The sequence below is a fragment of the Polaromonas sp. P4_H1 genome, from assembly GCF_056400945.1.
The window spans coordinates 110,514-323,060 of the sequence record NZ_JBFUKG010000003.1 but is presented as its reverse complement, the minus strand read 5'-3'; the positions used below and the strand labels follow the sequence as shown (position 1 = coordinate 323,060).

Genomic DNA, 212,547 nt, shown 5'->3' with positions numbered 1-212,547 from the left:
ATGCGGCCTTCGCGCCAATGCCAAAGCGCCGACACAGCTCGCGCCGGTTGGCGCCTTCTTGCAAGGCCAGTGCCACGAATTCGCGTTTGATGTCCATCAGGTCTCTCGGTTGCCAAGGCATGCCCTTCTCCTTGCGCCAATGGCGCTGAAGAAGTGTTTCCTATGTCTCCGAACACCTGTTGCGTATGTGCCCAGTCCATACAGCGAAGCAAAGAAAAGTAAGTCGCCCGCCGGGGCGAGTCCCGGCCTGCAGCCTCAGGAAGTCCACCCGTCAACATAAAGCCAGCGCCTCCAGACACAACCGCTTGTGTGCCTCACCGCTCGCAGGCCTGATCTCCAGCGCAGGCAAACGCAAGCCGTAGTCCAGCCCCAGTTTGTCGGCCAGCAAAACCCACGCGCAAAGCCGCGAAAGCTTTTGCTCGACACCCGCAGAACCCGCCTGCATGAAATCCAGCCAGAGCTCATGGCGTTGGGCCTGCTGGGTGTCGCGCACCACCAGGCCGTTGCCCTGCTCGTCGGCCTTCGCCGCTTTTTTCCAGACCACCAGTTTCATCGGGTCGCCGCGCCGGTAGCTGCGGATGCCGTCGAACTCGCCCGTGCTCTGCGCCCGCGCGGCGGCTGCGGCACCGCCGGAGCGCGGCTCGCCCGGGGGCAGTGGCGGCGGGTGCAGTTCAGGCGCGGGGTAGACCAGGAGCTGGGCCGCCGGCCGCCAGACCGTCCAGACCCGGAAGGTGCCGAGCGGGAAGCGTGTTTCCGCTGTTAGTGTGGGCAAGCGGTGCACACCGCGCCGCGGCGGCGTGAAGGCCACCTGCACCACGCTGCTGCCTTGCGCCGGCACATCGGTCCAGGCCCAGTGCTGCTTGCGGCCTTTATGTGCATCCACATCGTGCGGATTGAGCACGCTCAGGCCGATGCCATGGCGCGCGGCCCGCCTGGTGTTTGTGAGTTTGATGTCAAAGGAGGCGGTCGCTCCGGCGTATTGAGCGGGTGGCGCCATCAAATTCATGGCAAGCCCGCGCAGGGTGCCATGGCACACATGCATGCCCACCAGCGCACTGCCGGCCAGCAAAAACGTCAGCAGGTAGCCCAGGTTGAGCTGGTAATTGATCGAGGCGACCAGCAGCACCAGCAGGGTCACGCCCAGCATCAACCCCGCACGCGTGGGCAGGATGTAGACATTGCGCTGTGTCAGCATGACGCTGTCGGTGAAGGGCAGCTTGCCCTGCCACCATGTCTGGAAACGGCCCCTGATAAAAGACAGGGGGTTGGGGATGAGCGCCAGAGCGGCCATGAAGAACGGGTTTTCCTGATTCGGGGGTCAGGGCAAGGGCACGGCTTCCAGCATCGCACGTACCTGCTCCACAGAGCCGCGACCGGCGTCGCTCACGGGAAGGAGGCGGTGCGCGGTGGTCTGCGGCAGCACGGCGGCGATGTCGTCGGGGGCGACATAATCGCGGCCGTCCAGGAATGCCTGCGCCTTGGCGGCGCGCATGACGGCGATGCCCGCCCGCGGGCTCAGGCCCTGCAGAAACCAGCGACCCGAGCGCGTGGCCGCCACCAGATCCTGCAGGTAGTTCAGCAAGGGGTCCGCGGCATGCACCTGCGCGACCAGCTGTTGCAGCTCCAGCAGGTCGTGCGGGGCCAGCAGCGTCGGCAGCTTGTCGACCATCTCGCGCCGGTCGTTGCCCCGGAGCAGTTCCCGTTCGGCGGCGCGGTCGGGGTAGCCCAGCGAGATACGCATGTGAAAACGGTCCAGCTGCGACTCGGGCAGGGCATAGGTGCCCAGCTGGTCGTGCGGGTTTTGCGTGGCAATCACAAAAAACGGCACAGGCAGCGGACGCGTTTCGCCCTCCACCGTGACCTGCTTTTCCTCCATGGCCTCCAGCAGCGCACTCTGCGTTTTCGGGCTGGCCCGGTTGATTTCGTCGGCCAGCAGCACCTGGGCAAACAGGGGACCGCGATGAAAGACAAAACTTTCTTTCTGGCGCTCGTAAATCGAGACACCCGACAAATCGCTGGGCATCAAATCGGCTGTGAACTGCACGCGGGAAAACTGCAGGCCGAACGAGCGCGACAGCGCATGGGCGAGGGTGGTTTTGCCCACCCCGGGAACGTCTTCAATCAGCAGATGGCCTCCCGCGAGCAGGCAGGCGACGCAGTCCTGCACCTGCGCGTGCTTGCCGACAATGACCGTGTTAAGCTGATTCAGGAGCGCTTGAAGTTTTTCTTTGACATTCATGTCGTCAACCTTACCGCAAAATTTTCATGCTATGAACGCGACTGGTTATTTCACTCACAAAGACTGCCGGATGCACGAGATGGGTCCGGGGCATCCTGAATGCCCCGAGCGGCTCGACGCCATTGAAGACCAGCTGCTGGCCTCGGGCGTTGGTGATGCGCTGGACCGGCGCGAGGCGCCGCTGGCTGCACTGGGCGACATCGAGCTGGCGCACGACCGCATGATGGTGGCGGCGATCCGCGGCCTGAGCGATCACTTGACCGATGACATTGACGCGGGCGGTCCGGCCTACGCGCAGATTGATCCGGACACCGCCCTCAACGTGCATACCTGGAACGCCGCCTTGCGGGCTGCGGGCGCCGCGCTCGCGGCCACCGACAGCGTGATGGCCGGCGAAATCGAAAACGCCTTTTGCGCCGTGCGCCCGCCGGGGCACCATGCCTGCCACAACAAGGCCATGGGGTTTTGCATTTTCAACAGCGTCGCCATTGCGGCCAAATATGCCCTGGAGCGCCACGGGCTCAAACGCGTGGCGGTGGTCGATTTCGACGTGCACCATGGCAACGGCACCGAAGACATCCTCAGCGGCGATGAGCGTGTACTGATGGTGGGTTTTTTCCAGCATCCCTTTTACCCCTACAGCGGCGCTGACACGCATGCCAGCAACATGGTCAACCTGCCAGTGCCGGCCTACACCAAGGGAATGGAGGTGCGCGAACTGATCGAGGCGCACTGGATCCCGCGCCTGGAAGCCTTCAGGCCCGAGATGATTTTCATCAGTGCCGGCTTCGATGCACACCGCGATGACGAGCTGGGCCAGCTGGGACTGGTGGAGCAGGACTATGCCTGGATCACCCAGCGCATCAAGGATGTGGCCAGGCGCCATGCGCAGGGCCGCATCGTGTCGTCGCTCGAAGGCGGCTACAACCTGCGGGCGCTGGCGCGCAGCGTCGAAGCGCATATCCGTGTGCTGGCCGATTTGTAGGCAGCCTCGTGCGCGCCGCCCATCGCCGCGCGCTGAGCCGTGTGAACGGATTCCCGGCCTCGGCGAGGGAACTCCCGGCTTCATTGAAAAAGTTGAACAACGTTGAATCAAGTTGAACAAAGGAAACCGCAATGGCCAGCGCCGGCGCCCTGAATCCTGCCAATGCCTCACTCGTCCGTCCAGCGGCCCGCATCGACAACCTGGATGCCTGGTTCTCAGCCCTGACCCAGTCCTCCGCGCTGACTGAGCTGGCTTCGCTGATCGCCTGTGCCCTGCTGGCCTGGTTGGTGGTGCGGGTGGCCAGCCGTGCGCGGCACAGTGCTGATGAGTCGTCCATCCTGTTTGGCCGGCGCATTGTTGACGGCGTGCTTTTCCCTCTGCTGCTTTTGTTTTTTGCCTATGCGGTACAGGCGCTGCTGGCGCGGATGTTTCCGCTGGCGGTTTTCAGGGTGGCCATTCCGGTGCTGCTGGCGCTGGCGCTGATTCGCCTGGGCGTCAAGGTGCTGCAGGTGGCATTCAAAAATGCGCCGCTGGTGCGGGCGATGGAGCGCACGTTTTCATGGTTGGCCTGGATCGCCATGGTGCTCTGGGTCAGCGGCCTGCTGCCGGTGATTCTCGAGGAGCTGGACGGTATCAAGTGGAAGGTCGGCAACTCGACCCTGTCGGTGCGCACCATGCTCGAGGGCACGCTGACGGCAGGGGTGGTGCTTTTGATCGCGTTGTGGATTTCCTCGGCGCTGGAGGCGCGCCTGCTGCGCTCGGCCACTGGCGGCGAGTTGTCCCTGCGCAAGGCGGTGAGCAATGCCGTGCGGGCGGTGCTGATGTTTGTGGGCCTGTTGCTCGCGCTCTCGTCGGTGGGCATTGACCTGACGGCGCTGTCGGTGCTGGGCGGTGCGATTGGCGTCGGTGTGGGCTTTGGCCTGCAAAAGCTGGCTGCCAGTTATGTGAGCGGTTTTGTGATGCTGGCCGAGCGCAGCGTGCGCATCGGGGACAACGTGCGTGTCGATACCTTCGAAGGCCGCATCACCGACATCAACGCCCGCTACACCGTCGTGCGGGCACCGTCCGGTCGCGAATCCATCGTGCCCAACGAGATGTTCATCAGCAACCGCATCGAAAATCTTTCGCTGAGTGATTTGCGGGTACTGCAGTCCACCGTGGTGTCGGTGGGCTATGACAGCGATGTGGCGCTGGTGATGCGTTTGCTGGCCGAAGCGGCGCTCAAGCAGGAGCGCGTGCTGCGCGATCCCGTGCCTTCCGTGAACCTGACCAATTTCGGGGCCGATGGGCTGGAGTTCACGCTGAACTACTGGATGACCGACCCCGAAAATGGCCAGCAAAACCTGCGTTCCAGCATCAACCTCGCGGTGCTGAAGGCCCTGCGTGAGAACGGCGTCGAGATTCCATATCCGCAGCGGGTGATTCACACGCGTGCCAGCGCCGCGGAGGGCGTCAGGCCTTCCTGAGGCGCCGGAGCGCGGGAAGGCCGGTGCCTTCGGGGTGCTTCCAATTGACGCCTGCACGACAGTTGTTTGGTGGAGATGCTCTAATTCCACAGGGGGAGCCATTTATAATGAAATAGAACGACCGTTCTTTTTTTTGCTTGCTGCCGTGGCGGATAACCCTCCGGGCAACAAGTTGGCCGCCCGCACCACGAAGGCCGCAGCATAGAATGCAAGGCTTACGTTTACGTCAACGTCAATTAACAAACTCTGGAGCCCTGAAATGAAGGTCTTGGTACCCGTCAAGCGTGTAGTCGATTACAACGTGAAAGTCCGCGTCAAATCGGACGGCACCGGCGTCGACATCGCCAACGTCAAGATGAGCATGAACCCGTTTGACGAGATTGCCGTCGAAGAGGCGACCCGCCTGAAGGAAAAGGGCGTCGTGACCGAAGTCATCGCCGTGAGCTGCGGCGTGCTGCAGTGCCAGGAAACCCTGCGCACCGCCATGGCGATCGGCGCCGACCGCGCCATCCTGGTCGAGACCGCCGAAGAGCTGCAGCCGCTGGCCGTGGCCAAGCTGCTGAAAGCCCTGGTCGACAAGGAGCAGCCCCAACTGGTGATTCTGGGCAAGCAGGCCATTGATGATGACTGCAACCAGACCGGCCAGATGCTCGCCGCCCTGCTGGGCTGGCCCCAGGCGACCTTTGCCTCCAAGGTCGAAGTCGAAGGCGGCCAGGCCAAAGTGACCCGCGAAGTCGACGGCGGCCTGGAAACGCTGGCCCTCACGCTGCCCGCCATCATCACCACCGACCTGCGTTTGAACGAGCCGCGCTATGTGACGCTGCCCAACATCATGAAGGCCAAGAAAAAGCAGCTCGACAACTTCAAACCCGAAGACCTGGGTGTGGACGTCAAGCCGCGCATCAAGACCCTCAAGGTCAGCGAGCCGCCCAAGCGCAGCGCCGGTGTCAAGGTGGCCGACGTGGCCGCCCTGGTGGACAAACTCAAAAACGAAGCGAAGGTGATCTAAATGACCGCACTTGTAATTGCCGAACACGACAACGCCAGCATCAAGCCCGCCACCCTCAACACCGTGACCGCCGCTGCCCAGTGTGGTGGCGAGGTGCATGTGCTGGTCGCCGGCAAGGGTGCCGAAGCTGCAGCCCAGGCCGCCTCCAAAATAGCCGGTGTCGCCAAAGTCATCCACGTCGATGGCGTGCACTTTGAGCACGGCCTGGCGGAAAACATGGCCGCGCAGGTGGTCGCCATCGCCGGCAGCTATTCGCACATCCTGTTTCCGGCCACCGCCTCGGGCAAGAACATCGCCCCCCGCGTGGCCGCCACGCTGGACGTTGGCCAGATTTCCGACATCACCAAGGTCGATGCGGTGGATACCTTTGAGCGCCCCATCTATGCCGGCAATGCGATTGCCATTGTGCAAAGCCTGGACGCCACCAAGGTCATCACCGTGCGCACTACGGGCTTCGATGCGGCAGCGGCCACGGGCGGCTCGGCCGCCGTGGAAACGCTGGCCGGCGTGGCCGACAGCGGCAAGTCGTCGTTTGTCGGCTCCGAGATCGCCAAGAGCGACCGCCCCGAGCTGACCGCCGCCAAGATCATCGTGTCGGGCGGCCGTGCGCTGGGTTCTGCCGAGAAGTTCAACGAAGTCATGATGCCGCTGGCTGACAAGCTGGGCGCCGCATTGGGTGCCAGCCGCGCCGCGGTCGATGCGGGCTATGCCCCCAACGACTGGCAAGTGGGCCAGACCGGCAAGATCGTGGCGCCGCAGTTGTACATCGCGGCCGGCATCTCGGGCGCCATCCAGCACCTGGCCGGCATGAAGGACAGCAAGGTCATCGTGGCCATCAACAAGGACCCGGAAGCGCCTATCTTCAGCGTTGCTGATTACGGGCTGGAGGCTGACCTGTTCACCGCTGTACCGGAACTGGTTGCAGCTTTGTGACCCCTTAACTCCCTCCCCCGCTGGGGGAGGGCAGGGGTGGGGGCAGTGCGGCGCCAGGCCCCCATCCCAACCTTCCCCCAGCGGGGGAAGGGGAAAAAACGGAGACAAAAAATGAGCTACATCGCCCCTCTTAAGGACATGCTGTTTGATATCAAGCACCTGGCCCGCATCGACCAGGTCGCGCAAATTCCCGGCTTTGAAGACGCCGGATTTGAGACGGCGCAGGCGGTGCTTGAAGAGTGCGCCAAGTTCAACCAGGACGTGCTGTCGCCGCTGAACTGGGAGGGCGACAAAAATCCTTCGAGCTGGAAAGATGGCGTGGTCACCACCACCCCTGGCTTCAAGCAGGCCTTCAAACAATACGCGGAAGGTGGTTGGCAGGGCCTGCAGCATCCGGCCGAGTTTGGCGGCCAGGGCCTGCCCAAGACCATAGGCGCGGCCTGTGGCGAGATGCTCAATTCGGCCAACATGAGTTTTGCCCTGTGCCCGCTGCTCAGTGACGGCGCCATCGAAGCCCTGCTGACGGCCGGCTCCGATGATTTGAAGGCGGTCTATCTTGAAAAGCTGGTCAGCGGACAGTGGACCGGCACCATGAACCTGACCGAGCCGCAGGCGGGCTCTGATCTCGCCATGGTGCGCAGCCGCGCAGAACCGCAGCCCGATGGTACCTACAAGGTGTTCGGCACCAAGATATTCATCACCTATGGTGAGCACGACATGGCCGAGAACATCGTGCACCTGGTGCTGGCGCGCGTGACCGGCGCACCCGAAGGCGTGAAGGGCATCAGCCTTTTTGTCGTGCCCAAGTTTTTGGTCAACAAGGACGGCTCCCTGGGTGCGCGCAACGATGTGCACTGCGTCAGCATCGAGCACAAGCTGGGCATCAAGGCATCGCCCACGGCCGTGCTGCAGTATGGCGACCACGGCGGCGCCGTCGGCTACCTCGTCGGTGAAGAAAACCGCGGGCTTGAGTACATGTTCATCATGATGAATGCGGCGCGCTATGCCGTTGGCATGCAGGGCATTGCCGTGGCCGAGCGTTCCTACCAGAAGGCGGTGAGCTTTGCCCGGGAGCGCGTGCAGAGCCGCCCCGTTGACGGATCGATCAAAGCCAGTGCGCCCATCATCCATCATCCCGACGTCAAACGCATGCTGATGACCATGCGCGGCTACATCGAAGGGTGCCGCGCCATGGCCTCGGTCGCGGCAGCGGCCTACGATGCATCACACCACCATCCCGATGCCGAGGTGCGCAAACAAAACCTGGCCTTCTACGAATTTATGGTGCCGCTGGTCAAGGGCTACAGCACCGAGATGAGCCTGGAAGTCACGTCGCTGGGCGTACAGGTTCACGGCGGCATGGGTTTTATTGAAGAAACCGGCGCTGCGCAATACATGCGCGATGCAAAAATCCTGACGATTTACGAAGGCACGACGGCCATCCAGGCCAACGACCTGGTGGGCCGCAAGACATCCCGCGATGGCGGCCAGACAGCCAAGGCGATTGCCAAGCAGATTGAAGCGACCGAAAACGAACTGATCCGGCAGGGCAATGCCGATGCGGTGGCGGTGGCCAGACGGCTGAAGGCCGCCCGGGAAGCATTTGTGGATGTGGTCGAATTTGTCGCGGGCAACACCAAGGCCAGCCCGAACGCCGTTTTTGCCGGTAGCGTTCCCTACCTCATGCTGGCAGGCAATGTGGTGGCCGGCTGGCAGATGGCGCGTTCGATGCTGGTGGCCCAGGAGCAGCTTGCCCAGGGCGTGGACGCCGATTTCATGAAGGCCAAAATCACCACCGCCCGTTTTTATGCCGACCACCTGCTGACCAAGGCTCCCGGTGTGCGCGACAGCATTGTTGAAGGTGCGGACTGCGTGACTGCACTGGCGCTGGAAGCGTTTTAAAACCTCAATCGCTATTACGCTATCACGCTATTAATGTGATAGCTATCTGCGCCTGTTTCTTGCCTGTTTCTCGACTGTTTTCAATGGGCCAGAGACCTGTTTTTTTAATATTTCTGCTTCACTGACCTGTTGAAAGACGCCATGTCCAGACTCCCCGCGCCGCTGAACAATCTGCCGCTGCCCATCATCGGTTCGCCGCTGTTCATCATCAGCAACCCCAAGCTGGTGATCGAGCAATGCAAGGCCGGCGTGGTCGGCGCCATGCCCGCGCTCAATGCACGTCCTGCCGCGCAGCTCGAGGACTGGCTGGCCGAGATCACCGAGACCCTGGCGGCGTACAACAAGGCGAATCCCGACAAGCCCGCCGCGCCGTTTGCCATCAACCAGATCGTGCACAAGTCCAACGACCGGCTGGAGCACGACATGGCGCTGTGCGTGAAGTACAAGGTGCCCATCTACATCACCAGCCTGGGCGCGCGCGAAGACATCAACGCCGCAGCCCACAGCTACGGCGGCGTGGTGCTGCACGACATCATCAACAACAAGCATGCGCGCAAGGCGATTGAAAAAGGTGCGGATGGCCTGATCGCCGTGGCGGCCGGCGCCGGTGGCCATGCGGGCGTCAAGAGCCCGTTCGCCCTGATCCAGGAAATTCGGCAGTGGTTTGACGGCCCGTTGGCGCTGTCGGGCTCCATCTCCACCGGTGGCGCAGTGCTGGCCGCGCGCGCCATGGGCGCCGATTTTGCGTACATCGGTTCGGCGTTTATCGCCACGGAAGAAGCCCGGGCCTCCGACGCCTACAAGCAGGCGATCGTCGAAGGCAATTCTGACGACATCATTTACAGCAACCTTTTTACCGGCGTGCACGGCAACTACCTGGCCCCGTCGATTCGCGCCGCGGGCATGGACCCCGAGAACCTGCCCGAGAGCGATGCGAGCAAGATGAACTTTGGCGGCGACAAGTCCAAGGCCTGGAAGGACATCTGGGGTTGCGGCCAGGGCATCGGACCGGTCAGCAAAGTGCAGAGCGCCGCCGGTTTCGTCGCCCAGCTCAAGCGCGAGTACGAAGAAGCGCGCATTCGGCTGGCGCTCTAGTCCCCGTCACGCTCGCTGGCGTTCATCCCGGCCTTCATGCGTTCAACCGACCAGCGTCTGCACGGTATTGATACCCTCAAGGGCATTGCCTGCGCACTGATCGTCTGGCACCACCTGGCTTTTTATGGGCCGATGTCGGACGTGGTTCACACGGCGGTGCCGGGCCTGATAGGCTGGCTTTACGACTATGGCCGCATGGCGGTGCAGGTGTTCCTGGTGGTGGGCGGCTTTCTGGCTGCCAGTTCGCTGGCACCCGAGGGCAGCGCGGTTTTCTCGCAACCGGGCCGGCTGATGCTTCGCCGATACCGCCGGCTGGTGCCGCCCTATCTGGTGGCGCTGGCTGTGTGCGTGCTGGTGGCCGCGTTGGTGCGGCCGTGGTTTGCGCACCCGTCTGTGCCTGCTGCGCCGAGTTTGCTGCAGGTGGTCGCCCACGTGCTGCTGCTGCAGGATGTGCTGGGCCAGGAGGCCCTGTCGGCGGGTGTCTGGTACGTGGCGATCGATTTTCAGCTGTTCGTCAGCAGCGTGCTGGTGTTCGCTTTTGCACGCAGGCTGCAGCAGCGCTGGTCGCAGACGCCTGCGCACCTCGGCGTGGGCCTGATGCTGTTGCTGGGAGCGGCGTCGCTGTTCTTCTTCAACCGCCACGCCGGGCTGGACGTCACAGCGCTGTATTTTCTCGGCTCTTACGCCCTGGGCATGCTGGCTTTCTGGGCGTCGCGGGTGGCAGGCAAGGCCCAACAGGCGCAGTGGCTGTTGGCCATTGTCCTGCTCGGCGTGGCGGCTTTGCTGCTTGATTTCAGGGGCCGTATTGCCCTGGCGCTGGTGGTGGCGCTGGGCCTGGTGTGGCTGCAAACAAGCGCTGTTTCCCGGCAATGGCGGGAGCCCCGCTGGCTGTTGCAGCTTGGCCAGATCTCGTACTCGGTGTTTCTGATTCACTTCCCGGTGTGCCTGCTGGTCAATGCCGTGGTGAATTATTTCTGGCCGACCCAGTTGATCGCCAACACGCTGGGCTTGTTTATCGCTTTCCTGCTGTCTCTGCTGGCGGGCGCGGTGCTGTACAGAAGCGTTGAATCCCGCCAGCTACCTGCACGCGGCGCGGTCAAGGCGCGACCCCTTTCACCATAACTCCCGCATCTGAGGCTTTTTCTCGCTCCCTCGCCCTTTGGGAGAGGGTTGGGGTGAGGGCCAGCAGCGTATAAAAAACCGCAGTCTTTCGCATCGGCCGCAGCGCTGTCAAATCAATAGCAATTGCATTTCCGGCTCTCCGCTCAACGCCTGAACATGTCCAGCTTCAATTCAGAGGGCTCGCCCAGCCATGAGGCATGGGTCGTGTGATCGGCCAGGTTATCGCCCGTGACGCCATGCACGAACACATCAAGCCCGTTGCGGTGTTGCTCCAGCCACGGGATCAGGCGCTCAAACTGGACACGGTCAAATGCCAGCTGGCAGCTCCAGTGCGGGTGCGGTCCAATCTCACGTTCATGCACACGGCCGACGGCCACCCCGAACAGCTCACCTGCCTGCTCGCACAGCGCTCGGGCCTGCGCCACGGTGGCGGGGCCAAAATAAACATGGGCGTGGTAGCGGTCGTGGACGTTTTCGGGGCGCTTGGTCATGGTTGGTGGCCAAAAAGTGAATGCATGGGCAATTGTCCTGTCATCCGCTTTCCCCGCCGCGACCGCGGGGTTTACAGGCCCGCCAGAAAGGTCATCTCGGGCAGGTGCGCAGCCGGATCTTGCTGCCGGGCCTGCGCGTGGGTTGTTTTCACGAGTTGCCGGCAGTGGTCGAGGTCCGTCACCTGAAAAAGAAACAAAACCTCGGCGGGATCTTCGGCGTTTTGCCACAGGTGCTCCAGGTACATGCCCTGCTCGGCATGGCTGGCTGCATCCTTGTCGAGCTGCGCCTTCACATCCGCCAGCCGGGCGCCGCGCAGTTTTGCCAGTACATGAGCCATGTGAACCTCCGGTACAAATCAGCATTATGAAACCGCTCCAGGCGGGCTGCAGGCCGCTTGCCGGCTGGCAGAGAATTCAATATACTGTACATAAATACAGTATTTATCCAGCTGCCCAAGTGCTTGTTTATTGACGCCAAAAACACGGCCAGCCAGGCCGTTTGAGTCCCATGACCGAGGTCAAAATCCCCCTCCATGCCATCAAGGGCCGGGGCAGCGCCACGCGCATTGCACACCGGTTCGAGAAAAATGCGCGCGATGCCTACGACGATGGCTGGGGCACCTTGCAAGATGCAACAGGCGATGCAACCGGCGATGTGATCGGCGAGGTTCCGCGTATTGAGACGGAAGTGATGATGGAAGACGCCCGCAGCGCCATTTCGCACAACGATTCTCCCGACATCTTCTTCGACTACGGCCTGAACCCCTACCGGGGCTGCGAGCATGGCTGCGTCTATTGCTATGCGCGGCCCACGCACAGCTACCTCAACCTTTCGCCCGGCCTGGACTTTGAGACGAAGATCATCGCCAAGCGCAACATTGCCGCGGTGCTGCGAGCCGACCTCGGCAAACGCAGCTACGTGCCCAAACTGCTCAACATCGGTTCGGCGACAGACTGCTACCAGCCCGTGGAGCGCGAACTGCGGCTCACACGAGGCGTGATCGAAGTCCTGCAGGAGGCGCGCCATCCGTTTTCACTGGTCACCAAATCCAGCGGTGTCGAACGAGACCTCGATTTGATCGTGCCCATGGCGGCCGATCGGCTGGCTGCCGTCTATGTGACCATCACCACGCTGGACGGCGAACTGGCACGCAAGCTGGAGCCGCGCGCCGCAGCGCCACACCGCCGGCTGCGCACCATCGAGAGGCTCGCCGCCGAAGGCGTGCCGGTGGGCGTGAGCGTGGCGCCGCAGATTCCCTTTGTCAATGACGACATGGAGCAGGTGCTCACGGCCGCCTGGCAAGCGGGCGCGCGCACCGCGTTCTACACCGTCATTCGCCTCCCATGGGAGGTCGCGCCTATCTTCAAGGAGTGGCTGGAGCTGCACTACCCACAGCGTGCCTCACGCATCATGGCGCGCATTCACGAGATGCGCGGCGGCAAGGACTATGACAGCGATTTCGCTTCGCGCATGAAGGGTGCGGGCCTGTGGGCCGACCTGATACGCCAGCGTTTTGAGAAAACCTGCAGCCGGCTGGGCTTTAACCGCCAGCGCATTGAACTGGATTTGAGCCAGTTCAGGCCGCCGGGGGCGGCGGGGCAGGGCAGCCTGTTTTGAGGCGGCGCGCCGGCAATTCGGTGCGCGGGCTATAGTCCAAAAAGTGTCTGAAAAAGCAGCGTGCGTTTGGCCGACCTGGCCTGCAGGGCACGCCACCGTTTGAAAGTAAAAGGAGTTCACCTTGGCGCTCGAGTGGAAGTATTCATCGGAAGGCATGCATGGGGAGGACTGGGAAGCGCTCTCCAACCTTTACCGGGTGGCGCCTCTGGGCGAGAAGAAACCGGCCGACCTTCAGGTCGTGTTTTCCAACAGCATGTTCAAGTGCTTTGTGTATGACGCCGGCACGCTGATTGCCGCCGGCCGCGCCGTGGCGGACGGCAAGGACTGCTCTTACATCTGCGACATCGCGGTAGCGCCGGAGCGGCAGGGTTCCGGCTTGGGCAAAGAGATGGTTGCGGCGCTGGTGCGGCTTTCCAAAGGCCACAAGAAGGTCATCCTGTACGCGGTGCCCGGCAAGGAGCCGTTTTACCGCAAGCTCGGGTTCAAGCGCATGGCGACGGCCATGGCCATTTTTGCGAACCAGGAACAGGCGCTCAAGGACGGTTTGCTCAATGAAACCTGAAAGCGCATTGCCGGGCAGCACCCCGACAAGCTTGCGCAGGTTGTGATGTGACACGACACGTGGAAAGCCTTCGAATCCTTGTCAGCCTTCACGACCAGGCGCTGCGCCTCTACTGTGGCGGTGTGCTTGTGCGCGCGTATCCGGTATCGACCGCCAGGAACGGCCCCGGCGAACTGGAAGGCAGCGCCTGCACGCCGCGGGGCGCTCACGTCATTCGGGCAAAGATAGGCGCGGGCTGCGAGGCAGGGACAGTTTTTGTCGCACGCAGACCCACGGGGGAGATGTTTTCAGCAGGGCTGGCCGAGGCGAATCCGGACAGGGACTGGATCCTGACCCGCATTCTCTGGCTCTGCGGCCGCGAGCCGGGCAAGAACCGCTTTGGCGCGGTCGACACCATGCGCCGGTACATCTACATCCACGGATGCCCGGACGGCCTGCCCATGGGCGAGCCCTTGTCTCACGGTTGCGTGCGCATGAGAAACGCGGACATCATGGAACTGTTCGACCTCGTGGAGCCCGGCACCGAGGTATGGATTCAGGCCGGGCCGGCTGCTGATGCCGATCCGCCCGGCACCCCGGCGCCACGCTAGCGCAGGTAGCTGCGGTTCAGCCGCACTTCCAGCTTTTTCTGCAGCGTTTCAAACGATGCGCTCATGGCCCAGTAAATCGCAGCCGCCGCCAGGTACAGCGGGAAGGGCTGGAAGGTGGTGGCAATGACTTCCTTGGTGGCCAGCATCAGTTCGCCCACGGCAATCACCGAGACCAGCGAGGTGTCCTTGATCAGGCTGATCAGGCTGTTGGACAGGCTGGGAACGGCCAGCCGCAGGGCTTGCGGGCCGATGACGTAGCGCAGCGTTTGCGCCTGTGTGAGGCCCAGGCTGCGGGCGGCATTCCACTGCCCGTGCTCCACACCATTGATCGCCCCACGAATCGTTTCCGACAGGTAAGCGCCGACGTTGAGGCTCAACCCCAGGATGCCCGCCGTGATCGGGTCGAACTGGATACCAATGCTGGGCAGGCCGAAGTAAATCACAAACAGCTGCACCAGCAGCGGCGTGCCGCGCATGCAGCTGACATACAGCGCGGCAAACTGCGCCAGGCCGGGCATCTTCGCCAGCCGTGTGATGGCCACAAAGGTGCCGATGACGGCACCAAAAAAAACCGACGCCACGGCCAGCAGCAGCGTCCATGCCGCGCCCTTGAGCATCAGTGGTAAAGCGTCCCCCAGCAGCTGGGTCACAGCAGTCAAGTCCATGGCAGTCTCCGCAAATAAAAACCCCGGCATCATGCCGGGGTGCTTCAGACATTGGGTGCGCTCGGAGCGCACGCTGAATGAATGTTACTGGGTTCTGATGGGATCTTGCAGGGGCTTACTTGGCCACGGGTGGTTTGCTCACGTCACGGTCAAACCATTTGTTCGAAATTTTGGCGAAGCTGCCGTCTGCCTGCAGATCAGCCAGCGCCTTGTCGATGGCGGTCTTGAACTTGGGGTTGTTCTTGACGAAAGGAATGCCAGATTTCTCCAGCTCGCCCACGGGCGCACCGGGCTTGAGGGGCAGCTTGGTCTGCTTGACGATATAGGGAATCAGCAGGCTGTCGTTCAGCGCCGCGTCGATGCGGCCCAAGGCCAGGTCCTGCAGGTATTCCTGCGCGCCGGGATAGGTTTTGATGTCGATGTCGCCAACCTTCTTGGCCATGTCGGCAAAGTTGGTGCCCTGGCCCAAGCCGAGCTTTTTGCCCTTGAGGTCAGCCAGCGTCTTGAAGACGCGCTTTTCGTCCTTGCGGATGATCAGCTGCGGGCTGGAAATGGTGTAGGGCTCGGAGAAATCAAAGGTTTCCTTGCGCTTGTCGGTGATCCCGACCTGGTTGATGACCACATCGTATTTGCCGGCCTGCAAGCCTGCGAGGATGGCGCTCCACTCGCTGGTGGTGAATTCGGCTTTGACGCCGAGCTTTTGCGCCAGCGCATTGGCAAGCTCCACTTCAAAACCGGCGAGCTTGTCGTTTTCCTTGTAGTTGAAAGGCGGGTAAGTGCCTTCCAGCGCCACTTTCAGCGTGCCGCGCTGCTTCACGGTGTCCAGCAAATCGGCGGCGCTGGCAATGCTGGCGCCCAGGGCCAAGGTGACAAGAAGTGTGGAGGCGAGCGCTTTGCGGATATTCATATTCTTCATTTGAATAATGTATTTTTAGTTGAGATGAAAATGAATATTAAATAAATGCGCAACAAGCGGCTGCTGCTGGCCTAAAAACCCTATGCCGCGCCAGGATGATTCGTCAGGACGAATCAGGACGAGTTAGTGCGCAACGTCTGCGCGTGCACACTGCCGGGACCACGGTTGGCGCAGCCGGCATAGATATCGAGCGCGGGCTGGTAGACGCTGGTCTGCACCTTCATCAGGCCCAGCACCGAGTGAAAGTAATTGTCATGGCTCACCGGCGCATCGAGCTGCTGCTTGAGGCAGGCTGTGGTGATACTGCTGCGCTGTTCGAATTCCGGTGACAGCCAGGTGATCCAGGGCACGCGCTTTTGCACGTCGGGCGCCATCCCGTAGGGCATGCCGTGCAGGTAGAGGTTGTTTTCGCCCAGGGACTCGCCGTGGTCGGCCACATACAGCATGGCGGGCGAGTTGTGCGCCTCCTGCGTTTTGAGCCACCGAATGGCGGACCCAAGCAGATGGTCGGCGTAGACAACGCTGTTGTCATAGGCATTCATCAGTTCATCGCGTCCGCAGCTTTGCAGGGCGTTGTTAATGCATTCGGGCAAGAATTTTTTGAAGGCCGGTGGTGAACGCTGGTAGTAAGCCGGGCCGTGGCCGCCGATCTGGTGCATCACCACAACCACACCCCTGGCCCTGCGTTCTGCGGGCAGGGTAGCGATGCGTTCATCAATGTTTTGCAGCATCACCTCATCAAAGCATTCCCCGCCGTCGCACAGGCTGGGCACTTTCAGGTTGGCGGTGTCCACGCTGGCGACCCTGTCGCATACCCCCTTGCAGCCCGACTGGTTGTCAATCCAGAGCACGGCCAAGCCGGCATGCTGCAGGACGTCGAGCAGGCCTTCGTAATTGGCCGGCCGTGAGTCGTAAGCTTCGCGCCCGAAGTTGGAAAACATGCAGGGCACCGAAGCCGCTGTGCTGGTGCCGCAGGACCAGGCGTTGCGCTGGCTGGCAATGTTTTCCCGGGCCAGCTCCGGTGTGGTGGCGCGCCGATAGCCATTGATCGCGAAATTGCCGCTGCGTGCGGTTTCACCCAGCACCAGCAGCAACAGCGGCGGTTTGGTGGTGGCCGTGTCGCTGGCAGCGAGCCTTGCGTCCTCGCCCAGGGGCAAGACGATGGATTCATTGCGCTGGAAGGGCTGGGCTGCAACCCTTCCCAGTGCGTAAAAGGAATTGAGTGGATTGATCAGGTAGCGCACATGCGTGTAGTTGCGCATGACCGAAGCGATGCTCTGGAAGAAGAGCATCACAACGAGCACCAGCACGGCGCATGCGGTGACCAGGGTCATGGCGTTGGACAGCAGCTGACGCGCGGGGCTTTGCGTCCGGATTTTTTGCCGCCACAGGAAATAGCCGGGCAAACCCGCCAGTGCCAGCACAGTCGCCGGCAGGTGCCAGTTCAGCAGGTCGCGTGTTTCGCGCACATCGGTTTGCAGCAGGTTGACCATCATGGTCTTGTCGATGACCACGCCATAGGCCAGCATGAAGTAGGCGCCCAGGGCGGCAGACACCAGAAAGAGCGTGATGGCCGGCTTCAGGGTCCAGCGCCAGGCCAGCAGGCTGAGCAATGCGGCTGTCGACAGCGCGATCACCAGCGCCAGCGCCAGGCTGATGGTGAGAACCTCGCCCCTGCTCAGGTCGGGCAAGCGCGCGAGCTCACGCCACAGTGCGATGTTGCAAACGGTGGCGATCCAGAGGCTGGACAGGATGACCATCCACAGCGGCCGGATACCCGCGCGCGAGGGGGCGGCGTTTGCAGGCATTGACCTGGACACCGGACTGAACGCAGACGCAGAGCCCGAGGGGAGGGAGAGCAGCGGCATAGCGCCGCAGTGTATTTTGGGCGACTTAAGAGACGCTTAAGAGAGGCTCAGAGACGTCGGAAGGAGCCGAAGATGCCCGGAAGGTGCCTGGAAAGTACCCAAGAAATGCTTGGGGCCGGTCAGGGTCAAGGCAGTAGCTGGCCGGCATGGTGTTTCAGGTGGTCGGCCATGAAGGAGGCAATGAAGTAATAACCGTGGTCGTAGCCCGGGTGCCGGCGCAGGGTCAGCGGCTGTCCCGCAGATGTACAGGCGGCTTCAAACAGCTGCGGGTGCAACTGCTCGGCCAGGAATTTGTCGGCCAGGCCCTGGTCAATCAGGATGCCGCCGGGGTAAGGGGCGGTAGGGGCGGTACGCAGGCTGCCCATGAGCGCCGTCGCATCGTGCCGGGCCCAGCCGGACTCATCGGCACCGAGGTAAGCCGTGAAGGCCTTGCGTCCCCACGGGCACTGGCTGGGAGCGCAGATGGGGGCGAAAGCCGACACCGACCTGAAAAGATCGCGGTGCCTGAGTGCCAGCGTCAGGGCGCCGTGGCCGCCCATGGAATGGCCGAAGATACCGATGCGGTCCGCGTCCAGCGGCAGGGCGCTGGTCAGCAGCGGCAGCAATTCTGCCGTGAGATAGCTCTCCATGCGGTAATGGGTGGCCCACGGCGCCTGCGTGGCATCCAGGTAAAAGCCGGCCCCGACACCCAGGTCCCAATTAGCAGTTTCGCCCGGTACGTTGGCGCCGCGCGGGCTGGTGTCGGGCGCGATCAACGCCAGGCCCAGCTCGGCCGCCATGCGCTGCGCGCCGGCCTTGACCATGAAGGTCTCCTCGTTGCAGGTCAGGCCCGCGAGGTATATCAGGGCCGGCACCGGGCCCTGTTGCGCCTCGCGCGGCAGGAACACCGAGAAGCGCATCGGCAGGCCGATCTCGCGCGAGGCGCGCTCGTAAAAGCTTTGCGTGCCGCCGAAGCAGCGGTGTTCGGAGAGGGTCTTCAGGCTGTCGGTCATTGGCCGATGTTGCCATGCACGAGGTCGCGCACGGCATCGACAAAGGCCTGCGGTTTTTCCTGCGGCAGGTTGTGGCCGGCGCCCTGCGCGACGCGATGCTCGTGCCGGCCGATGAAATGGTGGCCGAGGTCGGCGGTGCCGCCGACCGGCATCACGCCGTCATCGGTGCCGTCGAAGGTGATGCTCGGCACGCTGATGTCCGGCAGCTCAGCGAGGCGGGCTTGCAAAGCCGCGTACGCCGGATCGCCGGCCACCAGCCCATGGCGATGGCGGTAGGAGTGGATCACGATGTCGACGAAATCGGGGTTGTCGAAGGCGGCTGCGCTGCGCTCGTAGGTCGCGTCGTCGAAGGGCCAGATCGGCGACCACATGCGCCACAGCAGCTTGCACAGCGCGCGCCGGTTCTGCGCCAGCCCGGCGCGGCCGCGTTCGGCATGGAAGTAGTACTGGTACCAGTACCGCGCCTCGTTTTCCGGCGCAATGGGCTGTTTCGCAGCGGCGATGTTCTGGATCTTGTAGCTGTTGACCGAGATCAGGCCGGCGCAGCGCTCGGGCCACAGTGCCGCGGCCACGCAAGCTGCGGTTCCGCCTCAGTCGTAGCCTGCGAGCACCGCGCGCGGGATGACCAGCGCATCGAGCAAGTCCCGCACGTCGGCACCGATCGCGGCCTGCTCGCCCGAGCGCGGCGTGTTTGCATCGGCGAACTGGGTCGGGCCGAAGCCGCGCAGGTAGGGCACGACGACGCGGCAGCCCTCGGCCGCGAGCTGCGGCGCCACCTCGACGTAGGACTGCACGTCGTAGGGAAAGCCGTGCAGCAGCAGCACCGGTGGCCCGTCGGACGGCCCGCTTTCATGGAAGGCGACATTGAGTACGCCGGCCTGCACGCGGCGCAGGCTGCCCAGAGCGTTTTCATTCATAGAGCACCACTCCCCGGATCGACTCGCCGCGCTTCATCAGGTCGAAACCCTTGTTGATGTCTTCCAGCGGCATGGTGTGGGTGATCAGGTCGTCGATGTTGATCTTGCCCTCCATGTACCAGTCGACGATCTTCGGCACGTCGGTGCGGCCACGCGCGCCGCCGAAGGCCGAGCCCTCCCACTTGCGGCCGGTGACCAGCTGGAAGGGGCGCGTGCTGATTTCCGCACCGGCCTCGGCCACGCCGATGATGATGCTGCGGCCCCAGCCCTTGTGGGTGCACTCCAGCGCCTGCCGCATGACTTTCGTGTTGCCAATGCATTCAAAGCTGTAGTCGGCACCGCCGTCGGTCAGTTGCACGATGGCATCGACAATATTTTCATGGTCTTTCGGGTTCAGGAAGTGGGTCATGCCGAACTTGCGGGCCATGGCTTCCCGCGCCGGGTTCAGGTCCACACCAATGATCTTGTCGGCGCCCACCATCTTCGCGCCCTGGATCACATTCAGGCCGATGCCGCCTAGGCCGAACACCACCACGTTGGCGCCGGCTTCCACCTTGGCCGTGAAGATCACCGCGCCTATGCCGGTGGTCACGCCGCAGCCGATGTAGCAGACCTTGTCAAACGGTGCATCCTCGCGGATTTTGGCCAGCGAGATCTCGGGGGCGACGGTGTAGTTGCTGAAGGTGGAAGTACCCATGTAGTGGAAGATGGGCTGGCCGTCCAGGCTGAAGCGGCTGGTGGCGTCGGGCATCAGGCCCTTGCCCTGGGTGCCGCGGATCAGCTGGCACAGATTGGTTTTGCGCGAGAGGCAGAACTTGCACTGGCGGCATTCCGGCGTGTACAGCGGAATGACGTGGTCGCCCTTCTTGAGCGTGGTCACGCCCGGGCCGACATCCACCACGATGCCCGCGCCTTCGTGGCCCAGGATGGCCGGGAAGATGCCCTCCGGGTCGGCACCCGACAGCGTGTAGTAATCGGTGTGGCAAATGCCGGTGGCCTTGATCTCGACCAGCACCTCGCCGAACTTCGGGCCTTGGAGGTCGACGGTTTCAATGGTGAGGGGCTGGCCTGATTTCCAGGCAACGGCGGCTTTGGTTTTCATGGTGATGGGGCTTGCGTTGGGGGTGGGCGGAGGGGCGTTGCAGTGCGTAAGGCACTATAAGCCAGTCCCCCGGCCCGGGGCCTGAAAGGTGTTTCATTTTGAGAAAACCCGGGGCGGCGCCGGCCCTCAAAAAAGAAATGCCGCCTGGCTCCCGGAAAGGGAGCGCAGGCGGCCATCGATGAGAGGGCCGGCAAGCAAAAAGGCTTGCCGGTCGGGGCGGGCCTGAGAACCTGTTTACGATCTAAACGAGGCCGCGTTGGGATGCAATCGGGATGAGTGGGCCGCCCGGGACCGCCGCATGGGGCTAATGCCCATGCAAGGGTCTGGGTGGCTCAATCGCCCGACCGCACAGCCGGCCGGCTGTGCGTCGTGCGGCTGCCCCCATGGGGATGCAAACGCGACCGCGTTTGCGTCACCCCAACCCGAAGGGCAAGCGCCTTCTCGGGCGGTCTGCGGCGTTGCGGCGCTTACCCATAGCCCAAGCTATGGGCGGCGCACCGCGCCTTGCATCCCATCCCGAGAAGGTGCTTGCGCGGCCCCGTTTAGATCGTAAGCAGGTTCTTACCGGCCGGCTTCTTTCAGGTATTGCGTACGCGCGGCGATGGCGGTGTCGGTGAAGTCGGTGAACACGCCGTCCACGCCGAGCTGGTAATAGGCCAGGTACTCGTTGGCGCCATCACCCTTGTAGTCGGCAGCCAGGCGGCGCGACTCGTTGCGGAAGGTGAAGGGATGGACAAACAGGCCGGCCTTGTGGGCGTCTGCAATGAGGCTGGTGGCCTGGGTTGAGCTGGCATCGGCATCGTTGACCTTGCCGTCGCCATTGATGTCCATTGCCTTGCCGTTCGCGCCCATCGTGCCCTTGATGCCGATGATGAAACGCTTCCAGGGGCCGATGCCGTCGGCATAGGTCTTGATCTCGGCCAGGCCCGCAGGCGTGACCATGGCGTCAAAAAAGCGCTTGTCGCCCGCCTTGGTCCAGTCATAAGGGCGGTCGCTCGGTACGGCAAAGGTGACGGTGCCGGTCTTCATGTCAACGCCATCGCCGTCGATGAGCTGGATCAGGCGCGTGTTCAGGCCCTTGCTCTTCATGTACTTCAGGCTGCCCGGTTCAAACGACTGCACGAAGATGGGGGCCGTCTTGCTGTTCCAGCCTGCGGTGTTGATGATGGCGATCAGCTTGTCTTCCAGCGGCAGGCCCAGTTCGCGGAAATAGGTCGGATTTTTGGTTTCCGGATAGACCGCAATCGTGCGGCCGGTCTTGATGGATTGGGCTTTGGCCAGATCCACCACGTCCTGGAAGGTCGGCACCTTGTACTGGCCGTTGAACTGCTGGGGGCGCTCGGCATCGGTCGAGATGGCGCCCAGCGTCCGGATTTCGGCCAGCGTGAAGTCGTTGCTGAACCAGCCGGTCTGCGTCTCGCCGTCCACCTGGATAGTCTTTTTGCGTGAGGCAAATTCGGGGTGCTTGGCCACGTCGGTGCTGATGGCCAGGTTGGGGTCATGGCGGGTGATCAGTACGCCGTCTTTGGTCGAGACCAGGTCCATCTCGATCACATCGGCGCCGAGTTCAATGGCGCGCACGTAGGCTTCCAGCGTTTCTTCCGGTACATAGCCCGACGCGCCGCGGTGGGCAATCACCAGAGGCGCCCTGCCATCGAGTGTGGGCGGGCCGGCGCTGGGGTGTGTGCCCGGCATGCTGCAGGCGCCCAGCATGACGCTGGCGCCTGCCAGTGTGAGCCAGCCGATGTATTGCCGTGTGTGAATTTTGGTCGATATCGCCATGACGTCCTTCCCTGGTTAAAAAGGCGATCGTAGGCGCGGTATGACGACAGCGGTGTGACAGTCACAAGGCGTTGCAGATACACATGCAGATACGCGGATACGCATTCGCAGGAGACCCCATGAAAAATGCCGGAACAAGTCCGGCATGTGGATGGGGTAGGGCGGGGGCGGCTGAAGTCAGCGCTGCAGCCGACGCCCGGGTCGCGCCGGCGATGGGCGATGGATCAGGCGCTGAAGAAATTCTTCAGCTTGTCGGCCCAGCCCTCTTCGCTGGGCGAATGCCTGGCGCCGCCTTTTTTCAGCGATTCGTCGAGTTCCTTCAGCAGCTTGCGCTGGTGCTCTGTGAGCTTCACCGGCGTCTCTACCGTGATGTGGCAGTACAGGTCCCCGGGATAGCTGGAGCGCACCCCTTTGATGCCCTTGCCGCGCAGCCGGAACTGCTTGGCGGCCTGGGTGCCTTCCGGAATGTCAATCGCGGCCTTGCCAGCCAATGTGGGCACTTCGATCTCTCCGCCCAATGCCGCGGTGGTGAAGCTGATCGGCACCGCGCAGTGCAGGTCGTCACCGTCGCGCTCAAAAATCTCGTGCTTCTTGATCCGGATTTCAATATACAGGTCACCGGGCGGGCCGCCATTGGTGCCCGGTTCGCCGTTGCCGGTGGAACGGATGCGCATGCCGTCATCGATGCCCGCCGGGATTTTGACTTCCAGCGTTTTGTTGTTCTTGGTCTTGCCAACGCCGTGGCAGGCCACGCAGGGTTCGGGAATCAATTTACCCGTGCCCTTGCATTGCGGGCAGGTCTGCTGCACGCTGAAAAATCCCTGGCGCATCTGCACCACGCCATGGCCATGACAGGTCGTGCAGGTCACCACTTTGGTGCCGGGCTTGGCGCCCGAACCGTGGCAGGTGTTGCAGTCGTCCCAGCTGGGAATGCGGATCTGGGCTTCCTTGCCATGCGCTGCTTCTTCCAGTGTGATTTCCATCGCGTAGCTCAGGTCGCCGCCACGGTACACCTGGCGGCCGCCGCGTTGATGCCCGCCGCGCTGGCCACCGAACACATCGCCGAAGATGTCGCCGAACGCCTCGGCAAAGCCACCAAAACCTTCAGCACCAGGGCCGCCGCCCCGCATATTGGGGTCCACACCCGCATGGCCGTACTGGTCGTAGGCCATGCGTTTGTTTTCGTCGGAAAGTACCTCGTAGGCCTCTTTGGCTTCCTTGAATTTTTCTTCGGAAATCTTGGTGTCACCCTGGTTGCGGTCAGGATGGTGCTTCATCGCGAGCTTGCGATACGCTTTCTTGATGTCGTCGTCACTGGCGTTCTTGGGGACGCCCAGCGTGTCGTAATAATCTTTTTTGGCCATGGCAGGTGGGTCAGGAAATCTTCGTTAACAGGGTTCTTGGGCTGTCAATCACAACAGTGCACAAAACAACAGGGCACAAAACAACGGTGCACAAACGCAGCGGACGAGGCAAACGAGACAGAAGCCGGAATCGGTTGACGCTGCATGAATGGGCCGAAAACGCAAAAGCGGAAATCCGGGATTGCTCCTGGTTTCCGCCTTGCAGCATGCAGTTATCGCGCCAATTCAGGGCCGCCTGTCGTCAGGTCTTGTTTCTTCTCAGCCCTTTTTGACTTCCTTGACTTCGGCGTCCACCACGTTGTCGTCGGCCGGTTTGGCATGGGCCTGCTCGGCACCTGCCCCGCCTGCCGCTGCCTCAGCGCCAGCTGCCTGGGATGACTGCATGTCGGCGTACATTTTTTCGCCCAGCTTCTGGCTGGCTTCCATCAGGGCCGTGTTCTTCGCTTCAATGGCGGCCTTGTCGTCGCCCTTGAGTGCTTCTTCCATGTCCTTGATGGCGGCCTCGATTTTTTCCTTCTCGCCGGCTTCCAGCTTGTCGCCATACTCGCCCAGCGATTTGCGCACGCTGTGCACCATGGCTTCGGCGTTGTTCTTGGCCTGCACGAACTCGACTTTTTTCTTGTCTTCTTCGGCGTTCAGTTCGGCATCCTTCACCATCTGCTGGATCTCGGCTTCAGACAAACCGGAGTTGGCCTTGATGGTGATCTTGTTTTCCTTGCCGGTGCCCTTGTCCTTGGCGCCGACGTGCAGGATGCCGTTGGCGTCGATGTCGAAGGACACTTCAATTTGCGGCGTGCCGCGCGCTGCCGGCGGAATGCCTTCGAGGTTGAATTCGCCCAAGGCCTTGTTGCCCGAGGCGATTTCACGTTCGCCCTGGAACACCTTGATGGTCACGGCAGGCTGGTTGTCTTCAGCCGTCGAGAAAGTCTGTGCAAACTTCGTCGGGATGGTCGTGTTTTTCTTGATCATCTTGGTCATCACGCCGCCCATGGTTTCGATACCGAGGGAGAGCGGGGTAACGTCGAGCAGCAACACGTCGGTGCGGTCGCCCGACAGCACCTGGCCTTGAATCGCGGCACCCACGGCCACGGCTTCGTCGGGGTTCACGTCCTTGCGCGGCTCCTTGCCAAACAACGCCTTGACCATTTCCTGCACCTTGGGCATTCGCGTCTGGCCGCCGACCAGAATCACGTCGTGGATGTCGGAAATCGACACGCCCGCATCCTTGATGGCGGTACGGCAGGGCGCAAGGGTGCGCTCGAGCAGCTCTTCCACCAGGGCTTCCAGCTTGGCGCGGGACAGCTTGATGTTCAGGTGTTTGGGGCCTGAGGCATCGGCGGTGATGTAGGGCAGGTTGATGTCGGTCTGCGCGCTGTTGGACAGCTCGATTTTGGCTTTCTCGGCAGCCTCCTTCAGGCGCTGCAGGGCCAGCACGTCCTTGCTCAGGTCCACGCCTTGCTCTTTTTTGAACTCGGCAATGATGTGGTCGATGATGCGCTGGTCGAAGTCTTCACCGCCCAGGAAGGTGTCGCCATTGGTGGACAGCACTTCAAACTGTTTTTCACCGTCAACGTCGGCAATTTCGATGATGGAGATGTCGAAGGTACCGCCGCCCAGGTCATACACGGCAATCTTGCGGTCGCCCTTTTCCTGCTTGTCCAGTCCGAAGGCCAGGGCTGCAGCGGTGGGCTCGTTGATGATGCGCTTGACTTCCAGGCCGGCAATGCGACCGGCGTCTTTGGTGGCCTGGCGCTGCGCGTCGTTGAAATAGGCCGGCACCGTGATCACGGCTTCGGTGACGGGCTCGCCGAGGTAATCTTCGGCGGTCTTTTTCATTTTGCGCAGAATGTCGGCGCTGACCTGCTGGGCCGAGATCTGCTTGCCGCGCACTTCGACCCAGGCATCGCCGTTGTCGGCAGCCGCGATCTTGTAGGGCATGAGGTTGATGTCCTTCTGGACTTCCTTCTCGGTAAACTTGCGGCCGATCAGGCGCTTGATCGCGTACAAGGTGTTCTTGGCATTGGTGACCGCCTGGCGCTTGGCCGACGCACCCACCAGCACCTCGCCATCTTCCTGGTAGGCGACGATGGACGGGGTCGTGCGCGCGCCCTCCGAGTTTTCAATCACGCGGGGCGTGTTGCCTTCCATGATGGACACGCAGCTGTTGGTGGTGCCCAGGTCGATGCCGATGATTCTTCCCATGATTTACTCCTGCTTTTTTGATTCGTTGACGATTGGATAGTGGTGTGGCTGATGGCTCAGCCGTGTGAACGACTATGTTGATGACTTGTGGATAACTTGTGCGAGTTCAAGTGCTTCAGCCTGATTTATGCGTTTATTTCGGCGCGGTTACGGTGACCAGGGCGGGTCGCAGCACGCGGTCCGAAATCAGGTAGCCTTTTTGCAGCACGCTGACCACGGTGTTGGCTTCCTGCTCGGCCGGCACCATGCTGATCGCCTGGTGCTGGTGAGGGTCGAACCGGCTGCCGCTGGTGGGGTTGATTTCCACGACCTTGTTGCGCTCGAGGGCGGTTTTGAGCTGCTTGAGCGTGGCGTTTGCACCCTCGTGGATCTGTTCGGGCGTGGCGTCCTTGTGCGCCAGGCCGGCCTCCAGGCTGTCGATGACGGGAAGCAGGCTTTCCGCAAAGCTTTCGAGGGCGAATTTGCGCGCCTTGGCAATTTCGTCTTCAGCGCGGCGGCGGGCATTTTCCGTCTCGGCCTTGGCGCGCAGGTAGCTGTCGGCCAGGTCGGTGTTTTTGGCCTGCAGGGTGGCCAGTTCAGCCTGGGCTTGGGTCAGTGCATCAAACTCGTTGGCGGCTTGGGCGGCTTCCAGCTCTTCGGGACTCGGAGCTCCGGTAAGTGGTTGATTTTGCTCGGGTTGGGTATTTTCAGACATGCTCGAAGACAAGGTTTAAGCTAACAAGCGGGTTAGCTGGGGGTTACAAAGCCCTTTTCAAGACAAGGGATTCGGTTTTAGGGCCGAAATTTTGGCGATGTGGCGGGCGCGGCCCCGTTCCGGGTGGCCCATCCTTGATCCGCTGCTTCAGCGGGGCTGCCGGGAATTGTAATTGCCAGGCGGGCGGCAGCGGAAAAGTTCCGGTTTGTGCCCGGTTTGGACGTGTGCGCGCCATGCGAACAAAGCCCCTTCACGCCTGAAAAATGGGTCGCTGCCCACAGGGCTCAGCCGGGTGAAGGGTTTTGCATTCGCATGATCAGTTCGCGCTTGTTGTCGCGGCTGCGGTGGGCATGCTCGCGCATCAGGGCTTCGGCACGTCCGCCTTCACCCGCGAGCAGCGCAGCCAGTACGTCTTCATGGTCGCTTTGCGCCCGCGCGATGAACCCGAATTCAAGCAGCGGCAGCATGCCGTTGAGGCTCAGGGCGCCGGCGCCGGCCATGGGTGTCTTGCTCACATGGGCCAGCGCAGAGGTGAGGGTGCTGTTGCCGGCGGCCTGTACCAATGCATTGTGAAACCGCGCATTCATGGGCACCCAGCGGGCCGCATCAATGACATGGCCGGCGGCTTGGGCGTGTTGCAGCAGCAGCCGGCCTTCGTCCACGCAGGCCTGCAATTCGTCACGGACGCTGGCCTTCAGGCCGCGCTCGGCCACCGTTCTGGCGGCCATTCCTTCGAGCACGCCACGCACATCGACGGCGTTGGCGATTTCGTCTACCGTGAACTGGCGAACCCGAAAGCCGCGGGTGGGCAGGCGCTCGAGCAAGCCTTCCTTTTCCAGTTCGCCGAGCGCGATGCGGATCGGGGTGCGCGACACCGCCAGTTGCGCCGACAGCTCCAGCTCAACCATGCGATTCCCGGGGGCTACCTCGCCACTGAGGATTTTTCGCCTCAGTTCACGGGTGGTGTAGTCGATCTGGGATGACATCGGCGGGCCTTCATAAAGTGTGGTGTGGTGTGGTGTGTGGGTCGGAAGTCGCCATACCGATAAGAAAAAGAAAGAAGGCATTATTGCATGCAATAAATCGGAAAATAAGGGTTTAACCGGATAAAAACACAGATATTGCATGCAAAAATATAAGGTAACTAAGAATAGTTTGTGCCCACCTGGGCCCAGCCCAGTGATTACCAGTCCTTTCGGAAGACGCCATGACCCCGCCCCACTTCAAGCAGCTGCAACTCCCAATCAAATCCATCACCCAATCCATCACCCGCCTGGCCTGGGTCTGTGGTGTGGCGCTGGCCACGCTCGTGCCTGCCGTGCAGGGCCAGCCGGTCGCCGCTTATCCCAACAAGCCCATCAGGCTGATTGTTCCGTTTCCTGCCGGTGGTGGTGGCGACACGCTGGCGCGCCTGGTCATGCTGCGCGCCGCCAAAGAACTTGGCCAGCCCATCGTGGTGGAAAACCTGGGGGGTGCGGGCGGTAATGTAGGCAGCGTCACCGCCGCGAAAGCCCCTGCTGATGGCTATACCCTGCTGTATGGCACCAACGGTACGCATGCCATCAACCATGCCATCTACAAGTCGCCAGGGTTTGATCCGGTGCGCGATTTTGAACCGGTGAGCCAGCTCACGCGCATTGCCGCCATGGTGGTGGTCAGGCCCACGCTGCAGGTCAACTCGATGGCCGAACTCACCCGGCTGCTCAAAGCCCACCCCGGAAAATACACGTTTGGTTCCGCGGGCAATGGCACCACCTCACACCTCGCGGGTGAAATCTACAAATCCCGTGCGGGACTGGCTGTCGTCCATATTCCCTACCGCGGCGGTGCGCAGGCCATGACCGACCTGATCGGTGGACAGGTGGACCTGATGATTGAGGTGATGCCCAATGCGGCGCCACAGGCCAAAAGCGGGCGCGTCAAGCCCCTGGCCGTGACCACTGGCACGCGCGTTGCCGGCTGGCCCGATCTACCCACCCTGGCCGAGTCGGGTCTCCCGGGCCTGGACGTCAGCGCCTGGGACGCGATCTTTGTACCGGCCGGTACGCCGCGGCCTGTGGTTGATCGCCTGAATCTGGCTATTCATAAAGCGCTGGCCGACCCTGAACTGCGCAACCAGCTGCAGTCGCGCGGGGCCGAAGTGGCGCCCGGCACACCCGAAGAGCTGGCCCGGCACATGGCCAGCAGCCGGATGCTCTGGGGCGATGCCGTCAGACGTTCGGGCGCTGCGCTTGACTGAGCCTTTATTCCTTGATTGATTGATTCCTTGATTGATTCCCTGTATTCCGTTCAGACCTGATTGCCATGAAACCTGCCTACTCCGAAATCGCATCTTCCGGCCGCGCTGCGGGCGACCTGTTGGCTGGATTGCCGCAGCCCCTGAATCCCGTCATCACGCAGACAAAAAATTATTTTGCCGCGCTGGAGAATTTTCAACGCACCTTTGCCTTCAGGCAGGGCGACAAAGTGCTGTTGCTGACCGACCCACTGCTCGACACGCGGGTGGCCGATGCTGTCATGGGCCTGGCGCGCGCGCGTGGCGCGACGGTACGGCAGTACATGGAAACCACCAGTCAGGTGACCGAGGTGCCCGAGTCGGTCAAGGTGCTGGTGGCCGAGGCCGACTTTGTGGTGTCGACCTGGTTCTGTTCGATTTTCGATCCGTTTTTTATTGCCCGGCGCGCGGCGGGCCAGCGCTGGGTCAAGATCACGTATTTCCGCGATCTCGATCTGCTGCATACACCGCAGGCGCGTTTTCCGGCGGAGTTGATCGGCGAAATCATTCGCGCCACAGCCAGGCGTTATCCGGCCGGCCAGGATTTCACGGTAAAGTTTTCAGATGTGCGGGGCAGCGATTTTTCCATTCAATACACGCCCGAGATGCGCGAGTTGCTGCTCGCCCACAACCGCTGGCGCGGCAAAATGTTTGCCGACGAGCCGGGTTGCTATGTGCATTACCTGCCCACCCATGGCCCCAACCTGTGGGACCGCACGGCGCATCGTAACGACGCACAGGCGCCTGTCGCAATGTCGGGCACGTTTTACCCCCAGTGGGCGGTTGGATTTGAAAAACCGTTCGAGGGACGCATAGGCTGCCGGTTTGAAAGTGACACCATCGTGGAAGTCACGGGCGAATGCCGCGAAGCCGGCATCCTGCGCGAAATGCTGGTGGGCGGCCGGTTGATCGAGCTGGGTTGCGGTTTCAATCCGAAGGCGCCGCGCCACACGATTTACCCCGCCGGCTCCAACGCGCCGGGAGCGCTTCACTTTGGCATTGATCTGGCCCGCCCAAGCGACTACATATTGCGCACCATGCCTCAGTGGGAAGAGCCGCCCGTTCACATGGATCTGGTCGCGCTGGACAGCACGGTGACAGTGGGGGACGAGCCGCTGATCGACGGCGGTTTTTTATGTGGACTGCGCGACCCGGCCGTCAGGGCGGCGGCTGAAAAATTTGGCAATCCGGTCGAGCTGCTGGAAACCGCTGTCTGAGAAACCGCGGTCTGAATTACGAGGTCAAGACAGGGGAAGGCGCACGGCCTGCCTCGTCAAGGCTCGTGGAGCCGCCCTGGACGCGCCGCGCGCAAGGGCTGTTATGGTCTGCTATTTTTTCTTGACGATGCTGACTTTGGTCTGGTTGACGACCCACTTGCCGGCGAACGCCTGCAGGTCGTTCAGGCGCTTGAGCAGGTCGGCGCCCAGCGTGGTCACCGTGTAGCCATCGCTGCCGTGGCCGAGCAGGCCGGCGGCGCGCAATTCCTTGATCCGGGTGTTGAGGGTGTTGGGGGTGATGCTGCCAATGCTGTCTTGCAGAAGGCGGAACGTCTGGGGGTGGCCGTCTTTCAGGGCCCACAACACGCGCAGTGCATAGCGTGCTTCCAGCAGTTCAAGCAACTGGCTGACAGCTGCATTTTCTTTGGCGCTCATTGTTATCTCCTCTGGTCACAATCGGGTCACGGTCAGGCTGCGGCAGCCTGGCAAGCAAAAAGCTTGCGCCAAATATAACGCAATTTCTGCGCTGCTACTAGTTTTATAGCTACCTATGCCCGTACAGTTTAGCCTTGCAGCCGAAAAGACTTGAAAAGTTGCGGCGAATGCGCTTGCGTTTGTGTTTTCTGGCACGGCATGCCAGGCGCCCGGCTTCCAGGCATCACAGATAGATTTTCTGCAGCAGGCGGAGCAGGGTTTTGCGCTCTGCCGCCGTCAGGCGGGCGGCGGCGTCGGACTCCAGCGCCTGCGCCGTGCGTTCCGCGTCATGCATCAGCGCCTGTCCGCTGGCGGTCAGGTGCAGGCCCACTGCCCGGCCGTCATTGGGATGGGGCTGGCGGGTCAGCAGTGAGCGGTTTTCCAGCGACTTGATCATGCCCACCAGATTGGGCGGCTGGATGTTGAGCGTCGCGCAAAGCTGGCGTGACGTGATGCCGGGGTTGTGATGAATGAGGGAAAGGACCGAAAAGTCCACGGGTCGCAACCCATAGACGGCCATTTGTTTCAGGAATGCGTCGATGATGACCAGCGCCGCGCGCCGTGCGTTGTAACCGATCAGGCCTTCCAGGTAGGTGGTCTTGACCTTTTCGACGGCGGGGGCGGGAGATTTTTCGGGCATGAGCTTGAAGGTGAAGAAGGTTCCGGCCGGTCCAGTTTCAGATTTGCGTGGTGTCCAGCCTGTCCCTGATGATACGCATGCGCATGTCGAATTCCGGGAGCACCCAGCGGCGCAGGGCAGTTGCGGGCGCCGTCCAGCGCCCGGCATCGTCGCCGGAGGCCGGAGGCGTCACGGTTGATTCGATCTGGTCCCAGGCCCAGCCCAGCAGTGCCAGTGTGAGCGCGCGCAGGTAGTCATCCGCAACCCAGTAGGGCAGTTCGGGGCTGCCGGGAGCGGCCTGCGCCAGTTCAGCAGCGAGCAGGCGCAGCCCAGCGAAGCGGCCCAACAGCTCGGCGTGCGCGGCGTTACCGGCATCCAGTTCGTCACCCAGCTCCTGTAGCAGCGCCGACAGGGCCGCGCCGCCATCCGGCAACACTTTGCGTACCAGCAGGTCAATGGCCTGGACCTCGTTCGTGCCTTCGTAGATCATGGTCACGCGCGAGTCGCGCACGATCTGCTCGATGCCCCATTCCTTCACGTAGCCATGGCCGCCGAATACCTGCAGGCATTCGCTGGCGCCGTGGAATGCCTGGCTGGTGAGTGCGGCTTTGAGCACCGGCGTGACCAGGCTGCACCAGCGCTGGGCACTGCCCTGGCGCGCGGCATCGGGATGGTGCCTGGCGATGTCGAGTTCGATGCCGGTCTTGTAGGCCAGCACGCGGCCGCCGTCGATCCACGCGCGCTGGGTGTCCAGGATGCGGCGGATGGCGGGATGCCCGGCAATCAAATCAGCAGTCATTGGCGCCCCCACGCTTGCCGCTTCGCGTGCTGCGCTGCCCCCCGAGGGGGCCTGAGCGCCTTGGGGCGGCCCGGCGACGCTCAACGCCGAATTGCCGCGCCCGGGTACGCGCATCTGGCGGCGCTCACGGGCGTAGGCGCCGGCCTTCTGCCACGCGGCGTCGAGCAGGCCGATGCCCTGCAGCGCCACATGCAGCCGTGCCGCGTTCATCATCACGAACATGGCGTTCAGGCCGCGGCCGGGCTCGCCGACGATCCAGCCCTTTGCGTCGTCAAAGCGCATGACGCAGGTGGGGCTGCCGTGCAAGCCCATCTTTTCCTCGATGCGTTCGCAATGCACCGGGCTGCGCGTGCCATCGGGCATGAACTTCGGCACCAGGAACAGCGACAGGCCTTTCGGGCCGGGTGGCGCTTCAATGCCAGGTCCATGCAGGCGCGCCAGCACCAGGTGCACGATGTTGTCGGTCAGATCATGCTCACCGCCGGAGATGAAGATTTTGGTGCCACTGAGCAGGAAACTGCCATCGGGCTGCGGCAGGGCCTTGGTGCGCAGCAGGCCGAGGTCGCTGCCCGCGTGGGGTTCCGTCAGGCACATGGTCGCCAGCCATTCGCCGGTGGCGATTTTGGTCAGGTAACGCGCCTTCAGGTCGTCGCTGCCGTGGTGCTTCAGGCACTCGTAGGCGCCATGCAGCAGGCCCGGCGCCATGGTCCAGCCGTGGTTGGCGGCGCTGAGCATTTCATAGAGCACGGCTTCGAGCAGGGCGGGCAGGCCCTGGCCGCCATCTTCGGGCGCGCACGCCAGCGCGGGCCAACCCGCTTGCCAGAAAGCCTGGTAAGCGTCCTTGAACCCGGGCGGTGCGATGACTGTGCCATCCACAAACTTGCAGCCGATGGCATCACCGACACCTTGCAGCGGCGCGACCTCTTGCGTGACGAATTTCCCCGCCTCGTCCAGCACCTGCCGCATCAGCTCGATATCGCAGTCCGCATGGGGCTCAAGCGCCTGCAGCTGTGCAGGGGCTTTGAGCACATCGTGAAGAATGAAGCAGATATCGTGCAGATGGGGCTGGTAGTTCATGCGCAAAGGTCTCTACGCTTAGAACCTGTGGTTGATGCCCACCATCGTCCCGGTCTGCGATCCACCCAAAGCGGGGTTGCTGCCCGGTGCACCGCCACTTACAGAAACGTTGGTCAGGCTATCGTTGCGAATCGTGCCGATTTGAGCGTACAAGGTCGTACGTTTCGATAACTTGTACAGCGATCGCACCGCCAGCAGGGTGGAGTCAAAGTTGTCGACATTCTTGTAGTTCAGCTTGGCGAGAGTTCCGTCAATCGTCCAGGCCGGAGAGACCGGGTAAGAGGCTGCGACGTACCAAAGGTCGCTTTTGGGTCGCGTCGCGCTGCCGTCGTTGTTGCGGCGAATGACACCACCGCCGACTTTGACGCTGGCCAGGTTCACGTATCCGTTCACCATCAGCCGGGAGTCGGATTTGGAACTGCTGGTCAGGCCGGCAGGCAGCACCACATCCGTAGCGCTGGCAGGCGTGCGGCCGTTCAGTTCGTCATAAGCCAATGCTGCACCCCAGGTCGTGGTGTCGTATTTCACCATGGCCGACCACTCGCGGCATGCCTTGGAATCAGCCCCGCTTTCGCCTGCGCAATTGGTTCCAGCAGGCGATGGACCTGCATTGACGGTGTCACGGCCCAGGCTGTAGGTAGCGCCTACGGTGAAGTCGCTGAATTTGCCTTTGTACGCAATCGAATTGTCGATGCGTGAATTGGGGATGTAGCTGTCCAGAGAGCCGAGTCCATAGATGCTGGGCCCCACAATATCCGAATCCAGCAGGGACCAGAACAGCATGGTCCATTGACGGCCCAGCGTGACCGCGCCCCAATCACCACTGAGTCCCACCGTCGACTGGCGTCCGAACAGGCGGCCACCTTGGCCCGAAGCGCCTGTGTCCGGGGCAAAACCCATTTCAAGCGTGTAGATGGCGCTCAAGCCGCCGCCAAGATCTTCCGTGCCACGCATGCCCACCCGGGAAGGAAGGATGCCGGTATTGGAGGGCATGCGCGTGATGCGGCCGCCGGCCGGCGCGACGTTGCTGACAGACTCGACGCCAGCATCGATGATGCCGTAAAGGCTGACGCTTTGCGCTTGAACGGCACCTGCGGTGGCCAGTCCGGCCAGTCCGGTCAGGGTGATGAGGGAGGAAATTTTCATGCTTGTCTCGTGGTGGTTGTGGTGGTTGATTTTTCGACCAGGCCATTCCCGGAATGTCGTTGCTCAGTGGCGACTGAATCTTTCAGCGGATTCACAAGTTCCCGGAATGTCATTGGCCTCTAACAGCTGAAATTTGAACCCCCTGCAGCATCGCAACAGTGGGCTGGTAGTGCATGGATCGCCGTCGCGACTCGTCAGTCAGGCATCAGGATTCGGCAGTGAAGCCGATTTTCTTGATCAGCGGACCCCAGCGGTCAAACTCAATTTTTTGGCTGCGCGCCATGTCTTCAGGGCTGCCACCAAACGGGATCAATCCCACCACCGTCAACGAATCAATGACGGATTTGTCCTTGATCGCGAGGTTGATCGCGGCATTGGCTGCGGCAACAACAGCCGTAGGGGTTTTCGCAGGCGCGTAAAAACCGAACCACTCTTCGACTGTCAGGTCGGCAAAGCCCTGCTCGGCGAAGGTCGCGACTTCGGGTACGAACGGCGAACGCTGTTTTCCGGATGTTGCCAGGAGGCGCAGCTTGCCGGCCTTGTGGTTGGGAATGAAATCGCCGTGCGGTGTGACCATCGCGGCGAGCTGTCCGCCAACAACATCGGTCACACCAGGCACTGACCCACGGTAGGGCACGTGCTTGAGCTCAACGTTGTTGTTCATGCCCAGCAAGGCACCAATGAAGTGAGGGGTTGAGCCGGCCGCGGGTGAGCCATAGCTGGCGTCTTTCGGGTTGGCCCTGGCCCATGCGAGAAAGTCCTGGACGTTCTTGACCGAGGCAGGCACAAGGGGCCCGACGGCCAGGCCATGATGCATCACGGAGGCGGTCCCCACGGGTACAAAGTCCTTGAACGGGTCATAAGCCAGTTTTTTGTAGATGTGCGGATACAGCGACATGCATGAGAACGGTGTCATCGCCAGCACAGACCCGTCCGCCGCGGCCATCTTGAGCCCTTCCAGCGCAATGCGGCCACCGGCTCCGGCCTTGGTGTCCACGATCGCGTTGGTTTTGGCGTAAGCGGTACCGCCGAGCCTGTCGCCTACGCGGCGCGCGCAAATGTCGCCTGAGCTGCCGGCCGGAAAGCCGTAAAGAATCTTGACCTGCTCCAGCGCCTGCGCGAAGGCGGAAAAAGGCGCGAGGCCGGCGGTCGCTGCTGCGAGCGCCGCCGAGGTCTGAATGAAATTGCGACGTGTTTGCATGAAATGTCTCCTTGTAGTTAGGTAGGCGAGGGAAGCGAATGGATCAGTGGAAGGCAAGCGCATCAAGACTCGGCGAAGAGCCCGAGGGTCTTGATCAGGCGGCGCCATTCCTCTGCGTCCGTCCCGAGCAGGTCGGCCGATTGCGCCATGCTGCGCGCCACGTCTGGTTGCGGGCAGGCGGCGGCGCGGTGTGTCGTCATGGGCTTGTCTCGTTGATTTAAAAATGCAGGTTCTTGAAGATCAATGGGCTCAGCTACTCAACGCACCTGGCCTTGATGTCGTCCGGAATCGGGATGGCCTTGATGCGGTCGGGTTCGCCCGCTGGGCGTACCACGAAGGCGCGGGTTTCGCGGCCTTCGCATAACACCTCTTCGCCGCGCTTGACGATGTGTTTCTGGATGAACACCTTGTCGCGCCACTCCTCGACGCTGGTGTGGATGTGCAGCGTCTGGCCGTAGGTGGCGGGGCGCATGAATTTGGTGTGGATCTCCAGCAGGGGCGTGCCGACGATGCCGGTGGTCTTGACGAGTTCACGCCAGGGCGGCACGCCGCATTCCATGAAAAAGTGCAGCGAGGCGGCGTCCATCCACTTCGAAAAGTTGGGGAAGAACACGATGCCGGCAGGGTCGCAGTCGCCGAACTGCACCTTGATGTCGTAGACGGTGGTTTTGCTCATGAGGGGCTCCCGGGTCAGCGTGGCGCCATGCGCAGAGCGCCGTCGAGACGAATCACTTCGCCGTTCAGGTGCATGTTGGTGACGATGTGGCTGGCCAGTTGGGCGAACTCTTCCGGTTTGCCCAGGCGTGGAGGAAACGGGATGCTCTCGGCCAGCGACTGCTGCACCGGCTCGGGCAGGGTTCGCATCAGCGGTGTCGCAAACAGGCCGGGGGCGATGGTGCAAACCCGAATGCCGTGCTGCGCCAGATCGCGGGCCATGGGTAAGGTCATGCCGACAACGCCGCTCTTGGATGCGCTGTAGGCTTGCTGGCCGACCTGGCCATCAAAGGCGGCCACCGAGGCGGTGAATACCATCACGCCGCGCTCGCCGTCTTCCAGCGGTGCCAGCTTGGCGCACTCTGCCGCAAACAGGCGGGCTGCGTTGTAGGTGCCGACCAGATTGACGCTCACCACGCGCACAAAGTCCTCCAGCGGGGCGGGTGAGCCGTCGCGGCCGACCACGCGCCTGGCAGTGCCAATACCGGCAATGCTCATCAGGATGCGGGCCGGGCCATGCGCGGCAGTGGCTTTGGCCATGGCTGCCTGCAGGCTTTCGGTGTCGGTGATGTCGCATTGGCAGGCGACGGCGCTGCCATCCCCGTGCGCCGCGTTGATCCCGGCGGCCACCTTGTCGGCGTTGGCGAGGTTGACGTCAAGCACTGCGACTTTTGCGCCCAGGCCGGCGAGTTCGCGCGCAGTGGCTTCGCCGAGCCCGGAGCCGCCGCCCGTGACAAGGGCGGCTTGTCCTTGAATATTCATGTCAGGCTTTCAAAAATTCTGGTTTGCTACTGGTTTGCTATTTAGTGACGCAAGGGCATTTACAGGAGGAGATGTCCAATGCGTCCAATGCTCGTCAGGCCGCGCCCGGGTTTTCCAGAAGCAGCGCAATGCCTTGTCCACCACCGACGCAGGCCGACGAGATGCCGTAACGCACGCCGGCACGCTGCATCTCGCGCGCCAGCGTGATGGTCAGGCGCACACCGGTAGCGGCCAGCGGGTGGCCCAGTGCGATGGCGCCGCCGTTGACGTTGAGCCTGGTCATGTCCAGCCCCAGTTCGCGGCCCACGGCCAGCGTCTGCGCACCCTGGGCTTCGTTGATCTCGAAACGGCCAATCTGGTCCAATGTGAGTCCGCAGCGCGCCAGCAGCAGGCGGATCGCGGGTGCCGGGCCTATGCCCATGATCTCGGGCGGCACGCCCACGGCGGCTGCGGCGACCACGCGTGCGAGTGGCTTTTTGTCATGGGCCCTGGCATAGTTGCCAGACGCCACGATGGCCGCGGCAGCGGCATCGACCAGCGCCGCGCTGTTGCCGCCGGTCTGCACGCCGCCTTCATACACGGGGCGGAGTTTGGCCAGCACTTCGGGCGGGGAGATGCGGGCGTGGGTGTCCTGCGCCACCTCGGTGATCTTGCCCTGCAGCGTGATGCCGCGCGGCTTGTAGCCTTCGAGTTCAAATTTTTCGGTGACCACGGGTGCAATTTCGCCGGCATGAAAGCCCGCCTGCTGCGCGGCGACAGCCTTGGCAAATGACTGCGAGGCGAATTCGTCCACCTGCTCGCGCGTGATGCCGTATTTCTTCGCCAGGTTCTCGGCGGTCTGGATCATGTTGATGCCGGCCGCCGGGTCTTTGAGCGCCTCCCACATGAAGTCCTTGAAGCCCACTGGCGCGCCGAGCTTGAAGCCGTTGCGGTGGTCAAACGCTGCAATCGGGTTGCGTGTCATGCTCTCGGTGCCGACCAGCAGCGCGGCCTCGGCAGTGCCGCTCTGGATTTGTTCCCCCGCCTGGCGAAACAGCTCAAAACCCGTTCCGCAAATGCGCTGCACCATGATGGCCGGCACTTCCATGGGCACGCCGGCATACAGGCCGATGTGACGCGGGAGAACAAACTGGTCAAAGTCACCGGGTGCCATGTTGCCGGCAATCACCGAATCGATGTGCTCAGCGCTGACGCCCGCGCGGTGCAGCACGGCGCGTGCTGCCTTGATACCCAGATCGGTCGGCGATACGTGGCCCAGGGCACCGCAGTAATCGACCAGGGGGGTGCGAACGCCATCGAGCATCCAGACATCGTCGAACGCGTTGAAAAATCCTTTGGAGGTCATGAGCGGCTTTCGATGTTTTCAGAGGGAGGGCTTGACGATGTAGCGCAGTTCATCGGCATGCAGGGCCACCACGGTTTCGGCCCGATGCGTCAGCACGGCGCGCTGGTTGATGGAACCCTTGTCGGTGATCTCGCCGCGGTCAATGGTGGGAGGGTCTGGCAGCAGACACAGGCGTGCGATGCGGTTGGCGCTACCGGTAGCCGATCGTGCGAGCTCATCCACCACCTTCTGGAATTGCGCCAGCACGCCGGGGCTGTTCAGTACATCGGCCATGGGCGCGTTGGCGTCCAGGCCACTCAAGGCCCTCACGGCCTGGGTAGGAAACACCATGGCGCCCACCTCCTTCATATTGAGCCCAGTCAGTACCGCGTCCTGAATGTAGGGCGCACCGGCCGCAATGATTTTTCCGCGCAGCGGCCCCACGCTGACGAAGGTGCCGGTGGCGAGCTTGAAGTCCTCGGCGATGCGGCCATCGAACCTGAGGCCCAGGTGGATGTCGGTCTCGTCAATCCATTTGACCGCGTCGCCAGTGCAGAGAAATCCTTCTTCATCAAAGGCCTTGGCGGTCTCCGTGGCGTCGCGCCAGAAGCCCGGCGTGATGTTGGGGCCCTTGTAGCGCACCTCGATCTTGCCTTGCACGTCTACCAGCTTGAGTTCCATGCCGGGTGCCGGCACCCCGATGTCGCCGGCTTTCACGCTGGAGTTGGTCACGAAGATCGCGAACGGCCCGGACTCGGTCATGCCAAGGCCCGTGGCCATCACGATGCGCTCGCCGATTTCCTTTTCCTGGGATTCATACAGGCTGTCCCACACCGCCTGGGCCAGCGCGGCGCCTGCGTAGAAGAACATGCGGACGCGCGACAGCAGCTTGCCACGCAAGGCGTCGTCCGTCTTCATCGCGTCGGCAATGGCCTCGAAGCCGGTCGGCACGTTGAAATAGATCGTGGGCGCAATTTCGCGCAGATTGCGCAGCGTCTCATGCATCAGCGCTGGCGTGGGCTTGCCGTCGTCGATGTACAGGGTGCCGCCATGGAACACGACCATGCCGAAATTGTGGTTGCCACCAAAGGTGTGGTTCCAGGGCAGCCAGTCCACCAGCACGGGCGGCGCCTCGGTCAGCACCGGCATGGACTGGGCCATCTGCTGCTGGTTGGCGCACCACATACGCTGCGTGTTGATCACGGCCTTGGGTAGTTTGGTCGAACCGCTGGTGAAGAGAAACTTCACAATCGTGTCCGGACCGGTAGCCTGCATGGCCTCATCCACGGCCGGCGTGGCCATTGTTTCAACCAGGTCAGAAAACGGCGTTGTCTCACGCCCGGCGACCTTGCCGGCCGTCAGCACGACCTCCACGTCGGCGCCGACTGTGGCCGTGATGGCCTTGCCATAGCGTGAGGCATCCGCAGCAAAGACCAGTCCCGGCGTGACCGTCTTCAGCACATGGCGCAGTTTGGCGTAGTCCTGGCTGACGAGGGAGTAGGGGGGCGAGGTCGGCACGAAAGGCACGCCGGCCACCATGCAGCCCAGCGCCAGTAGCGCGTGTTCGAGGTCGTTCTCGGACAGGATGACCACCGGGCGTTCCGCGCTCAGGCCGCGGTTGACCAGCGCCTGGGCGATACTGCGTGCGCTGGCCCAGGCTTGTGCGTAGCTCACATGCCGCCAGTTACCCGTGCTGCCATCGGCAAGCTTTTCGCGACGCGCCATGAAGATGCGGCCGGGCGCCACCTGCGCCCAGTACTGCATGCGGTCCGTCATGCGGATGGGGTAGTCCAGCAGGGGTTGCTCGGCGCGCAGGTAGTGCACGCCAGGCGCACCGTCGCGCAGATTGACGCGGGTGACGCCAAAAGTCAGGGGGCGAAATTTCGGGCTCGTCATGCTTGTCTCTTCCGGGGGCGTTGCGTTTTATTTTTTTGCTGTTGGGTTGGGTTGGGTTGTGTGGTCGCGTTGTGCCGCGCTGTGTCAGGTTTTTTGCACCTTGTCGGCCCGGCCCTCGAGGAAGGCGCGAACACGGTCCTTGGCCTCCGGCGCGCTTTGGGCAATCGCCGCCATCAAGGCTTCCGTCAGGTAGCCCTGCTCGGCCGGCTGCTCGGCAATCCGGGGCAGGGCATGCATCAGTGCGTAATTCGTCAGAGGGGCGTTTTGCGCCACACGCGCGGCCAGTTCCATGGCCTTGTCAAAGGCCTGGCCTTCGGGCACCAGGTACTGCGCGAAGCCGGCGCGTTCGCCGTCTTGCGCGGTGTAGACCCGGCCGGTCAGCATCATGTCGGTCATGCGTGCGACGCCGATCAGTTTGGGGATACGGACCGATCCGCCGCCGCCGACAAAAATGCCACGGGAACCTTCCGGCAGCGCATAGAAGGTGGACTCGTCGGCGACGCGGATGTGGCAGGCGCTGGCCAACTCCAGCCCGCCGCCGACCACGGCGCCTTGCAGCGCGGCAATCACCGGAACCGGGCCGAACTGCACCCGTTCGAGCGCGGCGTGCCACATGCGCGAATGGTGCATGCCCTGGCCCGCGTCGCGCTCCTGCAGTTCGCCCAGGTCCAGGCCGGCGCAGAAGTGCGCGCCTTCGCCGTGGATCACGGCAGCACGGATGGTCGTGGGCAGTTTTTCGAAGATGTCACGCAAGGCCAGGATCAGGCTGTCGTTGACGGCGTTGCGTTTGGCAGCGCGGCTCAGGCGGATCACCGCGATCTCCTGGTGGTCGCCGCGAATGTCAAGCTGGATGTCGGTGGAAGAGGTGTTGGACGTCATGGTCAGATTTTTTTCGAAGTGAATGAATTGTGGTTATAAAACATAACTAATTCAATTGTCTTTCTTGCTTGTTTTCTCGGTGTTTACCCGCAGATCGAGTAAAGATCCGGACCCGGTCATCGGAGGGAAGCGCGGCGACCAGGGGCGGGGCGGCTCGTATGAGCCGGGCGCAAATGCCCTTGGGATGAATCGGGGGGAGGGGGGGCGTGCTTACGCAGGAGACGGGAGCGAAACGCCGGTGTTCATCTCCATCACACCCCCGGTACGGAAATGCAGAAATGGGGCAGTTGATTTTTGCCTGCCACTTGTTCGCTGGCGCCGCTACCTGACCGATGAAGCAGCCCTGAAATCAAACGCCGCGGACACAGCGGGGCCAGCGGGTGATTCGCCGTATTTGATGAAATCGGGACGTTGGGGCCCGCGGAACTGCGGCAGTGTTTGGAGGCGGGGCAGGGCCGATGGTGGTCGGCGGATGAAGTCACTTAGTTGTATGTTGTCGTACAACGTATAGACTTCGCACACCCACCAACCGTTATGCCCTCATAAGTGCCGCCGTGACGGTACCGCCGCGACGAGTCAGCCCTGGGTCGTGCGCCCCTCCGGGGTCTGCATCGCGAGCACGTTGTTGCCTCGGCGCAGGCGTTCGCGGCTGTTGGACAGGTGTGTCCGCATGGCGGCGCGTGCGGCCTCGGCATCCTGATTGCTGATCGCGCTGTAAATGCTTTCATGCTCGCTATGGACGCGCTCCAGGTAATTCAGGCGGCCCTCTGGCGCCTGGTGCACGATGCTCACGCGCGTGCGCGGAATGATCATGGTGCCCAGGTAGGTCATCAGATCGGCAAAGTGCCGGTTGCCTGTGGAGCGGGCGACTTCCATATGAAACTGGAAGTCGGGCGGCACCGCGTCGGAGTCATCGTTGATGGAGTCCTGAAAGGCGCGCAGTGCATTTTTCATGGCCAGCAGGTTTTCAGGCGTTCTCCTCTGTGCAGCCAGGCCTGCAGCCTCGGTTTCAAGGCTGATGCGCAACTCCAGCACCGAAATCACATCGGCCACCGTGGCGAAGTCTTCCGCCATGATCTTGAAGTTGCCGGTCTCTTGCGGCGGTAGCACAAAGGTGCCTATGCCATGCCGGGTTTCGACCAGGCCAGACGCCTGGAGCCTGGACAGCGACTCCCGAACCACGGTGCGGCTGACATCGAACCGGGCCATGATTTCCGCCTCGGTGGGGAGCTTGGCGCCGGGCTTCAACTGCCCGTCCCGGATGCTGGCGGCCAGGCTTTCAACGATTTCGCCGACCAGCCCGCGCGGGCGGCGCATGCGAAGCGGCGCCTCGTGAGGGGGCGGCATATCGGGCTCGGGTTGGCTAAGGGTTTTCCTTGAATTCATTAAAAAACCGTTGACAAGCTAAAGAAGGGATTGGAGAATTCCAGTCGTCAGACAACCTATGACTGATGAGATGTTGGGTTGACTTTAACAAACTTCAAAAAAAAGTCCAGTTGCAATTGGCAATTGGATCCGGAATGCCAAAAATGACCATCAAAGTTCATGAAAAACTGCTGTTGACCGGCGCCGCGGGCGGTTTGGGCAAAGCCCTGCGCGAGCGTCTCAAGGCCAATTGTTCGGTGCTCCGGCTGTCCGATGTCCAGCCTTTCGGCGATGCCGCTGCGGGCGAAGAAGTGGTGCTGGCCGATCTGGCCGATGCGGCGGCCGTCAATGAGATGGTGAAGGGGGTGGATGCCATCGTTCACCTGGGCGGCGTGTCCGTCGAAGGGCCGTTCGGGCCCATTCTGCAGGCCAATATCCTGGGCGCCTACAACCTCTACGAGGCTGCGCGCAAACACGGCGTCAAACGCGTGGTGTTTGCCAGCTCCAACCACGTCACCGGCTTTTACCGCCAGGACCAGACGATCACTGCGGATCATCCGCCGCGGCCCGACGGCTTTTATGGGCTGAGCAAGGCTTTTGGGGAAGACCTGGCACGCCTCTACTTTGACCGCTACGGCATTGAAACCGCCTGCGTGCGCATCGGCTCTTCATTTCCCGAGCCGAGGGACCGCCGCATGCTGGCCACCTGGCTGAGCTATGACGACCTGCACCGCCTCATCACGGCCTGCCTGACAACGCCGGTGCTGGGCCACAGCATCATCTTCGGCATGTCGGATAACGCGGTCACCTGGTGGGACAACAGCCGCGCACGCCATATCGGCTATGTGCCGAAAGACAGCTCGGATGTTTTCCGCGATGCGGTTTACGCGCGCACTCCCCAGCCGGATCTGAACGATCCGGTTGCCCAGTACCAGGGCGGTGGTTTTGTCGTGGCCGGTCCTTTTGGCGATTGAAGGCATGAGCATCATCACGAGTGCGACGCAGGCCGAGCTACTGCTCGATGCGCGCAATGCCACGGGCGAAAGCCCGGTATGGCGTGCCGACGAGCAGGCGCTGTATTGGGTCGATATTCCTGCGCGCACGCTGTGCCGCTGGCAGGCCGACACAGGGCGTACCAGCCACTGGCTGGCGCCCGAAATGCTGGCCTGCATCGCCTCGCGGGGTCCGCAGGCCGGCTGGGTGGCAGGCATGGAAACCGGTGTGTTTGAACTGCAGCCGCATGAAGACGGCCGTCTGGATGTCCGGCTGCTGGCCGGGGTGCGGCATGCGCAGGCCGGCATGCGCTTCAACGATGGCCGCTGCGACCGCCAGGGGCGCTTTCTGGCTGGCACCATGGTGCTCGACATGGCATTGGGGGCTGCGGCAGGGTGCCTCTACAGCCTCGAAAAGAACAGCGAGAACAGCGGACCAAAAAAACTCCTGGGTGGCTTCATCACGCCCAATGGCTTGGCTTTCAGCCCGGACGGGCGCACCATGTACCTGTCGGATTCCCATCCATCAGTGCAGACCATCTGGGCATTTGATTACGACACTGATAGCGGCACACCGTCTAATCAGCGGGTGTTTGTTGACATGAACCCGCTGCCGGGGCGGCCCGACGGCGCCGCTGTCGACGAGGATGGCTGTTACTGGATTTGCGGCAATGACGCCGGTCTGGTTCACCGCTTCACGCCCGCCGGCAAGCTGGACCGCTCCATTGCAGTTCCGGCCGCCAAGCCTGCGATGTGTTGCTTTGGCGGCCCTCGCATAGACCAGCTTTTCATCACCACGATCACCCCTGCGCAACCCGTGGCGGGCTATGACCCGGCACTGGCGGGCGCGGTGTTCGTGGCTCATCCCGGCGTTCGCGGCATTGCCGAAACGCCGTTTTCGCAGTAGCTTTCCCATTTCAACGCGCAACCATAACTCAGGAGACATCGCATCATGACAAACAGAACTCCCCGCATTTCGGCTATTCGCTCGGCCGCCCTTGCCGCTTTGCTGGCGGGCCTCGGCATGGGTGCTGCCCAGGCCGTCGAGTTCCGCTCGGCCGATACGCACAACGCCGATGACTACCCCACCGTGGCCGCTGTCAAGTACATGGGTGAACTGCTCGAGAAAAAGAGCGGCGGCAAGCACAAGATCAAGGTCTTTAACAAGCAGGCCCTCGGCAGCGAGAAGGAAACCATCGACCAGGTCAAGATTGGCGCGCTCGACTTCACGCGCGTCAATGTCGGCCCGATGAACGCCATCTGCCCGTTGACCCAGGTGCCGACGATGCCGTTTTTGTTCAGCTCCATTGCGCACATGCGCAAGTCGCTCGACGGCCCGGTCGGTGACGAGATCCTGAAGAGCTGTGAGTCCGCCGGTTTCATCGGCCTGGCGTTTTATGACAGCGGTGCGCGCTCGATCTACGCCAAAAAGCCGATCAAGACCGTCGCTGATGCCAAGGGCCTGAAGATCCGCGTCCAGCAGTCGGACCTGTGGGTCGCGCTGGTCAGCGCGATGGGCGCCAACGCCACGCCCATGCCTTATGGCGAGGTCTATACCGGCCTGAAGACCGGCCTGATTGACGCCGCCGAGAACAACATTCCGTCGTTCGATACGGCCAAGCACGTGGAAGCCGTGAAGGTCTATTCCAAGACCGAGCATTCGATGGCGCCCGAGATCCTGGTGATGTCGAAGGTGATCTATGACAAGCTGCCCAAGGCCGAGCAGGACATGATCCGCGCGGCGGCCAAGGAGTCGGTGGCATTTGAGCGCCAGAAGTGGGATGAGCAGGAAGCGAAGTCATTGGCCAATGTCAAGGCTGCTGGCGCCGAGATCGTGGAAGTGGACAAGAAGTCGTTCCAGGCCGTGATGGGCCCGGTCTACGACAAGTTCATGACCACGCCAGACATGAAGCGCCTCGTCAAGGCGGTTCAGGACACCAAGTAAACCTGCGGGGCAGGCCACGCCTCCTGCCGCAAGGCGGGGGGCTCCTGTCTTCCCTTCCTTTGCGGGGAGGTGGGACGGTCAGGTCAGAAAAAGATTAATCCATGTACACAAAATTTTGCGCGACGCTGTCCAAAGTCAGCCTGGCTCTGGCTGTGATCGGACTGCTCGCGGTTGTCCTGTGCGTCCAATGGCAGGTGATCGGACGCTACATTCTCAATGACACGCCGACCTGGGCCGAGGCACTGGCCCTGTTGCTGGTGCTGTTCGTCACCGCATTCGGCCTGGCGGTCGGCGTGCGCGACGCCGGCCACATTGGCCTGGAGTCCCTCGTCGTGCTGCTGCCCGAGAAATGGCAGCACCGCATCGAAATACTGATTCATTTTCTTGTTGGCAGCTTTGGTGCGCTGATGGTCTACGGCGGCTGGTTATGGATGGCCGCGAAATGGGACGAAAAGAAACCCATGTTGCCCGTCCCGGACGGAATCGACTATTTGCCGATGGTGATTGCCGGCGTGCTGATCGTCCTGTTTTCAATTGAACATGTGATCGCGCTGCTGCGCGGCCAAGTAGTGGAGCCCGCATGGAACTGACCGTACTCGCCCTGAGCTTCACGCTCTTCCTCGTGATTGGTGTGCCGGTCGCGTTTGCGATCGGTCTGTCATCCGTGGCCACCATCATTGCCGCGGGTCTTCCGGTTGCGGTGGTGTTCCAGAAAATGGTTGGCGGCATGCAGGTGTTCTCGTTCCTGGCCATTCCGTTTTTTGTCTTCGCCGGCGAGCTGATGCTCTACGGCGGCATTGCCGAGCGCATCGTGCGCTTCGCCAACAGCCTGGTCGGCCACGTGCGCGGGGGCCTGGGCATGAGCAACGTGATCGGTTGCACGCTGTTCGGTGGTGTCGCTGGCTCGCCACTGGCTGACGTGTCGGCGATGGGCTCGGTGATGATCCCGCTGATGAAGAAGGAAGGCTATGACGCCGACTATGCGGTCAACGTCACCACGCACGCCGCGCTGGTCGGCGCCATCATGCCGACCTCGCACAACATGATCATCTTCACGCTGGCCACCTCCGGGATCGCCTCGGTCAGCGTGCTGAGCCTGATCCTCGCGGGCCTGGTTCCTGCGGTGATCCTGACCCTGTGCAACCTCGGCGCGGCTTACTACGTGGCCGTCAAGCGCGGCTACCCCACACGCGGCGCTTTCCCCGGCTGGGGTGAGGTGTTGCGTGCCTTCGGTGCTTCGCTGCCGGGCCTGCTGGTGGTGGTGATCATCCTCGCCGGTATTTTGTCGGGCGCATTCACGGCCACCGAGTCGGCATCGATCGCCGTGGCCTGGGCGCTGGCGATCACGGTGTTTGTCTACAAGACGCTGACGTGGGAGAACTTCCTCAAGGCCTGCACCAAGGCTTGCAAGACGACCGGTGTGGTCCTGCTGCTGATTGGCATCTCGGCCGCCTTTGGCTACTTCATGGCGCTGTACGAGGTGCCGCAGCTGACCGGCGAGCTGATGAAGTCGGTGAGCAGCGAGCCCTGGGTCATCTTCCTGATGATCAATGTGCTGCTGTTCGTGCTCGGCACCTTTCTCGACATGGCGGCGACCATCCTGATCTGCACGCCGATCTTCATGCCGATTGCGATGCAGTTCGGCATGGACCCGGTGCAGTTCGGCATCGTGATGCTGATCAACTGCGCGCTCGGGCTGAACACGCCGCCGGTCGGGACGGTGCAATTCGTCGGCTGCGCCATCGGCGGCATCTCGGTCGGCCAGGTGATGCGTTCGATCGCCCCCTTCTACGGCGCGCTCGGTCTCTGCCTGCTGCTCGTGACTTATGTGCCGGCTTTCTCGTTGTGGTTGCCGGCGCTGTACAAGTAAGCGTTTTCGTTTGAAGATAGTCTCACCATGACCAATCCTCCTGCACAGGCCGCATCGCAGGCCACATCTCAGGCTGCGTCGCGGGCCGAGCCGCAGGCTGTCCCGGGCACCGCGACAAAGAAGGTCCCGCTGTACATCACCATGCACGATCACGACAACGTCGCGATCGTGGCCAACGACGGCGGGTTGCCGGCCGGCAGCGTCTTCGCCAGCGGCTTGCGGCTGTGCGAGCAGGTGCCGCAGGGGCACAAGGTCGCGCTGGTCGACCTGCCCAAGGGCACCGCGGTGCTGCGTTACAACGTGCCGATCGGCTATGCGCTCAAGGACATCCCGGCCGGGAGCTGGGTGCATGAGCGGCTGCTTGAGATGCCCTCGGCACGCGAGCTCGACAATTTGCCCATCGCCACCGTGCGGCCGCCGGTGCTGCCACCGCTGGAGGGCTATACCTTTGAGGGCTACCGCAACCCGGACGGATCGGTCGGCAGCCGCAACATCCTTGCCATCACCACGACCGTGCAGTGTGTGGCGGGCGTGGTGGAATTTGCCGTCAAGCGCATCAAGGATGAATTGCTGCCGCGCTTCCCGAACGTGGACGACGTGGTGGGCCTGGAGCACACCTACGGATGCGGCGTGGCCATCGACGCGCCGGACGCGATCATCCCGATCCGCACCTTGCGCAACATCACGCTCAACCCGAATTTCGGTGGCGAGGTGATGGTGGTGAGCCTGGGCTGCGAAAAGCTCCAGCCCGAGCGCCTGCTGCCGCCCGGCACCATCCAGATCGTCGACGAACGCAATGTGGCCGATGTCGGCGTCAGCGCCGAGGCCGAGCTGGATGTGGTCTGCCTGCAAGCCGAGCATCACGTGGGCTTCATGTCGATGATCGACTCCATCATGGACACGGCCTTGCTGCACCTGGAGCGGCTCGATGCCCGCCGGCGCGAAACCGTCCCCGCCAGTGAACTGGTGGTGGGTGTGCAGTGCGGCGGCAGCGATGCCTTTTCTGGCGTGACGGCCAATCCGGCAGTTGGTTTTGCCACCGATTTGCTGGTGCGCGCCGGTGCCACGGTGATGTTTTCCGAGACCACCGAGGTCCGGGACGGCATCGACCAGCTCACCTCGCGTGCCGCCACGCCCGAAGTCGCCGAAGCGATGATCCGGGAGATGGCCTGGTACGACGCTTACCTGCAAAAGGGACGGGTTGACCGCAGCGCCAACACCACGCCCGGCAACAAAAAGGGCGGCCTGTCCAACATCGTCGAAAAAGCCATGGGCTCCATCGTGAAGTCGGGCACGGCGCCGATTAGCGGCGTGCTGTCGCCGGGTGAAAAAGTCAGGCAGAAAGGCCTGATTTATGCGGCCACGCCGGCCAGTGACTTCATTTGCGGCACGCTGCAGCTGGCGGCTGGCATCAACCTGCACATTTTCACAACGGGACGCGGCACGCCGTACGGGCTGGCGGAGGTACCGGTGATCAAGGTGGCCACGCGCAGCGACCTGGCCCGGCGCTGGCATGACCTGATGGACGTGAACGCCGGCCGTATTGCCGACGGCGAGGCCACCATCGAAGAGCTTGGCTGGGAGCTGTTTCACCTCATGCTGGAAGTTGCCAGTGGCCGCAAGAAAACCTGGGCGGAGCACTGGAAACTGCACAACGCGCTGGTTCTTTTCAATCCGGCGCCCATTACCTGAACCTGAACCTGAACCTGAATCTGAATCTGACGCTTCACAGGAAGAATTCACATGACCCAAACCACACCTTACCAATCCTTTCCCAACAGTTTCAAACGCGACCTGCTGGCCGGCAAGCGGCTGATTGGCTGCTGGTCGTCGCTGTCCAACGCCATCACCACCGAGGTCCTCGGCGTGGCCGGCTTCGACTGGGTGCTGCTGGACGGCGAGCATTCGCCAAACGACGTGGCCACCTTCATTCCGCAGCTGATGGCGCTCAAGGACAGCGTGACCGCGCCAGTGGTGCGGCCTTCGTCCAACAACGTGGTCGAAATCAAGCGGCTGCTGGACGCTGGTTTCTACAACTTTCTCATCCCCTTCGTGGAGAGCGCCGATGAAGCGCGCCGCGCTGTTTCTGCCACGCGTTACCCGCCGCAGGGCATCCGGGGCGTGTCGGTGTCCCAGCGCAGCAATCGTTATGGCACGGTGGTCGATTACTTCAAGCTGGTCAACGAGCAGATCTGCGTGATGGTGCAGATCGAGAGCCGTGCCGGCATCGCCGCCACGCGCGAAATTGCCGCGCTGGACGGGGTGGACTGCATCTTCGTCGGCCCCTCGGATCTGGCGGCCGGCCTGGGCCACCTGGGCAACGCGGGCCACCCCGACGTGCAAGCCGCCATTGCCGCCGTGTTTGCCGATGCCAAAGCCAGCGGCAAGCCCATCGGCATCCTGGCCCCCGTTGAAGCCGATGCGCGCCGCTACATGGAGATGGGCGCCACGTTTGTGGGTGTCGGAAGCGACCTGGGCACCTTCCGCTCGGCCACGCAGGCCCTGCGCGACCGTTACCGCGCCTGACGGACACTTTTTTAAATCACTTTGACTGGAGTCATTCAATGAGCAAGCTTGGTTTTATCGGCCTGGGCATCATGGGAGCGCCGATGGCGTCCCACCTGATCAATGCAGGGCATGAAGTTTTTCTGCACACGCGCAGCAAGGTACCTGCCGACCTGCTCACGGGCAAGGCGAAAGCCTGCGGTTCCATCCGCGAAGTGGCCGAGCAGGCCGACATCATTTTTCTGATGCTGCCGGACACACCCGATGTGGCCAAAGTGCTGTTTGGTGAAAACGGCGTGGCCTCCGGTTTGACCAAAGGCAAGACGGTCGTCGACATGAGTTCCATCTCGCCGATGGAGACCAAGGAATTTGCCAAGAAAATCAATGCACTGGATTGCGACTACCTCGATGCGCCGGTATCGGGCGGTGAAGTGGGCGCCAAAGCCGCCAGCCTCACCATCATGGTGGGTGGTCCCGACGCGGTATTTGAACGCGTGCGGCCGCTGTTTGAGTTGATGGGCAAGAACATCACGCTGGTGGGTGGCAATGGCGACGGGCAAACCTGCAAGGTGGCCAACCAGATCATTGTGGCGCTGAACATCGCGGCTGTCGGCGAAGCGTTGCTGTTTGCCAGCAAGGCCGGGGCCGACCCTGCCAAAGTGCGCCAGGCGCTGATGGGCGGTTTTGCTTCTTCCCGCATTCTGGAGGTGCACGGCGAGCGCATGATCAAGCGGACTTTTGCGCCTGGCTTCCGGATTGGCCTGCACCAGAAGGATTTGAACCTGGCGCTGGCCGGCGCGAGAACCCTGGGTGTAGCCTTGCCGCAAACCGCAGGGGCGGCGCAACTGATGCAGGCCTGCAGTGCCAACGGCATGCAGGACCTCGACCACTCCGCGCTGGTACGCGCACTGGAACTCATGGCCAATCACCAGGTCGCCTGAGTTCAAGGATTTCATGACCGCAGGCTGAGGCCGGGAGCGGTTTTTTCAAACAACGAGCAGGAGACGTCATGTCCATTAATCGAAGAGAACTTGTCGGTGCTTCCCTGGCCCTGGGTTGTGGTGCGCTGGGGCTCGGCGCGGCCAGCGCGCAAACGCCGAACTGGCCACTCAAGCCCATCAGGCTGGTGGTTCCCTACCCGCCGGGCGGATCGTCGGACATCATTGCGCGTGCGATTGCCCAGCCCTTGTCCGACGCCCTCAAGCAAAGCGTCATCGTTGACAACAAGGCCGGCGCCAATGGCAATCTGGGCGCGGATTTTGTGGCGAAGTCTGCACCCGACGGCTATACGCTGCTGCTCTGCGACACCGGCGCGCTGGCCATCAGCCCGTCGGTCTACACCAAGCTGGGGTTTGATCCCTCCAAGGATCTGCGCGGCGTGACCATGCTGGCGTATTCACCTCATTTGCTGGTGGTGCACCCCTCCGTGCCGGCCAACAACCTCAAGGAGCTGGTGGAGTTGTCGAAGCGGTCGAATATCAATTTTGCGGTGACCGCCATGGGCAGCGCGCCGCACCTGGCGGGGGTTGCGGTGGAGCGCGCCAGCGGCGCCAAGTGGCAATACATCCCCTACAAGGGTGGCTCGCAAGCGATCACCGACACCATCGCCGGCCAGACGCAGGTCCTGATGAATGGCATGCTGGCTACCTTGCCGCACGTGCAAAGCGGCAAGCTCAAGATACTGGGTGTTTCCAAGAGCACGCGCATGCCGCTGATCGGCAACGTCCCGACCTTGTCCGAGCAGGGGATCACCAATTTTGAATCCGGAACCTGGCAGGGACTGCTGCTTGCCAATGGCACACCAGCCGCCATCGTGAGCCGGCTCAATACTGAGCTCATCAAGATCATCCGCAGCCCGGACATCCGTGCCAAACTGGCGGGCCAGGGCGCTGAGGTGGTGACCATGACGTCGGCCCAACAGGATGACTTTTTCAACCGAGAGAAAAGCCGTTGGGCCAAGGTCGTCACGGACGCGGGCATCAAGCTGGACTAGTTGCTGGACTCGCTACTGGCCGGGTTGCAGTGACCGTCGATTGACATTGCGCCGAAGGAGAGTTGCCATTTCTCAGCACAACAACAGCGTCTCATCATCACCGCCGCTCGCCGCAGCATTGCTGGATCCGGCACGCTTTGACGGTGAAGTCGTTGGCAAACCCGTCCGTTTGTTCACGCTGCGCAATCGGCGGGGCATGGTGGCGGGCATCACCAGTTATGGCGCCAAGATTGAGCAGTTGCTGGTCCCGGACCGCGCTGGCCGGCTGGACGACGTGGTGCTGGGCTACGACTGCCTGGATGCCGTGGTGAAGGGCGCTCCCTCCATGGGTGCATTTGTGGGGCGTTATGCCGGGCGCATTGAGAATGCCCGCTTCACACTCGCCGGAACCGCGCATGTGCTGACGGCCAACAACGGCAGACATTGCCTGCACGGCGGGCTGAAGGGGTCGCGCTTTCGCGTCTTCGATGCCGTGCAGCACGACGACGCCAGCGTTGAAATGCGCTATCTATTCGCCGATGGCGAAGAGGGCTTCCCCGGTGCGATGGCGCTGCGTCTCGTGTACAGCCTCACCGAAGCCAATGAGCTGCAACTGGACTACGAAGCCCTGGCCCTGGACAAACCCACGGTAGCCAGTTTCACCACACATGCTTTTTTCAACCTGAATGGCGAGGCCAGCGGCAGTGCTCTGGGCCATGAGGTGATGATTTGTGCGGAGCGTTACTTCGGGATGACGGCGGACCTCATCGCAACGGGGGACATCCTGCCGGTGGCCGGTACGTCCTTTGATTTTCGCCAGGCCACCGTGCTCAGTACGCGGGTGCACGGCGCGCCGCTGCAGGCTGGCGCCAGAATGCCGGCAATCGATGCGGTCGATGGCTACGACAGCTGTTTTTTGCTGGACCACCCCGCCGACGGCACGCTGGCCCTGTGCGCCCGCGTTCGCGCACCGGAAAGCGGCCGCGTGATGGAAGTCTGGTCAACCGAGCCGGCCCTGCAGTTCTACAGCGGCTTGCAGCCGCAAGAGCCATTGGCGGGAGGCCCGGGCAAGGGCGGCCGGACTTACTTTCAGCAGCAAGGACTGTGCTTTGAGCCGCAGGCTTATCCCAACGCACCCAACAGGCCGGCATTTCCTTCGGCGGTGTATGAGCCCGGTCAACGCCGTGCGGGCCGTACGGTTTACCGTTTCAGCACGGACTAGGGCCACCGTAGACACCTGCAATACCAAGGCCTACAAGGTCTGGAAACCGATGAACCCGGGCGTGAGATGACTTTGTTGCTTCATCTCCCGGCAACGACTTGCCACAATGCTTCCGCCGGCGCGGCCAGGGCGGCGCGCTGGCGGTAAAGGCGGATGTCGACGGGAATATGCCATTGGGAGCTGCCGGCCGCCAGCAGTTTCCCGGTACTGAGTTCGTCCTTGATCAGACTCTGGGGCAGCCACGCAATGCCTCGTCCTTCCATCACCATGGTTTTCAGCAGCACCGCGTGGTGGGCGGTGAACACGGTGGTAAACGGTTCTTCTTCAAGGGCCGAAGGCATCAGGGCGCGCATGATGCGCCCCAGCCCGGATTCCTGGCTGTAAGTCAGGATGGGTTGAGTTTTTTTCAATGAATCGTCGATCCAGTACTGCGGTTTCCCGCTGGCAAGAGGTGCCGCCACAGGAAGCAGGACGTCGTCGCTGACGCGCGCAAACGCAAACTGGATGTCGTCGAGACGGCAGGGTACCGACGAATGGCCGTGGCAGAGCAAAAACTGAACGCGCCGCTGCAGCATCAGTTCCTCGCAGGCAACCAGGTTGTCTGAAATCATCTGGATGGGCCCCAGCCGCAACTGCGCCTCGATGCCGCTGAGCCAGCTGGGGAAAAACGTCAACGACAGGACGTGCGTGGCGGCAAAACGCAGGCTGATGGCGGCCTGCTCATGGGCCGCACGGGCCTTGAGTCGCGATACCTCCAGCCGTTGCAGCAGGTCGTCCACGGAAGGGTGGAAGCGTTTGCCCGCTTCGGTCAGCGATACCGGGTGGGCACTGCGGTCAAACAGATCAACGCCGACCCATTCTTCGAGTGATTTGATGTGACGGCTGAACGCGGGCTGCGCGATGGCGCGCACCTGCGCCGCGCGGGAGAAATTGCCGCTGTCGGCCAGCGCCAGGAAGTCTTCCAGCCATTCAAGATCAAGCGGTCGGTTGCCGGGGCCCATAAATGAATAGTTCTATGCGTTTCGAGTATTGGACGTGTTGCACGGGCTGGCTGATCATTCGGCATCTTTTCATCAATCTACAACTCAGGAGCTTCCATGCCAACCATCGCCAATTATCGGGGGATTATTCCCGCCATCGCCTGCCCGTTTACCCCCGACAACCGGATTGACGAACCCGCTTTGCGCCGCCTCGCCTCCTGGCTCGCCAGCCACAAAGGTGTGGTGGCCGTGATGACCAATGGCCACACCGGTGAAGTGTTTTCGCTCACACCGATTGAACGCGCCCAGGTCACGCGCATCGTGGCCGACGAGCTCAAGGGACGCATGCCCGTCATTTCCTCGATTGTCTGCGAAGGCCTGACAGAAGCCGCAGAGCATGCGCGGCTGGCCAAGGAAGCAGGCGCCCAGGCACTGGATGTGATGCCGCCCCACCACTGGTTGCGTTTTGGTTTTCATTCGGATCACGCGCTGCAGTACTTCGATGCCATCTGGCAAGCCTCGAAGCTTGACCTGGTGTGCCACGTTTATCCCGCCCGGACTCAGGCCTCGTATTCGTCGGAGTTGCTGGCCGATCTGGCGCGCCTGCCCTACGTGCAGGCCTTCAAGGTAGGCCAGCGCGAGATGAGCAAATATGCGCGCGACATCAAGGCGATCCGCGATGCCGACGCCTCCAAGGCGATTCTGACCTGCCACGACGAGTACCTGCTGGCCTCCATGGTGCAGGGCGTGGACGGCGCGCTGGTGGGTTTCGCCAGCTGCATTCCCCAGCTCATCATCGACCTGTTTGAAGCCGTCAAGGAAGGCGACCTGCACAAGGCCATGAAGATCCAGGGGCTCATCACCCCGATCAAGGAGGCCGTCTACGGCGCGGGTGAGCCTACCGGCGAAGCCCATGCCCGCATGAAAGCCGCCATGAAATTTGCCGGTGTGCTGGAGAGCGCGCATGTGCGCCCACCAACCCATGCACCGTCTGCCGCAGAAAACGAGATGATCCGCCTGGCCGTCGCCAACGCGGGTCTTCTCAGGTAAGTTTCAGCCCCGCCATTCGAGGAGACACACACCATGAAACGCCAACAATTCCTTCGCACCCTGATCGCCACCGCCTTGCTCGGTGTCAGCGCCGCCTCCATGGCACAAGCCTGGCCGGCCAAGTCGGTCAAGCTGATCATTCCGTTTCCGCCGGGCGGCACGCTGGACACCGTGGGCCGCATGCTGGCCCAAAAGCTGACAGAGCAGACAGGCCAGAGTTTTTTTGTGGAGAACAAGCCAGGCGGCCAGGGCATGATTGGCGGCGATGCGGTGGCCAAGGCGCCGGCCGACGGCTACACCCTGCTGTTTAACGCGTCCACTTTCACCACCGCCCCGATGACGGTCAAGTCGGCGCCCTACGACGTGACGCGCGACTTTGTGCCGGTGGCGCTGGTCGCCAAGGCGCCGCTGTCGATCGCCATCAACAAGAACCTGCCGGTGCAAGACCTCAAGGGTCTGATCGCCTACGGCAAGGCGAACCCCGGCAAGCTGTCGTTTGCCATCGGCTCGACCGGTTCGGCCGGGCACTTGTCCACCGAACTGCTGCGCCGCTCGGGCAACCTGGACTTGCTGATCGTGCCTTACAAAGGCACGGCGCCCGCATTCCAGGACCTGATTGGTGGCCAGATCAGCGGTTTTGTGGACCCCATCCTGGGCTCGTTCAGCTTCTACAAGACTGGCATGCTCAAGGTCATTGCCGTGACCTCGGCGGCGCGGGTGTCCACCCTGCCCGAGGTGCCCACGGTGGGCGAAACCATCCCCGGTTACGAGTTTTACAGCTGGTACGGCGTGTGGGGTCCGGCCAAGCTGCCGGCTGACATTGCACAGCGTCTGAACGCCGAGGTCAACAAGGCGCTGAACGGCGAGATGCGCGAGAAGCTGGTGCAGCAGGGCCTGCTGGTGGGCGGCGGCTCGATGGACGACTTTGCGCGCTTCCAGCGTGACGACATGGCCAGGTCCGCCAAGATCATTGCCGAAGGGGGCATCCGTGCCGAGTGACATGCCGGCTCAAGCCGCTACCGGGTCCCACGTGCTGGTCACCGGCAGCAGCTCGGGCATTGGGCTGGCGATTGCACGGCACTTGCTGGAGCAGGGGTGGCGGGTCAGTGGCTGGGACCTGGCGGCGCCTGCGCTGGTGCATGCGAACTTCACACCTGTCACTGTGGACCTGGCGAGCGCCGACAGCATTGACCAGGCTCTCCAAGCGCTCCAGGCCTTGCCAACCCAGCCGCCGGTGACGGCACTGGTACATGCGGCGGGCTGGATGCGCACGGCCCCACTGGGCGGGCTCGACTTGCAGGCCGGCGAAGCCATGTGGCGCCTGCACGTGCAGGCTGCTGCACAGCTGGCGCAGGCACTGGTGCCCGCCATGGCCAGCCGTGGCCTGGGTCGGGTGGTGCTGATCGGCAGCCGTGTGGCTCAGGGCATGGCCGGGCGCAGCCAGTATGCGGCGGTAAAAGCCGCGTTGATTGCGATGGCGCGCAGTTGGGCCGCCGAGGTGGCGGCCAGCGGCGTGACGGTGAACGTGGTTTCTCCGGCTGCCACGCAGACCGCCATGCTGAGCGACCCGGCGCGCGCCGGCAGCGCGCCCCAGCTACCGCCCATAGGCCGCTACATCGACCCGGCCGAAGTGGCCGCCCTGGTGTCTTTTCTGCTGTCTTCCCAGGCTGCGGCCATCACCGGGCAAGACCTTCAAATTTGCGGCGGCGCTTCGCTGCCGCGCTAAGGAACTTATTTCATGAAAATTATTGACATCATCGAATCGACCCGACCCATCAAGTCGGACATCCGCAACGCCTACATCGACTTCTCCAAGATGACACTCAGCCTGGTGGCGGTGGTGACGGACGTGGTGCGGGACGGCAAGCCCGTGATTGGCTATGGCTTTAATTCCAACGGCCGTTATGGCCAGGGCAGCCTGATCCGTGAACGGTTTCGCCCTCGCGTGCTGGAGGCGGCGCCGGCCACGCTGCTGGATGAAAGTGGTGGCAACATCGATCCGCACAAGGTCTGGGCCTGCATGATGTCCAACGAAAAGCCTGGCGGCCATGGTGAGCGTTCCGTGGCCGTGGGCACCATCGACATGGCGGTGTGGGACGCTGTGGCCAAGATTGAACAAAAGCCGCTGCATGAACTGCTGGCGCAGCGCTACGGCAACGGCCAGGCCAATCCGCGCGTCTTCGTTTATGCGGCGGGCGGTTACTACCATCCCGGCAAGGGCCTGGACGGCTTGCGCCGCGAGATGATCAGTTACCTGGAGCGCGGCTACTCGGTCGTCAAGATGAAGATTGGCGGAGCCTCTCTTGCGGAAGACATGGAGCGCATCGAATCCGTGCTCAAGCTGCTCCAGCCGGGGCAGCAACTCGCGGTCGATGCCAACGGCCGTTTTGATCTGCCCACGGCCATCGCCTATGGCAAGGCGCTTTCCGCCTACCCGCTGTTCTGGTACGAGGAAGCGGGCGACCCGCTGGATTACGAACTCCAGGCTCGGCTGGGCGAGGTGTACCAGGGCAGCCTGGCCACCGGGGAAAACCTGTTCTCCATGCAGGACGCGCGCAACCTGATCCGGCACGGCGGGATGCGGCCCGACCGCGATTGGCTGCAGTTCGACTGTGCGCTCAGCTATGGCCTGGTCGAGTACCTGCGCACACTGGACATGCTGAAGGCTCATGGCTGGTCGCCCAGCCGCTGCATTCCGCATGGCGGCCACCAGATGTCGCTGGCCATTGCCGCCGGCCTGGGCCTGGGCGGCAACGAGTCCTACCCGGACCTGTTCCAGCCCTACGGCGGCTTCCCGGATGGCGTGAAGGTCGACAAAGGCTACGTGACACTGCCCAGCTTGCCTGGCATCGGGTTCGAGGGCAAGGCGGATCTGTACCGTGAAATGCGCGCGCTATCCAACTGAACAGCGAAGCCGGCTCACCCTCACCCCAACCCTCTCCCAAAGGGCGAGGGAGAAAGAAAAGCGTATTGCACGTATTACTGAGCCGAGTAGTTACCTGGCCAGCGGGTCGTATTCAGGTGGTTCATGGGGCTTATGGGGCTTATGGGGCTATTCGCCCAGGTTCGGCGTGAGGAACGCCCCCCGGGCAATGGAGGGGGACGAAGGCTGCGCATGCACTGTTGCAGCATCGTCACCCTTGAGTGTCCCGACCGAGTACAGCGCGCCGGGCGCATTGCGTGTTTGCTGGAATTCGGCCAGGCTCTGACCGCGCATGGCGGCGTAGATATGCAGGTTGCTGATGCCCAGAACCGCGCCCCACTTTTCCAGCACGAAAAAAATCACGCCGTAATGGATCAGGCCGCGCCAGTCGCGCGCGCGCAGCAGGCCGCTTTCCTCATCGGTCAGGCCTGCGGCGGCATAGGCGGTTTCTTCATCCTGCAAAAAGGCCTGCCGGTGGGCCGGCTGCGTCATGGCATGCAAAAAGCGGTTGATGCGAAGCGCCTTGACGCTGCGTGCCAGCGCGTAGGGGTAGGTGCCGGCCAGTTGTTCGGCGCCCTGCAGTTGCAATTGCGATTGATGCAAGTGGCGCTGTACTTCACCCGCCACGGGTGGGTGGCTGCGGTTTTCGTAGATGGCGGTGGCGATGCCCGTCATGGACGGCAGGTAGTAGCTTTGGTGGACTTTGCGTACCGATGCGGACAAGGCTCCGCGCATCACCAGCCACATGATGACTTCGGCCCCTTCCGCGCCCCCCAGCTCGACCAGTTCGGCCTGGGTCAGGTCGGCCAGGCGCTCGGGGTCGTGCTCGATGAGATCCAGAAACGTCTGGTCCCAGGCCGGGTTGTTGAAGCCCGCGCGCTCGCCGTGCACCTGGTGCGACAGGCCGCCTGTCGCCACGATGGCGATGCGCAGTGGCTCGGGGTAACTTTCGATCGCGCGGCGCAGCGCCTTGCCCAGCTCGAAGCAGCGCCGCGCAGTCGGCATGGGAAACTGCAGCACGCCCACCTGCAGCGGGATGATCGGAAGCGGCCAGCCACCCCCTGGACCCGGTTCGTGGGGCAGCAGCAGCGACAGCGGTGAAAAGCAGCCGTGGTCCAGCGCCCGGCCCTGGAAGAAGGACAGGTCGAAGGCATCGGCCATGACCGACTGGCCAATGTGCGCGGCAAGCAGCGGGTGGCCGGCAATGGGCGGCAGGCCGCGGGTGCCGCCCCCTTCGTCGGCCACCGGATACTGCTCCCCCACGCCCAGTGAAAACGCCGAGTAGTGGTCCAAAAAGAAGGAGCTGATGTGATCGTTGTAGATCACCACCAAGGCATCGGGTTTTTGCTCGGCAAGCCAGCGGCGCGGCGGCTCGAAGGCCTCGAAAATGGGCGCCCACACCGGATCCGCCTGCTTGCCGCTGTCCAGCGCAAAGCCGATGGTGGGCGTGTGTGAGGCGGCAACTGCGCCAAGTAGGGTGGCCATGGGGAATATCTCTGTGAAACGTCGCGTGAGTGGGGGGAGCGGGGGTGTGAGTGGGGTGTCCTGTCAGTCCAGCGATGCCCTGGTTTTGCGGATCACCTCGGCAAAACGGGTGGACTCGGCCTGGATGTATTGGCCAAACTGCTCGCGTGTCTGCGGAAACAACTCGTAGCCGAATGACAGGTACTTTTCCTTGATGTCCGGCTCGGACAGGGCTTTTTCAATGTCTTTCTGGATTTTCTCGGTCACCGCCTTGGGCAGGCCACGTGGCGCTGCAATGGCGGTCCAGCCGCTGACCTCGAATCCGGCAGGTCCGCCCGCTTCTGCGACTGTCGGCACATCGGGGTAGGCGGGAATCCGCCGAGGAGCGGCGACCGCCAGGAAGCGGAGTTTGCCGGCCCGGTAGAGCGGGCCTGCGGTGGCGCTGGTGCCTAGCGAAAACGCCAGATCACCGGTTGCAACCGCGGTGTAGAGCTGTGACGTTTCCTTGAAAATAATGTGCTCCATTTGGGTTGCGGTCACGGTGGTAAACAGCGCCGAGCCAAGATGGACCGGATTGCCTACAGACCAGGAACCGTAGTTGAGTTGTCCCGGGCGGGCCTTGGCGTCGGCGATCAGGTCACCCACATTTTTGTAGGGGCTGTTGGTGGCAACCGTCGCGAAAAAGTAAGTCTTGAACAGCGGCAGGATGGGATCAAAGTCCTTCTGCGCGTCATACGGCAGTTTCTTGAACAGATGGGGATAGGCCGACAGGTGGACGTTGTCCAGCTGGATCAGGTCGTGCCCATCGGACGCTCCCCGCTTGAAGGCATCAATGGCAATGAAACCGTTGCCGCCTGGCTTGTTTTCCACGATGACGGGCTTGCCCCAGGTACGCGACAGCTTGTCAGCCACCATGCGCAACACCCCTTCAGGTCCGCTGCCCACGGGGAACGGCGTGATGATGCGGACAGGTTTGGTCGGGAAGTCCTGGGCGCCCACATGGCTGGCCGCCAGCAAACCCAGGAATGGCAATAGCAGGCAGGCTTTAACACGACGGTTCATGCCGGGTCTCCAAAAATATTGAGATGAATGCGGGGTTGACATTGCCCCATATTGTGAGAAGTCCGCCTTCCGCTGATAAGCGCTACGGGACGCTAGCAGTTATAGCGATTTGGAATAGTCAAACTTCAGCCATTCAATAAATCAGAGGTATGCCCTGGTTTGATGCCTTGATTTTTAAATGCGATAGTCCTGTTTGGCTATCCATTTTGCTATGTTTTTGATAGCTGTCTACGCCCGCAACTGCCGGGCTATAGGATCAAAATCATGATGAAATTGCCCGTGCCGATGACATCGGGTAGGGCGTCAGGCACGTTCCAGCCGCTCAGAGGTCTCTCAGAGGTATTTGGCAGCGACCTCTCGCAGCAGTCGCTGCGAGGTTTGTTGCGTCAGGGTGGACGGGCGGCGTGCACTGGTGGCAAGCGACACCTCGATGCGCAATGGGGCATCGCCAATCTGGCGCAGCGTAAAAGCCGACGGCCGCAGCGAACTGGCCACCGCGTTACGGCTCAAAATGGCATGGCCAGCGCCGTCAGCCACCAGGTCCAGAATGGCCGAGACGCCATCAATTTCAAGTGCAATGGTCGGCCTTAAGGCTGCTCCGGCGAGTTCAGACTCCACCCGCATCCGGATGGCGTTGGGCCGACTCGGGATCACCAGCGGCAAGCTCGCCAATGCCGGAAGGGTGATGGGCTGGGAGGGCGGGTCCTCATGCGGCCCCGGTGGACGGGCCTGCACCAGCAACAGCTCCTCCTCCATCAGCGGGCTGATCTCGATGTCGCCCGTGGGCTGAGCGTTGTACAGCACGGCAAGGTCGAGTCGACCGTTAACCAGGTCTTCCTGGAGGGCCACTGACAAGCCTTCGCTGATCGAAATGGTGGCGTCCGGCATTTGCGCACGAAACGCGCGTGTCAGCGGCACCGTCAGCGCCCGCGCCAGGCTGGGGGGCAAGCCGATGGCCACGCGCCCGTCGAGTGCGCCGCGCACCCGGCCCAGTTCTTCTCTCGCACGCGCCACCTGGTGCAGAATGCCGCGCGCATGCGCCAGCAGTAGCTGGCCGGCTTCGGTGGGCGCCGCGCCGCGGCCGTTGCGTATCAACAGGTTCTGGCGCAACTCCACTTCCAGCAGGCGCACCTGCCGGCTCAGCGCCGGCTGAGCAATGTCCAGCGCAAGGGCCGCGCGGGTGAAGCTGCCGAGTTCGGCCACCCTGACAAAGTATTCGAGCTGTTTGAGGTCCATGGGTTGTTTGGATGGCGAGACAAACATTATGCTGGTTTGTTATAGCTGCTAGCGGGCGTGGCGGCTTTCCCTGGTGCGGCGCTGGCGACAAAATCAGCCCCATGGTTGTTGGACTTCAAGCTGTCGTTGCCCCCACGCGGGGCGTACCCGTATGAGCGCCGCTCTCCGTGGAATCTCTTCCATGGCCACCCGCCAGCTGCTGGCCGAGTTGACGGCGGCCTGGGAGCAAAGCTCGGGCTGCGCCACCAGCATCGAATCGGTCGGTGGTGTGGATGCGGTGCGCCGCGTCCAGGCCGGTGAGCCTTTCGATATCGTGGTCCTTGCATCGGACGCCATCGACAAACTCACCGCCGGCGGATTCCTGGTGGCCGGCAGCAAGGTCGACCTGGCCGACTCGGGCGTGGCCGTCTGCGTGCGCGCCGGCGCGCCGTGGCCTGACATCAGTTCCGAAGATGCGTTGCGGCGCGCCGTGCTGGCCGCGCGAAGCATAGGCTACTCCACCGGGCCCAGCGGCGTTGCGCTGATCGAGCTGTTCGAGCGCTGGGGCATGGCCGCCGATGTCCGGCAAAAGGCCGTGCAGCCGTCCGCGGGTGTGCCGGTTGGCGGGTTGGTGGCGCGAGGCGAGGTCGAGCTGGGTTTCCAGCAATTGAGCGAGTTGATGCATCTCGAGGGAATCGCCGTGGTCGGCCCGCTGCCCGACGCCGTCCAGATCACCACCACCTTCTCGGCAGGCCTGGGGCCTGCCTCCACGCAGCGCGACGCCGTGCGCCGGATGCTGGCCTTCATGGCTTCGCCGGAGGCGGCAGAGGCGAAACGCCGCCATGGCATGGCCCCGCCTGAATCCCGCTGATCCACACCCACTGAACCCCAAGGAAAAAAATGAGCCTGATCATTGACTGCCACGGCCACTACACCACGGCCCCCAAGGCGCTGGAGAACTGGCGTAACCGGCAAATCGCCGGCATCAAGGACCCGTCCCTTAGCCCCAAGGTGAGCGAGCTGAAAATCAGCGACGACGAATTGCGCGAGAGCATCGAGCAAAACCAGCTGCGTCTCATGAATGAGCGCGGCTCCGACCTCACCATCTTCAGCCCGCGCGCCAGCTTCATGGCCCACCACATCGGCGACTTCAATGTGTCGGCCACCTGGGCGGCGATTTGCAACGAGCTGTGCTTTCGCGTGAGCCAGCTCTTTCCGGACCACTTTATTCCCGCCGCCATGCTGCCCCAGTCGCCCGGCGTGGACCCTGCGACCTGCATTCCCGAGCTGGAAAAATGCGTCAGGGAATTCGGCAATGTCGGCATCAACCTGAATCCGGATCCGTCTGGCGGCCACTGGACCTCACCGCCTTTGAGTGACAGGCAGTGGTATCCCCTCTACGAAAAAATGGTGGAATACGACATCCCCGCCATGATCCATGTGTCCACCAGCTGCAACGCCTGCTTTCACACCACCGGCGCGCATTACCTGAACGCCGACACCACGGCTTTCATGCAGTGCCTCACGTCGGACCTGTTCAGGGACTTCCCCACGCTGAAGTTCCTCATTCCCCATGGCGGCGGTGCTGTGCCTTACCACTGGGGGCGTTTCCGTGGCTTGGCCCAGGAACTCAAAAAACCTTTGCTCACAGAGCATCTGCTGGGCAACATCTACTTTGACACCTGCGTGTACCACCAGCCGGGCATTGATCTGCTCAACACCGTGATTCCGGTCAGGAACGTGTTGTTTGCCAGCGAGATGATCGGCGCCGTGCGTGGCATCGACCCCGAAACCGGCCACTATTACGACGATACCAGGCGCTACATTGAAGCGTCAAAAATTCTGAGCAACGAAGACCGTCACCAGATTTACGAAGGCAACGCGCGCCGCGTGTTCACGCGTCTGGACACGGCTCTCAAACTGAAAGGCAAATGATCATGAGCATGTACCAGTTAGGCATTGTCAAGCGCAACATCGTTCGCGCCGACAAGGCTGCCGTCGAAAAGCTTTCGCGTTTTGGTGTGGCGACCCTTCACGAGGCCATGGGCCGCATCGGTTTGATGAAGCCTTACATGCGTCCTGTTTACCCAGGCGCGCGCCTTTGCGGCACGGCCGTGACGATTTTGCTGCAGCCCGGCGACAACTGGATGATGCATGTGGCGGCCGAGCAGTTGCAGCCCGGCGATGTGGCCGTGGCCGCCTGCACCACCGACAATCTCGATGGTTTTTTTGGCGATCTGCTGGCCACCTCGTTCCAGGCACGCGGTGCCAGGGGGCTGATCATTGATGGCGGTGTACGCGACATTGACGAACTCGAAAAAATGCGCTTCCCGGTATTCAGCCGCGCCATTCACGCCAAGGGCACCATCAAGGCCACGCTCGGCTCGGTCAATATTCCGGTGGTGTGCGCCGGTGCCCTGGTCAATCCGGGTGACGTGGTGATCGCCGACACCGATGGCGTGGTGGTGGTGCCTGCCGCCATGGCCCGGCAAGTGGCGGATGCGGCGGAGAAGCGCGAAAGCTTCGAAGGCGAAAAACGCGAGAAGTTCGCCGCTGGCGTGTTGGGTCTGGACATGTACAACATGCGCGAGCCGCTGGAAAAGGCCGGTCTCCGGTACATCGATTGAACACCATGACATGGCAAAAATTCTCCTGCCGCAGCGGCCTGGCCGTCGTGACGGTTGTTCACTCTCGTTCCTTGTTTACCCGGAAATCAGCATCATGAAAATTACATTTCTTCGCTCCGGCCTTATTGGCCTGATGGGCCTGCTGGCCGCTGCCACGGCTGCGCTGCCACTGCAGGTATCGGCACAAGCCTTTCCGTCCCGGCCCGTAAAAATCGTCGTCGGTTATTCCGCCGGCGGTGCGGTGGACATCGTCGCGCGCACCCTGGGCCAGAGTCTGGCCGGCAGCCTGGGCCAGCCCTTCATCGTAGACAACAAGCCGGGCGCGGGCACCAACATCGCGGTGAAGCAGGTCATCGATGCGCCGGCCGACGGCTACACCCTGATGCTGGCGGCCAATGCGCTGGCGGCCAACATGGCCTTGTACCAGCCCGCACCGTTTGACGCCGAGCGTGATCTGGTGGCGATCTCGCTGGTGGGCCGCGTGCCTGTGGTGATTGCGGCCAACACCGGCGTTGCTTATGCCTCGGTCAGCAAGCTGATCGACGCCGCCAAAGCCAAGCCGGGTTCGATTGCGTTTGCCAGCCCTGGCAACGGTTCCACACCGCACATGGCGGCGGAGCTGTTTGCGCGCGCGGCCGGCCTGCAGCTGCAGCACATTCCTTACCGGGGCGGGGCGCAGGCCATCACCGACGTGATCGGTGGCCAGGTGCCGCTGCTGGCCATGAATGCGCTGGAAGTGCGCCCGCATGTGATCAGCGGCAAGCTCAAGGTGCTGGCCGTGCTCAGTGCGAATCGTTCGTCGATTTTCCCCGACGTTCCAACAATTGCCGAGTCCGGCTTTCCCGGTTTCGAAGCCTCCGTCTGGTATGCGCTGATGGCGCCGGCTGCCACGCCCAAAGCTGTCGTGGCCCAGCTGCACGCCGAGGTGCAGAAAGCCCTCAAGACCCCCGAAGTGCAGCAGCGCATGACGGCCGTGGGTGGCGAGGTCCTTCCCGGCAGCATGGCCATGGTTGCCGGCCTGATCCACAGCGAGCGCCAGCGTTACGACAAGCTGGTGCGTGAAGCCGGCATCAAACCCGATTGAGGCCAGATGATGGTTTTTGACAAAACGCCGGGCTGGCTGGACTGGTACGCCGGCCCCAGCAAACCACACTTCCAGTTGCCGCCAGGCAGTGTGGACGCGCATTGCCATGTGTTCGGCCCGGGCAGCGAATTTCCGTTCGCAGCCGGGCGCAAGTACACGCCTTGTGATGCGGGCAGGCAGCAACTGTTTGCCCTGCGCGACCAGTTGGGCTTCGATAAAAACGTGATCGTGCAAGCCACCTGCCACGGCGCCGACAACCGTGCGCTGCTGGATGCGCTCAGGCATTCGGAGGGCCGCGCGCGCGGCGTGGTCACGGTCAAGCGCAGCATCAGCGACGAGGAGCTGCTAAACATGCACACGGCCGGCGTGCGCGGCGTGCGCTTCAATTTCGTCAAGCGCCTGGTGGACTTCACGCCCAAAGACGAGTTGATGGAGATCGCCGCGCGCATTGCGCCGCTGGGCTGGCACGTGGTGATTTATTTCGAGGCGGTGGATCTGCCCGAACTGTGGGACTTTTTTACGGCGCTGCCGACCACGGTGGTGGTGGACCACATGGGCCGGCCTGACGTGAGCCAGCCAGTCGACGGCCCGGCGTTCGGGCTGTTCATGAAGTTCATGACCGACCACCCTCATGTCTGGTCCAAGGTGAGCTGTCCGGAGCGGCTCAGCGTTGGCGGCCCGCCCGCGCTGAACGGCGAGCAGCACGCCTATAGCGACGTCGTGCCGTTCGCCCGCCGCATCGTTGAGACCTTCCCCGACCGTGTGCTCTGGGGCACCGACTGGCCGCACCCCAACCTGAAGGACCACATGCCCGACGACGGCCTGTTGGTGGATTTCATTCCCCACATTGCCCCCACGCCGGAACTGCAGAAAAAACTGCTGGTGGACAACCCGACCCGGCTGTACTGGTCCTGAGAGCGGAAGTGGGCGCGCCGCGATTGCTACGGTTTTGATAGCCGCTTGCGCCCATCGTGAAAGGGCTGGAGGCTGAAGGCTTGTAATTCCCCATGAAAAAAGCCGCAGCCCGTTAAAACGGAGTGCGGCTTTTGTTTTGGCGCGTTCGATGCGTTTTAAAGCGTGTCGATAAAGCTGCGCAGCTTGTCGCTGCGGCTCGGGTGCTTGAGCTTGCGCAGGGCCTTGGCTTCGATCTGGCGGATGCGCTCGCGCGTCACGTCAAATTGCTTGCCGACTTCTTCCAGCGTGTGGTCGGTCGACATCTCGATGCCGAAACGCATGCGCAGCACCTTGGCTTCGCGCGGTGTCAGGCTGTCGAGGATGTCTTTCACCACATCGCGCAGGCCGGCCTGCATCGCGGCTTCCAGCGGTGCGGTGTTGGCGCTGTCTTCGATGAAGTCGCCCAGGTGCGAATCGTCATCGTCACCGATCGGCGTTTCCATGGAGATCGGCTCCTTGGCGATCTTCATGATCTTGCGGATCTTGTCTTCAGGAATCTCCATCTTCGCGGCCAGGATGCTGGCGTCGGGCTCAAAGCCGAACTCTTGCAGGTGCTGGCGCGACAGGCGGTTCATCTTGTTGATGGTCTCGATCATGTGCACCGGGATGCGGATGGTGCGGGCCTGGTCCGCGATCGAGCGCGTGATGGCCTGGCGAATCCACCAGGTGGCGTAGGTCGAGAATTTGTAGCCGCGGCGGTACTCAAACTTGTCCACGGCTTTCATCAAACCGATGTTGCCCTCCTGGATCAGATCCAGGAACTGCAGGCCACGGTTGGTGTATTTTTTGGCAATCGAGATCACCAGGCGCAAATTGGCCTCGATCATCTCTTTCTTCGCATCGCGCGAGTTGGACTCGCCTTCGTTCATGCGCTTGTTGATGTCCTTGAGCTGGCCCAGGGGCACCACCACGCGGGCCTGCAATTCGGCCAGCTTGGTCTGCAGTTCCTGAATCGGCGGAATATTGCGCGCCATCACGACAGACCAAGGTTTGCCCGAGGCGACCTGTTTTTCAACCCACTTGAGGTTGAGCAGGTTGGGCGGGAAATCCTTGATAAAGGTTTCCTGCGGCATACCGCACTTCTCGACGATGATGCGGCGCAGCTCGCGCTCTTTCTTGCGTACGTCCAGCACCTGGCCGCGCAGCATGTCGCAGAGCTTTTCAATGGTCTTGGCGGTAAAACGCACGGTCATCAGCTCGTCGCTCAGGGCCTTTTGCGCCTTCACATAAGCCGGCGTGCCGTAGCCTTCCTTGTCGTAGGTCTTGTGCACCTTCTCGAACAGGCTGGCGATTTTGTCAAAGCGGCTGAGGGCTTCTTTTTTGAGCTCTTCGAGTTTCTTGGTCAGGGCCTTGGAGCCGCCCTTGCCATCGTCGTCGTCTTCTTCGTCGAACTCGTCAAAGTCCTCTTCGGCCACATAGTCGTCGGCTTCGTTGGGGTTGGAGAAACCGTCAACCACCGTCGAGATCACGATCTTGCCTTCGCGGATTTCCTCGCCCAGCCGCATGATTTCCGCGATGGTGGCAGGGCTCTCCGAGATGGCTTCCATCATGCGCATGAGGCCGCCCTCGATGCGCTTGGCAATCTCGATCTCGCCTTCACGGGTCAGCAGCTCGACCGTGCCCATTTCACGCATGTACATGCGCACAGGGTCGGTCGTGCGGCCGAATTCGCTGTCCACGGTGGACAGGGCGGCTTCGGCTTCTTCTTCGGCTTCTTCTTCCGTGGCCACGGTCGGGCCGGTGTTGTTCAGCAGCAGGGTTTCGGCGTCCGGCGCCTGCTCGTACACGGCCACGCCCATGTCATTGAGCATGTTGACGACGACTTCCAGCGTCTCGGCGTCGACCAGCTTGTCAGGCAGGTGGTCGGAAATTTCGCCGTGCGTGAGGTAGCCGCGGGTCTTGCCGAGCTTGATCAGGGTTTTCAGGCGCATGCGGCGCTTGAGCATGTCTTCTTCCGACAGCACCGTCTCGTCCAGGCCGAATTCCTTCATCAAGGCACGTTCTTTGGCCTTGCTGATTTTCATGCGCAGCGGCTTGACCTTTTCGGTGGTCTCCGCGACGGGCTCGCCGACCAGATCGTCTTCAATGTCGGACAGGTCGAGGTCTTCTCCCACCTTGGCTGCGCCCGCGTTCTTGGGCTTGCGGCCGCGCTTGGCGCCGGTGCTTGCAGGTGCGCTATCGGCTGCTGCGGGGTTTTTCGGCGGGCGACCGGGCTTTTTCTTCACGGGCACGTCGGCAACGGCTGCAACAGGCTTGGATTCGGGGCTGGACTTTGTCGGCACGGCAGGGACTTTCTTCAGGGACGTATCAGGTTTCGCGGATTTCAGGGGCGTTTTGCTCACCGGGGCATTCGGGGTACTGGCTTTAGCAGATATGGCGGGTTTTCCGGGTTTTTCAACCTTGACGCTCTGGGGGGCATGCCTTGCGGCCGGTTTGGCAGCGGGTTTCGCTGTCGTTTTGGCTGTCGGCATCACGGCAGCTTTGGACTGCGTGGTTTGCGGCTTTTTTGGCTTCTTGGACTTGCCGGACGTGGCACTAGGCATGAGACCTCCAGATGGCGGGATTGTTATGAAATATCTATCAGCTACCAGTCAACAAAAATGCGCCGCGCGCCTGACCGCAGTCAAAGCACAGGTGGCAAAAATTCAGAGTCAAAAAAAGAAGATTGAAAAACAGGCCAGCCGGGGACCGGAGCACGCGGCTGGTTGCGTTTTCAGGCAAGTTGTTTGGGCGAACATTTGGTGTGCAGTCCTTGCGGGAAGGTGGCCGTCTCGTGTCTGAGTTCCCTTGGTTGAAGGGGGCCGGTGCCGGAGGTGTTGCTGTCGCGCTTGCCGTCGAAAGTCGGATTATACCCTGATGCCTGTTTTTTGGGCAATAAAAACCTGTTTTTTCAGCTTTTTTTGAGGTTGGCTTCCAGCAGTTCCTGGTAGCGCTGTCGGGCTGCAGGATCTTTCGTGACCAGCGGCACCAGCTCGTCCATTTCGCGCTGGCGTTCGAGCCTGACAAGCTGATCCAGGATGCTTCTGACCTCATCCCAGTCGCATTCGATACCTTCCGGTATTTGCGCGATTTGCGCGATGGCGTGCTTTTCGTGGGGGTGGTCACGCAGGCCTTCGCGCAGCGCGGCCCAGGGTTGCGGGCCGTGCTCGTGAAGCTGGCTTTCCAGCCACACAAACAGCGGCCCGTGCGGCGCCGGCAACGCCAGCAGCAGGTGATGCTCTTCGGTGCTGAGCTGGTCCCAGCTCTGCGGCTCGGTCAGCAGCAGCCGCAGGACGCGGTCTTCACGGCTGGCCGGCAGGATGCGGCCCGCTACGCGGCGTGGCGCCCGGCTGGCGCCGCCCGACGACCGCCCGGCGCGCTGCGCTGACATGGCGGGCGGCGGGAAATACGGCTCGGAAGAGGCATAGTCGGCCTCCTCGCGCAGGTCCGGTACGTAGCCTGCATAGTCGGGGACGTCGTGGCTTTTGCCGGAATCCGAGGGCAAATCCGGTCTATGGTCTTTATTGGGCGGGCGCTTGCTGCTATTGTTTTTATAGCTGTTTTTGTAACCTGCGGAGGCGGGCTGCCAAAGCTGCAGCAACTCGCGGCTGTCAATCATCACCTGGTCGGCGATTTCGGCCAGCAGCTGGCGCTTCAGGGCGCCGTCGGGCAACAGGCTCCACAGCGGGCGGGCGTTGCTGGCCATGTGGGCGCGGCCTTCCGCCGTGTCCAGGTCGCAGCCGTCGGCAGCGGCTTCGAGCAGGAAGCGGCTCAGCGGGACGGCCTTGCTGACGTAAGCCGCAAAACCTTCCTTGCCGTGTTCGCGGATGTAGCTGTCCGGGTCGTGCTCGGTTGGCAGGAACAGGAATTTGACAGTGCGTACGTCAGTGGCAAAGGGCAGGGCCGCGTCCAGCGCCTTGCGCGCGGCGCGGCGACCGGCGCCGTCACCATCGAAGCTGAAGACGACCGAGTCGGTGAAGCGAAACAGCTTTTGCACATGGTCGGCGGTACAGGCCGTGCCCAGGGTGGCCACGGCATTGGCAAAACCCAGCTGGGCCAGTGCGACCACGTCCATGTAACCTTCGGTGACCAGTGCGTAACCGTGCTCGCGCAGGGCCGTGCGGGCTTCAAAGAGACCATAAAGCTCGCGCCCCTTGCTGAACACCGGGGTTTCGGGTGAGTTCAGGTATTTGGGCTTTTCGTCACCCAGCACGCGGCCGCCAAAGCCAATGCATTCGCCCTTGACGTTGCGGATGGGAAACATGACCCGGTCGCGGAAGCGGTCATAGCGCTTGGCTTCACCGCCCGCGTTTGCCTCGCCCGCCTCGCCGGTGATCACCAGGCCGCTTTCCACCAGCAGCGGGTCGTTGTAGTCGGGAAATACGCTGGCCAGGCTGCGCCAGCCCTCCGGTGCGTAACCGAGCCCAAAAGTCCTGGCGATCTCGCCCGACAGGCCGCGGCCCTTGAAGTACGCGATGGCCCGCTCGGAGCCGCGCAGGTGCTTGATGTAGGCCATGGCGGCTTTTTCCAGCACGCTGGTCAGGGTGGCCTGCTGTTCGCGCATCTGTGCCGCCTTGGCCCTGTCCTGGGGCGACACGTCATCTTCGGGCACCTGCAGGCCGTATTGCTGGGCCAGGTCCTTCACGGCTTCGATGAAGCTCATGCCGGCATGCTCCATCAGGAAGCTGATGACATTGCCGTTTTTGCCGCAGCCGAAGCAGTGGTAGAACTGCTTGGACGGGCTGACGCTGAAGGAGGGCGACTTTTCCCCGTGAAACGGGCACAGGCCCATGAAATTGGCGCCGCCCTTTTTCAGCTGGACGTGGCGACCCACAATGTCCACCACGTCAGCCCGCGCGAGCAGCTCCTGGAGGAATGATTGGGGAATGGCCATGGGACGATTGTAGGGAATGGCCCCACGCTCCGCCGCTGCGCGGGTCGCTGCCCCCCGAGGGGGCCGTCTTTTCCTTGGGGCGGCCCGGCGGAAGAGTGATCCCAGGGCCGCCCGAGGCTCAATCCCCCATCACCACGCCTTCGCGGCGCGGGTCGGCGCCGCCCAGCCACACCGGCGTGCCATGGGCCTGGCCGCCGTGTTCCGTCAGGAATTTGATGGCATTGCCACTCGCGCCGTAGCCGAAGCAGTGGTAGAACTATTTGGTCGGGCTGACTGAAAACGAAGGTGATTTTTCGCCGTGAAAGGGGCACAGCCCCATGAAATTGGCGCCGCCTTTCTTGAGCTGCACATGGCGGCCAACAATATACACGATGTCGGCGCGAGCCAACAGCTCCTGGATGAATGATGAGGGAATGGCCATGGGTCGAAAAAAGTGAACACCAATTTAAACATAGGTGTGGGGATGCGATGCACGACAGGCCGGCGGGTAAGGCCGGCCGCGCATAATGAACTCAACCACTTATTCGCCCTGCGCACTGTGGGGCATCTCATGATGACTCTTGGACCGCAGGCCGCCTATGTGCTCAGCCATCCCGGCGCCTTTGCGCTGCGGACACTCAAGGGTTTTCGTGCCAATCAGGGTCTGCTGCTGGCCGGCGCCGTGGCTTATTACGCCCTGCTGTCGATTGTTCCGCTGCTCATCCTCATGGCGATTGCGCTGTCGCATGTGATTGAGCAGTCGGCACTGCTGGAAGCGCTGGGCCGTTACATCGGCTGGATCGCGCCGGGACAGTCCGAATTCATTGTCGGCGAACTGGCCAATTTTCTGGCGCATCGCGAAGTCATGGGTTGGCTTTTGCTGGGCACCATGCTGTTTTTCAGTTCACTGGCGTTCACCGTGCTTGAAAACGCCATGTCGGTGATCTTCTTGCACCGCGTGGCCATTCGTCGGCGCCATTTTCTGGTTTCTGCCGTGCTGCCCTACTGTTACATCCTGTGCCTGGGGCTGGGCCTGCTGCTGGTGACGCTGGTCTCGGGCAGTTTGCAGGTCCTGGGTGAAAAAAGTCTGGAATTTCTGGGTTACAGCTGGTCGCTCGACGGATTCTCGGGCGTGCTGCTGTACCTGCTCGGCTTGGGCGGCGAGATACTTCTGCTGACATCGGTGTACATGGTGATGCCGGTGGGCAAGCCGTCACTGCGCCACGCGCTGATTGGCGGGGTCACGGCTGCGCTGCTTTGGGAAGTGACGCGCCATGCCTTGGTCTGGTACTTTGGCACGCTGTCGCAAGTGGGTCTGGTGTATGGCTCACTGACCACCGCCATCGTGGTTTTGCTGAGCCTGGAAATCGCCGCCACGCTGTTGTTGCTGGGCGCGCAGGTCATTTCCGAATATGAGCGCATCGGCACAGTCGGGCAAAACGCCCCGCCTGTACCGATGCGGACGGGTTAGGGCCCTAGTCCGCAAGTCGCCGCTTCAGCCGCGACCGCGACAGCCTCGCCCGCTCAATCCCCCATCACCACGCCTTCGCGGCGCGGGTCGGCGCCACCCAGCCACACCGGCGTGCCATGGGCCTGGCCGCGCGCGATGGCCTGCAGGCCGCTGGTCATGTTCATTTCGCGCACCTCGGCGCCGCGTGCCCTCAAGGCCTCAACGGTGGCGGGTGCGAAACGCTTTTCTTCCAGCAGGCTGGGGCCATTGAGCGAGCCAAAGTTGGGCAGGTCAATCGCCTGCTGCGGCAGCAGGCCCCAGTGCAGTACGCCGTACAGCGTTTTGGCCGTGTAGTGAATGATCAGCGCGCCGCCCGGGCTGCCGCCACTCATCACCAACTGGCCGGTGGCTTTGTCAAACACCAGCGTCGGTGCCATCGACGAGCGGGGGCGCTTGCCGGCCTGCACGCGGTTGGCCACCGGTTTGCCTTCGGCATCCGTCGGGGCAAAGCTGAAGTCGGTCAGTTCATTGTTCAGCAAAAAGCCACCCGCCTTGCCGGTGCCGCCATCGGTCATCAGGCGCGCGCCAAACGCGTCTTCAATCGTCGTGGTCATGGCAATCGCATTGCCATAGCCGTCAACGATGCTGATGTGCGAGGTGCCGTACTCGGGCTGATCGGGCATGGGCGCGTAGGCGGTTGTGATCGCACCCGGCACGCCCGGTTTGGCTGTCTTCATGCTCTGGCCGCCCGCTTGCTGCTGGATCAGTTTGGCGCGTTCGCTCAGGTAGGTCGGGGCCAGCAGGCTCATCCAGCTGCCGCCGGGGGGCTGCACAAAATCGGGGTCACCGAGGTACTGACCACGGTCGGCAAAGGCCAGGCGCGCGGCCTCGGTGTAAAGGTGCAACCAGTCGGCCGACGGCGTGGGCGCCACCGTGCCAGGCACACCGCCCATGCCACTGGCCAGTGGCAGCGTAGCGGCGTTGGTGTTGCCCAAAATCCCGAGAATCTGCCCCACGGCGATGGCACCGGAACTCGGTGGCGGCATGCCGCAGAGGCGATAGGTCTTGCCGGCAGCGCTGTAGTCCGAGCAGATCGGGTCGCGCTTTTTGGCCTGGTAGCCGGCCAGGTCGCTCAAGGCCAGTTTGCCGGGGTTGGTCGGGTGGCTCTGCACCTTGCTCACGATGGCCTGCGCGACCGGGCCTTGCAGCAGCGCGCTGGAGCCCTTGCCGGCGATCTGCCGCAGCACATCGGCGAATGCCGGGTTGCGCAAGGTGGAACCCACATCCACCGGGCTGCCATCAGGTTTGTAGAAGTAAGCTGCCGCAACCGGATCGTTCTTCAGGTATTTTTCATCCTTGAGCAAGGTGTTCAGGCGCGCGCTGACCTTGAAACCGCCTTCGGCCAGCTGGATGGCGGGCACAAAGAGCTGGGCCCAGGGCAGCTTGCCGTACTGCTTGTGCGCCATCTCCAGCATACGCACCGTACCGGGTGTGCCGACCGAACGGCCACCGACCACGCCCTCATAAAACTGCATCGGCTTGCCGTCGGCGCCGAGAAAGAGCTTTTCGTCCACCGCCGCAGGCGCGGTCTCGCGGCCATCAAACGCCTCGACCTTGCTGCCACTGGAGTGCAGCAAAAACGCGCCGCCGCCAATACCGCTGGACTGCGGCTCCACCAGACTCAGCACCATTTGCACCGCAATGGCCGCATCGATCGCCGAGCCGCCGGCTTTCAGGACCTGGTAACCGGCGTCGGTGGCCAGCGGGTTAGCCGCGGCCACCGCAAATTTGCTGGTGGCCCAGCCGGGTTTTTGGGTGTAACCCGATGAACCTTCAGGCTGTGCCGGGACGGTGTAGCTGAACTGGCTGGAGGGGCTGGGAGTACTGGCACAAGCCGCAAGCAGGGCGGCAAGCGCGACGGAGGTCAACAGGCGTTTCATGCATTCTCCTCTGGGTTTTTGATGAGCTGCCATGTTACGCCTGCCGGGCCGTCTGCCCGCGATGTCCGACCTCAGCGGGGCGCCAGCCGGATCGCCCCGTCGAGGCGGATCACCTCGCCGTTGAGCATGTCGTTTTCGATAATGTGCTTGGCCAGTCGGGCGTAGTCCTGAGGGGTTCCCAGGCGCGAAGGGAAGGGCACGCCGGCGGCCAGCGAGTCCTGCACCTCCTGCGGCATGCTGAACAGCATGGGCGTGCCGAAGATGCCGGGGGCAATCGTCATGTTGCGGATGCCGTTGCGTGCCAGGTCGCGGGCAATCGGCAAGGTCATGCCGACGATGCCGCCCTTGGACGCGCTGTACGCTGCCTGGCCAATCTGCCCGTCATAGGCCGCGACCGAGGCGGTGGAAATCAGCACGCCGCGCTCACCGGTCGCTTCTGGCTCGTTCTTGCACATCGCGTCGGCCGCCAGCCGGATCATGTTGAAGCTGCCGATCAGGTTGACGGTGACGGTCTTGCTGAACAGGGCCAGGCCGTGCGCGCCATTTTTGCCCACGGTTTTTTCGGCAGGCGCGATGCCGGCGCAATTGACCAGGCCCATCAGCTTGCCCATGGATACGGCCTTGGCCACCACGGCCTGGCCGTCGGCTTCCTGGCTGACGTCGCAGGGCACAAAGGCGGCTTTGCCTTCCCCGAGTTCTTTGGCAATCGCCTCGCCCTTGTCGGCCTGCATGTCGGCAATCACCACCTTGGCGCCGTTGGCGACCAGCATGCGTGCCGTTCCTTCGCCCAGACCTGACGCGCCGCCGGTGACGATAAATACTTTGCCTGCGATATCCATGGCTTGTTCCTTGAAATAAAAGAATGGAAAAAAGAGAAGGGAAAACGTTGACGTTGACGTAAACGTCAATTATGGCCCATGAAAAAAGCCCGGTCACCAAAAAGATGACCGGGCTTTGCCGGGTAACTGCGCCCTGGGGCTTGCCTAGCTTACTTGTAGCCTACGCGATCAAGCATCTGCTGCACCTTCAGCTGGTTGCCGCCCACGGCGCTGATGGGAATGGTTTCCGACTTGAAGTTGCCGCCCGTCATGGCTTGCAGCGCCGGGTTGCTGACTTTCACGCTGGCCACGGCGGGCCATTCGTTGTTGCCGTTGGCAAAGTAGTTTTGCGCATCGGCGCTGGCCATGTATTCCATGAACTTGATGGCGTTGGCAGTGTTCTTTGCATTTTTGGCAACGGCTGCGCCCGCAATGTTCACGTGCGTGCCCCAGCTGTCCTGGTTGGGAAACACCACGCCGACGCGGTCGGCCACCACTTTGTCTTCAGGTGCGCTGGAGCGCATGATGCGCGCCAGGTAATAGGTGTTGGTCAGCGCAATGCCGCACTCGCCGCTGGCCACCGCCTTGATCTGGTCGCTGTCGCCGCCCTTGGGGTCGCGTGCCATGTTGGCCACCAGGCCCTTGAGCCAGGCCTCCGCTTTGGCCTCGCCCAGGTGCTCGGTCACGGCGCCAAACAGCGAGAGGTTGTAGGGGTGTGAACCCGAGCGGGTGCACAGCAGGCCCTTGTTTTTCGGGTCGGCCAGCTCTTCGTAGGTGTCCACGTCTGCTTTCTTGACCTTCAGCTTGTCATACACCACCACGCGCGCGCGGGTGGAGAAACCGAACCAGGTCGTGCCTTCGGCCGTTTCCTTGGCGCGCAGCTTGGCCGGAATGGCGGCTTCCAGCGCGGGGGACTTGATGGGCTTGAACAGGCCGTCCACGTCGCCTTTCCAGAGGCGGGCAGCGTCAACCAGCAAAATCACGTCGGCGGGGGAGGCCGTGCCTTCAGCCTTCAGGCGCGCCAGAATGCCCGCATCATCGGCATCCACACGGTTGACCTTGATACCGGTGGCCTTGGTGAAGTTGGTGTACAGCGCTTCATCGGTCTGGTAGTGGCGTGCAGAATACAGATTGACGACCTGTTCCTGGGCACTGGTCTGGGCATTGACACTGGCTGCGGCGCCAAAGAAGGCTGCGGCGGCCAGCGCAAGGCAGGCCAGTGAAGGAGCTTTTTTGAGCATGTTGGGAAAATCCTGAAAGGTTGGAACGGAGTGAGTGTAATACAAACGCGAATTATTCTCAATTGCCTTGGCTTCGGACGCAAGGCTCGCGGCAGCGCTGCTTCAGGTCCACGGGGGTGGAGGAGTGGGCCTGGCTGGCGCATGGCGCTGGCTTGGGGCATGGTGCTGCTGGCCGGTTGTGCAGCGCCACCCGGACCGCCGGGCCGGGCGCCCGCGCCACCCGCACCAGCGGCTGAGGTCGTGACCAAAAAGCCCCTGAAAATCGGCCTGGCGCTGGGCGGAGGCGCGGCGCGGGGATTTGCCCATGTGGGGGTGATTGCGGTGCTTGAAGAAGCCGGGCTCAAGCCCCACTACGTGGTCGGCACCTCGGCCGGCAGCCTGGTGGCTGCGCTTTATGCCAGCGGCAAAACCAGTGCCCAGTTGCAACAGACCGCCTTGAACATGCAGGAGGTCGCCATCACCGACTGGATGCTGCCGATTGTGGGGCGGGGCATGTTTCGCGGCGAGGCCCTGGCGCGCCATGTCAATGAGTTGCTGGCGGGCCGTCTGATTGAAGACATGCCCGTTCCGCTGGGTATTGTGGCCACCGACCTGAACAGCGGTCAGGCCGTGCTGTTCCAGCGCGGAGACACCGGCACGGCGGTACGGGCATCGAGCGCTGTCCCGGCGGTCTTTGTGCCCGTCAGGATCAATGGCCGTGAATATGTTGATGGCGGCCTGGTGTCGCCGGTGCCGGTGCGTTTTGCCCGGCAGATGGGTGCCGACGTGGTGATTGCGGTTGATATTTCCAGCCCGCCGGAGGCCAACCCGGCCGGCGATACGCTGCAGATCCTGCTGCAGACCTTTGCCATCATGGGTAAAAGCATCAACCACTACGAACTGAAGGACGCTGATGTGGTGGTGCGGCCTTCGCTGGCCGGCCTGAAGAGCGCCGACTTTTCAGCCCGGCAACGCGCCATCGATTCGGGCCGGGCCGCCATGCTCGCGGCGCTGCCTGCGCTGCGGGCCAAGCTGGAGGCCGGGGTGGTGCCGGCGCATTGAGGAAGGCTGCTTATTGAGCTTATTGAGCTTGTCGCGAGTGGCCGGGTGACCCTTGCGGCCGCAGGAGGCGGTTGCAGGAGGCGGTTACGGGAGACAGTTTCAAGCCCGTTGGAACAAAAAAAAAGCCCCGTCTTTCGACAGGGCTTCAAGGGGTCCGTGAACTGAATTTCTGAAAGGACCCGAGGAGACAACTGGTTGGAAGTGCTGCTTGGTCAAAAGGCCAAACAGGTTTTCGGTAGCAGGCTCCGTGAGAGTGGGCGTTTGCGCTGCGAAGTGTTTAGCCCCGCAGCGCAACATGCGCCGGTCTCGACGAATTAACGCTTTTTGGAGACAGTCTTGGAAGCGTTCACGGCAGAGGTAGCCACCGTGTTGAAGTTGGCTTCAGCGATGTCGCTGGCTTGTTTGACGGCTTTTTGCACGGACTCAAACGCGTTGTTGGCAGCAGCCACGGCGCTTTTCATCACGGCCACAGCGGTCTCGGAGCCAGCAGGTGCGTTCTTGGCGGCGTTGTCAACGATGCCAACAAATTTCTTCTGTGCGTCGGCAGCCTGGCCTTCAAAAGTCTTGCTCAGTTCAGCGCCAGCGGCAGAAGCGATGTCATAGAGGTGGCGGCTGTAAGCGGCGGTTTTCTCGGCCAGGGGCTGAACCAGGCCAGCTTGCAGGGCCAGCAGTTCCTGTGCGTCTTTGGCACCGAGGACGGCTTGCGTGTGGTTGGCGGTTTCAGCCAGGGCAGCCTTGGTGGCTTGCACGTTCAGTTCGACCAGTTTCTCAACGCCTTCGAAGGCTTTGTGGGTCAGACCAAACAGGGTTTCGATGTTTGCTTTGTGGGATGCCAGGATCTGTTCAGCGGTCAACATAAATTAATCTCCAATAAGGTTGATGAGGGACGGTAGTTGCTTTGCGCTGAATTGCTGCACTGCAACATAGGCTCAATTATAGGGAGCGGCCGCACGATGGCAAGCATTTTTTGCTGCAGTGCACCATTTTTTTAGGGGCAATGCCCTAGTTTGGGCTTTTCCCATATCCATGGGTCTCATGCTCCGTGGGCCTCATGCCGGGGGCCTTTCACGCGCTCGCGCGCTTCAGGCCACAATGGCAACTCGGCGCTGTGCGCTCGACGACGCAGCAACGGTTTTTTTTGCGCTCCTCTCTGGCCTACTCCCATCTTGCAAGCTTTCTACGCCGACAACTTCGTGCTGCCGCTGCCGCCCGGGCATCGGTTTCCCATGGGCAAATACAAGTTGTTGCGGGACCGTCTCATCCATGAGTTGCCCCGTGTGCAAATGATGCAGGCGCCGGCCGCCAGCGACGGCGAACTCGCCCTGGTGCATACGCCTGCCTACATAGAGGCCATCACCCATGGCACCTTGCCGTCGCCAGCCCAGCGCGAGATCGGATTTCCGTGGAGCCCCGGGATGGCCGAACGGGCACGCCGCTCGGCCGGAGCCACGGTGGCTGCGGCGCGGGTTGCGCTGGGGCTGGGCGCAGATACCCAGCGGCAGGGCATTGCCGCCAATATGGCAGGCGGCACGCACCATGCCTATGCGCACAAGGGCAGTGGTTTTTGCGTGTTCAATGACTCGGCGGTGACGGCCCGGCTGATGCAGGCAGAGTGGGGCCGCCGGAATCGCTCTGAGCGCAAGCCCTTGCGGGTGGCCGTGATTGATCTGGACGTGCACCAGGGCAACGGTACCGCCCACATCTTTGCCAACGATCCCAGTGTTTTCACGCTGTCATTGCACGGCCAGAAGAATTTTCCGTTCCGCAAGGAGGCGAGCGACCTGGATGTGGAGCTGCCCGATGGTTGCACTGACGCGCCGTATCTGCATGCGCTCGAGCATGCGCTCGACGAACTCGATCGGCGCTTTGAGCCCGGCCTCGTGGTGTTTCTGGCCGGTGCCGATCCATTTGAGGGTGACCGGCTGGGGCGTCTGGCGCTGAGCTTTGATGGGCTGGAAGCCCGCGACCGCCGCGTCTTTGACTGGGCCTGGCAGCGCCGCATTCCCCTGACCTTTTCAATGGCAGGCGGCTATGGCGTGAACATTGATGAAACCGTGCAGGTGCAGATGAACACCTACCGCGTGGCGCTCGAGTACTGGGCCAAATGGAATCCCTGATCAATCCCCTGAAAGGTCAACCGGGGCGGCAATATCAAGTGAGGTCTTCACCAGCAGGGGCCGCGGAACCGGCTCAGCCGGGCCGCAGGCGCAGCGCCCCCTCGGGGGGCAGCGAACCACACGAAGTGGGGAGCGTGGGGGCTGGCAAAATAACCCTCATGACGTCCCCGATGCGCCCCCAGGCAGAACTCCGCAGTGCATACAAAGCTTTTCGCGACATCGGCACGCGCTGGTCGGACAACGATCTGTATGGCCATGTCAACAACGTCATTTACTACAGCTGGTTTGACACGGCCGTCAACGGCTTGCTGATTGAACGCGGCGCCCTGGACATCCATGCGGGCAGCGTGATTGGCCTGGTGGTTGAGACCCAGTGCAATTACTTCGCCCCTCTCGCGTTTCCCGAGCCGGTGGTGGCGGGCATTCGGGTGGCCCACCTGGGCGCGTCCAGTGTGCGCTACGAAGTGGCGCTGTTCCCGCAGGATGATGCGCAGGCCTGTGCGGCCAAAGGCCATTTCATCCATGTGTATGTCGACCGTGCCACGCGCCGCCCGGTACCCTTGCCCCCTCAATTACTCTGCGTACTGGAGACCCTCAAGTGAAGCAAGCTGTTTTTCCTTCCCCTCCTGTTGTGGCCGGCGACTTTGCCGCAATCGACGCCTCCGGTAGCGTGTTTGCCCATCCCGTCAACGCGGTGGACCACGCCATCGAAAGCCGCCAGTCGATGCGCGACTTCCTGCCGACGCCGGTGCCCCGCGCCACCATCGAGCACCTGCTGGAGATCGCCAGCCGCGCGCCCTCGGGCACCAATACCCAGCCGTGGAAAGTCTATGTGCTGCAGGGCGCCGCCCGCAACACGCTGGTGGACAAGGTCTGCCGCGCCCATGATGCCCTGCGGGCCAATCCTGAACTGGCCGCCGAGTACAAGGAGGAATACGACTATTACCCCGAAAAATGGGTGTCGCCCTACATCGACCGGCGCCGTGAAAACGGCTGGGGCCTGTACGGGCTGCTGGGCATCACCAAAGGCGACAAGGACAGGATGCATGCGCAGCACCAGCGCAACTTCCGGTTTTTTGATGCACCGGTGGGCCTGATGTTCACGCTGGACCGCGTGATGGGGCGCGGCTCGCTGCTGGACTATGGCGCCTTCCTGCAAAGCCTCATGGTGGCCGCGCGCGGCCATGGCCTGCACACCTGCCCGCAGGCGGCGTGGAACGGCTTTGCCAAAATCATCCTGCCGCACATCGGCGCGGGGGCTGACGAGATGCTGGTCTGCGGTATGTCGCTGGGTTATGCGGACGAGGCGGCGCTGGTCAATACCTTCCGCACGCCGCGGGTAGCGGCTTCTGAATTCACGACCTGGCTTGATTAGTGGCCCCCACGCTTGTCGCTTCGCGTACTGCGCTGCCCCCCGAGGGGGCCGCTGCGCCTGCGGCCCGGCAAAGCCGGTTCCGCGGCCCCGGCTTGATCTGGATTGAAGCCCACGCTTGCTCACGGCGTGTAGCTATCGAGGCCTTGCAGGCCGCGGCTTGCGAGACGCTTCGCCTCCTATGTGCTCCAGAGAAGTGATCGCGTGACGGTTTCCGTGGTCCAGCTGCTGGGCGGGCTGTCGTACGCGACCACGCTGTTCCTGATGGCGGCGGGCCTGACGTTGATTTTCGGCGTCACGCGCATCGTCAATTTTGCGCATGGCAGTTTCTTCATGCTGGGTGCGCTGTTCACGGCGCACTGGGTCACCGAGTGGTTTCCCGCCTGGGGAGACAGTGCGCCGCTTTATCTGCTGGCCATTCTTTTGGGCGCCGCCTGCGCCGGACTGGTAGGCGCTCTGGCCGATTTCCTTCTTCTGCGGCGGATGAGCGGGGCACCGGAGTTGTACCAGCTGGTTGCCACGTTCGGCCTGACGCTGGCGCTGCATGACGCCATGCAGTGGGGCTTTGGCCCCGACGAGGTGTTTGCGCCGCGCTTTCCGGGGCTGAAAGGCTCACTGCAGATCGGCGAAGAGTTCTTTCCGGTGTACCAGCTCGTGATGATTGCGTTGGGCCCCCTGGTGTGGCTGGGCCTGCACCTGCTGCTGCGTCACTCGCTGTTTGGCCGGCGCCTGCGCGCCGCCACGCAAGACCGCGCCATGCTGGCGGCGCTCGGTGTCAATCCCAAACCGCTGATGCTGGGTGCGGTGGTCCTCGGCTGCACGCTGGCGGGTCTGGGCGGGGCCTTGCAGTTGCCCCGTGAACCGGCGCACCTGCAAATGGACATGAACGTGATTGTGGAGACCTTTGTCGTGGTCGTCACGGGCGGCCTGGGCAGCATAGGGGGTGCGTTTGTGGCGGCCTTGCTGATCGGCCTCGTGCATGCCCTGGGCATCGCCGTGCTTCCGCAGGCCACGCTGGTCATCGTCTTTTTGACCATGGCGGCGGTGCTGGTGCTCCGGCCCCAGGGGCTCAATGGTCTGTCGGTGGCTTCGCTGGAGGGCGTGCGCGAGCCGGCGCAGCGGTTTCGCGGCCTGGGTCTGGGGCGCTTCTGGACCGGCGCCATTGTCGCGGTGGTGGCGCTGCTGTCGGGCCTGGCCTGGCTGGGTGGGCCTTACTGGCAAACGCTGGCCGCCGATGCCTTGATCCTCACGATTTTTGGCATCAGTTTGCAGTCGATGATGGCGCTTGGCGGCCTGGTCAGCTTTGGCCATGCCGCTTTTTTTGCACTGGGCGGCTATGGTGCGGCCCTGTCGCACAGCCTGTGGGGTGCATCGCTGCCGGTTGCCCTGGCGACGGGTTGCGTTGCGGCCCTGGTGGTCGCCGCCGTGTTTGGCGCTGCGGTGGTGCGCAGCGCCGGGGTGTACCTGGCCATGCTGTCGCTGGCGCTGGCACAGGTGATCTGGGCCGGGGCCACCCAGTGGGTCAGCCTCACCGGAGGCGACAACGGCCTGATCGGGCTGGCCCTGGTGGAAGAGGAGGGCCGGCCGCTGTTTTTCGCGCTGCTGGTGGTGCTGGCGCTGGCTTGCGTGTTGGCGCTGCGCCTGCTGAGCCGGTCGGTCATGGGGGCGGCGCTGCAAGCTGTGCGCGACGCGCCCGCGCGGGCGGCCGCTTCCGGCTTGCCCGTGGGCTGGCTCAAGTACCGCGTCTTTCTGGAGAGTGCGGTGCTGGCAGGCCTTGCCGGCGGCCTGTTTGCCGCGCACAAGGGCGCGGTGTTTCCCTCCATCGCCGCGGTGGCTACCTCGGTGGATGCCTTGCTGGTGGTTTTGCTCGGCGGCGTTCACCAGCTTTGGGGCGCCGTGGTGGGCAGCGCCGTGCTGAGCTACGCCAGCGCCGAACTGGGCCGTGAAGTGACGTACTGGCGCGGGTTGTTGGGTGTCTTCATCATGCTGGTGATGGTGGCCTCACCGTCGGGTTTGCTGGGTCTGCTGGGCAGCCGTACCCGCCCCCGCCCCGCCGACCGTGCAACAGGGAGGGCGGGCTGATGCTGCAGGTTCAGCAACTGGTCAAGCACTTTGACGGTATCCGGGCGGTCGATGGCGTGAGCTTTCAGGTCTCGGCAGGCGAGTGCGTGGCGCTGATCGGGCCCAACGGGGCCGGCAAGTCGACCTGCTTTGCCTGCATTGCAGGCCAATATCCGCTCACCGGCGGCCACATCATGTGGAACGGCCAGGCGCTGGATCGGCTGGCGCCTGCTGCCCGTCTGGCGCGCGGCGTGGCACGCACCTTTCAGGTCGCGCAGGTTTTCGAAGCCCTCACGGCGCTGCAAAATGTGCAGCTGGCGGCGCAGGCGGGTCAAGCGGGTCAAGTGGGTCAAGTGGGTAAAGGGGGGCACGCGATTTCCGCGTTCAAGCGCCTGGATGGGCAGTCCCGCGAGGCGTCGCAGGCGCTGCTGGCGCAGACCGGCCTAGGGGCGCTGGCCGATGCGCCGGTGCTGAGCCTGCCTTATGGCGCCAAAAAGCGGCTGGAACTGGCTGTGGCGCTGGCTGCACGCCCACGGCTGCTGCTGCTTGACGAACCTGCCGCCGGCCTGGCCGAGGAAGAGCGGGCGGGCCTGATGCATCTGGTCAAAAGTCTGGCGGCTCAAGCCGGGCAGGGGATGGCCGTGCTCTACACGGAGCACAACATGGATGCGGTGGCAGGTGTGGCCGACCGGGTGCTGGTGCTGATAGAGGGGCGGCTGGCGGCGCAGGGTTCATTTGAGGAGATCTCCCGCGACAGCACGGTGCGCAGGCGCTATCTGGGTGAGGGTGCTGCTCATGCCTGAGGTGCGCACGGATGTTCCTGCTGACGTGTCGCTTGGCTTGCAAATTGGCGTGCAAACGGGGCAGGCAGACGTGCAAATGGACATGGACGTGCAGATGGACGTGCAAATGGACGTGGAGGGGCTCAATGCCTTTTATGGCCCTGCGCAGGCGCTGTTCGGCATTTCGCTGCAGGTCCGGCAGGGGGAATTTGTCGTGCTGCAGGGCCTGAATGGGGCCGGCAAGTCGACGCTGCTGAAAGCCTTGATGGGGCTGGAGGTGCGCACCGAGGGCCGCATCAGTTACCAGACGGAAGCGGGCCGCGCCGACATTGGGCGCTGGGAGACATACCGGCGGGCGCGCGCAGGCCTGGGCTATGTGGCCGAGGACCGGCGGCTTTTCACCGGCCTCACGGTCCGCGAGAATCTGGCGGTGGCCGCAGGCCGGGACGCGGCGGCGCATGAGGCCAGGGCGCTCGATTTGTTTCCGGTGCTCAAGACCATGCTGAAGCGGCCCGCAGCCCACATGAGCGGTGGCGAGCAGCAGATGCTGGCCATTGCCCGCACGCTCATGACCGGGCCGCGAATCCTGCTGCTCGATGAGCCTTGCGAAGGCATTGCGCCGGTGCTGGTGGAGTCCATCCGCGATGCCTTGCTGGCCCTCAAGTCAAACGGCATGCCCATGCTGGTGGTGGAGCAAAACCAGCTGCTGGCCGCCAGCGCCGACAGGGTGCTTCGGCTGGTTGCGGGTAAAGTCAGGGGTTCGTGAAAATACGCCTGTGCTCTTCCATGGGTTTTTCTTTTTTTTTCGGGATTTTTGGCTGCTTCCCCTCTTTTTCCTCCTCATTTTTTTCCATTTTCAAAAGGACATCGATATGACTACCACTACCACTTCATCAGGACTGCAATATGAAGACACCGTGCTGGGCACCGGTGCCATTGCCAAGGCGGGGCAGCATGTCAAGGTGCATTACACCGGCTGGCTCTACAACGGCGGCGTGCAGGGCGCCAAGTTCGACTCCAGCAAGGACCGCGGCCAGCCTTTCGAGTTCTCCCTCGGTGCGGGCCAGGTCATCCGCGGCTGGGACGAGGGCGTGCAGGGCATGTCCGTGGGGGGCACGCGCCGCCTGATCATTCCGGCAGACCTGGGCTATGGTGCGCGCGGCGCCGGCGGGGTGATTCCGCCCAACGCCACCCTGCTCTTTGAAGTGGACCTGCTCGGCACCTGACCATCTCCATTTCGATCCCGTCACGCGGCAAAGCCTTCACCATGATCATCACCAGCCTGCTCGACACCGACCTGTACAAGTTCACCATGATGCAGGTGGTGTTGCACCAGTTTCCCGGTGCCGAGGTGGAGTACCGGTTCAAGTGCCGCAATGCCGGCGCGTCCGGCATAGGCGACCTTGCACCGTATGTGAACGAGATTCGCGAAGAAGTCCGCGGGCTGTGCAGTTTGCGCTTTCAGGATGCCGAACTAGCCTACCTGAAAGCCATGCGTTTTATCAAGAGCGACTTTGTCGATTTTCTCGGCATCTTCCGGCTCAACGAGAAATACGTGAGTGTGATGGCCCTGCCGTCCGGCGAGATCGAGGTGTCCATCAAGGGCCCGTGGCTGCACACCATCCTGTTTGAAATTCCGGTGCTGGCCATCATCAACGAGGTCTACTTTCGCAATACGCAAAAGCAGCCCGACTTGACGGAAGGCCGCAAACGCCTGGACACCAAGATACTGGAGTTGCAGGCAGACGGCCTGCGCGAGCTCAAGATCGCCGATTACGGCACGCGCCGGCGTTTCGGCAAGGTCTGGCACGAGGAGGTGTTGCGCACGCTGGTGACCCGCCTGGGCACGGGCATGTCGGGCCAGCTTGCGGGGAGCAGCAATGTGCTGTTTGCCATGAAGCTGGGCCTGACGCCGCTGGGCACCATGGCGCACGAGTACCTGCAGGCGTGCCAGGCACTCGGGCCGCGGCTGCGGGACAGCCAGGTCTTCGGTTTTGAATCATGGGCCCGGGAGTACCGGGGCGACCTGGGGATTGCGCTGTCGGACGTGTACGGCATGAGTGCCTTCCTGCGCGATTTCGACATGTACTTCTGCAAGCTGTTTGACGGTGCCCGCCATGACAGCGGCGACCCGTTCGAGTGGGGCGAGCGCATGCTGGCGCACTACGTCAAAAACCGCGTCGATCCCAGAACCAAGACGCTGATCTTCAGCGACGCGCTCACCGTGCCGCGCACCATTGAGCTGTACCAGCAGTTCAGGGGGCGCTGCCAGCTGGCTTTCGGCATAGGCACCAACCTGACCAACGACCTCGGTTACGAGCCGCTGCAGATCGTCATCAAGATGATCCGCTGCAATGGCCAGCCGGTAGCCAAACTCTCGGACACGCCGTCAAAAAACATGTGCGAGGACGAAAAGTACCTGGCCTATCTGCGTCAGGTCTTCGAGATTGGCTGATGCCGGTATCCGGCGTTTCGCCAGGCGCAATGGCTACCTGGCGAGGGCCTGGCTTTGCCCGCTGGCCAGCGAGCGCGGGGGCATGCCTGCCACGAAAGCTCTGGTGAGAAGTTGAATAAATGAATAAAAGAATGAGGAGACAACAATGAGAGTTTTGCGCTGGTGTGCCGCCCTGGCCCTGCTGTGCTGTTTGCCCGGGCTGGCATTGGCCACCGAGATCGACGGTACCAGGCTGCCCTGGATATGGGCGATCCCCTTTGTGGGCATTTTGCTGTCGATTGCCGTGATGCCGCTCGTGCTTCCGGATTTTTGGCATCACCATTTCGGCAAGGTTTCCGCGGCCTGGACGCTGGCATTTTTTCTGCCGTTTGCCGCCGTATTTGGTCCGGCTCTGGCGGGCAGCAGTTTTGTGCATGCGCTGCTGGCCGAATACATTCCCTTCATCGTCTTGCTGACCGCGCTGTATACCGTCTCCGGCGGCATTTTCATTCGTGGCAACCTGCATGGAAGCCCGGGCCTCAACACCGCGATTCTGGCAATCGGCACCCTGCTTGCCAGCCTGATGGGCACCACCGGCGCGTCCATGTTGATGATCCGCCCGCTGATTCGGGCCAATGACAACCGGGTTCACAAGGCGCATGTGGTGGTGTTCTTCATTTTCCTGGTGTCCAATGCCGGTGGCTCGCTGACGCCGCTGGGAGACCCGCCCCTGTTTCTCGGTTTTCTGAAGGGCGTCGATTTCTTCTGGACCGTCAGCCACATCTTTCCGGAAACGTTCTTTTTGGCGGGCAGCCTGCTGGGTATTTTTTACCTGCTGGATCGCTGGTATTACAGCAAGGAGGGGGTGCTGCCGGTCGATCCCACGCCCGACACCCGTGCCATCGGCTTTGACGGGACGCCGAACTTCGGCTTGCTGGCCGCCATCGTGGCGCTGGTGCTTCTCAGCGGCTTCTGGAAGTCTGCCGTGGTGTTCAATGTGCTGGGCACCGAGGTGGGCCTGCCGGGCCTGCTGCGCGACGCCGGCCTCGTGGTGGTGACCTTGATATCCCTGCGCATCACGCCGGCCAGCGTTCATGAGGACAACCAGTTTTCATGGGGGCCGATGCAGGAGGTTGCCAAGCTGTTTGCCGGCATCTTTTTGACCATCATCCCGGTCATCGCCATGCTCAAGGCGGGCATCCATGGCCCGTTCAGCGCAATCATCTCGGCCGTGACGCGGCCCGATGGTCAGCCTGATCCGGCCATGTACTTCTGGGCTACTGGGGCGCTGAGTTCTTTCCTGGACAATGCGCCGACCTATCTGGTGTTCTTCAACACGGCGGGCGGCGACCCCCAAGCGCTGATGACAGCGATGGCTCCTACGCTGGCGGCCATTTCGGCCGGCGCGGTGTTCATGGGTGCCAACTCCTACATTGGCAATGCGCCCAACCTGATGGTCAAGGCCGTCGCAGAAGACCGCGGCGTGCGGATGCCCGGCTTTTTTGGCTATATGGCCTGGTCGGGCGCGGTGCTGATTCCGCTGTTCATCATCATGACCTTCATCTGGTTCTAGTCAACCATTTCAGATTGACCATTCAAGCCAACCATTCAACCGTTCAAGCAAAGAAAGTCGAGATATTCTCATGAGCAAACCCAAAATTCTGGTCGCACGAGCCGTCTTTCCCGAGGTGATCGCCCGCCTGGAGCAGCATTTCGAGGTGCAGGCCAACCAGGACGATCAAACCTGGTCCAAGGCTGAACTCACTGAACGTCTGCGTGACAAGGACGGCGCCTTCACCACCGGCGGTGACCGCATTGACGCAGAGGTCCTTGCCGCTTGCCCCCGGCTCAAAATCTGCGCCAACATGGCGGTGGGCTATAACAACTTTGATGTCGATGCCATGACAGCGGCCAAGGTGCTGGCCACCAACGCGCCCGATGTCCTGACGGAAACCACGGCGGACTTCGGCTTTGCATTGCTGATGGCCACCGCCCGTCGCATCACCGAGAGCGAACACTACCTGCGGGCCGGCAAGTGGACCAAGTGGAGCTACGACATGTTTGCCGGCTCCGACATTCACGGCGCCACACTGGGCATTCTGGGCATGGGCCGCATCGGGCAGGGCATCGCCAAACGTGGCGCGCTCGGGTTTGGCATGAAGGTGATTTACCACAACCGTTCGCGCCTGGAGGCCGCACTGGAAGCTGAATGCAAGGCCAGCTATGTGAGCAAGGAGGAGCTGCTCAAGACCGCCGACCACCTGGTGCTGGTGCTGCCATACTCGCCGGCCTCCCATCACACCATAGGCGCGGCCGAGCTGGCCCTGATGAAACCGACGGCCACGCTGATCAACATTGCGCGCGGCGGCATTGTGGATGACGCCGCCCTGGCCGCCGCCCTGCGCGACAGGCGCATCGCCGCTGCCGGTCTGGATGTGTTCGAAGGCGAACCCAAGGTGCATCCTGATCTGCTGACCGTGCCCAATGTGGTGCTGACGCCCCACATCGCCAGCGCCACCGTGCCCACACGACTGGCGATGGCCAACCTGGCGGCAGACAACCTGATCGCTTTCTTCGATGGAAAAAAGCCCCTGACTCCGCTGAATCCTGCGGTGTTGACTGTCCAATAAATAGCAACATAAATAGCGAACTGCAGACCCGATGGACTACTGGTTGATGATCATTCTGCTGCTGGCCAACCTGCTGTTGCTGGTCTGGCTGCTGGTGCGCAAGCCCGCCGACAGTGGCCGTACCGAATTGCTGGCCGGCATGGCGGCGGGCCACGACCGCGTGGAGCGTGAACTGCGGCGCGAAATCACCGACAGTGCGCGCAACGGCCGCCAGGAACTTGCGAGCACCTTTGCCACTTTTCAGCAGACGCTGGTGCAGCAGAGCGCCGAAGCCATACGCACGCAAAACACGCAGATCGATGCGTTTGCGCAGCAACTTGCGCTGCTGCAAAAAACCTTGTCGGATACCCTGACGACGCAGCTGCAATCCGTCAGCGAGTCCAATGCCCGGCGCATGGTCGAGGTGCGCGAAACGCTGGAAAAACAGCTCGCGCAACTGCAGCAGACCAACTCGGCCAAGCTCGACGAGATGCGCAAGACGGTGGATGAAAAGCTGCAGACCACGCTGGAGACGCGACTGGGCGAGAGCTTCAAGCAGGTGGCAGATCGGCTTGAGCAGGTGCACAAAGGATTGGGCGAGATGCAGACGCTGGCGCAGGGCGTGGGCGACCTCAAGCATTTGCTGACCAATGTCAAGACGCGCGGTATTTTTGGCGAGGCCCAGCTGTCGGCCCTGCTGGAGCAGGTATTCACGGTCGACCAGTACGCGGCCCAGGTGATTACCCGGCGTGGCGGCAAGAACCCGGTCGACTTTGCCATCAAGCTGCCGGGCCGGTCCGACGCCGGCGATCCCCTGTGGTTGCCGATTGATGCGAAATTTCCCAACGAGGACTACGAGCGCCTGCTCGATGCGCAGCAGCGCGCCGATGTGCTGGGCGCGGAAGTGGCCGGCAAGGCGCTGGAAGTCCGGATCCGGCTTGAAGCCAGGTCGATATCTGAAAAATACATTGAGCCGCCATACACCACCGACTTCGCCATCCTGTTCCTGCCCACGGAGGGCCTCTACGCGGAAGTGCTGCGCCGCCCCGGCCTGATGGAGAGCCTGCAGCGCGACCACCGCATCACCCTGGCCGGCCCCACGACGCTGCTGGCCATGCTGACCTCCCTGCAGATGGGCTTCAGGACGCTGGCCCTTGAAAAGCGCTCCAGCGAAGTGTGGCAGGTGCTCGGTGCGGTGAAGACCGAATTCAGCAAGTTCGGTGATGTGCTGGCCAAGGTGAAATCGCAAACCGAAACCGTCCTCAACACCTTGAGCAGCGCCGAGCAGCGCAGCCGTGTGATGGGCAAGGCCCTGCGCAATGTCGAGGCCTTGCCGGACGCCGAGTCGGCCCGGCTGATTCCGATGGACAAGGATTTGGATGAGAGTTGAGTTGCGTTGCCTTGCGTTGCATGACCCGTCCCCTATGACCGGTCCTGCATGACCCGTGAATTGGCCCGCCTGATCCTGGCGCAGATCTGCCTGCATGCCTGCATGGCCGGCACACGCATGGCGGCACCGCTGCTGGCGCTGCGTGAAGGCTATAGTCCTGCGGCGGTTGGTGTGTTGCTCGCGCTTTTTGCCGTGACCCAGGTGTTTCTGGCCCTGCCTGCAGGCCGCTTTGCCGATCGGCACGGCCTCAAGCGCCCCATGGGCTTCAGTGTGATGGCCGCCGTGGCAGGTGCCAGCGCCGCCGTGGCCTTTCCGGTGTTCCCGGTGCTGTGCTTGGCCGCATTGCTGACAGGCGGTGCTACGGGGGCCGCGGTTATTTCACTGCAACGCCATGTCGGGCGCGCGGCATCCGGGCCTTTGCAACTGAGGCAGGTTTTCAGCTGGCTGTCGATTGGCCCCGCCGTTTCCAATTTTGTCGGGCCTTTCACGGCCGGGCTGCTGATCGACCATGCGGGAGCCGCGCCCGGCAGCCTGGAAGGCTATCGGGCGGCTTTTTTCCTGATGGCGGTGTTGCCCATCACCAGCTGGTTTCTGGTCCGGCGGACGCGTGAACTGCCGCCGGTGATCGCGGCGACCGGTGGCACGCAACCCAAAGCCTGGGACCTGCTGCGCGAATCCACGTTTCGCCGACTCATGCTGGTGAACTGGTTTTTGTCGTCCTGCTGGGATGTGCACACCTTTGTCGTGCCGGTGCTAGGTTTTGAACGAGGCATCAGCGCCTCGGTCATCGGCTCCATCCTGGGGGCCTTTGCCGTCGCCGCGGCTGTCATCCGCATGCTGATGCCCCTGTTGGCCGCCCACCTGCGGGAGTGGCGCGTGCTGGCGGGCGCCATGCTGGCGACGGCAGTCCTGTTTGCGATTTACCCCTTGATGCAGTCGGCGCTTGGCATGGGTATCTGCTCGGTGCTGCTGGGCTTTGCCCTCGGCACGGTACAGCCCATGATCATGAGCATGCTGCACCAGATCACACCGGAAGCGCGCCACGGCGAGGCGCTGGGGCTGCGGCTGATGGCGATCAATGCCTCCAGTGTGCTGATGCCCATGCTGTTTGGTTTCGCCGGCGCCCTGGTAGGCATTGCGGGTGTCTTCTGGGCCACCGGTGCGCTGGTGGGAGCCGGGTCGCGCACGGCCTGGCTGCTGCAGCACAGCCTGCCATCCCATGACGGGCACTCCGGGCAGAGTCCGCCTCGGCGGTGACCCGCGTGACGCACCGTCTTACACGAAGTGAAAGAGCGGGGCGGTGTTTCTGCGCCGCGCATCGCCGCGGGGAACAAGCGCCGCCGGGCGAACGCGAAAGCACCGGCCGTCGTTATAGCTGGTAAAAGCCCTTGATCGCGTCCCAGGCGGCCTGCGGCTCGTCGACATACTGGAACAGCTTGAGGTCTTCCGGTGAAATCGCGCCTTCTTCGATCAGTACGTCAAAGTTGAAGAGCCGCTTCCAGTACTCGGAACCGAAGAGCACGATGGGTACCGGCTTGGCCTTGCCGGTTTGCACCAGCGTGATGACCTCGAACAGTTCATCGAGCGTTCCGAACCCCCCTGGAAAAGCCACCAGCGCCTTGGCGCGCATCATGAAATGCATTTTGCGCAGGGCGAAGTAGTGGAACTTGAAGTTCGCTGAAGGTGAGATGTAGGGGTTGGACGATTGCTCGTGGGGCAACACAATATTGAGTCCCACCGTCAGCGCTCCCATTTCCTGGGCACCGCGGTTGGCCGCCTCCATGATGCCGGGGCCGCCACCGGTACAGATGAAGAGTTGCTCGGATGGCGGGCGATGGTTGCTGTAGGTCGCAACCAGGCGCGCGAACAGGCGTGCCTGGTCATAGTAGTGCGCATTGCGCGCATGGCGGCGGGCCAGCGTGAGCGCCGCCTCGTCGCCGCTTTCCTCGGCCAGTTTCACGCTCACACTGGCCTGTTCGGGTGCGGGGAATCGCGCACTGCCGAACACCACGATGGTGTTTTCAATGCCTTGCTCGTGCTGCTCCAGGTCGGGTTTGAGCAACTCCAGCTGAAAACGGATACCGCGGGTTTCGCGCCGGAGTAAAAATTCCGGGTCGGCAAATGCCAGCCGGTTGGCATCTGCGTGTAGGGCATAACCCTGGTTGGAATGCGCCTGCAGCTCCGCCCAGGCATCAGCCAGCCGGCTGCCGGATAAGTCTTGTGTTTGGTCCATAAGCCATTGTCAACGATTGGGGCGGCGGCGTGCAGGGTCAGCCTGAAGTAAAAAAGGCTCCGTGAGGAGCCTTTTTGAGCCGAGGGCAAGCCCTCTTTTTACACGCGCTTGCGGTACTCGCCGGTGCGGGTGTCGATTTCCACGACATCGCCTTGCGCCACAAAAATCGGCACACCGATTTCAAAGCCGGTAGCGATCTTGGCGGGTTTCAGGACCTTGCCCGAGGTATCGCCTTTGACGGCGGGCTCGGTCCAGGTGATTTCGCGCTGGACGCTGGTAGGCACCTCGACGGAAATGGCCTTGCCGTCATAGAACACCACTTCGAGTTCCATGCCGTCTTGCAGGTAGTTCAGCGAGTCGCCCATGTTTTCGGCTTCGACTTCGTACTGGTTGTACTCGGAGTCCATGCAGATGTACATGGGGTCGGCGAAGTAGGAGTAGGTGCAATCCTTCTTGTCGAGGATGACCTGGTCCATCTTGTCATCGGCCTTGAACACGACTTCGGTGTTGAAGTTGGCGATCAGGCTTTTGAGCTTCATGCGCACGGTGGCGGAGTTGCGCCCACCGCGGCTGTATTCGGTCTTGAGCACCACCATCGGGTCTTTGCCGTGCATGATGACATTGCCAGCGCGTATTTCTTGAGCGATTTTCATAGCAGTTCTACTTGAGGGTAGGCCGCCGAACGCTTGCACCTGTGTGCGGTTCTGCGGCGGGTTGTGCGGCTCGCCCAACAGGCTGATCCGCAAAGCCTTTGATTTTAACGGTTTTTTGCCACAAATTCGAGCAGGCGGCAACCCAGATCATCCTGCGCCAGCAGGCGGGACCGGGCTGCCAGTGTGGTTATTTGCCACGCCGGCAAGTCCGGCGCCGGGCAGGCACCGCCGGCCAGTTCGATTTCGTCCGCATTCCAGTGCGCATGAAAGGCCCGCAATGAAGGAGGGGCATCCAGCATGTCGAGAAAGGCGTGCAGCTTGGCCTGGTGTGCGTCATCGTGCTGTGGGTAGATTTGCCAAATGAAAGGTTTGCCGGCCCAGAGGGCGCGCACCACGGAGTCTTCACCGCGTACAAAATTTAGGTCGCAGGCCCACAGCAGGTGGTCGAACTGCGCTTGTGGCAGCAGCTTCAGGTGTGAAATGGATAGCAATTTGTGACCGTTTGCCACGGGTTGGGGCCAATTTTCATGACTCAAAGCGGCTTTCACGGCATTCCCCGCCCGTCCGGCCGCTACCAGCAGGCGCACCGGCTGGCCCTCAAGGCCGTGCGCCGCAAAATGCGCCAGCAGGCCTGGGAGCGCGGACGGCTCGTAACAAAACAGCGAAACCAGCTTTTCGCCGCGCCATGGGATGGACTGGGCTGCCAGCCAGGCAGCGCGGTCAAACCCGGCCTGGCGTTCAGCCAGGCCGGGCTCGCGCAGCAGGCCTCCGGTCGAAGGAGTGAAGCCGGGGTAAAAAAACCATTTGATCCAGCCGGCGGCCGGTCCGCCCTGCACGGGTGAAGGCATGGCGTGGCAGCGTTCCACATAGGGCTCGGCGGACAGGTATTCGAGGTTGATCCAGACAGGTTTTTTGCCGCCAGCCCCTGCACGCCGGGCGCAAGCAGTTATGAATTCAGGCGCAATTTCGCAGCCGAAGGCTTCGATCATCACGTCGGATGGCTGGTGGTCAAGCGCGGCCGTGGCCAGGTCCAGCGGCTCGCGCCAGGGCAGCACGCGAACGCCCTCGCAACCGTCGGGGGCCATCCAGCCCAATGCCGACGCATCATCGACCCATAGCCGCACCTGGTCGCCGCGCAAGGCCAGGTCGCAGGCCAGGCGCCAGCACACGCCGATGTCCCCGAAGTTGTCGATGACCTTGCAAAAAATATCCCAAAACCGCACGTCAGCCATGCAGGTATTGTGATGCCAGGCGGAGGGCCCCCACTGCCCAACTGCGCAACTGCCCAATGGCGCCACGGGCTGGCTGCGTCCGGTCTGCCGGTGAATATTGCCCGAACGGCTTGAAGCGCAGGCGTGGACGCTGTAAACACCGGGTCTGTGGCTATGCTTGCGTGCTGTAGTGCAATGCGATGGGGATGCGAAGTCCAGTGTGGCAAGAGGAGGAAAGCCCATGACACCCAGGCAATTGATCGTTTGCTGCGACGGCACCAACAACAACCTCACGGGTGGCAGCCACGACACCAACGTGACCAAGCTGTGCGACCTGCTGGCACCTGAAGCCGGCGGCCAGCTCCTCTATTACGACCCCGGCGTGGGCAACCCGGGCGAGTTGCCGGGCGCGACGGTGTCGGACAGCATCAGTCGTCGCTACGAACGTCTGTACGGGCTGGCGTTTGGCAAGGGCATCTACGAAAACATCGCCGAGGCCTACCTGTTTCTCATGCGCCACTACCGGGCCGGTGACCAGATTTTTTTGTACGGATTTTCACGCGGCGCCTTCACCGCGCGCTGCATTGGCGGCCTGGTCACGCAATTCGGTCTGCTTCGGCCCGAAATGGACGGCCTGGTACCCACGCTCCTGCATGTCTATTTTTCCGACCGGGAAAAAGGCAAAGACGAGTACCGGCGGATCAGGGACCAGATCAGTGAGCTGTTTTGCGCCGGTGACAGCCGGTTTGCCCCGATCTGGTTTGTCGGCGTGTGGGATACCGTGGCATCCGTCGGTGCGCCCTTCCTCAGCCGGACCATCACCGCGTCGCCCACCATCGTGGGCAAGCGCTTCCATCATGTGCGCCAGGCGCTGGCGCTGGACGAGTACCGGCGCTCCTTCGAGCCCCGTCCCTATTACATCGACCCGGCTTTCGACTATGCGGCGCACGGGCAAAGCATCCGGCAGCTGTGGTTTTCAGGCGCGCACTGTGACGTGGGCGGCGGCTACGTCACCTCGGCCGCGCGGCTGTCCAATGAGTCGCTGCAATGGATGCTGGAAGAGTCTGTGGCGTGCGGGCTGCGCTTGCCGGCCAGCCTGTTGACCGCATTGGGCCAGGTGGATGCCCAGGCTGTGCTGGACGCCCAGAGAACGACGACCGGTTTGCCGCCTTTCATGGCCGTGCCGCAGGTGCACAGCGAGACCCGCGAGACACCCCTCTGGGCGTTGACCGGCCTGCAACAGCGCAATCCGCATGGGGTGGAAGACCCGAGCGGAATCACCTTGCCGGCCTACCCGGTAGAGCACCCCTGCGTCGCGCAATTGAAGCTGTCCTTTCCCGCCGACACGGTGTGGGTCAAATCGCGCCCGCTGTTCGGGTTGGCCGTCGCGGCGTTGTTGCTGCTGGCTTTCTGGTCAGCGGCCGGCGGGCTGTTGAGCGGGGGCATCTCCCCGGGCACGATGTCCCTGTGGCAATGCCTGAAGGTTCTTGTCACCGCGCTGCCGGAGGCCGCAGCCGCCAACCTGGCGCTCGCGCGCTGGCAGGTCGGCTGGTGGCTGTCGTGGACCTACCCCACGGCAAGCCTGCCTGCCTTTGGGTCCGTGGCGGGGGCACTGTTGGCCGATCTGGGCGTGATCGCCGCCTACGCCTACCTTGTTTCGCGCGGGATGACCTGGGCGTTTGCCCGCGTGGCCGGGCTGCGCCGGGCTTTTCAGCGGCCGTCGGCGGCGCTCAATCTCCTGGGCCTGAGCGGCTTGCTCATGGTTGCGGCCGATCTGGCAGAAAACCTGTTCACCGTGATGATTGTTTGTTGGTTTCCGGCTTCATTTCTTCCCCAGGCAGAAGTGTTGGCGGGGCTGGCAATGACGGCCGCCACGCTGGCCAAGTGGGCCGGACTGGCAGGCTGCGCCGCGTTGCTGGCCTGGGGCGCTGCCAGCCAGTGGCGTGCCGGACGTCCCGCCGAGAGCTGAAAAGCCACGGGGCAGCGGCAAGCCGGCGGCATAACGGGCCGCGCATCTGGCAGTGCTTGTCTCGTCCGCAGTGCGGGATTGCCGCGCACGGCAAAATACAGGTATGCCCCAAAACACGACCGCCGACCATACCCCCGAGCTGCTCGCCGAAGTGGCGGCATTGCCTGCGATGCCCGGCGTGTACCGTTACTTCGACGCTGACGGCGGCGTGCTCTATGTTGGCAAGGCGCGCAACCTGAAGAAGCGGGTGTCCAGCTATTTCCAGAAAAACCATGGCGCCACGCGCATCGGCCACATGGTGACCAAGATCGTTCGCATGGAAACCACGGTGGTGCGATCGGAGGCCGAGGCGCTTTTGCTGGAAAACAACCTGATCAAGACGCTCAACCCGAAATACAACATCCTGTTTCGGGACGACAAAAGTTACCCCTACCTCAAGCTGACCGCGACGCAGAAGAAGGAGGAGGGCAGTGCCCCGGCGGCAACGGCTTTTCCGCGCATTGCCTACTACCGCGGCGCGGTGGAGAAGAAGCACCATTACTTCGGCCCTTACCCCAGCGCGTGGGCGGTGAAGGACACGATGTTGCTGCTGCAAAAAGTGTTCAGGCTGCGCACCTGCGAAGACACGGTATTCAACAACCGGACGCGCCCCTGCCTGCTGTACCAGATCAAGCGCTGCTCGGCGCCGTGTGTGGGCCATGTGTCGCCCGAACAGTACGCGCTGGACACGGCCAATGCCGAGCGGTTTTTGCAGGGCCAGACGCAGGAAATCCTGACCGAGCTGGAAAAGAAAATGCTGGCACATGCCGACCGGCTGGAGTTTGAGCAGGCTGCCGAGCTGCGCAACCAGATGTCGGCGCTGTCCAAGGTGCTGCACCAGCAATCCATGGAGATCGGCGGCGACAAGGATGTGGACATCCTGGCGGTGAAAGTGCAGGGCGGCAAAGCCTGTGTCAACCTGGCCATGGTGCGTGGCGGCCGTCATCTGGGCGACCGGCCCTACTTTCCGACGCATGTGGAGAACGCCACCGATGTGGCCGCGCTGGATGCGCAGGTCGATGAAGCAGGCGCCGGCAGCGAGGGGCCTGAAAGCGATGTGGCCAGCGAAGCCGTTGCCAGCGCGCCGACGCGGCCCGTCAAGACGCTTGAAGCGCTGGTGCTGGAGGCTTTCATTGCACAGCACTACATTGACGTGCCCGTGCCGCCCACCCTGGTGTGCAGCGAGCCGGTGGACAAAGACCTGATCGCCGCGCTCATCGCGCAAACCGGCAGCAAGATCACGGCCATTCACCAGCCGCGCGAACAGCGCCGCATCTGGCTCGACATGGCCCAGAAAAATGCCGCCCTCCAGCTCGCGCGCCTGCTGGCCGAGCAGGGCTCGCAACAGGCGCGCACACGCGCCCTGGCCGAAGCGCTGGACCTGTCGCTGGACAACCTGGATGCCCTGCGCATCGAGTGCTTTGACATCTCGCATACCGCGGGAGAGTCGACGCAGGCTTCGTGCGTGGTGTTTCAGGGGCACAAGATGCAGAACAGCGAGTACCGCCGCTACAACATCGAAGGCATCACCCCCGGTGACGACTACGCGGCCATGCGGCAGGTGCTGACGCGCCGCTACACCAAGCTGGCCGAAGCCGCGCGCAATGGCAACGCCAAGCTGCCCGACCTGGTGCTGGTCGATGGCGGCAAGGGGCAGGTGTCTATGGCGCGCGAGGTGTTTGCGGAGTTGGGCCTGGACCTGGGGCTGATCGCCGGCGTTGAAAAAGGCGAGGGTCGCAAGGTCGGGCTGGAGGAGCTGGTCTTTGCCGACGGGCGCGAGAAGGTCTACCTGGGCCGTGATTCCGCCGCGCTGATGCTGATTGCGCAGATCAGGGACGAGGCCCACCGCTTTGCCATCACCGGCATGCGCGCGAGGCGGGCCAAGGTCCGCGTGGGCGGCAGCAAGCTTGAAGACATTGCGGGCATTGGTCCCAAGCGGCGCGCCAGCCTGCTGCAGCGCTTTGGGGGTATTCGCGGCATTGCGTCGGCCAGCGCCGAAGACATTGCCACGGTGGACGGCATTTCGAAAGACCTGGCTGAGGAAATCTACCGCGCCCTGCATTGATGGCGTCGCCTGGGGCTGTGCAGACCTGTGCAGATGTTTTTGCGCAACGAAGTGCACCGATTTGGTGAGCCTGGAGCACTACTTTGGCAGGGGTTCGCGGCTCGTGCCAAAATCAGGGCCATGTTTCTGACCATCCCGACGCTGATGACCTGGACCCGCATTGTTGCGATTCCACTGATCGTGGGGGTTTTCTACCTGAACATCGCCCCCGCTGAGCGCAACCTGATCGCCACCGTGATGTTCATTGTGTTCGCCGCCACTGACTGGCTGGACGGCTTTTTGGCGCGCCGGCTGAACCAGACTTCTTCCTTTGGGGCATTCCTTGACCCGGTGGCCGACAAGTTTCTGGTGTGTGCGTCGCTGCTGGTGCTGGTGCATCTGCAGCGTGCGGATGTGTTTGTGGCGCTCATCATCATTGGGCGGGAGATTGCCATTTCGGCGCTGCGCGAATGGATGGCGCTGATAGGTGCCACCAAGAGTGTTGCCGTGCACATGCTGGGCAAGGTCAAGACCACCGTGCAGATGATTGCCATTCCCTTCCTGCTGTTTGACGGCATGCTGCTGGGGATGATCAACACCCACGTCTGGGGCACCTGGCTGATCTGGATCTCGGCCATCCTGACGGTTTGGTCCATGATTTACTACCTGCAAAAAGCCATACCGGAAATCCGGGCGCGGGCCAAATAACCCGCCGTGAGGTCTTCTCCCGCTGACGGTGTCCTGATCCGGGCCATGCCCACCGTGTTCGTGCTGATCTGGAGCACCGGCTTCATCGTCGCCAAATACGGCTTGCCGTATGCACCGCCGCTGACCTTCCTGGCGATCCGTTATTTCCTCTCCATTGCCTGCTTCCTGATCTGGATCTGGCTGGCGCGCGCGTCGTGGCCGCGGGAAGGCCTGCAATGGCTGCACCTGGCCGTCACCGGCATGCTGATGCAGGCAGGCTACCTGGGCGGTGTCTGGGTCGCGGTGAAGGCTGGCATGGGTTCGGGCCTGACGGCGCTGATCGTCGGCTTGCAGCCGGTGCTGACAGCGCTGTGGGTGTCGTGGGTGGCCTCTGGCGACGCCGCGCAGCCGGCCTCCAAAGTCACGTCCCGGCAATGGATGGGGCTGGCGCTGGGCCTGGGTGGCTTGCTGCTGGTGGTGTCACACAAATTGGGGGGCGGCCATGAAGTGACGAGACTGACGCTGGCCGCCACGCTGTTTGCGCTGTTTTGCATCACCACCGGCACGCTGTATCAGAAGCGCTTTGTCAAAACTACCGACGTGCGCTCTGCCGGTGCGGTCCAGATGGGCGCGGCCCTGCTCGTGACCTTGCCGCTGGTCTTTTTTGAAACCGGGGCGATTGTCTGGAACCACCAGTTTGTGGGGGCGATGGCCTGGTCGGTGCTGGTGCTCACGCTGGGCGGCAGTTCACTGCTGTATTTGCTGATCCAGCGCGGCGCGGCCACGTCGGTGACCAGCCTGCTTTACCTGGTGCCGCCCACGACGGCCCTGATGGCCTGGCTGCTGTTTGATGAGGCCATCACCATGACCACCGTGGTGGGTACGGCGCTCACCGCGCTGGGCGTGAGCTTCGTGGTGAGGTCCGCGAAGCCTCCGGCGGCGTCGTAGCGAAGGAACGCCTGCGGGTATCCGTCACCGTACTGTTTTTCCACGGTGCACCCTGAAACTGGGCGAGCAAAAAGTCAACCAGCAGGCGGATACGCCGCGGTGAATCGGGCCGGAAGGGGGCCAGCCAGTGAATATCGGCATCGGGCATGGCGTAGCCCGGCAGCACGCGCACCAGCTCGCCGGACGCCAGTTGGGGTGCAATATCCCAGAGGCTGCGCAGCATGATGCCGCGGCCCTCGACACACCAGTCACGTACCAGTTCACCCGAGTTGCTCGACAGCGGCCCGCGTACCCGCACCCGCGCCGGTGTTTTTTCGCGCTCCTTGTGCAGCGGCCAGACATCAAAGCGCTGGCCGGTGGCATTGCCGTTTTCGCGCACGATCAGGCAGGTGTGGCGCTGCAAGTCTTCCAGGCTGGCCGGTGCGCCGTGTTGCCGGATGTAGCGGGGCGATGCCACCAGCACGCGCTGATTGCGCGCCAGCCGGCGTGAGACCCATTGCGCCGCCTGCCGGCCTTCAACTTCCCACAGCCAGATGGCGCCGTCAAATCCGCCCTCCGCCAGGTCGGGCAATTGCTCGGTCAGTTGCAACTGGATCTCGATGCGCGGATAGCGCTCCTGAAAGTCGGCCAGCGCCGGGCCCAGCCATAAACGCCCGAAGCCAAACGTCGCTGCCAGCCGGATCAAACCCGTGGGCTCCGACTGGCGCTCCTGGAGCTCGGCTTCCAGCGCGGTAAAGCCCTGCAGCAGTGCGAGGGCACGTTCGCACATGGTCTCGCCCTCGGCCGTTGCGCTGACGCGCCGGGTGGTGCGTTGGAACAGTCGTTGGCCCAGGCGGGCCTCCAGCGCGGCAAGCCGCTTGGTCACCACGGGCGGCGCCACATCGAGGCTGAGGGCGGCCGCCGTCAGACTGCCGTGCTCTCGGACGGCCAGTACCAGCTCCAGATCGCTGCGATCCATTCATTCCTTTAAAGAAATAATCAATTGCCTGATTATTGCTTGAATCGGAGGCCCTGGTTCTGCAAAATCGATCGAGAATCACACAAACCCAAGATATCTGCATGCAATTCATTGCCAGTCAGCGCGCCGGCGCTGGAAAAAACCGATCGCCCAAAAGGGAATCAAGGCTGACTGATGTTTGAGAGCTTTTCCTCCTCCGAGATCAATGGACCCGCCGGTGCTCTGCGTACCTTGCGGGGAGGCCATGGTGCGCCGCTGCTGTTGCTGCATGGTCACCCTCAAACGCATGTGATGTGGCACGCGGTGGCCGATGAGCTGGCCAAGGTGTTTACCGTGGTCCTGATGGATTTGCGCGGCTACGGCGATTCAGCCCGGGTCGGCGCCGACCCGGAACATCACGCTTATTCCAAGCGGGCGATGGCGCTGGATGCCGTGGCGGTGATGCGCCACCATGGGTTTGACCGCTTTCAGGTACTGGCCCATGACCGCGGCGCGCGCGTGGCGCATCGCCTTGCGGTGGACCATCCCGCCATGGTGCAACGGCTGATGCTGCTGGACATTGCACCAACGCTGGGCATGTATGAGAACACGTCCGATGCTTTTGCACGCGCTTACTGGCACTGGTTCTTCCTGATCCAGCCGCCGCCGTTGCCTGAAGCCCTGATCGAGTCCGATCCGGTGCGTTATCTGAGAAGCGTGATGGGCAAGCGCCATGCCGGCCTCGGGGCGTTTGCACCGGCTGCGCTGGCCGAGTACGAACGCTGTGCGCAAATCCCCGGAACCGCCGTGAGCATTTGCGAAGACTATCGGGCCTCGGCCACGATTGACCTGGACCATGACCGCGCTGACCGAACGGCAGGACACCGGCTGGCGCAGCCGCTGCGCGTGCTGTGGGGCGCGCATGGCGCCGTGGGCCAGTGCTTCGATGTGCTCGGCCTCTGGCGGGAACGTGCCCGCGACGTCTCGGGGATGAGCCTGCCGTGCGGGCACTATATTGCGGAAGAGGCGCCAGTATTGTTGCTGGAACAAGCCCTGAATTTTTTCGAAACTTAAACCAGAGGACCACATCATGAGCATCACCACGACAAACCAGGCCAGCAAGAAGAGAATCGCAGTCATCGCCGGTGACGGCATCGGCAAGGAAACAATGCCCGAGGGCGTTCGCGTGCTGGATGCGGCGGCGCGCAAATTCGGCATCGACCTGCACTTTGACCACTTCGATTTTTCCAGCTGGGACTATTACGAAAAGCACGGCCAGATGATGCCGGACAACTGGAAAGACCAGATTGGCGGGCACGACGCGATTTACTTTGGCGCGGTGGGTTGGCCCGAGAAAATTGCCGACCATGTATCGCTGTGGGGGTCGCTGCTTTTGTTCAGACGCGAGTTTGACCAGTACATCAACCTGCGGCCGGCGCGACTGATGCCCGGCATCATCGCGCCAGTGGTCCGGCGTGATGGCAGCCCACGGCAACCCGGTGAGATTGATTTTTACATCGTTCGTGAAAATACCGAGGGCGAATACTCCAGCATCGGCGGCAGGGCGTTTCCCGGCACCGATCGGGAGTTTGTATTGCAGGAGTCTGTCTTCACGCGGGTCGGCGTTGACCGCGTGCTGAAGTTTGCGTTTGAGCTGGCCCAGTCCCGGCCCAAAAAGCACCTGACCAGCGCGACCAAGTCCAATGGCATTTCAATCTCCATGCCTTACTGGGATGAACGGGTGGCAGAAATGGCCAAGAGCTATCCGGCGATTCAACTCGACAAGTTTCACATTGACATCCTGACCGCGCATTTTGTGCAGCGCCCGGATTTTTTCGATGTGGTGGTGGCCAGCAATCTGTTCGGCGACATCCTGAGCGACCTGGGGCCGGCCTGCACCGGCACGATCGGCATTGCACCGAGCGCCAACCTGAATCCGGAGCGCAAGTTCCCCTCGCTGTTCGAGCCGGTGCATGGCTCGGCGCCGGATATCGCGGGGCGAAACCTTGCCAATCCCATTGGCCAGATATGGTGCGGTGCCATGATGATGGAGTTCCTGGGACACAAGGAGGCGCATGACGCCATTCTTGCCGCGATTGAGAAAGTGCTGCGCCCCGACAGCGGTGCGCCGCGCACACCCGACCTGGGTGGCAAGGCCGGCACGGCGGATGTCGGCAAGGCTGTGGTGGCTGCGCTGGCAGAGGTGTAACGGCGTTTTGTCAAGCACGAAAATTACGCGTTGTACTTATGATTAACTGATTAAAGCGGGAAAAAACCGACTAGAATCCGCCTCCGCACGTTGTAAAAACCCGATGCTGTATTGACACGTTAGAAGTCCATGGCTCTAATGGCAATCAGCAGAAAACCTGCACATGCCGCTCCCGCTGACACCCCCATCGTGGTGTCCCGGGAGATATTTTTTAGAGACAAACAGATTAACTTTTTATCAACGAGGGGCTCCTTGTGAACAAGACTGAACTGATCGAGCACATTGCCAAACATGCTGACATTTCCAAAGCTGCCGCTACGCGCGCGCTGGAGTCAACCATTGGTGCTGTGAAAACCACCCTGAAAAAAGGAGGCTCCGTGTCTCTGGTGGGTTTTGGTACTTTTGCCGTGGGTAAACGCGCTGCCCGCACTGGCCGCAACCCGCGCACCGGCGATGCGATTAAAATCAAGGCTGCCAAGGTTCCAAAGTTTCGTCCGGGCAAGGCGCTCAAAGACGCTTTGAACTGATGCAGAGGTTTAAGGTGGGGTGCTTAGCTCAGTTGGTAGAGCAGCGCCCTTACACGGCGTAGGTCGGCGGTTCGAGCCCGTCAGCACCCACCACCCAATGAAAAAGGCGAACGAGGTTCGCCTTTTTTGTTGTGGGCCCCTGGTTTTATCGGTAAAGCAGTCAGTCGTACAGGAAATTCGAGATGTTTGATTTCATTCGCAAGCACACCAAAGTCACCATGGCCTTGCTGTTTTTGCTGATTGTTCCGTCCTTTATTTTGTTTGGCCTGGATGGCTACAACCGATCGAGGGAACAAGGCGTGACGGTTGCCAGGGTGGATGGAAAAGACATCATCCAGTCAGAATGGGACCGGGCCCATCAGCGGGAAGTCGAACGGTTGAGGGCGTCCATGCCTTCGCTGGACGCCAAGCTGCTGGACTCACCGCAGGCCCGCTATGCGACGCTGGAGCGCTTGGTGCGTGATCGCGTGATCGCCGCTGCAGCCGACAAGTTCAAGCTCTCCATCAGTGACCAGCGGCTGGCGCGCGAGCTTCAGCAAAGTCCCGAGATTGCGTCATTGCGCCGGCCTGATGGCACGCTCGACATGGAGCGCTATCGCCAGGTGCTGGGCAGCCAGGGCATGAGCCCCGAAATGTTCGAGGCCAATGTGCGTGCCGATCTGGCGAATCGCCAGGTGCTGGTGGGTATTGGTGTCAGCGGCTTTTCTTCCAGTTCCGCGGCTGACCTTGCGCTCAATGCCTATTTCGAAAAACGCGAAATTCAACTCGCCCGTTTCAATGCGGCCGATTTCGCAACGAAGCTCAGCCCGACGGATGCCGATCTTGATCAGTTTTACAAGGCGAATGAAAAGCTCTTTCAGGCGCCGGAACAGGCAACTATCGAGTACCTGGTGCTGGATCTGGATACGGTCAAAAAAAGTATCAGCATCAATGAAGCGGACCTGAAAACTTATTACGAGCAAAACCTTCAACGGCTGAGCGGTGCCGAAGAGCGACGAGCCAGCCATATCCTGATTACCTCGCCCAAGACGGCACCGGCTGCGGACCGGCAGAAAGCCAAGGCCAAAGCGGAGGAGCTGCTGGCAGCCGTCAAAAAATCTCCCGATACCTTTGCGGACCTGGCGCGCAAGAATTCGCAGGACCCGGGTTCCGCTCCCAATGGCGGAGACCTTGATTTTTTTGCCCGGGGTGCCATGGTCAAGCCTTTTGAGGATGCGGCCTTCTCGATGAAAAAAGGGGAGATCAGTGCTGTGGTGGAGTCCGAGTTTGGCTTTCACATCATCAGGCTCACCGACATCAAGACGCCCAAGCAGCGCAGTTTTGAGGAGATGAAGCCTGAACTGGAAGCCGATCTGAAGAAGCAGCAGGCCCAGAAGAAGTTTTCTGAAACTGCGGAAGCCTTCACCAACGGCGTGTATGAGCAGGCAGACAGCCTCAAGCCGGTCGCCGAGCGTCTCAAGCTGGACATCAAAACGGCCCGCAACGTGACGCGCCAGCCGCCAGCCGGTACAACGGGTCTGCTCGCCAATCCGAAATTCCTCAACGCACTGTTCGCGCCCGACGCAGTCGAGAAAAAACGCAATACCGAAGCCATCGAAGTAGCGCCCAGCCAGTTGGTCTCGGGCCGCATCCTTCAGTACACCCCGGCACGCACCCAGCCTTTTGCCGAGGTGAAAGACATCGTGCGCCAGCGCTGGCTGGCCCAGCGCAGCGCGGAAGAGGCGCGCAAGGAAGGTCTCGCCAAACTGGCCGCCTGGAAGAGCGCTCCGGCTTCCGCCGTGCTGGGGGCACCGGTACTGGTGTCACGTGAGCAAACCCAGAACCAGCCGGTTCAGGTGATTGATGCGGCACTGCGCGCCGATGCGAGCGCCTTGCCGGTATTTACCGGTGTTGATCTGGGGACTCAGGGCTACGCCATCGTGAAGGTGGCTAAAGTGGTGCCCCGCGATGCGCCAATTGAGGCTGCCGCCAAACAGGAGCGCAACCAGTACGCCCAATGGTGGACGTCTGCCGAGAGTCTGGCTTATTACAACGGGCTGAAGGAACGCTTCAAGGCGGAAATCCTGGTCGCAAAGCCCGCATCTGGCAATACAGATGCGGTCGTGACGCAATAAACGTCGGCTGCTTTGCCGTTATAATGTGAAGTTCTGGTGGCTGTAGCTCAGTTGGTAGAGTCCAGGATTGTGATTCCTGTTGTCGTGGGTTCGAGCCCCATCAGCCACCCCAGTATTTAAAAAAATCCCGCATGCGAAAGCATGTGGGATTTTTTTTGCCCCTATCGCTGGTTTGAAGCAGGGGGTAGGCTTGCATGATTCCGCGTCCTGGGATAACAATCTGTCACGGCAGGTCAGGGGGAAATGGTTTGCACCAGCTCCTGATGAAAAGCCAGGGAGAAACAAGATTCATGTATTTCTGCCAGGTCAGGCGTTTGTCATCGTGTTCATGATGAGACTTGAGGCCCAGAAAGAAAACCAGCTCCACGCTCCCTTTCAATGCAGCGCTGATCGCGCTATCCAGTATGCCGTCCACGAGATGTCTGCTCTTGGTTGCTGTCGCATTATTCGGGGCAGCCGCGCCTGCGGTCGAGTCCTGGCTGACCATCGTGGGAGAGCCTGGCTCTCCCGGCAGCCACTATATCCAGGTCAACCCGGCCCAGATTGACATCAAGGGTGACATACGCATGATTCCGGTCCGGATCAGCCGGGCTACCACTTGGACCACCGAAGATGGCATTCAGTTTCGTTCTGCAGAGGCTGAGGTTCTGATCGACTGCGACCGGCAAATGGCCCGTTATTTGAATGCGGCTTTTTATACCGAACCCGACTTTCAGGGGCAGGCTTTCAAGGTTTTGAGCTACGGTAAGGAAGACATGCGTCTCGTGGCTTTCAGGGACATTGGCGAGGACCTGAATGCCCGCATCATCAAGGCAGCCTGCAGCGTTAAAAACGTGACAAGCAAATAAAAGTCAAAAGTCAAAAGTCAAAAAAATCGCAGAACACGTAGTGTGCCTGGCCTTGGCAGGCTTCGCGGCTTGTCAGCTCATAAGCGGGGCGAAGTTGGAGGTGCGCCAATACTCCCGGACCTGCTGGAGCCTTTCTTCAAAATCGTGGTAGTTAAGCGGCTTGCTCACGAAGCTGTTGAGGCCGCCTTTAAATGCGCGCACCGCTTCGGATTGCTCACTCACCAGGGTCAGCATCACGACCGGAACAAAAAACGTCCGGGGATCCTCCCGCATGCGCCGCATCACCTCCAGGCCGCTCAGCTTGGGCAACCCCAGATCCAACAGGACCAGTTCGGGCTGGTTGTTGGCATTTCGGTCTTTATACACACCCTCGCAAAATAAATAGTCGAGGGCCTCGCGTCCATCCCGGGCAACCACGATGTCATGGGGCACCCCGTTTTGTTGCAGCGTGGTCAAGGTCAATTCGAGGTGGTCGGTATTGTCCTCTACCACCAGCATCGTTGGTGTGCTCATTGGCTGCTCCTCAGTAATGAGTCTTCAATATACCTTTTAAATGTGTTGCGGTAACTGATGGTATTGATCGTGCAAGTCAAAACTGCGAAAAATGCCCGCATCGACGGAATTTTTCGCGAAACTTTAAAAATCTGTCAGTTCTATTGGTTTTGTTGATATTTTGTTAATTTTTGTCAGTTAACCATTACCAGTTTGCCTTTGACCTCCCGGGAGCCCATGCGGGCATAAGCCGCCTTGAGTTCAGCCATGGGCATGGTGCGGTCGATTGCTGGTTTGATCTTGCCCTCGGCGTACCAGCGGGCCAGTTCGGCCATCATGGCGGCGTTGGCCTTGGGCTCACGTCTGGCAAAGTCACCCCAGAACACGCCAACGATCGAGGCACCTTTGAGCAGCGTGAGGTTCAGCGGCAGCGAGGGAATGGGGCCTGATGCAAAACCAACCACCAGGTAACGGCCGCGCCAGGCGATCGAGCGGAATGCCGGCTCGGCAAAGTCGCCTCCCACCGGGTCATAAATCACGTCCGGGCCTTTGCCGCCGGTCAGTGTCTTGATTTCATCGCGCAGATTTTTGCTGGTGTAGTTGATGGTGGCATCCGCGCCGAGGGAGCTGCAAAACGCGCATTTCTCATCCGTCGAGGCGGCGGCAATCACGCGGGCGCCGGCTGCCTTGGCGATCTGGATGGCGGCGGTGCCGACGCCTCCCGCAGCGCCGAGCACCAGCACCGTTTCACCCGCCTTCAGTTGCCCGCGGTCCATCAGCGCATGCCAGGACGTGGCGTAGATCATGATGAAGGCGGCTGCGTCCACGTGCGAAAACCCGGCGGGCAAGGGCATGCACAGGGCTGCCGGCGCAATGGTGTGTGTGCCGAAACCACCGGTTCCCGACAGGCAGGCTACGTTCTGGCCTGCCTGCAGGTGCTTCACGCCTTCGCCCACGGCCTGCACGACGCCGGCATACTCGGAGCCGGGCACGAAGGGCAGGGGCGGCTTGATCTGGTACTTGTTTTGCACGATCAGCAGGTCGGGGAAGTTGAGGCTGGCGGCCCTGATTTCAATCAGCACTTCACCCTCCCCGGGTTGCGGCGTCGGTAGCTCTTTCCAGGTCAGGGCGTCTACGCCAGTGGGGTTTTCACAAAGCCAGGCTTGCATGGGATGTCTCCGGAGATGGGGCCAAGGGGGAAGGGCAAACGGGGAGGAAAAACGGGGAGGAAAACGGGACGAAAAACCGGAACTGATTGCTCTCACGACATCATAGGCAAAGCCGTGATTCCCGGGCTGGCAAAACAGGTCCGGGCTGTCGCAGCCGTGACCCGTAAAATCACTGTATGAAAATCCTCATTTGCAACGACGACGGTTACCAGGCCTCCGGCATCATCGCCCTGTACGAGGCGCTCAGGACCGTCGCTGATGTCGAGGTCGTGGCGCCCGAGCAAAACAACAGTGCCAAATCGAATGCGCTGACCCTGCACTCGCCGATGTATGTGCAAACGGCCGCCAACGGTTTTCGTTATATCAACGGCACGCCTGCCGATTGCGTGCATATTGCCCTGACGGGCCTGCTGGGCTACCGGCCGGATCTCGTGGTCTCGGGCATCAATAATGGCGCCAACATGGGCGACGACACGATTTATTCCGGCACGGTGGGCGCCGCGATGGAAGGTTATCTCTTTGGCATTCCTTCCATCGCGTTTTCGCAGACGGAAAAGGGCTGGGCCCACATCGAGGTCGCGGCCCGGCGTGCGCGCGACTTGGTGGAACAATTGATGCCTTCCCTGGAGGTGGTGGCTGAAGGTGCGCAGCCGGCGCTGGCGCCGTGGCTGCTCAATGTGAACATTCCCAACTTGCCGGACGATCAGATCCAGGGCGTCAAGGTGGCGCGGCTGGGGCGCCGCCACGCGGCCGAGCGCGTCATCACGCAGACCAGCCCGCGTGGCGAGACCATGTACTGGATCGGCGGAGCCGGGCCCGCCAAGGAGGCGGGCGAGGGGACCGACTTCTACGCAACCAGCCAGAAATTTGTTTCGATCACACCGCTTCACGTGGACTTGACCGATTACGAGCGTTTGCCTTATTGGGAGCAGGCGGTGGCCCGGCTGGCACAGGCGAATTGACTGCAGACGCATGAAATCCAGCTTCAAACCTCCGTTCAATCCCACTGTCAAAGCGCCTGCCGTGGCGAGCCGTCCAGCATTTCCAGTGCGGTTAAAACCCGGGGAGGGCGTACCGTCTGCTACCAAATTGGCTGCTGCTCCTGCTCGTCTTCCGGTCGATGCCGCTAAAAATGGCGTCAGGAAATCGATGCCAGCGGCCCCCCCCCCTGGCGGTGTCGGACTGGATTCCCACGCGGTGCGCACGCGCATGGTGCACAAGCTCGCCGCACAGGGGGTATCAGACGCCCGGGTGCTGGCGGCCATGGGCCTGGTGGAACGCCATCGCTTCGTCGACACCGCACTGGTCAACCAGGCCTACGAGGACACCAGTCTGCCGATCGGCCTGGGCCAGACCATCTCCAAGCCCAATGTGGTGGCGCGCATGCTGGAGTTGCTTTGTCAGGGCGCTGCGGGCAAGCTGGGACGCGTGCTGGAGATCGGTACCGGCTGCGGCTACCAGGCCGCCGTACTCAGCCACCTCGCAACCGAGGTCTATAGCATCGAGCGCTTGCGTGGATTGCATGACAAGGCCCGGGAAAACCTGCGGACTTTGCGGCTGCCCAATCTCCACCTGTTGTTTGGTGATGGCATGATCGGGTACCCCAAGGGAGCACCCTACGCGGCAATTATTGCGGCGGCCGGTGGTGAGGCCATTCCGCCCGCCTGGGTGGAGCAACTGGCCGTTGGCGGGCGTCTTGTCGCGCCCCTGCAAACTGCCGCCGGTGTGCAGGCGCTGGTGGTAGTGGACAAAACTCCCCAGGGCGTCAAGCAGACATTGCTGGAAGCAGTCCATTTTGTACCTTTAAAATCGGGTACGAGCTGAAGATGGCTTGAACAGCCCATGAAGATCTCATGAAATATCCCATGAAGATCAAGTCCATATTGAAGTCACTATTGAAGTCAAGAAGACGAAAGAACCAATGAAGCAAACCTCCAGGTCGAACAGCGCAAAGTCTGTCGTCATCTCAGGCGCTGGCCAGGGCATCCGCACCCGGCTGGCCAATTTGACGCTGCCGTGCGCATTGGCGGCCACCCTGCTGCTGGCAGCGGGCTGCGCCTCGCGCTCCCCCACCCACGCGCCGGTTGAAGATCGCGGTACGGGGCTGTCGCGCCAGCTTCCCTCTGCAACCGATTCCGCCAATCTCAAACAGCCACCGGGCTTTGAAAATGCCGGAAAACCGGGTTATTACACCGTTAAACCCGGTGACACCATGATCCGCATTGGCCTGGAAAGCGGCCAGAACTGGCGCGACATCGTGCGCTGGAACAACCTTGAAAATCCCAACGTGATTGAAGTTGGGCAAGTGCTTCGTGTCGTACCGCCCGCCAGCGAGAACCCGCTTGTGGTCACGCGGCCGGTGTCGCCCGGCTCGGCCACCAGCGCAACAGCCGTCGCACCGGCACAGGCTGTCAGCGGCGCCCGGCCTGCATCGGCGCCCGCCAGTGCGAGCGCTGCACCGGCTGCCGCCCCGGCCGCTGCGTCCAGCGGCACACCTGCGGCTGTGGGGGACGAAGACGTGGGGTGGATCTGGCCAGCCCAGGGCACCTTACTCATGGGGTTTGACGAGGCCAAAAACAAGGGCGTTGATATCGCAGGCAAGGCTGGTGATGCGGTGCTTGCCTCTGCCGATGGCCGCGTGGTGTACGCCGGTGCGGGCCTGCGGGGTTACGGCAACCTGGTCATCCTCAAGCACAACAACACCTTCCTCACGGCTTATGCGCACAACCAGACGCTGCTGGTCAAGGAAGACCAGACGGTCAAAAAGGGCCAGAAGATTGCCGAGATGGGCAATACAGACGCTGATCGTGTGAAGCTGCATTTTGAAATCCGCCGCCAGGGCAAACCTGTGGATCCGGCGAAGTACCTGCCCGCCAAGTAGTTCTCGCTTGCAGGTCACGCTTGCCTCGTCGAAAAGCCCCGCACCGCGGGGCTTTTTTTTTTCCTGGCAGGAGCGGACATACGGAAGGCAGACCGTAGTCGTTCTGGTTGAATCAAAAATTCGATTGCAGCCCATGTTTCATGGGCATAGTTCGCTATTTTATTGATAGCTGATTGTTTGACCCGTTCAACGCCGGGGATCAGGAAGTTGGGACAATTTCGTCGTAACCCCTGCCCTTGAATTCGAGCAGATCCACGCCGTGGCCAAAAGGGTCTGCCAACCCGGCAATTCGGCCCCAGGCGCGCTCGGCCACTGGCATTTCCAGTACTGCACCATGGGCCTGCAGCCTTCTCACAGCCGCTTCAATGTCCTGGACCACAAAGTCCAGGTGCACGGGCGTCCAGTGGCGGCCGTAGTGCCGCGTGCCGGTGCTACCGGCCACTGGCCGGGTGCCCGCGGCATTGAGCAGCAGGTCTATCGGGCTGCCTGCGCCCAGGATTTCCACGAAATCGCTCTTGAAACGGCGGCCAACGTGCAGGCCCAGGCCACTCGTGTAAAACGCGATGGCCCGGTCCATGTCATCAACATCGATGCAGATACGCAGTTCCATGCCGCAACCTTCCTGTCTGTTGTGGGGAGTCTGGAAATGGTACTGCGAACGGTATTGCGGTGCGGCTCAATGTGCGGCGCCCGTTCCAACCACGACGCTGAACCCTGCGGACATTGCTCCGGAGTCGGACCTGAGACAATTCAGGTATGACCGATGAAAAATTGAATGACCACACTGTGAAAGCGCCTGAATACCTGCCTGACATCCTCACCGTGGAGTCCCTAGACATGGAGGCGCAGGGCATTGCCCATCGGGCTGATGGCAAGGTTGTGTTCATCGAGGGTGCGCTGCCTTCTGAGCGCGTGACCGCCAACGTGTACCGCAAGAAAAGCAGCTTTGAGAAAGCGGTGGTGATGGCAATTCACCGCGAGTCCTCTCAGCGTGTGCGCCCCGCTTGCCCGCACTTCGGCCTGCATACCGGTGCCTGTGGCGGCTGCAAGATGCAGCACCTCCATGTGGGCGCGCAAGTCGCCGTCAAGCAGCGCGTGCTGGAAGACAACCTCTGGCACATCGGCAAGGTGAAGGCAGACAACCTGCTCAGGCCCATAGAGGGGCCCGCCTGGGAATACCGCTACCGCGCGCGCCTGTCGGTGCGCTATGTGCGTAAAAAAAATGCGGTGCTGGTTGGTTTTCACGAGCGCAAGAGCAGTTATGTGGCCGACATGACGCAATGCCATGTGGTGCCCCGGCACGTCAGCGACATGCTGGTGCCGCTGCGTGAACTGATTGCCGGCATGGATGCCAAAGAGACCCTGCCGCAAATCGAGCTCGCCTGCGGCGATACCGTCACGGCCATGGTGCTGCGCCACATGGAGCCGCTCAGCAGCGGCGACCTGGCACGGTTGCGCGCTTTCGCGGCGCAGCACCCGGGCCTGCAGTGGTGGCTGCAGCCGGGTGGCCTGGAGAGCGTGGAGCTGCTCGACGAGGGCGCACCGGAATTGAGCTACGACCTTCCCGAGTTCGGCATCACCATGCCATTCAAGCCGACCGATTTCACGCAGGTGAATCCGCACATCAACCAGGTGCTGGTGTCGCGGGCACTGCGCCTGTTGGCCGTGCAGCCGCATGAGCGCGTGATCGACTGGTTTTGCGGTCTGGGAAATTTCACGCTGCCCCTCGCGACACGCGCGCGCGAAGTGCTGGGTATCGAGGGCAGTGAGGCTCTGGTGGCGCGCTCCCGCCAGAACTTCAAGAAGAACCGGGCCGAGTCTTCGGTAAGAAGGGCGTTGTCTGCGACTGAATTTGTAGCCAGAAATCTTTTTGAAATGACGCCTGCGATGCTGGTGCAGGATGGTGCGGCCGACAAATGGCTGGTTGACCCGCCGCGAGAGGGCGCATTCGAGCTGTTCAAGTCGTTGGCGGCGCTGCATCAGCAAATGGTGACAGGCGTGCCCTGCGACGACGGGGAACAGCAACAAAGCCTGGTGCTGGGTGACTGGACGCCGCCCCAGCGCATTGTTTACGTGAGCTGCAACCCGGCGACCCTGGCGCGCGATGCGGGCGTATTGGTGGAGAGCGGCGCTTACCGCTGCACGCTGGCCGGTGTGGTGAACATGTTTCCCCACACAGCGCACGTGGAGAGCATCGCCGTATTCGAACGGGCATGAAAAAAGGGCCTGAAGGCCCTTTTTTCAGAGGCGGGGGCGCATCGTCAGTCGCGCTCGCCGCCAAAGATGCCAAGCAGGGCCAGCAGCGCCTGGAACACATTGAACAGGTCGAGGTACAGCGCCAGCGTGGCGCTGATGTAGTTGGTTTCGCCGCCGTCCAGGATCTGCTTGAGGTCGTACAGCATGTAGGCGCTGAAAATTGCGATCACGGCCACCGAGATGGCCATCATGCCGGCCGTGGAGCCCACAAAAATGTTGATGATGCTGCCGATCATCACGACGACGGCACCGACAAAAAGCCATTTGCCCAAGCCGGAGATGTCGCGCTTGATCACGCTGGCCAGCGACGCCATGACAAAGAACACGCCGGCGGTGCCACCCATGGCGGTCATGATCAGTTCGGAGCCGTTTTTGAAGCCCAGGATCATGCCGATCATGCGCGACAGCATCAGGCCCATGAAGAAGGTAAAGCCCAACAGCACTGGCACGCCTGCGGCCGAGTTCTTGGTCTTTTCGATCGCGAACATGAAGCCGAACGCACCGCCCAGGAACACGATCAGACCGAGGCCACCCGTGAGCGAAAGGGTAATGCCGGTTGCCACGCCCAGCCAGGCGCCCAGCACGGTTGGCAGCAGGCTCAGGGCCAACAGCCAATAGGTGTTGCGCAGCACCTTGTTGCGCTGCAGGGCGGACGAGGCCGAGCCATAGTCGAGGGTCTGAACATTGTCATTCATGAAAAGCGTCTCCAGAGAGCCTGCAAATGCAGACAGAGTCATTTTAGGGGTCACCCCGTGTTTTTCAATGGCCGTGCACAGCCCACCTCCTACTTTTTGTAAGGGTTCTACAAGCTAATTTTGGGGCAATCGCAGCGCGGAAGGCTCTCAAATTTGCGTATGCTCGACGTTCTTGCCAACACAATCCCGGAAAACCATGAAATCAAAAGCAGTGCTTGAATTCGCCGACGTCAAGGCCATCGCCGCCGCCGCCGAGGCCGAAGCCCTTAAAAATAGCTGGGCCGTGACCATTGCCATCGTCGATGACGGCGGCCACCTGCTGCACCTGCAGCGCCTTGATGGCGCGCCACCCATCTCTTCCCATATCGCACCGTCCAAGGCCAATACCGCCGCCATGGGGTGCCGCGAGAGCAAGGTTTATGAAGATGTCATCAATGGTGGCCGCATGTCCTTCCTGTCAGCGCCTTACGTCCAGGGCATGCTCGAAGGTGGGGTGCCGATTGTCAAGGATGGGCAGTGCATCGGTGCTGTCGGTGTGAGCGGTGTGAAATCCAGCGAGGATGCGCAGATTGCGCGGGCCGGGATCGCGGCCATCGGCCTGTGAGAGGTCTTGATCCGGCGCTGGCATGAAATGCAAGCTGCCAAAAAAGAAAAAGCCGACCTCAGGGTCGGTTTTTTTGTTTTCCATGCACCTGGTGGCATTGCGCATGGAGAGCAGTCGTGCAGTCGTGCGGTTTTCGGGGAATAGCGACGGTGATCGAGAAAAAAAGCCTGGCTAAGCGACCCCTTGAAGGGTCCGTGGCTGGCTAAAAACGATCTTGGGAGCCCGCTACAGGCTCCGGATCGCCCCACGATGAAACGGATGTGGCTACGGCTTGAAACCGCCCTGGCGCTGCGCTTACTTGGTCAGAATCAATTTGCCCAGGCGTGTGGCCTGCAGGCGGTAAGTCGAGCCGTTGTGACTGATAGCCACTGTTTTTTGACCGCGCAAAATTTCATGACTGTCCAGGCAGCAGGATGGGGCTACGGCACCGCCCGACCCGGCTCCTGGATGCGCGAGTGTGCCAGCGGATGGGTTCTCGTTGTCTGAAGTAGGCAGGGCTGGGGACATGATGGTTTAAACCTGTTTGCGCTTTGTTGAGTAAATGATAACCATTCTCATTTAAAAATCAAGGTGATTTCATCCAAACTGCGCCGTTGTGCGTATTTTTCTGCGGTGAATTTGTTAAAGCTTGTGCGGCCGTCTTGCGGTGCAGCTGGAAATCAGTTCCTGGGCTCGGTGATAAACCCGATTTTTCGCAAGCCTGCCTGCTGGGCAGCCGCCATGGCCTGGGCAACGCGTTCGTAGCGAACCGATTTGTCGCCGCGGATATGCAGGTCAGGCTGTGGATTTTGGGCCGCTGCAGCCTTCAGTCGCGGCGTAAGGTCTTCGTCGGTGATGGCGGTTTCGTTCAGGAAATAGCTGCCTTGCGCATCCACGCTCAGGCGTACCGTTTCCGGCTTGATGTTTTGCGCCTCGTTGGTGGCCCGCGGCAGGTCAATGTTGACGGAGTGCTTCATCACCGGGACCGTGATGATGAAGATGATGAGCAGCACCAGCATGATGTCCACCATGGGTGTCATGTTGATCTCGTTCATTACATCATCGGTGTCGTCTTGGGTTCCAAAGGCCATGGTGTTTCTCGATCACTGAAAATTAGCCTGGCGCGAGGGTGCGACAGGACGATTGGGTTTGCAGGTTGAAACGCCGGGCTCAGGCTTTCTTCATGGGAACGACATTGGCCGGGCCGTTGCTGGTGATGCGTGCACCGGTCACAAAGTAGGCGTGCAGGTCGTGGGCAAAGCGGCTGAGCTTTTGCAAGATGCCCTTGTTGCCGCGCACCAGCGCGTTGTAACCCAGCACCGCCGGAATTGCCACGGCCAGTCCGAGGGCTGTCATGATCAGCGCCTCGCCGATGGGGCCTGCCACCTTGTCGATGGTCGCCTGGCCTGCCGCGCCTATGGACAGCAGCGCATGGTAAATGCCCCAGACCGTGCCGAAGAGGCCGACAAAGGGCGCGGTGGAGCCGACTGAAGCGAGGATGGCCAGACCGGACTGCAGCCGGGCGGTGAATTCGTCGATGGTGTTGCGCAGCGTGCGCGTGACCCAGTCGCTCACATCCAGCGCATCATGCAGATGCGCCTTGGTGTTGCGGTGGTGGAGCGTGGCTTCACGGCCTTCCAGCGCCAGTTGGCGGAACGGGTTGGTGGGGTCTGCGCCCAGCTTGGTCAGGCCTGCTGCGAAATCTTCGCTGTGCCAGAAGTCTTCAGCAGCCCTGGCAATTTTCTTGTACTTGATCAGGTCCAGTGTCTTGATGATGATGACCATCCACGAGGCGAGCGACATGGCGAGCAGCAGCAGTGCCACCGATTTGGTGACGATGTCGCCCTGGCTCCAGACGTTGGCAAGGCCAAATTGGGAATTCATGAATCAATACTCCACAGTTCAAATTAGTCGCTGAGGTTCCATACAACAGGAACGTTAAAAGGCATGGCTTCGGCAACGCCATTGCGCTTGCCGGGCACGTAGCGCCAGCCCATGACAGCGTCGTAGGCGGCTTTGTCGAGGCGGGAAAAGCCGCTCGACCTGACCAGTCTGGCGCGCTGCGGCTTCCCGTCAACACCGATCCAGACTTCGTGCACGGCCGTGCCTGTTTCTCCCATGCGCCGGCTCAAGGCAGGGTAAGGCGGTTTCGGGTTTTGCAGGTAGTCGGCGTCGCTCGAAGGCAGTTGCACCGCGGCCGGCGCTGGTGGGGCAGGGGCGGCGGCGGGCGCTGCCGCTACGGCTGCAGGCGCTGCGGGGAGGGGCGGCGTGATGGCGCCCGTTGGGGCATCAGGGGATGGGGTGGGGTCTGTGATGGCCAGCGGCTGCGGTTGCAGGGGAGCTCTGGCGATGGTCTTTTTCTGCGCGACGACCGGCGTGGGTGGCACCGGCGGCAGCGGCTCCGCCTTGGGGGCAGGTGGATCGACAAATTGGGACAGCACTTCGGCGGGCACCACCAGCTCCGCAGCGCGCATGAGCAGGCCGCTTTGCAGCGCCCAGATAAAACCAATATGCAGGGCCACCACCACCAGGGCAATCACCGCATTGCGGCTAAGAGGCTGGCGCGGCGCGTCTGCCCCGGGGGGGCGGGCGCCTGTGAAAGCAGTGGCATTCATTGCGGAATGGATTGGGTATGCAGGGCCACAAGCGTGCCACAGGTTGGGTCAAGAGGAGCGGCGGAAGATCCACCACGCAGAAACAATCACCAGTATCAGGCTGATGGGGAGAGCTGCAAAGAGGGTTGCGACGTGTTCCATGAGCTGCCTTCCGGAGATTGGTTGGCTAGCTTGATATTGGCCGTCGGGCAGCTTGCGCTGCACTGGGCCACCACGTCTCGGGCGCAACCTTCGCATTGGCCGCACTGGGTGGCCACGCCGAGTTCAAACTGGATTTCGTCAAAGCCCAGGCCGGCGCGGGCATGGCGGGCAATTTCACGGTCAGAGACTCGGCGGCAGACGCAAACGATCATGGAGGGGCTTGGCTGTGGGTTGATGGGTTCAATCAGTGGTTCAATTATAAATGCGAATCTATCGCATTTGCAATCATGCCCCGGCTTATTGTCCGGGTATTTGGTCAATCAGTTTGGGCGTCATGGGTAAAAAGCGCTTTTTACCCATACAAGATCGAGCCAAGATTGAGTCAATAAGCTATCAAAAATATAGCGATGAATTGCCGAAGCCGGCGGGGAAAACCCCAAAAAATGGCGTCAGTCCCGGGTGTGCCCTGCGTGGAAAGGCCGACGCCTCAAACGTCGGCCCACATGCGCAGCAGGTTGTGGTAGCAGCCGGTCAGCCGGACCACTTCCGGACTCTCCGCGCCTCCTTGCGTTGTCCTGTCGAGTTCTTTTTGGCGCAGCGAGGTGATGGCCATGTCCATTTCATAAAGGAGCCGGCGCTGGGCATCGGAGCGGACCATGCTTTCGATCCAGAAAAAGCATGCCAGACGTTCGCCACGCGTGACGGGCTCCACGCGGTGCACCGAGGTGCCCGGGTACATCACGAGGTCGCCGGCCTCGAACTTGATGCGCTGCTCGCCGTAGGTGTCCTGCACCACCAGCTCGCCACCGTCGTAGCTGGCCGGATCGCTGAGAAACAAGGTGCAGGAAATATCGGTGCGCACGTGGCGTGCCGTGGCGGCATGGGTGCGCACGGCGTTGTCGATATGGTTGCCGAAGTGGTTGGCGCCCCCACCGTAGCGGTTGAAGAGCGGCGGGTACACCGATTTGGGCAGGGCTCCGGTCACAAACATCGGGTTGCGGGCGAGGGCCACCGAGACAATGTGGCGCGCCTGCTGGGCTGCGGGCTGCTCCTCGGGCAACTGCAGGTTGTTTTTGACCGTGCCGCTCTGGCTGCCTGCCGTGATTCGGCCGTCTGCCCAGTCGGCCGCCAGGATCAGCTGGCGGACCTGGGCGAGTTCGTCTGGCTGGAGGGCTTGAGGAATGCGAAGCAACATGGTGTCATTTCCAAATGGAATCGGGCACCCCCCGCTGTGCCTGGAGGTGCCCGAAGTTTAAAGCGCAGTTTTAGGGTGAACAGACCCTAATCGTTGCGCCTCAGAACTTGCTGGTCAAGGTCAGGTGCACGGTACGTTCCGCACCGGGTGCGGCGAAGCCGCGGTACAGCGTGTTGTAGTACACCTTGTCGAACAGGTTGTCGATGTTGAGCTTGACGGTATTGCCTTCGTTGATGCGGTACTCCACCAGCGCATCGGCCTTGACGTAGCCGGGCGCGCGGTTGGTGGTCGTCACGCTGTTGGCGGGCTTGTTTTGGCTCACGGCGGTAAAGCCGCCACCGATACGCCATTTGTCGCTGATGCGATAGGTCGTGAACAGGTTGGCCTGGCGGCTGGGGCTCAGGCCCGGGTTCTGCCCGACTTCGGCGAGGCCGGCGGCGTTCGAGCCCGACTGGTCAATCACCGCGCGCAGGAAACCGAGTCCTGCGAAGACGTCCCACTGCGGCGTGATGCGACCCGCCACTTCAAACTCCAGCGCATCGGTGTGGCGCTTGCCGGACAGCAGGTAGGAGTTGTTGGCCGTATCGATGTCGGTATTGCGCTCGTTGTACTTTTCAGTGCGTGCCAGTGCCGTGCGCAAGGACAGGTCGCCGCCATACAGTTCCCACTTGACGCCGATCTCCATGTTGCGGCTGCTCTCAGGCGGTGTGTTGGCCGACCGCGGGTCAAACTGGTAGAGGTCGCCCGATGTGTTGAACGAGGTGCCATACGCGGCGTAGTAGCTCACCTCTTCGTTCGGCTGGTACATCAGGCCGACGCGTTTGCTCAGGAGGTTGTCCGAGCGTGAGAGCGGGGTATTGTTGGGGGCTGTGTTGCCGGAGCGGTCAAAGTCGCCCTGGAAGCGGTCCAGGCGCAAACCGGCGACCACCTTCCAGTAAGGCGTCAGGTCGATCGTGTCCTGCACGTACAGGCCCAGTGTCGTGGCCGTGAATTGCGTCGCCACCTGCTCGATCAGGTTGCCGCTGATGCCGGCGCTGCTTGGGTTTCCAACGGTGGTGGACGGTTTGGTGGCAATCAGCGAGGGATAGGTCGAGCGGCTTGAATTTTCAACCGCGTATTCGGCTCCCACCAGCAGGCTGTTCTTGCGGCCAAACCATTGGGTGCTGGTGAGGTAGTCGGTTTGCAGGAAGGTGTGGTGCTCCTTGCCTGCCTTGGCATTGGTGCGCCTGTTCACCACCGTGTCGGGATTGATGTTGGACACGGTGGTGCCGGCGGCGAAGCTGGACTGCGTGGCCCACATGGCGCGGGAGTAGTAACCGTCGCGCAGCGTGGTTTTCAGGCTGCTGCCGTCGGTCCAGCGGTGGGTGTGCGACAGCGTCAGCGCGTCCGCCTTGTCGTTCTGGAAATCGCTGTCCAGGCCATACCAGTACTTGTTGGTGGGCGAGGGGGCCGGGCGGCCTTCGAGCCAGGCAAAGCCCCAGTCGGGCTTGTCGTTGTAATGCAGGTGGTAGTAGCTGACCTGGAATTCGTTGGCGGTGCCTATGCCAAAGCGGTAGTCCAGCGCCAGGCCGCGGCGATGGGTGGAAGCGCCGGCGTTGTCTCCGCGGCCATCGCTGTCGGTCGTCATGGCGTTGATGCGCAGGGCCGCATCGTCGTCCAGCTTGAAGTTGAAATCGCCTTGCAAGCGCTGGTAATTGTCGGTCCCGATGGTGGCGTTGATCTCGTGTTCCGTGATCAGGCGCGGCTGTTTGCTGACCTGGTTGATGATGCCGCCGGTCGAGCCGCGGCCAAACAGCATGGAAGCCGCGCCGCGCAGTACTTCGACGCGATCAGTATTGAAAGTGTCGCGGTTGTACTGGGCAATGTCGCGCATGCCGTCCTGGTAGATATCGCCCGCAGCGCTGAAGCCGCGCAGGCGAATGTTGTCGCCCACCCGGCCGCCTTCGCCCGCTTCAAAGGTGATGCCAATGACATTTTCGAGCGCGCTCTTGAAGCTGTCCTTGCCCTGGTCGTGAATCAGCTTTTCGTTCACAACGGTCAGTGATTGCGGAATGTCCTTGGCGGGCACCGGCACCTTGCCGACGCTGGTGATGCCGCTCTGGTAGGTCTGTGCCGCGCGGTCACGGGTTCCGGTGACCGTTACGGGGGCGAGGGTTTTGCCTTCGGCCTGCGTGGACGTGGCGGGGGCGGCGGAGGTGGATGCTGCGGTATCCGTGCTCGTGGTGGCGGGAACGCTTTGTGCCCAGCCGGAAACCGAAACAGCCAGCATCAGCGCGCCGAGGGGCAGCAGGGCTTTGTCGGACGATGCGCTGGGTGGGGGCGTTGCGCCCGCTAGCAGTGAGTGGTTGCCAGCGCCGGGGCGGGATTTTTGTTTGCGCACAAGGCGTGCGGCGCGGTCGGAAGGGTGTGCCAAGAGGGCCTCCAAGCATGATTCGGCCTTTTGTCGCGGCCGGACCGGGTTTCAGGAAATAGCTTGGCTGTTCTCGAGGCTGTCCCATGGGGACGCGAGTTTGGCTGGCTCGTAAAGTTCGTCTCCAAGTGTATGCCAAATGATAATGATTCGTAATAGCTTTAATGCAAAAGTTGCGCAAAAACAACCCGAATCAGGTCGGATATCGCCTTTGACGCCATAGGCGTGTGTGGGGTATGTGGGCGTCTGAACGAAAAAAGAGGGCTCTTCGGGCCCCCTTTTTTAGCGCGCCAGGTCCAGGCTATTGGCCCGGAACGTGCCGCAGTGGTGTGTATCGCGCTTAGCGCTTAGCTGACCTCGCCCATCTGGCTTTGCAGGTAGTTCTGCACGCCAACCTTGTCGACCAGTTCGATCTGGGTCTCGAGAAAGTCAATGTGCTCTTCCGTGTCGTCGAGGATTTCCTGCAGCAGGTCGCGCGAGACATAGTCGCGCACGGTCTCGCAATGGGCAATGCCGTCCTTGATCGTGGCTTGGGCGCCTTGCTCGCTCTTCAGGTCGCAGTTCAGCGCTTCCAGCACGTCTTCACCGATCATCAGCTTGCCCAGATCCTGCAGGTTGGGCAGGCCCTCGAGCACGAAGATGCGGTCCATCAGCTTGTCGGCATGCTTCATTTCGCCGATGGATTCCTCGTATTCCTTCTTGGCCAGCTTGTCCAGGCCCCAGTGTTTGTACATCCGGTAGTGCAGGAAGTACTGGTTGATGGCAGTCAGCTCGTTTTTGAGCTGGGCCTGCAGGTGGGCAATGACTTGGGCGTCGCCTTTCATGGGAGATCCTTCTGGTTTTTTTGGACGAATTCCATTGTCTTCAGACCGGCCGGGTTCGGCAAGCAAAATGCCATGACCCTACGGGTGCGTTTTGAGGGCGAATGGGATTGATAGGCGTTCTTCTTTGCAGAAACATTGCTGCCGGTTATGCCGGCCATGTCGGCGATGTCGGCGATGTCGGCGATGCCAGCCAGCTGGCGCAGGGCTTCAGGCTGCCGGTGCTGAAGTGCGGATCAGGTGATCGAAAGCGCTCAGCGCGGCCTTTGCGCCTTCGCCTGCCGCGATGATGATCTGCTTGAAAGGCACGGTCGTCACATCGCCGGCTGCAAATACGCCAGGCACAGAGGTCTGGCCCTTGGCATCCACCACGATCTCGCCATGCCGGGACAACTCAACCACGCCCTTGAGCCAGTCGGTGTTGGGCACCAGACCGATCTGGATGAACACGCCTTCCAGTTCGACCGTCTTCAACTCGCCACTTGCACGGTCCTTGTAGATGAGGCCGTTGACCTTCTGGTCACCGGTGATCTCGGTGGTCTGCGCATGGGTGAACACGGTCACGTTCTTCAGGCTGGCGAGCTTGCGCTGCAGCACGGCATCGGCACGCAGCGCAGTGTCGAACTCGATCAGCGTCACATGCCCGACGATGCCGGCCAGATCGATCGCCGCTTCGACACCGGAGTTGCCGCCGCCTATCACCGCCACGCGCTTGCCCTTGAACAATGGGCCGTCGCAGTGCGGGCAGTAGGCCACACCCTTGTTTTTGTACTCGCGCTCGCCCGGCACGTTGATGTTGCGCCAGCGCGCTCCGGTCGAGATGACGATCGATTTGCTTTTGAGCGAGGCACCGCTTTCAAGCTGGATCTCGATCAGGTCCTTGCCCGGTCCGGTATTCGGAACCAGCGCCTTGGCGCGCTGCAGGTTCATGATGTCGACGTCATAGTTGCGCACATGTTCTTCCAGCGCGTGCGCGAATTTCGGCCCCTCGGTTTCCTTGATCGAGATGAAGTTCTCGATGCCCATCGTGTCCAGCACCTGGCCGCCAAAGCGCTCCGACGCCACGCCCGTGCGGATGCCTTTGCGCGCGGCGTACACCGCCGCTGCGGCGCCGGCCGGGCCACCGCCGACGATCAGCACGTCGAACGGGTCCTTGGCGGCGATTTTGGCCGCTTCCTGTTCCACACCGCTGGTGTCGATTTTTGCCAGGATTTCTTCCAGGCTCATGCGGCCCTGGCCGAACTCGGTGCCATTCAGGAATACGGTCGGCACGGCCATGATCTGGCGCTCCTTGACCTCGTCCTGGAACAGCCCGCCTTCAATCATCGTGGTGCGGATGCGTGGGTTCTGCACCGCCATCAGGTTCAGCGCCTGGACCACGTCGGGGCAGTTGTGGCAGGTGAGTGAAACATAAATCTCGAACTCGAAATCGCCGTCGAGCCCACGAATCTGCTCCAGCACGGCCTGCTCGACTTTCGGCGGGTAGCCGCCGACCTGCAGCAGCGCGAGGACCAGCGAGGTGAATTCATGGCCCATGGGCAGGCCGGCAAAGCGCGGGCCGTGGTTCTCGCTCGGGCGGTTGATCGAAAACGAGGGCTTGCGATGTTTGTCGTCGCGGCTTTCGGTCACCTTGACCAGCGGGGACGAGTCGGCGATGTCCTTGAGCAGCGACTGCAGCTCGCCCGAGGCCTTGCTGTCGTCGAGCGAGGCAACGATTTCGATCGGCTGCGTGGCGCGCTCGAGGTAACTCTTCAGTTGGGCTTTGGTGCTGGCGTCGAGCATGGGGAACTCACTTTTCGAATGCATGGGGGAATAAAAAAGCCCGGGAGCTGGCGCGCCCGGGCTTGGCGCAAACAGCTTGGGCTTAGATCTTGCCGACCAGGTCGAGCGAAGGCTTCAGCGTTTCGGCGCCTTCCGTCCACTTGGCGGGGCAAACTTCACCGGGGTGGGCGGCCACGTACTGGGCAGCCTTCACGCGGCGCAGCAGTTCGGCAGCGTCACGGCCGATGCCGTTGTCGTGCACTTCGATGGTCTTGATCTTGCCTGCCGGGTCAATCACGAAGGTGCCGCGGTAGGCCAGGCCTGCGTCTTCACCTTCTTCGATCAGCACCTGGAAAGCGCGGGACAGCTGCTGGCTGGGGTCGCCGATCAGCGGGTACTGGACCTTGCGGATGGTGTCGGAGGTGTCGTGCCAGGCCTTGTGGGTGAAGTGGGTGTCGGTCGACACGCCGTAAATCTGCACGCCCAGCTTCTGGAATTCTGCGTAATGGTCGGCCAGGTCACCCAGTTCGGTGGGGCAGACAAAGGTGAAGTCGGCGGGGTAGAACACCACGACGGACCAATGGCCCTTGAAGTTCTCGTTGCTCACCGGCACGAACTTGCCATTGTGATATGCGGTGGCCTTGAAGGGAATGATTTCGGTGTTGATCAGGGACATTTTTGCTTTCTATGGCTTGGTTAAAAAAATACTTGAGTGCTTGCGTTGAGCGCTTGCGAATTGATAGTGTATATCTTCTCATTTATTTATTTCGATAGGTATTTACTATTTATCGAATTGCCACTCACTATGCTTTCTCTTGATCCGCGGTTGCGGCGGGCTATTTTTGCATCGAATTGTTGCGAATGAGAGTTATTCGCGCATACTTTCGTCGCATTTTGTGAGTCAGCCACGTGGCGCTGCAGTGATCACTTGCAGCACCGCGCCTTCTACACGCTCTCGGGCGGTGAAAAGGCACGGGTTCACCTGGCGCACGCTGGCGAAAATGTGGCTGTATGTCGATATCAGTGGGCGTAACGAGCTGCAAAAATGATAGCGACTGCAGCTCCGGGTGAGCTGGAAAATAGATTTCGGCAGTCAGTACTCCAGCCGCTCCGGCCGGATTTCCTGCAGGATGGTGGTGGAAATCTCTTCGATGGACTTGGTGGTGGTGGACAGCCAGCGTATGCCTTCGCGCCGCATCATGGCTTCGGCTTCGTGGATTTCCTCGCGGCAGTTCTCAAGGCTGGCGTACTTGGAGTTGGGCCGGCGTTCGTTGCGGATCTGGGCCAGGCGCTCGGGAGCAATCGTCAGGCCAAAAATCTTTCTTCGGTGCGGCACCAGGGCGGGCGGTAGCTGGCGGCGCTCAAAGTCCTCCGGAATCAGCGGGTAGTTGGAGGCCTTGAGCCCGTACTGCATGGCGAGGTACAGCGAGGTCGGCGTCTTGCCGCTGCGGCTCACGCCCACCAGAATCACGTCAGAGCCCGCCAGGTCCTTGTTGCTCTGGCCGTCGTCGTGGGCCAGCGAGAAGTTGATCGCCTCGATCCGGTCGTCGTATTCCTTGCTTTTGGAGGCATCCGAAAAGCGGCCCACCCGGTGGTTGGACTTGATGCCCAGCTCGCTTTCAAGCGGCGCCACAAACATGCCAAACATGTCCAGCAGCATGCCGTTGCAGTGGGTTTTGATGACGGCCAGGATCTCCATGTTCACCAGCGTCGTAAACACAATGGGCCGCTTGCCTTCCACTTCCGCCGCGTGGTTGATCTGCCGGATGGCCTGGTGGGCCTTGTCCACGCTGTCGATAAACGGCAGCCGGACATGGCGGGGCTTGAACTCAAACTGCGCCAGGATGGCGTTACCAAAGGTTTCGGCGGTAATGCCAGTGCCGTCGGAGATGAAAAACACGGTGCGTTGGGACATGGTGGGCGTCTGTCTGATTGAAAGCTGGGTGAAAGGCTGACGCGGCACATCCGGCCGCAGGCCCCTACAATCGTGGCAATTATCCCGATTGTCACGCCATGCCCCGCCACAACCCCTTCAAACAACAACAAGGTTGCTTGCCGCGCATGGTGAATTCCCCGGTTTTTAAACCTCCCGGAGTATTTTCATGTCCAACCTGTTTGAGGCGACCGCCCTGGTCGTACCGTTTGAAAACCTGAGAATGACAGATGTCGAGGCCGTTGGCGGCAAAAACGCCAGCCTCGGCGAGATGATCTCGCAGTTGCCCACAGGCCCGCAAGGCGTGCGGGTGCCTACGGGTTTTGCCACCACCGCGCACGCTTTCCGGGTGTTCCTGGCCTACGACGGGCTGGATAAAAAAATCAATGCACTGCTCGATGCGCTTGACACCGACGACGTGCGCGCGCTGGCGGAGGCCGGCGCCAAAATTCGCGCCCTGGTCGAAGCCCAGCCTTTCCCGCCCGACTTCGAGCAAGCCGTTCGCGCCAGTTTTGCCACCCTGAGCGCCGGAAATGCGCAGGCCAGCTTTGCCGTGCGTTCGTCCGCCACGGCCGAAGACCTGCCCGACGCTTCCTTTGCCGGCCAGCAGGAAACCTTCCTGAATGTCGTCGGCATCGACGATGTGCTGCACAAGATGAAAGAGGTGTTTGCCTCGCTCTATAACGACCGTGCCATCAGCTACCGCGTGCACAAGGGCTTTGCCCATGCCGACGTGGCCCTGTCGGCCGGCGTGCAGCGCATGGTGCGCAGCGATCTCGGCGCAGCCGGGGTGATGTTCACCATCGACACCGAGAGCGGTTTTGAAGACGTGGTCTTCATCACCTCCAGTTACGGGTTGGGCGAAACGGTGGTGCAGGGCGCGGTGAACCCTGACGAGTTCTACGTGCACAAGCCCATGCTCGAGGCAGGCAATCGTGCCGTGATTCGTCGCAACCTGGGTTCCAAGCTGCTGCAGATGGAGTTCACCACGGCCGAGGAGAAAAAAGCCGGCGGCAAGCTCGTCAAGACCACCGACGTGCCCGCAGAACTGCGCAACCGCTATTCGCTGAGCGACGAAGACGTCGAGCAACTCGCCCGTTACGCGGTCATCATCGAAAAACACTATGGCCGCGCCATGGACATCGAGTGGGGCAAGGACGGCACCGACGGCCAGCTCTACATCCTGCAGGCCCGCCCCGAGACGGTGAAAAGCCAGTCCAAGGGCAAGGCCGAGCAGCGCTACAAGCTCAAGGGCACCGGCACCGTGCTGGCCGAAGGCCGCGCGATCGGCCAGAAGATCGGCACCGGCCCGGTTCGCATCGTGCACAACATCAGCGAGATGGACCAGGTTCAGCCTGGCGACATTCTGGTGACGGACATGACCGACCCCAACTGGGAGCCAGTGATGAAGCGCGCCAGCGCCATCGTGACCAACCGCGGCGGGCGCACCTGCCACGCGGCCATCATTGCGCGCGAGCTGGGCATTCCCGCGGTGGTGGGCTGTGGCGATGCCACCGAGCGGCTGGTGGACGGCATGCTGGTGACGGTCAGCTGCGCCGAAGGCGACACCGGCAACATCTACGACGGCTTGCTGGAAACCGAAGTGACCGAGGTGCAGCGCGGCACGATGCCGCCGATCGACCTGAAGATCACGATGAACGTCGGCAACCCGCAGCTGGCTTTTGATTTTTGCCAGATTCCCAACCATGGCGTTGGCCTGGCGCGGCTGGAATTCATCATCAACAACAATATCGGCGTGCACCCCAAGGCGATTCTCGACTACCCGAATGTCGATGCGGACCTGAAAAAGGCGGTGGAAAGTGTGGCGCGCGGCCATGCGTCGCCACGCGCTTTTTACGTGGACAAGGTGGCCGAAGGCATCGCGACCATTGGCGCGGCTTTCTGGCCCAAGCCGGTGATCGTGCGTTTGTCCGATTTCAAGTCCAACGAATACCGCAAGCTGATTGGTGGTTCGCGTTACGAGCCGGAGGAGGAAAACCCGATGCTGGGTTTCCGCGGTGCATCGCGTTACCTCAGCCCGGATTTTGGTGAAGCCTTTGCCATGGAGTGCGAAGCGCTCAAGCGCGTTCGCAATGACATGGGCCTCGTCAACGTCGAGGTCATGGTGCCTTTTGTCCGCACCCTGGGACAGGCCAAAAAGGTGACCGACCTGCTGGCACAACATGGCCTGAAACGCGGTGAGCAGGGCCTGCGCGTGATCATGATGTGCGAGGTGCCGAGCAACGCCGTGCTGGCCGACCAGTTCCTCGAATACTTCGACGGGTTTTCCATAGGCTCGAACGACCTGACCCAGCTGACGCTGGGACTGGACCGTGACTCGGGCCTGGAGATTCTGGCCACGGACTTTGACGAGCGCGACCCCGCCGTCAAGGCCTTGCTGAGCCAGGCCATCAGCGCCTGCAGGCGACAGGGCAAGTACGTCGGTATCTGCGGCCAGGGTCCCAGCGATCATCCGGACTTTGCACTCTGGCTCAAGGAGCAGGGCATCGGCTCGATTTCGCTGAACCCGGACACCGTGATAGACACCTGGAAGCGCTTGGCCAAATGATGCTGATCAGCCGATGCTGATGCGTTGAGTCTGCTGGCAGTTTGCCGGCAGTCAGTGGCAACCGAGGGAAAACCCCCGGTTGCTTGAATGCACACGGTAAGCAACTGGCAAGCCCTCCGATGACAATCGGGGGCATTGCCCCTAAATGCCATGCTTGCTGTTGTCACCACTGTCAAACTGCTCACCGAGATCGCACTGCTCGCGCTGTTGGGCCAGTGGGTGATAGGCCTGCTGTCAGGTCAGGCCCGCGATCACAACCCGTTTTATCGCCTGCTGCAAGTGGTGGGGCGCCCCTGGGTACGGGCGGCACGCTGGCTCGCGCCCCGGGTGGTGCTGGACCGCCATCTGCCGTTGGTGGCCGGTTTGGTCCTGCTGTTCATCTGGGGTGGCGCAGCCATCGCCAAGGTCGCGATTTGCCTGCAGATCGGCGTGGTGCTGTGCAAATGAAGGTGGCGCTGAATTCGCTGAACTATCACTTTCTGAGAGTGCAGGCAGTGGCCCTGCTTGCGGCCGGAAACCGCGCGCGCGCACTGGCAGGATTTGAGCGGATGCTGCGGCTAAGACCACTGGATCGCTATGCGCTCGCCAGCCGGGCCCATGTGCTGGCAGCGTTGAAAAATTATGACGAGGCGGCGGCGAGCCTGCACCAGCTCACCCGCGCCTGGCCGCAGGACGCACCTGCCTGGTTCAACCTGGGCTATGTGCTGCAGCATGCCGGGCAGCATGAATCTGCTGAGGCCGCGTTTCGCAGTGCCCTGGCACTGGATGAGCGCATGGACCGTGCGTGGTACGGCCTGGCGCTGGCCCTGATCCACCGGCGGCAGTTTCATGCGGCGGTGCAGCCCCTGGAAATGAACACGGCATTGCAGCCCATGAGTCCCCACGGCTGGTACTGGCTGGCGCAGGTTCGCCTGGAACTGGGCCAGCCCGAAAAAGCCCGGAAAATCATCGACCACCTCCGCCAGTTTGAGCCCCGGGTGGCCGCGCAACTGGAAGGCGAATACGGCTTGCAAGTCAGGCCCGGCCAGCCGGCGCGCGCAGGGCAGGCCCCTGGCGCGGCAATGAGTGTGACGGGCAATGCAGCTCACTGACAACCATCGCCGCTACTGGCGCAAGAACCTCGCCCTGACGGCCGCGCTGTTGCTGATCTGGTTTGCCGTCACGTTTGGCGTGAGTTACTTCGCGCGGGCCTTAAGCTTCACTTTTTTTGGCTGGCCCTTCAGTTTCTGGATGGGGGCGCAGGGCGCTTTGCTGGTGTATTGCCTCATCATCGGGTTTTATGCGTGGTGCATGAACCGTCTCGACATTGAGCACGACGTGGCAGACCTTGCGGATGGAGAGCACTGAACCATGGCCGGATTTTTCGGATCCCGGGACGGGATCGGCCTCTCGAAGCGGCAGTTCAAGACCCAGCTGAACCGGGTGTACTGCTGGTACACGGTAGGTCTGGTGCTGTTTGTGGCCGTGCTCGCCGGCCTGGAGCGCATGGGCATGCCACGGTTGTGGATAGGTTCCACCTTCCTGATGGCCACCATTGGCCTGTATGCGGGTATCGGGATCATGAGCCGCACCACCGACGCCGCGGAATATTACGTGGCGGGCCGCCGTGTCCCGGCTGTCTACAACGGCATGGCGACCGGTGCCGACTGGATGTCGGCGGCGTCGTTCATCGGCCTGGCAGGAACCCTGTACCTCACGGGTTACAGCGGTCTGGCCTTCATCATGGGCTGGACGGGCGGCTATTGCCTGGTCGCCCTGGTGCTGGCTCCCTACCTGCGCAAGTTTGGCCAGTTCACCATCCCGGATTTCCTGGGCGAGCGCTACGGCGGAAACCTGCCCAGGCTCATCGGGGTGATGGCCGCCATCCTGTGCTCCTTCACCTACCTGGTGGCCCAGATTTATGGCGTCGGCCTGATCACGTCCTATCTCACGGGCATTGCGTTCGAACTCGGGATTTTCCTCGGCCTGGGCGGTATTTTGGTGTGCTCATTCCTGGGCGGAATGCGCGCCGTGACCTGGACGCAGGTAGCCCAGTACATCATTTTGGTGGTGGCCTACCTGATTCCGGTGATCTGGCTGTCGGCCAAGCAGACCGGCGTCCCCGTGCCGCAACTGGTTTATGGCTATCAGCTGGAGAAGGTCACCGCCCGGGAAAAACAGCTGGTCGATGATCCCGGCGAGCAGCAGGTGCGAGCCCTGTTCCGGCAGCGCTCGGAGGCCCTGGCCGACAAGATCGGGCATCCGGCGGCTTCGCTGGCTGCCGACAAGCTGGCTGCCAGCAAGAAGATGGAAGAGTTGAAGAGCGGTAATGCCTCCGTTGCACAGGTTTCCTCAGCGGCCAGGGCGCTGGCGGCGATGCCTAAAAACGAGGCCGCGGCGGTTCGCAGCTGGTCGGCCGCCAAAGCCGTCGCGGACATCAAAAGCCAGCCGCTCAACGGCATGCCGCCACACGCGGCCCAGTTTTCCGGCGACCCGGAGGGAACGCCGAAAGAAAGAGAGATTTACGACACGTCGCGCCGGAATTTCCTGGCGCTGGTCTTTTGCCTCATGGTGGGGACTGCCGCTTTGCCGCACATCCTGATGCGGTATTACACCGTCCCCAGCGTGCGGGAGGCGCGTCAGTCCGTCACATGGTCCCTGTTTTTTATCTGCCTGCTGTACTTCACGGCGCCGGCGTTGGCCGTGCTGGTGAAATATGAAATCTTCACCGTGCTGGTGGGCATGCCGTTTGACCACCTGCCGGCCTGGATCAACACCTGGAGCAAGGTGGACCCGTCGCTGCTGTCGGTGACCGATGTCAACAGGGACAACATCCTGCAACTCAATGAAATGACGGTCGGCGGCGACGTCATTGTGCTGCTCACCCCCGAGCTTGCCGGCCTGCCTTACGTTATTTCCGGGCTGGTGGCGGCCGGCGGTCTGGCGGCTGCGCTCTCCACGGCAGACGGCCTGCTGCTGACGATTGCCAATGCGCTGGGCCATGACGTGTATTACAAGATGATCGACCCCAACGCCTCGACGGTCAGCCGGGTGACGGTGTCCAAAATCCTGCTGCTCATCGTGGCCTTAACGGCGGCCTACGTGGCGGCCCAAAAACCGGCCGACATCCTGTTTCTCGTGTCGGCGGCATTTTCCTTTGCGGCGGCCTCATTTTTTCCGGCACTGAGCCTGGGCATTTTCTGGAAACGCGCGACCGGCATTGCGGCGGTGCTGGGCATGGTGTCGGGCCTGGGTGTGACGTCCTACTACATGCTGACCACCCAGCCCTGGCTGCGCGAGGCCTTCGGCATCACCTCACCCATCCAGCTCTGGTGGGGCATTGATCCCATTTCCGCGGGGCTATTTGGCGTTCCGGTCGGGTTTGCCGTGATCGTGCTGGTGAGCCTGGTAACCCGGCCACCCCCCCAGAAAGCCCGCGATCTGGTGGATCACGTGCGTTATCCGGACCTGAAAAGCCTTTAGGTTCAGGTTTTCGGGCGTCGTCCATCCTCCTTGGCGCGTTCCCCTGGCATGCCGTCTGCCGGTGGAGGTTCGCCCTGGAAGTACCTCCCTGCGTCACTTGAACACCTGAATTTGCACCCGGGGCCGCCAACCGGCTATAATCATGGGCTTCGCCTTGCTGCACCCTTAACGACGCTGGGGCAGCTTCAATCAACCACAAGGAGAGTTTATGCGTCACTATGAGATCGTCTTGCTGATCCATCCGGATCAAAGCGAGCAAGTGCCAGCCATGCTGGAACGTTACAAGGGCATGATCACCGCCGGCGGTGGAAAAGTGCATCGTGTTGAAGATTGGGGCCGTCGCCAGCTGGTGTACCTGATCCAGAAACTCGCCAAAGCCCACTACCTCTGCATCAACATCGAAGCCAGCCAGGCCGTGATGGAAGAAATTGAACACGCGTTCAAGTTCAACGATGCCGTGCTGCGCCACCTGACCGTGGTCAAGAAAAAGGCCGAAACCGGCCCATCCCTCATGATGCGCAACGTCGAGAGGGAAGAAGCCCGTAAAGCCCAACAGCAGGAGTATGCGGCTTAATAGCCACCATGCTGTTGAACGCCTCGCTGCCGCGCAGCTGCCATTGAGCAAAAGCCCGCAGTGAACCACGTTGAACTGACCGCCTGTATCGCCGAGGCAAGTCCTCTTCGCTACACGCCCGCTGGAATCCCTGCCGCCAATTTCGTCCTCGAACACGAGTCCGAAATCGTCGAAGCAGGTGTTGCCAGACAGGTCAAATTGACGGTCAGGGCGGTTGCCTTCGGAACGCTGGCTGAGCAATCAGCCAAGTCTCCGCTAGGCAAGCCCTTCAGGTTCACCGGTTTCCTCATCAATGCGCGCACCAGCAAAGGCGTTGTTTTTCATATTCAAGCCCTAGAACAAGTTTCTGAGCAAGTACTGAACCCAATTTAAGGAGTCCATCATGGCCGGACCAAAACGTTTCAACAAAGACAAGCGCCCCAAGCGCAATACCCAATCCCTGCTGTTCAAGCGCAAGCGTTTTTGCCGCTTCACAGCCGCTGGCGTTGAAGAAATCGACTACAAGGACATCGACACCCTGCGCGATTTCGTCGCCGAAAACGGAAAAATCATCCCCGCACGCCTGACCGGCACGCGCGCGATTTTCCAGCGCCAGATCAACACCGCCGTCAAGCGCGCTCGCTTCCTCGCGATGCTGCCTTACAGCGACCAGCACCGTAGCCTGTAAGGAGCACGACCATGCAAATTATTCTGCTCGACAAAGTCGTGAACCTGGGCAATCTGGGTGAAGTCGTCAAAGTCAAAGACGGCTATGCACGCAACTTCCTGATCCCTTCCGGCCGTGCCCGTCGCGCCACGGAAGCCAACAAGGCCGAGTTCGAAGCCAAGCGCGTTGAGCTTGAAAAAGCCGCCGCCGCCAAGCTCGCCGAAATGCAGGCTCAGGGCGAAAAGCTCGGTGGTACTACCATCAAGCTCACGCAAAAAGCTGGTGTGGATGGCCGCCTGTTTGGCTCGGTCACCAACCACGACATCTCGGCTGAGCTGACCAAGCAGGGCTTCCCCGTCGCCAAGTCGCAAATCCGCATGCCCAACGGCCCGCTGAAGACCGTGGGCGACCATGCTGTCAGCGTGGCACTGCACACTGACGTGGCAGTTGACATCACCGTGACGGTTTACGGCGAAACCGCTTAAATCCGGTTACGCTGCTAAAAAAGCCGCTCTTCGGAGCGGCTTTTTTGTTGGGACGGCCCGTTCCGGGTTGTACACACGTACATCCGGCAATCCCACTGAATTTCCCCCGCTTATCCACAGCCTTATCCCGGGTGCTTTCGCGCTGTCGGCGTAGTATTTAGCACCTTCCCAGGAAACCCATGTCCGCTTTACTTTCCACTTTTGACGATCCCGGCTACAGCCCTGACCGCCAGATTGCCCAGTTGCGCATTCCACCGCACTCCATCGAAGGCGAATCCAGCGTACTGGGGGGCTTGCTGCTCGACAACGGCGCCTGGGACCGCGTGGGCGACCTGCTGACCGATGAAGATTTCTATCGCCACGAGCACAAGCTGATTTACGCCGCTGTCGGCACGCTCATCAACGCTTCCAAGCCGGCCGATATCATCACGGTATACGAGCACCTGCAGAACCAGGGCAAGGCTGACGAGGTGGGCGGATTGGGCTATTTGAACTCGCTCGCGCAGTATGTGCCGAGCGCCAGCAACATCCGCCGCTATGCAGAGATCGTGCGGGAGCGCTCCATCCTGCGCAAGCTGGTGTCCGCCTCCGACGAAATCTCCACCAACGCCTTCAACCCGCAAGGCAAGGATGTCGCCACCATCCTCGACGAGGCCGAGCAGAAGATCTTCAAGATTGGCGAGCAGGGCTCGCGCATGAAGGAAGGCTTCCAGAGCATGGACACGCTGGTCGTCAGCCTGCTCGATCGCGTGACCGAAATGGCCGAGAACCCGCAGGACGTCACCGGCGTGCCCACAGGTTTCTACGATTTGGATCGCATGACCTCCGGCTTCCAGGCCGGCGATCTGGTGATTCTTGCGGCCCGCCCGTCCATGGGTAAGACCGCACTGGCCATCAACATCGCCGAGCATGTCGCGCTCAACGAGGGCCTGCCCGTGGCCGTGTTCTCCATGGAAATGGGCGCCTCCCAGCTTGCCGTGCGTATCGTTGGTTCCATCGGCCGCATCGACCAGACCCATTTGCGCACCGGCGGCCTGACCGATGAGGAGTGGCCGCGCCTGACCGAAGCGATTGAAAAGCTGCGCACCGTCTCGCTGCACATCGACGAAACGCCCGGCCTGACGGTGAGCGAGCTGCGCGCCAACGCCCGGCGCCTGGCGCGGCAGTGCGGCAAGCTCGGCCTCATCGTGGTCGACTATCTGCAGCTCATGAGCGTCTCCGGTGGCATGGCCGAGGAGAACCGTGCCACCGCCGTCGGTGAGATTTCACGCGGCCTGAAGATGCTGGCCAAAGAGTTGCAGTGCCCCGTGATTGCGTTGTCGCAGCTCAGCCGCGGCGTAGAGTCCCGCACCGACAAACGCCCCATGATGAGCGACCTGCGCGAATCCGGCGCCATCGAGCAGGACGCCGACATCATCATGTTCATCTACCGCGACGAGTACTACACCAAAGAGGCCTGCAAGGAGCCGGGTGTGGCCGAGGTCATCATCAGCAAGCAGCGTAACGGCCCTACGGGCACGGTGAAGCTGGCGTTTATCAACCGCATTACCAAGTTTGAAAGCCTGGCCAGCGGGTCGAGCGGGGACTTCTAGGAGCCTGTCGGGCTTGGGGCGTCGAGCGAAAATCGGCCCCGGCGAGGACAGTTTTTGCCGGATTTGCAGGCCCATAGCCCCGCTATGGGACAAGGGGATGGTGAAAAATGGACCACTGCGGTCGATTTGCAGCCGACGCCCCAAGCCCGACAGGCTCCCAGACGCAGGCACGAACAGTTGCGCTGAAAGGCCGCTTTCAGGGGCCGGCAAGCATGGCTTGCGCCAGCGCGGTCATGGCGGCCACGCTGTGGTTTTGCGGCTGCAGCACCCGCGCCGTTTCGTAATGCGCAAAGTTGCGCCGCATCGACTGCAGGTACACCGGGTCGTAGTGCTTGACCAGCAGTTCGCGAACCACCGAGGCCACGTCGCCGGCGCGGGCCCGTGCCTGCCAGTCCTGCACGGTTTCCTTGCCGCGGGCCTCGGTCAGGGCGCCCAGCCGGTCGCAGAAAAAGTCGATGTCCTTGACAAAAAAATCATAGTCTTCCAGCAGCAGTGCCACCCGTTCCTCCTCGGGCAGTTCCAGCTGCAGGCAGGGGCTGGCACGCATGGCGGCAATCAGCCCTTCGGGCACGGCTACATTGCCGACTTTTTTGCTTTCGCTTTCAATGTACACCGGGCGAGTCGGGTCAAAGCTGCGCAAGGCGGCCCAGATGCGGCTGTCAAAGGCTTTCTGGCTGGGCTGCGGTGAACCGGGAATCATGCCCAGCACCGAGCTGCGGTGATTGGCCAGGGCTTCGAGGTCCAGCACCTGGGCGCCTTGGGCCGCCAGCGCGTGGAGCAGGCGGGTCTTGCCCGAACCCGTGGTGCCGCAAACCACCTGGTAGCTGTGGCGTGCTGCCAGTTGCGGTAGATCCGCCACCAGCGCGGCCCGGAAAGCCTTGTAACCGCCATCGACCAGGGTGACCTTGAAGCCGATCTGGTCGAGGATGAGCGCCAGCGAGCCGCTGCGTTTGCCGCCGCGCCAGCAATACACCAGCGGCTGCCATTCCCGGGGTTTGTCCAGCACCTCGCGCTCAATGTGGGCGGCGATGTTTTTGGCCACCAGGGCCGCACCCTGCTTTTTGGCTTCAAACGCGCTGATCTGCTTGTACTGGGTGCCGACTATTTTTCGCTCGTCGTCATTCAGGCTGGGCCAGTTGATGGCGCCCGGCAGGTGGTCTTCCGCATATTCCCCCTCGCTGCGGGCGTCAATGATGGCGGAAAAACCGCCCAGTTTGCCGAGTGCGTCCTCGGCGGAAATGCGTTCGAGGCTCACTTGATCAGTTTCTTCAGTTCGGGCCAGACATTGGCCAGCATCCTGGCTTGCGACTGCTCGTTGGGGTGAATGCGGTCGGCCTGGAAGTTGGCGACAGGGTCGGCTGCGTCGGCCACACCTTGGAGGAAGAAGGGCACCAGCGCGACTTTTTCGGTCCTGGCCACTTTCGGGAACAGGCCGGCAAAGCCAGCCCCATAAGCGCCGCCGTAGTTGGGCGGCACCTGCATTCCCACCAGGAGCACTTTGGCACCCGCTTTTTTGGACGCTTGCGTCATGGCCGTCAGGTTTTTCTCGGTCATGTCCAGCGGCAGGCCGCGCAGGGCGTCGTTACCGCCCAGCTCGATCACCACCGTGTCAGGTTTGTGCTGCGCCAGCAGGGCCGGCAGGCGCGAGCGCCCGCCGGAGGTGGTGTCGCCGCTGATGCTGGCGTTGACGACTCTGGCGGCTTTCCTTTCGCCGGCCAGCTGCTTTTCCAGCAGCGGTACCCAGCCGGTGCCGCGCTTGAGGCCGTATTCGGCGCTCAGCGAATCGCCAACGATCAAAATGGTGTGCGATGTTGGGGCGGCCTGCGCCGGTTGCGCAGGGGCCAGCCCGGGCGCGCCCATGAGCACTGCGATCAGCAGCGTGCCGAATGGTTTTAGCAGCCGGGCCGCCGGCATCCGCGCAAGCTTGGTAAAGTCTGATTTCAAGTTTTCTGACAAGGCTGACATGTTTGAACCCGCAGTGACTGTCGTGAGCGACGCTTCGTGCGCGCCGGCTTCCCCGACTCCTTCAATTATTTCCGTTGAGCATGTTTTCAAGTCGGTGAGCGACTCGACCGGCACACTGACCATTTTGCGCGATATTGATTTCTCGCTGGCGCCTAAGGAAACTGCCGCTATTGTCGGCGCCTCCGGTTCCGGCAAGAGCACGCTGCTGTCCATCATCGCCGGGCTTGATACGCCGTCCCAAGGCACGGTGCGGATGGCGGGGCAAGACCTGTTTGCCCTCAATGAGGACGACCGTGCGGCGCTGCGCGCCCGCGAAGTGGGTTTTGTGTTCCAGAATTTTCAGCTCATGGGCAATCTGACGGCACTGGAAAACGTCATGTTGCCGCTGGAGCTGGCCGATCAACGAAATGCCCGTGCGCTGGCGACCGACATGCTCAAACGGGTGGGTCTGGGCGAGCGGCTGGGCCATTATCCCAAAGTGCTGTCGGGCGGCGAGCAGCAGCGCGTGGCGCTGGCGCGGGCCTTCGTCGTGCAGCCCGCCGTGCTGCTGGCCGACGAGCCGACCGGCAGCCTTGACTTTGCCACCGGCGAAACCGTGATGGCGCTGATGTTTGAACTCAACCAGGAACTGGGTACGACGCTGGTGCTGGTTACGCACGACCCGATGATTGCCGCACGCTGCGAGCGGCGCATCACCATTGATGCCGGGCGGATAGTCAAGGCTTGATGGACAAAACGATCCTGGGCCAGGTAATACGCTCCCCCTTTGTCTTTGCTATTGCTGGTCCGGCAATTTGACGGCGGGCAGGGTGGCCGATGGGCCCGTCGGCACGAGCAGTGATAATCGGGTATGTCTTCTTCCCCCAAAGTTCTTTTTGGCTTTCATGCCGTGGGTGTGCGTCTTAAAACCGCCCCCCAATCGGTTCTGGAGGTTTTTTTCGATGCCTCGCGCCGCGATGCCCGCATGCGCCAGTTCACCGACCGCGCCCGCGAAGCCGGCGTTCGCCTGATTGAGTCCGACGGCCTGCGACTGGCCAAAATGTGCGGCAGCCATGGCCACCAGGGTGTTGTCGCCCGCGTCGATGCGGTGGCCCAGGTCAAATCACTCGATGAGCTGCTGGAGCAACTGGAAGAGGCCGGCACCGCGCAGCCGCTGCTGCTGGTGCTCGACGGCGTGACCGATCCGCACAACCTGGGTGCCTGCCTGCGGGTGGCCGACGGCGCGGGCGCCCATGCCGTGATCGCGCCCAAGGACCATGCCGCCGGCATCAACGCCACGGTGGCCAAGGTGGCCAGTGGCGCGGCCGAGACCATGCCTTATTTCATGGTCACCAACCTGGCCCGCACGCTGGGCGAGCTCAAGGAGCGCAACATCTGGTGCATAGGCACGAGCGATGACGCCCCCAAAACGATTTACGACGTGGACCTCAAGGGCCCGGTTGCACTGGTGCTCGGCGCCGAAGGGGAGGGCATGCGCCAGCTCACGCGCAAGACCTGCGACGAACTGGTCAGCATTCCGATGCGCGGAGCTGTCGAAAGCCTCAACGTGTCGGTGGCCAGCGGCGTTTGCCTGTACGAAGCACTGCGCCAGCGCAGCTGACCGGGCTTTTGTCGCCCGCATTTTCCTGGAGATGCCCACCATGAGCTTCCGTTACCTGATTGCTCCCGTTTTCATGGCTGCCAGTGCGGTAGCCCTATTGGCTTCCTGTACCCAGGAGCAGCAAAACAAGATCAGCCGCGACATCCAGAACTGGACCGGCACCAACGGCGTGCTGGAGTTTTATGCGGGCGACAAGCTGATGCGCCGCTTCATCAAGATTGACAAACTGAGCACCGCCATGGGCACCGATGACAACAAGGCGCGCTCCTACCGGTTTGGGTATGGCGTGCTGGATGAAAACCTGAACATGGTTGCCGACGCCGGCGAGAAAAAGGTGTATTTCGAGGTCAGCGACTACGGCTCGAACTACATCTTTTTCGAGAACCCCCACTAGGCCAAGCCTGACCTGATCCAGCAGGTCCGGCCCAGGGCAGATCAAACCCTGGATGTGGCCCGGATCACGCTCAGATCAATCCGAACCAGCCGAGCGCAGCGCCTGCCGCCAGCAGCCAGAGCAGGTGAATCCTGGTGCGCCAGACGATCAGCGCGGTGGTGCCGCTCAGTAACCACACGGGCCAGTTTTGCGCAACGCTGTTGCCCGCCTTGCCGTTGGCGCCCGCCAGGATGCAGCCGGTGGCAATCAGCAGCGCCACCACGATGGGCGCCATGCCCTGCTTGAAGGCGCGCACTGCCCGCATCTCCCGATTTCTGTGGCCCCACTGGGCCGCCGTGTAAGTGAGCACGGTGCTGGGGATGAGAATGCCCAGCAAGGCGAGAAAGACGCCCATTAGGCCGGAGAGCATGCCGCCCGCATTCATGCCCACGTTCCAGCCGAGCAGGGCGATGAACAGGACATTCGGGCCGGGTGCCGCCTGCGCAATGGCAATGGAGGCGTTGAATTGGGCGTCGGTCAGCCAGTGCTGCTTGTCCACCAGAAACCGGTGCATGTCGGGCGCCGTGCTGATGGCGCCTCCGATCGACAGCAGCGACAGCGACAGGTAGTGCAAAAACAGCTCAAACCATTCATGCGCGCCGAAAACCAGGTGGGGCGCATTGGTCATGGCTTGAGCCTGTAGAGGGCCGCCACGCAGGCCACCCCGCCCAGCCCGGGCAGCACATAGGCCATCGGCCAGCGCAGCAGGGCGATGGCGGCAAAGGTTGCCACGCCGAACACGGCGCACAGGCGCAGTCCCAGCACGTTTTTGGCCAGCGCGCCAGACAGCCGCATGCCGGTTGCCGCAATCAGGCCGGCGGCCACTGCCGCCATGCCGCGCAGGGCACCCGCCACGCCTGGATGCGCCGCAAACTGGGCATACAGCACAGCCAGCAGCAACACCAGCACCAGCGGCACGGTCAGCATGCCCGCGAGCGCCGCCATCGCACCCTTGAGGCCGAAGTAGCGCCCACCCACCATCAGTGACAGGTTCACCACGTTGGGCCCCGGCATGATTTGTGCCACCGCCCAGTCTTCGATGAATTCTTCACGCGTCATCCAGCGCTTTTTTTCCACCAGGTCGCGCTGCACGACCGCCAGCACGCCGCCAAAGCCCTGCAGGGCCAGCAATGTGAATGAGACAAACAGGTCGGTGAGGGATTTGGGTTGCGGGCGCACTTCCGCGGGCAGGGAACTCATGGCCTGATTATCGTCGTTCACCCTGCGCACGGTGGTCTCCTAGGACGACAGGGGACTGCTGTCATCGATGCTGGCCAGCAGGCGTTCCCGCCCCGACAGTACATGACGTTCAGCAGCCGATTTCGCCCTGGCTTTGGCCCCCTTGATGATGGCCTCGTAAATCGTCCGGTGCTCGATGTTGGAGCGCCGCATGTTTCCGGGTGAGTTGAAGTAGCGCCGCCTGAACAGGTGCAGCTCCTTGACATAGTCGTCATAAGTTTCATGGGCTCGCTGGTTGTTGGACAGGCGCAGGATCAGCGCGTGGAATTGCAGGTTCAGGTCGTAATAAAGATCGGAGTCTTCAGCGTCGCAGGCCGCATCCATCTGTGCGAGAAGCCGCTCAAACTGCTGCTTGTGTTCTTCGTTGACATGTTCCGTTGCGCGTTCGGCCGCAAAGCCGAAGACCAGTGCCCGGAGCTCATAGATCTCCAGCATTTCGCGCACCGAAATCTGCCGCACGAAGACACCGCGGTTGACGACAGCCTTGACGATGCCCAGGCCCGTCAGCATTCGGATGGCCTCGCGGATGGGGCCGCGGCTGGTACCCATGCGCAGCGCCAGTGCGGCCTCGTTCAGGCGCTCCCCGGGCTTGAGTGCGCCGGTGTAAATCAGGTGCTTGAGCTCTTCCGCAATGAAGAGCGGCAGTCCCTGTTCGGGCTTTTCTTTGGGTGAGGTCATGGCTGAAGGGGTCGGGGCCGCGCGAATTGTGCGCATGCCACCTTGTGCAGGAATGGTACCTGAAAAAATTCTGCCAGAAGACGAATTGCCGAAAAGTGTTATCTATAGTAAAAAAAGTGTTGACACTTGTCGTTAATATAGATGACACTTGCGCCTGTTTTTGCCTCCCTTCAATCCTGGATTTCCCCTCATGCCTCATTTGCCAGCCTCTTCCGCACTCCAGCGCTTTCGCGTGGTGGATCTCACCCAGGTCCGGGCCGGCCCGACGGCCTGCCGCCAGCTGGCCGACTGGGGCGCCGACGTCATCCAGGTCCAGATGCCCGAGCACATGCGCGGCGATGACACGCTGGGCGGGCAGGAAGGCTCCGACTACCAGTACACCCACCGCAACAAGCGTTCCATTACCCTGAACCTGAAAGAGGAGGAGGGCATCTGCGTGCTCAAGCGCCTGATTGGCGGGGCCGACGTGGTGGTGGAGAACTTCCGTCCCGACGTGAAATTCCGCCTGGGCATCGACTACGAAACCCTGAAGCCGGACAACCCGGGTCTGGTGTATGCCAGCATCTCGGGCTTTGGCCAGTCGGGCCCGCTGGCTACGCGCCCCGGTTTTGACCAGATTGCCCAGGGCATGGGCGGCCTGATGTCGGTGACCGGCCTGGCCGAGCAAGGGCCGATGCGCGTGGGCATTCCCATCGCAGACCTGTGCGCCGGCATATTTGCGGCGCAGGGCATCCTGGTGGCGTTGCTGGAACGCGAAACCTCGGGCAAGGGCCAGTGGTTGCACACCTCCTTGCTGGAGTCCATGGTCTACATGATGGACTTCCAGACCTCGCGCTGGCTGATCGACGGTGAAGTCGCCACGCAGGCCGGCAACTTTCACCCCACCAGCATTCCGACCGGGGTCTACAAGGCGCGCGACGGCTATATGAACATTGCCGTGTTCGGCTCCAAGATCTGGGAGCGCTTTTGCGAGATCCTGGGCGCGCCCCAGTGGGTCAGCGACGAGCGCTACAAGGACAAGGCGGGGCGCTCGGTGAACCGCGACGCGCTCAACGCCGAAATCAATCGGCTGCTGGCCGCGCAGGACCGCGCCTACTGGATCGAACGCCTGAACAACGGCGGCGTGGCCTGCGGCCTGATCAACAATGTGCAGGAAGCCTTTGAGGAGCCGCAGATCAAGCACCTCAACATGGTCAAGGATGTGGTGTCCGTGCACTTGGGGGCGCAGCGCCTGGTGGGCCAACCCATGCAACTGGAACGCACGCCCAGCACCATTGCCCGCGCCGCGCCGCGCCGTGGCGAGCATACCGAGGAAATCCTGACCGAAATGGGTTTAAGCGCCGGCGACCTAGCGCGCATGAAATCAACTGGAGTGTATTGATGACAACCGTGAGCTATGACTCCTCTACCGAACGCGTGCAGACCTGGCTGGACGCTTCCACGCTGCATATCCGCTTCAACAATCCGGCCAGCCATAACGCACTGTCGGTCGACATGTGGGAGGCCGTTCCGCCTTTGCTGGCGCAGGCCGAAACCGACGACCGGGTGCGTCTGGTAGTGTTCTCGGGCGCCGGCGAGAAAGCGTTTGTATCGGGCGCCGACATCTCGCAATTTGAAGACATGCGTGCCGCCCGGGAAGCCGTGACCCGCTACGAACAGATGGCGGAGAACGCGCTGATGGGCATCCACCGCTTCAGCAAGCCCACGCTGTCGTGCATACGCGGCTTTTGTATCGGCGGCGGCGTGAATGTGGCGATCAGCTGCGACATCCGCATTGCCTCCACCGACTCGGTGTTTTCCATTCCCGCGGCCCGCCTCGGTCTTGGCTACCGCTACTCGGCGATGAAAAACCTGGTGGACCTGATCGGTCCCGGCGCTGCAAAAGACCTGTTTTTCACTGCCCGCAAGATTGACGCCGACGAGGCCAAATCGCTGGGCCTGATTTCGCGCGTGTGCGAGCCCGAGCAGCTGCCGGCGCTGCTGGCGGAATACACCTCGGCCCTGGCCGCCAATGCCCCCTTGACGGTACGCGCGGGCAAGGCCATCACGGCGGAAATCCTCAAACCTTCACCCCAGCTGGACCTGGACCTGTGCCAGCGCCTGATTCGCGGCTGTTTTGACAGCGCCGACTATGTCGAGGGCCGCAAGGCCTTCATGGAAAAACGTAAACCGGCCTTCACCGGGAAATAACCGACGTCTGGGCCGGCCGCCCGGCCACACCCCCACCGACATCGACACCGATACCGACATCGAAAGAGAGCGAACGAATGCAGTCTTACTGGATGCAAATGACCGCGGATCACGCCACGCTGGAACTGCGTGACGTACCCCAACCCGAGCCGGGAGCCGGCCAGGTGCTGGTGCGGCTTCACGCCGCCAGCCTGAACCGCGGCGAGTTCATCGTCGGCCATGGCCTGCATGGCAAGCCCGGCAGCGCCAAGGCGGTGGGCATGGAGGGGGCGGGCGAGGTGGTCGGGCTTGGTGCCGGCGTGAACAGCCTGAAAGTGGGCGACAGGGTGATGGGCCGCTGCCCCGGGACGTTTTCCGAATATGCCCTGATGGATGTACGCGAGGCCATGATCATGCCGGCCAGCCTGTCCTGGGAGGAAGCCGCCAGCATTCCGCTGACCTTCCTGGTGGTCTACGACATGCTGGTGCTGCAGGGGCGTCTTGCCGCCGATGAATGGCTGCTGATCAACGGCGTGTCGTCGGGTGTCGGCGTCGCCGCCCTGCAAACCGCCAAGGCCCTGGGCGCGAAAGTGATTGGCACGTCCGGCTCGGCCGACAAGCTGGCGCGCCTCAAGCCGCTGGGCCTGGATGTGGGCCTGTGCACACGTTCTGCCGATTTTTACGATGCCGTGATGCAGGCCACCGGCGGCAAAGGCGTGAACCTGGTCGTCAATACGGTGGGCGGCTCGGTGTTTGCGGAAAACGTTCGCTGCACGGCCTTCCAGGGCCGGCTGGCCACGGTCGGCTATGTCGATGGGGTGCTCAAGGCCGAGATCGATATTGAAGCCCTGCATGCCCGCCGGCTGACGCTCTTCGGTGTGTCCAACAAGCTGCGCACACCCGAGCAGCGCGCGTTGGCCGTGCCGGGCTTTGTGGCCGATGTGGTGCCTGCCATTGCGGCGGGCCGCATCAAGCCGCTGCTGGATCGCGTTTTTCCGTTTGGAGAGCTCGCCGCAGCCAAAGCCCACATGGAGTCCAACCAGCATCTGGGCAAGATCGTGCTGGCCATGCCCTGAACCGCGAACGCATTAGACGCGTACACAAATAAAGGAGACATTCAACATGAAAAAAACAAATATCTTCTCGGCGTTGGTCCTCGGCGGCCTCGCGCTGAGTCTCAGCGCTGGCGCCTGGGCCCAGGCGCCCGCCTATCCCGTCAAGCCGATTCGCCTGCTGGTCGGCTTCGCGCCCGGCGGTGCGGCGGATTACGTAGCGCGGGCCATGGGTGATGCGCTGGGCAAGGCCATGGGCCAGCCCATCGTGGTTGAAAACCGCGCGGGCGCCGGATCGAGCATCGCCGCAGAGGCAGCGGCCAAGTCCGCGCCGGACGGCTACACCTTGTTGATCGCCAGCCCGAGCAGCATGTCGGTCAATCCGGCACTCAATCCCAAGCTGGGTTACAGCGCCCGCGACCTCACCCCCATCACCAAGGTGAGCAGCTCGCCGCTGGTGATTGCAGCGAATCCGGCCCTCGGCATCAACTCGGTGCAAGACCTGATTGCCCGGGCCAAAGCGGCGCCCGGCACACTCAACTACGCTACCTCCGGCAACGGCTCGGCGCCGCACCTGGGCGCCGCGCTGTTCCTTCAGGTCACCGGCGTGCAGATGACGCACATTCCGTTTCGTGGCGGCGGCCCGGCGATTCAATCGGTGATCGCGGGCGACACGCAACTGACGTTTGGCACGCCGCCGTCGGTGCTGCCCATGGTGCAGGCCGGCCGTCTGCGCGGGCTGGCGGTGAGCACCCGCGAACGCACGGCGCTGGTTCCCGGCATTGCGGGCATGGTCGAGGCGGGCCTGCCTGAATACAGCATTGAGTTCTGGTATGGCCTTTTTGTGCCGGCGGCCACGCCTCCGGCCATCGTCAGGAAAATATTTGAAGCCACCACCAGGGCAATGCAACAGCCTTCGGTCAAGGCCGCGCTGGCGCGCGAGGGTACCGACGTGTCGCTTTCCCAGTCGCCTGAGCAGTTCGCAGCCTTCCTGAACGACGACGCCAAATTCTGGGTCAAGCTGGTCAAGGACGCGGGCGTCAAGCTCGAGTGAAGGCCGGGTGGGGGTGGATGGGCGAGAAGCGATGCTCGCGGCCCGCCATGGGCTGAAGGGTTAAAAGTCATTTGCGGTTTCAGCCCTCGTGGAATTGCAAGCAGGTGTTGCAAATTCAGCGTCAGTGGTGAACGCTTCACGGCAGCCCGGTGCTGCATCCCAACGTTATGCAAAAACACAAGCTGGTGAGAAAATGGCATTGGCCAACGCCGCTGACCGTTCGTCCGATCAACTAGTCTGAGAGCCTGTAACTGGCGCAAGATGAAATACGCTGATCTGGTGGTCGGTCAGCCCTGAGACTGGAGGGCACATCATGCTAACCAGAACAGAAGATAAAGTGCGGCGCCTGTTCGACGACGTCATGGCGTGCGCGCGCGAGCGCCTGCCGGATGCGGCGTTTGCGGTATTCGAGCCGTTCCTGAACCACTACTACGGTCAGGCCGATGAGGAAGACGTACTCAGCCGCAGCATTGCCGACCTGTACGGCGCCGCGATGGCGCACTGGCAGTTGGCGCGCAAGTTCTCACCGGGCAGCGCGCGCGTGCGCGTGTACAACCCGGGGCTGGAGCAGCACGGCTGGTACTCCGATCACACGGTGATCGAGATCGTCAACGACGACATGCCGTTCCTGGTCGATTCGGTGACGATGGAAGTCAACCGGCTCGGGCTCACGCTGCATGCGGCGGTGCATCCTGTGTTCCGCGTCTGGCGCGAGGCCGGTGGCCAGATCGTGAATGTGCAGGCGGCCAGCGAGCAGGGCGATGCCGAATCCGACGGGTCGGCGCTGGAATCCTATATCCACCTGGAGGTGGATCGCCGTACCGAGGCAGCGCGACTGGAGGAGCTGACGGCCGGCCTGATCAAGGTTCTGGGCGACGTGCGGGCGGCGGTGGAGGACTGGCCCCGGATGCTGGAGACGACCCGGCGCACGATCGCGGACCTGGTCGCGCGCGAGCAGGCAGCCGGCCCGGCGCAGATTGAAGCCGCGGAGGTCGCGGAAACTGCAGAAGCCAGGGCTTTCCTCGAATGGATGGCTGACGATCATTTCACCTACCTCGGCTGTCGCGACTACCAGTCGCTTGTGCGGGACGGCGTCTACTACCTGCAGGGTGTCGCGGGTTCCGGCCAGGGCATCCTGCGCGAGGCCTTGCGCGACCCGGCCACGCCCGACCTGACCCGGCTGCCGGCCGGCGTGCAGCGCATCGTCGACTCGCCGTCGCCGATTTTCGTCACCAAGGCCAATTCGCGCTCGACCGTGCACCGGCCAGGCTACCTTGACTATGTCGGCGTCAAGCTGTTCGACGCCGACGGCAAGTTGTTTGGCGAACGCCGCTTCCTCGGCCTCTACACCTCCATCGTCTACCGGGTCGCGACCGACGAGATCCCGTTGGTGCGGCGCAAGGTCGCCCACGTCATGAGCCGCGCCGGCTTTCTGCCCAAGGGCCATCTCGCCAAAACGCTGCTCACGATACTTGAGCAGTACCCGCGCGACGAACTGTTCCAGATCGACGACAGCGAACTGTATGAAATCGCGCTCGGCATCCTGCGCTTGCAGGAGCGCCAGCGCACCCGGCTGTTCGTGCGCCGCGACCGCTTCGACCGCTTTGTGTCCTGCATGGTGTTCGTCCCGCGCGAGAAGTTCAATACCGATCTGCGCCTGCGGATCCAGAGCCTGCTGCTGGACGCCTTCCGCGGCGTGAGCGCCGAGTTCACACCGCAGCTGTCGGAATCGATGCTGGCGCGCATCTACATCATGGTGCGGACCCAGCCGGGCAATGTTCCGGAAGTCGATGTGCGGGAGCTGGAAGCACGTATCGTCGAAACCACCCACCGCTGGCAGGACGAGCTGGCCCACGCGCTGCTGGAAGGCTGCGGAGAGGAGCGCGGCAACCGGTTGCTGCGCCGCTGGGGCGGCTCGTTCCCGGCCGGCTTTCGCGAGGACTATGCGGCGCGCACCGCGGTGCGCGACATCGAGCTGATGGAAAGTGTGCAGGGCGGCCAGCCAGAGGGCGAGCCGGCCGCGCTCGCGATGAACCTGTACCGACCGATCGAGGCGGCACCGGGTTCGCTGCGCTTCAAGGTCTACCGCGCCGGACAGCCGGTCGCGTTGTCGCAGAGCCTGCCCATGCTCGAGCACTTGGGTGTCCGGGTGAACGAGGAGCGCCCCTATTGCATCGAGCCGCGGGATGCGCAAGCCGTGTGGGTGCACGACTTTGGCATGGAGCTCGCCGACGGCGCCGAGATCGAGATCGACCGCATCAAGGCGCTGTTCGAGGACGCGTTCGCGCGCGCCTGGGGCGGCGAAATCGAGAACGACGACTTCAACCGGCTGGTGTTGCGCGCGCAACTGGCCTGGCGCGAAGTCGCGATCCTGCGCGCCTATGCACGCTACCTGCGCCAGGTCGGCTCGACCTTCAGCGACGCCTATGTCGAGCGCGCGCTGACCGGCAACCCGGCGATTGCGCGCAAACTGGTCGAGCTGTTCCTCGCGCGCTTCGACCCGGCGCAAGGCGAGGAGCGCGACGCACGGACGCAGGCGCTGCAAAACAACATCGCGAATGCGCTCGATCAGGTGCCCAACCTCGACGAGGACCGCATCCTGCGCCAGTTCCTCGGCGTGATCGAGGCGACCACGCGCAGCAACTATTTCCAGCGCGCGGCCGACGGCGGGCTCAAACCCTATCTGTCGTTCAAGTTCGACCCGGCGCGCGTGCCCGGCCTGCCCGAGCCCAAGCCGATGTTCGAGATCTGGGTCTATGCGCCACGGGTCGAGGGCGTGCACCTGCGCGGCGGCCGCGTCGCACGCGGAGGGCTGCGCTGGTCCGACCGGCGCGAGGACTTCCGCACCGAGGTGCTGGGGCTGGTCAAGGCGCAGATGGTGAAGAACGCGGTGATTGTGCCGGTCGGCTCCAAGGGCGGCTTTGTCGTGAAAAATCCGCCGTCCGTGACCGACCGCGACGCGTACATGAAGGAAGGCGTCGCCTGCTACCAGACCTTCCTGCGCGGGCTGCTCGACCTCACCGACAACCTGGTCGGCGCGCAGGTGGTGCCGCCCGCGGACGTGGTGCGCCACGATCCGGACGACCCCTACCTGGTGGTTGCGGCCGACAAGGGCACGGCGACCTTCTCCGACTATGCGAACGCGATCTCGGCCGAATACGGATTCTGGCTGGACGACGCATTCGCCTCGGGCGGCTCGGTGGGCTACGACCACAAGAAGATGGCAATCACCGCGCGCGGCGTCTGGGAGTCGGTCAAGCGGCACTTCCGGGAATTGGGTGTTGACACCCAGACCACCAACTTCTCGGCGATCGGTATCGGCGACATGTCGGGCGACGTGCTCGGCAACGGTATGCTGCTGTCGCACCATATCCGGCTGCTCGCGGCGTTCGACCACCGCCACATCTTCCTCGACCCCAATCCTGATACCGAGGCGAGCTTTCACGAGCGCGAGCGCCTGTTCGCGCTGCCGCGTTCGAGCTGGGCCGACTACGATCCCTCGCTCATCTCGGCCGGCGGCGGCGTATTTGCGCGCAGCGCGAAGGTGATCCCGCTCACGCCTGAAGTGCGCGCGGCGCTCGAGCTGGAAGGCGACGAGATCACGCCGAATGATCTGATCCGCATGATCCTGAAGGCACCGGTCGACCTGCTCTACAACGGCGGTATCGGCACCTATGTGAAGGCCGGCCGCGAGACCCATGCCCAGGTTGGCGACCGGGCGAACGACGCGATCCGCGTTAACGGCGCCGAGCTGCGCTGCAAGGTGGTTGCCGAGGGCGGCAACCTCGGCTGCACCCAGCTCGGGCGCATTGAGTACGCGCAGCACGGCGGGCGCATTTATACCGACGCGATCGACAACTCGGCCGGCGTCGACTGCTCGGATCACGAGGTCAACATCAAGATCTTGCTGGGCCTGGTGGTCACCGACGGCGAGATGACCAGCAAACAGCGCAACAAGCTGCTCGCCGAGATGACCGACGAGGTCGGCGAGCTGGTGCTGAGCGACAACTACTATCAGACCCAGGCGCTGTCAGTCGCCCATAGGCGTGCGGCAGTGCTGCTGGAGCCCGAGGCGCGGCTGATCCGCCATCTGGAACGCGCCGGCCGGCTCAAACGCAAAATCGAGTTCCTGCCGCCCGACGAGGAAATTGAAGAACGCAAGACCGCGAAACAGGGGCTCACTTCGCCCGAGCGCGCGGTGCTGCTCGCCTACGGAAAGATGTGGCTGTACGACACGCTGCTCGCGTCCGACCTGCCGGATGATCCCTTCGTCGCCCATGTGCTGGCCGACTACTTCCCGCAGCCCCTGCGCGAGCGCTACGGCGACACGATGCAGCACCATCCGCTCAAGCGCGAGATCATCGCGACCTACCTGACCAACACGCTGACCAACCGCGTCGGTGCGACCCTGGTGCACCAGCTCGCGGAGGAAACCGATGCAGCCCCGGCCGACATCGTGCGCGCCTGCATCATCGCGCGCGCGGTGTTCGGGCTGGAGGACATCTGGCAGGGCATCGATGCGCTCGACAACCAGGTGCCGGATGCGCTGCAGGCGCAGATGCTGACAGATACCGGCCAGTTGATCGAGCGTGCCAGCCTGTGGTTCCTGCGCCACCGGGTCGAACGCAGCGCGATCGAGGCGGCGGTCGCGCGCTTTCGCGCGGCAGCCGACCTGGTCGGCCCGCAGCTTGCGACCTTGCTGGCGCCGGACGATGCGGCGGCACAGGGCGCGCGGCGCGACGAGTTGGTGCAGGCCGGGGTGCCGGCCGAACTCGCGCGGCGTGTCGCGGGTGCGGACAGCATCGCCGCCGTGCTCGACATCGCGGAAGTCGCGGCCGCTTGCGAGCGCCAGCTCGAACTGGTCGCCAGCCTTTATTTTGCGCTCGACCTGCATCTGAACCACGGCTGGATACGCGAGCGCGTGAGCGCGCTGCCGGCCGACACCCACTGGCAGATGCTGGCGCGCGCCGCGCTGTTCGACGACCTGGCCGCGCTCAAGCGTGCGCTGACAACCAGCGTGATCCGGCTTTCACCGACTCTGGAAACGCCCCAGGCGCTGATCGCCGCCTGGCAGGCGCACAACCAGGTGCCGCTGGAGCGCTACCGGCGCTTTCTTGCCGAGCAGCAGGCAGCAGGCACGGTGGACCTGGCCATGCTGTCGGTGGCGATGCGGGAGATGCGAATGATCGAGGGGGTGTGAGGGGTGGGCTGGACCACACTTCCCATGCCTTAGAACCTGTTTACGATCTAAACGAGGCCGCGTTGGGGTGCAATCGGGATGAGTGGGGCGCCCGGGACCGCCGCATGGGCTAGTGCCCATGCAAGGGCTCGGGTGGCTCAATCGCCCGACTGCACAGCCGGCCGGCTGTGCGTCGTGCGGCTGCCCCATGGGGATGCAAACGCGACCGCGTTTGCGTCACCCCAACCCGAAGGGCAAGCGCCTTCTCGGGCGGTCTGCGGCGTTGCGGCGCTTGCCCATAGCCCGAGCTATGGGCGGCGCGCCTTGCATCCCATCCCGAGAAGGTGCTTGCGCGGCCCCGTTTAGATCGTAAACAGGTTCTTACAGCCGCAACTCCCAGGTTTCACCCACGAGGTCATGCCCGAAGCCGTGGTAGGGCTCGCTTTTAACCAGCCGGAAGCCCCGTTTGGCGTAGATAGCGCGCGCCGCGTCCAGGCAGCTATTGGTCCAGAGCCGCATTTTCTGGTAGCCCTTGCGGCGGGCAAACGCGATGCATTCATCCGTGAGGCGTCCGCCCAGGCCCAGACCGCGCGCCTCCGGGGTGAGGATCAACATGCGTAACTGGGCCACGGTGGCTGATTTGCGCACCACAAACACCGCGCCGGCCCGCTCGCCGTCGAGTTCTGCGATCCAGCATTTCTCGGAATCCGGCAGGAAGTTTTTAAGGTATTTGCCGGTGATGTCGGCCACCAGCGCTTCGAACTCGCAGTTCCAGTCGTATTCACGTGCGTAAATTTCGCCGTGCTGCTGTACCACCCAGCCCATGTCGCCGGGCTGTGGATCGCGCAGCACAATGGTGCGGGTGGGGGCGAGTTCGGCGGCTGGCGCCAGCAGGTGCTCAATGGCGGCCATGGCGTTGACCAGTTTTTGCTGCGCATCGGGCGCCAGCGTTGCCAGCAAAGCCGCTGCCTCTTCGCTGGATTTTTTTTGCAAGGGCGCAAACGCCTTGTGACCGGCTGCCGTGAGCGCCAGCAGGCTTTGCCGGGCATCTGCCACGGACGGCACGCGCGTCAGCCAGCCTTTGCTTTCAAAACGGCGCAGGATGCGGCTCAGGTAACCGGGGTCGAGCGCCAGGTCGCGCCCCAGTTCGGAGGCCGTGGGTTGGTCGCGGTGTGCCAGTTCGTAGAGCACCCGTACCTCGGTGAGCGAAAGTTCGCTGCCCAGATAGGGGTCGAGCACGCCGATGCGTTGGGTGTAAAAACGGTTAAAGCCGCGGACGGCTTCGACGTGGCCCGCGGCAGATGGGAGTGGTGTGGAGGGCTTTGACAATGCCATGCGGCCATCGTCAATCAATTAGTTGACTTTGTCAAATAATTGAACTTTGAAATCTTTTTTTTTGCGACCGGCAACTCAAACCGACATGCCGCCCGACACCTCGATGACCGCGCCATTGATGTAGCTGGCCTCGTCGCTTGCCAGAAAGGCGTAGACGTTGGCGATTTCCTCGGGCTGCCCCAGCCGCTTGAGCGGTACATGCGCTTCCATCTCTTTCAGGACCTTCTCGGGAATGGTGTTCAGGATGGGCGTGGCAATGAAGCCAGGCGCCACGGCATTCACGCGCACGCCCTTGGGACCGAGCTCGCGGCTCCAGGTTTTGGTGAAACCGATCACGCCGAACTTGCTGGCCGCATAGTTGGTCTGGCCGAAGTTGCCGTAAATGCCCACCACCGAACTGGCGTTGAGGATCACGCCCCGGCCCTGCGCCACCATGGTGTCCGCCACAGCCTGGGCGCAATGAAACACGCCGCGCAGGTTGACGTCAATCACGCGGTCGAACTGCTCCAGTGTCATTTTTTGCAGCCGCGCATCCTGCGTGATACCGGCATTGTTGACCAGCACGTCAATGCGGCCGAACTGGTCCTTGACCTGCTTCACCACGGCATCGACCATGGCGCGCTGCGTGACGTCCATCACATGGCCGACGGCTTGCGCGCCCAGTGCCTGGCACGCCCTGACAGCCTCGTCAACACCGGGTTGCCGGACGTCGCAGACGATGACGATGGCGCCTTCGCGGGCGAATTTGATGGCGGTGGCCAGGCCTATGCCTTGCGCCGCGCCGGTGATGATGCTTACCTTGTTCTGGAGTCGTTGCATGAGAGGGTGAGGTTGGTTGAAGGAAATCGGTTCAAGGTTCAATAGACATAGACGATCGACGGCTGGTGCCTGCCCGGGGCATTCCTGACGGTACGGGTCAGCATAAAGCCTGGGCCGGATTTTGCCGCCACTTCATTACAACGCCGAATGAGGTCATCCGGGGTTGAATCCATTGCGGCGCTGCAGTTCCGCAGCGCGCGGAGGGCTGCGTGGAGGAATGCTTCGGCCATGCGATTTTCCCCACGGGGGCTTGGGGCTTCGGCCTCAAGGCGCAGGACACCGCCGAGCTCTTCTTCAACGACGTGAGGGTGCCGGCTGGCCATCTGCTGGGCGGCGAGGCGCATGAGAACAAGGGATTTATCTGCCTGATGGAGCCGCTGCCGTGGGAGCGCCTGCAAATCGCCACCACGGCCGTTTCGGCGGCGCAGGCCGCCATTGACTGGACGCAGGCCTATGTGAAGGAGCGCAAGGTGTGCGGTCAGCCCGTGGCCAACTACCAGAACACGCGCTACAAACTGGCCGAGATGCAAGCCGAAGTGCAGGTGGCGCGTGTGTTTGTCGACAAATGCAGTCATGGACGAATGCGTGCAGTTTTTTTGGTGGCTACGGTTACATGTGGGAATACCCGATCACCCGCGATCACCCGCGATCACCCGCGCCTATGCTGACGCCCGCGTGAGCTGTAACAAAGATTCGTTTGTCCGCGCCGTCTTTTGTGCACGCCGGCAGGCCGTGAGATGCCGTCCTACGCAAGGACGGGACAGTTTCAGCGGCCAATCACTAAAACTGGGTATTCCCAAAACCTTTATTTCTGTTTCAATAAAAACTGTTTCTTTCACTTCTGCTTGAGGAGGGGTTTTATATGCGATTCGATCTTTTTCATACACGCGTGGATGCCCATATTCGGAAAGCCCAGGAGTATTTGCAGGCGGCCAATCTGGCCCGCATCGAGCACCAGATAGCGGCGGACCATCATCTTGCGCTGGCATCGATGTATGCGCAGCGCGTGATCTGGCTTGAACAGGAATTGTCCGAATCGGTTTCACGGTTTAGCCCGTCTTTTCGGGGCGTCGTGTCCGTGGCAGCCGAAGGTGCCAAACGCGGCCCGGAATCCGTTGTGAGCCTGCAGCGGAGCGCCCCGGTCGGAAATGGTTGAGGGGCGCTAGCCCCTCCGCGGCGCTGCGCTGGCCTTCAGCAGGCGCCGGTGGTCAGGACGGGTCTTTGCTGCGTGTGCGGCTGACGGCGCTGAAAATGCCGATGCCGAGAAGTATCAGTGCACCGATGCCGATATACAGGTGTGGTATGCCCGCTACCACCGCGCCCCAGATCACGCCGCAGAGGAAGATCACGAAACCGATCATGTAGAGTGCAAAAGACATGGTTTTTCTCCGGGAAGTTGTCGTTTCACTATGCGTGGCGGAACACTCCCGATGTATCGGGGGGAGGCGCTGATAGGTGTCAGTGCGGGCCTACTGAAGGCCTTGGCCTGACCGCGGTCGGAGCCGGACAGGCGGCACAAGGACGTCGGGTGGATGGATAGGCGGATGGCCTCCCGGTGGCCCTTCAAGTAACCGTACGCCGCACCTGCATATTGCCCGCGCCATGACAAGGCGCGGCCGTTCCACGTAAAAATCGCGCCTGCAGACCCGTCATATCCACTGTTTGACAAGGCGGTCCACACCGGGCGATCCTTCCGTGGACTTGTCATGCAGGCGAGCTGGCGACCTTGCGTGAAAAATGAAATGAGAACGACACACCATGACCATCCCCCTCAAAATCGATTTCGTCTCTGATGTTTCCTGCCCATGGTGCGTGATCGGGCTTAAATCGCTGGACCAGGCGCTGGCGCGGGTCGGCAAAGACATCACGGCCGAGCTGCATTTCCAGCCATTTGAGCTCAACCCCCAGATGACGGCCGAGGGCCAGGAAATCACCGAGCACATCACGCAAAAGTACGGCATCACGCCCGAGCAGGCCCAAGCGAACCGCGAAAATATCCGGGTACGGGGCGCGCAGCTGGGCTTCAAATTCAGCATGGCGGACGAGCCGGGCGGTGGCCGCAGCCGCATTTACAACACCTTTGATGCACACCGCCTGCTCCACTGGGCCGAGCTGCAGGGCGAGGGCAGGCAGAAGGCGCTGAAAGAGGCACTGTTCAAGGCTTACTTCACCGATGGACAGAGTCCCGGTTCGCACGAGGTGCTGGCGCGGGTGGCGGGCGAAGTGGGCCTGGATGCCGAGCGCGCGCGGAACATCCTGGCGTCATCCGAATACGCCGATGAGGTGCGCGAGCGCGAGCAGTTCTACCTGAGCCAGGGCATCCATTCGGTGCCGGCCGTCATCATCAATGACCGCCACCTGATCTCTGGCGGGCAGCCCCCTGAAGTGTTTGAACAGGCCCTGCGCCAGATCGCGGCGGCGGGCTGACATTCCGGACTCAGGCTGCTGGACCGCCTTCGCGACGATCGAGCACTTCAAACCGGCCCGACTGCCGGAACCATTCCTTGCCATTGGACGCAAAGCCCACCGCGGTGCCGTCCCGAAGATTGAGCACCACCGTGAGCGTGTAGCCGCTGTCGGCTGACAGGTAGGACACCACATGCACGTCGTCTGACACCTTCACGGCGGCACTGGCCTTGTCGTGGTGCTCGCTGGCGTCCGGGTTGTCCGCGCTGCGCCAGGTGACGCGGCCATTGGGCTCAAAGGTATGTTCAAACGTCCGGCCTTTGGCCGGGCCGTCGCTGAAGGTCCATCTCAGGGTTTTGCCGTGGAGTGAACTGGCTAGGGTTGATTTCGCCATTGCATTGACCTCCGGAAAAAACGAAAAGGCGCCTGCACCTGGTGGCGCCCTTCTTTCATGCTGCTTCAGTGTCTCAGTGTCCGTCGGCTCGAAAAACCGGAGGTGTCAGACCGTGGCCAACTTCATGTAGGACAAGATGAAACCCGGTTTAAACCCCGGTTAAACCCCGGTTTGAACCTGGTTGGTCTGGAATTATTTTCTCTGCCCGATGAGGTGGACACCTGAGACCGCGTTCTCGCCTCTTGCCTTTATTGCTATGAAATACATAGTTCTTTATGTCCGTCCGGCATGGGCTAAAGTGGCGTTTCCCGTCATTTCACATACTGCCCACACTCTGCCAACCCACCCACCGGGGGAGTTTCATGTCATACGAACTTCATTACTGGCCCGGCATTCAGGGACGCGGCGAATTTGTGCGCCTGGCGCTGGAAGCCGCAGGCGCCGACTACGTTGATGTGGCGCGCGATCGCCAGGGCGAAAAAGCCGGGCAGGGCATGGCGGCCATGATGCATGTCATGGACAGCCCCGATGTGCTGCACCCACCGTTTGCTCCGCCTTTCCTGGTGCACGGCAAGGTCATCGTGGGGCAGACGGCGGCGATTTTGCTGTACCTCGGCCCCCGCCTCGGGCTGGTCGGCAAGAGCGAGGTTCAGCGCGTGTGGACGCACCAGCTGCAGCTGACCATTGCCGACGTCGTCGCCGAGGCCCATGACACGCACCACCCGATTGCCACCGGCCTCTACTACGAGGACCAGAAGCCGGAGGCCGTCCGGCGTGCAAAGGAGTTTCGCGAGGCGCGCGTGCCCAAATTCCTGGCCTGGTTTGAAAGCGTGCTGGCGCGCAACCGCCGGGGTAGTCGCCATCTGGTGGGTGGGCGGTTGAGCTACGCGGACCTGTCGCTTTTCCAACTGGTGGCGGGCCTGCAATACGCCTTTCCCAAGGCCAGCCGGCGCGCGCTAAAAAAGGCGCCGTGTGTTGCAGCCCTGCACGACAGCGTGGCGCAGCATCGCCGCGTGGCGGCCTACCTGGCCAGCGAGCGACGCATTGCATTCAATGAAGACTGCATCTTTCGCCGCTACCCGGAACTCGACAGCTGACGAACGCATGCCCGCCTGCATGTTTCATGCCTCATGCTTCAACCTCATGTTTCAATCTGGTTGCTACTGATTTAATAGCTGTTAGCCCAATTCTTTATGGGCTACTGAGCTGTTTTCATTCGACGGGAGAGAGGTCGATATTGCAGTGTCCAGAGGTGGGGCCGACCCCGTGCAGACCCCTATGTGACCTATGCAAGTGCGGCGCGGTCTTCTCCTACAAATCTGTCTGTGCTTGCCTGACCGCAGCGGCACCTTGTGCGCGCCATGATGGATTACGTGCTGCTGATACCAGGGTGCCCAGCGTAGTCATGACCAGGTCAAGGCCATGCGCGCCAGCCTGAAGGCAGCGCACTAAAAGAAAAATGACTTTAGAGAGGATTCAGTTCGCTGGCGCCCAAGACTTTGTTGCTGGCACTCGAGGCTCGGCACACCGGGGGCAGCATGCAAGGCTGCCCCTTTTTTTCTCCGGCCGCGGTTAGTTTTTCAGGCGACTTCCGCAATCGACCTGCGCATCGAGTTGCCGGCCTTCGCGTGAATAGTCGCTCTCGGTCACCTTGCAACCCGAGGCTTGCTCGATGGCCTGCACCAGCGCGGCGCGGGTAGAGGGTTTGCTGGCTGGAGGGGGTGTCACCAGGTTGGTGGAAATGGCGGTCCAGGTGCCGGCAGTCAACTGGCTGAGCACGTAGGACTCACCCTCGACGCTGACCCTGTGCCCGGCGGGCGAAGACATCCATGTGCAGGCGCCCACCAGGCAGAGGACAGCCAGCGCGATCAAGGCTTTCATGCGCTGGCCGGGCGAGGTGCCAACACCATGGCGATGGGCGTCGTGGAGGGGGCAACGGCAGCCTTGGGTTCCGGCACCTGGGGTGGGAGCTTGGGCGACTTGGTATTATCCGGGCAGCCCGCCAGCAGCATTGCGGCCAGGCTCAATGGCAAGAGGTATTTCATGAGGTCTCCAGCGCAATCGTCTTGCGGTACTGAAATCATAGGCCGCCATGCGGCGCCATGCCAGTGCGCAGCGTCAACTTGCGGCAAAGGCCTACACGGCCAGCCGTGCAAAAGCCGGCTGGGTTACCGGGTTATCGGGCGCAGCCGCAGCCTAGGCAACACCCATGCGCCGCAACGCTTCGCTGAGGCTTTGGGGCGGTGGCTGTTCGCTGGCCGGGGTGGCGCATTGTTGTTGTAGTGATGGTGGTGCGTGGGGTGTCGGCGCCGCGATGCCGGGGCTTTCCGTGGGCCGGCAGTTCCCCAACTCGGCCGCACGGCGGCGGCCTTCTGTCTGGAGGTAGGCGGTCAGATCCATTTCATCGCGCGGTTCCATGTGGCTCTCCTGGTTCGCACTGAAAGCCCTCGCGCGTGGGGCTTCGATGCGTAAATTGATTCACAGTCGGGTGGCCTCGCCGGCCTGTCGGCCCCGGCCCCGGGACCGATGCCAAGGGGCGTTGCCGGCCTGCGGATGATTGGCCTGCTTGTCCTGCCGGTCGCTCTCGTTGGTCTGGGTGGTTTGGTGGCTTGGGTCAGGCTGATGGGTCTGCTGGGTTTGGTGGGTTTGCTCGGTCTGGTGGTTCTGTTCGGTTTCGGTGGTTTGCTCGGTGGATTCCATGAGGTGCTCCTGCGGTAGGCAACGAAAATCGCCTGAAATAACCCATGACAATTCAATATGGCAATTTAGCGGCGATGATTCTGATTGGCTGTCGGGGCAAGGATGCTGCTGGTGTAGGAGGCCGATGACAGCTGGCGAAGTGCTTGCCCTGCCGTCAATGGGTGGGTGGCTTGAAGCCCAGTTTTTTCATCGCCGCAGCCAGGCTGTTGGCGCAGGCGTCATAGTCCTTCCAGGGCTGGTTGCCGGTGGCCAGGCGCCCACCTGTCGTCGTCGTGGTCCAGTGCGCGCCGCCGGTGAGCGAAGCCAGTTCATCCCACGCCACCGGTATCGAAACCCCCAGCCCCGGCCGCGCGCGCGCCGACCAGGCCGAGACGGTCGTGGCGCCGAAACCGTTGCGCAAGTAGTCCACAAATATCTTGCCGACCCGGTTTTTGGGGCCGCTCTTCGCCACGAAGCGTTGCGGCAAAACACCTGCCAGGTGTTTCACGATGGCGTGCGAGAAATCCTTCACCGTGTCGAAGTCGTAGTTGCGCCTCAGCGGCACCACGACGTGCAGGCCTTTGCCTCCGCTGGTTTTCAGAAAACTGGCCAGTCCCAGCTCATCCAGAAGAGAGTGCACCAGCTGCGCGGCCTCCTGCATCTCCGGCCAGCCAACCTTTTCGCCGGGGTCCAGGTCGAAGGTCATGCGGTCAGGCTTGCGAATGGCGCGGCTGGTCGCGTTCCAGGTGTGGAATTCCACGGCATTGACTTGCGCGGCTTCCAGCAGGGCCGCTACAGAAGGGATCTCGAGCAGCGGTTCATGTCCCGGGTCCAGCGCCGGGTCGAGCAGCTTGATACCGGGAATGGCTGTGGCTTCCGCGTGTTTCTGGAAAAACAGCTCACCCCCGACGCCTGCCGGCGCGCGAACCAGGGCAACCGGGCGCCCCTTGAGGTGCGGCAGCATGAGCGGGGCGACAGCGGCGTAGTGCTCCACCATGGCTTGCTTGGTGAAGCCGGTGGTTTTGTCGATCACGCGGTCGGGATGCGTGATGCGCACGGACTCAGGAGCCTTGCCAGGGGCCTTGTCAGGGGGTTTTCGGCTGGTGGGGCCTGGTGTGGCAGCGTCTTGCGGCATGTCGGAGCCTTTCCGGGGGGTGACTGGTGATGTGGGCGTCTCACGGAGGATGTTTTTGGCCGGCTTGTCGGTGCGAAGTCCCTGGAACACGGGGTGGCGGATATGGCCGCCGTGGGTCCATTCGCCAAACGCCACTTCGGCCAGCAGTTGCGGCTTCACCCATTGCCCTTTGACGCCTGCCGGCAGCGCGGCAAACGGGCTGCGCTCTCTGTGCAGCGTTGACAGCCGCTCCTTGAGGCTGCGCAGCGTCTCGACATTGAAGCCTGTGCCCACATTGCCGGCGTACTGGAGCTTGCCCTGCGCATCGTGCACGCCCAGCAGCAGGGCTCCCAGGCCAGTGCGGGAGCCTTTGGGCTCGGTGTAGCCGCCAATCACAAACTCCTGGCGCAGCTGGGTTTTGAGCTTGATCCAGTCGGGCGAGCGGCGCGAGACGTAGGGCGAGGCTGCGCGCTTGCCGATCACGCCTTCCAGGCCCAGGCGCTGGGCCGAGTTGATCAGGTCTTGCGGGGGCTGGTCAAACGCCTCGCTGAAACGGATGCTGTCCTGCGGATTGCGCGTCAGGGCCGTGCGCAGGATTTCGCGCCGCTGTGTCAGCGGCACCTGGCGCAGGTCCAACCCATCGTAAAACGGCAGGTCGAACACGTAATAGAGAATATCTGCCGTGCTGGCGCTGTCGAAGGCGTTTTGCAGCGCGCCAAAGCTGGGCAGGCTCTGCTCATTCATCACCACAATTTCGCCGTCCAGCCAGGCGGAGCGCATGCCCAGTTGTGCAACGGCTTTGGCCAGCCTGGGCAACCTGGCGGTCCAGTCGTTGCCGTTGCGCGTCATGCAGCGCACCGAGTCCCCCTCGATGCGGGTGAGCAGCCGGTAGCCATCAAACTTGATTTCGTAGATCCAGTCTTGCGGGTCGGCAGGCACGCGGTTGACCAGCGTGGCCAGTTCCGGGGCCAGCGTGCCGGGCAGCCCGGATTTCACCGCGCCTTCGGGAATGCCTTTGGGAATGTTTTTACCGGACCGTGCGTTGGCCGCCGTTGTTCTGGTGGGCTTCCTGGTCTTGCTTTCAGGCGCTGTTTTTTTGGTGCGCGCAGCGCGAAGGGCGCCCTGTGTTTCGGTGGCTGCCTTGCCAGGCAGGGGCTTGCCGGAAAGCACGCTGTCGGGCAGCGCCTGGAGTACATCAAATACCTGCTCGGGGCGTGCGTGGTCGTCCTGCTCCTTGATCAGCAGCCAGGGTTCATGGCTTTCCCCGGCATGGCCGTGCATGCGCACCAGCGTCCAGCCTCCCTTGAGCTTTTCACCGTGCAGTTCAAATTTGAGCTTGCCGTTCTTCAGGCCTGCGGCCGGGTCGCCCGTCGGCGCCCAGAGCCCGCGGTCCCACACAATGACGTGGCCGGCACCGTACTGCCCGGGTGGAATGGTGCCTTCAAAGCCGGCATAGGCCATCGGGTGATCTTCGACATGCACGGCCATGCGTTTGACGGCCGGATCCAGGCTCGGCCCTTTGGGAATCGCCCAACTCTTCAGCGAGCCCTGCAGCTCCAGCCGAAAGTCGTAGTGCAGGCTGCGCGCGGCATGCTTCTGGACCACAAACCTCAGCGCCTTGGCGGAGCGCTCGCCTCCTGTGGCGGGCTCGGGCGTCTGCTTGAAGTCGCGCCTGGCGCGGTAGGTTTTCAGCAGGTCCTCGGCGGCCATGGCGCGGGCGTGTTCATGGGCAGGTTTTCAGGCAGCCCGCTTGCCGTGCGCGCGCGAAGCGGCTTTTGCCGTACCCTTGCGGGCGGTCGTGCGGACGGTTGTGCGGGTGGCCGTCCTGGGGCGGGCTTCGGGCTTGGGGGTCTCCTTGCCATCTGCCCCATCTGCCGCGGCCGCTGCGCCGCCCTTGCGCAGGCTGCGCTGGAGCAATTCGGTGAGGTCGAGGATGGTGGCGCCCGAACGTCCGGCGGAATCCTCCGCCTTTTGAGGCTGCTCCACGGTTTCGATCTTGCCTTCCCTGGCCTTGCGTTCGACCAGGGCCATGATTTCGTCCCTGAACGAGTCCCTGAATTTTCCCGGATCCCAGGTCTCCGTCATGTCATTGACGAGCTGTTTGGCCATGGACAGTTCGCGCGCCGACAGCCCGGCCGCCTTCGCGCCCTCGGGTGGAAGGTCCAGGTCTTCCCAGGAGCGGATTTCTTCGCCCCAGCGCATCAGGTTCAGGATGAGACCGGGTCCGGAGGGCACCAGCACGGCCAGGTGTTGCTTGGTCTGGATCACCACCCGCGCGATGCCGACCCGCTGCGTGTCAAGCAGGGTGTCACGCAGCAGGGCATAGACTTTTTGCCCTTTGTTGATGGGCGCGATGTAGTAGGGCCGCTCCAGGTAGATAAAGGGAATTTCCGTATTGGCAACGAAACTTTCGATCTCGATCGTCTGGGTCGTCTTGGGATAAGCCCCGGCAATTTCCTCTGCAGACAGGACCACATACTGGTCATCCTGGTATTTGATGCCCTTGACGATGTTTTCCCGGCTGATTTCCTTGCCGGTCTTTTTGTTGATGCGTTTGTAGCCAACCGGGTCCATGCTGCGTTTGTCCAGCCAGTCAAAATCGATACCGCTGTCGGACGTGGCCGCATGCAGCGCCACGGGGATGTGGACCAGCCCAAAGCTGATGGCACCTTTCCATAGAGTGCGTGAAGCCATTGCCAGCTCCTTCCGGTTGTGCCGTACTGCGTCAGCCGCCCCTGCCGGCGGCGGTGCCGTGAATGCTTTCCCGCAAACCGCGCAGACGCAGATGGTGTTGCAGTAGATGGTGTTGCAGTGTGTCAGCCATGTGGTTTGACCATGTGTGTTTAACCATGTGTTTTGTCATGGGTGCTCATGGCGAGCCATGGTGAACGAGGACGGACATAGTTTCACTTTCCCAAAGTGGTTGGCAGTTGCCTGTCGGCTGCCATGCGCCTGTGCCGTAGGACAGCGACCCCTTTGATTTGCGGCGCCATGCCACCCCCGCGGCAACCAGGCTGGCCGCCTGGCAGGCATGTCGTCCCATGCCCGCTGGCCACACCGGGTTTGTCCTACGATGGCGCGGTTTTGCCCCGCCGACAATTACCCTTTTGATCTACAGGAATTGATCATGCCCCTGCACCTCCATCGTCAAGCAAGCCGTATTTCCCGTGCTGCCGTCATGGTGGCGGCTGTGACCGCCATCACCGGCTGCGGCTTGATGGATCGCCAGTCCAACCTGGTGGCGTTCACCACCCAGCTACGGGCTGCCAACGAGGTCCCGCCCAACGCCAGCCGGGCTACCGGCTCGGTCGATGCGGTGTTCAATAAGGACACCAACCTGTTTCGCTGGAAAGCCAGCTTCAGCGGACTGACCGGGCCCGCCACGGCCGCCCACTTTCATGGCCCTGCTGCCATTGGTGCCAACGCGGGAGTTGCCTTGCCCTGGCAGGGCCCCATCGTGAGCCCGCTGGAAGGGCGGGCCACGCTGACGCCGGCACAGGCTGCCGACCTGATGGCGGGGCGCTGGTACGCCAATGTTCACACGGTGGCCAACCCCGGAGGCGAAATACGTGGCCAGATGACGGTGCGCAACTAGTGGATAGTGGGCGGTGGGTAGCGGCCTGATGGTTTCGCTGCACTCCTGACCGTTTTCCGCCTCGGGCCGGGGACGCCTCGCAGCGGGCAAAACCCATCCTGAAAAAATGGTTGCGCGCGCAACCTGATTGATTTATAGTTGCGCTCGCAACCATAAATCAATCGGGACAAACGCATCGTGACCACTCCACTTTCCACTCACTGGCCCGACAGGGTTCCTGTGCTGATTGCCGGCGGCGGACCTGTCGGCATGAGCCTGGCGGCCCTGCTCGGACGCCACGGCATCGCCAGTCTTGTGATTGAAGCCGATGACGGCTATTGCGCCGGCAGCCGGGCGATTTGCATGTCGCGCCGCTCGCAGGAAATACTGGGCTGGGTCGGCGCCGACCAGCCGCTGGTCGAGAAGGGCTTGTCCTGGGTCGGCGGGCGCAGTTATTTTCGCGACCGGGAAGTGCTGCATTTCCAGATGCCGAGCGAGCCGACACAGCGCTTCGCGCCCATGGTCAACATCCAGCAGTTCTATGCCGAGGAGTTCGCCCACAAGGCAGCACTGGCGCAGGGCGGCCTGGTCGACGTGCGCTGGTCCAGCAAGGTGACCGCGGTCCGGCCGCAAGCGGATGGCGCGCAAGTAGATGTCCAGGCCGCCGATGGGATGCACACGGTGCAGGCTGACTGGGTTGTGGCCTGTGACGGGGGCCGCAGCACGGTGCGCGAGCAGCTCGGGCTGCAACTGGAAGGCACCCAGTACGAAGGCCGCTACGTCATCGTGGACGTGGTGCAGAAAACCCGCCGCGCGGTGGAGCGTCTCGCCTGGTTTGACCCGCCGTCCAACCCCGGCTCGACCATTCTGATGCACCGCCAGCCCGATGATGTCTGGCGCATCGACTACCAGATTCGTGACGACGAGGATCCGGTGGAAGCCGTGAAGCCTGAAAACGTGCTGCCGCGCGTGCAAAGCCATCTTTCGATGATTGGCGAGGACGAGCCCTGGGAGCCGCTGTGGATTTCGATCTACAACGCCAAGTGCCTCACCTTGCCCAGCTACCGCCATGGCCGTGTGCTGTTTGCCGGCGATGCGGCCCACCTGGTGCCGATTTTCGGGGTGCGCGGACTCAACTCGGGCCTAGACGATGCGGCCAACCTGGCCTGGAAGCTGGCGCTGGTGCAACAGGGGCGGGCGGCGGACTCCCTGCTGGACAGCTATTCCACCGAGCGCGTGCATGCCACCCGAGAGAACATTGCCTACGGCGCCAAAAGCACGGAATTCATGGCGCCGCCCAATTACGGTTTCAAGCTGCTGCGCGAGGCGGCGCTGCGCCTGGCCACCGAAGACGCAGCCGTCAATTCGCTGCTCAACCCACGCCAGTCCACACCCGTTGAATATGTGGGCTCACCACTGAATCTGCCTTCGCAGGAGGGCGCGCCTCAGGCCGGTCCCCGCGCCGGCATGCCCGCACCCGAGGCCAGGTTGCGCGGCACCAGCGGCCACGTCCACCTGACGTCGTGCTTCGGTGGTGGTTTTGTGGTGCTGTATTTCGCGCAACATGGCCGGCTGCCGGACGAGATCGCCGCGTTGGCCGCGCCCGGGGAGGGCGGTCCCGCCGCGGTCCGCGTGATCTGCATTGCCAGCCAGGGTGAGCCTGACGTGAACACGCTGGTCGACGAGTCCGGGCAAGCCCAGGAGCGTTACGGCGCGGCCGACGGCTCGGCGTGGCTGGTGCGGCCTGACGGGTACCTGATGGGATGCTGGACGGGCACACCAGCCGCCGCTGTTCAGGCAGCCCTGAAGCCTTTTCAGCAACACTTCACCGCCGGTCTGACCCGTCCGCTGTGATGCCGCAGGAAATAACCATGACCACCACCAGCACCACCACCATCACCGGGACCAGTACCGCCGCCGTCGCCAGCGCCGCCAACGCTGACCATCTTGATCAGACCTACACGGCACTCGCAGAGGCGACAGCCCGTGTGGGCGAGGCCAGGGCTCCGCTGTTTCTGGCCACGCTGTCCCTCGCACTGCTCAGCCGCCAGGCCAATGCCGGCGAAGCACTGGCGCTGATTGCCCAGGCCGAGCGCCTGGCCGGTACCTGATTTTTCTGCCGCGCTACCGACTGCTACCGATTCATTTCTGTCTGGAGACAACATGCAAAACCTTCCCGCTTTCATCCGCCGTTCGATGGCGCTCCTGGCCTTGGCCGCAACGGCCGCCTCGGCGCAAAACTTTCCCACCCGGCCCATCGAGTGGGTGGTGCCTTACCCCGCCGGTGGTGGTTCCGACGTGGTGGCTCGCTCGCTGACTGAAGCGATGGGCAGCGCGCTGGGGCAACCGATCGTCATCAACAACAAGCCGGGCGCCGCCACCAACATCGGCGCTGACTATGTGGCCCATGCCAAACCGGACGGCTACACGGTTCTGACCGGCGACACCGCCACGCTGGCCGCGAATCCGGCGCTCTACACCAAGCTGAGCTACAGCGCCGAAAAAGACCTGGCGCCCATCGGCCTGCTGGCCCGCTTTCCCATGATCCTGGTGGTCAACCCGGCGATTCCCGTGAAGAACCTGGCCGAATTCACGGCCTGGGCCAAGACCCAGAAGTCGGGGGTCAGCTACGCCACACCGGGCGCGGGCAGCCCGCACCACCTGGCAACGGAACTGTTTCGCGGCAAGACCGGATTGAACCTGGTGCATGTTCCGTACCGCGGTGCGGCGCCGGCGGTGCAGGATGTGACGGGTGGCCAGCTGCCCTTCATGTTTGTCGATACGGCCAGCGGCATGGCTTTCATCAATGCGGGGCGCCTGCGTCCCATCGGCATTGCCAGTCCGCGCCGCGTGAAGAACTTCGAAACCATTCCCACGCTGGATGAGCAGGGCCTCAAGGGCTTTGAGGCCTATGCCTGGCAAGGTCTGGTGGCACCGGCCGGAACGCCCGCCGACGTGATCGGTAAACTGAACAAAACGCTGGTGGACGCGCTCAATTCCACATCGGTGAAAGCACGCTTCCAGGTTCTGGGGCTGGAGCCCACGCCCAGCACGCCGGCCCAGATGGCTGCTTATGCCAAGGCCGAACGCGAAAAGTGGGCGCAGGTGATTCGCGCCAGCGGCATCAAGCTGGACTGAACATGAACAAGCCGGACTGACCATGATCAAGCTCGACAGGACCCTGACTTACCGCCTGCATTTGCTGCACAAGCTGACCGACATTGAAAGTCAGCGAGCCTATGTGGCCGGGGCAGGGCTGTCCATGAGCGACGGCCGCTGCCTCACGGCGGTGGGCACTTTTGCGCCGCTGTCGGTTAACGACTTGGCCAAAAAGGCCAACCTGAACAAGGGGCAGGCCAGCCGGGCCGCGCAGTCGCTGGTCGACCAGGGCCTGGTGCTCAAGGCTGCCAGCCCGACGGACGGACGCGGCGTGGTGCTGACGCTCACGCCCAAGGGCAAGGCGGCATGGCAGCGCGCCATGCAGGTGGTGGGGCAGCGAAACCAGGAGATTTTCAATGTGCTGAGCGCTGCCGAGCGGACCCAGCTCAGCGATTTTTTCGACCGCCTGATCGATCAGGCCCGGGCCAATGGCGACGCTGCTGATGACGCCGCTGATTGAAATTCAGATTGAGATTCACTTTGGAGAGATGCGATGAACACAGACGCCTTGTGCTACCAGTCCGGTTTTGGCAACGAATTTGTCAGTGAAGCCGTTGCGGGCGCCTTGCCCGAGGGCCGTAACAGCCCGCAGCGCGCGCCCCATGACCTGTACACCGAGCTGTTGTCGGGCACCGCCTTCACGGCGCCGCGCGCCGAGAATCGCCGCAGCTGGCTGTACCGCCGCCAGCCGTCTGTGGTCAGCGGCGCTTACCAGGCCTATGCACAGCCGCAGTGGACGACCGGTGCGGCGGGCGGCATGGCCGTTGCGCCCGACCCGCTGCGCTGGAACCCGTTTGCCATTCCGGCCGAGGCTCTGGACTTTGTGGACGGCATGCGCACCGTGGCGGCCAACGGCGATGCCGAGGCCCAAAACGGCATGGCCGCGCATGTGTATGTGGCCAACCAGTCCATGTCGCAGCGCGCGCTGGTCAATGCCGACGGTGAAATGCTGCTGGTACCGCAGCAGGGCCGGCTGGTGCTGACCACTGAACTCGGCCTGCTGGCGGTCAGGCCCGGCGAGGTGGCCGTGGTGCCGCGCGGCATGGCCTTCAGCGTGGCACTGCCGGACGGCGCTTCACGCGGCTACGTCTGCGAGAACTATGGTGCGCATTTCCGCCTGCCGGAACTGGGACCGATCGGCTCCAATGGCCTGGCCAATGCACGGGATTTCATGGCGCCCACGGCGGCTTTTGAAGACGCTGGCGCACCGGCCGGCGGTTTCGAAATCATCAAGAAATTTGGCGGCCGCTTATGGACGGCGATGCAGCCGTGCAGCCCATTCAACGTGGTCGCATGGCACGGCAACCTGGTGCCGTACAAATACGACACCGCCCATTTCATGACGATTGGCTCCATCAGTTACGACCATCCGGACCCGTCCATTTTCACGGTGCTGACTTCGCCATCGGACACCCCCGGCACGGCCAATTGTGACTTCGTGATCTTCCCGCCGCGCTGGCTGGTGGCCGAAAACACCTTCCGTCCGCCCTGGTATCACCGCAACCTCATGAGCGAATTCATGGGGCTGGTGTATGGCCAGTATGACGCCAAGCCCGAAGGCTTCAAGCCGGGCGGCGCTTCGCTGCACAACTGCATGGTTCCGCACGGCCCCGACGCCGAGGCCTTTGAGAAAGCCAGCACCGGCGAGCTGGCGCCGCACAAGCTGGACAACACGCTGGCTTTCATGTTTGAAAGCCGCTACCGCTTTATTCCCACCGCATTCGCCATGGAAGGCGGTGCGCTGGATACCGGTTACCTCAGTTGCTGGACTGGCCTCAAGGATCAATTCAAGCCCTGAGCTTTTTGCACAACTTCGCACGGCTCATCACCCCCTTCAAGGCGCCACGGCGTCAAGGATTTGCATCATGAATGATTTGGTCAATGCCACCCACGACCCGGCGCTTCGCAGCTGGGTGACTTCTGCCAACGCGGCGGACACCGACTTTCCGATCCAGAACCTGCCGTTCGGCCGTTTCCGGCGCACCGGCAGCACGGAGGCCTTTCGCATTGGCGTTGCCATTGGCGACCAGGCGCTCGACCTGAAAGCCGCCGGCCTCATCGCCACGGATGACATGAACGCCTTGATGGCCATGGGCGCAGCGGGGCGCCAGACCCTGCGCGCGGCGATTTCCGAAGGCCTGCGCGAGGGCAGCCGCAACGAGGCGGCATGGCTCAGCGCCCTGCTGCCGCAGGCGGAGCTTGAAATGGCCTTGCCCTGCCATATCGGCGACTACACCGACTTCTATACCGGCATTCACCATGCCACCACCGTTGGCAAGCTGTTTCGCCCTGATGCGCCGCTGTTGCCCAACTACAAGTGGGTGCCGATTGGCTACCACGGCCGTGCATCCTCGATTGGGGTGAGTGGGCAGTCGTTTCCGCGCCCGCTGGGCCAGACCAAGGGCCCCAACGAAGAAGTGCCGGTTTTACGGCCCAGTCACCGGCTGGACTACGAACTTGAACTGGGCGTTTTCATGGGGCAGGGCAATGCGCTCGGCGACCGACTCACGATGGACCAGGCGGAGGCTCACGCCTTTGGCATGGTGCTGCTCAATGACTGGTCGGCGCGCGATGTGCAGGCCTGGGAATACCAGCCACTGGGGCCCTTCCTGGCCAAGAACTTTGCCAGCACCATTTCCCCCTGGATCGTGACGATGGAGGCTTTGGCGCCTTTTCGTGCGCCCTTCGTGCGACCCGAGGGTGACCCGCAGCCATTGCCTTACCTCGACTCGCCGGGCAACCGCCAGCAAGGCGGTATCGATGTGGAACTCGAGGTCTGGCTGCAGACCCAGGCCATGCGCGATGCCGGTCAGGGTCCGGAGCGCCTGTCGCAGTCCAGCTTTCGCGATGCCTACTGGACAGTGGCGCAAATGATCACGCACCACACCATCAACGGCTGCAACCTGCAGGCGGGCGACCTGCTGGGCTCCGGCACGCTGTCGGGCGCCAAGCCCGAGCAGGCCGGCTCGCTGCTGGAACTGAACTCAGGCGGAAAGAACCCGCTGACGCTGGCCAATGGGGAAACGCGCACCTTCCTCGAAGACGGTGACTCCATCATCCTGCGCGGCTACTGTGTGCGTACCGGTTTCCGTCGCATCGGCTTTGGCGATTGCCAGGGCCGGGTGCTGCCTGCGCGCGGCTGACAGCAGCCCTGCGGAGCGCGGGTCTTGCTGGTTGCTATTTGTTTAATAGCGTCATGTTCAAGTGTTCATTGGGATGGTGCCTGATTTTTGGATGAATTCTGGCCCTTTTCCCAGGTTCGCCCTGAAGGTGCACCCCGAACCGGGCAGACGCCTGACTGGGCGCTTTCACCACGCCGCAGGCAGTTTGTAGGGCTTAAATGCCGATTAAAGAGGCAAAAGTGAGGGTAAACCTTACAATCGAGGGTTACCTACGCCCCTCATGAACGCCCCCATCGACGTCTCCTTCTTCACGCGCGCCGCCAAGCCGCTGACCAGTTACCGCAAGTACTGGGCGGCCCGTTTCGGCACGGCGAAGTTTCTGCCCACCAGCCGGGCCGAGATGGAAGCGCTTGGCTGGGACAGCTGCGACATCATCATCGTCACCGGCGACGCCTATGTCGATCACCCGAGCTTTGGCATGGCGGTGATCGGCCGCATGCTCGAAGCACAGGGCTTTCGCGTCGGCATCATTGCGCAGCCAGAGTGGCAGAGTGCCGACCCCTTCAGGGTGCTGGGCAAGCCCAACCTGTTCTTCGGCGTGACCGCCGGCAACATGGATTCGATGATCAACCGCTACACGGCCGATCACAAGATTCGCAGCGATGACGCTTACACACCGGGTGATGTAGGCGGCAAGCGGCCCGACCGCGCGGCGCTGGTGTATTCGCAGCGCTGCAAAGAGGCGTTCAAGGACGTGCCCATCATCCTGGGCGGCATTGAGGGCTCGCTGCGCCGCATCGCGCACTACGACTACTGGTCCGACAAGGTGCGCCGCAGTGTGGTGGTTGATTCGAAATGTGATTTGCTGCTGTATGGCAACGCCGAGCGCGCAATTGTCGAGATCGCGCACCGCCTGGCCGCCAAAGAACCCGTGGCCAGCATGACGGACATTCGCGGCACCGCCTTCATTCGCCGCAGCGGCGATGAAACGGCGCAGGGCTGGTTCGAGATCGACTCGACCAGCGTCGACACCCCGGGCCGCGTCGAGGCGCATGTCAATCCTTACCTGATGATTTCGGAGCAGGCCAAAGAGCAGGGCGCCACCTGCGCCCGCGAAGACGAGGCCGCTGAAGTGGCGATGAAGGCCGAGGCCAATGCCAAAGCAGCGGTATTACCCCCTCTCCCCCTGGGAGAGGGCAGGGGTGAGGGCGCGGCGAAGCCGCTTCAGGCCCTTGCTGGCGCACAGGCTGCCGTCAAGGCAAATGCGGGGAGCCCTCACCCTAACCCTCTCCCAAAGGGAGAGGGGAAAAAAGAGGGAGGCATCCAGGCCAACCCGGCCATCAAGCCGCTCACCTTCGTTCCCAACCCCAGCCTTCCGCACATGCAGGGCAAGATCAAGGTCCCGCCGCGCGACCGCTCGGTGATCCGCCTGCCGTCGTACGAGCAGGTCAGAAGCGACCCGGTGCTGTACGCCCACGCCAACCGCGTGCTGCATCTCGAAACCAATCCCGGTAATGCGCGGGCGCTGGTGCAGGCCCATGGTGAAGGCGCCACCGCGCGCGACGTGTGGATCAACCCGCCGCCCATCCCGCTGACCACGGCCGAGATGGACTATGTGTTCGATTTGCCTTACGCACGTTCGCCACACCCGGTGTATGCCGACGAAAACGGCAGCCACGACCACGCCACCAAGATCCCGGCGTGGGAGATGATCCGCTTCAGCGTGAACATCATGCGCGGCTGCTTTGGCGGCTGCACCTTCTGCTCCATCACCGAGCACGAAGGCCGCATCATCCAGAGCCGCTCCGAAGACTCGGTGATCCGCGAGATTGAAGCCATCCGCGACACCGTCAAGGGTTTTACCGGTGCAATTTCAGACCTGGGCGGCCCAACCGCCAACATGTACCGCATCGGCTGCAAGTCGCCCGAGATCGAGGCGGCCTGCCGCAAGCCCTCCTGCGTGTACCCGGGCATCTGCTCCAACCTCAATACCGACCACAACCCGCTGATCAAGATGTACCGCCGCGCGCGGGCACTGAAGGGCGTGAAGAAAATCCTCATCAGCTCCGGCCTGCGCTACGACCTGGCCGTGCAAAGCCCCGAGTACGTGAAAGAGCTTGTCACGCACCATGTCGGCGGCTACCTCAAGATCGCGCCCGAGCACACCGAGCAGGGTCCGCTCACCAAGATGATGAAGCCCGGCATCGGCAGCTATGACAAGTTCAAGCAGATGTTCGACAAGTACAGTCTTGAGGCCGGCAAGAAGCAGTTCCTGATTCCCTACTTCATCGCGGCCCACCCGGGCACCAGCGACGAAGACATGATGAACCTGGCGATCTGGCTCAAGAAAAACGGCTTTCGCGCCGACCAGGTGCAGACCTTTTACCCGTCACCAATGGCCACGGCCACGACGATGTACCACACCAACAAGAACCCGCTGCGCAAGATCACGCGCGACAGCGAAACGGTGGACATCGTGCGCGGCGAGCGCCGCCGCCGGTTGCACAAGGCGTTTTTGCGCTACCACGACCCCAACAACTGGCCGGTACTGCGCGAAGCGCTGAAAGCCATGGGTCGCGCCGATTTGATCGGCAACGGCAAACACCATTTGATCCCGACCTTCCAGCCGCTGACCGATGGCAGTTATCAGAGCGCGCGCCGCAAGAACTCGACCACCGTGGCGCTGAAGACCCCCACGCCGGTCAAGGGCCGCATCTTGACGCAGCACACCGGGCTGCCGCCGCGCGACAACGGTTCGGGCAAGGTCGCCGGCAAGCCGCCGGTGCGCAAGGCACGCTGATACTGTCTTGTCATTGCGGGCCTGACCTGCACTGCTGGATCACAACGAGTGGTGGTTTGTGCGGTGTGGATCCAGGGTCGAGTCCGGGATGACAGAAGCAGAAAAGTGCCTAGGGCTACGCTGAATAAGCCCCGTCAAAGAGCCCATGCGGGTCAATGACGGAGCGATTGTGTTCAAACGGGTCGCTGAGCGACCTTCCTTGAGGCCCCCTGGGCCTGTTTCTTGGGCCTTTCGGCCCGTTTTCCGCCCTCATGGGCGCACCTGTGCCATCAGCCGTTGTCGGCTGAGGTAGATGTTGGCCAGCGCCAATGCCGTAAAGGCGCGTGTAGCGTTCTTGGCCAGCCCGCGGTAGCACACCTTGCCAAATCCCCACAGCCGTTTGACCACGCCGAACACATGTTCCACCCGCGCCCGGATGCGTGACTTGCTGCGGTTTTTGATTTTGACCGCTTCGTCCACGATGCCGTTGCGCCGCGTGCGCTGGTTCGTGAAGTCTTTGGCCATGGGCGCCTTGCCCTCAATCAGCGTCTTCTGGCTGGCATAGGCCGAGTCACCGTACACACGCCGCTCTTGCCCATGCAGCAAGTCAGGCAGCGGGTGCTTGTCATGCACATTGGCCGCTGTGACCACGGCGCTGTGCGCCAAGCCGCTTTGGCTGTCCACCCCGATGTGCAGCTTCATGCCGAAATACCATTGTTTGCCCTTGCGGGTTTGATGCATCTCGGGGTCGCGCGCCTTGTCCGCGTTCTTGGTCGAACTGGGCGCACCGATGATGGTGGCATCCACGATGGTGCCGGTGCTGAGCTTGAAGCCTCGAGCCTGCAGTTCTTGCCCTACCTTGGCGAACAGAGCCTCGCCCAGCTTGTTGTCGTTGAGCAGGCGTCGAAACTTGAGCATGGTGGTGGCGTCGGGTACCGGCTCTCGGCCCAGATCGATGCCCACGAAACGGCGCAGGCTGGCACTGTCGTACAGCGCCTCCTCGCAGGCCAGATCGGCCAGGTTGAACCAATGCTGGATAAGGTGAATGCGCAGCATGCGCTCCAGGCCAATGGGCGGGCGTCCGTTGCCGGCCTTGGGATAGTGCGGCGCGATGACTTCGCACAGGGCTGACCATGGCACGATCGCGTCCATGGTCTTGAGGAACTCTTCCCGCCGCGTGGGCTTGCGGAACTGTTCGAATCCCAATCCTTGATCGGCTGCCATTGCCAGGCTTTGTTGTTTCATCGTCAAGTAACGCCTCTCCCTCAATTGCCGTGGACCTTAATCAGCATTGCCCTAGCTGAGCCGTTTCGCCGCCTTTCCTCAGGAAAAATCGACCTCCAGCCCTTATCCTGCTGGCGCCAGCAGCTATCAAATAAGTAGCGTCTCTGGCTCCGGCATCCATCGCTGCAGCGCTGAAAGTGAGCCTCGTTTTACAGCGAGGCCATGCCACGAGACCGCAGCCTGCTGCAGCACACCACCACATCGAAGGTGGAGCGCGTGGTCTTGCATGCCGTGCCAGTGCAGTGGAGCCCCAGCTCCGAAACGGCCCCCATCCCGCGGGCCGGGCAAGCGGTTAGATAAACCGGCTGAGAAATGCTCTTGTCCGTGGATGCTGGGGATTGCAGAGCACCTCTGCCGGCCGGCCTTGTTCAACGACGACGCCACCGTCCATGAAGACGACGCGATCGGCCGCCTCCTTGGCAAATCCAATCTCATGTGTGACGACGATCATGGTGAGGCCTTGGTCGGCCAGGTCGCGCATGGTGGCCAACACCTCTCCGACCAGTTCCGGGTCGAGGGCCGAGGTCGGCTCGTCAAACAGAATCAAGGTAGGCTGGATGGCGAGCGCTCGGGCGATAGCCACCCGCTGTTGCTGGCCGCCCGAAAGCTGGCGTGGGTAGGCCTGTGTCTTCTCGCTGAGGCCGACCTTTTCCAGCAATTCAAGGGCCCGTGCACGGGATTCGGTTTTGCCGCGGCCGTGCACGCCAACAGGGGCTTCCATGATGTTCTCCAGCACCGTCATATGTGGGTACAGGTTGAACTGCTGAAAGACCATGCCGATATCGCGGCGTTGGTGCGCAATCGCTCGCGGGGACAGGCGGTGCAATCGTTCGCCGCGAAGTTCGTAGCCTATCTGCTGGTCACCGACGGTGATGGAGCCCTGATCCATCGTCTCCAGGTGATTGATGCAGCGCAAGAAGGTGGATTTCCCTGAGCCGGAGGGGCCCAGAATGACGACCACTTCGCCCGCCTGGACATCCATGTCGATGCCCTTGAGCACTTCGTTGTCGCCAAAGCGCTTGTGGACATTGCGTGCCCGTACCAGGGGCTTGCCCGTTTCCGCGGCTTGCGGGATTGGCGTGGTCATACCTTGGCCTCCTGTTCGCCCTTGGCGTAATAGCGCTCGATGGCGCTCTGGCCCACATTCAGGACGGTTGTGATCAGCAGATACCAGACCACGGCAACCATCAGCAATGGGATCACCTGGAACGTAGCGTTGTAGATGTTCTGAACAGAATGCAACAGGTCGCCCATGGCAATCACGCTGACGATGGACGTCGCCTTGACCATGCTGATGAGTTGGTTGCCGGTGGGCGGTACGATGGAGCGCATCGCCTGCGGAATCACAATTCTGCGCAGGACGCGGTTGCGTGTCATGCCGAAAGCCAGGGCCGTTTCCATCTGGCGTGAATCCACCGAGATAAGACCGGCCCGGATGATTTCCGCCATGTAGGCAGCCTCATTGAGCGCCAGCCCGGTGATGGCGGCAGTCAGTGGCGTGATCAGGTCATTGGTGTTCCACGTTGCGAACGTCGGGCCCCACGGGATCCCCAGCGACAGCGTGGGAAACAGCGTGGAGAGGTTGTACCAAAATAGCAGCTGCACCAGCAGTGGCAGGCCCCGAAAGAGCCAGACATAGAGCCCGGCAAAGCCGCGCAGGAATGGGTTGTCCGAGATACGGGCAATGGCCAGGACAAGCCCGATAGCAACCCCTATGACCATGGCCACAAGCGTCAGCCCGAGTGTCACCAAAAGCCCGTTGATCACGTTTTTTTCGGCGAGGAATTTACCGACAACCTCCCATTCAAAATTCTTGTTGGTGACAAGAATCCAGACGAGCTGGAGCGCCAACAGACAAAGCACACTGACACCCAACAGGCGGCCATAGTTACGCGAGACATGCGCATGGGCCACATTGCGTTGCCGGGCCTCCGCTACGGGATCAGCGACTCCCCGATGCAGAGCCTGGATGGCCTTGCTCATTTAGCCAGTTTCCCTGCCAGATTGACGCCTGGCGTCTTGAGCATGTTGTCGCCCAAGCCCCATTTTTTCATGATGATGGCGTAGGTGCCGTTGCCATTGAGCTTTCGCATGGCTTCCAGGACGACCTCACCCAGGACCGAACCCTTCTGAACCACCGCGCCCTGGTAGAGATCATCAAAGCCATTTTTCTTGCCAATGCCCGTCAACTCCAAAGCGCCGTTGGCTTGCTGGACAAAGTAAGTCAGCGGGGCATGGGAGGAAAAGAAGGTGTCGGCCCGCTTGGCGTTCACGGCCAGGATGGATGTCGGCTGATCTGCATACGCCTGGACTTCGACGGCAGGCTTGTTGGCGGTGGTGCAGGCAATGGATTGCTGCCGGATGACTTTTTCTGCGGACCCTCCGGCCATCACGGCCACTTTGCCGCCACAGGTGTCTTCCAGTCCGTTGATGCCCTTGGGATTTCCTTTGGGTACGGCGAAGACCACGTATTCCTGCACAAAATCGATGAAGTCAACAGACGCTTCACGGTCGACAAAATCACCGATGGGCCCCATGGAAAACTGGTAGCGCCCCGACTTGATCCCCAGCAGCAGACCGGACAGGCCATTGACGGGTGCAAGGTTGATCTTGACGCCCAGTATTTCGCTCAAGGCCTTGATGAAATCTGCACTGGCGCCAGTCATGGACTGGCTGCCGGTCACGATGGTGTACGGAGGAAAAGAGCCATTGTTGGCCGCGGTCATCTCTCCGGCGGCAAGAATCTCGGCCGGCAGTTTGGCGCGCAGCCTGGCATCCAGGGGCTGAACCGGGATCTTGACTTCCTGAGCGTAAACCGTGGAGCCGGCCAGTACGGCGGCGACGAATGCAGTGCAAAACAGGTGGCGGGTAAACATGGCGAATATCCTTTGTAGTGGCAATGATGGCAATCAGTCGACCCTGTTTTTGAGCACCGGCTTGTCGAAGCGCCGGTTTTCGAGCACCGGCAACACCATCTTGGCATGTGCGATGCGTGCGGGGTCAAGCTCGGCAAATAGCAGTGCCGGGGCTTCGGCTGCACCCGCAATGGTGACCCCTAGCGGATCGATCACCCGGCTGTTGCCGATATTGCGTTCCCCGCACTCGCCAACCGCCACCATATAGCATGTGTTTTCCAGTGCACGTGCGGTCACCAGCACCTCCCAGTGCATTTCCTTGAGCGGCCCTTTCACCCAAGCCGCTGGCAAGACCAGCACATCGGCGCCATCCAGCGCGAGCCGGCGAGCCAGTTCAGGAAACCGCACGTCGTAACAGGTCATGAGGCCGACTTTCATGCCGGCAACCTCCACCAGCGGCGGAACGTCCAGGCCGGGCGTGACGTTGGCGGACTCCTTGGCCGAGAAAGCATCATAGAGATGAAGCTTGCGATATTGGGCCAGGATCTCCCCATTGCGGATGGCAATTAGCACGTTCCAGACCCGACCTTCGACATTCGACGGGACATGCACGCTCATCATCGTGGTGAGCGGATTGCCACGGCTTGCGCTTAACAGTTGACTGACAAAGGGGCCGTCGAGTGCTTGCGCGGCCTTGCGGACCAGATCGGGATCCGCAATATCCCGGGCGAGGATGCCTTCTGGCAGGACGAGGAGATCTGCGCCCTTCGACAGGGATTGCGCCATCAGGCTCAGGCAGGTTTTCAAATTTTCTGGCCAGTCCCGGCTTACGGCAAATTGGCCCAGTGCGACTTTCAGCATGCTTGGTTTCCTTCAACTTTGATTTAAGTGGCATTGGTTTAAGCGGCTTCACCGGGGAACAGATCGGCCGGATTCAACAAACCTGGCGTGATTTCCTGCGCATGCAGTTCCTGGCAAAAGTCCGTCAGCATGCGTTCATTGGCCTTGAAGCCGCTCGCGTTCCAGTTGCCTGGCAGATCGCGTGCACTTTGCCGGATTTCGTCCAGAATCCAGGGCGTGGTATCCGCATATTTCATGCGCTTTTCCATCCATACACGGCTGGACTCCGCAAAAAGTGCGCCCAGGGCCTGCGGTATCCAAGGGTGTTCGGCCACGATGGCGGGCTTGAGCCCCAGCAGGTGAATGCCCGGCATGTAACCTACTTCCTTGAAGTAGGCCACCTCTGCCGCGCGGCAGTCGGACTGCAGCGTGCGCAGGCCGGAGCCGGGCTCGAAAAATCTTGCCGGCATGAACGGCGTAAAAACGGCATCCAGCGCACCCTCGCGCAACAGGTCGACAAGCGGGCGTTCACCCGGCGCGATGCTGATACGCCCAGGGCGGCCGAAACCGTTGAGACGCTCCTGGATGGGATGGTCTTCAGACAGGCGTCCGACGAACCATTCGGCATCTGCGATTTCCACCCCTTCCCGGCGCAGCAGGGCACGTGTCCAGGTATTGCCGGAGTCTTGCCACCCCGTCATTCCGATGCGCTTGCCGGCGAGCGCGCGCAACTCGGTGAGCGGGCTCGCCGCGGTGGTGATGATGCAGTGCTGGCGAAATCCCCGCATGATGAAGTACGGAATCCCGACGATGGAGGTGTCACCGCGGGCCCGGCTTTGTGCATAGCGGCTAAGCGACATTTCGCCACCGTCATAACGCGGATCCGTCGCCAGATTGTTTTCCAATGCGTTGACACGATGGAGTTCCAGGTTAAACCGATTTGAGCGCACATCGCCAAGCACCAGTGGGGTGATGAAATCCCAGTCACGTACCGCGAGTTTGATGCTGATTTCCACTGCAATCCTTGTCTGAAAGAGGTGATTAATTTGGGCTGACAAAGTCATTGGGGATGACTTCTTGAGATGAATATTAAATGTTTAAAATTATTTGTACTATATAATTTTTGTTACTGAACAAAGTATTTTCCCTATGCACCAAAACATTACGGCGGCGCACCTTGGTGCGTCATTAAAAGGCCTTGCAACCCGCGCGATGGCCGTCAAAATGGCCGCTTTGATCCGTTCTGGTGCCATTCCCATTGGCTCCCAATTACCCTCCGTTCGGGATCTTGCCGAGGCGATGGGCGTCAGCCCGGCAACGGTTTCGGCCGTCTGGCAAGAGTTGCGACGGCATAAAGTCATTGCGGGTATGGGGCGCAACGGGGTATGGGTCTGCGGCAACAAACCGTCACCAAGACCCGCACGCTTTGAAAGCGTCGGTAATTTTGGCCAACATATCGTTGCCGATCTCACCTACGCCTCGCCTGATCCTGCGCTCCTGCCTGATTTGTCCCAGGCCTTGTTGCAGGGGGTGAAAACTCCGCAATTGAACAGCTACCGACGCGACCCCATTACGCAGGCGCTGCGTGAAGCGGTGACGTCACGCTGGGCGTATCCGGCAGAGGCCTTTATGGCCACGAATGGCGGGTTTGACGGCGTATTGATGACGTTACAGGCGCTGCTGATGCCAGGATCGGCGGTCGCCATTGAAGACCCCACCACGGCGCGCCTGCTCGATATTCTGGATCACATCGGCGCGGACGTGATTCCTGTGGCCTGTGACGAAGACGGGCCGAAGGCCGACTCACTGGCGGCAGCACTCCAGAAAAAACCAGCCGCCTTTATCTACCAGCCCCGCACGCACGCGATATGCAGCCATAGCGTGAGCGCGCAACGCATGCAGGAGCTGGCCAAGGTGTTGAAAAATAGCGAAACCCTGATCATCGAGGATGACGGTATCGGGGATGTTTCATCCCAAGCTGCAGTGAGCCTGGGTATGCACTATCCAGATCGCACGGTCCACATCGTGTCATATTCCAAATCCCTGGGGCCGGACCTGCGTTTGGCGGTTCTTTCGGGTTCGAAGGAAGCGGTGGAGCAGATTCAGGCCTACCGGAATTTTGGGGCCAGCTGGACCAGCCGCATTCAGCAGGATGCGGTCGCCTGGATGCTGAATGATCCGGGCAGCTTGGCTGCGGTGGCCAACGCCAAAGAGGTGTATGCTGCGCGTCGCAACCGTTTGATTGAGGCCTTGAAGCCACTGGGAATCAGGGTGCCCGGTCAGGACGGACTGAGTGTCTGGATTGCGGTGCCTTCGGAACAGTTCGCCATGGTCACGCTGGCAGTCCGTGGATTCGCGGTGTTCCCCGGTTCCAGGTTCGGCATCAAGCCGCATTCACACATTCGCGTCGGCACCAGTTTGCCGATGGAGCATGTGGCTTCCCTTGTGGAAGCGATTGCCCTTTGCATGCATGCAATATGAGTCGGCCAAGCATCCCTGCCTCCCCAGCCCCGAGCGTCAGACAGCTCGTCAAGCCCGGCGATTCGATGCCAAGCAGGTTGCCAGCCCTGGCACACCGTGCTCCACCGGGCTTTGAATCAGGAAGTCCCTGGCCGCTTCTTGCAGTGCCTGGATTTTGAGGCGGATGGCCATACCATCCATCAAGGCAACCGCGAAACGATCATCGCTGTGCGGATCGGGCGCAAGTGCTATGGGCACTATGATGTCGCCCATGCACCTCCAGCTTTCTCCCCCCTCCGCAACTCTGTAATGCACCCGGCTTGACGCCGGGCTGCGCATGCGGCTGCGCTATGTTCTGCACGAACGGCGCACAGCTTTGAGTTGACGCGCCTGCTCCCTTGATCTGGCAACAAAGCCCTGCGGGCAGGCGCATGGATGGAGAAATTTTTTCATGAAAACCCAGACATCGGCCACCCTGGCCTGGGGCGGCGTCTTGCTTGCGGGCGTCTTGTGGGGCGTGGGCGCGCTGGTCGCCCAGTCTGTGATGGCTGGCGGCATGGCGCCGTACAGCCTGTCTCTGGCGCGCTTTGCGCTCGGCTTGCCGCTCTTGTGGTGGTGGCACTGGCGGCAAGTGGCGCCGGGAAAAAATGCAGGGAAAAGATTGGGCGAGTGGCGGCAATTGCCCTGGCGCGAACGGGGGCTGATTGTGGGCACGGGTCTGGCGATGGCCATGAATGTGACCAGCTGGTTTGCCGGCATCACCTACATCGGGGCAGCCTTGCCCACCGTGATTTCAATCTGCTGCGCACCGGTGATCGTCGCTTTGCTGTCCGTGTCGCGCGGCTATGAGCGCGCCAGCGGGCGGCTGGTGGCGGCGCTGGTCCTGGCATTGGGCGGGGTCGGGCTGATCGTGATGCCTGCGGAGGGCCTGAGCCTGCCGAAGGACTACGCCGTGGGCCTCGCCTGGTCATTTGCTTCAGCGGGCCTTTATTCCGTGGTGGTGCTGGGCAATGCGCGCATGCCTGCGTATGTGCCGGCGGTCAGCGCCTCGGCCTGGAGCATGACGGTGGCTGCGCTACTGATGCTGGTGCTGGCCAGCGCGCAAGGCCTGACCTGGCCGCGCGACACCACCGCCTGGCTGCAGGTGGGCTACACCGGTGTGTTCACCACCTCGATTGCCTACCTGGCATTTGCCTGGGGCGCGCGCCGCCTGTCGCCGACGGCGACGGTGGTGGGCACGCTGATTGAACCGCTGGTGGCTGCGGTGGCGGCGGCGTGGTTGTTTTCCCAACCGCTGACAGGGCAGCAGGGGCTGGGGGCTTTGCTGCTGGGTGCGGCCATGCTGTTACTGGCACGCCGGCACCCAGCTTGAAGGGGCCAGAGAGCCTGTAAAGCTATGTATTCAGCAGCGAGTTCTGCAAGGGTCTCCAGAACAGCCAACCCGTCAGGACCATGCAGTGCAACACCACGGTGGCCCAGTAGGTCGTGCGGAAAGACTCCTTGCTCGATTTGTGCCGCAGGATGTGCTGGGCGAACCAGGCACCGGGCCAGCCGCCCAGCAGGCCGAACAGATGCAGCGTGTTTTCCGCGGTGCGCCACTGGCCTTTTTGCGCCGCGTATTTGTCGGTCCAGTAAACGAAGAACGTGATGAGATTCAGCAGCAGGGCTATTGCCAGCGTCAGCATCGGCAAGCGACTTGCCCAGATGCCCCACCCGATCAGCATGGTCCAGGCTAGCATGAGGAGCAGGGCGGGGCCGGCGGGGGCGGTGGCCGGGGTCACGGTTGAACGCCGCGGCAGGTGCTGCGGGCGGTTGGCGTTGCGGCTACTCCGGGTGGCCTGAGCAGGCACCCTGCGCGCAGGTGCGCCAACGGGCGCAACACGCGGAGCATAAGCCGCAGCCTGAACGGCCATCGCGCGTGGCCCCTTGCCGCCGACGTGAATTTCCTCAAATGTGACTATCAATCCCTCGTGGGGCGCTGCTGTGCCACGAAAATCCTTCGCATGGAAAAAAATATCGGCGCTTGCGACCGCGCTGCGAATGAATCCGAATCCGCGCGCCGCGTCCCAGCGCACGATCGTTCCTTGTTGTCTCATGGGCTGATCTGATTTGTAATGGCTGGCTTATTTGGCCAGTGTATGCAGCGGAATATCTTTCTCTGCCGCCAGCTTGTCCAGCTCCTTGCGCGTCTTGCCCAGCAGCCAGCCTGCTATCGCCTGATGCGTCGCGGGTGCAAACATCGCCTTCATGCCGGACCTCTCAACACCCGCAGCCGCGCACAGGCCGGCTGCAAAATGCGGCTCCAGCGCCGCCACGGTCACCCGCCCATCCTTGCACGGGTAGACGCGGTAGCCGGCGTGGCCGCCGCCAACGGCCGCGCCGGGCTGGGTCAGGCCCCAGGCTCGCGGCAGGGCCAGGTAGCCTGCGGCGCCTGAAAGGGCCACCTCCAGGTATAGGCCTTTGGCTTTGCTGCGCTGGTGCATCACGGCCTGCAGGACGGCCTCGCTGGCCATCAGTGAGCCGCCCATGTCGGCGTAGAGCGTTGCGGGCAATTCGAGTCCGGTGACCAGGTCGTTTTCGGCCAGGTAGGTGAGGTCGTGGCCGGGCTCTTCGGCGCGCTCGCCCGGGCTGCCGACGATGGCGACCTGGCTCAGGTGCGGGTGCTGCTTGTGCAACGCCTTCCAGGTCAGCCCCAGTTTGGCCAGTGCCGATGGCCGGAAGGAGGTGAGCAGCACGTCGGCTTTGGCCAGCTCGCGGTGCAGCAGCTTCTGGCCGCGTTCGGTCTTGAGGTCGGCCACACTGGTGCGCACGCCGGCGTGCAGTGCGGCGTAGGCCGTGGCGTTGTACTGCTTCATCGGATCGCCTGATGCGCCGGCGGGTGCGCCTGGGGGCGCGGGCGGTTCCAGCTTCACGCAGCTGGCACCCATCCGGCGGCAGCGCATCAGCGCCGCAGGGCCGGGCAGGTTGAGCGCCAGGCTGACCACGCGCACGCCCTTGAGCGACTGAAGTGGGGCGGGGGTTTTGCGGGAGGGAGGCAAGTCAGAAGGCGGCATGGGTGGGGACCTGGAGGGACAGGAGGCTGATTATGGGTGAGCCCGGCGTGGTTCGCTGGCACCTGTCAGCCCGCCCCGGAGCCCACCTCGTGCCGGGCACTTGTTGAACGGCCATTCGCCGCCGTCAACCGGCCCCCGGCCAATCAAGCCGCTTAGGGCACTGCTACTCAAACCACTCCGGTCACAGCGGCAGGCCGACGTAGTTTTCTGCCAGCGCGGTGGAGGCCGCTTGCGAGTGAATCAGGTAGTCCAGTTCCGCCTCCTGGATCTTCTCCCCAAAGCCGCCTGAATCGGGAAACTTGTGCATCAGCGAGGTGAACCACCACGAGAAGCGCACGGCCTTCCAGACCCGGCGCAGGCAGGTGTCCGAGTAGGCGTTGATACCGCCTTCGCTGCCCGCATAAAACTCTGTCAGCGCGCGTGCCAGGTAACCGACGTCGCTGGCGGCCAGGTTCAGGCCCTTGGCGCCGGTGGGCGGCACGATGTGGGCGGCGTCGCCCGCCAGAAAGAGTCGGCCGAAGCGCATGGGTTCGGCGACAAAGCTGCGCAGGGGGGCAATGCTTTTTTCAATCGACGGGCCCGTTTGCAGCTTGTCCGCGAGATCGGGCGCCAGGCGTCGTCGCAACTCGTCCCAGAAGGCCTGGTCGCTCCAGTTCTCGACCTTGTCATCGAGTGAGCACTGCAGGTAGTAGCGGCTGCGTGTGTGGCTGCGCATGCTGCACAGCGCAAAGCCGCGTGCGTGGTTGGTGTAGACCAGCTCGTGGGAGACGGGCGGCGTGTCGGTCAGCATGCCCAGCCAGCCAAACGGGTAGATGCGCTCAAAGGTCTGCAGCGCACTCGCCGGCACGCTGGCGCGGCTCACACCGTGGTAGCCGTCACAGCCGGCAATGAAGTCGCACTCGACCTCATGCGCGATGCCATGCTGCATGTAGCGCACCTTGGGGCGCTCGCCGTCAAAGTCGTGCAGGCTCACCTGCTCTGCCTCGTAGGCGGTCGCCAGGCCCGCTGCGGCGCGGGCGTCCATCAGGTCGCGGGTCACCTCGGTCTGGCCATAGACCATGACCTGCTTGCCGCCGGTGAGGTGGTGCAGGTCAATGCGGTGATGGGCACCTCCGAAGTCGAGCGAGAAGCCGCCGTGCAGCAGGCCTTCGCGGTGCATGCGCGCACCGACGCCCGCCTCGTCGAGCAGATCGGTCGTGCCTTGTTCCAGCACGCCGGCGCGTATGCGGCCCAGCACATACTCGCGGCTGTGCCGCTCAATCACGATGGCATCTATGCCGGCCTTGTGCAGCAGCTGGCCCAGCAAATGCCCGGCCGGGCCACCACCCACAATCGCTACCTGTACTCGCATGGTCGTCTCCTGTGCCTCTTCAAGGCATGTTGTCCTGGGTTCCAAGCGTAGGCTGCTGCGCGCCGCAGGGCTAGAGGCCGCGGGCGCCATTGCACGATGTTTGGCGCACTTGTGCGATGATCGCGCAATGGTCACTGCAAAAACCGTTTCCCCTTCCCAGGGGCACTTTCAGATCGCCAAGGCCGACATGATCGAAGGCATGGCCAAGGGCATGGCGGTGCTGGAGAGTTTTGACACCCAGCGCCAGCGCCTCAATGCCACGCTGGCGGCCGAGCGCGCCGGCATCACGCGGGCGGCCGCGCGCCGCCATTTGCTGACGCTGACGCACCTCGGTTATCTTGAAACGGACGGCAGCTATTTCTGGCTGGCAGCCAAGGTGCTGCGGTTTTCAGGCAGCTACCTGGCGACGGCACGCCTGCCGCGTGCCGTGCAACCCACCCTCAACCGGCTCGCCGCCCAGACCCAGGAGTCGTTTTCAGTCGTGGTGCTGGACGGCGACGAGATTGTCATCATCGGGCGCAGCGGGTTTGAGTGGAAGACGTTCACCGACGGCAAGACCGCACCGGCCCGGCTGCTGGCTTATGGCCTGCATCTGGGGGCGCGTTTGCCGGCGCACGCGACCTCGACCGGCCGGGTGTTGCTGGCTGCCAAGACCAAAAGCGAGTTCAACGCATGGCTCAAGGCCAGGACCGAAGCCGGCAGCCTGGCCCGGCTGACGCTGCACACGACGACCGATCCCCGCAAGCTCCGGGCGCTGATTGACCAGGTGCGTCTTGACGACTACTGCGTCGCCAGTGAAGAGCATGAGCTCGGCGTCCATGCGCTGGCCGTGCCGCTGCGCGACATGCAGGGGCGGACGGTGGCTGCGCTCAATGTGGTGTCGTCCCCGCAGCGGACGACGCCCGACGCGCTGCGGCGCGATCTGCTGCCCTTGCTGCTGGACGCTGCGCGCGAACTGCGGCCCCTGTTATAGAGGCAGGCTGCGATAGAGACAGGCTGCGGCTCACAACTCCTCGCCCGGCAGTGTGAAAAAGAATGTCGCCCCCTTGTCTGGCGCCGACTCGGCCCAGATGCGGCCACGGTGGCGCGCAATCACCCGGGCCACGGTAGCCAGCCCGACGCCGGTTCCGGCATATTCCGACACGCTGTGCAGCCGCTGAAAGGTGCCAAACAGCTTGTCGGCATAGGCCATGTCGAAGCCGGCGCCGTTATCGCGTACAAAGAACGCGCCCTGCGCCGTTGACCGGCCAACCGTGATCGTGGCCTGGGCCCGGCGTGAACTGAACTTCCAGGCATTGCCCAGCAGGTTTTCCATGACGGAGCGGAGCAGCCGGCCGTCACCGTGCACGAGCAGTCCAGGTTCGATGCTGCAGACGGCCTGGCGCGTGCGCTCGCCGGCCTGCAAGCGCTCAAGAATTTCGCTGGCAATGGCGCTCAGGTCTACAGCTTCGTGCCGCAGTTCGAGGCGCGCCACATGCGCCAGCGACAGCAGGCCTTCGATCAACTGGCCCATCTGGCCGACACCGGACTGGATTCGGGTGAGGTAGTGCTGCAGCTTCTTGCCCTGGTTGCCCTGGTTGCCGTGGAGCTCCTTGGCCAGCAGGCGGCTGAAACCGTCGACCGTCGTCAGCGGTGAGCGCAGGTCGTGGGAGACCGAGTATGAGAAGGCTTCAAGCTCTGCGTTGGACAGCCGCAGGGCGGTCTCGATTGCCTTGATCTCGGTGATGTCGGCGTCGATGCCGACCCAGAAGATGACTTCACCGCGTTCATTGCGCACCGGCGATGCGCGGTATGACATGGTGTGGTAGGCGCCGTTCCTGGCACGCAGCCGCCGCATCCCGGTGAACAGGGTGGGCTCTGCGCTGGGCACCCGCCAGTTTTGTGTCGCGGCAGCCACGTCGTCCGGATGCACGAGCCCGACCCAGCCGTGGCCGTGCCAGTCGGGCGGTGCACCACCGACGAGCTCATACCAGGCCCGGCTGAAAAAGGTGGCGGCGCCCGCCGGATCCACGGTCCAGATTGGCTGGGGCGCCTGCTCGGTCAGGGTGCGGAACAGCGCCTCCTGCCGCGACAGTTCACCGCTGCGCTGGATGATTTTTTCTTCGAGCCCGCTGTTCAGGTCCTTGACCTGGGACAACAGGTTCACGTTGTCAATCGCGATCGAGGCAAGCTGGGCCAGTTCCGTGGCCACGTATTCGTCCTGCTGCGTGAATTCACCCTCGAACTTGTCCGACAAATGCAGCAAGCCGATGTTGCCGCCATCGCGGCCGGTCAGCGGCACGGCCAGCCAGCCGCGCAGGGCCTGGTGTTGCCCGGCGGTCGTGTTGATCCCGCACCAGCGCGGATCGGCCTGCAGTTCGGCCTGGGTCAGCCGCACGGCACGCCGGGTCTCACAGGCCATGGCATGGATGCCTGTGCCCTCGGGGCTGTCGGTCCAATGCGGCTGGCCCCCATATTTGTCGGACAGCGACCGGGCCATGATGGCCTGCGTCCCTTTGCCTTCACGCAGCAGACTGATGGCCGACTGGTGTGCGCCGATGATGGCGCGGGACTGCTCGGCCACTTCCTGCATCATGGTGTCCAGTGCCTGATGCTGCGTGATGGCCTGGGCTGCATCCGCAACACGCTGCAGGGTCTGCAGGTAAGCCTGGACCTCCTGCTCGGCCCTGACCCGCAAGGTGATGTCGAACGCCACGGCAAATACCGCGTCTCGCCCGCCGTAGCGGATCACCCGACGGATCAGTTCCACCGGGAACTCGGTGCCGTCTTTTTGCCGGTGCATCCAGAATTCGGGGGTGTCCATCGGCAGGCCGGCAGCCATGAGTTGCCGCAGGCGTGCCTGCTCGGCAGCGGGGAGCAGGTCTGCGGGCGTCATGGTGACGAATTCTTCGCGTGAATAGCCGTAGAGCCGGATCGCCGTGTCGTTGACGGCGATGTGGTGATTGTCTTGCCTGTCCATGACCCACATCGGCACCGGCGCGGCATCGAACAATGCCGCATGGCGCTGTTCGCTCTCGAGCAGGGCCTGTGCGGCCAGCTTGCGTTCCGTAATGTCCTGCAGCGCGCCGTGCATGCGTGTGATGGTGTCCTTGTCATCGCGCACTGCCTGGCCCATCGAACGCACCCACACCGTGCGTCCGGCGGGCGTGAGCATTTCCAGTTCCACGTCGAAGGGCGTGCCGTGATTCAGGCAATCCTGCGCCACTTTCGTGGCCAGTTCACGCCACTGGGGTGCGCAAAGGCCTATGGCTGACTCCAGTGTTGGCGCAGTGCCCTTTGGCAACCCGAGAATGTGGGAGGCTTCATCGGACCAGATGAAGCGCATGTCGGGGAGCTCCAGCGCCCAGCCGCCGAGCCTGGAAATGTGCCCCGCGATGCGCATCAAGCCGGTTTGGACCTGGAGCGTTGCCTCGGCCCGTTTGAGTTCATCGACGTCGGTCGAGGTGCAGTACCAGGAGACGATGCGTTCGGCGCGGTCGCGGTTTGGCGTGGCGCGCACCAGTTGCCAGCGGTAACTACCGTCCTTGCAGCGCAGGCGATGTTCGTTGGGACGGCTCTGGCCGGTGTCCAGCATGTGCCGCATGTCGTCCATGGTTCGCTGAAGGTCGTCGGGATGGACGTGGTCGAGCCAGCCGCCCCTCAGCGCCGCCTCCAGGGGCTCGCCGGTCACCTCGCACCATTGGTCGCTGACGAAGGTCAGCCTGCCGTTGCCATCGGTGATAAACACGATCTGTGGCATGGCCTGGGCCAATTGGCGAAAGCGCAAGTCGGTGCCCGCGCGTTTGCGTGACTGCCAATACAGCAGCATCGACAGCAAAACCACCGTTGCCGCAGCGGCCAGCCAGATTACGGATGACAGCGTGGCAAAGCGCCTCCAGGGCTCCAGGACATCGTCATACAGGGGGGCGACCGTGACGAGCATCCCGCTGTACGGCGAGAGTGTGCGGTAAGAGACGACGCGCTCACGGGCGTCGACTGCGCTGGCAACGGTAAATGTGCCCTGCGGGCCGAGGGGAAGATGTTTGGTGAACAGGGGCTGGGTGGAAAAAAACTTGCCCATGGCCTGCTCATCGATCGGGCTGCGCATCATGAGCAGGCCATCGCTGCGAAACAGTGCGATCGCACCGCCTGCGCCCAGGTCGATATCCCGCCAGAGGGTGTCGAAGTAGGGTGGCTCCACCGCTGCGACGATCACGCCCGTCAGTTCCCCGCTGGCCGAGCGCAGGGGGCGCGAGGCGCTGATCAGCCAGGTGCCGGTAGTGCGGCTGCGCACCGGGGCGCCGATGTGAAAGCCCGTGGCCGGGCGCTGTTGGTAGATCTGGAAATACTCGCGGTCCGCCAGTTGGGCGCCGATGTTGCCGGTGTCCGAATCAAAAACAATGCGGCCGTGGCGGTCCAGTATCCAGAGGGCGCGTGCGAAAGGCAGCTCCTTAAGCTGCTCGCGCAGCATGGCCCGGCCGGAATCCTCGGTCAGCCGCTTTTCCGCTTCGAGCGCCTGCAGCCGGCTGGCAGCCAGTTGCAGGCGCTGGTCGGCGGCCTGGAAGGTGCGGCTGGTCTGCTCTGCAATCACCTGCGCCAGCGACCGGGTCAGCTTCTCGCCGGCTAGGAGGGCTTCGTTTCGCAGGTAAAACAAGGCGACTGCAACCACGCAACCCGACACGACGATGAGGGCGGTGGCCGTCCAGATGATCTGGCGCCCCGCGGATGCATACCGTTCGGGGTCTTGTGGGAAATGGGACTGCCGGAAGGGCGCGTCTTGCCAGGGCCACCGCATGCGTCCCGACCTTTCAGTTTGCCCTGTCACCAGGTCCTGCGGGTGACTGTGGCCAGTTGCTCAGTAAGCGGCGATGATGCCATGCGGGGAGCGCTTTGTCGATTGCGCCTGCGTGCTGCTCAAACGCCCAGATACAGCTCCAGCAGTTCAGGCCTGGCATGCAGCTCGGCCGAGCTGCCCTCAAAGACCACCTCCCCCTTGAGCAGGATCACATTGCGGTCGGTGATCTGCGTGACATGCTTCCAGTTCTTGTCCACGATCACGCTGGAGATGCCGGTTTCCCGCACCAGCTGGCAGATGCGCCAGATGTCCCGGGCAATCAGCGGCGCCAGGCCCTCGGTCGCCTCATCCAGGATCAGCACATCCGGATTCGTCATCAGCGCCCGGCCGATGGTCAGCATCTGCTGCTCCCCACCCGACAGCTGCTGCCCGCCATGGCTAAGGCGCTCCTTCAGGCGCGGAAAGGTCTCCAGCACCCGCTCATAGGTCCAGTCGCGCTGGCCCCGCGTGCCCGCGCGCGCCGCCATCTTCAGGTTCTCCACCACGCTCAGGTTGCCGAAGATGCCCCGGCCCTCCGGCACATAGGCCACGCCCAGCCGCGACACCTCATACGGCGCCCGGCCCAGCATCGGCCGGCCCATGATGTCGATCGAGCCGGCCCGCGGCCTGACCAGCCCCATCAGGCTCTTGAGCAAGGTGCTCTTGCCCATGCCATTGCGCCCCATCAGGCCAATCGTCTCACCGCGCGCCACCCGAAAGTTGATGCCGCGCAGGATGTGGCTGGCGCCGTAATAGGTGTGGATGTCTTTCGCCTCAATCAACAAATCGGTGTTCATGTGTGTTCTTCTCCGAGGTAGGCGGCCTGCACCCCGGCATCGGCCCGGATCTGCGCCGGCGAGCCACTGGCGATCACCTGGCCGTTGACCATCACCGTCAGCTGGTCGGCCAGCGCAAACACCGCATCCATGTCGTGCTCCACCAGCAGCATGCCGTGCTCCTGCTTCAGCGCCAGCAGCAGCGCCACCATGCGCTCGGCCTCCGCCACCCCCATGCCCGCCAGCGGCTCGTCCAGCAGCAGCACCTGCGGCTCGGTCGCCAGCGTCATGGCGATCTCCAGCTGGCGCTGCTCGCCGTGGCTGATGGTGCCGGCGATGCTGTGCCGGCGGCTTTGCAGCCCGGCCAGCTCCAGCGCCCGTTCGGCGCGGCCGTTGATGGAGGCCATCCGGCCGGCGCGCTGCAGCCAGCGCCCGGCATGCGGCTCGCGCGACTGCGCGGCCAGCCGCACGTTCTCCCAGACCGTGAAGGGCAGGAAGATATTCGTCTTCTGGTAGCTGCGCCCCAGGCCGCGCCCGGAGATCTTCTCCGGGCGCCAGCCCGTCACGTCGTGCCCGCCCAGCATCACCGTGCCCGAGCTCGGCGGCAAATCACCCGACAGCAGGTTGGTCAGCGTCGACTTGCCCGCGCCATTGGGGCCGATCACCGCATGGATGTGGTTGCGCCAGAGATCGACCGACACGTCGTTCACCGCCGCCAGCCCGCCAAAGCGTTTGGTCAGCTTCTTTGCCGACAGCAGCAGTTCAGCCATGGTCGGCCTCCTTGCGCTTCATGAACTTTTGCGCCAGCCCGAGCAGGCCGCGCGGCGCAAAGGTCACCAGCAGCACGATGAACAGCCCCATCCAGAGCTGCCAGTGTTTGCCCAGATTGACGCTGCCCAATACCTCGAGGGTGGGCAAGTCCTTGAACAGGTGCAGCAGGTATTCAAAGGCAAAGGCGCCGACGATGGCGCCCGCAAAGTTGCCCATGCCGCCCAGGATCACCATCATGATGGCGTGCGCGCTCATGTGAAAGCCCATCAGCTCCGGGTTGATGTAGCCCGTCTGCGTGCCCCACAGGTAGCCGGCCAGCCCGGCCAGCGCGCCGGCCAGGGTGAAGGCCGCCAGCTTGTAGCCGAAGGTGCCATAGCCCATGGCCCGCATGCGGTGCTCGTTGACGCGGATGCCGGCCAGCGCCCGGCCAAACGGGCTCCACAGCAGGCGCCGCAAGAAGGCATAGACCGCCAGCAAGGTGGCCAGCGTGAAGTAGTACAGCGTGCGCTTGCCGTCCAGCTCAAACGGCGTCCAGCCAAAGAGTTCGGCACTGGGCTTGAAGTTGATGTAGAGACCGTCGGAGCCGCCCAGGATTTTGTTGTCAAAGAACAGGTAAAACACCATCTGGGCAAAGGCCATGGTGACCATGATGAAGTAGATGCCGTGGGTGCGCACCACAAAAAAGCCGATGACCAGCGCCGCCAGGCCCGAGGCCAGCACCGCCAGCGGCAGGGTCCACCACAGGCTGACGGCCTCGCCCTGCGGGGTGAGGAAGGCCAGGGCATAGCCGGCCAGGCCAAAGTAGGCGGCGTGGCCCAGCGAGACCAGGCCGGTGACGCCCTGCAGCAGGTCCAGGCTCATGGCAAAGATCGCCATGATCATCATGCGGGTCACCATCTGGGTGTAGAAGTCGGTGCCGGCGAAGGGGAAGGCGAGCAGGGCGATCAGGCCCAGCACGAGCGCCACCTGCACGCCGCGCGGCAGGACTTCAAGATTGGATTTTTGTGCGCTCATTGCTTGAACAGCCCTTCAGGTTTCCACAGCAGTACGCCGGCCATCAGCATGTAGACCAGCATGCCGGCCACCGAGGGCAGCAAGACCTTGCCGAAGGTGTCGACCAGCCCGACCAGCAGCGCAGAAATGAGCGCGCCGCGCACCGAGCCGATGCCGCCGATCACGACCACCACAAAGCACATGATGAGCACCTGCGAGCCCATGTTGGGGTAGACGCTGGCGATCGGTGCGGCGATCATGCCGGCGACCGCCGCCAGGCCGACGCCCAGGGCAAACACCAGGGCGTGGATGCGCTTGATGTTGATGCCCAGGGACTCGGCCATCTCGCGGTTGAAGGCGCCGGCGCGTATCTTCATGCCCAGGCGGGTCCTGGAGATCAGCCCGTACAGGCCCAGCGCCAGCGCGATGCAGACGCCGGACATGAAGAGGCGGTAGACCGGGTAGGACAAATTCTCCGTGAGGGGAATGGAGGCGCCGAGGAGCTCGGGAATGGTCACGCCGTGCACGTCGTCGCCCCAGAGGATGGAGCGCAGCTCTTCAAAGATGTAGATCAGCCCGAAGGTCAGCAGCACCTGGTCGAGGTGGTCGCGCTGGTAAAAGTGGCGAAACAGCAGCCATTCGAGCGCCAGGCCAAAAATAACGGCGAGCACGGCGCCGCCCAGGATGGCCAGGGTCAGGCTGCCGAACTGGGCGCTGAGCGACCAGGCCAGGTAGGCGCCCAGCATGTAGAAGCTGCCGTGCGCCAGGTTGACCACGCCCATGATGCCGAAGATCAGGGTCAGGCCGGCGGCCAGCATGAACAGCAAGAGGCCGTACTGCACGCTGTTGAGCAGCTGAATGAGGAAGTTGGCTAAATCCATAAATCGGTTTCAGGTGTGCCGGCGCGTCAGCAACAAAAGACTGCCCATGAGCGTGAAAAGACTGCCCGAACCGCGGTTGAACCACCGTACGGCACGGCTGGAGCGCAGCAAAGGCGCGATGCGTGAAACGCCCAGCGCGCAGCAGGTGAGCACCGTGAATTCAAAGGCCATGAAGGTGAGGGCGAGGATGGCGAATTGCGGCACAAAGGGTGCAGCGGGGTTCAGGAATTGCGGGAAAAAGGCCGCAAAAAACAGCACTGCCTTGGGGTTGCTGGCGCCGACCAGAAAACCGCGCAGGAAAAACGAGCGGCGCTGCGTGGGCGTACTTTCGCTGGCCGTGCCGTCAAACACGGCCGCCTCGCTGCGAAAAGTCTTGATCCCCAGCCAGATCAAATACGCCGCTCCAATGACCTTGGCCACGGTGAAGGCGGTTTCAGACGCCGCCAGCAGCGCGCCCAGGCCCATGGCCGACAGCAGCATGACGCACAGCACTGCGGCGACGCTTCCCGCGGCGGAAGTCATGGCCTTGCGCGGGCCGTGGTTGAGCGCATTCGTCATGCACATCAGCATGGTGGGACCCGGCGTGAGAATCAGCAGAGCGACCGCGGCGACGTAGAGGAGGTAGGTGGTGAGCGTCATGGTGGTGAAGATAGCATCGCTACAAGACGGCAAGCACGCGCCGTACCAGTTTGTTAAAAAAAGAGGCAGAACAGCTAGCTGCGCGCAGTGAACGAGCGTGGGGGCTCTTCATCCCGGCAGGGGCCGCGGGGCTGGCTTTGCCAGACCGCAGGCGCAGCGGCCCCCGCGGGGGGCAGGGAGCTACACGCAGTGAGCGACCGTGGGGGCCATGCCTAGCCCATCTTGCAGCCGGCACCGGAGTCGGCCAGTGCCTTGGCCGCAACGCCGAGCACCTTGTTTTCCTTGTTTTCCACCACACGCAGGTACATGTCCTGCACCGGGTTGTGCGACTTGCTCATGGTCCACTTGCCGCGCGGGCTGTCTATGGTGGCGCCTTCCATGGCCTTGTAGAGCGCTGGCTTGTTGGCCAGGTCGCCCTTGACGGCATTGGCGCCCTGGATCAGCAGCAGGCCGGTGTCATAGCCCTGCACGGCGTACACGTCCGGTTGCGCCTTGAAGGCCTTGGCGTAGTCGAGGCGGAATTTCTTGTTGCGCGGTGTGTCCAGCGAGTCGCTGTAGTGCATGGTGGTGATGATGCCGTCCGCGGCAGGACCGGCCGCGTCCAGCACGCCTTCGGTCAGGAAGCCGGAGCCGTAGAGCGGGATCTTGCCTTTGAGGCCTGCCGCTGCATAGTCGCGGATGAACTTCGCGGCGCCGCCGCCGGCGAAGAAGCAGGCCACCGCATCAGGCTTGAGTGCGGCGATTTCGGTCAGCAGCGCCTGGAATTCAACGTTGGGGAAGGGCAGGCCCAGTTCCTTGATGATGGTGCCGCCGGCCGCGGTGTAGCTTTCCTTGAAGCCTTCAAAGGCCTCGTCGCCGGCTGCATATTTCCAGGTGATCCACACGGCCTTTTTATGGCCCTTTGCAATCATGGCCTGGCCCAGTGCTCGGGTGGGTTGGGAGTTGCTGAAGGAGGTGCGGAACACATTGGGTGCGCACAGGCTGCGGGTGGCGGCATGCACACCGGCGTTGGGAATCAGGCTCAGTACGCCGCTGTCACGCGCGACCTTCTGGATGCCCATCTGCACACCGGAGTGCACCGTGCCGACCAGCACGTCGACCTTGTCGCGTTGCACCAGCTTGCTGGCGTTTTCAATGCCTTTGGAGGGCTCGGACTCGTCGTCGACCTTGAAGTACTCGATCTCGCGCCCGCCCAGCTTGCCGCCTTGCTCATTGATCGCCAGGCGAAAGCCGTTTTCAATGGCCACCCCGAGCTGGGCAAAGGTGCCGGTGTAGGGCAGCATGAAGCCCACACGCACCTTGCCGGACTGTGCGCGCACGATTTCGGGCAGCAGCAGGCCAGTGGATGCGGCGCCGATAACGGCAGCACTGCGGGTCAAAACGAGTCGGCGTGAGGTCATGGAAAAACTCCTGGTTGAGACGGAAACGTACCAGACGGATATTAAGGGTGCGGTGCGCCTGCAGCCCTAGTGTAAAACCCGAGATTGAAGATTAAATTGTTTATGTCTAAAGCAATTGCCGTGCCCGTTTGAAGCTGCTTCAAGCAGTTTGAACAATCTTCCGCAGCCTTTATCTGGCTTGCTGGGTCTGGCGCAGCTTGAAGCGCTGTATCTTGCCGGTCGCAGTTTTGGGCAACTCGTTCACAAACTCTATCCAGCGCGGGTACTTGTAGGGCGCCAGCAGCTGCTTGACGTGGGCCTGCAGCTCCTCGGCGGTCGCGCTCTGGCCGGACTTCATCACCACATAAGCCTTGGGTTTGACCAGCTGGTCGGCGTCCATCACCCCGATCACCGCGACCTCGAGCACGGACGCGTGGCTCATGAGGCAGGCTTCCACCTCGAACGGTGAGACATAAATGCCGCCCACCTTGAGCATGTCGTCGCTGCGTCCGCCGTAGGTGTAGAAGCCGTCGGCATCGCACGTGTACTTGTCGCCGCTCCGGGTCCATTCGCCGGCAAAGGTGGCCTTGGTTTTGGCGCGGTTGTTCCAGTACATCAGGGCAGCGCTCGGGCCGTTGATCTGAAGCTCGCCGATTTCGCCGACGCCACATTCGTGTCCATCGTCGGCCACGATGCGCAGCGAGTAGCCCGGCACGGCCTGGCCGGTGGTGCCGTAACGCACTTCGCCGGGCCGGTTGCTCAGGAAAATATGCAGCATTTCCGTCGAGCCAATCCCGTCCAGGATGTCACAGCCATACTGCGCCGTCCATTTCTTGCCAATCTCGGCAGGGAGGGCTTCGCCGGCGCTGGTGCAAATGCGCAAACGGAGTTCGGATTTCGCCGGCCGGGCCGGGTCTGCCAGCAGGGCGGCATAGAGGGTGGGTACGCCGTAGAAGATGGTGGGCTGGTATTTCCTGAGCACCCCAAACACCTCGGCCGGTGTGGGGCGTGCCGGCAGCAGCACTGTGGTGGCGCCCACGCTCATCGGGAAGGTCAGCGCATTGCCCAGGCCGTAGGCGAAGAACAGTTTGGCAGCGGAATACACCACATCCGATTCCTGGATTCCCAGCACCGCCCGGCCATAGAGTTCGGCTGTCTGGATCAGGTGACTGTGCAGGTGGACCGTACCCTTGGGCGCACCCGTGGAGCCGCTGGAATACAGCCAGAAGCAGGCCTCGTCGGCGCAGGTGTCCGCGACGGTTTTTGTGGCTGAAGCGTTACGCACCAGTTGGCTTACCGTGGGGTAGGTTGGGGAATCTTCGGCGTCCGCGACGATGACGGTCTTGAGTGTTTCCACCTTGCCCAACAGCGGTTCAAACGCCGGCAGCAGGGCCTGCGAGACGATGAGCCCCCGGGCGCGCGAGTCGCGCAGCATGAATTCAAAATCCTGGCTGGTGAGCAAGGTGTTGGCAGCGACGGGGACCACACCGGCCAGGATGCAGCCCAGGAATGCGACAGGCCACTGGGGCGTGTCCAGCATCGCCAGCATGACGCGGCTTTCGGGCGCGAAGCCCTGGTCCCGCAAGGCATTGGCAAAGCGCCGGGATTGCGCGGCAAGTTCGCCGTAGGTAAGTTGCTCTCCACTCAGGCCGTTGATGAAGGCGACCTTGTCGGGGCGCTGCGCATTGCGCTCGAGCAGGTCGTGCGCGGCGTTGTAGTCGCGGGGTATGTCCACCAGGGGAGGGCTTGCCGAATGATCGGCGCGACTCAGTTGCATGCGTGTCTCCGGTTACTTCTATTTGTATCGCTTATTTCACCTGTTAATCAAGAGCGAGAGAGAACAAAGACAGAGCAACAACGAGGGGCGAGTCACGGTTTTCCTGTTCTCAGGCGGTGGCCGGGCTGCTCCCCACGGCTTGCAACGCTTCGGCGAGCCACTGGCGGCACCATTCGGTGCCCTCCGTTTCGGGCACGGTGCCGCTGCTGGCGTCGTGACACCAGACCTCGCCGATGCGCTGAGCGCCAAGATCCTGCAGGCGCTCGTCAAATTGCTTGCCGCCAAAGCAGAATGTCTGCGCGTGGGCACTGTCACCAAGCGCGATCACGCCGTAGCGCACCTGGCCCAGGAACTGCGGCTGGGAGCCCAGTGATTCATACAGGGCGCGGGCATTGTCCGGGACATCGCCCGCACCATAAGTGGAGGTGCAGATGAGATAAAGCGCATCTTCTGCCTGGGCGGCATCAAAGGTCGTGATGTCCAGTGCGTCCATCAACTGGATGTCGATGCCGCTCACCAGGTCTGCGCAATCCATCTGAATTGCCTGTGCCACATGGTCGGCGGTGCTGGTCACGGTGCCCACCAGGATTTTGAGCTTCATCGAATAATCTCCGGAAAAAGTATGTGGCAAGTTGTCAAAGACAGCGCACCGCGGCATTCGCGCCAGTCGGCTCGAGCATCAAGGTTAAGCGATATTTTTAAGCGATATTTGCGCCGCGTTCGCCGAGCAGTTCGCGCAGCAGCGAGCGGTGGCAGCGCGCCTCGTTGTCGCAGTAACAGCCCACGGAAAAATTGGTGCGCTGCGACAGCGCGGCCAGCAGGTCCAGGCTGCGGCTGGCATCCGGCTCGGCCATCTCGGCGCGGTATTTCTTTCTGAAAACGACCCAGTCGCGGTCACCCTCCGGGCCGGACTGGGCAGACTGGCCCAGTTTCATGGTTTCCACGCTCGGCGCGAGGTTGGGGTACCAGACGTCGTACCAATTTTGTGACGAGAACTGGCTTTTGGGGACGCCGCGGGGAGGTCTTCGGACCGTGCCTATGCGCAGGCCTTCGTCGGCGCCGCGGGCTGTACCCAATTTGACGATCCTCACAGTCATGCCAGTCTCCTCGTTTTGCGGTCTGGCCTCCTGTCGGGCCAAGCGTTGCGGACAGCGGTTTTTTTTGGAGCAACACTATTTGAAGCTGAAATCGGTTCGAAGCCCTGTCGGGTCCAAGGCCTTCAAGGCGTTTCGAATCCACAGTTCGATTATTCCGGTGTGAGAGCCCATCTTGTGGCGGTGCGGGCGCTGTCCGGCATCTTTCCGGCATGAGAGATTGCAAAAAAATACGCGGTGCCTGCAGAATCGCCTCTGTCCGCGCTACAATAGCAGACTAGTCGGAGTGTGGCGCAGTCTGGTAGCGCACCTGGTTTGGGACCAGGGGGTCCAAGGTTCGAATCCTTGTACTCCGACCAACGAATTCATCAAAAAAGCTCACCTGTGTGGGCTTTTTTTGTATCTGCGTTTCATACCTGCCCGTAGCTCAGTTGGATAGAGCATCAGCCTTCTAAGCTGAGGGTCGGGGGTTCGATCCCCTCCGGGCAGGCCACGGCACCGGGCCAGCGTGCCGTGGCATTCGCTGCGCTTCATCCTCCTCCCGCCTGACCTCTTTCCTGCTCCCTTAAATCTCACGGATCGTCCGCCTTACAGCGCTTCCTGGCTGGTTTTGGCTTGCTTGTCGATGCACTTTTGCGGCAAACAGCTTTAACTTTTGAGTACATTGTTGTCGACATAATTGTTTACTTTAATGTTGAGAGTGTTCAATCAAGGAAGGATACTCTCATGAGAAGTTCAATATCCCGGCCTGGCGGCTGGAAGGTCATCAGGCTTGTGCCGGCGTGGGCCGCCCTGGCTTTGCTGGCTTTGGGTTCGGCCTTCGCGGAGCCACTGCGCGTTGCGGGAAACTTCGCGGCGAATCACTCCAGCAGCCTGGCAATGGCCCAGTTCAAGCTGGACGTCGAAAAGGTCTCCATCGGGCAGATCCAGGTCGAGGTCTTCCCGGCCATGCAGTTGGGCAGTGCCCAGGACAATGTGGACCAGGTTCGCAGCGGGAAGCTGTTCATGACCTGGATCTCGACGGCCTACCTTTCGCGCACGGTCCCGGAGCTGTCGGTACTCAGCATTCCATTTCTGTTTACCGACCGTCAGATCGCCTTTAAGGTCGTCGACGGCAAGGTTGGCGCCATGCTGGGAGGCAAGTTCGCCGCCAAAGGTTTTTTACCCCTGGGCTTCATGGAGTTGGGGCCACGTCAGCTGACCAACAGCCAGCGACCAGTCCGCTCGATCACTGATCTGAAAGGGCTGAAGCTGCGTCTGCAGCCGGATGAAATCCATATCGCGACGTTTCAGGCGTTGGGCGCGAACCCGGTGAAGATGGACATCAAGGAGGTTTATGGCGCGCTGCAGTCCGGTGCGCTGGATGCCCAGGAGAACCCCTTTGCCGTGATCCGGGACCGGAACTTCCATGAGGTGCAGAAGTACCTGACCAACACCTCGCATTTTTTCGATTTCATCGTGCTGGTCGCCAACAAGCAAAGGTTCGAAGCGCTCAAGCCGGAGCACCAGAAAATCATTCAGGACGCGGCCACCAAGGCGGTCATCGCGCAGCGGACCTCTGCCGCCGCGGAAGATATCGGCGCGATTGTCGATCTGGCAAACAGGGGCATGAAGTTTGAACCCGTGCGCCCTTCGTTCCGGGCCGACATGCGCAAGGCGACGGAAGGTATCGTCGACAGCGTGCGCCAAAAAGCCGGCGCGGACCTCGTTCAGGCTACCCTGGACGCCGCCGTGCGATAAGGACGGCGGCCTCAGCGGCCCCGCAGTTACCGCTTTGCGTACTGTGTCTTGCCAAACAGGATGTCGCGTTCCTTGTCGCCCGTGAGCGGGCGGCGCAGGTCCGCCAACACCTGTACGCCGCGCTGTACGGCCGGGCGGGCGCTGACGAGGTCGAACCACTTTTTCAGGTGGGGGTAGTCGGCCCAGTCGATGCCATGGTTGGCCCAGTTGCGCAGCCAGGGGAAGATGGCCACATCGGCAATGGTGTACTGGTTGCAGGCGATGAATTTGCTGGTGGCCAGCTGCCTGTCCATCACGCCGTAGAGCCGCCTGGTTTCATTGGTGTAGCGGTTGACGGCGTAGTCGATCTTTTCGGGTGCGTACTGGCGAAAGTGGTGGGTCTGGCCGATCATGGGGCCCACGCTGCCCATCTGGAACATCAGCCATTGCAAAACCTGGAATTTGAGCCGGTCGCTTTTCGGCAGCAGCTTGCCGGTTTTGGCGGCCAGGTAGAGCAGGATGGCGCCGGACTCAAACAGTGAAATGGGCTTGCCGTCCGGGCCATCGGGGTCGACCAGTGCGGGAATCTTGTTGTTGGGGCTGAGGGCGAGAAAGTCCGGCTTGAACTGGTCGCCTTTGCCGATGTTGACCGGAAAGGCCTGCCAGTCACGGCCGAGGCGAAAGCCGCACTCCTCGAGCATGATATGGACTTTGTGGCCATTGGGAGTGGGCCATGAGTAAACGTTGATCATTGGTGTTTCCGTGTTTTCTTTGGTACCAGGGTGCCTGCTGCACTGTAAAAGAAAAGCAGAAATCCTGTTGGAGCGGCTCTGAAACATGCGGATGTCCTGCGGCGCGGATATTCGCTGCGTGGCCTGGAGGGGCGCTGTTTCTCAAATGGCCCTGAAACGGTCCTGAAACGCGAGCCGACATTTGGCGACATTTGCGCTCTGGACAGACATGGGCGCGCCGCGCAACACACAAATAAGCCGTCGGCAGCCATGGGCTGTATGGCGCCGGGCCCGTCAAAAACCCGAAGCGGCTCAGGCGCCGCGCGTCACCGGCATGTCGATGTCACCAGGCATCGCCAGATGTTTGGCCAGTTCCAGCTTGGCCAGGGATGCGCGGTGCACTTCGTCCGGCCCGTCGGCCAGGCGCAGTGTCCGCTGGTGCGCATAGGCGTAAGCCAGCGGGAAATCGTCCGACACGCCGCCGCCGCCATGCGCCTGGATGGCCCAGTCGATGATCTGGCAGGCCATGTTGGGCGCCACCACCTTGATCATGGCAATCTCGGCCTTGGCGACCTTGTTGCCCGCGGTGTCCATCATGAAGGCGGCCTTGAGCGTCAGCAGGCGGGCCTGCTCGATCATGCAGCGGGCTTCGGCAATGCGCTCTTCCCACACCGACTGGCGGGCGATCGGCTTGCCGAAGGCGGTGCGGGTGTTCAGGCGCTTGCACATCAACTCGAGCGCGCGCTCGGCAATCCCGATGCTGCGCATGCAGTGATGAATGCGTCCGGGGCCAAGCCGGCCCTGGGCGATTTCAAAGCCGCGGCCCTCGCCGAGCAGCAGGTTGGCGGCGGGCACGCGCACATTGGTCAATCGCACCTCCATATGCCCGTGCGGTGCGTCGTCGTAGCCAAAGACGGAGAGCGGGCGAATCACCGTGATGCCTGGTGTGCTGGCGGGCACCAGGATCATCGATTGCTGTTCATGGCGGCCGGCATCGGGGTTGGTCTTGCCCATGACGATGTAGATGGCGCAGCGCGGGTCGCCCGCGCCGGACGACCACCACTTGAGGCCGTTGAGAACATAGTCGTCGCCGTCGCGTTCAATGCGGCACTGGATGTTGGTGGCGTCGGACGAGGCGACCTCGGGTTCGGTCATCAGGAAGGCCGAGCGGATCTCGCCCTTGAGCAGCGGGTCCAGCCACTGGTCCTTGTTGGCTTCGGAGCCGTAGCGTGCAATGGTCTCCATGTTGCCGGTGTCGGGTGCCGAGCAGTTGAACACCTCGGCTGCAAACGGCACGCGGCCCATGATTTCGCACAGGGGCGCGTATTCGAGATTGGACAGGCCTTCAGGCGCGCGCGGGGAGTGCGGCAAAAACAGGTTCCAGAGGCCGGCGGCGCGTGCCTTGGGTTTGAGCTCTTCAATGATGGCCGTGGGAATCCAGGCGTTTCCCTTGGCCCGGTTTTCGGCGATTTCCCGAAAGAAGCGGGCTTCGTTCGGGTAGACATGCGCCTCCATGAACTTCAACAGGCGCGCCTGCAGTTCCTTGACCTTGGGGGTGTAGCTGAAATCCATGATGTCTCCTGCAGGGGGTGTTGGTGAGGGGGTAAAAAAATTGCCAGCGTCAGCGTCAGCGCTGGCTTTCAAGCGCAAAGCCCCAGGCCATTTTGGCCAACAGCGGTGCGCCCGCTGCCGAGCTGACCGCCTGCGCGCTGGAGGCGGTACCGGCTTCCACCCGTTTGGCAATGCCCTGCAAAATGGCGGCGAGGCGAAACAGGTTGTAGGCCAGGTAAAAGTTCCAGTCGGCCTTGAGGGCTTCGGGTGTGGCCAGGCCGGTGCGCTCGCAATAACGGCGGATGTATTCGGCTTCCGAAGGAATGCCCAGGCTGGCGACGTCCAGGCCGCCAATGCCGCGAAACGCGCCCGGTGGTATGTGCCAGGCCATGCAGTGGTAGCTGAAGTCTGCCAAGGGATGGCCCAGGGTGGACAGCTCCCAGTCGAGCACTGCCAGCACGCGCGGCTCGGTGGGATGAAACATCAGGTTGTCGAGCCGGAAGTCGCCGTGCACGATGGAGACCATGCTGTCATCGCGCGCGCCGGCAGGGATATTGGCTGGCAGCCACTGGATCAGCGAATCCATCTCGGGAATCGGTTGGGTAATGGAGGCAGCGTACTGCTTGCTCCAGCGGCCAATCTGGCGCTCAAAGTAGTTGCCGGGCTTGCCGTAATCGGCCAGGCCCCGTTCCGCAAACTTCACGGTGTGCAGGGCGGCGATCACGCGGTTCATCTCGTCATAGATCTCGCCGCGCTGGGCGTTGGTCATCCCGGGCAGGGACTGGTCCCAGAGGACCCGGCCCTCGACGAACTCCATCACATAAAAAGCCCGCCCGATCACGGACTCGTCTTCGCACAGGCAGTGCATTCTGGCGACGGGCACGTCGGTGCCCTGCAGACCCTGCATGACCTTGAATTCGCGCTCCACCGCGTGGGCCGACGGCAGCAGCCTGGCCACGGGGCCCGGTTTGGCCCGCATGACATAAGACCGCCCCGGTGTGATCAGCTTGTAGGTCGGGTTGGACTGGCCACCCTTGAATATCTCGACGGTCAGCGGTCCCTCGAAACCCTCGAGGTGCTGTTTCAGATAGGTGCTGAGGACGTCGATGTCAAAGACCTGCTGCCCGGAAACGGCCCGAGTGCCTACAAAATGATCGAAATTGCTCATGGGCTTATTTGTCCATATCGGCTTCGGAGATGCGCATCAGGGCTTCGCGGTTTCGCACCACCAGGCCCCCTGGCTCGATGCGGATGGCCTCCTCGCGCTCCATGGACTTGAGCTCCTGGTTGACGCGCTGGCGGGAGGCTCCCAGCAACTGGGCCAACTCCTCCTGGGCCAGCTGCAGGCCGATACGTATTTCCTGGCCGTCGGCCAGGCTGGGCACGCCGTAGCAGCGCACGAGGTGCAACAGCTGCTTGGCCAACCGGGCCCGCAGGGGCAGGGTGTTGAGGTCTTCCACCAGGCCGAAGAGCTGACGGAGGCGGCGTGCATGGAGCCGCAGCATGGCCTCGTAGAGCTCCACATGGGCCGCCAGAATTTTTCTGAAATCGGCCTTGGCCACGCACAGGATCGTGGTGTCGCCGTGCGCATACGCGTCGTGCGTGCGGCGGTCGCCGTCGAAAATCGCCACGTCGCCAAACCAGATGCCTGGCTCGACATAGGTCAGGGTGATCTGCTTGCCCGAGAGGGAGGTGGAGCTTACGCGCACGGCTCCCTTCGCGCAGGCAATCCATTCTTCCGGCGGATCGCCGCGGGCGGCAATCAGTTCGCCGTCTTTGTAGCGTTTGACGTAAGCGCATCGCAGGATGTCGTGCCTCAGGGACGGGGACAGTGATGAAAACCATCGACCACTGTTGATGGCCGCTCTTTCATCTATCGTAAGAATAGGATCGTCCATGGCCTGTCTTTTAAGTGACTAACAAGACCACCATTGTCACCCCAGGCACGCCCCTTGCGCCACCCCGCTGTCACCTCGGCGTCGCGGGGGGAACTCGCTGTTCTAACCTGTCACGCAGGCACGCCCGATGCGGCCGGGACTCCCGTAATCCCGGTGTGGCGGGGCGAGCGCGCTGCAGATGAGCCTCATCTTTTGGGCTATCGCTTCCCATGCAAAGCAAGTTCTGCCACTGCGCTTTGCCATCCGTCTGGCCATGCATTACCGTCACCGGTTGGCGGAGCAAAACCGGCGGCTCCTCAGCGGTACTGCGGTGTGCGCTTTTCCAGGAATGCGGCGATGCCCTCGCCGCCATTGCTGTGGTGCAGGTTGCGCACGAAATGGTCGCGCTCGCAGGCCAGTTGCTGGCTCAGGGTGTTTGAGGACGCCTCATTGATGAGCTCCTTGATGCTGGCCAGCGCATTGGGCGCGCGCGCATTGAGTTGCCCGGCCATCCTGAGCGCTTCACTCAGGGCGTCGCCCGCGGATGCGACCTTGTTCACCAGGCCAAAGTCATGCAGGCGCTGGGCGCTGATGCGTTCGCCGCCCATGAGCAGCTCGCTGGCAAGGGCGCGCGGCAGAGAGCGCGCCAGGCTCCAGCTGCCGCCACCGTCGGGAGACAGCCCGACCGTGCTGTAGGACATCACAAAGACAGCGTTGCTTGCGGCGACGACAAAGTCGCAGGCCAGTGCCAGCGAAAAGCCGGCCCCGGCCGCCGCACCTTCGACCGCTGCAATCACGGGCTTGGGATAGGTGCGGATCGAGTCAATCCAGTTGTGCAGCCCTTCGATGCTCTGGGCCTGGACCTCGGGTGCCTCGCGCCGGTTGGCCTGCAGGCGCTGCAGGTTGCCGCCCGCGCAGAAGATCGCGCCCTCGCCGGTGATGACCACGCTGCGGATGTCAGGATTGTTTTCGGCGGCGTTGAGCGCCTCAATGCCCGCCGCGTAAATGTCGGGACCCAGGGCATTCCTGAACTCCGGGTTGCTGATCGTCAGGATAAGGGTCTGGCCCTCACTGGTACCTTTGATTGCGCCTGCCATGTCAGTTCTTTCGGGGTGTTGAGTTGGCCACGAAGGCCGCAATTCGCAGGTCTGCCACCAGTGGGGGCCGCGGAACTGGCTTTGCCAGGCCGCAGGCGCCGCCCCCTGGAGGGGGGAAGGTGCTACACGAAGTGAGCATCCGAAGGGGGTGATTCATTCCCATCCGACGGGGGTGTTTCACTCCTCATGCATCAGGCTCAGGCCAATGGCGCCGCGGCGGCGCAGCCACGGGGAAGGGCGGTAGCGCTGGTCGCCGTAGACGGTTTGCATGTTGAACAGCACCTCCAGCACGTTGGTGGGCCCGTAGCGGTCGCCCATGGCGAGCGGCCCGAGCGGGTAGCCCAGCCCCAGCGTCACGGCAGTTTCAAGATCTTTCGGGCTGCAGATGCCTTGCTGGCAGATGTCGCTGGCAATGTTGACGATGGTGGCCACGACGCGCTGCGTGACAAATCCGCCGCTGTCCCGTATCACGCTCACCGCCTTGCCGTCCCGGGCGAACAGGGCATGGGCGGCGTCGCGCATGTCGGTACGGGTGGCCGGGTTGGTGGCCAGGACCCGCCGCCGGGTCGCCGCGTCATCAATCAGCATGTCTATACCCACGGTACGCGCCGGGTCCAGCCGCTCCACCACGGCCACCGTGGTGATGTCAAACCCCAGGGGCGCCACCACCACCAGGGCCTGGGGCGACGCGGACTGGCCCGTTTCGATTTTGGCGCCGAGATTTTTCAGCAATTGCAGCAATTCCGAGCGCCGGGATGCTCTGGGCGAAACCCAGACCGGCGGCATTTCTGCGACCTGGGGCACAGGTGCTTCGGCCGGAAGCTGCATGACACCGTCGGCATAACGGTAAAAACCTTCGCCGGTCTTGCGGCCAAGCATGCCGCCCGCCAGCCGTTGCGCCGTGATGACGCTGGGGCGGTAGCGCGCTTCCTCGTAGTACTGGTGGTAAATGGACTCCATCACGGGATGCGACACATCCAGCGCGGTCAGGTCCATCAACTCGAAGGGGCCCAGCTTGAAGCCGGCCTGGTCCCGCAGGATGCGGTCTATGGTGGCGAAATCAGCCACGCCTTCGCTGACGATGCGCAGCGCTTCGGTGCCATAGCCCCGCCCCGCATGGTTGACGATGAAGCCGGGAGTGTCCTGGGCCTGCACCGGCGTGTGCCCCATCTGGCGGGCATGGCTGGCCAATGCGCTGCACACGGCTGCATCGGTTTTGAGGCCGGCGATGACCTCCACCACCTTCATCAGCGGAACGGGATTGAAAAAGTGGTAGCCGGCGAAGCGTTCCGGGTGTTTGAGCGCGGCCGCAATGGCGGTCACGGACAGCGACGAGGTGTTGGTCGCAAGCACGGTATGCGCCGACACGATGGTCTCGAGTTCGGCGAATAGGGCTTTCTTGACGTCCAGCCGCTCCACAATGGCTTCCACAATCAGTTCGCAGTCCGCCAGATCGGCCAGCGTGCCGGCCGTCAGAAGGCTGGCCTTGTGGCTGGCCGCAGCGGTGGTTTCCATCCGGCCTTTTTCCACCAGCTTGTCCCACTGCGCGCAGATGGCCTCCCGCGCCTTTTCCGCCGCGCCCGCCTGGTTGTCCATCAACTTGACGACGCTCCCGGCTTGCGTGGCAATCTGGGCAATGCCACGGCCCATGGCACCTGTGCCAACAATGCCAACGGTTTTGTAAATTGGTTTCATGGAAAAGGATTATTACGCAGGCGCAAACGACAGGACTGTGCCGCAATCCTGCTCGCGAGAAGATGCCCGGCTGCGACTGCCTCTGGCATGCGCCGGTGGCACAGCCGCAGGATATCTTGAGGGAGAAACCCGGGCAACAGAAAAAAAGCGGATTCCGGCTGAGGCTGGAGGCCATTGAATCCGGCCTCCCGTGCCAGCGTTGGCCCAGTGCTGGCAGTACCCGGCATCAGGGCAAATCAGCGGCGCACTTGCAGGGCACCGGGGTTGACGATGTTTGTCGGCGTTCCCTTGATGAAGTTCACGACATTGTCAAAGGCCGCCCCGAAATACATTTCATAACTGTCTTGCTCCACGTAGCCGATATGGGGTGTGCAGATACAGTTTTCCAGGCGCAGCAGTGCGTGGCCTTGCAAAATCGGTTCGGACTCAAAGACATCGACAGCCGCCAGTCCGGGGCGTCCGCGGTTGAGCGCGGCAATCAGGGCCTCAGGCTCGATCAACTCGGCCCGCGAGGTATTGACCAGCAAGGCAGTTGATTTCATGCGTGACAAATCTTCGAGGGTCACGATGCCGCGTGTTTCATCATGCAGACGCAGATGCAAACTGAGCACGTCGCTTTGCTCAAAAAATTCGGCTTTGCTGTCGGCAATTTCAAAACCGTCAGCCTGCGCCCGTTCGCGCGATGCTTCCCGCCCCCAGACGATCACTCGCATGCCAAACGCCCGGCCATAGCCGGCGATGATTTGTCCGATCTTGCCGTAGCTCCACACCCCCAGTGTCTTGCCCTTGAGAACTGAGCCAATGCCAAAATTGGGCGGCATGGAGGCGGCCTTGAGGCCGGCTTGCTGCCAGGCGCCGTGCTTCAGGTGTGATACGTAGTGGGGAATGCGGCGCATCGCAGCCATCACCAGTGCCCAGGTCAACTCGGCAGGTGCGGTCGGTGACCCAATGCCTTCCGCCACCGCAATGCCGCGCTCGGTGCAGGCTGCAATATCAATATGGCTGCCAACGCGGCCGGTCTGGGCAATCAGCTTGAGTTTGGGCAGTTTTTCAATTACCTGCCTGTTCAGCTGCGTCCGTTCGCGAATCAGCACGATTACATCGGCATCCTTGAGTCGGACGGACAGCTGGCCTATGCCTTTGACCGTGTTGGTGTAGACCTTGGCAGGGTATGCATCCAGTTTGGCCGCGCAGTTCAGTTTTCGCACGGCATCCTGATAGTCATCGAGGATCACAATATTCATGCCGATATTGTGCCTGCAAGATTTTTCTTCCCTCCGAACCGTGGCGCCTGAAAGCCGTCAACTTGTATCGGAAGGAAACCTGTTCCCCATGCCCCTGCAGTTCAGGGGCCGATGAGTGCGCGGCGCCACGGTGCCACGGTGCCGTGGGCTAACGGCCGTGGCAGGCTCAAAGTGTCAAAGGCGCACCGGCTTTACTGGACTGCGGTCTCACGTTGAGCCATGCGCTCGAGTTCTGCACAGACGTCAGACATGCGACCGGATATGACCATGCGGCCAGCGCAAGCGGGGCCGACGGCCGCGTCAAACTCGCGCACCACCTTCAAGCGGCTGGTGGCGGAGGTTTTTGCTGCCGCGGCATGTGCGGCGGCCGCGCACCGCCGGGAGGGAGTGCTGCCAGGCTTGAAGGGCACGGCCAGCTGATGGGGTGTGCGCCGGGTGCGGGCCGGGGCGGAAAACGGGTCTGAAGCGGACTGCGCAGGCACAAACCACGCCGCCAGGGCCTGCATGGGGGCAAGCAAAACCGAGAATACGGGTGAATTTGAAAAACTGACGATTCCCATGATGAACTCCTGAATTAGAGAGGCTTGCGCCCCAATGTTTACAGGCAGGATTTCGGGCTGGCTAAATCGCCAGTGGGGCCGCAACGCCAGGGTGTTGGCCAATCAATGACCAAACGCCCGCCACCTGTCGTGCGACCAGAAAGGGTTGTCTAGATGAGCATGGTGTTGCGGATCAAACCAACCGCGAGGCCCTCGAGCTCGAAGGGTTCGCCGGGCTCGACCACAATGGTTTTGAAATCCGGGTTCTCAGGCAACAATTCAATCAGATGCTTGGTGCGCCGAAAACGCTTGACCGTCACTTCGTCGCCGATACGGGCCACGACAATTTGGCCGTTCCTGGCTTCCTTGGCCTGTTTGACGGCCAGCAGATCGCCGTCCATGATGCCGGCATCCCGCATGCTCATGCCGCGCACCTTGAGCAGGTAATCAGGTTGTCGCTGAAACAGGCTGCTTTCAAAATAATAGGTCTGCTCGATGTGTTCCTGCGCGAGAATCGGGCTGCCAGCAGCAACCCGCCCCACCAGAGGCAGGGCGAGTTGGGCCAGGCTTTGCAACGGCAGGGAAAACTGTTTGACTCTGGACTCATGGATGGAGCGCAAGGTGTCGCTGCGCAGGCGTATGCCGCGCGAAGTGCCGCTGACCAGTTCAATCACGCCTTTGCGGGCCAGGGCTTGCAGGTGCTCTTCAGCGGCGTTGGCGGATTTGAAGCCCAATTCGTTGGCGATTTCGGCGCGGGTTGGCGGAGCGCCGGTGCGGGCGATGGCACTCTGGATCAATTCCAGGATTTGCTGCTGCCGAGCTGTGAGCTTGGGACCTTCGGAGGATAAATGCGGAAATTCGTTCAGGATGCTCATGACCGGGACTCCTTGATTCGTCAGCCTGGATTGGGTTGGATGCACCGGCCCGCTGAGGGATGACCGCGTACCTTGCCTTGTATTTACCTGTTTTAATATCCAGTACCTGTATTTTCATCCAGTTTTTCAAAGAACGCAAGTCCCCTTCTTATCCTTCTTATGAATCGTCAAACCATTGTGATTTTGGGTACCGGCGGCACGATTGCCGGCCGGGCCGCGACCGCCTCGGACAACATCGGCTACACCGCCGCAGAGGTTGGTATTGATCGGCTGGTGGCGGCGATTCCCGGGCTGGCCGAAGCCGGCCCTGTGGTCACCGAGCAGGTTGCGCAGCTCGATAGCAAGGACATGAGCTTTGCCGTGTGGGCGAAGCTGGCCGGGCGCGTCAACCACTTTCTGGCGCAGCCTGATGTCGAGGGGATCGTCATTGTCCACGGCACCGACACGCTGGAAGAAACCGCGTATTTTTTACAGGCGGTGTGCAGCCCCGCCAAGCCGGTGGTGCTGACTTGCGCCATGCGTCCGGCCACGGCCCTGGTACCGGACGGCCCGCAGAACATGCTGGATGCCGTGGCCGTGGCCCGCCACGCCGGCGCCAGGGGCGTGGTGGCCGTATGCGCTGGCACCATCCATACAGCGCGGGACGTGCAGAAGGTGCATCCCTACCGGCTGGACGCCTTCAGTTCGGGCGATGCGGGCCCGCTGGGCTATGTCGAAGAAGGGCGCCTGAGGTTATTGAGGAGTTGGCCTGAAGCTGACGAAAACCGGGCGCCGGACACCCTGAAAATAATAGCGGCCCTGGGCAGCGGGGCTGACTGGCCGCATGTTGAGATCGTCATGAGCCATGCCGGTGCCAGTGGCGCAGTGGTGGAAGCCCTGATGTCGCGGGGAGTGCGGGGCCTGGTTGTCGCCACAACGGGCAACGGCACCATCCATCATGCGCTGGAAGCTGCTTTGCTCCAGGCACAGGCCAGCGGCATCACGGTGGTTCGCGCCACGCGCTGCCCCGACGGCCAGGTGCTGCCCAAGCCGGGGGATCTCATTCCCGATTCAAAGGGGCTCAGCCCGGTGAAGGCGCGGGTGGACCTGATGCTCCGCCTGCTGAGCTGAGGCCCGGTGCATGCCGTTCAGGAGAACGGCCCGATGAGGCTTTGGGCCGCCTCAGCTCGACAGGGCCTTGAAGGCTCTTTCCGTGATTTCATCGACCCCGCCCATGCCGCTGATGGCGCGGTATTTGGGGGCGGCGTGGGGCGAAGTTTTCGCCCAGCTTGAGTAGTACTCCACCAGTGGACGGGTTTGCGCGCTGTAAACCTCCAGCCGCTTGCGCACGGTCTCTTCCTTGTCGTCTTCGCGCTGGATCAGCGGCTCACCGGTGACATCATCCTTGCCTTCGACTTTGGGCGGGTTGTATTTCACGTGGTAGGTGCGGCCCGAGGCCGTGTGCGAGCGGCGCCCGCTCATGCGCTCGATGATGGCTTCAAAAGGCACATCGATTTCAAGCACATAGTCAATCTTCACGCCGGCAGCTTTCATGGCGTCGGCTTGTGGAATGGTGCGGGGAAAACCGTCAAACAGGAAGCCATTGGCGCAGTCGGGCTGGGCAATGCGTTCCTTCACCAGGTTGATGATCAGGTCATCGCTCACGAGCGCGCCGGCGTCCATGACTTTTTTGGCTTCTATGCCTAGCGGGGTTCCTGCCTTGACGGCTGCACGCAGCATGTCACCGGTGGAAATCTGGGGGATGCCGTACTTTTGGCAGATGAAGGTCGCTTGCGTCCCCTTGCCCGCGCCAGGCGCGCCCAACAAAATCAGTCTCATGGATGTCCTCGGATTTTTATGAATTCAGGAAGTCAACCCGGGAGTTCGGCGCGCCGGTATCTCCATGGGCTGCTTGACAGGTGTTGAGGGCTGCCAGCACGTCATGCAAACCTCACCCCTGCTTTTTGTACAAGGATAGCATGTACACCCCTGACGGCAGCTTACACAGACGCCGGGGTGAGCTGGCTGGCCGCTATGAAAAGAGCTCGCGTGCCCTGGCCAGATCTTCCGGCGTATCCACACCCAGGCCCGGTGCCTTATCGGTAATGTGCACGGCAATCCGGTACCCATGCCAGAGGGCGCGCAATTGTTCCAGTGACTCCAGTTGCTCCAGCGGCGCCTGGGGCAGGGTAGGGAACTGCCGCAGAAAGCCCACGCGGTAGCCATAGATGCCGACGTGGCGCAGCGGTTTGGGCAGCTTGCTGCCCTTTTCGCCATCTTCCCACCAGGCGGTGCCGGCGAAGTCGCGTGCCGCAGGAATCGGCGAGCGGCTGAAGTACAGCGCGGTCTGGCGCGCATCCAGCACCACCTTGACGATATTGGGATTGAGCAGGTCAGCCATCTGGTCAATCGAATGCGCTGCCGTGCTCATGGCGCAGTCAGGCCGTTCATTGAGCAGGTGTGCCACGGCGTCGATGAGGGCCGGGTCGATCAGGGGCTCGTCACCCTGCACGTTCACGACGATGTCATCGTCAGCCAGGCCGAGCGCGGTGCAGGCTTCCGCCAGCCGGTCGCTGCCGCTGGGGTGGTCGGCACGCGTCAGGACCGCGGCAATGCCGAACGCCTTGCATTTTTCGATGATGTCGGCGCTGTCGGTGGCGACCACCGTGCTGGCGGCGGTGCTTTGCATGGCACGCTGCGCCACCCGCACCACCATCGGTGTCCCGCCGATGTCGGCCAAGGGTTTGTTGGGCAGGCGCGTAGAGGCCAGGCGAGCTGGAATGAGGACGGTGAAACTCATGCTCATGCTCATGTGGGCAGGAAACCGGCAACCATCACAGTCCCAGCTCCTCGTCGGTCAGGGTTCGGGCTTCGTTTTCCAGCAGCACGGGCAGTCCGTCACGCACCGGGTAGGCCAGCCGCGCGCTGCGGGAGATGAGTTCCTGTTTTTCCCGGTCGTAGACCAGGGGACCCTTTGTCACGGGGCAGACCAGCAGTTCAAGCAGTTTGGTATCCATGGCTTGATGGTAATTGAGAAAGCAGGGGCGCCAACAGTGCATCAAGCGCCCCAAAAAAGCCCGGTTCGGGCGAAAACACCAGCGGAATGGCCAAAAGGTGCAATGGCGCCAGGCCCGGCTTGCCAAACAGTTTGACCGCATCCTTCTCGGTGCACAGGACTGTCTTGCCTGCACAAGCCGCGAGATCGTCGGCGCCAAAGTCGTGATGATCGGGCAATGACAGGGTTTGCTCCAGTACCAGGCCGCGTGCCCTGAGCATGGCAAAGAAGGCTTCGGGATTGGCAATGCCGGCCAGTGCCACAAGAGGCCGGCCCTGCAGCGCGGCCAGGGCGATCTGGCTGCCATCGGCAGCAATGGCATGGTCAGCCAGTTGCCGGCTGGAGGTGAATCCTTCAAAGGCCGGCTTCAGGCCGGTGTGCAGCACCAGGTCCAGGCCTTGCTGCTGGCGCTCTGGCCACGGTTCGCGCAGTGGGCCGGCCGGCAGCAGCCAGCCGTTGCCGACACCCCGGTCATCAAACACGGCAATTTCAATATCCCGCTGAAGGGCGTAGTGCTGCAAGCCGTCGTCGCACACCACGACGGCCGTGGAGGGGTATGCCGCCAGCAGCAGGCGCACGGCATCCGTCCTTTTTTTTGCCACAAAAACAGGAGCGTTTGTGGCACGTTTTATAAGGGCCGGTTCATCACCCGCCTGGGCCGCAGGTGTCCCGGCACCCACTTCCAGACTTTCATGGCCGGACCGTCCGTAGCCGCGTGACACCACGCCGACATGCAGGCCCTGCGCCTGCAAATGCCGCACCAGGGCCAGCACCAGCGGCGTTTTGCCCGCGCCACCGGCCACGACATTGCCGACCACGATCACCGGAACCGCAAAGCGACGGGATTCGAGCATGCCGCTGCGATACAAGGTCCGGCGCAGGCGCACGACCAGGCCGTGGAGCTGCGCCAGTGGCCAGAGCAGGCAGGCCAGCCAGCCTCGTGTGAGCCAGGCCCTCACCAACAGGTTTCTCACGCGTTTCTCGCCATTTTGTGAAGGGAGAGCCGGCCGCAAGCCCCGAAAGCTATTTCGCGCCGGCCATGGCGCTGCTTTGGGTGGCGAAGGTGATCTGCGTCAATCCCTGGCGGCGGGCCGCTTCCATGACCGTGATCACCGCCTGGTGTGTGGCGCTGGCATCGGCGCTGATGATGATGATGCTCTCTTTGCCGGCTTTTGCCGCTTCGAGCAGTGCCGCACCGAGCACCCCGATCCCGCGGCCTTCCACCAAAGTCTTGTTGACCATGTAGCGGCCATCGCTGCTGACCGCGACGATGACCTCTTTGGGGTAGTCACGCTGCTGCTCAGCGTCGGCCACTGGCAGTTTTACCTGCAGCTCGGTGAACTTGCTGTAGGTTGTGGACAACATCAGGAAGATGAGTACAACAAGCAACACATCGATAAAGGGGATCAGGTTGATCTCCGGTTCATCATGCGGATGGGGGCGGAAGTTCATGAGCCGCTGCCGCCGGCGAGGCTCCGCGCCTTGCCCGAAGTGAAAAGCAGGGTGGTCATGGCTATTTCCGCAGCGTATTGAGGT

General features: G+C 62.3%; 202 protein-coding genes, 4 tRNA genes and 4 pseudogenes (1 of these 210 cut by a window edge). 100 read left to right on the top strand and 110 right to left on the bottom strand.

Annotated features, from left to right (window positions below; all coding sequences use genetic code 11):
• From AC1DS5_RS06980 to AC1DS5_RS06970, 3 genes and pseudogenes are all read right to left on the bottom strand, one after another.
• Nucleotides 1-121 (bottom strand): annotated as a pseudogene (locus AC1DS5_RS06980) (IS481 family transposase); the annotation flags it as partial.
• A gap of 150 nt (nt 122-271) precedes the next feature.
• Nucleotides 272-1,291 carry a DUF58 domain-containing protein gene (locus AC1DS5_RS06975; protein ID WP_477717519.1) on the bottom strand — a complete coding sequence of 340 codons (1,020 nt, stop codon included), beginning with the start codon at nt 1,289-1,291 and terminating at the stop codon, nt 272-274.
• Between the two features lie 27 nt (nt 1,292-1,318).
• Nucleotides 1,319-2,239: an AAA family ATPase gene (locus tag AC1DS5_RS06970; protein WP_477717518.1), complete on the bottom strand. Its 921-nt coding sequence runs from the start codon at nt 2,237-2,239 to the stop codon at nt 1,319-1,321.
• 31 nt (nt 2,240-2,270) lie between these two features.
• On the opposite strand from AC1DS5_RS06970, the gene AC1DS5_RS06965 reads away from it, so the two are divergent.
• The 7 genes from AC1DS5_RS06965 (at nt 2,271) to AC1DS5_RS06935 (ending at nt 10,751) form a co-directional block, all read left to right on the top strand.
• Nucleotides 2,271-3,224 (top strand): histone deacetylase family protein, encoded by a 954-nt coding sequence (locus tag AC1DS5_RS06965; protein WP_477717517.1) that lies wholly within the window; start codon nt 2,271-2,273, stop codon nt 3,222-3,224.
• Nucleotides 3,225-3,355: 131 nt separating this feature from the next.
• Nucleotides 3,356-4,690, top strand: a complete 1,335-nt coding sequence (locus AC1DS5_RS06960; RefSeq protein WP_477717516.1) for a mechanosensitive ion channel family protein — start codon at nt 3,356-3,358, stop codon at nt 4,688-4,690.
• Between the two features lie 259 nt (nt 4,691-4,949).
• Nucleotides 4,950-5,699: an electron transfer flavoprotein subunit beta/FixA family protein gene (locus AC1DS5_RS06955; protein WP_477717515.1), complete on the top strand. Its 750-nt coding sequence runs from the start codon at nt 4,950-4,952 to the stop codon at nt 5,697-5,699.
• The gene (locus tag AC1DS5_RS06950; RefSeq protein ID WP_477717514.1) at nt 5,700-6,632 is read left to right on the top strand and encodes an electron transfer flavoprotein subunit alpha/FixB family protein; all 933 of its coding nucleotides are present in this window, start codon (nt 5,700-5,702) and stop codon (nt 6,630-6,632) included.
• Between the two features lie 111 nt (nt 6,633-6,743).
• Nucleotides 6,744-8,534, top strand: a complete 1,791-nt coding sequence (locus tag AC1DS5_RS06945) for an acyl-CoA dehydrogenase C-terminal domain-containing protein (protein ID WP_477717513.1) — start codon at nt 6,744-6,746, stop codon at nt 8,532-8,534.
• 141 nt (nt 8,535-8,675) lie between these two features.
• Nucleotides 8,676-9,629: an NAD(P)H-dependent flavin oxidoreductase gene (locus AC1DS5_RS06940; protein WP_477717512.1), complete on the top strand. Its 954-nt coding sequence runs from the start codon at nt 8,676-8,678 to the stop codon at nt 9,627-9,629.
• 36 nt (nt 9,630-9,665) lie between these two features.
• Nucleotides 9,666-10,751: an acyltransferase family protein gene (locus AC1DS5_RS06935; protein ID WP_477717511.1), complete on the top strand. Its 1,086-nt coding sequence runs from the start codon at nt 9,666-9,668 to the stop codon at nt 10,749-10,751.
• Nucleotides 10,752-10,894: 143 nt separating this feature from the next.
• Here AC1DS5_RS06935 and AC1DS5_RS06930 read toward each other — a convergent pair whose 3' ends face one another.
• Both AC1DS5_RS06930 and AC1DS5_RS06925 read right to left on the bottom strand, forming a co-directional pair.
• Complete coding sequence (locus tag AC1DS5_RS06930; RefSeq protein WP_477717510.1) at nt 10,895-11,242, bottom strand: DOPA 4,5-dioxygenase family protein; 348 nt, start codon at nt 11,240-11,242, stop codon at nt 10,895-10,897.
• A 71-nt stretch (nt 11,243-11,313) separates the two neighbouring features.
• A complete protein-coding gene (locus AC1DS5_RS06925; protein WP_477717509.1) occupies nt 11,314-11,580 on the bottom strand; it encodes a hypothetical protein in 267 nt (88 codons plus the stop codon).
• Between the two features lie 170 nt (nt 11,581-11,750).
• Here AC1DS5_RS06925 and AC1DS5_RS06920 point away from each other — a divergent pair, with 170 nt between their 5' ends.
• The 3 genes from AC1DS5_RS06920 (at nt 11,751) to AC1DS5_RS06910 (ending at nt 14,012) form a co-directional block, all read left to right on the top strand.
• Complete coding sequence (locus tag AC1DS5_RS06920) at nt 11,751-12,860, top strand: PA0069 family radical SAM protein (RefSeq protein ID WP_477717508.1); 1,110 nt, start codon at nt 11,751-11,753, stop codon at nt 12,858-12,860.
• Between the two features lie 121 nt (nt 12,861-12,981).
• Nucleotides 12,982-13,422: a GNAT family N-acetyltransferase gene (locus tag AC1DS5_RS06915; RefSeq protein ID WP_477717507.1), complete on the top strand. Its 441-nt coding sequence runs from the start codon at nt 12,982-12,984 to the stop codon at nt 13,420-13,422.
• Nucleotides 13,423-13,481: 59 nt separating this feature from the next.
• On the top strand, nt 13,482-14,012 hold the full coding sequence (locus tag AC1DS5_RS06910) for a L,D-transpeptidase family protein (RefSeq protein WP_477717506.1): 531 nt from the start codon (nt 13,482-13,484) through the stop codon (nt 14,010-14,012).
• Here the strand turns inward: AC1DS5_RS06910 and AC1DS5_RS06905 are convergent.
• The 12 genes from AC1DS5_RS06905 to AC1DS5_RS06850 all read right to left on the bottom strand — a co-directional run bounded on the left by AC1DS5_RS06905 (nt 14,009) and on the right by AC1DS5_RS06850 (nt 27,500).
• Nucleotides 14,009-14,677: an amino acid ABC transporter permease gene (locus tag AC1DS5_RS06905; RefSeq protein WP_477717505.1), complete on the bottom strand. Its 669-nt coding sequence runs from the start codon at nt 14,675-14,677 to the stop codon at nt 14,009-14,011. The two genes, AC1DS5_RS06910 and AC1DS5_RS06905, sit on opposite strands and share 4 nt — an antisense overlap.
• Before the next feature lie 115 nt (nt 14,678-14,792).
• Nucleotides 14,793-15,593: a transporter substrate-binding domain-containing protein gene (locus tag AC1DS5_RS06900; RefSeq protein ID WP_477717504.1), complete on the bottom strand. Its 801-nt coding sequence runs from the start codon at nt 15,591-15,593 to the stop codon at nt 14,793-14,795.
• 113 nt (nt 15,594-15,706) lie between these two features.
• Nucleotides 15,707-17,401: a phosphoethanolamine transferase gene (locus AC1DS5_RS06895; RefSeq protein ID WP_477717503.1), complete on the bottom strand. Its 1,695-nt coding sequence runs from the start codon at nt 17,399-17,401 to the stop codon at nt 15,707-15,709.
• Between the two features lie 185 nt (nt 17,402-17,586).
• Entirely contained in the window at nt 17,587-18,453 is an 867-nt protein-coding gene (gene fghA / locus AC1DS5_RS06890) for an S-formylglutathione hydrolase (RefSeq protein ID WP_477717502.1), read from the bottom strand.
• On the bottom strand, nt 18,450-19,025 hold the full coding sequence (locus AC1DS5_RS06885) for an alpha/beta hydrolase (RefSeq protein WP_477717501.1): 576 nt from the start codon (nt 19,023-19,025) through the stop codon (nt 18,450-18,452). The genes fghA and AC1DS5_RS06885 overlap by 4 nt, the downstream gene beginning before the upstream one ends.
• Before the next feature lie 18 nt (nt 19,026-19,043).
• Entirely contained in the window at nt 19,044-19,370 is a 327-nt protein-coding gene (locus AC1DS5_RS06880; protein WP_477717500.1) for an alpha/beta fold hydrolase, read from the bottom strand.
• Nucleotides 19,363-20,472, bottom strand: a complete 1,110-nt coding sequence (locus AC1DS5_RS06875; protein WP_477717499.1) for an S-(hydroxymethyl)glutathione dehydrogenase/class III alcohol dehydrogenase — start codon at nt 20,470-20,472, stop codon at nt 19,363-19,365. Before AC1DS5_RS06875 ends, AC1DS5_RS06880 begins: the two co-directional genes overlap by 8 nt.
• 561 nt (nt 20,473-21,033) lie before the next feature.
• Nucleotides 21,034-22,254 (bottom strand): glycerophosphodiester phosphodiesterase, encoded by a 1,221-nt coding sequence (locus AC1DS5_RS06870; RefSeq protein WP_477717498.1) that lies wholly within the window; start codon nt 22,252-22,254, stop codon nt 21,034-21,036.
• A 224-nt stretch (nt 22,255-22,478) separates the two neighbouring features.
• Entirely contained in the window at nt 22,479-23,618 is a 1,140-nt protein-coding gene (gene dnaJ, locus AC1DS5_RS06865; protein ID WP_477717497.1) for a molecular chaperone DnaJ, read from the bottom strand.
• Nucleotides 23,619-23,876: 258 nt separating this feature from the next.
• A complete protein-coding gene (dnaK, locus tag AC1DS5_RS06860; RefSeq protein WP_477717496.1) occupies nt 23,877-25,820 on the bottom strand; it encodes a molecular chaperone DnaK in 1,944 nt (647 codons plus the stop codon).
• A gap of 133 nt (nt 25,821-25,953) precedes the next feature.
• On the bottom strand, nt 25,954-26,514 hold the full coding sequence (grpE, locus tag AC1DS5_RS06855) for a nucleotide exchange factor GrpE (protein ID WP_477717495.1): 561 nt from the start codon (nt 26,512-26,514) through the stop codon (nt 25,954-25,956).
• A gap of 284 nt (nt 26,515-26,798) precedes the next feature.
• A complete protein-coding gene (locus AC1DS5_RS06850) occupies nt 26,799-27,500 on the bottom strand; it encodes a GntR family transcriptional regulator (RefSeq protein ID WP_477717494.1) in 702 nt (233 codons plus the stop codon).
• A gap of 221 nt (nt 27,501-27,721) precedes the next feature.
• Here AC1DS5_RS06850 and AC1DS5_RS06845 point away from each other — a divergent pair, with 221 nt between their 5' ends.
• Nucleotides 27,722-28,753 carry a Bug family tripartite tricarboxylate transporter substrate binding protein gene (locus tag AC1DS5_RS06845; RefSeq protein WP_477717493.1) on the top strand — a complete coding sequence of 344 codons (1,032 nt, stop codon included), beginning with the start codon at nt 27,722-27,724 and terminating at the stop codon, nt 28,751-28,753.
• Between the two features lie 65 nt (nt 28,754-28,818).
• Entirely contained in the window at nt 28,819-30,006 is a 1,188-nt protein-coding gene (locus AC1DS5_RS06840; protein WP_477717492.1) for a hypothetical protein, read from the top strand.
• 111 nt (nt 30,007-30,117) lie between these two features.
• On the opposite strand, the gene AC1DS5_RS06835 is transcribed toward AC1DS5_RS06840, so the two are convergent.
• The 12 genes from AC1DS5_RS06835 to AC1DS5_RS06780 form a co-directional block, all read right to left on the bottom strand.
• On the bottom strand, nt 30,118-30,441 hold the full coding sequence (locus AC1DS5_RS06835) for a winged helix-turn-helix transcriptional regulator (protein ID WP_477717491.1): 324 nt from the start codon (nt 30,439-30,441) through the stop codon (nt 30,118-30,120).
• A 223-nt stretch (nt 30,442-30,664) separates the two neighbouring features.
• Entirely contained in the window at nt 30,665-31,120 is a 456-nt protein-coding gene (locus tag AC1DS5_RS06830) for a MarR family winged helix-turn-helix transcriptional regulator (protein ID WP_477717490.1), read from the bottom strand.
• A 37-nt stretch (nt 31,121-31,157) separates the two neighbouring features.
• Nucleotides 31,158-32,975, bottom strand: a complete 1,818-nt coding sequence (locus AC1DS5_RS06825; RefSeq protein WP_477717489.1) for an acyl-CoA dehydrogenase family protein — start codon at nt 32,973-32,975, stop codon at nt 31,158-31,160.
• 18 nt (nt 32,976-32,993) lie between these two features.
• Nucleotides 32,994-34,121 carry a porin gene (locus AC1DS5_RS06820; RefSeq protein WP_477717488.1) on the bottom strand — a complete coding sequence of 376 codons (1,128 nt, stop codon included), beginning with the start codon at nt 34,119-34,121 and terminating at the stop codon, nt 32,994-32,996.
• Between the two features lie 205 nt (nt 34,122-34,326).
• Nucleotides 34,327-35,322: a Bug family tripartite tricarboxylate transporter substrate binding protein gene (locus AC1DS5_RS06815; protein ID WP_477717487.1), complete on the bottom strand. Its 996-nt coding sequence runs from the start codon at nt 35,320-35,322 to the stop codon at nt 34,327-34,329.
• A gap of 62 nt (nt 35,323-35,384) precedes the next feature.
• Nucleotides 35,385-35,522 carry a hypothetical protein gene (locus tag AC1DS5_RS06810; protein WP_477717486.1) on the bottom strand — a complete coding sequence of 46 codons (138 nt, stop codon included), beginning with the start codon at nt 35,520-35,522 and terminating at the stop codon, nt 35,385-35,387.
• Nucleotides 35,523-35,575: 53 nt separating this feature from the next.
• Nucleotides 35,576-35,998 carry an acyl-CoA thioesterase gene (locus tag AC1DS5_RS06805; protein ID WP_477717485.1) on the bottom strand — a complete coding sequence of 141 codons (423 nt, stop codon included), beginning with the start codon at nt 35,996-35,998 and terminating at the stop codon, nt 35,576-35,578.
• A 14-nt stretch (nt 35,999-36,012) separates the two neighbouring features.
• A complete protein-coding gene (locus AC1DS5_RS06800) occupies nt 36,013-36,798 on the bottom strand; it encodes an SDR family NAD(P)-dependent oxidoreductase (RefSeq protein WP_477717484.1) in 786 nt (261 codons plus the stop codon).
• Between the two features lie 94 nt (nt 36,799-36,892).
• A complete protein-coding gene (locus AC1DS5_RS06795; RefSeq protein WP_477717483.1) occupies nt 36,893-38,143 on the bottom strand; it encodes a thiolase family protein in 1,251 nt (416 codons plus the stop codon).
• 18 nt (nt 38,144-38,161) lie between these two features.
• Nucleotides 38,162-40,018: a feruloyl-CoA synthase gene (locus AC1DS5_RS06790; protein ID WP_477717482.1), complete on the bottom strand. Its 1,857-nt coding sequence runs from the start codon at nt 40,016-40,018 to the stop codon at nt 38,162-38,164.
• 84 nt (nt 40,019-40,102) lie between these two features.
• Nucleotides 40,103-40,897, bottom strand: coding sequence for a crotonase/enoyl-CoA hydratase family protein (locus AC1DS5_RS06785; protein ID WP_477717481.1), 795 nt, complete (start codon nt 40,895-40,897; stop codon nt 40,103-40,105).
• Between the two features lie 576 nt (nt 40,898-41,473).
• Nucleotides 41,474-42,244: a FadR/GntR family transcriptional regulator gene (locus AC1DS5_RS06780; RefSeq protein WP_477717480.1), complete on the bottom strand. Its 771-nt coding sequence runs from the start codon at nt 42,242-42,244 to the stop codon at nt 41,474-41,476.
• A gap of 182 nt (nt 42,245-42,426) precedes the next feature.
• Here AC1DS5_RS06780 and AC1DS5_RS06775 point away from each other — a divergent pair, with 182 nt between their 5' ends.
• From AC1DS5_RS06775 to AC1DS5_RS06730, 10 genes are all read left to right on the top strand, one after another.
• The gene (locus tag AC1DS5_RS06775; RefSeq protein WP_477717479.1) at nt 42,427-43,236 is read left to right on the top strand and encodes an NAD-dependent epimerase/dehydratase family protein; all 810 of its coding nucleotides are present in this window, start codon (nt 42,427-42,429) and stop codon (nt 43,234-43,236) included.
• A gap of 4 nt (nt 43,237-43,240) precedes the next feature.
• Nucleotides 43,241-44,161, top strand: a complete 921-nt coding sequence (locus tag AC1DS5_RS06770) for an SMP-30/gluconolactonase/LRE family protein (RefSeq protein ID WP_477717478.1) — start codon at nt 43,241-43,243, stop codon at nt 44,159-44,161.
• Between the two features lie 45 nt (nt 44,162-44,206).
• Nucleotides 44,207-45,199 (top strand): TRAP transporter substrate-binding protein, encoded by a 993-nt coding sequence (locus AC1DS5_RS06765; RefSeq protein ID WP_477717477.1) that lies wholly within the window; start codon nt 44,207-44,209, stop codon nt 45,197-45,199.
• A gap of 101 nt (nt 45,200-45,300) precedes the next feature.
• Nucleotides 45,301-45,789: a TRAP transporter small permease gene (locus AC1DS5_RS06760; protein ID WP_477717476.1), complete on the top strand. Its 489-nt coding sequence runs from the start codon at nt 45,301-45,303 to the stop codon at nt 45,787-45,789.
• A complete protein-coding gene (locus AC1DS5_RS06755; RefSeq protein ID WP_477717475.1) occupies nt 45,780-47,069 on the top strand; it encodes a TRAP transporter large permease in 1,290 nt (429 codons plus the stop codon). Before AC1DS5_RS06760 ends, AC1DS5_RS06755 begins: the two co-directional genes overlap by 10 nt.
• A gap of 141 nt (nt 47,070-47,210) precedes the next feature.
• On the top strand, nt 47,211-48,761 hold the full coding sequence (garD, locus tag AC1DS5_RS06750; protein WP_477717530.1) for a galactarate dehydratase: 1,551 nt from the start codon (nt 47,211-47,213) through the stop codon (nt 48,759-48,761).
• A gap of 51 nt (nt 48,762-48,812) precedes the next feature.
• Nucleotides 48,813-49,595, top strand: coding sequence for a 2-dehydro-3-deoxyglucarate aldolase (garL, locus tag AC1DS5_RS06745; RefSeq protein WP_477717474.1), 783 nt, complete (start codon nt 48,813-48,815; stop codon nt 49,593-49,595).
• Between the two features lie 38 nt (nt 49,596-49,633).
• On the top strand, nt 49,634-50,515 hold the full coding sequence (gene glxR, locus AC1DS5_RS06740) for a 2-hydroxy-3-oxopropionate reductase (RefSeq protein WP_477717473.1): 882 nt from the start codon (nt 49,634-49,636) through the stop codon (nt 50,513-50,515).
• A gap of 68 nt (nt 50,516-50,583) precedes the next feature.
• Nucleotides 50,584-51,567 carry a Bug family tripartite tricarboxylate transporter substrate binding protein gene (locus AC1DS5_RS06735; RefSeq protein WP_477717472.1) on the top strand — a complete coding sequence of 328 codons (984 nt, stop codon included), beginning with the start codon at nt 50,584-50,586 and terminating at the stop codon, nt 51,565-51,567.
• A gap of 40 nt (nt 51,568-51,607) precedes the next feature.
• Nucleotides 51,608-52,768, top strand: a complete 1,161-nt coding sequence (locus tag AC1DS5_RS06730) for an aldose epimerase family protein (protein WP_477717471.1) — start codon at nt 51,608-51,610, stop codon at nt 52,766-52,768.
• 80 nt (nt 52,769-52,848) lie between these two features.
• Here AC1DS5_RS06730 and AC1DS5_RS06725 read toward each other — a convergent pair whose 3' ends face one another.
• A complete protein-coding gene (locus tag AC1DS5_RS06725; RefSeq protein WP_477717470.1) occupies nt 52,849-53,769 on the bottom strand; it encodes a LysR family transcriptional regulator in 921 nt (306 codons plus the stop codon).
• A 96-nt stretch (nt 53,770-53,865) separates the two neighbouring features.
• Between AC1DS5_RS06725 and AC1DS5_RS06720 the strand changes: the two genes are divergently transcribed.
• The 4 genes from AC1DS5_RS06720 to AC1DS5_RS06705 are packed head-to-tail and all read left to right on the top strand — an operon-like array spanning nt 53,866 to nt 57,703.
• Nucleotides 53,866-54,798: a dihydrodipicolinate synthase family protein gene (locus AC1DS5_RS06720; RefSeq protein WP_477717469.1), complete on the top strand. Its 933-nt coding sequence runs from the start codon at nt 53,866-53,868 to the stop codon at nt 54,796-54,798.
• Between the two features lie 33 nt (nt 54,799-54,831).
• Complete coding sequence (locus AC1DS5_RS06715; RefSeq protein ID WP_477717468.1) at nt 54,832-55,797, top strand: Bug family tripartite tricarboxylate transporter substrate binding protein; 966 nt, start codon at nt 54,832-54,834, stop codon at nt 55,795-55,797.
• 1 nt (nt 55,798) lies between these two features.
• Nucleotides 55,799-56,524 (top strand): SDR family NAD(P)-dependent oxidoreductase, encoded by a 726-nt coding sequence (locus tag AC1DS5_RS06710; RefSeq protein ID WP_477717467.1) that lies wholly within the window; start codon nt 55,799-55,801, stop codon nt 56,522-56,524.
• Nucleotides 56,525-56,536: 12 nt separating this feature from the next.
• Nucleotides 56,537-57,703 carry a mandelate racemase/muconate lactonizing enzyme family protein gene (locus tag AC1DS5_RS06705; protein WP_477717466.1) on the top strand — a complete coding sequence of 389 codons (1,167 nt, stop codon included), beginning with the start codon at nt 56,537-56,539 and terminating at the stop codon, nt 57,701-57,703.
• A 147-nt stretch (nt 57,704-57,850) separates the two neighbouring features.
• On the opposite strand, the gene AC1DS5_RS06700 is transcribed toward AC1DS5_RS06705, so the two are convergent.
• The 3 genes from AC1DS5_RS06700 to AC1DS5_RS06690 all read right to left on the bottom strand — a co-directional run bounded on the left by AC1DS5_RS06700 (nt 57,851) and on the right by AC1DS5_RS06690 (nt 61,483).
• Nucleotides 57,851-59,206: a gallate dioxygenase gene (locus AC1DS5_RS06700; protein WP_477717465.1), complete on the bottom strand. Its 1,356-nt coding sequence runs from the start codon at nt 59,204-59,206 to the stop codon at nt 57,851-57,853.
• 63 nt (nt 59,207-59,269) lie between these two features.
• Nucleotides 59,270-60,247, bottom strand: a complete 978-nt coding sequence (locus AC1DS5_RS06695) for a Bug family tripartite tricarboxylate transporter substrate binding protein (RefSeq protein WP_477717464.1) — start codon at nt 60,245-60,247, stop codon at nt 59,270-59,272.
• 333 nt (nt 60,248-60,580) lie between these two features.
• The gene (locus tag AC1DS5_RS06690; protein WP_477717463.1) at nt 60,581-61,483 is read right to left on the bottom strand and encodes a LysR substrate-binding domain-containing protein; all 903 of its coding nucleotides are present in this window, start codon (nt 61,481-61,483) and stop codon (nt 60,581-60,583) included.
• Between the two features lie 181 nt (nt 61,484-61,664).
• Between AC1DS5_RS06690 and AC1DS5_RS06685 the strand changes: the two genes are divergently transcribed.
• The 5 genes from AC1DS5_RS06685 (at nt 61,665) to AC1DS5_RS06665 (ending at nt 66,088) form a co-directional block, all read left to right on the top strand.
• Nucleotides 61,665-62,333 carry a substrate-binding domain-containing protein gene (locus tag AC1DS5_RS06685; protein ID WP_477717462.1) on the top strand — a complete coding sequence of 223 codons (669 nt, stop codon included), beginning with the start codon at nt 61,665-61,667 and terminating at the stop codon, nt 62,331-62,333.
• A gap of 35 nt (nt 62,334-62,368) precedes the next feature.
• On the top strand, nt 62,369-63,397 hold the full coding sequence (locus AC1DS5_RS06680) for an amidohydrolase family protein (RefSeq protein WP_477717529.1): 1,029 nt from the start codon (nt 62,369-62,371) through the stop codon (nt 63,395-63,397).
• A gap of 8 nt (nt 63,398-63,405) precedes the next feature.
• Nucleotides 63,406-64,089, top strand: a complete 684-nt coding sequence (gene ligK / locus AC1DS5_RS06675) for a 4-carboxy-4-hydroxy-2-oxoadipate aldolase/oxaloacetate decarboxylase (RefSeq protein ID WP_477717461.1) — start codon at nt 63,406-63,408, stop codon at nt 64,087-64,089.
• Between the two features lie 94 nt (nt 64,090-64,183).
• The gene (locus AC1DS5_RS06670; RefSeq protein WP_477717460.1) at nt 64,184-65,173 is read left to right on the top strand and encodes a tripartite tricarboxylate transporter substrate binding protein; all 990 of its coding nucleotides are present in this window, start codon (nt 64,184-64,186) and stop codon (nt 65,171-65,173) included.
• Nucleotides 65,174-65,179: 6 nt separating this feature from the next.
• Nucleotides 65,180-66,088, top strand: coding sequence for an amidohydrolase family protein (locus tag AC1DS5_RS06665; RefSeq protein WP_477717459.1), 909 nt, complete (start codon nt 65,180-65,182; stop codon nt 66,086-66,088).
• A 155-nt stretch (nt 66,089-66,243) separates the two neighbouring features.
• Here AC1DS5_RS06665 and rpoD read toward each other — a convergent pair whose 3' ends face one another.
• Entirely contained in the window at nt 66,244-68,409 is a 2,166-nt protein-coding gene (rpoD, locus tag AC1DS5_RS06660) for an RNA polymerase sigma factor RpoD (RefSeq protein WP_477717458.1), read from the bottom strand.
• On the opposite strand from rpoD, the gene AC1DS5_RS06655 reads away from it, so the two are divergent.
• Complete coding sequence (locus tag AC1DS5_RS06655; RefSeq protein ID WP_477717457.1) at nt 68,381-68,908, top strand: hypothetical protein; 528 nt, start codon at nt 68,381-68,383, stop codon at nt 68,906-68,908. The genes rpoD and AC1DS5_RS06655 overlap by 29 nt on opposite strands.
• Nucleotides 68,909-69,017: 109 nt before the next feature.
• Here the strand turns inward: AC1DS5_RS06655 and dnaG are convergent, their stop codons facing one another.
• Together dnaG and AC1DS5_RS06645 are read right to left on the bottom strand one after the other, a co-directional pair.
• Nucleotides 69,018-71,000 (bottom strand): DNA primase, encoded by a 1,983-nt coding sequence (gene dnaG, locus AC1DS5_RS06650; protein ID WP_477717456.1) that lies wholly within the window; start codon nt 70,998-71,000, stop codon nt 69,018-69,020.
• Nucleotides 71,001-71,190: 190 nt separating this feature from the next.
• Nucleotides 71,191-71,421: pseudogene (locus tag AC1DS5_RS06645) on the bottom strand (CHC2 zinc finger domain-containing protein); the annotation flags it as partial.
• A gap of 129 nt (nt 71,422-71,550) precedes the next feature.
• Between AC1DS5_RS06645 and AC1DS5_RS06640 the strand changes: the two are divergent.
• Complete coding sequence (locus tag AC1DS5_RS06640) at nt 71,551-72,450, top strand: YihY/virulence factor BrkB family protein (protein ID WP_477717455.1); 900 nt, start codon at nt 71,551-71,553, stop codon at nt 72,448-72,450.
• A gap of 53 nt (nt 72,451-72,503) precedes the next feature.
• Here AC1DS5_RS06640 and AC1DS5_RS06635 read toward each other — a convergent pair whose 3' ends face one another.
• The 3 genes from AC1DS5_RS06635 to AC1DS5_RS06625 form a co-directional block, all read right to left on the bottom strand.
• Nucleotides 72,504-74,369, bottom strand: a complete 1,866-nt coding sequence (locus tag AC1DS5_RS06635) for a gamma-glutamyltransferase family protein (protein WP_477717454.1) — start codon at nt 74,367-74,369, stop codon at nt 72,504-72,506.
• A gap of 71 nt (nt 74,370-74,440) precedes the next feature.
• Nucleotides 74,441-75,208, bottom strand: a complete 768-nt coding sequence (locus tag AC1DS5_RS06630; protein ID WP_477717453.1) for a 3-hydroxyacyl-CoA dehydrogenase — start codon at nt 75,206-75,208, stop codon at nt 74,441-74,443.
• A 149-nt stretch (nt 75,209-75,357) separates the two neighbouring features.
• Entirely contained in the window at nt 75,358-76,428 is a 1,071-nt protein-coding gene (locus tag AC1DS5_RS06625) for an extracellular solute-binding protein (protein ID WP_477717452.1), read from the bottom strand.
• 141 nt (nt 76,429-76,569) lie between these two features.
• Here AC1DS5_RS06625 and AC1DS5_RS06620 point away from each other — a divergent pair, with 141 nt between their 5' ends.
• Nucleotides 76,570-77,469, top strand: a complete 900-nt coding sequence (locus tag AC1DS5_RS06620) for a patatin-like phospholipase family protein (protein ID WP_477717451.1) — start codon at nt 76,570-76,572, stop codon at nt 77,467-77,469.
• A 314-nt stretch (nt 77,470-77,783) separates the two neighbouring features.
• Here AC1DS5_RS06620 and AC1DS5_RS06615 read toward each other — a convergent pair whose 3' ends face one another.
• Entirely contained in the window at nt 77,784-78,326 is a 543-nt protein-coding gene (locus tag AC1DS5_RS06615; RefSeq protein ID WP_477717450.1) for a phasin family protein, read from the bottom strand.
• Nucleotides 78,327-78,635: 309 nt separating this feature from the next.
• Between AC1DS5_RS06615 and AC1DS5_RS06610 the strand changes: the two genes are divergently transcribed.
• The 12 genes from AC1DS5_RS06610 to AC1DS5_RS06555 all read left to right on the top strand — a co-directional run bounded on the left by AC1DS5_RS06610 (nt 78,636) and on the right by AC1DS5_RS06555 (nt 91,491).
• Nucleotides 78,636-79,586 carry a histone deacetylase family protein gene (locus tag AC1DS5_RS06610; RefSeq protein WP_477717449.1) on the top strand — a complete coding sequence of 317 codons (951 nt, stop codon included), beginning with the start codon at nt 78,636-78,638 and terminating at the stop codon, nt 79,584-79,586.
• Between the two features lie 158 nt (nt 79,587-79,744).
• The gene (locus AC1DS5_RS06605; RefSeq protein ID WP_477717448.1) at nt 79,745-80,188 is read left to right on the top strand and encodes an acyl-CoA thioesterase; all 444 of its coding nucleotides are present in this window, start codon (nt 79,745-79,747) and stop codon (nt 80,186-80,188) included.
• Between the two features lie 50 nt (nt 80,189-80,238).
• A complete protein-coding gene (locus tag AC1DS5_RS06600; protein ID WP_477717528.1) occupies nt 80,239-80,961 on the top strand; it encodes a nitroreductase in 723 nt (240 codons plus the stop codon).
• Nucleotides 80,962-81,162: 201 nt separating this feature from the next.
• The gene (locus AC1DS5_RS06595) at nt 81,163-83,040 is read left to right on the top strand and encodes an ABC transporter permease (protein WP_477717447.1); all 1,878 of its coding nucleotides are present in this window, start codon (nt 81,163-81,165) and stop codon (nt 83,038-83,040) included.
• A complete protein-coding gene (locus AC1DS5_RS06590) occupies nt 83,040-83,822 on the top strand; it encodes an ABC transporter ATP-binding protein (protein WP_477717446.1) in 783 nt (260 codons plus the stop codon). The genes AC1DS5_RS06595 and AC1DS5_RS06590 overlap by 1 nt, the downstream gene beginning before the upstream one ends.
• A 76-nt stretch (nt 83,823-83,898) precedes the next feature.
• Nucleotides 83,899-84,567, top strand: a complete 669-nt coding sequence (locus AC1DS5_RS06585) for an ABC transporter ATP-binding protein (RefSeq protein ID WP_477717527.1) — start codon at nt 83,899-83,901, stop codon at nt 84,565-84,567.
• Nucleotides 84,568-84,673: 106 nt separating this feature from the next.
• Nucleotides 84,674-85,027: an FKBP-type peptidyl-prolyl cis-trans isomerase gene (locus AC1DS5_RS06580; RefSeq protein ID WP_477717445.1), complete on the top strand. Its 354-nt coding sequence runs from the start codon at nt 84,674-84,676 to the stop codon at nt 85,025-85,027.
• 41 nt (nt 85,028-85,068) lie between these two features.
• Complete coding sequence (pncB, locus tag AC1DS5_RS06575) at nt 85,069-86,256, top strand: nicotinate phosphoribosyltransferase (RefSeq protein WP_477717444.1); 1,188 nt, start codon at nt 85,069-85,071, stop codon at nt 86,254-86,256.
• Nucleotides 86,257-86,401: 145 nt separating this feature from the next.
• The gene (locus AC1DS5_RS06570; RefSeq protein WP_477717443.1) at nt 86,402-87,808 is read left to right on the top strand and encodes a sodium:proton antiporter; all 1,407 of its coding nucleotides are present in this window, start codon (nt 86,402-86,404) and stop codon (nt 87,806-87,808) included.
• A 70-nt stretch (nt 87,809-87,878) separates the two neighbouring features.
• A complete protein-coding gene (locus AC1DS5_RS06565) occupies nt 87,879-88,865 on the top strand; it encodes a 2-hydroxyacid dehydrogenase (RefSeq protein WP_477717442.1) in 987 nt (328 codons plus the stop codon).
• A gap of 31 nt (nt 88,866-88,896) precedes the next feature.
• Entirely contained in the window at nt 88,897-90,234 is a 1,338-nt protein-coding gene (rmuC, locus tag AC1DS5_RS06560; protein ID WP_477717441.1) for a DNA recombination protein RmuC, read from the top strand.
• Between the two features lie 48 nt (nt 90,235-90,282).
• The gene (locus AC1DS5_RS06555) at nt 90,283-91,491 is read left to right on the top strand and encodes an MFS transporter (protein WP_477717440.1); all 1,209 of its coding nucleotides are present in this window, start codon (nt 90,283-90,285) and stop codon (nt 91,489-91,491) included.
• Between the two features lie 112 nt (nt 91,492-91,603).
• On the opposite strand, the gene AC1DS5_RS06550 is transcribed toward AC1DS5_RS06555, so the two are convergent.
• The 3 genes from AC1DS5_RS06550 to earP form a co-directional block, all read right to left on the bottom strand.
• Entirely contained in the window at nt 91,604-92,467 is an 864-nt protein-coding gene (locus AC1DS5_RS06550) for an LOG family protein (protein ID WP_477717439.1), read from the bottom strand.
• Between the two features lie 98 nt (nt 92,468-92,565).
• Nucleotides 92,566-93,120: an elongation factor P gene (efp, locus tag AC1DS5_RS06545; protein WP_477717438.1), complete on the bottom strand. Its 555-nt coding sequence runs from the start codon at nt 93,118-93,120 to the stop codon at nt 92,566-92,568.
• Nucleotides 93,121-93,224: 104 nt separating this feature from the next.
• A complete protein-coding gene (gene earP / locus AC1DS5_RS06540) occupies nt 93,225-94,352 on the bottom strand; it encodes an elongation factor P maturation arginine rhamnosyltransferase EarP (protein WP_477717437.1) in 1,128 nt (375 codons plus the stop codon).
• 220 nt (nt 94,353-94,572) lie between these two features.
• On the opposite strand from earP, the gene AC1DS5_RS06535 reads away from it, so the two are divergent.
• From AC1DS5_RS06535 to AC1DS5_RS06520, 4 genes are all read left to right on the top strand, one after another.
• The gene (locus AC1DS5_RS06535) at nt 94,573-96,300 is read left to right on the top strand and encodes a DUF2235 domain-containing protein (protein WP_477717436.1); all 1,728 of its coding nucleotides are present in this window, start codon (nt 94,573-94,575) and stop codon (nt 96,298-96,300) included.
• Between the two features lie 103 nt (nt 96,301-96,403).
• Nucleotides 96,404-98,404 (top strand): excinuclease ABC subunit UvrC, encoded by a 2,001-nt coding sequence (uvrC, locus tag AC1DS5_RS06530; RefSeq protein ID WP_477717435.1) that lies wholly within the window; start codon nt 96,404-96,406, stop codon nt 98,402-98,404.
• A gap of 120 nt (nt 98,405-98,524) precedes the next feature.
• Nucleotides 98,525-99,091 (top strand): CDP-diacylglycerol--glycerol-3-phosphate 3-phosphatidyltransferase, encoded by a 567-nt coding sequence (gene pgsA, locus AC1DS5_RS06525; RefSeq protein WP_011483980.1) that lies wholly within the window; start codon nt 98,525-98,527, stop codon nt 99,089-99,091.
• A 45-nt stretch (nt 99,092-99,136) separates the two neighbouring features.
• Entirely contained in the window at nt 99,137-100,018 is an 882-nt protein-coding gene (locus AC1DS5_RS06520; RefSeq protein WP_477717434.1) for a DMT family transporter, read from the top strand.
• On the opposite strand, the gene AC1DS5_RS06515 is transcribed toward AC1DS5_RS06520, so the two are convergent.
• Nucleotides 99,960-100,976: a LysR family transcriptional regulator gene (locus AC1DS5_RS06515; protein WP_477717433.1), complete on the bottom strand. Its 1,017-nt coding sequence runs from the start codon at nt 100,974-100,976 to the stop codon at nt 99,960-99,962. The genes AC1DS5_RS06520 and AC1DS5_RS06515 overlap by 59 nt on opposite strands.
• A gap of 174 nt (nt 100,977-101,150) precedes the next feature.
• On the opposite strand from AC1DS5_RS06515, the gene AC1DS5_RS06510 reads away from it, so the two are divergent.
• The 6 genes from AC1DS5_RS06510 to AC1DS5_RS06485 all read left to right on the top strand — a co-directional run bounded on the left by AC1DS5_RS06510 (nt 101,151) and on the right by AC1DS5_RS06485 (nt 105,917).
• Nucleotides 101,151-102,029 (top strand): alpha/beta fold hydrolase, encoded by an 879-nt coding sequence (locus AC1DS5_RS06510; RefSeq protein ID WP_477717432.1) that lies wholly within the window; start codon nt 101,151-101,153, stop codon nt 102,027-102,029.
• Between the two features lie 16 nt (nt 102,030-102,045).
• On the top strand, nt 102,046-103,164 hold the full coding sequence (locus AC1DS5_RS06505) for a tartrate dehydrogenase (RefSeq protein WP_477717431.1): 1,119 nt from the start codon (nt 102,046-102,048) through the stop codon (nt 103,162-103,164).
• Between the two features lie 254 nt (nt 103,165-103,418).
• On the top strand, nt 103,419-103,691 hold the full coding sequence (locus tag AC1DS5_RS06500; RefSeq protein ID WP_007874140.1) for an HU family DNA-binding protein: 273 nt from the start codon (nt 103,419-103,421) through the stop codon (nt 103,689-103,691).
• Between the two features lie 17 nt (nt 103,692-103,708).
• Nucleotides 103,709-103,784 (top strand) — tRNA-Val (locus tag AC1DS5_RS06495).
• 89 nt (nt 103,785-103,873) lie between these two features.
• Nucleotides 103,874-105,805 (top strand): SurA N-terminal domain-containing protein, encoded by a 1,932-nt coding sequence (locus AC1DS5_RS06490; RefSeq protein ID WP_477717430.1) that lies wholly within the window; start codon nt 103,874-103,876, stop codon nt 105,803-105,805.
• A 36-nt stretch (nt 105,806-105,841) separates the two neighbouring features.
• Nucleotides 105,842-105,917, top strand: a tRNA-His gene (locus AC1DS5_RS06485).
• A gap of 111 nt (nt 105,918-106,028) precedes the next feature.
• Here the strand turns inward: AC1DS5_RS06485 and AC1DS5_RS06480 are convergent.
• Nucleotides 106,029-106,220: a hypothetical protein gene (locus tag AC1DS5_RS06480; RefSeq protein WP_477717429.1), complete on the bottom strand. Its 192-nt coding sequence runs from the start codon at nt 106,218-106,220 to the stop codon at nt 106,029-106,031.
• Nucleotides 106,221-106,233: 13 nt separating this feature from the next.
• Here AC1DS5_RS06480 and AC1DS5_RS06475 point away from each other — a divergent pair, with 13 nt between their 5' ends.
• Nucleotides 106,234-106,653: a surface-adhesin E family protein gene (locus AC1DS5_RS06475; protein WP_477717428.1), complete on the top strand. Its 420-nt coding sequence runs from the start codon at nt 106,234-106,236 to the stop codon at nt 106,651-106,653.
• A gap of 72 nt (nt 106,654-106,725) precedes the next feature.
• Here the strand turns inward: AC1DS5_RS06475 and AC1DS5_RS06470 are convergent, their stop codons facing one another.
• Both AC1DS5_RS06470 and AC1DS5_RS06465 read right to left on the bottom strand, forming a co-directional pair.
• Nucleotides 106,726-107,166, bottom strand: a complete 441-nt coding sequence (locus AC1DS5_RS06470; protein ID WP_477717427.1) for a response regulator — start codon at nt 107,164-107,166, stop codon at nt 106,726-106,728.
• 173 nt (nt 107,167-107,339) lie between these two features.
• The gene (locus tag AC1DS5_RS06465) at nt 107,340-108,314 is read right to left on the bottom strand and encodes an NADPH:quinone oxidoreductase family protein (protein ID WP_477717426.1); all 975 of its coding nucleotides are present in this window, start codon (nt 108,312-108,314) and stop codon (nt 107,340-107,342) included.
• Nucleotides 108,315-108,490: 176 nt separating this feature from the next.
• Here AC1DS5_RS06465 and surE point away from each other — a divergent pair, with 176 nt between their 5' ends.
• The 3 genes from surE to AC1DS5_RS06450 all read left to right on the top strand — a co-directional run bounded on the left by surE (nt 108,491) and on the right by AC1DS5_RS06450 (nt 111,195).
• A complete protein-coding gene (gene surE, locus AC1DS5_RS06460; protein ID WP_477717425.1) occupies nt 108,491-109,276 on the top strand; it encodes a 5'/3'-nucleotidase SurE in 786 nt (261 codons plus the stop codon).
• Between the two features lie 10 nt (nt 109,277-109,286).
• Nucleotides 109,287-110,138, top strand: a complete 852-nt coding sequence (locus AC1DS5_RS06455) for a protein-L-isoaspartate(D-aspartate) O-methyltransferase (RefSeq protein ID WP_477717424.1) — start codon at nt 109,287-109,289, stop codon at nt 110,136-110,138.
• Nucleotides 110,139-110,235: 97 nt separating this feature from the next.
• The gene (locus AC1DS5_RS06450) at nt 110,236-111,195 is read left to right on the top strand and encodes a peptidoglycan DD-metalloendopeptidase family protein (RefSeq protein WP_477717423.1); all 960 of its coding nucleotides are present in this window, start codon (nt 110,236-110,238) and stop codon (nt 111,193-111,195) included.
• Nucleotides 111,196-111,394: 199 nt separating this feature from the next.
• Here AC1DS5_RS06450 and AC1DS5_RS06445 read toward each other — a convergent pair whose 3' ends face one another.
• Complete coding sequence (locus tag AC1DS5_RS06445; RefSeq protein WP_477717422.1) at nt 111,395-111,805, bottom strand: VOC family protein; 411 nt, start codon at nt 111,803-111,805, stop codon at nt 111,395-111,397.
• Nucleotides 111,806-111,951: 146 nt separating this feature from the next.
• Between AC1DS5_RS06445 and rlmD the strand changes: the two genes are divergently transcribed.
• Complete coding sequence (gene rlmD / locus AC1DS5_RS06440; protein ID WP_477717421.1) at nt 111,952-113,412, top strand: 23S rRNA (uracil(1939)-C(5))-methyltransferase RlmD; 1,461 nt, start codon at nt 111,952-111,954, stop codon at nt 113,410-113,412.
• Between the two features lie 44 nt (nt 113,413-113,456).
• Here the strand turns inward: rlmD and AC1DS5_RS06435 are convergent, their stop codons facing one another.
• Nucleotides 113,457-114,146: a Bax inhibitor-1/YccA family protein gene (locus AC1DS5_RS06435; RefSeq protein ID WP_477717420.1), complete on the bottom strand. Its 690-nt coding sequence runs from the start codon at nt 114,144-114,146 to the stop codon at nt 113,457-113,459.
• Nucleotides 114,147-114,342: 196 nt separating this feature from the next.
• Here AC1DS5_RS06435 and AC1DS5_RS06430 point away from each other — a divergent pair, with 196 nt between their 5' ends.
• Nucleotides 114,343-114,750: a GlcG/HbpS family heme-binding protein gene (locus AC1DS5_RS06430; RefSeq protein ID WP_477717419.1), complete on the top strand. Its 408-nt coding sequence runs from the start codon at nt 114,343-114,345 to the stop codon at nt 114,748-114,750.
• Between the two features lie 294 nt (nt 114,751-115,044).
• Here the strand turns inward: AC1DS5_RS06430 and hemP are convergent, their stop codons facing one another.
• The 5 genes from hemP to AC1DS5_RS06405 all read right to left on the bottom strand — a co-directional run bounded on the left by hemP (nt 115,045) and on the right by AC1DS5_RS06405 (nt 117,697).
• A complete protein-coding gene (gene hemP, locus AC1DS5_RS06425; RefSeq protein ID WP_477717418.1) occupies nt 115,045-115,257 on the bottom strand; it encodes a hemin uptake protein HemP in 213 nt (70 codons plus the stop codon).
• A gap of 152 nt (nt 115,258-115,409) precedes the next feature.
• Complete coding sequence (locus tag AC1DS5_RS06420; RefSeq protein ID WP_477717417.1) at nt 115,410-115,820, bottom strand: ExbD/TolR family protein; 411 nt, start codon at nt 115,818-115,820, stop codon at nt 115,410-115,412.
• 79 nt (nt 115,821-115,899) lie between these two features.
• Nucleotides 115,900-116,613 carry a MotA/TolQ/ExbB proton channel family protein gene (locus AC1DS5_RS06415; protein ID WP_477717416.1) on the bottom strand — a complete coding sequence of 238 codons (714 nt, stop codon included), beginning with the start codon at nt 116,611-116,613 and terminating at the stop codon, nt 115,900-115,902.
• Between the two features lie 23 nt (nt 116,614-116,636).
• The gene (locus AC1DS5_RS06410; RefSeq protein WP_477717415.1) at nt 116,637-117,344 is read right to left on the bottom strand and encodes an energy transducer TonB; all 708 of its coding nucleotides are present in this window, start codon (nt 117,342-117,344) and stop codon (nt 116,637-116,639) included.
• A gap of 95 nt (nt 117,345-117,439) precedes the next feature.
• On the bottom strand, nt 117,440-117,697 hold the full coding sequence (locus tag AC1DS5_RS06405) for a (2Fe-2S)-binding protein (RefSeq protein ID WP_477717414.1): 258 nt from the start codon (nt 117,695-117,697) through the stop codon (nt 117,440-117,442).
• Between AC1DS5_RS06405 and AC1DS5_RS06400 the strand changes: the two genes are divergently transcribed.
• Nucleotides 117,581-117,874: a hypothetical protein gene (locus AC1DS5_RS06400; protein WP_477717531.1), complete on the top strand. Its 294-nt coding sequence runs from the start codon at nt 117,581-117,583 to the stop codon at nt 117,872-117,874. The two genes, AC1DS5_RS06405 and AC1DS5_RS06400, sit on opposite strands and share 117 nt — an antisense overlap.
• A gap of 98 nt (nt 117,875-117,972) precedes the next feature.
• Here the strand turns inward: AC1DS5_RS06400 and AC1DS5_RS06395 are convergent, their stop codons facing one another.
• The 6 genes from AC1DS5_RS06395 to ppsR all read right to left on the bottom strand — a co-directional run bounded on the left by AC1DS5_RS06395 (nt 117,973) and on the right by ppsR (nt 125,587).
• A complete protein-coding gene (locus AC1DS5_RS06395; protein WP_477717413.1) occupies nt 117,973-118,680 on the bottom strand; it encodes a Fe2+-dependent dioxygenase in 708 nt (235 codons plus the stop codon).
• Nucleotides 118,681-118,780: 100 nt separating this feature from the next.
• Entirely contained in the window at nt 118,781-121,093 is a 2,313-nt protein-coding gene (locus AC1DS5_RS06390) for a TonB-dependent receptor (protein WP_477717412.1), read from the bottom strand.
• Nucleotides 121,094-121,437: 344 nt separating this feature from the next.
• Complete coding sequence (gene bfr / locus AC1DS5_RS06385; RefSeq protein ID WP_477717411.1) at nt 121,438-121,914, bottom strand: bacterioferritin; 477 nt, start codon at nt 121,912-121,914, stop codon at nt 121,438-121,440.
• A 207-nt stretch (nt 121,915-122,121) separates the two neighbouring features.
• Nucleotides 122,122-123,693, bottom strand: coding sequence for an alkyl hydroperoxide reductase subunit F (gene ahpF, locus AC1DS5_RS06380; RefSeq protein ID WP_477717410.1), 1,572 nt, complete (start codon nt 123,691-123,693; stop codon nt 122,122-122,124).
• Nucleotides 123,694-123,775: 82 nt separating this feature from the next.
• Nucleotides 123,776-124,348: an alkyl hydroperoxide reductase subunit C gene (gene ahpC / locus AC1DS5_RS06375; protein WP_477717409.1), complete on the bottom strand. Its 573-nt coding sequence runs from the start codon at nt 124,346-124,348 to the stop codon at nt 123,776-123,778.
• Between the two features lie 417 nt (nt 124,349-124,765).
• Nucleotides 124,766-125,587 carry a posphoenolpyruvate synthetase regulatory kinase/phosphorylase PpsR gene (gene ppsR / locus AC1DS5_RS06370; RefSeq protein WP_477717408.1) on the bottom strand — a complete coding sequence of 274 codons (822 nt, stop codon included), beginning with the start codon at nt 125,585-125,587 and terminating at the stop codon, nt 124,766-124,768.
• A gap of 187 nt (nt 125,588-125,774) precedes the next feature.
• Here ppsR and ppsA point away from each other — a divergent pair, with 187 nt between their 5' ends.
• The 10 genes from ppsA to dnaB all read left to right on the top strand — a co-directional run bounded on the left by ppsA (nt 125,775) and on the right by dnaB (nt 134,933).
• Nucleotides 125,775-128,174 carry a phosphoenolpyruvate synthase gene (gene ppsA, locus AC1DS5_RS06365; protein WP_477717407.1) on the top strand — a complete coding sequence of 800 codons (2,400 nt, stop codon included), beginning with the start codon at nt 125,775-125,777 and terminating at the stop codon, nt 128,172-128,174.
• Nucleotides 128,175-128,324: 150 nt separating this feature from the next.
• Nucleotides 128,325-128,621: a hypothetical protein gene (locus tag AC1DS5_RS06360; protein ID WP_477717406.1), complete on the top strand. Its 297-nt coding sequence runs from the start codon at nt 128,325-128,327 to the stop codon at nt 128,619-128,621.
• Nucleotides 128,618-129,265: a tetratricopeptide repeat protein gene (locus AC1DS5_RS06355; protein ID WP_477717405.1), complete on the top strand. Its 648-nt coding sequence runs from the start codon at nt 128,618-128,620 to the stop codon at nt 129,263-129,265. The genes AC1DS5_RS06360 and AC1DS5_RS06355 overlap by 4 nt, the downstream gene beginning before the upstream one ends.
• Nucleotides 129,252-129,521: a DUF4212 domain-containing protein gene (locus AC1DS5_RS06350; RefSeq protein WP_477717404.1), complete on the top strand. Its 270-nt coding sequence runs from the start codon at nt 129,252-129,254 to the stop codon at nt 129,519-129,521. Before AC1DS5_RS06355 ends, AC1DS5_RS06350 begins: the two co-directional genes overlap by 14 nt.
• 3 nt (nt 129,522-129,524) lie before the next feature.
• The gene (locus AC1DS5_RS06345; RefSeq protein WP_477717403.1) at nt 129,525-131,636 is read left to right on the top strand and encodes a sodium:solute symporter family protein; all 2,112 of its coding nucleotides are present in this window, start codon (nt 129,525-129,527) and stop codon (nt 131,634-131,636) included.
• Between the two features lie 208 nt (nt 131,637-131,844).
• Complete coding sequence (gene rpsF, locus AC1DS5_RS06340; RefSeq protein ID WP_007871089.1) at nt 131,845-132,210, top strand: 30S ribosomal protein S6; 366 nt, start codon at nt 131,845-131,847, stop codon at nt 132,208-132,210.
• 60 nt (nt 132,211-132,270) lie between these two features.
• Complete coding sequence (gene priB / locus AC1DS5_RS06335; protein WP_477717402.1) at nt 132,271-132,582, top strand: primosomal replication protein N; 312 nt, start codon at nt 132,271-132,273, stop codon at nt 132,580-132,582.
• 10 nt (nt 132,583-132,592) lie between these two features.
• Entirely contained in the window at nt 132,593-132,877 is a 285-nt protein-coding gene (rpsR, locus tag AC1DS5_RS06330) for a 30S ribosomal protein S18 (RefSeq protein WP_011483947.1), read from the top strand.
• Nucleotides 132,878-132,888: 11 nt separating this feature from the next.
• Complete coding sequence (rplI, locus tag AC1DS5_RS06325) at nt 132,889-133,341, top strand: 50S ribosomal protein L9 (protein WP_477717401.1); 453 nt, start codon at nt 132,889-132,891, stop codon at nt 133,339-133,341.
• Nucleotides 133,342-133,520: 179 nt separating this feature from the next.
• Nucleotides 133,521-134,933, top strand: coding sequence for a replicative DNA helicase (gene dnaB, locus AC1DS5_RS06320; RefSeq protein WP_477717400.1), 1,413 nt, complete (start codon nt 133,521-133,523; stop codon nt 134,931-134,933).
• A gap of 196 nt (nt 134,934-135,129) precedes the next feature.
• Here the strand turns inward: dnaB and mnmH are convergent, their stop codons facing one another.
• Nucleotides 135,130-136,188, bottom strand: coding sequence for a tRNA 2-selenouridine(34) synthase MnmH (mnmH, locus tag AC1DS5_RS06315; RefSeq protein ID WP_477717399.1), 1,059 nt, complete (start codon nt 136,186-136,188; stop codon nt 135,130-135,132).
• Nucleotides 136,185-136,793 (bottom strand): arylesterase, encoded by a 609-nt coding sequence (locus AC1DS5_RS06310; RefSeq protein WP_477717526.1) that lies wholly within the window; start codon nt 136,791-136,793, stop codon nt 136,185-136,187. Before AC1DS5_RS06310 ends, mnmH begins: the two co-directional genes overlap by 4 nt.
• Nucleotides 136,794-137,010: 217 nt before the next feature.
• On the opposite strand from AC1DS5_RS06310, the pseudogene AC1DS5_RS06305 reads away from it, so the two are divergent.
• From AC1DS5_RS06305 to AC1DS5_RS06295, 3 genes and pseudogenes are all read left to right on the top strand, one after another.
• Nucleotides 137,011-137,625 (top strand): annotated as a pseudogene (locus tag AC1DS5_RS06305) (ABC transporter ATP-binding protein); the annotation flags it as partial.
• Between the two features lie 123 nt (nt 137,626-137,748).
• Nucleotides 137,749-138,498, top strand: a complete 750-nt coding sequence (rlmB, locus tag AC1DS5_RS06300; RefSeq protein ID WP_041388857.1) for a 23S rRNA (guanosine(2251)-2'-O)-methyltransferase RlmB — start codon at nt 137,749-137,751, stop codon at nt 138,496-138,498.
• Between the two features lie 40 nt (nt 138,499-138,538).
• A complete protein-coding gene (locus AC1DS5_RS06295; protein ID WP_477717398.1) occupies nt 138,539-138,892 on the top strand; it encodes a hypothetical protein in 354 nt (117 codons plus the stop codon).
• A 70-nt stretch (nt 138,893-138,962) separates the two neighbouring features.
• Here the strand turns inward: AC1DS5_RS06295 and AC1DS5_RS06290 are convergent, their stop codons facing one another.
• The 3 genes from AC1DS5_RS06290 to AC1DS5_RS06280 are packed head-to-tail and all read right to left on the bottom strand — an operon-like array spanning nt 138,963 to nt 140,848.
• Nucleotides 138,963-139,559, bottom strand: coding sequence for a chromate transporter (locus AC1DS5_RS06290; RefSeq protein ID WP_477717397.1), 597 nt, complete (start codon nt 139,557-139,559; stop codon nt 138,963-138,965).
• Complete coding sequence (locus AC1DS5_RS06285; RefSeq protein ID WP_477717396.1) at nt 139,556-140,131, bottom strand: chromate transporter; 576 nt, start codon at nt 140,129-140,131, stop codon at nt 139,556-139,558. Before AC1DS5_RS06285 ends, AC1DS5_RS06290 begins: the two co-directional genes overlap by 4 nt.
• Before the next feature lie 39 nt (nt 140,132-140,170).
• Nucleotides 140,171-140,848, bottom strand: coding sequence for a GntR family transcriptional regulator (locus AC1DS5_RS06280; protein ID WP_477717395.1), 678 nt, complete (start codon nt 140,846-140,848; stop codon nt 140,171-140,173).
• Nucleotides 140,849-141,038: 190 nt separating this feature from the next.
• Between AC1DS5_RS06280 and AC1DS5_RS06275 the strand changes: the two genes are divergently transcribed.
• The 5 genes from AC1DS5_RS06275 to AC1DS5_RS06255 all read left to right on the top strand — a co-directional run bounded on the left by AC1DS5_RS06275 (nt 141,039) and on the right by AC1DS5_RS06255 (nt 150,323).
• The gene (locus AC1DS5_RS06275; RefSeq protein WP_477717394.1) at nt 141,039-142,229 is read left to right on the top strand and encodes a CaiB/BaiF CoA transferase family protein; all 1,191 of its coding nucleotides are present in this window, start codon (nt 141,039-141,041) and stop codon (nt 142,227-142,229) included.
• Nucleotides 142,229-143,038, top strand: coding sequence for an enoyl-CoA hydratase (locus tag AC1DS5_RS06270; RefSeq protein WP_477717393.1), 810 nt, complete (start codon nt 142,229-142,231; stop codon nt 143,036-143,038). Before AC1DS5_RS06275 ends, AC1DS5_RS06270 begins: the two co-directional genes overlap by 1 nt.
• 98 nt (nt 143,039-143,136) lie before the next feature.
• Nucleotides 143,137-144,093 (top strand): zinc-binding dehydrogenase, encoded by a 957-nt coding sequence (locus AC1DS5_RS06265; RefSeq protein WP_477717392.1) that lies wholly within the window; start codon nt 143,137-143,139, stop codon nt 144,091-144,093.
• Between the two features lie 46 nt (nt 144,094-144,139).
• Nucleotides 144,140-145,123 carry a tripartite tricarboxylate transporter substrate binding protein gene (locus AC1DS5_RS06260; RefSeq protein ID WP_477717391.1) on the top strand — a complete coding sequence of 328 codons (984 nt, stop codon included), beginning with the start codon at nt 144,140-144,142 and terminating at the stop codon, nt 145,121-145,123.
• Between the two features lie 313 nt (nt 145,124-145,436).
• On the top strand, nt 145,437-150,323 hold the full coding sequence (locus AC1DS5_RS06255; protein ID WP_477717390.1) for an NAD-glutamate dehydrogenase: 4,887 nt from the start codon (nt 145,437-145,439) through the stop codon (nt 150,321-150,323).
• A gap of 360 nt (nt 150,324-150,683) precedes the next feature.
• Here the strand turns inward: AC1DS5_RS06255 and AC1DS5_RS06250 are convergent, their stop codons facing one another.
• Together AC1DS5_RS06250 and fabG are read right to left on the bottom strand one after the other, a co-directional pair.
• Nucleotides 150,684-151,637 (bottom strand): bifunctional helix-turn-helix transcriptional regulator/GNAT family N-acetyltransferase, encoded by a 954-nt coding sequence (locus AC1DS5_RS06250; RefSeq protein ID WP_477717389.1) that lies wholly within the window; start codon nt 151,635-151,637, stop codon nt 150,684-150,686.
• Nucleotides 151,638-151,712: 75 nt separating this feature from the next.
• On the bottom strand, nt 151,713-152,456 hold the full coding sequence (gene fabG / locus AC1DS5_RS06245; protein ID WP_477717388.1) for a 3-oxoacyl-ACP reductase FabG: 744 nt from the start codon (nt 152,454-152,456) through the stop codon (nt 151,713-151,715).
• Between the two features lie 260 nt (nt 152,457-152,716).
• Between fabG and AC1DS5_RS06240 the strand changes: the two are divergent.
• Nucleotides 152,717-153,093 (top strand): annotated as a pseudogene (locus tag AC1DS5_RS06240) (acyl-CoA dehydrogenase family protein); the annotation flags it as partial.
• Between the two features lie 225 nt (nt 153,094-153,318).
• Nucleotides 153,319-153,612 carry a hypothetical protein gene (locus AC1DS5_RS06235; RefSeq protein WP_477717387.1) on the top strand — a complete coding sequence of 98 codons (294 nt, stop codon included), beginning with the start codon at nt 153,319-153,321 and terminating at the stop codon, nt 153,610-153,612.
• Nucleotides 153,613-153,664: 52 nt separating this feature from the next.
• Here AC1DS5_RS06235 and AC1DS5_RS06230 read toward each other — a convergent pair whose 3' ends face one another.
• Nucleotides 153,665-153,835: a hypothetical protein gene (locus AC1DS5_RS06230; RefSeq protein WP_477717386.1), complete on the bottom strand. Its 171-nt coding sequence runs from the start codon at nt 153,833-153,835 to the stop codon at nt 153,665-153,667.
• A 379-nt stretch (nt 153,836-154,214) separates the two neighbouring features.
• On the opposite strand from AC1DS5_RS06230, the gene AC1DS5_RS06225 reads away from it, so the two are divergent.
• Nucleotides 154,215-154,883, top strand: coding sequence for a DsbA family oxidoreductase (locus AC1DS5_RS06225; RefSeq protein ID WP_477717385.1), 669 nt, complete (start codon nt 154,215-154,217; stop codon nt 154,881-154,883).
• A 10-nt stretch (nt 154,884-154,893) separates the two neighbouring features.
• On the opposite strand, the gene AC1DS5_RS06220 is transcribed toward AC1DS5_RS06225, so the two are convergent.
• Nucleotides 154,894-155,256 (bottom strand): MoaF N-terminal domain-containing protein, encoded by a 363-nt coding sequence (locus AC1DS5_RS06220; protein ID WP_477717384.1) that lies wholly within the window; start codon nt 155,254-155,256, stop codon nt 154,894-154,896.
• Between the two features lie 362 nt (nt 155,257-155,618).
• Between AC1DS5_RS06220 and AC1DS5_RS06215 the strand changes: the two genes are divergently transcribed.
• A complete protein-coding gene (locus AC1DS5_RS06215) occupies nt 155,619-156,353 on the top strand; it encodes a glutathione S-transferase (protein WP_477717383.1) in 735 nt (244 codons plus the stop codon).
• A gap of 475 nt (nt 156,354-156,828) precedes the next feature.
• Here the strand turns inward: AC1DS5_RS06215 and AC1DS5_RS06210 are convergent, their stop codons facing one another.
• The 6 genes from AC1DS5_RS06210 to ku form a co-directional block, all read right to left on the bottom strand.
• Nucleotides 156,829-157,137, bottom strand: a complete 309-nt coding sequence (locus tag AC1DS5_RS06210; protein WP_477717382.1) for a hypothetical protein — start codon at nt 157,135-157,137, stop codon at nt 156,829-156,831.
• The gene (locus AC1DS5_RS06205) at nt 157,134-157,301 is read right to left on the bottom strand and encodes a hypothetical protein (protein WP_477717381.1); all 168 of its coding nucleotides are present in this window, start codon (nt 157,299-157,301) and stop codon (nt 157,134-157,136) included. The genes AC1DS5_RS06210 and AC1DS5_RS06205 overlap by 4 nt, the downstream gene beginning before the upstream one ends.
• Nucleotides 157,302-157,452: 151 nt before the next feature.
• Nucleotides 157,453-157,674 carry a hypothetical protein gene (locus AC1DS5_RS06200; RefSeq protein WP_477717380.1) on the bottom strand — a complete coding sequence of 74 codons (222 nt, stop codon included), beginning with the start codon at nt 157,672-157,674 and terminating at the stop codon, nt 157,453-157,455.
• A gap of 60 nt (nt 157,675-157,734) precedes the next feature.
• Complete coding sequence (locus AC1DS5_RS06195; protein ID WP_477717379.1) at nt 157,735-157,956, bottom strand: hypothetical protein; 222 nt, start codon at nt 157,954-157,956, stop codon at nt 157,735-157,737.
• Nucleotides 157,957-158,110: 154 nt separating this feature from the next.
• Entirely contained in the window at nt 158,111-160,759 is a 2,649-nt protein-coding gene (ligD, locus tag AC1DS5_RS06190) for a DNA ligase D (protein WP_477717378.1), read from the bottom strand.
• Nucleotides 160,760-160,786: 27 nt separating this feature from the next.
• Nucleotides 160,787-161,743 (bottom strand): non-homologous end joining protein Ku, encoded by a 957-nt coding sequence (ku, locus tag AC1DS5_RS06185; RefSeq protein ID WP_477717377.1) that lies wholly within the window; start codon nt 161,741-161,743, stop codon nt 160,787-160,789.
• Between the two features lie 433 nt (nt 161,744-162,176).
• On the opposite strand from ku, the gene AC1DS5_RS06180 reads away from it, so the two are divergent.
• The 8 genes from AC1DS5_RS06180 (at nt 162,177) to AC1DS5_RS06145 (ending at nt 171,704) form a co-directional block, all read left to right on the top strand.
• Nucleotides 162,177-162,644 carry a CHRD domain-containing protein gene (locus tag AC1DS5_RS06180; protein ID WP_477717376.1) on the top strand — a complete coding sequence of 156 codons (468 nt, stop codon included), beginning with the start codon at nt 162,177-162,179 and terminating at the stop codon, nt 162,642-162,644.
• Between the two features lie 249 nt (nt 162,645-162,893).
• Nucleotides 162,894-164,477, top strand: a complete 1,584-nt coding sequence (locus AC1DS5_RS06175) for an FAD-dependent oxidoreductase (RefSeq protein WP_477717525.1) — start codon at nt 162,894-162,896, stop codon at nt 164,475-164,477.
• Between the two features lie 17 nt (nt 164,478-164,494).
• Nucleotides 164,495-164,734 (top strand): hypothetical protein, encoded by a 240-nt coding sequence (locus tag AC1DS5_RS06170; protein ID WP_477717375.1) that lies wholly within the window; start codon nt 164,495-164,497, stop codon nt 164,732-164,734.
• 52 nt (nt 164,735-164,786) lie between these two features.
• Nucleotides 164,787-165,761: a Bug family tripartite tricarboxylate transporter substrate binding protein gene (locus AC1DS5_RS06165; protein WP_477717374.1), complete on the top strand. Its 975-nt coding sequence runs from the start codon at nt 164,787-164,789 to the stop codon at nt 165,759-165,761.
• A gap of 22 nt (nt 165,762-165,783) precedes the next feature.
• Nucleotides 165,784-166,242, top strand: a complete 459-nt coding sequence (locus tag AC1DS5_RS06160; RefSeq protein WP_477717373.1) for a MarR family winged helix-turn-helix transcriptional regulator — start codon at nt 165,784-165,786, stop codon at nt 166,240-166,242.
• A 33-nt stretch (nt 166,243-166,275) separates the two neighbouring features.
• The gene (gene hmgA / locus AC1DS5_RS06155; protein ID WP_477717372.1) at nt 166,276-167,580 is read left to right on the top strand and encodes a homogentisate 1,2-dioxygenase; all 1,305 of its coding nucleotides are present in this window, start codon (nt 166,276-166,278) and stop codon (nt 167,578-167,580) included.
• A gap of 67 nt (nt 167,581-167,647) precedes the next feature.
• Nucleotides 167,648-168,925 (top strand): fumarylacetoacetase, encoded by a 1,278-nt coding sequence (fahA, locus tag AC1DS5_RS06150; RefSeq protein ID WP_477717371.1) that lies wholly within the window; start codon nt 167,648-167,650, stop codon nt 168,923-168,925.
• Nucleotides 168,926-169,184: 259 nt separating this feature from the next.
• Nucleotides 169,185-171,704: a YgiQ family radical SAM protein gene (locus AC1DS5_RS06145; protein WP_477717370.1), complete on the top strand. Its 2,520-nt coding sequence runs from the start codon at nt 169,185-169,187 to the stop codon at nt 171,702-171,704.
• A gap of 249 nt (nt 171,705-171,953) precedes the next feature.
• On the opposite strand, the gene AC1DS5_RS06140 is transcribed toward AC1DS5_RS06145, so the two are convergent.
• The 6 genes from AC1DS5_RS06140 to AC1DS5_RS06115 form a co-directional block, all read right to left on the bottom strand.
• A complete protein-coding gene (locus AC1DS5_RS06140; RefSeq protein WP_477717369.1) occupies nt 171,954-172,928 on the bottom strand; it encodes an IS5 family transposase in 975 nt (324 codons plus the stop codon).
• Nucleotides 172,929-173,259: 331 nt separating this feature from the next.
• Complete coding sequence (locus AC1DS5_RS06135; RefSeq protein ID WP_477717368.1) at nt 173,260-174,054, bottom strand: amino acid ABC transporter ATP-binding protein; 795 nt, start codon at nt 174,052-174,054, stop codon at nt 173,260-173,262.
• Nucleotides 174,051-174,950 (bottom strand): amino acid ABC transporter permease, encoded by a 900-nt coding sequence (locus AC1DS5_RS06130; protein ID WP_477717367.1) that lies wholly within the window; start codon nt 174,948-174,950, stop codon nt 174,051-174,053. The genes AC1DS5_RS06135 and AC1DS5_RS06130 overlap by 4 nt, the downstream gene beginning before the upstream one ends.
• Nucleotides 174,947-175,843, bottom strand: coding sequence for an ABC transporter substrate-binding protein (locus AC1DS5_RS06125; protein WP_477717366.1), 897 nt, complete (start codon nt 175,841-175,843; stop codon nt 174,947-174,949). Before AC1DS5_RS06125 ends, AC1DS5_RS06130 begins: the two co-directional genes overlap by 4 nt.
• Nucleotides 175,844-175,876: 33 nt before the next feature.
• On the bottom strand, nt 175,877-176,683 hold the full coding sequence (locus tag AC1DS5_RS06120) for a deaminated glutathione amidase (RefSeq protein ID WP_477717365.1): 807 nt from the start codon (nt 176,681-176,683) through the stop codon (nt 175,877-175,879).
• Nucleotides 176,684-176,721: 38 nt separating this feature from the next.
• Nucleotides 176,722-177,678, bottom strand: coding sequence for a substrate-binding domain-containing protein (locus AC1DS5_RS06115; protein ID WP_477717364.1), 957 nt, complete (start codon nt 177,676-177,678; stop codon nt 176,722-176,724).
• Nucleotides 177,679-177,811: 133 nt separating this feature from the next.
• On the opposite strand from AC1DS5_RS06115, the gene AC1DS5_RS06110 reads away from it, so the two are divergent.
• On the top strand, nt 177,812-179,143 hold the full coding sequence (locus AC1DS5_RS06110) for an aminotransferase-like domain-containing protein (protein ID WP_477717363.1): 1,332 nt from the start codon (nt 177,812-177,814) through the stop codon (nt 179,141-179,143).
• A 48-nt stretch (nt 179,144-179,191) separates the two neighbouring features.
• Here the strand turns inward: AC1DS5_RS06110 and AC1DS5_RS06105 are convergent, their stop codons facing one another.
• Nucleotides 179,192-179,395: a hypothetical protein gene (locus tag AC1DS5_RS06105; RefSeq protein ID WP_477717362.1), complete on the bottom strand. Its 204-nt coding sequence runs from the start codon at nt 179,393-179,395 to the stop codon at nt 179,192-179,194.
• Between the two features lie 178 nt (nt 179,396-179,573).
• Between AC1DS5_RS06105 and AC1DS5_RS06100 the strand changes: the two genes are divergently transcribed.
• On the top strand, nt 179,574-180,494 hold the full coding sequence (locus AC1DS5_RS06100) for a DMT family transporter (RefSeq protein ID WP_477717361.1): 921 nt from the start codon (nt 179,574-179,576) through the stop codon (nt 180,492-180,494).
• Between the two features lie 22 nt (nt 180,495-180,516).
• On the opposite strand, the gene AC1DS5_RS06095 is transcribed toward AC1DS5_RS06100, so the two are convergent.
• From AC1DS5_RS06095 to pobA, 3 genes are all read right to left on the bottom strand, one after another.
• On the bottom strand, nt 180,517-181,197 hold the full coding sequence (locus AC1DS5_RS06095) for a DUF1294 domain-containing protein (protein ID WP_477717360.1): 681 nt from the start codon (nt 181,195-181,197) through the stop codon (nt 180,517-180,519).
• Nucleotides 181,198-181,245: 48 nt separating this feature from the next.
• On the bottom strand, nt 181,246-182,175 hold the full coding sequence (locus AC1DS5_RS06090) for a CoA transferase (protein WP_477717359.1): 930 nt from the start codon (nt 182,173-182,175) through the stop codon (nt 181,246-181,248).
• 181 nt (nt 182,176-182,356) lie between these two features.
• On the bottom strand, nt 182,357-183,526 hold the full coding sequence (pobA, locus tag AC1DS5_RS06085) for a 4-hydroxybenzoate 3-monooxygenase (RefSeq protein WP_477717358.1): 1,170 nt from the start codon (nt 183,524-183,526) through the stop codon (nt 182,357-182,359).
• A gap of 127 nt (nt 183,527-183,653) precedes the next feature.
• Between pobA and AC1DS5_RS06080 the strand changes: the two genes are divergently transcribed.
• Complete coding sequence (locus tag AC1DS5_RS06080) at nt 183,654-184,499, top strand: IclR family transcriptional regulator domain-containing protein (protein WP_477717357.1); 846 nt, start codon at nt 183,654-183,656, stop codon at nt 184,497-184,499.
• 30 nt (nt 184,500-184,529) lie between these two features.
• Here the strand turns inward: AC1DS5_RS06080 and AC1DS5_RS06075 are convergent, their stop codons facing one another.
• The 10 genes from AC1DS5_RS06075 to AC1DS5_RS06030 all read right to left on the bottom strand — a co-directional run bounded on the left by AC1DS5_RS06075 (nt 184,530) and on the right by AC1DS5_RS06030 (nt 196,652).
• Nucleotides 184,530-188,300: a PAS domain S-box protein gene (locus AC1DS5_RS06075; RefSeq protein ID WP_477717356.1), complete on the bottom strand. Its 3,771-nt coding sequence runs from the start codon at nt 188,298-188,300 to the stop codon at nt 184,530-184,532.
• Between the two features lie 119 nt (nt 188,301-188,419).
• On the bottom strand, nt 188,420-189,136 hold the full coding sequence (locus tag AC1DS5_RS06070) for an ABC transporter ATP-binding protein (RefSeq protein WP_477717355.1): 717 nt from the start codon (nt 189,134-189,136) through the stop codon (nt 188,420-188,422).
• Nucleotides 189,133-189,885 carry an ABC transporter ATP-binding protein gene (locus tag AC1DS5_RS06065; RefSeq protein ID WP_477717354.1) on the bottom strand — a complete coding sequence of 251 codons (753 nt, stop codon included), beginning with the start codon at nt 189,883-189,885 and terminating at the stop codon, nt 189,133-189,135. Before AC1DS5_RS06065 ends, AC1DS5_RS06070 begins: the two co-directional genes overlap by 4 nt.
• The gene (locus AC1DS5_RS06060; RefSeq protein WP_477717353.1) at nt 189,878-190,900 is read right to left on the bottom strand and encodes a branched-chain amino acid ABC transporter permease; all 1,023 of its coding nucleotides are present in this window, start codon (nt 190,898-190,900) and stop codon (nt 189,878-189,880) included. Before AC1DS5_RS06060 ends, AC1DS5_RS06065 begins: the two co-directional genes overlap by 8 nt.
• On the bottom strand, nt 190,897-191,760 hold the full coding sequence (locus AC1DS5_RS06055; protein WP_477717352.1) for a branched-chain amino acid ABC transporter permease: 864 nt from the start codon (nt 191,758-191,760) through the stop codon (nt 190,897-190,899). Before AC1DS5_RS06055 ends, AC1DS5_RS06060 begins: the two co-directional genes overlap by 4 nt.
• 9 nt (nt 191,761-191,769) lie before the next feature.
• Entirely contained in the window at nt 191,770-192,399 is a 630-nt protein-coding gene (locus tag AC1DS5_RS06050; protein ID WP_477717351.1) for a LysE family translocator, read from the bottom strand.
• Nucleotides 192,400-192,611: 212 nt separating this feature from the next.
• Nucleotides 192,612-193,799, bottom strand: coding sequence for an ABC transporter substrate-binding protein (locus AC1DS5_RS06045; protein WP_477717350.1), 1,188 nt, complete (start codon nt 193,797-193,799; stop codon nt 192,612-192,614).
• 169 nt (nt 193,800-193,968) lie between these two features.
• Nucleotides 193,969-195,555, bottom strand: coding sequence for a benzoate-CoA ligase family protein (locus AC1DS5_RS06040; RefSeq protein WP_477717349.1), 1,587 nt, complete (start codon nt 195,553-195,555; stop codon nt 193,969-193,971).
• A 109-nt stretch (nt 195,556-195,664) separates the two neighbouring features.
• Nucleotides 195,665-196,156: a flavodoxin domain-containing protein gene (locus AC1DS5_RS06035; protein ID WP_477717348.1), complete on the bottom strand. Its 492-nt coding sequence runs from the start codon at nt 196,154-196,156 to the stop codon at nt 195,665-195,667.
• Nucleotides 196,157-196,253: 97 nt separating this feature from the next.
• A complete protein-coding gene (locus AC1DS5_RS06030) occupies nt 196,254-196,652 on the bottom strand; it encodes a DUF488 domain-containing protein (protein ID WP_477717347.1) in 399 nt (132 codons plus the stop codon).
• Nucleotides 196,653-196,931: 279 nt separating this feature from the next.
• On the opposite strand from AC1DS5_RS06030, the gene AC1DS5_RS06025 reads away from it, so the two are divergent.
• From AC1DS5_RS06025 to AC1DS5_RS06015, 3 genes are all read left to right on the top strand, one after another.
• A tRNA-Pro gene (locus tag AC1DS5_RS06025) sits at nt 196,932-197,008 on the top strand.
• Between the two features lie 57 nt (nt 197,009-197,065).
• Nucleotides 197,066-197,142: transfer RNA gene (locus AC1DS5_RS06020), tRNA-Arg, on the top strand.
• Nucleotides 197,143-197,375: 233 nt separating this feature from the next.
• Nucleotides 197,376-198,389, top strand: coding sequence for a TRAP transporter substrate-binding protein (locus AC1DS5_RS06015; protein ID WP_477717524.1), 1,014 nt, complete (start codon nt 197,376-197,378; stop codon nt 198,387-198,389).
• 26 nt (nt 198,390-198,415) lie between these two features.
• Here AC1DS5_RS06015 and AC1DS5_RS06010 read toward each other — a convergent pair whose 3' ends face one another.
• The 9 genes from AC1DS5_RS06010 to lexA form a co-directional block, all read right to left on the bottom strand.
• Nucleotides 198,416-199,120, bottom strand: coding sequence for a glutathione binding-like protein (locus AC1DS5_RS06010; RefSeq protein WP_477717346.1), 705 nt, complete (start codon nt 199,118-199,120; stop codon nt 198,416-198,418).
• Between the two features lie 291 nt (nt 199,121-199,411).
• Nucleotides 199,412-200,671: an acyl-CoA dehydrogenase family protein gene (locus AC1DS5_RS06005; RefSeq protein ID WP_477717345.1), complete on the bottom strand. Its 1,260-nt coding sequence runs from the start codon at nt 200,669-200,671 to the stop codon at nt 199,412-199,414.
• Nucleotides 200,672-200,726: 55 nt separating this feature from the next.
• Nucleotides 200,727-201,818 (bottom strand): phosphotransferase family protein, encoded by a 1,092-nt coding sequence (locus AC1DS5_RS06000; protein ID WP_477717344.1) that lies wholly within the window; start codon nt 201,816-201,818, stop codon nt 200,727-200,729.
• Nucleotides 201,819-201,822: 4 nt separating this feature from the next.
• A complete protein-coding gene (locus tag AC1DS5_RS05995; protein ID WP_011483871.1) occupies nt 201,823-202,548 on the bottom strand; it encodes a Crp/Fnr family transcriptional regulator in 726 nt (241 codons plus the stop codon).
• A 296-nt stretch (nt 202,549-202,844) separates the two neighbouring features.
• Complete coding sequence (locus tag AC1DS5_RS05990) at nt 202,845-203,624, bottom strand: oxepin-CoA hydrolase, alternative type (RefSeq protein WP_477717343.1); 780 nt, start codon at nt 203,622-203,624, stop codon at nt 202,845-202,847.
• A 177-nt stretch (nt 203,625-203,801) separates the two neighbouring features.
• Nucleotides 203,802-205,319 (bottom strand): 3-hydroxyacyl-CoA dehydrogenase, encoded by a 1,518-nt coding sequence (locus AC1DS5_RS05985; RefSeq protein WP_477717342.1) that lies wholly within the window; start codon nt 205,317-205,319, stop codon nt 203,802-203,804.
• 236 nt (nt 205,320-205,555) lie between these two features.
• Nucleotides 205,556-206,563: a D-2-hydroxyacid dehydrogenase family protein gene (locus tag AC1DS5_RS05980; RefSeq protein WP_477717341.1), complete on the bottom strand. Its 1,008-nt coding sequence runs from the start codon at nt 206,561-206,563 to the stop codon at nt 205,556-205,558.
• A 191-nt stretch (nt 206,564-206,754) separates the two neighbouring features.
• Entirely contained in the window at nt 206,755-207,123 is a 369-nt protein-coding gene (locus AC1DS5_RS05975; RefSeq protein WP_477717340.1) for a hypothetical protein, read from the bottom strand.
• Nucleotides 207,124-207,272: 149 nt separating this feature from the next.
• Nucleotides 207,273-207,977, bottom strand: a complete 705-nt coding sequence (gene lexA / locus AC1DS5_RS05970; RefSeq protein WP_477717339.1) for a transcriptional repressor LexA — start codon at nt 207,975-207,977, stop codon at nt 207,273-207,275.
• A 159-nt stretch (nt 207,978-208,136) separates the two neighbouring features.
• Here lexA and AC1DS5_RS05965 point away from each other — a divergent pair, with 159 nt between their 5' ends.
• Nucleotides 208,137-209,087 carry an asparaginase gene (locus AC1DS5_RS05965; protein ID WP_477717338.1) on the top strand — a complete coding sequence of 317 codons (951 nt, stop codon included), beginning with the start codon at nt 208,137-208,139 and terminating at the stop codon, nt 209,085-209,087.
• A 51-nt stretch (nt 209,088-209,138) separates the two neighbouring features.
• Here the strand turns inward: AC1DS5_RS05965 and adk are convergent, their stop codons facing one another.
• The 6 genes from adk to AC1DS5_RS05935 form a co-directional block, all read right to left on the bottom strand.
• Nucleotides 209,139-209,795, bottom strand: coding sequence for an adenylate kinase (gene adk / locus AC1DS5_RS05960; RefSeq protein WP_477717337.1), 657 nt, complete (start codon nt 209,793-209,795; stop codon nt 209,139-209,141).
• 193 nt (nt 209,796-209,988) lie between these two features.
• On the bottom strand, nt 209,989-210,768 hold the full coding sequence (gene kdsB, locus AC1DS5_RS05955; RefSeq protein WP_477717336.1) for a 3-deoxy-manno-octulosonate cytidylyltransferase: 780 nt from the start codon (nt 210,766-210,768) through the stop codon (nt 209,989-209,991).
• Nucleotides 210,769-210,790: 22 nt separating this feature from the next.
• The gene (locus AC1DS5_RS05950; RefSeq protein WP_477717335.1) at nt 210,791-210,973 is read right to left on the bottom strand and encodes a Trm112 family protein; all 183 of its coding nucleotides are present in this window, start codon (nt 210,971-210,973) and stop codon (nt 210,791-210,793) included.
• Nucleotides 210,954-212,024 carry a tetraacyldisaccharide 4'-kinase gene (gene lpxK / locus AC1DS5_RS05945; RefSeq protein ID WP_477717334.1) on the bottom strand — a complete coding sequence of 357 codons (1,071 nt, stop codon included), beginning with the start codon at nt 212,022-212,024 and terminating at the stop codon, nt 210,954-210,956. The genes AC1DS5_RS05950 and lpxK overlap by 20 nt, the downstream gene beginning before the upstream one ends.
• A 10-nt stretch (nt 212,025-212,034) precedes the next feature.
• Complete coding sequence (locus AC1DS5_RS05940) at nt 212,035-212,463, bottom strand: ExbD/TolR family protein (RefSeq protein WP_477717333.1); 429 nt, start codon at nt 212,461-212,463, stop codon at nt 212,035-212,037.
• A gap of 61 nt (nt 212,464-212,524) precedes the next feature.
• A protein-coding gene (locus AC1DS5_RS05935) for a MotA/TolQ/ExbB proton channel family protein (protein ID WP_477717332.1) crosses the window boundary here: on the bottom strand, nt 212,525-212,547 show its end. It continues 616 nt past the right edge of the window; the window shows 23 of its 639 coding nt (coding positions 617-639); its start codon lies beyond the right edge, outside the window; it ends in the stop codon at nt 212,525-212,527.

Coding starts and splice junctions, on each gene's coding strand:
- ppsR (WP_477717408.1), bottom strand. CDS start 125,587: ATGTCCCAACGCACCGTGTTTTTCATCTCCGACGGCACTGGCATTACC.
- ahpC (WP_477717409.1), bottom strand. CDS start 124,348: ATGTCCCTGATCAACACCGAAATCATTCCCTTCAAGGCCACCGCATAT.
- AC1DS5_RS06105 (WP_477717362.1), bottom strand. CDS start 179,395: ATGGGCGACATCATAGTGCCCATAGCACTTGCGCCCGATCCGCACAGC.
- AC1DS5_RS06875 (WP_477717499.1), bottom strand. CDS start 20,472: ATGAAAACCAAAGCCGCCGTTGCCTGGAAATCAGGCCAGCCCCTCACC.
- AC1DS5_RS06345 (WP_477717403.1), top strand. CDS start 129,525: ATGGCCGGATTTTTCGGATCCCGGGACGGGATCGGCCTCTCGAAGCGG.
- AC1DS5_RS06775 (WP_477717479.1), top strand. CDS start 42,427: ATGACCATCAAAGTTCATGAAAAACTGCTGTTGACCGGCGCCGCGGGC.
- AC1DS5_RS06030 (WP_477717347.1), bottom strand. CDS start 196,652: ATGACTGTGAGGATCGTCAAATTGGGTACAGCCCGCGGCGCCGACGAA.
- AC1DS5_RS06735 (WP_477717472.1), top strand. CDS start 50,584: ATGTCCATTAATCGAAGAGAACTTGTCGGTGCTTCCCTGGCCCTGGGT.
- AC1DS5_RS06090 (WP_477717359.1), bottom strand. CDS start 182,175: ATGCCGCCTTCTGACTTGCCTCCCTCCCGCAAAACCCCCGCCCCACTT.
- AC1DS5_RS06050 (WP_477717351.1), bottom strand. CDS start 192,399: ATGACGCTCACCACCTACCTCCTCTACGTCGCCGCGGTCGCTCTGCTG.
- AC1DS5_RS06520 (WP_477717434.1), top strand. CDS start 99,137: ATGCCCACCGTGTTCGTGCTGATCTGGAGCACCGGCTTCATCGTCGCC.
- AC1DS5_RS06825 (WP_477717489.1), bottom strand. CDS start 32,975: ATGAACTACCAGCCCCATCTGCACGATATCTGCTTCATTCTTCACGAT.
- ligD (WP_477717378.1), bottom strand. CDS start 160,759: ATGGCCGCCGAGGACCTGCTGAAAACCTACCGCGCCAGGCGCGACTTC.
- AC1DS5_RS06145 (WP_477717370.1), top strand. CDS start 169,185: ATGAACGCCCCCATCGACGTCTCCTTCTTCACGCGCGCCGCCAAGCCG.
- pncB (WP_477717444.1), top strand. CDS start 85,069: ATGATCATCACCAGCCTGCTCGACACCGACCTGTACAAGTTCACCATG.
- AC1DS5_RS06515 (WP_477717433.1), bottom strand. CDS start 100,976: ATGGATCGCAGCGATCTGGAGCTGGTACTGGCCGTCCGAGAGCACGGC.
- rmuC (WP_477717441.1), top strand. CDS start 88,897: ATGGACTACTGGTTGATGATCATTCTGCTGCTGGCCAACCTGCTGTTG.
- AC1DS5_RS06200 (WP_477717380.1), bottom strand. CDS start 157,674: ATGGAACCGCGCGATGAAATGGATCTGACCGCCTACCTCCAGACAGAA.
- AC1DS5_RS06975 (WP_477717519.1), bottom strand. CDS start 1,291: ATGGCCGCTCTGGCGCTCATCCCCAACCCCCTGTCTTTTATCAGGGGC.
- AC1DS5_RS06895 (WP_477717503.1), bottom strand. CDS start 17,401: ATGCCTGCAAACGCCGCCCCCTCGCGCGCGGGTATCCGGCCGCTGTGG.
- AC1DS5_RS06470 (WP_477717427.1), bottom strand. CDS start 107,166: ATGAGCACACCAACGATGCTGGTGGTAGAGGACAATACCGACCACCTC.
- garL (WP_477717474.1), top strand. CDS start 48,813: ATGACCCAAACCACACCTTACCAATCCTTTCCCAACAGTTTCAAACGC.
- glxR (WP_477717473.1), top strand. CDS start 49,634: ATGAGCAAGCTTGGTTTTATCGGCCTGGGCATCATGGGAGCGCCGATG.
- AC1DS5_RS06230 (WP_477717386.1), bottom strand. CDS start 153,835: ATGTCTTTTGCACTCTACATGATCGGTTTCGTGATCTTCCTCTGCGGC.
- AC1DS5_RS06140 (WP_477717369.1), bottom strand. CDS start 172,928: ATGAAACAACAAAGCCTGGCAATGGCAGCCGATCAAGGATTGGGATTC.
- AC1DS5_RS06970 (WP_477717518.1), bottom strand. CDS start 2,239: ATGAATGTCAAAGAAAAACTTCAAGCGCTCCTGAATCAGCTTAACACG.
- AC1DS5_RS06715 (WP_477717468.1), top strand. CDS start 54,832: ATGAAACGCCAACAATTCCTTCGCACCCTGATCGCCACCGCCTTGCTC.
- AC1DS5_RS06555 (WP_477717440.1), top strand. CDS start 90,283: ATGACCCGTGAATTGGCCCGCCTGATCCTGGCGCAGATCTGCCTGCAT.
- AC1DS5_RS06880 (WP_477717500.1), bottom strand. CDS start 19,370: ATGAATGAAAACGCTCTGGGCAGCCTGCGCCGCGTGCAGGCCGGCGTA.
- AC1DS5_RS06930 (WP_477717510.1), bottom strand. CDS start 11,242: ATGACCAAGCGCCCCGAAAACGTCCACGACCGCTACCACGCCCATGTT.
- hmgA (WP_477717372.1), top strand. CDS start 166,276: ATGAACACAGACGCCTTGTGCTACCAGTCCGGTTTTGGCAACGAATTT.
- AC1DS5_RS06765 (WP_477717477.1), top strand. CDS start 44,207: ATGACAAACAGAACTCCCCGCATTTCGGCTATTCGCTCGGCCGCCCTT.
- AC1DS5_RS06270 (WP_477717393.1), top strand. CDS start 142,229: ATGACAACCGTGAGCTATGACTCCTCTACCGAACGCGTGCAGACCTGG.
- uvrC (WP_477717435.1), top strand. CDS start 96,404: ATGCCCCAAAACACGACCGCCGACCATACCCCCGAGCTGCTCGCCGAA.
- AC1DS5_RS06725 (WP_477717470.1), bottom strand. CDS start 53,769: ATGGGCCCCGGCAACCGACCGCTTGATCTTGAATGGCTGGAAGACTTC.
- AC1DS5_RS06135 (WP_477717368.1), bottom strand. CDS start 174,054: ATGACCACGCCAATCCCGCAAGCCGCGGAAACGGGCAAGCCCCTGGTA.
- rpsR (WP_011483947.1), top strand. CDS start 132,593: ATGGCCGGACCAAAACGTTTCAACAAAGACAAGCGCCCCAAGCGCAAT.
- AC1DS5_RS06790 (WP_477717482.1), bottom strand. CDS start 40,018: ATGACGAGCCCGAAATTTCGCCCCCTGACTTTTGGCGTCACCCGCGTC.
- rlmB (WP_041388857.1), top strand. CDS start 137,749: ATGTCTTCTTCCCCCAAAGTTCTTTTTGGCTTTCATGCCGTGGGTGTG.
- ku (WP_477717377.1), bottom strand. CDS start 161,743: ATGGCTTCACGCACTCTATGGAAAGGTGCCATCAGCTTTGGGCTGGTC.
- rplI (WP_477717401.1), top strand. CDS start 132,889: ATGCAAATTATTCTGCTCGACAAAGTCGTGAACCTGGGCAATCTGGGT.
- AC1DS5_RS06450 (WP_477717423.1), top strand. CDS start 110,236: ATGAAGCAAACCTCCAGGTCGAACAGCGCAAAGTCTGTCGTCATCTCA.
- AC1DS5_RS05990 (WP_477717343.1), bottom strand. CDS start 203,624: ATGGCAGGCGCAATCAAAGGTACCAGTGAGGGCCAGACCCTTATCCTG.
- AC1DS5_RS06465 (WP_477717426.1), bottom strand. CDS start 108,314: ATGCAAGCCTGGCTTTGTGAAAACCCCACTGGCGTAGACGCCCTGACC.
- AC1DS5_RS06210 (WP_477717382.1), bottom strand. CDS start 157,137: ATGAAAGCCTTGATCGCGCTGGCTGTCCTCTGCCTGGTGGGCGCCTGC.
- AC1DS5_RS05995 (WP_011483871.1), bottom strand. CDS start 202,548: ATGGACGATCCTATTCTTACGATAGATGAAAGAGCGGCCATCAACAGT.
- AC1DS5_RS06820 (WP_477717488.1), bottom strand. CDS start 34,121: ATGAAAATTTCCTCCCTCATCACCCTGACCGGACTGGCCGGACTGGCC.
- AC1DS5_RS06285 (WP_477717396.1), bottom strand. CDS start 140,131: ATGAGTTCCCTGCCCGCGGAAGTGCGCCCGCAACCCAAATCCCTCACC.
- AC1DS5_RS06055 (WP_477717352.1), bottom strand. CDS start 191,760: ATGGATTTAGCCAACTTCCTCATTCAGCTGCTCAACAGCGTGCAGTAC.
- AC1DS5_RS06080 (WP_477717357.1), top strand. CDS start 183,654: ATGGTCACTGCAAAAACCGTTTCCCCTTCCCAGGGGCACTTTCAGATC.
- dnaJ (WP_477717497.1), bottom strand. CDS start 23,618: ATGGCCAAAAAAGATTATTACGACACGCTGGGCGTCCCCAAGAACGCC.
- pobA (WP_477717358.1), bottom strand. CDS start 183,526: ATGCGAGTACAGGTAGCGATTGTGGGTGGTGGCCCGGCCGGGCATTTG.
- AC1DS5_RS06955 (WP_477717515.1), top strand. CDS start 4,950: ATGAAGGTCTTGGTACCCGTCAAGCGTGTAGTCGATTACAACGTGAAA.
- AC1DS5_RS06040 (WP_477717349.1), bottom strand. CDS start 195,555: ATGCAACTGAGTCGCGCCGATCATTCGGCAAGCCCTCCCCTGGTGGAC.
- AC1DS5_RS06810 (WP_477717486.1), bottom strand. CDS start 35,522: ATGACGACACACCGCGCCGCCGCCTGCCCGCAACCAGACGTGGCGCGC.
- AC1DS5_RS06755 (WP_477717475.1), top strand. CDS start 45,780: ATGGAACTGACCGTACTCGCCCTGAGCTTCACGCTCTTCCTCGTGATT.
- AC1DS5_RS06590 (WP_477717446.1), top strand. CDS start 83,040: ATGCTGCAGGTTCAGCAACTGGTCAAGCACTTTGACGGTATCCGGGCG.
- AC1DS5_RS06290 (WP_477717397.1), bottom strand. CDS start 139,559: ATGACCAATGCGCCCCACCTGGTTTTCGGCGCGCATGAATGGTTTGAG.
- AC1DS5_RS06415 (WP_477717416.1), bottom strand. CDS start 116,613: ATGAATTCCCAATTTGGCCTTGCCAACGTCTGGAGCCAGGGCGACATC.
- AC1DS5_RS06635 (WP_477717454.1), bottom strand. CDS start 74,369: ATGAAACGCCTGTTGACCTCCGTCGCGCTTGCCGCCCTGCTTGCGGCT.
- AC1DS5_RS06795 (WP_477717483.1), bottom strand. CDS start 38,143: ATGACCTCCAAAGGATTTTTCAACGCGTTCGACGATGTCTGGATGCTC.
- AC1DS5_RS06075 (WP_477717356.1), bottom strand. CDS start 188,300: ATGCGGTGGCCCTGGCAAGACGCGCCCTTCCGGCAGTCCCATTTCCCA.
- dnaG (WP_477717456.1), bottom strand. CDS start 71,000: ATGGCCATTCCCCAATCATTCCTCCAGGAGCTGCTCGCGCGGGCTGAC.
- AC1DS5_RS06435 (WP_477717420.1), bottom strand. CDS start 114,146: ATGAATGACAATGTTCAGACCCTCGACTATGGCTCGGCCTCGTCCGCC.
- AC1DS5_RS06000 (WP_477717344.1), bottom strand. CDS start 201,818: ATGAGCAATTTCGATCATTTTGTAGGCACTCGGGCCGTTTCCGGGCAG.
- AC1DS5_RS06100 (WP_477717361.1), top strand. CDS start 179,574: ATGAAAACCCAGACATCGGCCACCCTGGCCTGGGGCGGCGTCTTGCTT.
- AC1DS5_RS06015 (WP_477717524.1), top strand. CDS start 197,376: ATGAGAAGTTCAATATCCCGGCCTGGCGGCTGGAAGGTCATCAGGCTT.
- AC1DS5_RS06420 (WP_477717417.1), bottom strand. CDS start 115,820: ATGGCCTTTGGAACCCAAGACGACACCGATGATGTAATGAACGAGATC.
- AC1DS5_RS06490 (WP_477717430.1), top strand. CDS start 103,874: ATGTTTGATTTCATTCGCAAGCACACCAAAGTCACCATGGCCTTGCTG.
- AC1DS5_RS06685 (WP_477717462.1), top strand. CDS start 61,665: ATGGCCACCCGCCAGCTGCTGGCCGAGTTGACGGCGGCCTGGGAGCAA.
- AC1DS5_RS06925 (WP_477717509.1), bottom strand. CDS start 11,580: ATGGCTCATGTACTGGCAAAACTGCGCGGCGCCCGGCTGGCGGATGTG.
- AC1DS5_RS06830 (WP_477717490.1), bottom strand. CDS start 31,120: ATGCCCGAAAAATCTCCCGCCCCCGCCGTCGAAAAGGTCAAGACCACC.
- kdsB (WP_477717336.1), bottom strand. CDS start 210,768: ATGAGCATGAGCATGAGTTTCACCGTCCTCATTCCAGCTCGCCTGGCC.
- pgsA (WP_011483980.1), top strand. CDS start 98,525: ATGTTTCTGACCATCCCGACGCTGATGACCTGGACCCGCATTGTTGCG.
- AC1DS5_RS06785 (WP_477717481.1), bottom strand. CDS start 40,897: ATGACGTCCAACACCTCTTCCACCGACATCCAGCTTGACATTCGCGGC.
- AC1DS5_RS06130 (WP_477717367.1), bottom strand. CDS start 174,950: ATGAGCAAGGCCATCCAGGCTCTGCATCGGGGAGTCGCTGATCCCGTA.
- AC1DS5_RS06550 (WP_477717439.1), bottom strand. CDS start 92,467: ATGGACCAAACACAAGACTTATCCGGCAGCCGGCTGGCTGATGCCTGG.
- AC1DS5_RS06360 (WP_477717406.1), top strand. CDS start 128,325: ATGCTTGCTGTTGTCACCACTGTCAAACTGCTCACCGAGATCGCACTG.
- AC1DS5_RS06395 (WP_477717413.1), bottom strand. CDS start 118,680: ATGTTGCTTCGCATTCCTCAAGCCCTCCAGCCAGACGAACTCGCCCAG.
- garD (WP_477717530.1), top strand. CDS start 47,211: ATGCACGATCACGACAACGTCGCGATCGTGGCCAACGACGGCGGGTTG.
- AC1DS5_RS06710 (WP_477717467.1), top strand. CDS start 55,799: ATGCCGGCTCAAGCCGCTACCGGGTCCCACGTGCTGGTCACCGGCAGC.
- AC1DS5_RS06565 (WP_477717442.1), top strand. CDS start 87,879: ATGAGCAAACCCAAAATTCTGGTCGCACGAGCCGTCTTTCCCGAGGTG.
- AC1DS5_RS06960 (WP_477717516.1), top strand. CDS start 3,356: ATGGCCAGCGCCGGCGCCCTGAATCCTGCCAATGCCTCACTCGTCCGT.
- AC1DS5_RS06620 (WP_477717451.1), top strand. CDS start 76,570: ATGGCGCTGGCTTGGGGCATGGTGCTGCTGGCCGGTTGTGCAGCGCCA.
- AC1DS5_RS06570 (WP_477717443.1), top strand. CDS start 86,402: ATGAGAGTTTTGCGCTGGTGTGCCGCCCTGGCCCTGCTGTGCTGTTTG.
- AC1DS5_RS06430 (WP_477717419.1), top strand. CDS start 114,343: ATGAAATCAAAAGCAGTGCTTGAATTCGCCGACGTCAAGGCCATCGCC.
- AC1DS5_RS06965 (WP_477717517.1), top strand. CDS start 2,271: ATGAACGCGACTGGTTATTTCACTCACAAAGACTGCCGGATGCACGAG.
- dnaK (WP_477717496.1), bottom strand. CDS start 25,820: ATGGGAAGAATCATCGGCATCGACCTGGGCACCACCAACAGCTGCGTG.
- earP (WP_477717437.1), bottom strand. CDS start 94,352: ATGGCTGACGTGCGGTTTTGGGATATTTTTTGCAAGGTCATCGACAAC.
- efp (WP_477717438.1), bottom strand. CDS start 93,120: ATGAAAATCGCTCAAGAAATACGCGCTGGCAATGTCATCATGCACGGC.
- AC1DS5_RS06940 (WP_477717512.1), top strand. CDS start 8,676: ATGTCCAGACTCCCCGCGCCGCTGAACAATCTGCCGCTGCCCATCATC.
- AC1DS5_RS06625 (WP_477717452.1), bottom strand. CDS start 76,428: ATGCTCAAAAAAGCTCCTTCACTGGCCTGCCTTGCGCTGGCCGCCGCA.
- AC1DS5_RS06580 (WP_477717445.1), top strand. CDS start 84,674: ATGACTACCACTACCACTTCATCAGGACTGCAATATGAAGACACCGTG.
- AC1DS5_RS05980 (WP_477717341.1), bottom strand. CDS start 206,563: ATGAATATTGTGATCCTCGATGACTATCAGGATGCCGTGCGAAAACTG.
- AC1DS5_RS06850 (WP_477717494.1), bottom strand. CDS start 27,500: ATGTCATCCCAGATCGACTACACCACCCGTGAACTGAGGCGAAAAATC.
- AC1DS5_RS06835 (WP_477717491.1), bottom strand. CDS start 30,441: ATGAGCGCCAAAGAAAATGCAGCTGTCAGCCAGTTGCTTGAACTGCTG.
- dnaB (WP_477717400.1), top strand. CDS start 133,521: ATGTCCGCTTTACTTTCCACTTTTGACGATCCCGGCTACAGCCCTGAC.
- AC1DS5_RS06260 (WP_477717391.1), top strand. CDS start 144,140: ATGAAAAAAACAAATATCTTCTCGGCGTTGGTCCTCGGCGGCCTCGCG.
- AC1DS5_RS06060 (WP_477717353.1), bottom strand. CDS start 190,900: ATGAGCGCACAAAAATCCAATCTTGAAGTCCTGCCGCGCGGCGTGCAG.
- AC1DS5_RS06700 (WP_477717465.1), bottom strand. CDS start 59,206: ATGGCCACCCTACTTGGCGCAGTTGCCGCCTCACACACGCCCACCATC.
- AC1DS5_RS06225 (WP_477717385.1), top strand. CDS start 154,215: ATGACCATCCCCCTCAAAATCGATTTCGTCTCTGATGTTTCCTGCCCA.
- AC1DS5_RS06805 (WP_477717485.1), bottom strand. CDS start 35,998: ATGAGCAAAACCACCGTCTACGACATCAAGGTGCAGTTCGGCGACTGC.
- AC1DS5_RS06760 (WP_477717476.1), top strand. CDS start 45,301: ATGTACACAAAATTTTGCGCGACGCTGTCCAAAGTCAGCCTGGCTCTG.
- AC1DS5_RS06170 (WP_477717375.1), top strand. CDS start 164,495: ATGACCACCACCAGCACCACCACCATCACCGGGACCAGTACCGCCGCC.
- AC1DS5_RS06070 (WP_477717355.1), bottom strand. CDS start 189,136: ATGAACACCGATTTGTTGATTGAGGCGAAAGACATCCACACCTATTAC.
- lexA (WP_477717339.1), bottom strand. CDS start 207,977: ATGAGCATCCTGAACGAATTTCCGCATTTATCCTCCGAAGGTCCCAAG.
- AC1DS5_RS06405 (WP_477717414.1), bottom strand. CDS start 117,697: ATGATCGTTTGCGTCTGCCGCCGAGTCTCTGACCGTGAAATTGCCCGC.
- AC1DS5_RS06195 (WP_477717379.1), bottom strand. CDS start 157,956: ATGGAATCCACCGAGCAAACCACCGAAACCGAACAGAACCACCAGACC.
- AC1DS5_RS06905 (WP_477717505.1), bottom strand. CDS start 14,677: ATGGACTTGACTGCTGTGACCCAGCTGCTGGGGGACGCTTTACCACTG.
- fahA (WP_477717371.1), top strand. CDS start 167,648: ATGAATGATTTGGTCAATGCCACCCACGACCCGGCGCTTCGCAGCTGG.
- AC1DS5_RS06770 (WP_477717478.1), top strand. CDS start 43,241: ATGAGCATCATCACGAGTGCGACGCAGGCCGAGCTACTGCTCGATGCG.
- hemP (WP_477717418.1), bottom strand. CDS start 115,257: ATGTCCCCAGCCCTGCCTACTTCAGACAACGAGAACCCATCCGCTGGC.
- AC1DS5_RS06215 (WP_477717383.1), top strand. CDS start 155,619: ATGTCATACGAACTTCATTACTGGCCCGGCATTCAGGGACGCGGCGAA.
- AC1DS5_RS06945 (WP_477717513.1), top strand. CDS start 6,744: ATGAGCTACATCGCCCCTCTTAAGGACATGCTGTTTGATATCAAGCAC.
- AC1DS5_RS06005 (WP_477717345.1), bottom strand. CDS start 200,671: ATGGATTTCAGCTACACCCCCAAGGTCAAGGAACTGCAGGCGCGCCTG.
- bfr (WP_477717411.1), bottom strand. CDS start 121,914: ATGAAAGGCGACGCCCAAGTCATTGCCCACCTGCAGGCCCAGCTCAAA.
- AC1DS5_RS06950 (WP_477717514.1), top strand. CDS start 5,700: ATGACCGCACTTGTAATTGCCGAACACGACAACGCCAGCATCAAGCCC.
- AC1DS5_RS06355 (WP_477717405.1), top strand. CDS start 128,618: ATGAAGGTGGCGCTGAATTCGCTGAACTATCACTTTCTGAGAGTGCAG.
- AC1DS5_RS06665 (WP_477717459.1), top strand. CDS start 65,180: ATGATGGTTTTTGACAAAACGCCGGGCTGGCTGGACTGGTACGCCGGC.
- AC1DS5_RS06350 (WP_477717404.1), top strand. CDS start 129,252: ATGCAGCTCACTGACAACCATCGCCGCTACTGGCGCAAGAACCTCGCC.
- fabG (WP_477717388.1), bottom strand. CDS start 152,456: ATGCAACGACTCCAGAACAAGGTAAGCATCATCACCGGCGCGGCGCAA.
- rpsF (WP_007871089.1), top strand. CDS start 131,845: ATGCGTCACTATGAGATCGTCTTGCTGATCCATCCGGATCAAAGCGAG.
- AC1DS5_RS06455 (WP_477717424.1), top strand. CDS start 109,287: ATGAAATCCAGCTTCAAACCTCCGTTCAATCCCACTGTCAAAGCGCCT.
- AC1DS5_RS06690 (WP_477717463.1), bottom strand. CDS start 61,483: ATGGACCTCAAACAGCTCGAATACTTTGTCAGGGTGGCCGAACTCGGC.
- AC1DS5_RS06695 (WP_477717464.1), bottom strand. CDS start 60,247: ATGAACCGTCGTGTTAAAGCCTGCCTGCTATTGCCATTCCTGGGTTTG.
- AC1DS5_RS06235 (WP_477717387.1), top strand. CDS start 153,319: ATGCGATTCGATCTTTTTCATACACGCGTGGATGCCCATATTCGGAAA.
- AC1DS5_RS05950 (WP_477717335.1), bottom strand. CDS start 210,973: ATGGATACCAAACTGCTTGAACTGCTGGTCTGCCCCGTGACAAAGGGT.
- AC1DS5_RS06845 (WP_477717493.1), top strand. CDS start 27,722: ATGACCCCGCCCCACTTCAAGCAGCTGCAACTCCCAATCAAATCCATC.
- AC1DS5_RS06535 (WP_477717436.1), top strand. CDS start 94,573: ATGACACCCAGGCAATTGATCGTTTGCTGCGACGGCACCAACAACAAC.
- AC1DS5_RS06445 (WP_477717422.1), bottom strand. CDS start 111,805: ATGGAACTGCGTATCTGCATCGATGTTGATGACATGGACCGGGCCATC.
- grpE (WP_477717495.1), bottom strand. CDS start 26,514: ATGTCTGAAAATACCCAACCCGAGCAAAATCAACCACTTACCGGAGCT.
- AC1DS5_RS06275 (WP_477717394.1), top strand. CDS start 141,039: ATGCCTCATTTGCCAGCCTCTTCCGCACTCCAGCGCTTTCGCGTGGTG.
- AC1DS5_RS06510 (WP_477717432.1), top strand. CDS start 101,151: ATGTTTGAGAGCTTTTCCTCCTCCGAGATCAATGGACCCGCCGGTGCT.
- AC1DS5_RS06920 (WP_477717508.1), top strand. CDS start 11,751: ATGACCGAGGTCAAAATCCCCCTCCATGCCATCAAGGGCCGGGGCAGC.
- AC1DS5_RS06505 (WP_477717431.1), top strand. CDS start 102,046: ATGAGCATCACCACGACAAACCAGGCCAGCAAGAAGAGAATCGCAGTC.
- AC1DS5_RS06800 (WP_477717484.1), bottom strand. CDS start 36,798: ATGAATATTCAAGGACAAGCCGCCCTTGTCACGGGCGGCGGCTCCGGG.
- AC1DS5_RS06010 (WP_477717346.1), bottom strand. CDS start 199,120: ATGATCAACGTTTACTCATGGCCCACTCCCAATGGCCACAAAGTCCAT.
- AC1DS5_RS06640 (WP_477717455.1), top strand. CDS start 71,551: ATGATGACTCTTGGACCGCAGGCCGCCTATGTGCTCAGCCATCCCGGC.
- AC1DS5_RS05965 (WP_477717338.1), top strand. CDS start 208,137: ATGAATCGTCAAACCATTGTGATTTTGGGTACCGGCGGCACGATTGCC.
- AC1DS5_RS06840 (WP_477717492.1), top strand. CDS start 28,819: ATGAAACCTGCCTACTCCGAAATCGCATCTTCCGGCCGCGCTGCGGGC.
- AC1DS5_RS06900 (WP_477717504.1), bottom strand. CDS start 15,593: ATGAAGAATATGAATATCCGCAAAGCGCTCGCCTCCACACTTCTTGTC.
- AC1DS5_RS06870 (WP_477717498.1), bottom strand. CDS start 22,254: ATGGCGATATCGACCAAAATTCACACACGGCAATACATCGGCTGGCTC.
- AC1DS5_RS06125 (WP_477717366.1), bottom strand. CDS start 175,843: ATGTTTACCCGCCACCTGTTTTGCACTGCATTCGTCGCCGCCGTACTG.
- AC1DS5_RS05975 (WP_477717340.1), bottom strand. CDS start 207,123: ATGGGAATCGTCAGTTTTTCAAATTCACCCGTATTCTCGGTTTTGCTT.
- AC1DS5_RS06110 (WP_477717363.1), top strand. CDS start 177,812: ATGCACCAAAACATTACGGCGGCGCACCTTGGTGCGTCATTAAAAGGC.
- ppsA (WP_477717407.1), top strand. CDS start 125,775: ATGTCCAACCTGTTTGAGGCGACCGCCCTGGTCGTACCGTTTGAAAAC.
- AC1DS5_RS05940 (WP_477717333.1), bottom strand. CDS start 212,463: ATGAACTTCCGCCCCCATCCGCATGATGAACCGGAGATCAACCTGATC.
- AC1DS5_RS06815 (WP_477717487.1), bottom strand. CDS start 35,322: ATGCAAACACGTCGCAATTTCATTCAGACCTCGGCGGCGCTCGCAGCA.
- rlmD (WP_477717421.1), top strand. CDS start 111,952: ATGACCGATGAAAAATTGAATGACCACACTGTGAAAGCGCCTGAATAC.
- AC1DS5_RS06250 (WP_477717389.1), bottom strand. CDS start 151,637: ATGGCATTGTCAAAGCCCTCCACACCACTCCCATCTGCCGCGGGCCAC.
- AC1DS5_RS06255 (WP_477717390.1), top strand. CDS start 145,437: ATGCTAACCAGAACAGAAGATAAAGTGCGGCGCCTGTTCGACGACGTC.
- AC1DS5_RS06615 (WP_477717450.1), bottom strand. CDS start 78,326: ATGTTGACCGCTGAACAGATCCTGGCATCCCACAAAGCAAACATCGAA.
- AC1DS5_RS06180 (WP_477717376.1), top strand. CDS start 162,177: ATGCCCCTGCACCTCCATCGTCAAGCAAGCCGTATTTCCCGTGCTGCC.
- AC1DS5_RS06160 (WP_477717373.1), top strand. CDS start 165,784: ATGATCAAGCTCGACAGGACCCTGACTTACCGCCTGCATTTGCTGCAC.
- AC1DS5_RS06280 (WP_477717395.1), bottom strand. CDS start 140,848: ATGACCTCACCCAAAGAAAAGCCCGAACAGGGACTGCCGCTCTTCATT.
- AC1DS5_RS06720 (WP_477717469.1), top strand. CDS start 53,866: ATGCCAACCATCGCCAATTATCGGGGGATTATTCCCGCCATCGCCTGC.
- AC1DS5_RS06410 (WP_477717415.1), bottom strand. CDS start 117,344: ATGAATGCCACTGCTTTCACAGGCGCCCGCCCCCCCGGGGCAGACGCG.
- fghA (WP_477717502.1), bottom strand. CDS start 18,453: ATGACCGACAGCCTGAAGACCCTCTCCGAACACCGCTGCTTCGGCGGC.
- AC1DS5_RS06630 (WP_477717453.1), bottom strand. CDS start 75,208: ATGGATATCGCAGGCAAAGTATTTATCGTCACCGGCGGCGCGTCAGGT.
- AC1DS5_RS06310 (WP_477717526.1), bottom strand. CDS start 136,793: ATGGGCGCGCCCGGGCTGGCCCCTGCGCAACCGGCGCAGGCCGCCCCA.
- AC1DS5_RS06935 (WP_477717511.1), top strand. CDS start 9,666: ATGCGTTCAACCGACCAGCGTCTGCACGGTATTGATACCCTCAAGGGC.
- AC1DS5_RS06120 (WP_477717365.1), bottom strand. CDS start 176,683: ATGCTGAAAGTCGCACTGGGCCAATTTGCCGTAAGCCGGGACTGGCCA.
- adk (WP_477717337.1), bottom strand. CDS start 209,795: ATGAGACTGATTTTGTTGGGCGCGCCTGGCGCGGGCAAGGGGACGCAA.
- AC1DS5_RS06605 (WP_477717448.1), top strand. CDS start 79,745: ATGACGTCCCCGATGCGCCCCCAGGCAGAACTCCGCAGTGCATACAAA.
- ligK (WP_477717461.1), top strand. CDS start 63,406: ATGTACCAGTTAGGCATTGTCAAGCGCAACATCGTTCGCGCCGACAAG.
- ahpF (WP_477717410.1), bottom strand. CDS start 123,693: ATGCTCGACGCCAGCACCAAAGCCCAACTGAAGAGTTACCTCGAGCGC.
- AC1DS5_RS06265 (WP_477717392.1), top strand. CDS start 143,137: ATGACCGCGGATCACGCCACGCTGGAACTGCGTGACGTACCCCAACCC.
- AC1DS5_RS06585 (WP_477717527.1), top strand. CDS start 83,899: ATGGACATGGACGTGCAGATGGACGTGCAAATGGACGTGGAGGGGCTC.
- surE (WP_477717425.1), top strand. CDS start 108,491: ATGAAAATCCTCATTTGCAACGACGACGGTTACCAGGCCTCCGGCATC.
- AC1DS5_RS06705 (WP_477717466.1), top strand. CDS start 56,537: ATGAAAATTATTGACATCATCGAATCGACCCGACCCATCAAGTCGGAC.
- AC1DS5_RS06220 (WP_477717384.1), bottom strand. CDS start 155,256: ATGGCGAAATCAACCCTAGCCAGTTCACTCCACGGCAAAACCCTGAGA.
- AC1DS5_RS06065 (WP_477717354.1), bottom strand. CDS start 189,885: ATGGCTGAACTGCTGCTGTCGGCAAAGAAGCTGACCAAACGCTTTGGC.
- AC1DS5_RS06780 (WP_477717480.1), bottom strand. CDS start 42,244: ATGCCGCCCCCTCACGAGGCGCCGCTTCGCATGCGCCGCCCGCGCGGG.
- AC1DS5_RS06205 (WP_477717381.1), bottom strand. CDS start 157,301: ATGAAATACCTCTTGCCATTGAGCCTGGCCGCAATGCTGCTGGCGGGC.
- AC1DS5_RS06175 (WP_477717525.1), top strand. CDS start 162,894: ATGAGCCTGGCGGCCCTGCTCGGACGCCACGGCATCGCCAGTCTTGTG.
- AC1DS5_RS06045 (WP_477717350.1), bottom strand. CDS start 193,799: ATGACCTCACGCCGACTCGTTTTGACCCGCAGTGCTGCCGTTATCGGC.
- AC1DS5_RS06035 (WP_477717348.1), bottom strand. CDS start 196,156: ATGAAGCTCAAAATCCTGGTGGGCACCGTGACCAGCACCGCCGACCAT.
- AC1DS5_RS05985 (WP_477717342.1), bottom strand. CDS start 205,319: ATGAAACCAATTTACAAAACCGTTGGCATTGTTGGCACAGGTGCCATG.
- AC1DS5_RS06165 (WP_477717374.1), top strand. CDS start 164,787: ATGCAAAACCTTCCCGCTTTCATCCGCCGTTCGATGGCGCTCCTGGCC.
- AC1DS5_RS06295 (WP_477717398.1), top strand. CDS start 138,539: ATGAGCTTCCGTTACCTGATTGCTCCCGTTTTCATGGCTGCCAGTGCG.
- AC1DS5_RS06670 (WP_477717460.1), top strand. CDS start 64,184: ATGAAAATTACATTTCTTCGCTCCGGCCTTATTGGCCTGATGGGCCTG.